Origin of the sequence: Eubacterium ramulus, assembly GCF_045002895.1 — a bacterium.
In the GTDB taxonomy this organism is placed as follows: domain Bacteria; phylum Bacillota; class Clostridia; order Lachnospirales; family Lachnospiraceae; genus Eubacterium_I; species Eubacterium_I ramulus.
The window spans coordinates 1,168,717-1,399,402 of sequence record NZ_CP173382.1 but is presented as its reverse complement, the minus strand read 5'-3'; the positions used below and the strand labels follow the sequence as shown (position 1 = coordinate 1,399,402).

Sequence of the window (230,686 nt, the reverse complement as noted above, 5' to 3'; positions counted from 1 at the left end):
GTTGAGAGAAAATATCGCTATCAGCGACTGGAAACATTTGGATGATACCGATAAAATACAGGAACTTTTAAAACAGATGGATTTACCGGAGTTTTCAAGCAAGGAAGCGCTCGACATGTTATTGGGCAGTGAGTTTGATGGTAGAGATCTTTCTATCGGTCAATGGCAGAAACTTGCGATTGCACGCGGTATGTTCAAAAACAGCAGTATGATTGTTCTGGATGAGCCAACTGCTGCCTTAGATCCAATTATGGAAACAACGATATTGAAGATGTTTTTGAAGATTACAAAGGAAAAAACAGCTATTATTGTTTCACATAGAATTGGAATTTGTCGGGAAGTTGACAAGATCATTGTGATGAAAAGTGGAAAAGTTGTGGAGATTGGCAATCACAATGAATTACTGGCAAAGAAAGGTGAATACTATCAACTTTATAAGATGCAGCAAAAATGGTATGTGGAATAGTATATTATGGTAAATAAAGTGAAAAATGATTCACTAAAAGTTTAAATAGCGGAAATATATAAATACATAACTGAGTAATAAATGGAGATAAACATGTCAGAAAAACGAACAGATGAATTATATCGTGTCTTACAGAGAAAAGGCTATCCAGATGATTTTTGTAGAGAAATTGCATACAAACAGATGAATACAGATTACACAGCGATGCGAATGCTTGGATATTTGTATCGTATTTCAGATCCGCGACCGGAGGATGTGGTAGATGAAATGTTAGCTATATTGAGTGATCGAAATGCAATCATTCAGAAAAAAGAGATGGAGCATGCTCAGACCATAATGAATCGTGTATACAGAGATGGGCTGGATAACTTAGACTAGATAGTAAAGTTGCGGGATACTACAATACAAAATAATATTGAAAATGTATTGTAGTATTTACTAAAAACTTGGTATAGTATACTATTTTAGAAGCTTGTCAAAAAGTCAAAAAATAACAGAAAGAGAGCAAAGAATTATGGTACAACAAATTATGCATGATCCGTTGTATTTAGCACAGAAATCAGCACCGGCAACCAAGGCAGATTTGCAGGTTGGAAAAGACCTGCAGGATACATTGAAGGCACATCGGGAAGGCTGCGTTGGAATGGCAGCAAATATGATTGGAGTAAAGAAGAATATCATTATTGTAAATATGGGAATTTTCGATGTAGTTATGTTTAATCCGATTATTGTTTCAAAAAGTGGAGCATATGAAACGGAGGAAGGTTGTTTATCGTTAAGCGGTATTCGTAAAACAACAAGATATGAAAATATTGAAGTAGAATATCAGAATTTTTCATGGAAAAAACAGCGTCAGAAATTGTCTGGATGGACGGCACAGATCGTGCAGCATGAAGTGGATCACTGCAATGGAATTTTGATATAAATGCTTCGTGGACGGTGTGAATTTTTTTCTGTAAATTCAGATCTTCTATGATAATTGATGCGGCTTAACAGCAGATTTCTGGGTTAAGCGGTAGTGTAAATTATTCTGTGTAAACCTCTCAGATTGATGATAAAATCATAGGTTTATAGAATACAAAAATATAATGTAATGGGCTGAATGGCATACTTTGCTGTTCAGCCTGTTACTTATTTAGTAGCATGGATTCTATTGCATGTCAAGGGCGCCCGAGAAAATCGGGCGTTTATTTACCCTTGATATGCGATTGAATCTGTGCTTAATCGATATCCTCTGGCTGGATCCGATCCCCAAAATAGATGCATAACTGATCCAGTGTCAGACCCCAGTCCCAAGCCTTTCCGGTCCATTTTTTTGTAGCATCCATCATTGCCAGATAGAGCATCTTGAAAAGTGCATCATCGGTCGGAAAAATAGTCTTGGATTTCCTAACCTTGCGTAGCTGGCGGTTAAAATTTTCGATGGAATTTGTAGTGTATATTAATTTACGTATCTCAGATGGATATTTAAAATATGTGGATAATTGTGTCCAGTTATTTCTCCAGGATCCAATGGAAGCAGGGTATTTTTTGCCCCATTTTTCTTCCAGATCTTCCAAGGCTGTGAGTGCAAGATCTTCTGTATCAGCTTTGTAAACCAGCTTTAAATCCGCCATAAATGGTTTTAAATCTTTGTAAGAGATAAATTTTGTAGAATAACGAATCTGATGCACAATACACCTTTGGATCTCCGCCTGTGGGAATACTGCATGAATCGCATCCCCGAATCCGGTCAATCCATCCACAGATACGATCATGATATCCTCTACACCTCGGTTTTTTATCTCGTTGAGGACGGACAACCAGTATTTTGCACTTTCATATCCTGAGCATCCTTTGGTTGATAGTGTTCCAACAAGCTGTTGATGAACGCTTTGCGTTCTGGATCCATTTTTCTTCTTCGTGCCATAAAAAAATCCTCCTGAATTGATATTTATTTTAATATCAATCCAAGAGGGTATATAGCTCTTTTAGAGTATACACAGAATTAATTACAGTCTCATTCAGACCTGGAGAATAGAAATTATACTTCTTCCGGAATGAACTCAATGTAGTTTTCAGCAAGTTTTGAAATTCTTGCCAGAGAATATACATGGATTCCCTGCTCTTTTAATTTATCACGGCCCGGCTGGAATGATTTCTCAATCAGGATACCAAGTCCGGCTACGGTTGCATGTGCTTTTCTTAAAAGGCGGATCGCACCGGTGGCTGCTTCGCCATTTGCCAGAAAATCATCAATGATCAAAACATGATCTGTCTCATCGATCTGTTCTGCGGAAAGTGTCAGCTCGTAGCTTGTTCCTTTTGTGAATGAAGTAACCATTGTCTGGTAAAGGTTTTTGTTTAAGACTTTGGATGGCTGTTTTTTGAGAATAACCATCGGAATCCCCATCTCAATCGCAGTGGTAAGGGCAGGAGCAATACCTGAGCTTTCAATGGTGACGATTTTTGTAATCCCATGATCTGCAAAATGTGCTGCAAAATCTTTTCCAATCTCTTTCATCAGAAACGGGTCAACCTTGTGATTGATGAAACTGTCCACCTTTAAAATATCTTCATTAACGGCTATGCCGTCTGTCTTAATCTTTTCTTCGAGTAACTGCATGATATTCCTCCAATATGTTTTTTCCGGAAAAACCCGGGCGAAATAATTTAAAGCCATTATAGCACATTTTTTTCATATAAAAAAGTCTAACACTTACTTTTTTATATCTTTTTAAAAAGCCTTTTTGAAAAGATATTTCGCAAATATAACAGGAAGAAATTTTTCTGTTTTCCCTTTACATAGAAATGTTCCTGTGAAATAATAGTTGGCATGAATATTACAATTTATGCCGTAGGAAAAATAAAAGAAAAATTTTACCGGCAGGCCATGGAAGAGTATGAAAAGCGCCTGGGGCGGTACTGTAAGTTGAAAATTGTGGAAGTAGCGGATGAAAAAACGCCGGATCATGCCAGTGAAACTGAAAACAGACAGATTAAAGAAAAGGAAGGAGAACGTCTGCTTAAACAGATGAAAGACGGAAGTTTTATCATAGCATTGGCTATTCAGGGGAAAAAACTGGATTCGGTTGCATTTTCGCAAAAAATCGGGACACTGGGTCTGCATGGAGTCAGTGATATTGGTTTTGTGATCGGAGGTTCTCTGGGACTTTCGGATGCCGTGCTGTCCCGCGCGGACATGTTACTCAGTTTTTCGGATATGACATTTCCACATCAGCTGATGAGGGTGATTTTGCTGGAGCAGGTGTACCGTGCGTACCGGATCAGCAGCGGTGAGCCGTATCACAAATAAGAAAAAAAGCGCAGGAGAAAACAGAAGAAAGAGTGATACAGCTACATTTTTTTCATATACTGTTAGCATGAGAAAAGAAAAAAGAGAACAACTGACCAGACAGCTGACAAAGAGCCTGGAACTGCCCGGAGATCTGATGCTTGGGGCATCCATAGTTACCGTGACCGGACGAAGGGATCTGGCCATTGAAAATTATAAAGGGATTTTGGAATACCGGCAGGATAAAATCCGGTTGCTGCTGAAGAACGGGCAGTTAGAGATCACCGGCAGAAATCTGAAGATTGATTATTATACCAATGATGATATGAAGATCACCGGACAGGTCGATAAACTGGAATATGGCATGTAAGGAGATGTCTGCATGGTATTAAAGGTGATGAAATTCTTTCGCGGGTATCTGTTTGTCCGACTGACCGGGTATTCTCCGGAACGTTTTTTTAATCTATGTGGAAATGCGGATATTGTTTTATGGAAGATCGAGCCGGCAGAAGATGGTTATACTTTTTTTGTCAGTCTGCCGGCTTTTCGGAAGTTGAAACCGATGTTGCGAAAAAGCGGAACCAGAGTTACGATTTTGAAACGTGTCGGTGTTCCGTTTTTACTGTATCGATACCGCCATCATCGTTTTTTCTTTGTTGGGTTAGGCAGTCTGTTTGCAATTCTGTTTTTGATGACACAGTTTATCTGGGCGGTAGAAATATACGGAAACAGCAGTTATTCCGGACAGGTATTACGAGATTTTCTGGCAGAATCCGGTATCGGTTACGGAAGCTGGAAACGCAGTATTGACTGTGAGAAGACAGAGACACTGTTACGCCGGGAATTTGACGATATCACTTGGGTGTCTGCCCGGATATCCGGTACACGGCTGTATGTGGATATCCAGGAGCGATTGATGGAACAAAACCGTCCGGAGTCTGCCGATGAGGCAGGGAATATGGCGACAGATCTGGTGACGGATGTGGGAGGCGCCGTGGAGTCTATTGTAGTGCGTAAGGGAACGCCGCTGGTTATGCAGGGAGATCTTGTGGAACCCGGGACGATTGTGGTTTCCGGGAGCCTTCCTTTGGAAAATGACAGCGGAGAAATCAGTGGTTATGAATATTGTTCTTCAGATGCAGATGTCTGGATCCGTACAACGCTTGATTATAAAGATGTCTTTTCTAAGAGGAAGAACGTATTGCAGAAGTCTGGAAAAAAACGGTATGGTATTTCGCTGGTGCTTGGAAGGCACCAGATGCATCTGTTTGATACAGTCAAAAAGAACACCTTGTGCACTGGGGAATATTATGATCCACGGATTGGACGTGATTTTTATTTGCCGTTTCAATTGATCGTAAGGACCCAGGAAGACTGCAAATGGCAGGAAATTCCTTACACCAGAGAGGAAATTCGACGGATTGCACAACAGCGCCTGGAAGGTTACTGTAAGAATTTAGAAAAAAACGCTATTCAAATACAGGAAAAAAGTGTTATTATAAAAGCGAGTGTCACAGAAATATCTGTGGAAGGAACTTTGGAAGCGCTGGTGAAAGCAAGCCGGCGGACAGAGACAGAAAAGATAAAGAAACAGGAAGGAACTGGCACATATGGAATTGACACAACAAATGTTGGACATTCCGATTGAACATATGTCAAATGTATTCGGAAAGTTTGATGCCTGGTTGAAGCAGATTGAAAAATATCTGCAGGTTACAATGGTAGTTCGTGACGGAAGTCTGAAAATTATGGGAAATGACAACAATGTGCAGAAGGCACAGTCGGTGATGAGTGATCTGCTTGCTATGTCCCGGAAGGGCAATGATATCACAGAGCAGACCGTTACTTATGCATTGGAAATGTGCGGATGTACGAAAAATCATCCACTGTTAGAGGCAGACAGTGAGATTATCTGTCATACAGTTCAGGGAAAACCGGTAAAACCAAAAACGCTGGGTCAGAAAGACTATGTAGATCAGATTCGCGATAAAATGATCGTATTTGGAATCGGACCGGCGGGTACCGGAAAAACATATCTGGCGATGGCAATGGCAATTACTGCATTCAAAAATGAGGAAGTCAGCAGGATTATCTTGACGAGACCTGCCATTGAGGCAGGTGAGAAACTCGGATTTCTTCCGGGTGATCTCCAGAGTAAGATCGATCCATATCTGCGTCCTCTGTACGATGCTCTGTACCAGATTATGGGAGCAGAGAGTTTTTTGAAAAATCAGGAAAAAGGACTTATTGAAGTGGCACCGCTTGCTTACATGCGTGGACGCACACTGGATAATGCCTTTATCATTCTGGATGAGGCGCAGAATACAACGCCGGCACAGATGAAGATGTTCCTGACACGTATCGGTTTCGGGTCTAAAGTGGTAGTTACCGGTGATGCATCACAGAAAGATCTGGCGCCGGGTACAAAATCCGGTCTTGATGTTGCTATGCGTGTCTTGCAGAAAGTAGATGATATTGCATTTTGCAAACTGACCAGTCAGGACGTTGTCCGTCATCCACTGGTACAGAAGATTGTCAAAGCATATGATGAATATGAAAATGCACAGTTAAAAAAGGAGCGTGTTGCACGTTCCGGTAAGAAAGAAAGCAGAGGAAAACGCAATGACCATTAATATCATCTGTGAAACAGCGCCGGGTTTTTCCTTTCATTATAAAAAACTGGCGCAGACTGTGATTGAGCAGTCACTGGATAGTGAAGGCTTTCCTTATGAGGCAGAAGTTAACCTCACGCTGGTGGACGAGAAGCGAATCCATGAGATCAATCTGGAGACGAGACAGATTGATGCACCTACGGATGTATTATCTTTTCCAATGATCGCTTACGAGTTCCCGGCAGATTTTGACGGTGTGGAGGATCAGCTGGATGACTGTGTGAATCCGGATACACAGGAAGTATTACTTGGGGATATTGTAATATGCGTATCACGGGTGTATGCACAAGCCAAAGAGTATGGACACAGTGTAAAGCGGGAATACGCATTCCTGATCACACATAGTATGCTGCATCTGATGGGGTATGACCATATGGTGCCGGAGGATGCGGCTCTGATGGAAGCTCATCAGCGGGAAATTCTGAATACTTTACAGATTACAAGATAACAAGAAAGAGAGAAGAATTATGAAAAAAGCAATTGCAATGATTTTACTTGGGGTTATGTCACTGTCACTGCTGACTGGATGCGGAAAAAAAGAAGAGACATCGGCTGTGTCAGATACGGCACAGGAAACATCCATATCTGCACCGGAGGAAGTGCCGGTAAGTGAGCCGGAGATACCGGCAGTTCCGGAAGGAATGGCACGGAGTTATCTGACCGGTGAATGGATTGATGAGACCATTGCGAACCAGCGTCCGCTTGCCGTTATGCTGGGAAATACAAAGATTGCAACACCCCAGTATGGAATTACGGATGCTGATGTGATCTATGAGGCAGCAGTAGAAGGACAGGAGACACGTCTGATGGCTATTTTCCAGGATTATGCGAACCTGGAAAAAGTGATGTCCATTCGTAGCTGTCGTCATTATTATGTACACTGGGCACTGGAATTTGATGCCATTTATGCACATTATGGTCAGGCAAAATATGCTGTTGAGATTCTTTCCCAGGATTATGTGAATAATCTGAGCGGTCTGGATGGCGGAGTGGAAAAAGTGATGTACAAGCGCGATTCTAATCGAAAAGCACCGCACAATGCTTATACGACCGGTGAAGGAATTGTGGCAGGTATTGCTTACAAGGGATATGAAACGCAGCATGCTGCAGATTATTCCGGACATTATAAATTTGTAGAAGACGACAATCAGCAGTTATTCCTGCAGGGGGGATCACCGGCGGCAGTAGTAGAACCTGGTTATCTGGTAAACAAACCGTGGTTTGTGTTTGACAGTGAGACAGGTTTATACAAACGTTTTCAGAATGGTGCAGCCCAGACAGACGGCAATAACGGCAAACAGGTGGAAGTCAAAAATATTATTATCCAGATCTGTGAGTGGAACCGGATGAGCAGTGAGGATGAATATCTGAACATGGAAACGATGAAGGGCGGTTCCGGTTATTATATTACCAACGGGACAGCCATTCCGGTAACATGGAAGAAAGATTCTCTGCAGTCTCCGACCAGATATTACAAAGAGGACGGATCTGAGATTCAGTTAAATCAGGGAAAAACATGGGTATGTGTGACCGAAGATACCTATGCAGATAAGATCGCTTTTTATTCAAGCGAGGAAGAGTATGCAAACAGATAAGCTGCTCAAACGATACTGCTTTTTCCTGAAAGCAGGAAAAGAGGTTATTTTATGAGTAAGAAGAAAAATGATACAAGTTTTTTGGTGCAGGGATCCATTCTTGCAATTGCATCGCTTGTCAGCAGGGTCATCGGTCTTGTTTACCGAATTCCATTGACAGCGATCATCGGAGATCATGGAAATGATTATTACAGCTGTGCGTATGAAATATACAGCCTGTTGTTACTGATTTCCTCTTACAGTCTGCCAATGGCTGTATCCAAGATGGTTTCAGCACGAATTTCAAATGGCGAGAAGCAGAATGCGTACCGTGTATTCAAAGGTGCTATGATATTTGCACTGTTTACCGGTACAGCGGCCTGTATGATCGTATTTTTTGGTGCGGAGGAGTTGACCCGCCTTTTCAAAACGCCGCTTGGTGTTTACGCGTTGCAGGTACTGGCTCCGACGTTGATCATCGTAGCAGTGCTTGGTGTATTTCGTGGATTTTTCCAGGGCATGGGGACTATGATCCCAAGTGCGGTGTCACAGATCATTGAGCAGATTGTCAATGCGGTAGTCAGTGTAGGGGCAGCGTATGTGTTGTTCGCCTACGGAAGACGGATCGCGACAGTGCTTGGAAGCAAAGAACATTATGACGCAGCTTATGGTGCAGCAGGTGGAACCCTTGGAACGAGTGCAGGTGCACTGTGTGGACTGGCCTTCATCATCTTTGTGTTTTCGATGTTCTTTCCAAAATTCCGTAAGGCAATGAGACGGGAAAATAAGATCGGCAAAAAACAACCGGAATCATACCGTGTGATTTTTGGCATTCTGATCGGCACCATTGTTCCGGTATTGATGAGTACTACGATTTACAATATGGTTTCAATCGTGGATCAGTGGTTGTTTAAAAACATTGCAACTATACAGGGATACTCAGCTGCGGATGTTTCCGAGTGGTGGGGCATTTTTTCCGGTAAATACAGAGTTCTGACTAATGTGCCGATTTCCATTTCCACGGCATTGGCAGCGTCCTGTGTTCCGGCACTGGCAGCAGCTTTTGCACAGAAAGATGAGAAACAGGTTCGCTCTAAAATCGGCATGTCCATGCGTTTTATCATGGTGGTTGCCATGCCGTGTACTGCAGGTATCATGGTACTGGCAGATCCGATCATCCAGCTTTTGTTTCCGGGTTCAAGCCCGTTGGCAGGACATCTGCTGCAGGCAGGTGGAATCAGTGTTATTTTTTATTCCATTTCTACCTTGTCCAATGCGGTATTACAGGGAATTGACCGGATGCGGATTCCGGTCCGAAATGCTTCCGTGGCACTGGTGCTTCATGCGGGTGTCATTGCAGTCGGCATGTTCGGCCTGAAACTGAATATTTATGGCATTTGTGTCGGAACCATTGCATTTTCACTGATCATGTGTATTTTAAACGGTATGTCTGTACGGAAATACTCGGGCTTTAAACCAGATGTTACCAAGACATTTATAAAACCGGCCATTGCATCTGTGATTATGGGGGGTGTAGTTTATGCTGCATATTTTGTCTGCCATAAAGTATCCCACAGCAATGCCGTCAGTACCGTGATTGCTGTTCTGGTTGGTATGATTGTCTATGCAGCTGCCTTGCTGCTGATCAAAGGATTGACGGAAGAAGAACTGCACAGTTTCCCGAAAGGCGAATTATTGATCCGCATTGCAAAGAAATTCCGTTTGTTATGATTCTGGACAAATTAGAAACTGGAAGGAAGAAGTAACAGAAATGAAGTTCTGATAAAAAGAAAAACTGAATAAATGAAAAAGAAATGTGAATACTACGAAAAAAGGAGTTTTTTATGATGAAACAGACACGTATCATTCGCATTTCTTTTTTGATTTGTACGATTTGCATGGTGGCTGCATTCTGGAGCGGCTTTTATTTTGGTGAAAGTCAGTTGAAAGCAGATACTGCACCTGTGCAGACCGCATCCTGCCCGGACACGGACAGTAAGAAGAGTTCCACAGAAGAAAAAAAGAACATTTCCGGTACCGATTCTGTAGAAAGTATGAATCATTTGTCAGAAGAAAAATATTATGTCAAAGTCTCGGGAGAATATCTGTCCGTTTATTTTAGTGATACAGACCGGTTGTATTTTGAAACCAGTCTGAAAGTATCCAATCTTCCGGAATATCTCAGAAGGGATGCACTGGAAGGAATTCCCTTTACATCTCTGGAAAATCTATACAGCTTTCTGGAAAATTATTCGAGTTAGCGAAAACTGACGGCTTTTCAAAATCTGCGGCTTGTGCTATACTGAACCACGAAATGATTTCGCAACGGATCAAACAGGCGCAGAATTTCTGCTTGCAGATTGGTTGCAGATTCTGGAGGGCAGGATGAAAACAGAGAAAAAACAAAAGGGGATCGGACTTGGGACAGGCATGATTATCGGCATTGCCATTATCTATATTTTATTTGGATTGGCGATAGAGTTTGTTCCACAGTTTAAGGAAATTTATATTATCTATATTGCAGGAGCCATTTTTGTCGTGTTCGGGATTATTATGATTGTAAAATATTTCCTGACAGGAAGTTATCGTGATATTGGTAAATATGGATTTTCAGCCGGTGTGCTCTGCGTACTGATTGGTGCAATGCTGTTGGTGCGAACCAGTGAGATTGTAGCATACTTCTCCCTTTTTCTCGGCATTTGCATTTTGCTTACAGCTGTGATCAAGCTGCAGAACGCAGTGGATCTCAAAAGTATCCACAATGCAGGATGGTTTATCTTTTTGCTGATTGCACTGGCATTTCTGGCTGTAGCAATCCTGGTAATTTTAAACCCGGGGGGAAGAGTGTCCCAGTACAAAAATGCGATCTATTATCTGCTGATTGCAGATGGTGTTATTGATCTGATCAGTCCGATTTATCTGGTGTTTGCAATCCGTGCGAGCAGACGGATTCGTCCTGCGGAGCAGAGTCAGAAGTTTGCTGCACCGGATGAGAAAAAAGAAAATAAGGACGATTCTGAATCCGAAAAGCCGGTGTATACAGTGAAACCAACGGCATCGACAGATGAGAATGCCGGGGATAAACTGCCGGAAGGCGATATGGATGAGATGACGAAAGAAATTTTGAATTTTTTTGAAGAGGATAAGTAAAAGGAGTTTTTGTGAAACAGAAAACATACGATGTAATTGTAGTTGGCGGAGGCGCAGCCGGTCTGATGGCTGCGATTCATGCTGCATCCGGAGGCGCACATACGGCAATCCTGGATCATCATGAAGTATCCGGAAAAAAGATCCTGGCAACAGGAAATGGAAAATGCAATTTTACGAATCTGATGCAGGGGGAGAGCTATTATCGATGCGATACCCCTGCCTTTGTATTGCATATATTAGAACAGTTTTCTGCAGAGGATACGATTGCATTTTTCCGCGAACTGGGTGTGATGACCAGAGACAGGCAGGGATATTGTTATCCGAGAAGCGGCCAGGCAAGTGCCATTCGAAATGCATTGTTGCGGAAAGCAGAAAAGCTTGGAATTGAGATACATAATGGGATTGGAATCCGCAAAATCATCCGGGAAAACAATAGGTTTTCCTTTGATACAAAAAGTGGGAGCTTTTTTTCGACCTGCTGTATTCTGGCTACCGGAGGTATGGCATCACCGAAATCGGGAAGTGACGGAAGTGGTTATATCTATGCGAAATCCTTCGGTCATACTGTAAAAAAACCGTTGCCGGCACTGACTGCACTGATGGCAGAAGCGAATTGGTTAAAGGAAACCACCGGAGTGCGGGCGGATGCCACCGTGAAACTGTATGTGGATGGAAGTTGTGTGGCAGAAGATACCGGTGAAGTACAGATGGCTGATTATGGGATTTCCGGGATTCCGGCTTTTCAGGTGAGCAGATATGCTGCTGTTGCATTAGACCGGAAGCAGTGTGTGACGGCAACACTCGACTTCGTACCGGAATATACAGAAGAACAATTGCGCGATTTCCTGAAGCAGCAGTTGGATGTCGCTTCAGCGGAAGAAAGCTGGAAAATGCTGCTTTCCGGGATTGTAAATGAAAAAATAGCCAGTATGCTTTGTGCGCAGAAGCATCTTGGGGAGCGTAAAATTGCTTCGATACCGAAAGCAAAAAACAGACAATTACTGAGGGAGTTTGCAAATCTGCTGAAGCAGGTCAAATTTCCGATCACCGGTGTACGGGGCTTTCAGTTTGCACAGGTCACCTGTGGCGGGATTCCTGTGACGGAATTGACAAAGCAGATGGAATCAGAGCGTGTCGAGGGGTTATATTTTGCAGGCGAGATCGTAGATGTGGACGGTATGTGCGGAGGATATAACCTTCAGTGGGCATGGTCCGGCGGTGCTGTGGCCGGAACGGCAGCAGCTGAAAAATCTGTCAGAAGAAAAAGAACAGATGCTAAATAAAAAAATGCTATGTGATTGTTTTCGATAAAAGTGTAAAGCAACGAAAAAAGCGATTGAGAAATAATAAATAGAACGTGGAGAATTGTATGAAAAAAGTAATTCGTGTGTCACAGATATCTGTTCCGTTGGCGCATACAAAGGAAGAAATTTTTCAGAAGGCATGTGCTTTGGCACAGATTCCGATGAAAAAAGTGCAGTCCATGCAAATTATGAAGCAGTCCGTGGATGCCAGAAAAAAAGATGCCCTCAGTTATACGTATACGGTACAGTTAGTAGTGGATGAACATCAGAAAATCCGGAAAAATCATGCCCATGTACAGGAACTGAAACCGGTGGTTTATCAGATTCCAGAAAGGAAAGAACTACTTTCTGAAAAGCGTGAGCAAATGGCTGTGATCGGCGCAGGACCGGCAGGTCTGTTTGCAGCTTATCTGCTGGCTCAACGTGGTTACTGTCCGCATATCTATGAGCGAGGCAGAGCAGTGGAAGAACGACAGCAGGATGTGGAAGATTTCTGGAACGGGGGTGCACTGGATCCGGAGTCAAATGTGCAGTTTGGAGAAGGTGGTGCCGGTACCTTTTCAGATGGAAAGCTGAATACACTGGTGAAAGATAAATTTGGACGCAGCCGTTATGTACTGGAGACATTTGTAAAGTTTGGTGCACCGGAAGATATTTTATATGTTGCAAAACCTCATGTAGGAACAGATGTGCTGCGGGATGTGATCAGCCGGATGCGGCAGGAAATCATCCGGTTGGGGGGAACATTTCATTTTTCAACAAAAGTGACAGATTTACATATAGAGGACGGACGGATTTCAAAGATTGAGCTGAATCACAAAGAATGGAAAGACGTATCCGGTGTGATCCTTGCAATTGGTCACAGCGCCAGGGATACGTTTGAAATGCTGTATGAACGAAAGGTACCGATGATGGCAAAATCTTTTGCCGTAGGCATGCGTGTAGAGCATCCACAGGATATGATCAACGAAAGTCAGTATGGCAGGAATGCAGATATGACGTTGCTTCCGACAGCAGCTTATAAAGTAACGCATCAGTCTTCCAATGGAAGAGGTGTATATTCTTTTTGTATGTGCCCGGGTGGTTATGTGGTGAATGCATCTTCCGAAGAAGGCCGGCTGGCAGTCAACGGCATGAGCTACCGCAGCCGTGACAGCAAAAATGCCAACAGTGCCATTATTATTTCTGTGACACCGGAAGATTTCCCAAAACCGGATCATCCGCTTTCCGGCGTAGTGTTTCAGCGGAAATTGGAAGAAACTGCATGGAAGCTTGCAGAAGGCAAAGTTCCACAACAGCTGTATGCAGATTTTAAGGAGAACAAAAAAAGCACCGGTTATGGTTCTTTTGAAAGTTGTATCAAAGGTCAGCATGCTTTTGCAAATCTGCGGACGCTGTTTCCGGAAGCAGTGAATGAGGCATTTTGTGAGGGGATGGAATCTTTCGGGCGGAAAATCCGCGGATTTAACCGTGACGACAGCATTCTGAGCGGTGTGGAAAGCCGGACCTCTTCCCCTGTGCGGATTCACAGAGATGCGTGTTTCCAAAGTGAAATCCGGGGGTTGTACCCTTGCGGCGAGGGTGCCGGTTATGCGGGGGGTATTATGTCAGCCGCCATGGACGGTTTGAAAGTGGCAGAGGCAGTGATACAGCAGGAGATGAAATAAATGGAGATAAATATAGACGAACTGACACCCATGATGCAGAAATACATGGAGACAAAGCAGGAATACAAAGATTGTATACTGTTTTACCGTCTGGGTGATTTTTATGAAATGTTTTTTGAAGATGCACTGACAGCATCCCGGGAGCTGGAAATCACGCTGACCGGAAAAAGCTGTGGTCTGAAAGAACGGGCGCCGATGTGCGGAGTTCCTTTCCATGCTGTGGAGGGATATCTGAACAAACTGGTATCCAAGGGCTATAAGGTAGCCATCTGTGAACAGGTGGAAGACCCAAAACAGGCAAAAGGTCTGGTGAAGCGGGAAGTGACCAGAATTGTAACTCCGGGCACCAATCTGGATACCTATGCCTTGGATGAAACAAAAAATAATTACATCATGTGTGTGGTGTATGTTGACAATAAATATGGAGTGTCTGTGGCAGATGTCACCACAGGTGCGTACTATGTGACGGAACTGGATTCTGAACGGAAACTTCTGGATGAGATCAGCAAATACATGCCGTCCGAGATTATATCAAATGAAGCTTTTTTTGTGAGTGGGATTGATCTGGAAGATCTGCGGCACAGGCTTGGTATTACCATTTATGCGCTGGACGCCTGGTATTTTGGTGATGAACTTGCGGTAACTACATTGCAGGAGCATTTTCATGTGGCATCGCTGGATGGATTGGGACTGGCAGATTATAACTGTGGTGTGATCGCTGCGGGTGCGTTGTTAAAGTATTTGTATGAGACACAGAAGACAACACTGGATCATATGACTGCCATTGAACCGTATTCCACTGGTAAATTCATGGTACTGGACAGTTCGACCAGGAGGAATCTGGAGCTTGTAGAAACACTAAGGGAAAAACAAAAACGTGGTTCCCTTCTATGGGTGCTGGACAAGACAAAAACGGCTATGGGTGCCCGTCTGCTGCGTGCTTATCTGGAACAGCCACTGATTGACAAAAAACAGATCGAGGCACGGCTGGATGCAGTGGAAGAACTGAAGGGCAATATGATTGGAAGGGAAGAGCTGCGCGAATACCTGAATCCGATTTATGATCTGGAGCGCCTGATCAGCCGGGTAGTATATCAGACTGCGAATCCAAGGGATCTGATTGCCTTTCGGTCTTCGTTGGAGATGCTTCCTGCCATTAAGACATTGTTACAGGATTTTGAAAGCCCGTTACTGATGGAACTGGATGAACAACTGGATGATCTGAAAGATATTTATGAACTGATCTGTGCTTCCATTGAAGAGGAACCGCCGATTTCCATCCGGGAGGGCGGTATGATCAAGAGCGGATATAATGAACAGGTGGATCATTTACGGAATGCCAAAACAGAGGGAAAAAACTGGCTGGCAAAAATCGAAGAGGAAGAACGGGAAAAGACAGGTATCAAAAATCTGCGGATCAAATTTAACAAAGTATTTGGTTATTATCTGGAAGTGACGAATTCATACAAAGATCTTGTGCCGGAATATTATACAAGAAAGCAGACTCTGACCAATGCGGAGCGTTATATTACACCGGAATTGAAAGAATTGGAGGAAACGATTCTCGGTGCAGAAGATAAGCTGACGGCTTTGGAATATGATATTTTCTGTCAGATCCGAAATACCATTGCCGATCAGGTGGTGCGGATCCAGCATACGGCAAAAGCGATAGCGGGTCTTGATGTATTTGCCTCTCTGGCTGTGGTGGCAGAGCAGAGCAATTATGCAAGACCAAAAATCAATGAAAAAGGTGTTCTGGATATTAAGGGCGGCCGTCATCCGGTGGTGGAAAAAATGATCGATAACGATATGTTTATCGCTAATGACACCTATCTGGATAATAAAAATAACCGGATTGCTATTATCACCGGACCAAATATGGCCGGAAAATCAACCTATATGCGTCAGAATGCCCTGATTGTACTGATGGCACAGATTGGAAGTTTTGTCCCGGTACAGAGTGCGAATATTGGTATCGTAGACCGTATTTTTACCCGTGTAGGGGCATCCGATGATCTTGCGTCCGGACAGAGTACGTTTATGGTGGAAATGAATGAAGTGGCAAATATCCTGCGAAATGCCACAGGCAGCAGTTTGTTGATCCTGGATGAGATTGGCAGGGGAACAAGTACGATTGACGGATTGTCTATTGCATGGGCGGTAGTGGAATACATCAGTAATCCGAAAATTCTTGGAGCCAAGACGTTGTTTGCCACACATTATCATGAGCTGACAGAGTTGGAAGGAAAACTTTCCAATGTCAATAATTACTGTATTGCTGTGAAGGAAAAAGGTGATGATATTGTATTCCTTCGTAAAATCGTATCCGGTGGAGCAGATCGCAGTTATGGTATTCAGGTGGCAAAGCTGGCAGGTGTTCCGGATCCGGTCATTGAGCGGGCAAAAGTTATCTGTGAGGAACTGGAGCGTGCGAATATGAGTAATCTGGCAGCGAATCTTCCGGAGATACCCACACAGCATAAAGCAAAGCAGAAACATCCGGATGATGTGGATCTGGCACAGATGTCATTGTTTGACACAGTGAAAGATGATGATATCATTGATGAGATTCGTGCTATTGATCTGACAAATATGACACCTTTTGAAGCAATGAACAAATTATATGAGATTCAGAATAAAATCAAAAACCGTTGGTAGGAGGCACATATGCCACAGATAGAAGTATTAGATGAACAGACCATTGATAAGATTGCTGCCGGAGAAGTCGTGGAGCGGCCATCTTCTGTTGTTAAGGAGCTGGTGGAGAATGCTATTGATGCGAAGGCGACAGCAATTACGGTGGAAATCAAAGAGGGTGGAACATCCCTGATCCGGATTACTGATAATGGCTGCGGTATCGAAGCTGCACAGATCCCGATTGCTTTTTACCGTCATTCTACCAGTAAGATCCGTAAAGTAGAAGATCTGGTGCGGATTTCTTCCCTGGGATTTCGCGGTGAGGCTTTGTCCAGTATCGCGGCGGTGGCACAGGTGGAACTGATTACAAAGACGCCGGAGCAGTTTACCGGCAGCAGATATCTGATCGAGGGGGGAAAAGAAGTTTCTCTGGCAGAGATTGGTGCACCGAATGGGACTACATTTCTGGTGAAAAATCTGTTTTACAACACTCCGGTGCGGCGTAAATTCCTAAAGTCAGCCCAGACTGAGGCAGGATATGTCAATGATCTGATGGAACGCATCGCATTGTCTCATCCGGAAATCTCCTTTAAATTTATTAACAACGGTCAGATCCGTTTGCATACTTCCGGAAATGGAAAACTGAAGGATATCATTTACCACATTTATGGAAGAGATATTGCGGCAAATCTGCTGGAAATTCACGCGGAATATGAGGGATTTTCTGTGGATGGTTTTATCGGAAAGCCGATCATTGCAAGAGGCAACCGGAATTTTGAAAGTTATTTTATCAACGGACGATATATCAAAAGCACTTTGATTGCAAAAGCACTGGAAGATGGATACCGGGGATTTATGATGCAACACAAATATCCGTTTACAGTGCTGACGATTTCTCTGGACGGTACCCTGGTGGATGTCAACGTACATCCAAACAAGATGGAACTGCGTTTTTCCAATGGAGAAATTTTGTATCAGCAGCTGGCAGCATTGCTGTCGACACGGTTGCGGGAAAGCGAACTCATTCCGAAAGTTACAGTTCATGAAGAAAAGAAACAGGAAAAGCGCCCCCAGATCCAACCCCAGGAAGCACCGGAGCCTTTTGAACAAAAACGTCTGGAACGGCTGCGGGCAGCCGTGGCAAAGGATAGTCCGTACGAGCGGAAATACCCGGAGCGGAACAGACCGGAGACCGGAACTTCAGGCCAGGAGACAGCAGGGCAAGCCTCCGTTCTGCGTGAACAGATTACCTATGGAACAGAATACCCAGGGTCATTTCCTGTAGAACAGAAATTGCTTTGCGAAGAGAAAACGGATTCCTCAGAGACACAGAAACAAGAAAAAAATGGTGAAGTATTTTTTCCGGAGAGTGTGAATACAGATTCGCAGGAGGTTCTGGCAGAGCATGCATTACAGCAGACTTTGTTTGATGCAGCGGAGCAAAAGGCAGAGGAACAGGCGGATACGGGAGGATCGGATTTCAGCGATGCCGATCTGAAAAGCAAGCAGGAGTGGAAACTTTTATCAAAACAGGCAAGACCGCATCATCGTATCATCGGACAATTGTTTGAAACTTACTGGCTCGTAGAATATCAGGAACAGTTTTATATGATCGATCAGCATGCAGCCCACGAAAAAGTGCTGTTTGAGCGAACGATGAAAGCTTACAGGGAGAAAGAGTTTACTTCCCAGATGATCAGCCCGCCTATCATTTTATCTCTTACTATGCAGGAGGAAGTATTGTTGAAAAAGTTCCTGCCGGAGTTTGAAAAACTGGGTTATGAGATTGAATATTTCGGTGGAAAAGAATATGCTGTGAATGCGGTTCCGGGAAATCTGTACGGATTGAACGGTCAGAGTCTGTTATTGGAACTTATGGATGGCCTGGGTAATATGTCTGAGAAAGATACGCCGGATCTTGTAGTGGAAAAAATCGCAAGTATGTCCTGCAAAGCGGCAGTGAAAGGGAATCAGAAGCTTTCCAGACCAGAGATTGAGCATCTGATCGATGAACTTCTGACACTGGAAAATCCGTATTTCTGTCCTCATGGCAGACCGGTCATCGTATCGATGACCAAATATGAGATAGAGAAAAAATTTAAGAGAATTGTATAAGTATATGATGAATGAAAAGAAAAAACGACCATTATTAATTTTGACCGGTCCGACGGCGGTAGGAAAGACGGAGCTGTCTATTGCACTGGCAAAAAAAATCAACGGGGCAGTAATTTCGGCAGATTCCATGCAGGTGTACAGAGGCATGGATATTGGTTCTGCCAAAGTAACACCGGAGGAAATGCAGGGGGTACCGCATTATCTGATTGATGTGCTGGCTCCGGAGGATGAGTTCCATGTGGTACGGTTTCAGGAAATGGCAAAAGAAGCCCTGCAGGAGATTTATGAAAAAAAACAGATCCCGATCATTGCCGGCGGAACCGGTTTTTATATCCAGGCATTGCTGTATGATATTGATTTTACAGAGCAGGACGAAGATACAGCACTGCGGAATCATTATGCACAGCTGGCAGAGGAACATGGAAATGCATATCTTCATGAAATGCTCCGTCAGGTGGATCCGGTTTCAGCAGAGATGATCCATGCCAATAATGTGAAACGGACAATCCGTGCACTGGAGTATTTTGAAAAGACTGGCGAACCAATTTCCAGACACAACGAAGAAGAACGGGCAAAAGAATCTCCATATGATTTTCGGTATTTCGTTCTGACAGACGAACGTGCACATCTATATGAGCGAATTGACCACCGGGTGGATCTGATGTTGGAAGCCGGACTGGTGGAAGAAGTGAAACGTCTGCGTGCACAGGGCTGCCACAAAGGGATGGTTTCCATGCAGGGGCTTGGCTATAAAGAAATACTTTCCTGGTTGGAAGGCGAGATTTCCTATGAAGAAGCCGTATATCTGCTGAAACGGGATACCCGGCATTTTGCAAAACGTCAGCTGACATGGTTTCGCAGGGAGCGGGATGTTATCTGGCTGAACAAACCGGATTATGATTATGATGATTCCAGAATTCTGGATGACATTTTGAAAAATATTACAGCTGGAGGATGGTTATGACAGAAGAAGTGATGAAACAGAAATACCTGGAACTTGGTATTACAGAAGAAGTATATAATTATGGAACAGAGATTGAGAAAACATTAAAAGAGCGATTTGCGAAAATAGATGAAATAGCAGAGTACAATCAGTTAAAGGTAATCAACGCCATGCAGAAATGCAGGGTAAGTGCGGAGTGTTTCCAGTCAACCAGCGGTTATGGCTATAATGATATTGGTCGTGATACCCTGGAAGAAGTGTATGCAGAGTGTTTTCACGGTGAGGCTGCACTGGTTCGGCCGCAGATAACCTGTGGAACACATGCACTGGCACTGGCGTTGATGTCGAATCTGCGTCCGGGAGATGAGTTACTTTCTCCGGTAGGAAAACCATATGATACGCTGGAGGAAGTCATCGGTATCCGTCCATCTAAGGGATCGCTGGCAGAGTATGGCATTACCTATCGCCAGGTGGATCTGTTAAATAACCGTGATTTTGACTTTGAGGGAATCCGTGCTGCCATCAATGAAAAGACAAAACTAGTAACGATCCAGCGTTCCAAAGGATATGAGACACGCCCGACTCTGTCTGTGGATCGTATCCGGGAACTGATTGCTTTTGTAAAATCCGTCAAACCGGATGTGATCTGCATGGTGGACAATTGTTATGGTGAATTTGTAGAGGAGCGGGAACCGCTGGAAGTCGGTGCAGACATGATCGTAGGTTCCCTGATCAAAAACCTGGGCGGCGGACTGGCACCGATCGGCGGTTATATCGTTGGAAAGAAAGAGTGTGTGGACAATGCTGCCTACCGCCTTACTTCTCCTGGACTTGGAAAAGAAGTTGGAGCGTCCCTGGGAGTCATTCAGAGCTTTTATCAGGGCTTGTTTCAGGCTCCGACAGTAGTATCCGGTGCGTTAAAAGGTGCAATTTTTGCTGCCAATATTTTTGAAAAAATTGGTTTTCCGGTTATACCAGACAGTACAGAATCCCGCCATGATATCATTCAGGCAGTGACATTTGGCTCCCCGGAGGGAGTTATCGCGTTTTGCCAGGGTATCCAGGCGGCAGCACCGGTAGATTCCTATGTGACACCGGAGCCATGGGATATGCCGGGATATGACAGCCAGGTAATTATGGCGGCAGGTGCTTTTGTACAGGGATCATCCATTGAACTGAGTGCGGATGGACCGATCAAACCACCATATGCTGTATATTTCCAGGGCGGTCTTACCTGGTATCATGCAAAACTCGGCATTATGATGGCATTACAGAAACTGGTGGATGCCGGAATTGTTTCTACAGACTTTCAGGTGCAAAATGTTACCGACTTGTAAAAGTTCTTCATAAAATTTTAAGAGAATTACAAAAAAACTTCTTATTTTTTCGGTATACAGCAAAAAAAAAGTATGCTATGATATCTACGGCTGCATAGAGAGAGTAGAACAGGAACGTTTATGCAGAAAAATTTGACAATAAAGGAACTGCCGGATACAGAGAGACCGTATGAAAAATGTCTGCTGTATGGTGCCGGTTCCTTATCAGACGCAGAATTGATCAGTGTGATCATTCGCACGGGAAGCAGGGGAGAACGATGTGTCGATTTGGCTCATCGTATTTTGAATGCAGGTCCGGACGGACTGCTGAACCTGATTCGATTGGATACAGAACAGTTAACCGGTATCCGTGGAATCGGACCGGTGAAAGCGGTTCAGTTGAAGTGTATCGGAGAACTGGCAAGGCGGATTGCAGTCACACAACGCAAAAAGCAGATATCCCTGCAGTCTCCGGAAAGTATCGCATCCTATTTTATGGAAAAAATGCGGCACGAACGAAAAGAACAGCTGATGCTGGCAATGTTTGACAGTAAGGGAATGCTGCTTGGAGAGCGATTACTTTCTGTCGGAACCAGCAACGCAGCATTGATTTCTGCAAAGGATATTTATCGCGCGGCACTACAGGAACAGGCGGTATACATCGTAATCCTGCATAATCATCCCAGTGGGAATCCGGAGCCGAGCAGGGAAGATATCCTGATTACCAGAAAGATACGAGAGTGTGGAGAATTACTGGATATTTTACTTATGGATCATATCATTATTGGCGATAATGAGTATTTCAGCTTCTGTGAGCAGGATATTTTATATGAGAAAGGGAGAGAATAATGGCAAATATATATGGAATTGATCTTGGTACCTGCAATATCAAAATTTTCAGCAAACACAGCAACAAGATCATCAAAGAAAAAAATACCATTGCGGTTATTAACAAGAATCAGTTATATGCATATGGCGATGAAGCATATGCTATGTATGAAAAAGCACCGGAGAATATCAATGTATCATTCCCGGTTACCGGCGGAGTGATCGCAGATTATAATAACATGCAGACTATGGTGCAGGAGCTTCTGGAGAAAAATGTCAAGGGACATGTCAAAGGATCCGAATTTATTATTGCGGTTCCGACAGATATTACAGAAGTTGAGAAAAAAGCATTTTATGACCTGTTTTTTAAAAGCAAAATGAAACCGAAGTCTGTATTATTGTGTGATAAACCGATTGCGGATGCAGTTGGACTTGGTTTGGATGTAAATGAACCTACCGGTATCATGATCGTAGATATCGGGGCAGATACCACAGAGATTTCGGTACTTTCCCTTGGCGGTCTGGTACTGAGTGATCTTCTTCACTTCGGAGGAAACCGTCTGGATGAATCTATTATCACATATATCAAGAAAAACTTTAATCTGGTGATCGGTCAGAAAACTGCCATGCAGTTAAAAGAGCATATCGGCAGTGCGCTTCCGGGAGAAGAGGGAAGTTACACTATTGTCGGACTTGATGTGGTAAGCGGACTCCCGATCGAAATGGAGATTACCGCAGAAACAGTATATGAGGCGATGAAAGACAACCTGAACTCCATCTGCAATGCCATCAAAATGATTCTCGAGAAGACTCCGCCGGAACTTGCAAAGGATATTATCCATTCCGGTATCTATCTGACCGGTGGTGGCTCCAATATCAAAGACATGGACAGATTATTTACAGATATCACCAATATCAAAGTAAATACCTGTGAAGAACCGGATGAGACGGTGGTACGTGGTTTAAGCCTTGTAGTGACCAATGATAAATTCAAACGGCTGTCTTACAGCATGCGTACAAAAATTTTTAAATAGCAGAGGCATGGTATGAGGAAAAAGAAACAAAGCAAATTTCCAGCAAAATATGTACTGCTGATCATGACGATTCTCTGTGCTGTCATCATCGGCTGCAGTCTGAAAACTTCTGGTTCCGGACCGGTTTCTGCTGCTGCCGGGGCAGTGCTTGCACCGATGCAAAAGGGAGTCAACCAGCTTGGGAGCGGACTGACAAACCTGCGGGAGCATCTGCGGACAAAGAAAAGTCTGGAAAAAGAAAATGAAGAACTTCGGACACAGCTGGCAGATGCACAGCAAAATCTGAATCAGGTACAGTTGAATCAGGAAGAACTGGACGATCTGAAATCTCTGTATGATATGGATCAGAATTATGCCGATTATGATAAAATTGCCGCAAATGTCATTGGAAAGGATGCAGGAAACTGGTTTTCTGTATTTCTCATCGACCGGGGAAGCAATGATGGTATTACGGTAGGAATGAATGTGCTGGCAGATGGTGGCCTTGCAGGTATTGTTATTCAGGTAGGTCCGAATTATGCAAAAGTACGTTCCATTATTGATGATAACAGCAATGTCAGTGCCAGAAACTTATCCACATCGGATCTGTGTGTGGTAAGCGGAAGTCTGAAAACAATGAATGAATCCAGTCTGATTGATTTTGATGATCTTCGTGATAAAGAAGATCAGGCAAAGGTTGGGGATCAGATTGTAACATCTAATATCAGCGATATGTTTCTGGAAGGAATCCCCATTGGATATATTACAGATATAAAAACGGATTCCAACAATCTGACAAAATCAGGACATATTGCGACAATTGTGGATTTTGAACACCTGGATGATGTGTTTGTTATTTTGCAGACAAAAGACATCTCAACTGATACAACAAATGAACAGGGAGGGGAGTAGACTATGAGGAGGAAAATTGTTCTGGCAATTACGATCATTGTCTGCTTCCTTTTGCAATGTACGGTATTTAAAGCATTGGCCATCGCTTCAATTTCGCCCAATCTTCTGATCGTTGTAGTGGCCTCATTTGGTTTTATGCGCGGAAAGAAAGAAGGGCTGTTTGTGGGATTTTTCTCCGGTCTTCTTCTGGATGTGATGTTTGGAAGTGTCATAGGCTTTTATGCACTGATCTATATGTATATTGGATACATGAACGGTTTTTTTAAACGGATTTTTTTCCCTGATGAGGTAAAATTGCCGCTGGCGCTGATTGCTGTCAGTGATTTTTTCTGTAATTTACTGATTTATTTCTCCCTGTTCTGGTTCCGGGGCAGATTTTCCTTTGGTTATTATCTGTTTCATACGATATTGCCGGAACTGGTATATACAATGATCGTGTCCGTTTTATTATATTTCATTTTACTGAAAGTCAATGAAAAACTAGAGGCGATTGAACGAAGGAGTGCAGCAAAATTTGGTTGATAAATTAAAAGAATGGATTGTAAAAATTGTTACATCGCGGTTATTTGTGGTTTGGGTTGTCATACTTTGCCTTTTCACATTTGTTCTGCAGCATCTGTTTACTCTGCAGATCATCAAGGGATCTGACTATCTGGATAACTATATGATGAAAATTGAAAAAACCATTGATATCGAAGGTACGCGTGGAAATATTTACGACAGGAATGGCGTACTTCTTGCACATAATGAGCTTTCCTATACAGTGACACTGGAAGACAACGGAACCTATGCCAATAATAAGGAGCGTGCAAAACTTCTGAATGCAGAAATCAGCACCCTTATAGATATGATCGAAAAAAATGGGGACAGTATCGTGAATGATCTGGATTTGTATATGGATCCGGACGGAGAACTGTCATTTTTATCTGAGGGAACAGAACTGGCCGGATTTCGCAGGGATATTTACGGCAGAAAGAAAGTGGCTGATCTGAAATATAATGCAAAACTGGGGTATGACGAATCTGCAGCGACACCGGAACAGATGTATGAGTATCTGCTTAATAAATTTGCGATAGATACTGAGACATATGATCGATATCGTGCTTATCAGATTGTGGTGATCCGTTATGCTCTTTATCTAAGTTCTTATCAGAAATATATTGCCATCGGTATCGCAGAGGATGTGTCAGATCAGACAGTTGCCATGATCCGGGAACATGCATCAGAGCTTCAGGGTGTGGAAGTCAGAGAGGATACAAAGCGTGTGTATGATTATCCGGAATATTTTTCCCATATTCTTGGTTATACCGGAAAAATCTCTGATTCGGAATATGATTCCCTGCATGAACAGGATAAGTCCTACAACCGTAGTGATGTGGTTGGTAAAGCAGGGATTGAACAGGTGATGGAACTTCAGCTTCAGGGAAAAAAAGGATCTGAGACAGTATATGTAAATAATGTCGGTAAGGTACTGGATGAGAAAGATTATCAGGAGCCTTCTGCCGGAAATGATGTGTATCTGTCTCTGGATGCGACGCTTCAAATGGCGATATACGATCTGCTGGAACAGGAACTGGCAGGGATTCTGAATTCTAAGATCATAAATGCAAAGACAAGTGAGAGTTCAGAACTGTATATTCCAATTTATAAAGTTTACAATGCATTGATTGAAAACAGTGTCATAAGTACATCCGCTATGGCAAATGCGCCAGATGGTACAGAACAGGCAACTGTATATCGGACATTTTCAGACAGAAAAGAAGCCGTGCTGTCAGAAATCAGTGGTATTTTGCAGTCAGATACCGCATATAATGATCTTTCGGAAGAAATGCAGGAAATGGTTACTTATGTGGTGAAAATGCTGCAGGACAAGTCGGTGTTTGTCACATCGTCCATTGACACGTCAGATACGATATATCAAAACTGGAAAGATGGCAAGATTTCTGTGCAGGAATATTTGCGGCATGCCATTGATGCTTCCTGGATCAATATTACAGCATTTGATCTGAACGAGAAGTATGCAGATACAAGTGAAGTTTATGCGCAGCTGATGTCCTATCTGACAGAACAGCTGAAAAACAACACTGCTTTCGACAAGATCGTTTATAAATATCTCATTTATAATGATAAGATAACCGGAAGCCAGTTGTGTCTGATCTTATATGAACAGGGAGTTCTGGCAGCGGATGATAGTGCTGCAGCAAGTCTGAAAAATGGCTCAACCAGTGCATTTACTTTCTTGAAAAATAAGATTCAGAATATGGAGATCACGCCTGCACAGCTTGCACTGGATCCATGTACCGGGTCCTGCATCATTATGAATCCAAACACCGGAGAACTGCTGGCAAGTGTCAGCTATCCGGGGTATGACAGCAACCGGCTGGCAAACAATATGGATTCTGCTTATTATAATTCCTTGCTGCAGGATGGTTCTCTGCCATTGTATAATAATGCAACACAGCAGACGACAGCACCGGGTTCTACTTTTAAAATGGTAACAGCATCGGCTGGTCTGTCAGAAGGCGCCATTGATCCGGGAACGGTGATCACAGACACGGGTATTTTTGAACGTCTGGGATTAAAATTGAAATGCTGGGTATATCCGAGAAACCATGGCAGCATTACTGTGTCACAGGCAATCCGCGATTCATGTAACTATTTCTTCGCTGAGACAGCATATCGTCTAAGTTTGTCCGGTGATACGTATCAGGAAGAAAAAGGTCTGAATGCAATTGCAAAATATGCCACAGAGTTTGGACTTGCAGATAAAACAAATATTGAGATTCCGGAAGGAACACCGAAAATTGCGGATGAATTTCCAATTGATGCATCCATCGGTCAGAGTAATCACAGTTATACCACTGCACAGCTGGCGCGTTATGTATCTGCCATTGCAAACAACGGAACCGTCTATGATCTGACGTTGCTGAATAAAGTGACAGATTCTAATGGCAATATCGTACAGTCCTATGAACCGCAGGTTCACAATCAGATTACAGATCTGTCACCATCTACCTGGCAGAATCTTCACAGTGGTATGGAAATGGCAATTGGAGAACATGATCAATTTAACGATCTGCAGGTATCTCTGGCTGGTAAGACAGGTACGGCGCAGGAAAATGAAAAACGTCCGAACCATGCGTTGTTTGTTGGCTATGCACCGACAGATTCTCCGCAGATTGCGATTGCAACACGAATTGCATACGGATATGGATCAAGCAATGCCTGCGTATTTGTAGACCAGGTGTTGAAATACTACTTTAAGCAGAATACAGAAGAAGAACTGCTGAACGGTCAGGCAACAAATGTCGGCAGTTCATCCAATAGCTTTGGTGATTAGCAAAGCAGAATACATTACAAAAGATAGCAGATGAAAAAATGACAGGAGGTATCTTTTGTATGTGTGAGATTATTGTGGTGACATCCGGAAAAGGCGGTGTCGGCAAGACAACGACTACAGCCAATCTTGGCGTAGGTCTGAGTCTGCTTGGAAAGAAAGTGTTAATGATTGATACAGACATCGGACTTCGAAATCTGGATGTAGTGATGGGACTGGAACACAGGATTTTTTATAATCTGGTGGATGTTGTGGAAGGAAACTGCCGGATCCGGCAGGCAATCATCCGTGACCGGCAGTTTACGGGTCTGTATCTGATCCCTGCCTCCCAGACCCGGGACAAGAGTGCTGTGAAACCAGCACAGATGTTGAAATTATTACAGGAATTGCGGGAGGATTATGATTATATTCTGTTGGACTGTCCGGCAGGGATTGAACAGGGATTCCAGACGGCGGTTGCCGGAGCTGATCGGGCATTGGTAGTAACGACACCTGAAATTTCGGCCATCCGGGATGCAGACCGGGTCATCGGGCTTCTGGTTTCTGCAGAGATTCCGGATATCAACCTGATTGTAAATCGAATTCGGCCGGATATGATCCGTCAGGGACAGATGCTGAATCTGAAAGATATATCAGACATTTTATGTGTGGATATCATCGGTGCTGTATGTGATGATGAACAGGTAGTGATTTCCACAAATAACGGAAATCCACTGGCCGGCACAGCGACTGTGGCAGGACAGGCATACGCGAGAATCTGCCGCAGGCTGCTGGGAGAAGAAATTATGTTGCCCAGATTTGAACATCGGCACAGACATCAGCGAAAACAGCGAAATGGCTGGAAGAAAAAATACATAACAGGATAAAAAATCGGAGGATTTTTATGTTTAAGCAATACAAATTAAAAAACTACAGATTTCGGCTGATTGCATATGTAGTGATACTGTGCATTATCGGCGTTATGGTAGTCGGAAGTGCAAAACCTTCCGTTCAAAATAAACAGATTGTCGGTCTGATCGGCGGACTTATCGCGATGGTGATCATATCGCTGATTGATTATAATACAATATTAAAATTTCGCAGACCGATTTATTTGCTGGCTGTTGTATTGCTTGCCGTGATATTTATTCCGGGAGTTGGAGACAATACCGGAGGCGCAACCCGTTGGATTCAGGTGACAAGCAGTTTTAAGTTTCAGCCTTCCGAATTTTGTAAGATTCTGCTGATTGTTTTTTTTGCAGGTTTTTTTATGAAATATCAGGATCAGCTGAATACATGGAAGACCCTCGCCTTCAGCCTGATTCTTGCAGGCATTCCGCTGTTACTGATTGTAAAGGAACCGGATCTGTCTACGACGATCGCAACGACAATGATTTTTATTACCCTCTTGTTTGTTGCAGGATTAAGTTATAAAATAGTAGCAGGCGTATTGGCACTGGGAGTTCCGACAAGTATCATCGGAATCATTCTGATCCTGAAACATGCATTACCGTTAAATGAATATCAGTACAAACGAATTTATTCCTGGCTGCAGCCATCCAAATATGCGGATGACGCATATCAGCAACAGAATTCGATCATGGCTATCGGATCCGGACAGTTGTGGGGAAAAGGGCTGAATAACAGTTCAATCGCTTCCATGAAAAACGGAAACTTCATTTCAGAGCCTCAGACAGATTTTATTTTTGCTGTTGTTGGGGAAGAACTGGGATTTATCGGATGCGTGATTGTAATTGTATTATTGCTTTTGATTGTTTTTGAGTGTATACTAATTGCAAAAAATGCTAAGGATCTGGGGGGCAGGCTGATTTGCTGCGGTATGGCGGCATTGATCGGATTTCAGAGTTTTATCAATATCTGTGTAACGACCGGTCTGATGCCAAACACAGGATTGCCTTTGCCATTTGTCAGCTACGGTCTGACATCGCTTATGAGTTTGTTTATTGGTCTGGGACTGGTACTTAATGTGGGTCTGCAGGCTAGAAAATATCACGGATTGGGGGACATAGAATAATGAACATCGGACTTATCGCACATGACTCAAAGAAAAAATTAATGCAGAACTTTTGTATTGCGTACAGAGGGATTCTCGGACGGAATTCGCTGTATGCCACCGGTACTACGGGACGGCTGGTAGAGGAAGCTACCAATCTGTCCGTGCATAAATATCTGACCGGACAGCTGGGAGGATCCCAGCAGCTTGGGGCTGACATTGAGAACAACTATATTGACCTGGTTATTTTTCTGCGTGATCCGCAGAATTTAAAATCACATGAACCGGATGTGGACAGTATTGTTCGTTTATGTGATCCACATAATATTCCGCTGGCGACCAATCTGGCTACGGCAGAATTATTAATTCATTCATTAGATAGAGGAGATCTTGACTGGCGTGAAATGTACAAATAAATATAAAATCCTGTTGCCGGTGCTCATACTGGCGTTATTATTGCTGACAGGCTGTACGCAGCGGTCAGATGTTGCGGAGGCATATCAGCTGTATGAGACCTCCGACAATTATGCACTGACGGAAAGCAGCGCGTCGGCAGCACCGGAACTTCTGGCTGAGAATCTGTGCGTCGGCGGTACGGAGAATTCTGCCACAGATGGCATTGATGCAGCATTCGCACAGAGTGCGGGTGTATTTTCTGTGGAAGATGAGGTAGTGACTTATGCACAGAATATTTATCAACGAATGTATCCGGCAAGCACTACAAAGATTCTGACCGCATACATTGCCTTGAAATACGGAAATCTGGATGATGTGATCACGGTTTCGAATGAGGCGATCACTTCACTGATGAGCGGTTCTTCCATCTGTGGTCTGAAACCCGGCGATAGCCTGACACTGGATCAGGCATTGTATGGACTGATGCTCTGCAGTGGAAATGATGCGGCAAATGCTATCGCAGAGCATATATCAGGCAGTGTAGAAAAATTTGCTGAACTTATGAATCAGGAAGCAGCTGCGCTGGGTGCATCCCAGTCTCATTTTGTAAATGCGCATGGACTTCCGGATGAAAACCACTATACGACGGCATATGATCTGTATCTGATCTTTAATGCAGCTGTTCAGAATGATCATTTTGTCAAATTGATTTCCACGAAAAAATATGATGCATCTTATATGGATGCATCCGGTGCACCGGTCAATGTGACCTGGTTTAATACCAATGGCTATCTGAAAGGTACTTTCAGCATGCCGGAAAATGTTACTGTGATCGGAGGCAAGACCGGAACTACGGAAGCAGCTGGAAGCTGTCTGGTTTTATACAGCAAAAACAGCAGCGGAAAGCCATATATTTCAGTGGTTCTCAAGGGCAATTCGAAAAGAGAACTTTATACGCTTATGACAGAACTGCTCACAAATTTTTCAAAGGAATGAGATGGAATTTTTAGAAATAACGGTTGTATTTTAATGGGGGATATACTATAATGAATTCATAAACAGCCGGTTCTTTTTCAGAATTATGAATCTGTACATAGAAAGAATCAGGCAGAGGTAGGAGGATAAAATTATGGTTGAAATTATTGCCGGTAAAAAGGGAAAAGGAAAAACAAAATATTTATTGGATAAGGTTAATACATCTGTAGAGAGCGCTTCCGGTAATATTGTATATCTGGATAAAAGTCAGAAACATATGCATGAGTTATCAAATAAGGTACGTTTGATTAATGTAGGAGACTATCCAATCAGCAACTGTGATGAATTCCTTGGATTTATTTGTGGTATTGTTTCACAGGATTATGATCTGCAGGAAATGTATCTTGACAGTTTCCTTACAATTGCAAACCTTGCAGATGATCAGTTGGTGCATGCAATTGAGAAACTCGATATCATCAGTGAGAAATTCAATGTTAAATTTGTTTTAAGTGTTTCTAAAGATGAGGCAGATTTGCCTGAATGCGCAAAAGCCAGACTGATTGTTTCTTTATAGAAATAGCATCGAATATCAGGTGTCTTAATGGGGGAAAACATTAAGACACCTTTTTCATTTGAGTGGAAATTACGATAAACTTCATGCATCTTTCATGGAGCGGATACGGCCAAAGACACTGATCAGGTAGATACCGCTGATTCCTACCAGTGCATAGATTACACGGGAGAACCAACTCATAGTTCCAAATAGAAATGCAACGAGATCGAAGCGGAAAAATCCGATGAGTCCCCAGTTGATGGCTCCAATAATAACGAGTGCAAGAAGAATGTTATCCAGAATTTTTGTATTCATATGCTTCCTCCTATTCAATAAATAGTATTACCATTTCAGGAAGTTATTATTCACATTTGGAAATTTTCCCTATGGCGGGAAAATGAACGCAGAATAAGCATTCCCCCCGCTTCAAGTGCGTAGAGCACTAAGCGGTGGGTAAGGGGGGATGCTTATGTCAGTGGAAGTTAAAAGCTCCCACTGACAGGTCGCAAAGCGACTGCGTTCATGAGCAAGTAGCGAAAGCGGATTGCGAATGTCCGCTTTACATATGTTCCAGCCTTTTTCCGAGGCAGGTAGAAAATAAAAGATGAAACATAGAAAGGAAGACCGAAATGAAGAGTAAGAGGCGTAAACGAAAAATTGTACCATACCGCAGACGCTTTCATCTGAATATCGGCATTATCATATTTGCGTTTGTATTTATATATTTTGTTATTTATCTGATTTCATATCTGACCCAGAACAATATCGCTGTATATGAAGTACAGTATGGTCAGATTGCAAAAAATAAATCCTACACCGGGCTTGTTTTGCGCCCGGAACAGGTGTTTTATGCAAGTGATGCAGGTTCTGTCAATTATTATAAAAAAGAAGGAGATAAGGCAGGCTATAACGATCTGATCTGTTCCGTGGACAAGGCAGGTAATATTTCAGAAGAAATATCACAGGCAGGAATGGATACAGCGAATCTGTCAGACGAAGAACTGTTGAATATTCAGAATACCATTACGACCTATGTGTCCGGTTATTCCGGTTCACAGTTTTATAATGTATATTCATTCAAAGAGGGCGTGAATGCACAGATTCAGGAAAATCTTTATGTAAATGCACTGGATAGTCTGACAGACAAAACGACAGAGGCAGTGTCGCAAAATACATTTTCTTTTGTGCGGACGACGGTGGATGGTATTCTGGCTTTGTATACAGATGGATATGAGGATGTATCGGCAGATAATTTTAAGGCAGAGATGTATAATCCGGCATCTTATGTAAAAACGAATCTCAAGGGAAATGCACAGGTTACTTCGGGTCAGGCATTGTACAAAATTGCAACCAGTGAGGACTGGACACTGATGGTGCCAATTACGGAAAAAGAGGCAAAAGAGTATCAGAAAAAAATCAGTGAAGGTAGTGATTCCTTTGTGCTGCATGTAAAATTCCGCAAAGACAATACGGAGACAAATGCGACTACTTATGTCAGAAATATAGACGGAACGTATTTCCTGCAGTTGAATCTGAACAATTCGATGATTCGGTTCTTATCAGATCGTTATATCGAAGTTGAATTGGGAGCAGATGAAAGCAAGGGTCTGAAATTGCCGAATACTGCGATTGCTGAAAAAGAATTCCTTGTTATCCCGAAAGAGTATGTCGGAAAAGGCGATAATTCTTCCAGCAGTGGTGTAATAAAAATCACTAAAGATAAACATGGAAAAGAAAAGGCAGAATTTATTGCAACCGATCTGTATTATGATGATGAAGCAAATAACACTTATTATATATCGGAAGACTCCCTGTCAGTCGGAGATACCATACAGCTGCCAAATAGTACACAGCAGTATACAATTAAGGATAAAGACACAAGAAAAGGGGTCTATAATGTTGACAAAGGTTATGCGGTGTTCCGACTGATCGATGTGCTGGCAGAAAATGAAGAATATACCATTGTTAAAACCGGAACAAAATATGGTATTTCATTGTATGATCATATTGCGATGGATGGTTCCGGCGTAAATGAAGGCGAATTTTTAAATTAGAATCAGGAGGATAAAAAAGTGGTCACTGAGAGTTTAAAAGAAGTTGAAAAAAAAGTTGAAGAGGCATGTAAGCGTGCAGGCAGGGAGCGGTCTGAAGTTACATTGATCGCAGTCAGCAAGACAAAACCGGTGGAGATGCTGCAGGAAGTATATGATACCGGTGTACGTGATTTTGGTGAGAATAAAGTACAGGAAATGATGGACAAATATGAAGTGATGCCAAAGGACATTCACTGGCATATGTTGGGGCACCTGCAACGAAATAAAGTAAAATATCTGATGGGAAAAGTTGCACTTATTCATTCTGTGGATTCCCTGCGCCTGGCACAGGAAATCAGTGCACAGTCCGTAAAACATGAGGTTACGACAGACATTCTCATTGAGGTAAACATTGCTGGAGAGGCTTCTAAATTCGGAACTACGCGAGAAGAAGCCATTGCACTGGTAGAGGCTGCTGCAAAGCTTCCGAATATTCATATCTGCGGTTTGATGACTATTGCCCCATATGTGGAAAATCCGGAAGATAACCGTAAATATTTTCAGCAAATCCGTCAATTATCTGTTGACATCAAACGGAAAAACATTGATAATGTAGATATGCATGTTCTGTCTATGGGAATGAGCGGTGACTACGAAGTTGCAATTGAAGAGGGTGCTACCATGGTCAGAATCGGAACAGGTATTTTTGGTGCCCGAAATTATAATATTTAAACTATATGAATTGAGAATGGAGATTTTATCACAATGGCTATGATGGATAAATTTTTGAATATGATGCGTCTGAATTCTGAGGAAGAGGACGATTTCTACGATGATGATTATTATGATGAAGAGGATGATTATTACGAAGAGCCAAAACGGAAATCCTTTCGTCGGGAAAAAGAAAAAGAGGAAGATACAACAGCCAGATTTGCAACAACGAAGGAGTCAAAATCTGCTGAAAAGTCTAATTCAAAAGTAACACCGATGCGTCAGGTGAAAAAAAATCAGGGAGGAAATGCTGCTATGGAAGTATGTGTGATCAAACCTACATCTGTGGAAGATGCCCGTGAAATTACAGAGACACTGTTAAATAATCGCACTGTCGTGCTGAATCTTGAAGGACTGGATCTTGAAATCGGTCAGAGAATCATTGATTTCACTTCCGGTTCCTGTTTTGCAATAGATGGAAATCTTCAGAAAATTTCAAATTTTATTTTTATTGTAACACCTGCTGCTGTAGATATTTCCGGCGATTTCCAGAGTATTATGGATGCATTTGATGTGTCCTCTTTACAGAATGATATCTAAAAAAGCAGACAGTTTAGAGAATCTCAGGAGACCAGTTTCTGAAAAGAGACTGGTTTTTCTTTGAATAACAGGAAGGGGAATGTTATGTCCAACAAAAAATCTGACATGGGAAAGCCAAAAAGTGTCCTTATGGGAGTGATAGGTTTTATCATTCTTGTACTTGCTGATCAGTGGACAAAAAAAATGGCGGTGCTGCATCTGAAGGATCAGGATCCGATCGTACTGATAAAAAATGTATTTGAACTTTATTATCTGGAAAACCGTGGTGCAGCCTTTGGCATTTTTCAGGGAAAGCGTGTGATATTTCTTATTATTACAATCATCATATTGCTGTTTCTGGCCTATTGTTTCTGGCGCATTCCATATACACGGAAGTATGCCACACTGCGTGGCGTTCTTGTATTGATTGCGGCCGGAGCCGTAGGAAATTTTATTGACCGTATGTATAATGGATATGTGGTAGATTTCTTTTATTTTAAAGTAATTAATTTTCCGATCTTTAATGTGGCAGACATCTATGTCACCTGTTCTGCAATATTTCTGGCTGTTCTGCTGATCTTCTGTTATAAGGAAGAAGATCTCAATCAGTTGCTGAAGAGTTTGAAAGGTTTGAAAGGGAAGTAATTTATGGAAAATAATGTACATACGCAGGAATTTGTAGTGGAAGCAGAGCAGGCGGGAGAACGTCTGGACCGCTATCTGACTCTGATCTATGCGAATCAGTCCAGAAGCTTCTTTCAAAAGCTGATTAAAGGTGGGAATGTCAGTGTCAACGGAAAAGCAGTTACAAAAGCCGGATATGTCTTAGATGTATCTGATGTAGTTACTGCTTCCATTCCGGAAGCGCAGTCTGTTGCAATCGAAGCGGAAGATATCCCGCTGAATATTCTGTATGAAGATGCAGATGTGCTGATTGTTGACAAGCCAAAAGGAATGGTGGTGCATCCATCAGCAGGACATTACAGTGGAACGCTGGTAAATGCCATTATGTACCACTGTGCAGACAGTCTGTCCGGAATCAATGGGGAAATCCGGCCGGGAATTGTGCACCGCATCGACATGGATACTACAGGTGCGTTGATCGTATGCAAAAATGATACCGCTCACACGGATATCGCTGAGCAGATTAAAGAGCACACAGTGACCCGCCGATATCGCGGCATTGTCTGTGGTGTTGTAAAAGAAGATGAAGGTATCATTGAGGGTGCCATAGGTCGGCATCCGACACAGCGTAAGAAGATGGCAATCAATGAGAAAAATGGAAAACCGGCCATTACACATTATAAGGTACTTCAAAGATTTGCAAAATACACTTATATGGAGTTTCAGCTGGAGACCGGACGGACTCATCAGATCCGTGTGCATATGGCAAGTATCGGGCATCCGCTTCTGGGTGATGAATTGTATGGAAATCCGAAAAACCTGGCAATGAAAGGGTTGCAGGGACAGACTTTGCATGCCATGGTCATTGGATTTGTACATCCGTCTACGCATGAATATATGGAATTTGAAGCTCCACTGCCGGAATATTTTCAAAATTTATTGCTGAAGCTTTCCAAACAGTCCTAGCTTCGCTTGTGATATGGTCATCCGTAGTGTGACAGAAATGTTGAGGAAATTTCGGACTTTCCTCGTTTTTATCACAACAGGGATCAGATTGTGCGTGTAAATTCCGGGTGATAAAGTAAAGTTTTCAGACAAAAATCGGATTATCGTTGAGATTTATATAAAAATGTAGTATACTATATGTACTAAGTGAAGGAAAGGGGGATTTCCTATGAGAAATCTTGTAGTTGCAATCGGACGCGAATTTGGAAGCGGGGGAAAAGAAATCGGTCAGAAACTGGCTGATCGATTAAATATAAAATGTTATGATAGTGAGTTACTTTCAATTGCAGCAAAAAATAGTGGATTCTGTGAAGAAATCTTACAGAAAAATGATGAGAAACCGACAAACAGCTTTTTATATTCTCTGGTAATGGATACATATTCCATGAGTGGTTATACATCTGCTCCATTTGTAGATATGCCATTGAATCACAAAGTATTCCTGGCTCAGTTTGAAGCAATTAAGAAGCTTGCATCGGAAGAGCCCTGTGTTATTGTTGGAAGATGTGCAGATTATGCATTAGCAGGAGATCCGGATTGTGTCAGCGTATTTATCCATGCAGATATGGATTTCCGTCTGAAGAGGATCAAAGCAGATTCTGATAAAGAGTTTAAGGATGACAACAAGGTCATTGATTTTATCAACAAGACTGATAAGAAGCGTGCAAATTATTATAATTATTACTCCAGCAAGAAGTGGGGAGATGCACGCAGCTATGATTTTTGTTTAGACAGTTCTGTTCTCGGCATTGATAAGACGGTAGATATGATCATCGAGTATCTGAAAATCCGTTATCCGGAAGACAAAAACATTAAGTAAGTATCGTATAAAAAAATGCCTTCAGACATCATTTCTTGGATGTCTGAAGGCATTTTTTATTTGTGCTGATTTCTCCATTCTCTGGGAGAAACACCGTAGATATTTTTGAAGGCACGGGAAAAATGCAGCTGATTTTCATATCCAATGGCAGAACCGATATCCGCAATCGATAGTGAGGTTAGTTTCAAAAGTTCAGCTGCTTTTACCATACGGTAATTCATAAGAAATTCCTGTGGAGACTGTCCGGTATTTTTTTTGAAAATTTTTCCCAGATAGCTGCGGTTAATTCCGCAGACGGATGCAACATCTTCAATCGTAATGTTGTTTTGAAAATTCTGCTCAATATAATTGATCGCTTCTTTGATATAATAATCACTCATTTTATTATTGGATAGCAACTGTGTGGAATGTGCTGACTGAATCAAATAGTCCAGAAACAAGTACAGATGCCCAATGAGATGAAACGGCGATTCTTTTGGATGATGACTGATATACATCAGTTCATCTGCCAGCTTATCCCGCAGTTCTTTATTATGGGGATGATAGACGGGTTTGTTTTTGGAAAAATCTGTCATGCTCAATGCTTCTGTGATCCGTAAACCGTCAAATTCAACCCACAGGTATTCCCATGGTACATTCGAATCTGCAATGTAGGTTGTAACCTGGCCCGGAAAAATCATAAATCCCTGGCCACTGCGAATCTGATAGTTCTGTGTAATGCCTTTTGTATCATCCGCCAGCAGAGTTCCTGTTCCTGAGAGGATATAATGAAACAGATAGTGATTGCGTACCGCTGGTCCAAAAGAATGTCCCGGATTACATTTTTCATAACCATACTGATACAGGCACAGGTCAATAAAGTTTTCATTTGGAAAAATATGAAATAAAAGATCAGCCATGAAAGGCTCCTTTCTATGAGTGTTATCGTACATATATTCAAGAATGCCCTCAGCATTCTTGTTGCTCATTACCTATCGAGGTGTGAGTCATTTCACATCTGATATACCATTATGCGACATACATATTGATTATAGCACAATAAAACGCATAATGATATAAAAAATGAAAAATACAGCTATTTTAGGTCGCATTTTGATATGTTACAATCATTTTAACAGAAATAAATACGAAAGGAAGCAGAAATATGGTGAAAAAGAAACTGGTTTATGGACTGGCGGCGCTTCTTCTGACAGGATGCAGTCTGACTGGATTGATGGGATGCGGAAACAAAGCGACAGCGGAAGGCAGGACAGAGATTGAAATTGTCTCTTATAAAAAAGAAGCAGTAGATACGTTTAATAAAATTGCAGCGAGATTTAATGAAACACATGACGATATTCATCTTACCATTGATTCTCCAAACGAAGCAATGACGATTTTGAAAACCCGTTTTATACGGGAAGATTATCCGGATATAATCGTTATTGGTGGTGATATGGATTACTCCAATTTCCTGGATGCAGGTCTTTTTGCAGATATTTCAGATCTGGATGTTCTCAGTGAAACAAAATCAGCTTATCTGGACATGGATAAACAGTTGGAATTTATCCCACAAGATGGAACGTATGGATTGCCATATGCAGCAAACGCAGCAGGTATCCTTTATAACAAAGACATGTTTGAGCAGCATGGATGGGAAACGCCTGAAACCTGGAATGAATTTACAGCACTGTGTGAACAGATTCAGAGCGAGGGTGTACAGCCGTTATATTTTGGATTTAAAGACACATGGACCTGTCTTGCACCATGGAATGCTCTGGCTGTTAGTCTGGCGGACCCGCAGCTTTGCAGTCAGGTAAATAATGGAACAACAACTTTTACAAAGGCCTATGATGAAACAGCTGAAAAGATGAAAGCGTTACTTGCTTATGGGGAGCCAAACCCGATGGCTTATAGCTATAACGATGCATGTACTGCTTTTGCACGTGGTCAGTCTGCCATGTATACCATTGGAAGTTATGCGATTTCGCAGATTAAATCTGTCAATCCTGATATGAACATTGGTACATTTACATTCCCGGCAAATGAGAAAGAAGCGGATAATGTATTAAATTCCGGCATTGATGTACAATTTTGCGTTATGAAATCCTGTGAAAATAAGGAAGCTGCTTATGAGGTACTGCGCTTTCTGTATAGGGATGATACCATTCGCACCTATTTGAGCGAGCAAGGCGGCATTGCATGTAAACAGGGTGATTTTCCACTTTCTTCTGAATTGGAAGGGGTGAGTCCTTATGTTGCATCCAACCGCATGGCTGACTTTCAGGATCACCACTATCCAAGCGAGATGAGTGTGGATGCCATGATTCAGACATATCTGTTAGATGACAGTGCAGACGCAAAGGAAACTTTTCTGAACAAATTTGACAAAGACTGGAAACGATATAATCGGGATCTGATCTGGAAAATACAGCAATATAATGAAAAAGATGGAACATCGGAGGATACGAAATGAAATCAAAAATGACAAATCGGAATAAAACATTCTGGATCATCGCAATTCTGGTGATTGCATTGTTTTTTACATTCAATACCCTTCCGATGATCAAAGGTGTGATTTACAGTTTTACCAATTATAAAGGCTATGGTTCTTATGACGTGGTTGGATGGCGCAACTATGTGGATCTGTTTACCGATGCGAGAGTCGGAAAAAGTTACCTGTTTACTTTTAAATATGCTGTCGCCGGAACAATTCTCGTTAATGTATTAAGTTTGCTTCTGGCACTTGGATTAAACAGCAATATCAAAGGTAAGAGCGCGCTGCGAGGTATTTATTTTGTACCAAATATTCTGGGTGGACTGGTGATTGGCTATATTTTTAGCTTTATATTTACGTATATTCTTCCTGTTATCGGAAACGTCTGCCATATTTCTATTCTGGAAAACAGTATTCTTGCCAGTGAAAAATATGCCTGGATTACAGTACTGATCGTTGGTGTATGGCAGGCAGTGGCTATGAATACAATCATTTATATTTCTGGATTACAGACTGTTCCGGAGGATGTATACGAGGCCAGTATGCTGGATGGTGCAAACAAATGGACGGAATTCTGGAAAATAACATTTCCACTGATCATGCCGTTTGTATCCATCAATCTGGTGCTCAGCACAAAGAACTTCCTGATGGTATTTGATCAGATTGTATCCTTGACCCAGGGTGGTCCTGCACAGAGTACGGAATCAATTTCTTATCTGATCTACAAAAACGGTATGTCCGGCGGGCAGTTCGGATTTCAGAGCGCAAATGCAGTATTGTTTTTCATTGTGATCGTGGCAATCTCTGTTTTTCAGCTGCGTTTTACCAATAAAAAGGAGGAACAGTTGTAATGGAAAAAGGGCGTAAAACAAATAAAATTTTAACAATACTTCTGATCATCGGAACTGTAACAGTATTTTTTCCGTTATATATGGCAGTGATTATTGCCTTCAAAAACCCAAATGAGATGACAAATGATGTGGCAGGTGCACTTTCTCTGCCGAAAAGCTGGAGTTTTTCCAACTTTGCAGAAGCAATGCAAGTGACAGATTTCTGGCATTCTCTTGGCAACAGTTTACTTATCACACTTGTGACAATTGTGCTCGCAATTCTGATCCATTCCATTGCCGGATATGTAATTGGACGTGGTATGCGTAAAATCAAAGGATTTAAATTTATTTATTTTTATATTGTCAGTGGTATGTTTGTACCATTTTCCATCCTGATGATGCCATTGGTAAAACAAACAGCTCAGATGGGGATTGGAAACCGTTTTGGTGTCATTGTCCTGTATCTGGTATTTTATATGCCAATGAATGTGCTTTTATACAGTGGATATCTGAAAAACATCCCGGAGGCAATGGAAGAAGCGGCAAATATTGATGGAGCCAGTACATGGACAACATATTGGCGGGTTATTTTCCCGATGATGAAACCAATGCATGCCACAGTTGCAATTCTGACAGCTCTCGGTACCTGGAATGATGTAATGACACCACTGGTTATTATGTCCGGAACCGGTCAGAATACGCTTCCGCTGGCACAGTTAAATTTCCAAAGTCAGTTTGGAACGAATTACAATTTGGCATTTGCTTCTTATATTCTTGCATTGATTCCGATTTTGATTTTCTATGTCATTTGTCAGAAGCAAATATTAAATGGTGTGGCAAATGGTGCCGTAAAATAGTATAATAAAAACAACTAGTATTCAGATGCAATGAATCGTATTTTCTTAGTAAATGAGTAACAGATGGAAAAATATGAAAAATGAGGAGGAACTGTGAATGGCAATTACTTTTGATGCAAATCGAAAAATATTTACAATTCATACAAAACAAACAACTTATCAGATGCAGGCAGATGCGAATGGTTACCTGCTTCACTTATACTATGGAGCACGGACAAAAGGAAGTATGAATTATCTGTTATGTTATGCGGATCACGGTTTTTCCGGGAATCCATATGTGGCAGGAATGGATCGTACCTATTCCCTGGATGCATTACCGCAGGAATATCCATCACTTGGAACAGGTGATTATCGTGGTGTCTCATTGAATATCGCAGCAGCTGATGGAACAGAGTGCTGTGATCCGACGTTTGATCATTATAAAATCACAAAAGGAAAATATCATCTGCAGGGACTTCCGGCTGTCTGGGCAGCAGATGATGAGGCAGAAACGCTTGAGATTGTGTTAAAAGATGCATTGATGCAGGTTGAGGTGCATCTGCTTTACGGTGTACTGGAAGATGCAGATATTATTACCAGAAGTGTAATGATCAAAAATACAGGTACAGAAACAATCACGGTGAAAAAAGCACTGTCAGCATGCCTTGATTTTGTACAAGGAGACTACGATGCTATTAGTTTTTACGGTAGACATGCTATGGAACGTAATCCGGAACGTGTTCGGGTGGGACACGGAACATATCGGATCGGCAGCCGCAGAGGCACCTCCAGCCATCAGTACAATCCAGGTGTGATTTTGGCAGATCATACCGCAACAGAAGATGCAGGCAATTGTTATGGAATGCTTTTCATGTACAGCGGGAATTTCGTGTGCGAGGCAGAGCGTGATCAGTTTAATCAGACTCGCTTTCAGATGGGATTAGGTGACGAGCTATTTGCTTATCCGGTGGAACCAGGCGCAGTTTTTACGGCACCGGAAGTGATCATGACATATTCTGATCAGGGATTTTCAAAGCTGTCCCGCCAGTATCATAACTGCATTTTAAATCATGTTTGCAAGGGAAAACAGGTACATAGCAACCGGCCGATCCTGATCAACAGCTGGGAAGCAGCATACTTTGATTTTAATGGTGACACGATCGTGGATCTGGCCAAACAGGCAGCACAGCTTGGCATTGATATGGTTGTTATGGACGATGGGTGGTTCGGAAAACGAAATGATGATAATTCCTCTTTGGGTGACTGGTTTGTCAATGACGATAAATTAGGGGGAACATTGGGAGATCTGATTGAACGTGTGAATGCCCAGGGAGTAAAATTTGGTATCTGGATCGAGCCTGAGATGGTCAACGAAGACAGTGATCTGTATCGGGAGCATCCGGACTGGGCACTGACAATTCCGGGGCGTGCTCCAATTCGTTCCAGAAATCAGTTACTCCTTGATTTTTCCAGAAAAGAAGTTCGGGAAGAAATTTTAAAACGTATCTGTGTGATTCTGGATCAGGGAAATATCGAATATATTAAGTGGGATATGAATCGCAGTATGTCCGATGTATATGCAGGAAATGTACCTTATGATTATGTTCTGGGCTTGTATGATTTTCTGGAAACACTTACCAACCGTTATCCGGATATCCTGATTGAGGGCTGCAGTGGCGGCGGCGGACGTTTTGATGCAGGTATGATGTATTACACACCACAGATCTGGTGCAGTGATAATACGGATGCCATCAATCGAACCCGGATTCAGTACGGAACGTCCTTCTTCTATCCGACAGCAGTGGTCGGATCGCATGTGTCTGCGGTACCAAATCATCAGACCGGAAGAATCACAAGTCTGAATACCAGAGGAATAGTGGCTATGGCTGGTACCTTTGGATTTGAAATGAATCCTGCATTACTGAGCAGTGAAGAAAAAGAGGAAATACGTACAATGCTTGCAACCTATCGCAGACATCAGGAATTGATTCGTGAAGGAGATTATTACCGTCTCTCCGATCCGTTTCAAGAAGAAGTGGCTGCATGGATGAGTGTTGCAAAGGATCAGTCACAGGCATTAGTAAGTGTGGTACGTTTGTCGGCAGAGGGTAATCCCTTCGGAACCTATGTGAAGTTAAAAGGTCTGGATGCAGAGAGCTTCTATCTGGAAGAAACAACAGGCCATGTATATAGTGGTATGACATTGATGCAGGCAGGTCTCTTGCTTCCGATGGCAGCAGCAGAATATGAAGCATATCAGTTTTCTTTCAAAAAAATGAAGGAGGCAGCTGATTTATACGATGTTCTCAGGAATAAAATCAGTGCAGAACGAAATGTAATCAGTATTTTTGGTGGTTCCGGTTCCGGAAAAACGACCATGGCAGACATTTTACAGCAACATTTTCTGGAAGACGGTATCGGCTGTTTCGTCCTGCATGGAGATGATTATCCACACAGAATTCCGAAAATGAATGATGAAAAAAGGGAACAAATTTATCAGGAAAACGGAGAAAAAGGGCTGGATGCATACCTTGGAACTCCGCAGGAGATTGAGTACGACAGAATCAATCAGGTACTTGCGAAGTTTCATGCCGGTGCTTCTGTAATCGAACTGAAAAAAATGGGTCGGGAAGCGGATGAAATCTGGTATGAGCAGACCGATCTGACCGGTGTACAGGTATTGCTTCTGGAGTGGACACATGGTGGAAGTGAGTACCTGGAAGGAGTTGATATTTCTGTTTATCTGGACAGCTCGCCGGAAGAGACACAAGCACGCAGGATTCGTCGTGGACGGGATGAAAATGCAGCCAGTGCGTTTATTCAGCTTGTTGTTTCCATAGAAGGAAAAAAATTGCAGGAGCAGGCGAAAAAGGCAGATGTTATCGTTGGAAAGGATGGTCATATATATGAATCTTAAACCGATGCTGAATGCTTATCCGGACAGTTTAGGCGGAACACTGGGAGATATTGTAACATTATTGAAACAGGATGATATGAAAGGTGTTTTTGGATCTTTTTATATTTTACCGAGTTTGTATCATTCAGATCTGGATCGTGGATTTTCCGTCATTGATTATGATATCAATGAAGAATTGGCAGAGCGGGATGATCTTGAGGCATTAAAGGAAGTTGGTATAGATCTGAAACTGGATTTTATCCTGAATCATGCTTCTGCACAGTCTCCACAGTTCAAAGATCTGGTTGAAAAAGGAGATGCGTCGGAATATAAGAACTTTTTTATTGACTGGAATGCATTCTGGGAAGGATATGGCTCTATGACGGAGGAAGGGTATATTCAACCGGATGAAACGTATATCAAAGATATGTTTTTTCGAAAACCGGGGCTTCCGATTCTGATGGTACAGTTTCCGGATGGAACCAAACGACCATATTGGAATACATTTTACCAGGAAGAGCATTATCCACAGTATCTGGGACAGATGGATCTGGATATCCGGTCAGCGAAGGTATGGGATTTTTATCGGGAAACACTTGCAAAAATCGCTTCCTATGGCGCAAGTATTGTGCGGCTGGATGCTTTTGCCTATGCCCCAAAGGCTCCTGGTCGGAAAAATTTTCTGAATGAACCGGAAACATGGGATTTGCTGGAACAGATCAGAATGTATGCAGAACCTTATGAGCTGACGCTGTTGCCGGAAATCCATGCCGCATATGAGGAGCATATTTATCAGACGGTAGCTGAAAAAGGTTATATGACCTATGATTTCTTTCTGCCCGGGCTTGTGATCGATGCCATTGAAAATAAACGTAGCAAGTATCTGGCAGCATGGGCGAAAGAATTGGTAGAGAAAAAAATCAATACCGTAAATATGCTTGGCTGTCATGATGGAATACCGATGCTGGATCTTAAGGGAATTCTTCCGGAAGAAGATATTCAGAAACTAATTGCACTGATTGTAGACCGTGGTGGCATGGTGAAAAATCTGCATGGGCAGAAAAATGTGTATTATCAGGTAAATGCCACATATTTCAGTGCACTTGGTGAATCTGAACAGAAACTTTTACTGGCAAGAGCAATTCAGATATTTATGCCGGGAAAACCACAGATCTGGTATCTGGATCTGTTTGCCGGGAAAAATGATCATGAAGCTGTGAAAGAGGCCGGAGAAGGCGGACATAAGGAAATCAACCGTACGAATTTGACAGACATTCAGATTCGGCAGGCACTTCAGACCGATGTCGTGCAAAAACAGTTAGAACTGTTACGTTTTCGCAGCACCAGCAGGGCGTTTACGGAAGATGCGGATATTCAAATCCAGTCCGATGGTCGGAAATTGATGATCCGTTGGAGTAATTCAGTTGCAGCTGCTCAGCTGGATGTAGATTTTGAGACAGGAAGTTTTGTTATATCCTGATCTCAGATATTTTGAGAGGTATAAAAATGAGTAAATTACTGGAAAAATCAATGGATGAGCTATGCGCAAATACGGTAGATACGGTAGACCGTATTATGGGAAGATATAATGTAGGGCTGGAAGAAGCCTGCTCTGTTGCCGGAATCAGTGCGATCGATTACAGTGAGTGGAAAGAAAATGCACCGCAGATGACTTTCCAGGAGCAGGAGATAGATGAGCATGAACTGGAAATGAAAGAAAAAATAATGGAAAAAATTGTAATGCATAAGATTCCGGATTTGCTAAAGCTTGGAATTACATTGGAAAACGCATGTGAGTTTGCAAAAATCAGCGTGGAAGAATACGAAGAATATAAAAACAAGCATGTGAACGAAGAATAAGTAATCCCCTGCTTCAAGTGTGTAGAGCACTAAGCGGTGGGTAAGGGGGATGCTTATGTCCGCTTTACTTAAGTGCAAATGGAAAACCACCTCATTGACAGAATTGTCGGTGAGGTGGTTTTTTAATACTTCCCTTTAATCTCTGATTGTTAAATTTGCGTACCGGCGTTTTGCATTTCGCATGCATTGCCATCAAAAAAAGTTTCTGAAAGAGTATTCGAATGTTTACTCACTAAACAGTATATAACAGTTGACAACAGGTACATACTGTTATATACTGTTTGTTGCAAGGGAGGTTCCATCAATATGCATATAATCTTAAATCATAGTTCTATGGTGCCAATTTACGAGCAGCTTATGGAACAGATAAAAACGGGAATTATTGAGTCGGCGCTGGCGGAGGGAGAGGCGCTTCCTTCTGTGAGAAAACTGGCAGGAGAGCTTCGTATCAGTGCTCTGACGGTAAAAAAAGCTTATGACAAGCTGGAGGAAGCCGGATTTGTGACAACCGTTCATGGAAAAGGAACGTTTGTTGCAGCTTCAGATAAACAGCTGGCATTGGAAGCACGCAGGAGAGCAGTAGAAGAAGAATTTGAAAAAGCAATCGATCAGGCAAAAAACGTTGGATTGAGCAACGATGAAATTTTGGAAATCGTAACTTTACTGCTGGACGAGGCATAGGGAGCAGGAGGATTTGTAATGATTAAAATGAAAAATGTCTGCAAGACATATGAAGGATTTCAGTTTGATCTGTCCATGGAGATCCCAAATGGACGGATCACAGGTCTGGTTGGAAAGAATGGAGCCGGAAAAAGTACAGCGATTAAATTGATACTTGGACTGACGGAGGCAGAAAGCGGAGAAATAACTATATTTGGAAAATGCGTGCATCAGTTAAGCATGTCAGAGAAAGCACAGATCGGAGCATCACTGGCAGAATCCGGTTTTAGCAGTTATTTAAATATTACGGATGTAAAAAAAATATTGGAAAAAATGTATCCGGATTTTAATAAAGGATATTTTGAAAAAATGTGCCGTGAATTGAATCTTCCGGAAAAAAAGCGAATCCGTGAATATTCTACTGGTATGAAAGCAAAATTGCGGGTGCTGACCGCACTCAGCCACCATGCTAAGCTCCTGGTCATGGATGTAAACTGGTGTAACAAGATAGCCTGTATATAGAGTGTATACAGTTGATGTGGAATAGAATATAGGTACTGTATGCACAGATAATGAAAAAATATGTGTATGTAGTAGGGGAATATTGAATGGTTAATATAGATAGTAAACTATAAATGAGCAAGTTCGTGATTTTGCATAAAAGAAAGACACCTCGATTCCATGTGTTGTATAATGAAAGTGCCAAAACAAACATTTGCAACATTTACGAAAGAAGGTGTCTCTCGCAAATACTATACATCATTCCTCATTCATATACAACCAGTTTAAAAAATTAAACTTATGCAAATTTTATTCGAACCGAGTAATAAACCATCTTATGAGTATCCTAATCAGTATTTTCATTTCAGGATATCATGGAAAAACCACGGACTTTGCTAAAAACAGTTCCTGCCACAGAACTACGATTGCCCATTTCCTCAATTCCGGAAAATGGGATGATTCCTTACTTTCAGATACGTTAAAATGCTCTGTCATTGAGATTATTTATTCAGAAGCAGCACGCACCGGAAAACCTGTTCTCTGTATTGTGGACGATACGATTGCTTCAAAGACAAAGCCTTCGTCACAGGCTTTACATCCGATTGAAGATGCGTATTTTCACCAATCCCATTTAAAGGGAAAACCGGATTACGGGCATCAGGCAGTTGCTGTTATGCTTTCCTGCAATGGCATTGTTCTGAACTATGCTTTTGTAATGTACAATAAGTCAATTTCCAAGATTGACATTGTACAAAGCATTGCAAAGGAGCTGCCTGTTCCACCGGTAATGTCCTATTTTCTTTGCGACTGCTGGTATGTTTCTGAAAAGATAATCAATACCTTTGCACAGAGAGGGTTCCATACCATCGGTGCTTTGAAAACAAACCGTTTGCTGTATCCATCGGGAATGAAAAAGAAACTTCGTGAACTGGCCGCCGAATTGTCTGTTACACATCGTGAATTTGACCTTGTGACAGTCAAAAAACGAAACTATTATGTGTACCGGTACGAGGGAAACCTCAACGGCATAGAAAATGCGGTAGTTCTTTTGAGTTATCCGGAAAAAGCATTTGGTAATCCCAAAGCATTGCGTGCTTTCATCAGTACAAACGCAGCCCTGTCTACACAGGAGATTCTTTCCTGGTATGTGTGTCGATGGCCGATTGAAGTATTTTTCCGCCAGTGTAAGGATAAACTGGCACTGGACAGCTATCAGATACGCTCTGCACAGGGAATCAAAAGGTACTGGCTACTTATGTCACTGGCACATTTCATGTGTGCAGTGGGTACTGGTAGGTTCTGTTCGTTTGAAACTGGATATCACGAAATCTGTGATACCATTCAGCTGGAAAAGTATCGTTATCTTTTTCAATGCGCAAAGGAAAGCAATGATTTTGATTCATTTATGAAATTCGCAGTGTAGTTTTGTGCAATTTTTCAAATTTGCTCATTTATAGTAGTAAAAATAATATAGATGGAAAGAAAAAGAACTGGTTTATATCCGATAAGAATATAGACTAGTTCTTTTTTAGAGGTAATTATATACACAGGGAATAGGTGAAATGTCGAATCATAGCAGACCGTCAAAGAATGCATTGATATCTGTATGGAAAATCTTTGCCAGGGCAACCAATTCAGAAACTTTGATATTCATGCGGTTTGTTTCCAGTTTGGCATATGTGCTTTTGGAGATGACGATGCCCATGAGATTCAGTTTTGCAATGACCTGCTCTTGCGTCAAGTTGTTCTTATATCTGAGAGATTGAATATTTTTACCGATATCCATATCTGGTCTGATTTTCTGCATAATACGTTCTCCTTAAAAAATAAAAGTTTCGTTATTTGGAAACATATATATTGATTCTAATGGGTTAAAATTTTATAATGTTTCGTAATAAAGAATTATTTCTGAAAGGGGACAATCTATGAGCGAAAGTGAGAAAGAAAAAAAGATTTTCTTGAGTTACTGTGGCAGCAGGGATCAGGAATTATTGACGGGCAGAAAAAAGATGACATTGGGGGATATGGAGAGGTTTTCATTTCTAACAGAATTCTTTGGCTTGGAAAGTTATGGATTAAATTTATGGAAAGAGTTTGGCGATGATGTGGAAGAACCATTGGATGCACTGATCAAGTCCTTTACAGCCGTATTGATGTGGTATCAGCACGCATATCAGGTAACAAATTATGTATTACACAAAAGAATATTTAAAAAGAGCGCATCGTGAAATTGATACAATTTTCCGGGTACTGTTTCCGGAGCATGGAATGGCAGTAAGGGAAGAACAGATTATGTTATGCCACGAAATGCTGGATAACCTGCTGGGAAGAAACATAGCACTGTGTGACGCGGGTGTCGGTATCGGCAAGACGTATGCTTATCTGGTGGCCTGTGTTCTGATGAGAAAATATTCCCTCCTTGCAGAAGGATGTTCCCCTTATGAGCAGCGTCCGGTCGTGATATCCACTTCCAGCATTGCACTCCAGAAAGCAATTCTTACAGAATATATCCCTTTTCTCTCCCGGATTCTTCAGGAGAACGGGACGATTCAGGCCCCCATTAAAGCTGTGATACGAAAAGGGAAAGAGCATTTTGTCTGCGATGAGAGGTTGGAGCAACGAATCGTTGCAATCGAAGAGAAAAACAAAAATGCGTTGCAGAAAGAAGCTCTGCTGTCGTTGAAAGAACATTATGATATGGACGAAGTGTCCAACTTAAGTGGGTTTGACAGAAGGATGGTGAGTGTACCGAAGTTCTGTTCGGGAGACTGCCCGAAAAGAGGTTCGTGCAGGTATCAGCAGTATCTGGAGCGTTCCAGAGATAATGAAATGTTCATTCAGATCTGTAATCACAATTATCTGCTGGCTGATGGTTATCACAGACTGCAGGATTACCGCCCGTTATTGAAAGATTACAGGGCATTGATTGTAGATGAAGCACACAAACTGCCGGATGCGGCAAAGCAGATGTTCGGGAAGAGCCTGTGTTATGACGATATCCGGGAAATATGCTTTTATCTAGGGAAAGAGTACCAAGGACCGGAGATAAGGAAATTGTCCGGCACGATCCGGATGGTGCTGGACATTATAGGAGAAAACCACAGAACCAGATATGGGATAAAAGAAGAATTTCACATGACAGAAGAGTGTGCAATGTATTTATATGAGGGGATACAGACCATGAATAAGATCATAGAAAAATTAGAAAAGAAGATTCCAAAGTGGATCAGAAACAAGCTGGAAGAAACCAGAAGTGTGCTGGAATGCTTTTTCCATCAGGATAAAAAGTATGTGCTGCATCTGAAGCAGGACCATGACCACCGGATTATATTGTGTGCATCCAGCAGACGGATTCCGCAGTACCTGGACCAGATGTTATGGAGCAGAGGTATGGGAGCGATTCTTACAAGCGGAACTTTAAAAACCGGACAGGGATTTTCCCACATTCGGAAAATGACAGGATTACAGAGGGTGCGGAGAGTCCGGGAATATGTGGCAGACTCCCCGTTTGAATATCAGAAGAACTGTCTGTTATATCTGCCCAAGAATTTGAAAAAATGCAGAAGAGGAAGTCAGGAAGAGGCAGAGATGATAGCAGGCCATATCCATTCACTGATCTGTTCGACTTACGGGCATACGCTGGTGCTGTTCACATCTTATCATTTGATGGGAAACGTTTACCAGATGTTAAGGGATGAAATTCCGTTCCCGATGCTAGAGGTGTGGAGACATTCACCGGAAGAGATCACAAGATTTAAACAGATGGACAATGCTGTCCTTTTTGCAGCCGGCTCCTGTTGGGAAGGAGTAGACTTCCCTGGAGATATGGTATCTTCGCTGATTATAGTAAAACTGCCCTTTGCTGTTCCTGATCCCATCAGCGAAGCACAGAAGAAGGAATATGCCGGCCTGAAAGATTATATTCAGGCAGTGATTGTTCCAGACATGCAGAAAAAACTAAGACAGGGATTCGGACGGGCGCTCCGCACCGAGACAGATACTTGTGTCGTGTCCATTTTAGACGAGCGTGCAGGAGAAGGCGGCAGGTATCATGAGGAAGTGATGTGTGCGCTTCCAAGCTGCAAGATGGCAAAAGACATCAAGGATATCCAGCACTTTATCCGAAACCGGAAAGGCGTGGAATACTACCTGTAACCGTTCGTGGTTCTGCTACAGGGAAAGCAGATTTTGCACGAAAAGTTTGGTGGTATTTCAAGGGCGTTTTCGGTGGGATTGTTGGTATTGATGAATAGCTATTTCGGCATGAAGTGGGTATACTGTGTATAGCGTTAGAGGAAAGGTAGTGAGCAGCATGAAACGATACAAAGTGGAAACACAGAGGGAAGGCTCGGTAAAATATTTCTTTATCCGGGATATGGAATCGTTGGAAATCGTGTTGCTCCCAAGCAAATATCTAATGCATCAGGTCAGGGCAAATCGTTCTCCGAACACAATACGGAGAAATGCATTCGCCCTTGCCTATTATTGGGAATATCTGCTGGAAAACGAAAAGAAAGCAGAAGATATCTATGAGATGGATTACGAAACACAATATGATTATTTCGCAGAATATCTAAAATGGCTGAAAGCCGGAAAACATACTGACAATTTAGAAAATGGACCACAGAATAAAACCTGTAACGCTTACTTAAAAGAAGTGTTCAGGTTTTATTGTTTTTTAGAAGCGGTCAGAAATAACGATTCTTACTTATCCGTTCTTTCTTATAACCAGCCGATTACAAAAGCAAATGCCATTGGAGTCAGAAGAACACTGCGTTCCCGCTCTTTTAAAGGGTATCTGAAAGAAGAGGAACGGGATGTGAGGGCAGCCGAAAAGAATGAAATCATTACGATTCTGGAAGCCTGCACGAACTGTCGGGATCAGGTATTGATTTTGCTGACATCAGAACTTGGATTTCGTATCGGTGAAATCTTAGGAATTGATTATACGAAAGATATCGACTACGAAACCCATGAAATCAGGGTGAATTTCCGAGAGGACAACGAGAATGATGCAAGGGCAAAAAATGCAGAAGAAAGAAGAGGACGTCTCAGCGATGACACCTTTGAATTCCTGCTTTATTACATCGGAGAATACTGGGACATCCTGCAAAAACAAGAATATCTGTTTATCAACATCAAAGGGGATACGACAGGAAAACCAATGAAGGTAGACAGTGTTTACGATATGTTTGAGAGGATGGAGAAAAAGACCGGAATCAAGATCACCCCACACATGCTTCGGAGATATTATGCAAATACGAGGTGGGAAGCAGACTGGCCGCTGGAAATGATCAGTCAGGCATTAGGGCATAAACATCTGGATACAACCATACGATATCTGAATGTTTTAGATGACAAGCTAAGGACAGCAAGTCAGGAATTTTACCGTCGATATTCCAATCTTTATAATGTTAATCAATTTTTGGAAAGCAGGAGGTGAAAATAAATGCCGGCAAGATTGTATGCCTTTGTGCCGGAAGAGCAGAACCTATCCAATACAGAGCGGGAACAACTGATTGAAGGACTGGAACGGGAATTAGATGAATATTATGAACAAAAATGTGGAAAAGGTAGTCTGGAAACATATTTGATTCAGAATGAGATCTGGCACTTGTCAGAGATCAATTATCAGGTGAGAGCCGGATATCAAAAATATCTGAGAGAATATTATGTGGATTCGACGGTGCGTAATTATCTGCTCGGAATAGATCGTGTAAAGTTGCGGCTGATCATAGAAAATGCGCAGACCTTAAAAGGAAAGTGGAATGCCCGGAATCATCCGGAGCTGCTCCATGACATTCTGTTCCTGCGGTATCATCCCAATCCGGCGATTGCAAAACGATATGAATATACGACAGATATTAGTAAGCTGGTCTGGGATTTCAGGGTAAAAGGTTCAGATATATGCAAACAGCAGATTTTAACGGTTCTGGAAGATATCGTGCAACAGAAAATAACAATGAAAGAATGCACCAGACATCTAAACGGATTGAAAAGTGTATATGAATTTTGCATGCAGGAACAGATTGAAGATCTCAGATATCTTACACAGAAGCAGTTCGACAAAATTGAAAACTATGGGGACACGGACTATAAAAAGAAATGCGCAAAACAGGAGCTTAGAGCGTGTCAGGAATATATTTTCTGCCATGCAAAAAATATTGCATGGGATTCCACGGTCTGGTTTATGGAAAGACTGTATCTGGAAGAATACCGGGTGAATCCGTCTAATCCTGTAAAAATGATTTCTTTTATGAGCATAGAAAGGACAGATAACAGAGAACTTGTTCAAGAATATATAAAATACTGTTTGGGAGTCACACACTTAGCATTAAGTGTAATACATACTGAATTTTATCGAATTCAAAAATTTGTTGTCTGGCTGGAAGAAACAACGGAAATCAACTTGAAACAAGTGTCAGAAAATGAAATAAAGAAATATTTTCAAATAATTGACTGCAAGGAAGCAAGCTATTTCAATGATATTATCATAGTAATCTATCAGTTTTATGAATATCTACAGACGAAAAATATCATAAAAGAAGTTCCTTTTAATTACCAGTATTATCTGAAAAAGGAAATCCTGCATCATAATGACCGGAGTGTAGAACAGGAAACCTATGAAAGTATTTTAAAACATTTAAAAGATTTTCCGGAAAAGCCGAGATTGATTTTACTGCACTCTATGCTGTTAGGACTGAGAATCAGTGAAGTATGCTGCCTGAAAGGGAATGCTTATTACTGGCAGGGGAGAGACGCCTGGATACAGGTATATCAAATAAAAATGCGGACATATAAGCGAATCCCCATCCCGGAAATTCTATATAAAATCATGAAAGTATATATAAAAAAATACGGGATTGGTACTGAGGATTATATTTTCCAGAATCAAAAGGGAAAAGCATATCATTACTCCAGTTTTCGATGGAGTATGAAGAAAATATTTAATGAAAATCATGAGCTGTTTCAGGAATATAATTTCAAATCCCATGATTTCAGGCATACGATAGCAACCATGTTTTATGAAGATGGAGTGCCACTTCAAAGTGTCAGAGATTATCTGGGACATGATTATGAAGAAATGACACAGCAATATGTGGACTATATGCCGAAGAGAATTTCCAAAGCAAATCAGGAACTTTTCGCAAAAGAAGGAAGCAGTCTTGCTTCCGGAATAAAGAGGTGCAAGCGTGGAAAATAGATTTTATATCAAGGAACTGGATTCTTATCAGAAAGCAAGTGATCTCAGCAAAGAACGTATGGGAACAAACCCCAATTATGATCTGGAACTTCTGCCGACAAAGCAGATGCAGGAAGAAATGTGGGAGTTCCTGCAATACAGAGGTAAAAACCTCGTAGCAGAAAAATTTTATACAGAACGAAGATTTTACCATCATTTATGCAGGATGTTGAAAGAAAAAAACAACCGGCCGGAGAGTTTTCTGGACTGGGATAAAGAAAAATGGATGCAGCAGATGAAAATCTGGCTCCTGCAGCAAGGATTGTCCCTGACAGCACCATTTAAAAATAAGTGTGGTGGAAGAGGAACGCAACGTGCCAAAACACTGGGGTATATAGAATGCCTGATTGATTATTTAACCGACTTAAGAGATGCGGATGTAAACGAAATAACAAAAGATGTCTGGAAAATTGAAAAACTTGACATACAGGTGAAGCAGGATTTGATACGTCCGAGGAAAACGATATCTTTTACAGGAATCAGTCAGCCAGAGTTGAAGGAAGAAATTAAAAAAGCAGTATATTTTCAACTGAGAATAGAAAGCCTGGAGACTGTAAAAAAGGAACTGACAGCCATCCGGAGATTTTCCAGATATCTGAATGAGCATAAGAAAAATGTAAAATCCTGCGCGGATTTTGACAGAACGATTATCGAAGAATATCTGGTATATATGAAAACAGAGAATACAGGAACAAAAAGGTATCGATCAGAGATAACAAGGCTTCGATCAATCCTCAATATGGTAGCAGATATCTACCAATATCCACAGGCAAAAGATCTGATATTGAACAGGGATATTCCGCCAAATATCAAAGCAGAATTTAAGGTCTACTCAGATGCAGAATTAAAGAGGTTTAATGAGTTCCTGGTAAAAGTAGATATACAGACCGCCAGAGTCATGACGATCCATCAGATGCTGGGAACAAGAATCTCAGATACACTGACATTGCGGACTGACTGCCTGATGGAACAAAACGGTGAGATATTGATCAGAATCTACCAGATGAAAACACATTACTATGAAAAACCGATCAGTCAGGAACTGGCAGCTTTGATCAGAGAAACCATCCGTTATACGGAAGAAAGGTATGGAAAATGCAAATATATTTTTACAAATGAAAATGACCATACAAAACCGATGACCTACTCACTGATCCAAGGGAGAATTACAACAGCAATTTATCGGGAAAATCTCAGGGACGATAATGGAAATTATTTTACATTCGGAACGCACATGTACCGGCATGTCTACGGAGTAAAGCTTGTAGAAATGCATCTGGATGACTGGACGATAGCAAGGCTGCTCGGACACAAAAGCCTAAAGAACGTAAAATATTACAGAAAAATGAGTAACCAGATACTGGCAAATGATACCAGAAAAGCAAGAAACAGGTTATCACAGATGGTCCTGGAATGTCTGGACGGATGGGAGGAAGAGTATGAACAAATACGACACGATGATAGCTTGTAACCGGAAAACAAGTGAGGAAAAAGTAAATCGCGCAGTGACAGAAATCCGACAAATGCTCACGGACAGAGAAAAGGTAACTGTACCAAAGTTAGTAAAGCGGACAGGGTTATCCAGAGGATTCTTTTACAAGAACGAAACCGTCAGGAAAGAAATGGATCGAGCATTGGAGCAGCAGGTTGGATTGATTGATCCTAAAAGATACATAGGAGACATTGTGCTGAAAAACCGGATTGAATTACTGGAACAGCAAATCCGGGAAATGAAACGAGAAAAAGAGAAACTGGAAAAAGAGAATATCAGATTACAAAAAGCGTTGAATAAAAAAGATTTGAATCTATTAAAAAATCTGTAACTAAAATCAGAAAATAATTTACAACAGCCGGAGAGGAAAAGCTTCCGGCTGTTGTGGTTGGAAATATAAAAGAGCATTATAGAAATGAATAAAAAAATGTGATAATGTGATAACAAAGATACAATAAAGTTAGTTGTGTATTTATGAATGATATATGAAAATTATGATTAGGAGAAGGGAGTAGAAAGAAAATGGATAATCCATTTGAATTTCATGAAGAGGATACGATTATTGCGTGTGTAGGTGACAATGGAGGAACCACAGATGATGATATAAGAAATGGATTTAAACGTACAGTTGAGATCCTTATAAAGTCATTAAAAGTGAGTCAGGAAGTTGAAGATCTGTTAGTGTATCCGATTGTTTATAATGCAAGACATAGTATTGAATTATCTCTAAAAATTGTTATTAAGATGTTATGGGAACTGGAGAGAAAAAAGAAGATAAGTCACTCAGTTGAATTTATAGCAGAAAGAAAAAAGAAACTTCACACACATAATATTGAAGAACTATATAAAATGGCATGCGAGAATAAAAATATAGATAGAAGGGTTCCTGCATATTTTGAAAACATAGAAGATATGATTCAGTTTTATTATTTTGATGAAGAGGGAGATGCTTTTAAATATGAATTAAATAAAGATGATCAACCGCATATGATAAAAAATCAAATTTCTCATATAAGTATCGAATTATTAGAAACTGAATTTAAAGCAGTAATGGAAAAATTTGATGACTTGATTTATTTTTTAGGAAGCTGTGTTGATGAGTATTCGTTAGGGACATTTACAAAAAGTTTATCAAGAACTGATATAGGGGAAATATCAAAAAAACTTCCGGTTTACGAAGAGTGGGGCACAGAAAAATTTAAAGAGGTCAAAAATCAAATTAAGCAGGAATATCAACTTGGAAGTAAAGAATTAACAGATGCCTTAAATTTAATCAAGAAACATAGATTGTTTTCAAGTAATATTGGTTGCGAAAGAATGTTTGGAACAATTACAGAAGATGAGTTGAAAGAGTATGCTTCATTAGTTAAATATTATTGTAAAAAAAATAAATCAAAAGAAAATGTTGTTACAGAGGGGTATAAATTAGAAGAAGTACAACAGAATGTAGAGATTTTGCGAAAGTATTTATCGAGTATTTCAATGGAAACATTAAGAACTTTGTTATGTTTTTATGAAATGGGAAATAGCAACTTAGCAGTTGAAAAGCTGGAAGATACTTATAAGTATATAGTCGATAGTGCGTTTGATGAAATGTATATTATACGAAAATTGAAACAGAAAAATACATGTTTAAGAATTATCGTTGGAATGAAAAAGTGTGGTCAAGTGACATATGAAAAACAGTTACAGGCTGCATTGGAAGAAGAGAAAGTAGAACTCTAATACTAGAAAATATACACAATATACAGATGTGCCTACCGTTAAAGCCAGTGCTTTCAAGGGATAGGAGAGGGCTACCCAATTTTATTGACGAACCGACGGCAGGATTAGACGTGGAAGCCAGAAATCATATTCTGGATATGCTGCGGGCCTATATGGAAGAGGATGAAGAACGTTCCATTCTGATCACATCCCATATTGCGTCTGATCTGGAACAGCTGTGTGATGATATTTATCTGATCCACAATGGAACACTTATTTTGTATGAGGATACAGATGTGATTCTGGAACAGTATGGTGTATTAAAAGTGAGTGAAGATCAATTTGCCGGCTTGGATCAGGACTATCTGTTAAAAACACAGAAAACGTCTTACGGTTATGCCTGCTTCACAAACCACAAAGATTATTATCAGCAAAATTATCCGGGGATCATTGTAGAAAATGGCAATATCGATGAATTGATTTTAATGATGACAGGAGGTTATCAGGGATGAGAGGATTATTAGAAAAAGATATACGATTGTTGATGCACAGCAAGCAGACATTTGTATGTTTTATTGCATTGGCAGTTGTACTTGGTGTTGCTCAGAAAAGCACACTTATGCTTGGCTATCTGACGTTTTTTATATCAGCCATCCTGGTTTCGACACTTTCTTATGATGAGATGGATCATGGATTTGCTTTTTTGTTTACATTACCTATTAACCGAAAAATATATGTCAGGGAAAAATATGTATTTTGTATGGGTGGAGCAGTTATCGTCTGGTCTCTTACGATGATGTTATATGTGATTATATTAAATGTAAGACATACACCGGCAGTGATTTCAGAAGAAGTGTTGAAAGGCCTTTCCTTTTTGCCGATTGTTATTTTATTTCTATCGCTGCTGATTCCTATGCAGTTAAAGTTCGGAGTAGAAAAAAGCCGCCTTGTAATGATCGGTGTTTCTGCTTTTGTTGGAGTGATGATTTATTATTTGGCAGAAAAAAGTGGAATGCTGGATGGAAACAGCGCAGTCGTGTTGTCTGCTTTCGACTTGACCGGAGATCTGGCGGTAGATGTGATCGGATTGCTTATAGCCGCTGTTCTGGCTGTGGTGTCATACCTGTGCAGCTGCCGTATTATGAAAAAGAAAGAACTGTAATATTAACTGGCATTATTTGAATGCAGAATAAGCAAGGAGCGAAAGCGGATTGCGATTGTCCGTTTTACAGCGATTTCATGTTAAGGTAAGAAATATTTTGACTGAAATTGCTTGACTTTTAGTCAGATTTTTTTGTATTGTATAGAGTGTATTAATTCGAATACAAAAATAATGCAGAAGATTGATAAATTATTGACAAATTGTGTCTTTAATGATAGTATAGGTTCGAATTAAGTACACTATTAGATTACAGTAATGAAAGAACGAGGTAGGTAAAATGGCAGAAATCAATTTAAGCAAGTACGGCATTACCGGCACAACAGAAATTGTTCACAATCCTTCTTATGATTTGTTATTTGAGGAAGAGACAAAACCGGAACTGGAAGGTTATGAAAAAGGCCAGGTCAGTGAACTCGGAGCCGTTAATGTTATGACAGGTATTTATACAGGCCGTTCTCCGAAAGACAAATATATTGTAGAAGATGAGAATTCCAAGGATACTGTATGGTGGACTTCTGATGAATATAAAAATGATAATCATCCGGCTACACAGGAAGCTTGGGATGCTGTAAAAGAACTCGCGATCAATGAGCTTTCCAATAAAAAACTGTATGTTGTAGATGCATTCTGCGGAGCAAATAAAGACACACGTATGGCAATCCGCTTCATCGTTGAGGTTGCTTGGCAGGCACATTTTGTAACAAACATGTTCATCCAGCCGACAGCAGAAGAACTTGAAAACTTTGAGCCGGATTTTGTTGTTTATAATGCATCCAAAGCAAAAGTTGAGAATTACAAAGAACTTGGACTGAACTCTGAGACAGCAGTTATGTTCAACATCACAAGTCGTGAGCAGGTTATTGTAAATACATGGTATGGCGGAGAAATGAAAAAAGGTATGTTCTCCATGATGAACTATTATCTTCCGTTAAAGGGCATTGCTTCCATGCACTGTTCTGCAAACACAGATATGAACGGTGAGAATACAGCAATTTTCTTCGGACTTTCCGGAACAGGTAAAACTACACTTTCCACAGATCCGAAACGTCTTCTGATCGGTGATGATGAGCACGGCTGGGATGATAACGGTGTATTCAACTTTGAAGGTGGATGCTATGCAAAAGTTATCAACCTGGATAAAGAGTCTGAGCCGGATATCTATAATGCGATCAGACGTGATGCTCTGCTTGAGAATGTTACTCTGGATGCAGAAGGCAAAATTGATTTTGCTGATAAGAGTGTAACAGAGAACACTCGTGTATCTTATCCGATCAATCATATTGAAAATATTGTGCGCCCGGTTTCTTCCGCACCGGCAGCTAAGAATGTAATCTTCCTGTCCGCAGATGCATTTGGAGTACTTCCGCCAGTATCTGTTCTGACACCGGAGCAGACACAGTATTACTTCCTGTCTGGATTTACAGCAAAATTAGCTGGTACAGAGCGTGGAATCACTGAGCCGACACCTACCTTCTCTGCATGTTTCGGACAGGCATTTCTTGAACTTCATCCGACAAAATATGCGGAAGAACTCGTTAAGAGAATGGAGAAGAGTGGTGCAAAAGCATACCTCGTAAATACAGGATGGAACGGAACAGGAAAACGTATTTCCATCAAAGATACCCGTGGAATTATTGACGCTATCTTAAATGGTGACATCAAAAACGCTCCGACAAAGACAATCCCATACTTCAACTTTGAAGTACCGACAGAGCTTCTGGGCGTAGATCCTGCAATCCTTGATCCGCGTGATACTTACGCAGATGCTTCTGAGTGGGAAGCAAAAGCAAAAGATCTGGCAGAGAGATTTGTTAAGAATTTTGCAAAATACGAAGGAAACGAAGCTGGTAAAGCACTTGTTTCAGCAGGTCCTCAGGCATAAGATCCTTATAAAGACAAAAATTTGAATATTTGATTTTTCAAGATGTGGAAAATTCGCATGATAGTGGATTTTCCACATCTTTTTCTGTGATCGTTTGTAAATACATTTTTCTATAAGAAATTCCTTGCAAATTTTTAAAATTTCTGGAAACAGACTTTTCAGCATGGAAGAAAAGGTCGAAATATGTTAGAATCAGACAGTATTGTCATTGCCCGGAAGCAGAGGTTTATTTTCTGGTTGGCGGAACACAGACCAATCAGATTGTGATTAGCACGATGCTGCAACCATTCGAAGGGGTAATTGCGGCAGATTCCGGACATGTCAATGTACATGAAGCAGGTGCAGTCGAGTACACCGGACATAAGGTATTGTCCCTTGCAGGAAAAGATGGCAAGATTGCAGCTGCCGATTTGGAAAATTATGTGGCGCGGTTTTATGCGGACGACAGTTACGAACATATGGTATTTCCGGGAATGGTTTATATTTCTTTCCCGACAGAGTATGGAACGTTGTATTCCAAAAAGGAACTTCAGGAAATCTATGAGGTATGCAAGAAAAGAGATCTTCCGTTATTTGTTGACGGAGCGCGGCTTGGCTATGGACTTGCCAGCAGTGAAAATGATGTGACATTGGAAGAACTGGCGCAGTTGTGTGATGTTTTTTACATTGGCGGTACAAAAGTTGGTGCTTTGTGTGGAGAGGCAGTTGTATTTACCAATCGACGTGCACCGAAGTATTTCGTGACACAGTTCAAACAGCATGGCGCGTTACTGGCAAAGGGACGTCTGCTTGGGATTCAGTTTGATACGCTTTTTACGAACGATCGGTATTTTAAAATCAGTGAACATGCGATTTATATGGCAGAAAAATTGAAGCAGTTATTTGCAGAAAAAGGGTATCGTTTTTACTTGGATTCTCCGACAAATCAGCAGTTTATTATTCTGGAAAATGAGAAGTTGCAGGAATTGAGCGGAAAAGTAGATTTCAGCATCTGGGAAAAGCAGGATGCTGAACATACCGTTGTTCGTTTTGCAACGAGCTGGTCTACTCAGGAAGCAGATATTGAATATCTTTCAACTTTATTATAGAAGCAGATTTTAAAAGAAATATATCTGTAGTGATGGTGGAGAGAAGAAAGTATCTTTCACTGATAGTAAGCAAGTCATAGTCGAAAAAATCGACTGTGAGTTGAAATAAGGAGGTATTGGATAACATGAATGAGATAATAAAAAGTTTATATGAGAGAAAATCTATGCGTGTCTATGAGGACAGACCGATTCCGGAAGAAATGAAACAGGTAATTCTGGAAGCGGCAGCGCAGGCTCCGACAGCAGGTTGTCAGCAGCTGTATACCATACTGGATATTACAGATCAGAAGTTAAAGGAAGCACTGGTGGATACCTGTGATCATCAACCTTTTATTGCAAAAGCGCCGTTGGTTCTGATATTTTGTGCGGATTGTAAAAAGTGGTATGACGCATTTACAGAAGCAGGAAGTGAACCACGCAAACCGGATGTTGGTGATCTGATGCTGGCAGTGTCAGATGCTGTGATTGCAGCACAAAATGCTGTTGTCGCGGCAGAAAGTTTTGGTATTGGTTCCTGCTATATTGGAGATATTATTGAAAATTGTGAGGAACAGCGAAGATTATTACAGCTGCCGGAATATGTATTTCCGGCAGCAATGCTTGTGTTTGGATGGCCGACGGAGCAGCAGAAGCAACGACCGAAACCACAGCGTGTAGATCAGAAGTATATTGTACATGAGAATACGTATCGGAGTATGGATGGAGCTGAACTGAGAGAGATGTTTGCGGGACGCTGTGATAACAGGTCTTTTGAGGATTGGATGACAGCATTTTGCAAGCGGAAATATAATTCTGATTTTTCAAAAGAAATGTCACGTTCCGTACAAAAATATCTGGAGCAGTATGCAAAGAAAGAAGATGCGGATAAGTAAACGTTTATCCCAAAAAACGACGGCAAGTTTGATTATACTGGAAAAAACCAAGAGCTTGGGCTGTCGCACTAAGTAATTAGTGCGCAGCCTCTTTTTGGTGCAAAAAATAACCTCTTTAGTAACTAAGGCAAGTACAATTGCTACAATCGGTGGAATAATAGATAGAAACCCCGCATCTACCATAATAAAATACCTCCTACGTATTATATGTACTCTCGGAGTCTTTCTAAACGAGTCATTCTGGCTATATTTCTGATATACTGCTTCCATTTTCTCGTCGTACACACCGTGTACGCACTGCGAAAATGTCATTGTATATCAAAAATCTATCTCAGAATTCTTCATTTAAAAGATTCCGAGAGTACATTTATATTTGCCTGACATTACGATTGCTAATATCTTTGTATCATAAAAAAAACTTCTTATAAAGCGTAAAAAAAACTGGGAAATGTTACCAAAAAGTCACCGGTTCATACTGGCAAATATAGATAACTAACCAGGCAAAGTCTTTGTAGGAAAGAAGAGTGTCCATTACAGTCGCACGAAAAACAGCGAAACATACAAAAGAAACAAAAGAAAGAACTGTATTTTGTGCAAAAATACCAATTGACAGAGAAGTTACCAGATGGTAACATGCAAGCATCAACAAACGAAATAAAAAAGTGTTTATGAAAAACATAAACAAATACGCAAAACATAATCATAAACATTATCAAGCGTGTATCATATATGAAAAGGAAGGACGCCTGAAGATGGAATTCAAAGAGCTTACATTAGAGGAGTTAACCAGAGGCTATGTCTGGTCGGAAGAAGAACAGTTGTATCAGTGCATTTTCTGTGGGGATAAAATGGAAGAGGGATTGATTTATTCTTCCAGAGGGAAATCTGTGAATGCACTTCGTGCAATGCAGGAGCATATTTTTGATGAGCACGGCAGTGTATTTGAGTGTCTTCTGAATCTGGACAAGCAAATGAACGGGCTTTCTGATGCGCAGAAGGATGTACTGGAAGGTTTATATTATGAAAAGGACAATAAAGCAATCGGTAAAGAAATGGGGATCAGCGATGCCACTGTCCGGACATATAAATTTAATCTGCAGAAAATGAAGCGAAGGGCGCGGATTTTTCTGGCAATGATGGAACAGATAGAAAATGAAGATTTCATTGCTTTGCGCAAACGTCTCGAACCGGAACAGAATGTGGAGAATATCCGTAAACCACACTTTGATACGCAGTTTGGAGCAAATCTGCTCCATCCGTTTTTTACGCAATATAACCTTAAATAACTATGGAACGGCTTTTTATAGTAAAGGAAGGTAAAATCATGAATGGGGACATACATATACCGCAGGTTCAACTCAGACAGAAAAGAAATTTGATACTATTTATTATCAGTTATGTTATTAACAATCTGGCCAGCGGCATTTTATATGATACTTATGTAAATTATCTACAAGAGGTGTCATTGCCGACGGCGACATCTTTTTGGGCATTTTACGGATATGCAACATTTTTGAGCGCATTGATTTTGTTGCTTGTCCCGAAAAGTGGATATAAGAAATTGTTGCTGTTCTGTGCAGCATCGACATCCGCAGCATTTTTCTGCGTTGTGTTTGTCAAGTCAGCAACCATTTTTTACTTATCAACGCTTCTTGCACTGACCGGAGTACAGCTGCATTTCATTATGCTGGCTCCTTATGTGGCAGCATATGCCGGCAGCGCAGGTGGGAAGAGTATTGACTGGTATACACGTACGTATTATATGGGATATGTTGGATATTTCCTGACCACATTCCTTGGAGGTGCAGCAACCGTTAAATTATTTTCTTCACATGCAGGTATATCCTTCGAAAGAGCAAGAAAATTGACCGAGTATATTACAGAAACGACCGGAAGTACCCGTGATGCGTACCTGGCAGGGAACAGAGATGTATTGATCATTACCGGTGTCGTGACATTGTTATCGATCGTACCGATTCTCTTTATCCGTGAAGAAAAATCAGATTATATTTCTGTAGAGGAACAACAGACAAAGAAACAGAGCCTTCCGGAAAGAGCCCGTGATATCTTAAGTGTGCTGTTCCGGAAAGATGCCATGATGTATTTGATCTACTGGGCACTGATTTCCTTTGCGATGGGATTATTTACTTCTTACTATACCGTATTCCTGAACCGTAACCTGCACATAGATAAAGCAACATCTTCGCTGTTGGTATCTATTTCCTATGCGGCAATTGTGTTGTTTATGCTGTTTACACCATTTGTTGTAAAAAAAATGGGAACGGTGGGAACCATCTGTTTTACGGTACTTTTATCGATACCGTTTATGCTGATCATTGCAAACGGCAATCGTTTCGGAAAAGCCATGATCCCAATGGTAGGAATTGGTCTGTTTATGAGAGCCGGTCTTGCCAATCTCGGAAGTCCTGCAGACAGCGCACTTTCGATGATGCTTGCACCGAAAAATCTGCGCCCGGCTTTCACTTCGGTTGTGAACTTTATTGCCGGGATTGTCAGTATCATCAGCGGTCATTTTACAGGAAGCATCCTTTTTACGACACAGGAAGGATATCGGACAGCCTATTATATTGCCGCCGGTTTATATTTTGTTGCAGCGCTTGTAATCATTACTTTGTTTAAGAAATATAACAGAAAAGAGGCAGAAGAATGACCTATCAGTCACAGCTTACAGAGCTGAAGGGAATGATTGAAAAAATAGAATATTACAAATATACCACAGATGCGCTTATTTACTGGGATAAAATCACTTATATGCCAAGAAATGCGATTGAATATCGAAGCAAGGTCATGTCTTTTCTGGCAGGAGAGCAGTATCGGCTGCTTTCCGATAGCAGGTTTCAGAAGCTGATTCGATTTTTTAATGGAAATGCGAAAAATGATTTTGTCACCAATGCCATGATCAGAAGATTGATCCGTAATTCTGAAAGTATCCGAGCTGTACCGGAAGCAGAGTATCAGAAGTATGTGCAGCTGATTGCTGTTTCGGAACAGGTATGGGCAGAGGCAAAAGAAAAGAATGATTTTAGTTATTTTCGACCGTATCTGGCCCGGATTTTCAAAACATTCCGTAATTTTGCGGAATACTGGGGATATGAAAAAGATCCGTATGATGCTCTTTTGGGTTATTACGCAGAAGATCTTACGACAGAAACGATCGATACGATGACTGCTCAATTAAAGCCGGTTTTGATCGGACTTCTAAATCAGGTTGAGGAAAAAAATAAAAACGGGTCAGCACCGAAAAAGATTGACATCGGACCGGTCAGCCGTGAACAACAGCAGGCCGTATGGACGATGATCTTAAAAAAAATTGGTTTCAACTTTGACAGCGGAAGGGTGGATATCGGTTCACATCCGACCATCCTGGCAAATTCTCCTGATGATATAAGAGTAGTCAATACATTTTCCGAAAATGGTTTCTGGGGAGGAATTTTTAATATATTACACTGTGGTGGACGAGGGGTCTATAAGCAGTCAATCAGCAGGGAACTTATGGGAACCCTGCTTGCCGAATCACCGACATTTGCGGTAGAGGAAGCAATCGGAAGATTTTACGAAAATATCATCGGACGGAGCAAGGGATTCTGGCAATATATTTATGAGCCACTTACAGACATCCTTCCGCAGTTGAAAACATATACACCGCAGGATTTATTTGAAGCGGTCAATCATGCACAACCGTCTCTGATCCGGCTGGAAGCAGATGAGCTGACCTATCTGCTCCATATCATTATCCGATATGAGCTGGAAAAGGATCTGATCAGCGGTGCACTGGATGTCGATGATCTGCCAGATGCATGGAGCAGTAAATATGAAGAGTATCTTAGTATCCGACCGGAGCATGATGGGGAAGGCGTGTTGCAGGATATTCACTGGGCTGCAGGATATGTTGGATTTTTTCCGTCTTATTTTATGGCAAATGTTACGGCTGCACAGATGGCAGCAGTCATGGCACAGGAAATCGGAGATCTCGATCAGTTGATGCAGCAGCAGTCATTTGGTAAGATCAATGATTGGCTTACGCAGAATATGTATTGCTACGGCGCAGTTTATTCTGGTCGGGAGCTGATGGAAAAAGTCTGCAGAGGAACTTTTTCATCCACTTATTATATTGATTACTTACGGAATAAATATTCCGAAGTATATAAATTGTTCTAAAAATAAACAAAAAGGAGAAGAATTATGAACAAGTTACTTGCAAAAATCGGCTTGGGCGAAAAAATGTCCAAAAACTTTCTGGCAATCCTGATTGTTGCTTTTGGTGGTGCAATTATCTATGGATTACCGTATTTCCGTTTTGACTACTATGATGTCTATCTGGAAACGTACCATCTGACCAATACACAGATGGGTGTGTTCGGTAGTGTACTTGGGGTTTTCGGAATGATTTCTTACTTATTTGGTGGTGTCGTAGCTGACCGTATTTCCACACGAATTATCCTGACGGTATCTTTGATCGGAACAGGTCTCGGTGGATTCTTACATCTGCTTCCACTTGGTTTTAAAGCACTTGTATGTCTGTATGCATTCTGGGGAATCAGTTCTTTGTTTGCATTCTGGCCGGCTTGTGTAAAAGCAGTTCGTATCCTCTCAGATTCCGGAGATCAGGGAAAAGCGTTTGGTTTCTTTGAAGGTGGAAGAGGTATCGCTGCTGCTCTGATGGCAATCGCTGCTGTTGCTGCATTCAGAATTGGTGCAGGAAAGATGGAAAATCAGGCACAGGGTATGAGATATGTTATCATTTTCTATTCTGTACTGACAATTGTAATGGGTATTCTTGCATTCTTTACTGTAAAAGATCAGAAAATGGAAGCCAGCGAGAGAATTTCTTTTAAAGGTATCGGAGAGGTTCTGAAACTTCCGGCAGTTTGGATCATCGCATTTGTTACATTCTGCAACTATGTATTTACACTGTCTCTTTACTACTTCACACCATATGCAACAAGTATCCTTGGCGCAACTGTAACATTCGCAGCTACACTTGCAGCAATGAAGAGATGGTTCTCTCTGTTTGGTAATGTTGGTGGTGGTTTCATCACAGATAAAGTTGGTACAGGAAGAATGTTACTGATCTCCTTTATCGTTATGGTTGCAGGTACTCTGGGAATCGTACTCCTTCCGACAAATGCAGGAAGTATCATTGCATTTACAATTCTGTTTATTGTAATTTACATTTTCTATAACGTAAACTATGCAATGACATGGGCAATGATGGATGAAGGTGCTATTCCGGAGAAATACTCTGGTACAGCTGCAGGTATTATTTCAACCATCGGATTCCTTCCGGAAATCTTCTGCTCTCTGTTAGCAGGTTCACTGATCGATGGTCATCCGGGTGTAACAGGATACAGACAGTATTTTGGATTCCTGATCGCAATGCTCGTTTTAGGTGTTGTTTTTGTATGCATCTGGATGAAATTTTTGAAAAAAAGAAAAGCAAAGGAAACTGATAAATAATATGAATCAAAAACCTTATATCATAGAAAAAGTATATGTTGAAACACCGGTAGATACCGATGGCGACGGAAAAAAAGATCTGATTGCCGTATATCTCAGACTTCCGAAGGAAGTAGAGGAAGGCAAAAAAGTTCCGGCAATTTATGTTGCAAATCCATATATGCTGACATGTAACGAAGACTGGTATGTGCCGTACAATGTAGATTGTGAAGTGAAAGCTTTTCCGGCACAGGATATCAAAGAAGAAGATATCTGCTTCGATTATGAGGCTTATGAGAAAAAAATTACATCCACTGTATTTGAGGAGCGCCCGACGATGGGATGCGTAGAGCATGCTCCGATTGATGCAGAACCGGAATTTGAATGTGTATGCGAAGCATATGAATACTTCAATGAAAGAGGCTATGCGACGGTTCTTTGTGGTGGTCTCGGAACCCGTGACTCGGAAGGATTTACACTGACCGGATCCAGAGAAGAAGTACTTGCATTCAAAGCAGTTATTGACTGGCTGAATGGCAGATGCCGCGCATTTACCAACAAGACAGACAATATTGAAATTTTGGCATCCTGGTGTACAGGAAACGTGGCAATGACTGCAAAATCTTATCTTGGTACTATGTGTATCGGTGTGGCTACTACAGGCGTAGAAGGACTCAAAACAATTATTCCGGAAGCCGCCATTTCCAACTGGTATGCATATTATCGTACCGGAGGACTGAATCTTCCGGCTATTGGCTGGCAGGGAGACGACGTGAATATTCTTGCAAAATACTGTTTCAGCCGTGCAAAAGATCCGGAAGACTATGAAAATATCAAAGAAGCATATGCAAAAGCTCAGGATGAAATGATCCAGGCACAGGATCGTGCAACCGGAAATTATAATCGTTTCTGGGATGAGCGTAATTATCTGAATCTGGTAGATAAAATCAAAGCATCTGTTTTTATTGTTCATGGAATTAATGACTGGAATGTAAAGACAAATCAGTGTATTCCGTTCTTTGAGGCACTGGAAAAGCAGGGAATTCCTGCAAAGATGATGCTGCATCAGGGTGAGCATGTTTATATCCATACACTGAAAGATTCCAACATGCTTGATATTATGTACCGCTGGCTGGAGCATTATCTGAAAGGGGTAGATAATGGTATTGAGAAAGAGCCTGCAGTTCTGGTAGAGAGCGGTAGTGACCAGTCCGTATGGATGGCATCTGACACATGGCCACCGAAAGGATGGGAGGCAGAGACATTCCCAATCAGTGAAACCGGTGAAGGCATGATCGTGGATGATCTTTCCAGCACTGTATATGACAGATCAGCAGATAATCTTGGGGCATGGCTTGATGAACTTGTATTAAATGACGATGCTGAGTACAAAAACCGTATGAAATATATCTGGGATCCGTTTGCGGAAAAAGGAACATCTGCTCATACAAAAGAGTCAGGGGAGAATATCAGAATCTCCGGTACAGTAAAAGTATCCTTCGATGCTGCAATTGATCGGGAAACAGCTATCCTGAGTGCTATGCTGGTTGATCTGGGGGACGCAAAGCGTATTACCGCAGAAGAAATCAAACATCCAGACGGAACATATAGCTTTGGTCTTGAAGCAGAACCTTCAAAATATAAAGTCATCTCTCGTGGATGGATAAATGCACAGAACAGATCCTGCATCTGGAAAAAGGAAGAAATCAAACCGGGTGTATTTTATCATTATGAGATTGATATGGTTCCGACTGATCACGTTCTGGATGAAGGACATGAACTCGCATTGATCCTCTATGGTATTGATGCACAGGCGACACAGAGACCGGATACGGTAACAACCATTACCGTTGATCAGGCAAGCATTCATGCAATGGTGCCAATTGTTAGATAAAAAATCAAGTCGAACGCACGCGAGACTTGGTGTGTGATTCTGGTCAGCGAAAGCTGACATATTCTTCTGAGATAAAATTACTGTTTTTTAAGAACGACTGACCGCTTTCGCGGCAGTCGTTCTTTTTTCTGTCCTTTTATGATTAGATTATATGATACATAATAAGAAAAGTAAAACGATTGTATCTTTGCGATATGTTAAGTAAAACTTAATAATAGAAATTTTGAAAAATAAATGATTTTCACTATAATATCAAGGATCGTATTTATCCTGCAATTTTATTCAGCAATCCAGTGGACTGAAGGAACAGAATAAACATAATAACCGGCATAATATAACGAATCATCACATTATAAAGTTTTTTTCGGCGGAATGTTTTACCATTTAACTCCATCTCCGCAGCAATCCAGGATGGCTTTACGATCCATCCGATCAAAAAGGATGAGAGCAGTGCGATAAACGGCATCAGAAAACTGTTACTGATATAATCCATGATGTCCAATAACTGTCCGGTGCTTCCGCTTGGCAGCCGCACTTCAACATAAAACGTGCTGTAACCCATTGCAATGATTGCGGTTGCAACCAGATAAATGACCGTCAAAATGCTCGTAACTTTTTTACGTTCGGCATGGAATAATTCCATGCAGTTTGCAGTAATAGATTCCAATACGGAAATACAGGATGTCAATGCTGCAAATGCTGTCAGTATGAAGAACATCAATCCGATGAGTCTTCCTGCCAGTCCCATGGAATAAAATACGTTCGGCAGGGAGATAAACATCAGACCGGGTCCTGCAGACATTCCGTCCAATCCGGAAAATACATAAACTGCCGGAATGATCATAACACCTGCAAGCAGAGCAACACCGGTATCCATCAGCTCAATCTGGGAGATAGATTTGTTTAAGTTTACATCTTTTTTTACATAAGAACCATATGTGATCATAATTCCCATAGATACGCTTAAGGAGAAGAATAACTGGCTCATTGCATCCAGGGAAATCTGTAAAAATCGTGTTACCGTAAGTCCTTTTACATCAGGTGTCAGATATACTTTTAGACCCTGCAGACCGGTTCTGACCGTTCCATCTTCCAGCGGATGTTTTAATGTCAGAGAGAAGATCGCGATTCCGACTACCATCAGTAAAAGTATGGGCATAATAAATTTGGATACACGCTCAATGCCTTTTTCCACTCCGTTATATACGATCAACGCTGTTAAAAACATAAAGATCAGACCAAACCATACGGAAGAAGGAGAGGAGATAAAGTTTGTAAAGCAGTTACTTTCTACCGCTTCTTTTCCGGAACCGGTCAGATAGATGGTAATATATTTCAGGATCCATCCACCAATGACAGCATAATAAGTCATGATCAGTACGGGTACAAAAAAGGTCAGAATACCTAAAAATTTCCATTTCTTTTTCATTTCCTGATATGCGTAAATTGCACTTTTTCCGGTTTTTCGACCGATGGCAATATCGGTAGTAAGCAGTGTGAAGCCGACCGTAAAAACCAGTATCAGGTATATGATCAGAAACAGGCCACCGCCGTCTTTTGCTGCAAGGTATGGGAATCTCCATAAATTGCCGACACCAACGGCACTTCCGGCAGCTGCGAATACAAATCCGAGCTGGCCACTAAATCCATTTTTTTGTTTCATAAGCTCATTCACCTCATAAATTTTAAAATCACAGAAATGCACAGAAGATTCAAGTCGAACGCACGTGAGACTTGGTGCGTGATTCTGGTCAGCGAAAGCTGACATATTCTTTTCAGATTTCTTATCAAAAATTCCAGAGCATTCCTGAAATGTGGCAACGAAAAAATCGCCACTTAAGCATAATAGCACTAAATCTCTGCAAAGTACAGTAATTTTACAAGAAAATGAAAAACATTTTCAAATCATATTGACATTTGAAAAAATGGTGATAAAATGAAAACAATTTTCAAATTAGAGAGGGATAACAATGGGAAAAGCACAATATAAAACAAAACAGATGAGTGAAATTTTGAATTTCCTTCAACAAATGGAAGGAACGCATGTTACAGTAGCTGATATCTGTGATTATTTTAAGAAAAAAGGAATTGCAGTCGGTATGACAACGGTCTATCGTCAGTTAGACAAAATGGTCAGTGAAGGACTGGTTGCTAAATATGTGATTGATGGAAGCAGCAGTGCGTGTTTTGAATATACTGGTGATAGCAGACATGAATGTAAAGAGCAGACGTATCATTGTAAATGCGAAAAATGCGGGAAACTCATTCATTTGCAGTGCAGCGAAGTGGAAAACCTGACGCAACACATCAAGGAGCATCATGGATTCAAATTAAATCCGTTACGTACCGTTTTCTATGGAATATGCAGTGACTGCCAAAAATCAGAAATATAATGAGGTAGTGGAAAACATTCTTCAAATTTTTAACTTTGGATTCCATGCAGTCTACGACATCTGATGATGTTAAAAACGGAACTACATATCTGTCTGTAATGCAGAGTAATCTGGATGTCTTAAAACAGGCTTTGCAGTAGGAGGATGGTATGGCACAACTTATTGTAAATATTTAACAAAAGTTAGCAAGAATTCTCCTTCCTCTACAGGACGCCACTGAAAAAGTCCTTATTTTGTGCAAAACAGCACAAGATAAAGTATATTTGTATGTTTTGTGCTACTATATATTGTATGCAAAAACAGTTTTTCAGTGGCGTCCTACAGGTGGGAGATGAATTGTAGAAAAAGAAAACAGAACACTTGTTCTGCAACGCAAGGTGTGGTATACTATAATCAGTCGAAAGGCTTGAATGAAAAAGTAAATTCTACCTGGCAAGAGTTAATTCTACGTCTGTAGAATTAACTCTTGCATAGATTTTATTCTTCATTTTTTGTACAATGTCAAGGCAGTTGATTGCCTGCCTGTGCAGAAAGTGAGGTTATTATGAATGAGAACCGACCAAAAGGCAATCAGAAGCATATAGATCTATCAGGAAGAATTCGTATAGAACAAGGTCTAAATAATGGCGAATCATTTAGAACTATTGCTAGAGATTTAAACAAGGATCCTAGCACTATATCTAAAGAGGTAAGACGTCATTCTGTTATTAAAGAACGTAAGCCTGATGCCTTTGCACCTATACCCTGCGCTAATAATTACGATACCTCTAAACCGAAAGCCAATGTATGCAAGATACTTCATGGATGCGGAGATAATGAGTGCACTCATAAATGTGTTAACTGCAGAAAGGCAAGATGCAGTGAAATTTGTAACCACTATAAGCCGAGACAGTGTGAAAAACTTGCTAAGCCTCCATATGCATGTAACGGCTGTCCAAAGAAAACGAACTGCATGATGGATAGAAAAATATATTCATCCAAGTACGCTCAGGATACCTATGAGACACTGAGAACGACAAGCAGAGAAGGTATTAATCAAACGCCTGAAAGCATTCAGAAATTAAATGACCTGCTGTCTCCGCTCATTAAAAAGGGACAATCAATAGCTCATATCTATGCTTCTCATGCAGAGGAAATTGCTTGTTCAAGAAGAACTATTTACTCCTATATTGATAGTGGTGTTTTCGAAGTCAGAAATATGGATTTACGTCGTAAGGTCGTATACAAACCAAGGAAGAAAAAAACTGCCACCAGTACAAAAGATCGTGCATTTAGAAAAGATAGAGGCTACAAAGAGTTTCAAGAATATATAAATAAAAATAAACCTACATACATCGTAGAAATGGATACAGTGGAGGGTGTTAAAGGCACAAAACCATGTTTTTTGACGATGCTTTTTAGAAACTGTAAGTTAATGCTTATGTTCCTTTTGAAAGAGCAAACTCAGGATGAGGTCAATAAAGTTTTTGACTATTTAACTGAAGTCCTTGGCATTGAATTATTTCAAAAACTATTTGAGGTAATAATCACAGATAATGGACATGAATTCCAGGATAGATGGAATTTAGAGTGTGATGATAACGGTGAAATGAGAACGCGAATTTATTATTGTGATCCTAATCGTTCTGACCAAAAGGGTGCGCTTGAAAAAAATCACGAATACATAAGATATGTTCTTCCTAAAGGAACAAGTTTTGAGAACATAACAGAAGAAACAACACTGTTATTGCTTAATCATATCAATAGTGAAAAACGAGACAGCCTCAATGGACATAGTCCATATGAGGTGTCTCGAATCTTGCTGGATAATAGACTTCATGAAGCTCTTGGATTAATTGAAATCCCGGCAGATGAAGTAACACTAATCCCAGCATTAGTAAAATAAAAATAGTGTAAGCACAGGCAAGTTTCACTGCATAGAATTTAGTCTTTCCAACAGACATGTGGAATTTAGTCTCGCACACTATTTCCAGATGTCTCTTTCTCATGCAGAAAAACGTACAATCTGTACCGTATGAAGACATTATATACTAAAAAATGCGGGATGTATACTTCCTAAAGTAGAAGTTAATCCCGCATAAATTCAAGAAAGCTAAAAAGTAGAATTTACTTTTTCATTCAAGCAATCAGTCGAAAGAATAGGAAGGACTGATTATATGGACAAAATGGATCATAATGCACATTCAGTATATTTGATGTATTATCATCTGATCATGGTTGTAAAATACCGAAGAAACGTAATAGATGATCCGATTTCGGAACGTGCAAAAGAGATCTGGGAACGTATTGCACCTGATTATGGAATCACACTGGAAGAATGGAATCATGATGTTGATCATGTGCATGTTATGTTTCGGGCACAGCCAAAATCAGAACTCAGCAAATTTATCAATGCGTATAAAAGTGCAAGCAGCCGGTTGTTAAAAAAGGAATATCCACAGATCAGGGAAAGACTTTGGAAGGAAGCATTCTGGAGCCAGAGTTTCTGCCTGTTGACAGCGGGTGGGGCACCGATTGATGTTATCCGTAATTATATCGAGACGCAGGGAGAGAAAAAAAGATGAATATAGCTTACCGTTTTCGGATATATCCAAACAGAGAACAGGAAGTCCTGCTCGCAAAAACATTTGGCTGCTGTCGTTTTTTATATAATCAGATGTTGAATGATAAGATACGGGAATATGAAGCATCGAAAAAAATGCTGCGAAATACACCGGCGATGTATAAAAAAGCATATCCATTTTTGAAAGAAGTGGATTCCCTGGCACTTGCAAATGTGCAGCTGCATCTGGAAAAGGCATATAAGAATTTTTTCAGGGATCCAAAGATTGGCTTTCCAAAATTCAAATCAAAACACAGGATCCGAAAAAGTTATACGACAAATGTGGTCAATGGAAATATTCAGGTAGAAGATTATCGGATAAAACTTCCGAAGCTGAAGTGGATCCGTATGAAAAAACATCGTGATATTCCAGAAAAATATTGCCTGAAATCCGTAACAATAAGTATGGAACCATCCGGAAAGTATTATGCAAGTCTATTATATGAAAAATCTGACTGTGAAAACCAAGCAGAAGAATTTGATTATGAAGACGCAAAGATACTTGGGATTGATTATGCAATGCATGGGATGGCTGTGTTTTCTGAAGATATACAGAAGGAAAATGAAGGATACTTCAGAAAAAGTGAGGAGCGGCTGGCAAGGGAACAGAGAAAGTTATCCCATTGCGTGAAAGGAAGCAATAATTATAACCGACAGAAAAAACGTGTTGCATTATGTCATGAAAAAATCCGAAACCAGAGGAAAGATTTTCTGCATAAACTGAGTCATGAAATAGCAGAGGCATATGATGTTGTTGCAGTAGAAGATATTGATATGAAAGCAATGAGCCAGTGTATGCATTTTGGAAAAAGTGTCATGGATAACGGTTACGGAAAGTTTCGGGAATTGCTGGAATATAAGCTGACATGGAGAGGAAAGAAATTGGTACGTGTAGACCGTTTTTTTCCTTCCAGTAAAAAATGCTGTAAATGTGGCAATATAAAGAAAGAACTGAAACTTTCGGACAGAGTATATCTTTGCACATGTGGAAATCGGATAGACCGGGATCTGAATGCGGCAATCAATATACGTGAAGAAGCACGTCGTATGTTGTTAGCAGGATAAATGGGAAGTGTCTGTATCCAGACAATGAAAATATCCCATAACTGGGTAAAAATGAATCGCGGGGCACGCGAGGATAGCTTGTAGATACTTGGCTCAGTAGAGCCATTGAGCAAGAAGCCCCCACTTCAAAATCTGTGATTTAAGTGGTGGGAGCATGTCACGTGTCTGCAATAAAATGGTGATTGCCTTTGCAATCGTTACCTTGTTTTGCATGAATGGATGCAATAAAAAAACAGTATCGGCACTTTTATCTACGCTCTGTGTGCTGGCAATGGTTATGACAGTTTTCTCCCTGGTTGTACATCATACAGAAGAACTGGATTTTTCTACTATGGAATATCTGGATCTCAGAAGTATCGATAATCCGGAAGAAATATTTTATGCAGAAATATTACTGTCCGGGCTGGGTGCCATTATGGATGTTGCGGTAGATATATCAACTGCATTAAGTGAAATTATAAAGCTGAAACCAGAAATATCATTTCGGCAGCTGTTTCGATCAGGCAGAGAAATCGGACATGATATTATGGGGACGATGATTAATATATTGCTGTTTGTGTTTATCAGTGGATTGATACCAATGTGCCTGATTCGTATGAATAATGATGTATCGTTTCTGACAATTATTCGTTTGCATATTCCGTGTGAACTTTGCCGCTTTTTTGTGGAAAGTATCGGTATTGTACTTGCAATACCAGTTTCCGTGCTAATTACCTCCGGAATATTAAAAAGTAATTTGAAAAAGAGGACAACGTTATGTTAGTGATATTTGGTTTAATATTGGTTGCTTTGATTGCCATTGTCGGGGGCGACAGAGGAGTGATGTCTCTAATTGCATTGGCAGGGAACCTGCTTATTCTGTGCATTGCGATCTGGCTTATTGCCAGCGGAGTACCGGTTTTTCCAGTGACGATTTGTCTCAGTGTGGTTATTTGTTGCATTACGTTGTTTTACCAAAACGGAATAAACCGAAAAACGCTATCTGCGTTTACGGCAGTGCTTATTACAATATTCATTTTGTTTTTTGCAATTGGCATTGACTGTTTCTACTTCACTCTATGAAGTGAAGATACATAAACCAGATATGAGTAACACAGAACTGTTTCAGAGTGGAATGCAGATTGGAAAAAGCATATTGGGAACAACGGTTAATACGTTACTGTTTGCTTATCTTGGTGAATCCATGATTTTGTTTGCATACTTGCGAATGCAAAAACAATCCTTGGGGATTCTGTTAAATTCCAGGCTTTTGTTTCAAAATTGTATTTTTATGATTTTTGGAGCACTGTCCTGTGTACTTGTCATACCGATATCTACTTTATTAATGAAAAAATTATGTGGAGGAAACCATGACAGATAAATTACAACTTTAGAAAGAAGAATATACAGGTGAAAAAGCAGATTCGCAAAAATGTGGGTCTGTTTTTGTATATATAAAAATAATTACCGTACAAATATGGTGAAATTTTTGAAAAAGTACGAATTTTATATACAGTAAAACAGAAAATTTTATGCTATACTGTCTTTATACTATATTTTGCAAAGGACAGAAATTATGATTATTCATACAGGGATGCGTACTGACATTCCAGCATTTTATGCAGACTGGTTTGCGAACAGAATACGGGAAGGATTTGTCTGTGTGCGAAATCCCTATAATCCAATTCAAGTGACGGAATACAGTTTAGATCCTTCCGTTGTAGATCTGATCGGATTTTGTACAAAGAATCCGGAACCAATGCTAAAATATATGGATTTATTGCAGCCATATGGCATGTATTGGTATGTAACAATTACACCTTATGGAAAAGAAATTGAACCGATGGTTCCGGATAAAGAGCATGTGCTTTTGTCATTTCAGAAATTATCTGAGATTGTAGGAATTGATTCAATTGGCTGGAGATATGATCCCATTGTTGGGGATGACACTTATACGGCAGATTATCATATCCGGCAATTCACGCATATTGCATCTGTACTGGAAGGATATACCAAAAACTGTGTGATCAGCTTTATTGATCTGTATCAGAAAGTGCGAAAGAATTTCCCGGAAGTGCGGGCAGTGGAAAAAGAAGAACGTCTGTATCTTGGTAAGGCAATGATTGAGATTGCAGCAGAACATGGTATGACGGTCCGCCCATGTGGAGAAGGTGACGAACTGGCAGTATATGGAGCAGACTGCAGCGGATGCATGACAGAACAGATTTATGAACAGGCATTGCATACAAGCATGGATTTTCCAAAGAGAAATCAGCTTCGGAAAGAATGTGCCTGTTTGTTGGGAGCAGATATCGGAGCCTATAATACTTGTCTGCATCTGTGTCGGTATTGTTATGCAAATTATGATGCGGATACGGTAAATACAAATTATGCCAGACATGATCCGACCTCACCGTTTTTGATTGGAAATCGGATGCCGGATGATAGGGTGCATAAGGCGGAGCAGAAAAGCTGGATCAATGGTCAGATGACATTGGCTGATTTTATGTAAAGCGAGGTGCAATATGAATGTATCAACAATGGCTGCCATCAATAGTATAAATACAATGAATCTAATGATGGCACTTCAATTGGAAGTAAATACAATATTTGTAGTAAATGACGGAAAGGAATATGAAGAAATGAGTACATTATTAGAGCAGTTCAGCATGGGAAAGACATTTGAACGGTAAAAAGAATGATTTTAAGGGAGATATGATAGCGTATCTCCCTGTATTTGTATGATGAATCTGCAGATAGCTGGCGATTGAGTCCGGCATATGATCTCACATACAGCAACACATATTATGGGGAACATACGACTACGGTAGATGGAAATGGTCGTAATCCTGGAAAGAAAGAGCTTCTTGCAGTTGGAACTATGGCTGGAATGAAAAAAGAACTCTGTATGGATATCATAACTGAGATAAAAAGTTCTATAAATGGAATGCTTGAAATGTATTTAAAATAAAGATTTGAAAAAAATGTAGATTAAAATATGAATTTTATGGAGTAACGAGAATGACAGCAGAAGAATTTAGAAATACAATAAAAAACGAATCTTATATTGGTGGTGGAAGTCCTTTGCATCTGGAGTTCCATGCATTTTCCCAACGTGCAATGAAACTAACATGTGAAATGAATTACAATTATCATACACCAGAAGAATTGCGAAGCTTGATGAGTAAACTGACGCAGTCAGAAATTGATGAAACATTTGGAATTTTTCCACCATTTTATACGGACTGTGGAATTAATATCCACATCGGAAAAAATGTGTTTATTAACAGTGGGTGTAAGTTTCAGGATCAGGGAGGTATTTTTATCGATGATGGTGCCCTGATTGGTCATAATGTAGTGATTGCGACATTAAATCATGATATGAATCCGACGAAGCGCGCATCAATGATTGCACAACCAATTCACATAGGTAAAAATGTCTGGATTGGATCAAATGCGACTATTTTAGCAGGAGTGTCTATTGGAAATGGCGCTGTAATAGGTGCCGGATCTGTGGTAACAAAAGATGTGCCGGAGAATACCGTCTATGCCGGAGTTCCTGCAAAAAAGATAAAAGATATATCAGATGAGAGATAACGCCTTTATAGGTGGTAAACAACAAGTGTAGATCAGTAATGGGACTCAATCTCCCATCTGATATAGCCTCTGGCAGAATTGCAGAGATGCACAGAAGAATATGTCATGCGCTGCATGACGTGCATCTCGCAGTACGAATGCCGAGGGCATTCTTGAATAGATGAGTGATGAAAAATGAATGTCGTTAAGAAAAAAGCATATTATCATTTACCGGGGTTGTTTGAATTTTATGATCTGTATCGAATATTCCTTCCTCTTTATCAGGAGCACAGAGAGTATTTTTATGACTGGTGCGAGATCAGTTCCATTTACGGTGCACCGGAAGGCTGTCTCTGGGGCGGTGGAAGAATCGGATGTGGAGATGAAAATCCGCAAGAAGTTTTAAAATTGATAAATGAATATGGCATATCTGCCCGATTGACTTTCAGTAATTCCATGCTTAGAAAAGCACATTTATCAGATAGAAAGTGCAACGAATTATGTGCCTTATTTGAGCAAGGAAGTGAAGATGGTAATTCAGATAATAATAGTGTAAAAAATGGTGTTATCGTCCATTCAGAATTACTGGTGGATTATTTAAAACAAAACTATCCGAATCTTTATTTAGTATCTTCCACAACGAAAGTATTGACCGATTTTCACGAATTTGCGGAAGAAGTAAAACGAAAAGAGTTTCAGTATATCGTACCTGATTTTCGATTAAATAAATCCTTTGATCAGTTAAATACATTGACGCTATCAGGAAAAGACAAAGTAGAATTTTTGTGCAATGAGTGTTGTTGGATTGGCTGCAAAGATAGAAGGAAATGTTATGAGACGGTCAGTCTACAAAATCTGGATGAAAACTGTCCAGATCATCGTTGTACAGCACCAAATGCTGCATATGGATATCGTTTTTCAGAGGCGATGAAAAATCCAGCATTTATCAGTATTGGCGATATTCAGAATGTGTATGTGCCAATGGGATTTACAAATTTTAAAATTGAAGGCCGTGGATTAGGTAGTGCCATTGTATTAGAATTTTTATTGTATTATATGACCAAACCAGAGTATCAACTGCAGGTCAGAGAAGCAATTTATCTGGATAGTATGTTGGATTTATTTTAATAAACAAAAAGTATCGACAGAACATATCCAATCTGGCAAAATCTTGGACATAAGGATGTTTATTATATTGTTTCAGCAGGACTTGGAACAGATATCATTGAACGTTCCCTTGGAGATTTGGATGGATTTGTGGAGCATTTGGATCATTCTGTGGTGAAGGGAAGAATTTATGCGCCAAATATCATGGAGGCCGGATTGGTAAAAGAATGTCCACAGGTTTTACAACAGGCATATGATATGGGAAAATATGTATGATTGAGTGGATTACTATATGATAGAATCAAAACTGACCGTGAATTTGAGAAAGAAAAGTTATCAGTAGAACATTGGATCTGGATAATATGCTTACGTTAGATGCCTTCCTGGAATGGTATATGAAGGCGAAATGCTATAAATGATTGACAAATACATATAACATCGTTAATATAAAAAAATACATGAAATAAATGAATAATAAGTTTGTCTCAACATAAAAGAAGACTATAAATTTTACTGTTTCTGAACATAACAGTTTGGTTTATAGTCTTTTTTGGTGTATGATAGAAAATAGGAAGTAGAGGAGAGGTTGGAAAATGTCTATTATTTTTGGAATACTGGCAGGTATTGGTGTCCCGATTCAAACAAGCATCAATGCAAGATTACGGAAAAAAGTAGGTTCCCCTTATCGGGCATCGCTTGTATCTTTTGCAGTTTCATTGATATTTTTAGTATTGTTATTATTGATTTTAGGACAGGGTGTACATATTCCATTTGATAAAATGTTGCATGAGCCAGTCTGGATTTGGTTTGGTGGAATCTGTAGTTTTATATATGTTACTGGAAATATTTTACTGTTTGCAAAATTGGGCGGAACGCTTGCGGTTATACTGCCGGTTCTGGGGCAGATTCTGGTGGGGCTGGTAATTGATCATTTTGGATTCTTTTATTCATTGAAAACACCGATTTCCGTATTTCGGATCTTTGGAGCGGTTTTGGTTGTAGCTGGCGTAGTAATTGTATCTCTGGCAAAAAGAGAAGCCGGCAAAAATAATCCGAAAGAAAATGCACATGCGGATATCTGGCTATGGAGAATATTTGGTGTATTGTCCGGTGCATTAAGTGGTGTGCAGACTGCCATTAACGGACATCTGGGAAAAGTTGTCGATTCTCCGATCAAAGCGTCTGCTATTTCATTTACAGTTGGATTAAGCTGTTTATGCGTTATTTGCATCGGTTTACGATTGATGCAGGGGAAATGTGCGGTGGTGCAGACACGGGAACATATGAATGAGAAAAATCCATGGTGGATGTGGATCGGAGGCGTATTCGGTGGCATTTATGTACTTGCAAACGTAGAGTTGGCAGAAATTTTTGGAACGGGACTGGCAGTCATCATTATTCTGATCGGTCTGACAACCGGCGGCATACTAGTAGATCATTTCGGGTTATTTGAATCTCCGAAAAAAACGATGAATGTACAGAAAATCGTTGGTGTTTGCGTGATGGTGTTTGGTGCTACTTTAATAAAATTATTGTAACAGTGAAATGAAATCATAAAATGATACAATGCAGTAAATCTTTGTACAATAAATAAAGGGTAATTTATGAAATCAATATCTATTTATGCATTAACCAGAAAACAGAATATTGAACATTTACAAAAACTGGAGCAGCAGTTATCCGGCAGAGAACACATGCTGAAAATGAAAGAGTGGGAACTGGAAAGTATGCGCGCACTGGTGGAGCGGCTGGAACTTCATATGCAGGATGTATCAGCACTTCGACTGTTTTATTCTTTTCAGATTCCACGTCTAGGCAAAGAATTTGATTTGTTGCAGATCAGAGAAAATCAGATCATCAACATTGAGCTGAAAAGTGGAGCAGTTTCTGAGGAAGCGATACAAAAACAATTAATTCAAAATCGATATTATCTGTCCGCACTTGGTAAACCGATTCAGTCTTATACTTATATCAGCAGTCAGAATCGCCTGATGCGGTTGACAAATCACGATCATGTAATAGAGGCAAGTTGGAATCAGTTGTGTGCGGCTTTGCAAAAAGAGGGCAAGGACTATTCTGGTGATATTGAAAATCTGTTTCGGGCAGAATGGTATCTGTTTTCGCCGTTGACAGAACCGAATCGATTTTTAAACAAAGAATATTTTCTGACGGCACAGCAGCGGGATATCAAACGTCAGATTTTAAAGAAAATCTGCGAGGAACAGACCGGATATTTTTCTTTCAGTGGTCTGCCTGGGACCGGAAAGACATTGCTTCTTTATGATATTGCCATGAAACTATCCAACCGACAGCAGGTCTGTATCATTCATTGTGGGGAAGCAGGAAAGAAATGGGAAATTTTACATAAACGTTTACAGCGAATTGATTTTTTGTCAGATAATCAGTTGGAAACACAATTTTCGTTAGAGGATTATCATGCAATATTGGTGGATGAGGCACATCTGCTTTCGGTTGAAAAATTAAATGTATTACTGAATATGAGTGAAGATCGTCCGATCATTTTTTCCAGTGATTCAGAAGAAATGATCTCACCGAAAGAAATAGATCAGAGTACCATGAAACGAATGGAAGAACTGCCGAACCTACAGACCTTCCGCTTGACAAATCGGATTCGAACTAATGCGGAACTTTCTTCTTTTATTCAAAATATGATGCACTTGCCTGTAAGGAAAAATCAAAATGAATTTCCGCATGTGTCTGTGGTGTATGCAAATGATGCAAAAGAAGCAGATATATTGGTGCGGGATTACATACGGCAGGGATATCATTTTCCGCAGATGGAAAGGGCAGAGCTTGGGGTTACAGCGATTTGTGATACGGTGAAAATGGTTGTAGTGTTAGATGAACGTTATTACTATGACGATGAACTGTATTTCAGATCCATACATCCGATGCGAAATGGACAATCTGAAGTACGGAGCTTATTTCACCTGTTGAATCAGGCAAAGGAAAATCTGACTTTTGTAGTTAAGGGGAACGAAACGGTGTATGGTATTTTACTTGATATGAAATAAAATTTGAACGCAAAATAAGCATTCCCCCGCGTCAAGTGAACGAATGGAGAGAACTAAATGAAAAGGGATGGCATGATTTATGAATTTTAAAAAGATAGATATTGAAAATTGGGTGCGTAAAGAACATTATCGGTATTATACAGAAAAATTGAAAATAGAAGTAAATATGACAGCACCAATTGATGTTAAAAATTTATTGGATTTCTGCTATATTCACAACTACAAATTTTATCCGACTGTAATATATATTGTTACCAAAGTTCTTAATAAAATAGAAAATTTCAAGATGTTTCGGGACAACAAAGGAAATTTATGCGTATGGGATAAAATAAATCCAAATTATACAATTTTTCATCAGGATGACAAAACTTTTTCCGATTGCTGGTCGGAATATGAGGAAGATTTTGAAAAATGCTTTCAGAATATAACAACAGATATGCATACTTATAAGGACAAAAAAGGAATTAAAGTAAAAGAACAACAACCGGCAAATTTTTATTGTATCTCCTGTACACCTTGGACGGCTTTTACTGGTTATGGAAGCAGAGTGGCAAATGGGGAACCGGCTTTTTTCCCAATTATTACGATGGGAAAATATGAAAAGAATGGTAATAGAATAGATATGCCCGTAAATATTACGATTGCTCATGCTGTAGCGGATGGCTATCATATCGGGTTATTTTTTGAATATCTGCAAAACGAAATAAATGCACTCAAAAATTGAGATTGTTGATATTCTAATAGCAGACAAACTTGGCAGATCCACCATTTACAAAGAATTGGAGAGAAGAACACATGAAACTTGGACTTGTACAAATTATAGGTTAGATTATATGAAAAAGAAGAAATTTATTTTTATTATACTTGTGATAGTAGTCGTCATAGTTATTGGCATTTTCCTTCGATATCAGCATACTTCTCCGAAAAGATTAGCTGATTTATCCGAACAAAAATATGAACAAGTGCACAGCTCCATAGATTATGATCAGGATGGCATTGACGATCAGACAGACATCCTTCAGGGAGCTTTGAATTATATTAACACAAAACCGAAGTATAAGAGTAAATATTATAACAGTGGTTATTCGAATGATAATTATGGTGTGTGTACGGATGTGGTAGCATTTGCAATGCAGGCTGCCGGTTATGATCTGATGCAGCTTGTAAATGAAGACATTCAGAATCATCCGGAAGATTATGATATCCAAGAGCCAGATTCAAACATTGACTTTCGCAGAGTGAAAAATCTACAGGTGTTTTTTGCCAATAATGGAGAAAGCCTGACCACCGATGTTTCCAAAACAGAGCAGTGGCAGGGCGGAGATATCATCATTTTTCAAAAGCATATCGGGATTGTTTCAGACCGGAGAAATAAAAATGGTGTTTCATATGTGATTCATCACAATGATCCGTGGCAGAAATCCTATGAATAGGATATTTTGGAAAAACGGGATGATATTGTGGGACATTATCGTTGGAAGTAGAATGTCATATAAGGCTAACGTCAGCTACCCGGAATTAAGTCCTATAAGCAGGAAGTAAAAGGAGCCGAAAATGGCTCCTTTTTAAAATGTAATACGCATCTGATACCATTCTGCGCCGCCATGATCGGATTCAGAAAGTCCTTCATTTACAAAACCGAATTTTGCATAGTAGTGCAGCAATTTTTCTTTGCAGGTCAGAACAAGTCCTTTTCGGCCCTGTGCTTTTGCGTCTGCAATGCAGGATTTGATCAGTTCACCGGCATAGCCATGTTTGCGATAATCAGGAATCGTATTTACACCAAAAATCATCTGCCATGCGCCGTTAGGGTTGTGCAGGGAAGCGTCATGGAACATTTCGTCGGTCAGAGTTTCTTCATCTGTTACAAATCCATCCACAAAGGCAATGAGTTTATCTTCATCAAACATCAACCAGAAATGGTCGTTATAATATGTCAGTCGTTTGGAAAATTCTTCTCTGGAAGCCGCTTCTGCCGCTGGAAAACATTCTGCTTCCACAGCAGTGATCGCATTTAAGTCATTCATAGTAGCAGTTCGTATGGTCATTTTTTCACCTCAAAAATATTTTAGTATCATGTTTCTCTATTATAACATTGCATGTTGGCAATGTGTAGTAGAGGAATGGAAAAAAATGTATTTGCAAATCATATGTGTTATAATATCCCTATAGTTTTTGGATTCAGAAGGAGAAAATTATGGAACTCACAATGCTTGGAACCGGAAGTGCGCTTGTGACGGAGTGCTACAACACCTGCTTTGTATTACAGGAAGATCAGCAATATTTTATGGTAGACGGTGGTGGAGGAAGTACGATACTGCATCAGTTAAAACACGCCGGAATCAACTGGAAGGACATCAAAACCATTTTTGTGACGCACAAGCATATTGATCATATTACCGGTATCATTTGGATGTTGCGTATGATCTGTCAGCACATGAGACAGGGCGAATATGAAGGTGAGGCCACGGTCTATGCGCATGAAGAATTAATTGAACTGCTGAAAAATCTGGCAGTGAAACTTCTGCAAAAGAAAGATGTTGCGTTTATTGGAAAACGACTGCATCTCATTCCCGTTGCAGATGATGAGTCTGTCAGCATTTTATCTAAAAAAGTTACGTTTTTCGATATCCAGTCAACGAAAGCGAAACAATTCGGTTTCTGCATGGAACTTGGTAATGGAGAAAAACTTACCTGTTGCGGTGATGAGCCATATAATCCATGTGAAAAACAGTTTGCAGAGAACAGCACATGGTTATTGCATGAAGCATTTTGTCTGGAGAGCGAAGCAGATATTTTTCATCCGTATGAAAAGCATCATTCCACAGTGGCAGATGCAAGCAAACTGGCAGAAGAATTGCATGTAAAAAATCTGTTGTTATATCATACGGAAGACATAAATCTGCTACGAAGAAAAGAACTTTATCAAAATGAAGGACGAAAGTATTTCAATGGAATTATTTTTGTGCCGGAAGATTTAGAGACGCTGGTTCTCTAAAGAAAATAGAAGGAAACGTTATCTAGTCACTATTTTTATAAAAACAAAAAGAACATAAACATAATAATATAGATAGACTTAATAAATAGGATACGTGGAGGATATTATTTATGAAATGGATGATCGCATCAGATATTCATGGATCAGCATATTATTGCAGAGAACTGCTGGAAGCATACAGCAGGGAAAAGGCAGACAGATTATTATTACTGGGAGACATTTTATATCACGGCCCCAGAAATGATCTGCCAAAAGACTACAATCCAAAGGAAGTGATCGCACTTTTAAATCAACACAAACAGGATATTCTCTGTGTGCGGGGAAATTGTGATACGGAAGTAGACCAGATGGTGCTGGAGTTCCCGGTTCTGGCAGATTATTGTGTAATCGCAGATGAGAAAAATGTAATTTATGCCACACATGGTCATCATTTTAATGAGGGCAATCTGCCACCTCTTCAGAAAGGAGATATTTTGCTGAATGGACATACCCATGTACCAAAATGTGTGGAACATCCGGATTATATTTACATGAATCCCGGATCTGTTTCTATTCCAAAAGAGGAAAGTTGGCATGGATATATGATATATGAAAATGGCAAATTTATATGGAAAAATTTACAGGGAACAGAACAGATGCGGTATTGCTTTAACTGATTTTTTTATGTAGCTATTTGGTAGCATCTGTTGGAGGAGACATTTATGAGAAATATCGTATTTCACAAAGAAACAAAAACATTTCATTTATATAATGACAAAATAAGTTACATTATGTGCGTATTAAAAAACGGACATATGGGACACCTTTATTTTGGAAAAAGAATTCATGATAAGGCAGATTTTTCTTATCTGGTCGAAGAATGTCAGCGTCCCATGAGTTCGTATATATATGAGGGTGACCGGAATTTTTCTCTGGAGCATATCAGGCAGGAATATCCGGTATACGGGACAACGGATTACAGACATTCTGCAATTGAAATATTGCAAAAAAATGGAAGTCGAATCTCAGAATTTGTGTATGAAGGATATGAGATTACAGCGGGAAAGGTAAAATTACAGGGGCTTCCGGCTACTTATACAGAATCAGACGAAGAAGCAATGACACTTCGGGTTTATTTGAAAGATGCATTGACCGGTGTGCTGCTGGAACTTTTGTATACTGTTTTTTCTGAGTATAATGCAATTGCACGGAGCGTTTGTGTGAAAAATACGGGAACAGAAACGGTGCATCTGTTAAATGTAATGAGTCTGAGTCTGGATCTCCCAGATCAGGATTATGTGTGGATGCAGCTATCAGGAGCATGGGCGAGAGAACGCTATATAAAAGAAAGAACATTGGAACAGGGAATCACAGCAATTGACAGCAGGCGCGGAAATTCTTCTCATGAACACAATCCATTTATGGTTTTACGGAGAAAACATACGAATGAATATCGGGGAGAAGCAATCGGATTCAGTCTGATCTACAGTGGCAATTTCCGTATTCAGGCGGAAGTCGACACGCACAATGTAACAAGAATAACAGCAGGAATAAATCCGAAAGGATTTGACTGGAAACTGGAAGCTGGAGAAATGTTCCAAACTCCGGAAGCAGTCATGGTCTATTCAGAGAGTGGATTAAATGGAATGAGTCAGACATTTCATAAGCTTTACGGAAGACGTCTGGCCAGAGGCTACTGGAGGGATCGATGCAGACCGATTCTGATCAATAACTGGGAAGCTACTTATTTTGATTTTACAGAAGAACGTCTGGTTGAAATTGCAAGTAAAGCAAAGAAATGTGACGTAGAATTATTCGTTTTGGATGATGGCTGGTTTGGTGCCAGAAGAAATGACCGCGCTGGACTGGGAGACTGGATTGCAAATATGGAGTTACTGCCAAATGGAATCAGTGGACTTGCAAATCGAATCGAAGAACTTGGAATGAAATTTGGTCTCTGGATTGAACCGGAAATGGTGAATAAAGATTCTGATCTGTATAGAAAACATCCAGACTGGATCTTACAGACACCGGGACGACGAGTATCTCATGGAAGATATCAATATGTACTGGATTTTTCAAGAAAAGAAATTGTGGATTATATTTATGGGATGATTGCAAAATTGCTTTCTGAGTCAAACATATCCTATATAAAATGGGATATGAACCGGAGCATTACGGAATGTTACAGTATCGCATATCCGGCGGATCAGCAGGGAGAAATTTTTCATCGCTATATTTTGGGCGTTTATGATCTGTATGAACGTCTGACTTCAGCGTTCCCGGAGGTGCTTTTTGAGTCCTGCGCAAGCGGAGGAGGGCGTTTTGATCCAGGAATGCTTTATTATGCACCGCAGGGATGGGTTAGTGACGATTCAGATGCTGTAGAACGGTTGAAAATACAATATGGGACATCCATGTGTTATCCGCTCAGCAGTATGGGAAGCCATGTATCTGTAATACCAAATCATCAGGTTTTTCGTAATACACCGTTACATACAAGGGCAAATGTTGCGTATTTTGGAACGTTTGGTTATGAACTGGATTTGAATAAGTTGTCTGATGCAGAGATAGAAGAAGTGAAAGCACAGATCCGATTTATGAAGGAATATCGTGAATTACTTCAGTTCGGTACATTTTACAGATTGAAAAGTCCGTTTAACGGAAATGAAACGGTCTGGATGGTTGTCAGTGAAGATAAAAGCAAAGCACTTGTGGGCTATTACAGAGTTCTGAATGGTGTAAATCTGCCATATAGCTGCGTAAAACTACAGGGATTGGATCCGGATAAACTGTATGAGAATGAACTGGCAAATACAGAACATTATGGTGATGAACTGATGAACCTTGGATTGATCACTACGGATGTGAGTGCAGGAGAAGTTCCGCAAGGTGCAGAGCCATGTACGGATTTTGAATCCAGAATTTATTTATTAAAGGAAAAACAGAGTACGAACTAAAATATTTTTTGTATTTCATCTGAAACTGAACCTGGAATTTGAACATGGCATGAAATATCTGAGATAAAAGCCCCGGCAGCAGAGTGATAAGAACATTCTGTTACCGGGGGAAATTTTTGAACTGTCGTTCAAGAAGTTATCGTTTGTGCAAAGCACAAACTTATTTTTGGTTTTCTTTTGCCAGTTCCTGCATTCTCATTGCACGAACTTTTAACGGCAGACCGAATAATGTAATGAATCCATCTGCATCGTGATGATCGTAAAGGTCACCAGTTGTAAAACTTGCCAGAGACTCACTGTATAAGGAGTATGGGGAAGTAGTACCGGCTTTGATGATGTTTCCTTTATAAAGTTTGAATTTAACTTCACCGGTCACATATTTCTGAGTGGACTCTACAAATGCCTGAACAGCTTCACGAAGCGGTGTGAACCATTTTCCTTCGTATACGATCTGGGCCATGCGGTTACCCATATCTTTCTTTGTATCCATAGTAGCACGGTCAAGCGTCAGCTCCTCTAACTGTTTCTGAGCCTCAAGTAAGATTGTTCCGCCAGGAGTCTCATATACACCACGGGACTTCATACCAACAACACGGTTTTCAACGATATCGATGATACCGATACCATGTTTTCCGCCAAGACGGTTCAGCTCGCGGATGATATCAGCAACTTTCATCTCTTTGCCGTTTACAGTTTTCGGGACACCGGATTCAAATGTCATTGTAACGTATTCCGGTTCATCCGGTGCTTTTTCCGGAGAAACACCTAATACAAGAAGGTGGTCATAGTTCGGTTCATTGGCAGGATTCTCCAGTTCCAGCCCTTCATGGCTGATGTGCCATAAGTTGCAGTCACGGCTGTAGCTCTGATCCATAGCGAACGGAAGATCGATGCCATGTGCTTTGCAGTATTCAACTTCGCCTTCACGGGAATCAATGGTCCACTTCGGATCACGCCATGGAGCAATGATCTTGATATCCGGAGCCAGTGCTTTGATAGAAAGCTCAAAACGGATCTGATCATTTCCTTTTCCGGTTGCACCGTGGCAGATAGCAACAGCGCCTTCTTTTCTGGCAATCTCAACTAATTTTTTTGCAATACCCGGACGAGCCATAGCAGTACCAAGTAAGTATTTGTTCTCATATACAGCACCTGCCTGAACGCAAGGAAGGATGTAATCCTCTGCGAATTCGTCACAGATATCTTCGATATATAATTTAGCAGCACCTGAGTACTGAGCACGCTCCTCAAGTCCTTCTAACTCTTTACCTTGTCCGCAGTCGATGCAGCAGCATACTACATCATAATCATATGTTTCTTTTAACCAAGGGATGATGGCTGTTGTATCAAGTCCGCCGGAATATGCTAAAATAACTTTTTCTTTCATTGTAATAGATCCTTTCTTTCTTATCGTTAAGCAGGTCTGTCGCAGACCGTTTCTTCTGATTTTTTCTGAAAACAAACATATCTTTTGCTTTCGACCTGATTCATCATACTACAATCGGATTCAGAATGCAAGTGTAAATTTATACATATTTTGTTTATAAAAATACATCTTTTTATTCAGTGCGCACAGAATGGCAAAAAAAGGAAAAAGTCCTTTTCTTTTGAAAAAACTTGTGTTATTATTTGATGCAGGACAAAAATACATAGAAAAGGCAAGAATGAATGGAAAAATGAATAAGTGTATAAATATACACCCTTATGTATAAAAAACACAGAGTTGAAAATCAATACTTTACGAATTGCATGAGAAGTATTATTATAGGAAACAGTTCATTCGACAAAATTAAGGAGGCTGCAAATGATTAAAGCAGGTATTATCGGAGCAACAGGTTATGCAGGAGCAGAACTTGTACGTATTCTGATGGGACATAAAGAAGTTGAGATTGTCTGGTATGGATCCAGAAGTTATATTGACCAGAAATATGCATCTGTATATCACAATATGTTTGAGATTGTAGATGCAGCATGTCTGGATGATAATATGGAAGCACTTTGTGAACAGGTAGATGTGATTTTTACTGCAACACCGCAAGGTTTTTTGGGATCTGTTCTGACAGAGGAGATTTTATCCAAAACAAAGATTGTAGATTTGAGTGCGGACTTCCGTATCAAAGATATCGCTACATATGAGAAATGGTATAAGATTGAGCATAAGAGTCCACAGTTTATTGAAGAAGCAGTATATGGTCTGTGTGAAATTAACCGTGATAAAGTAAAAAATGCCCGTCTGGTGGCGAATCCAGGATGTTATACAACCTGTTCTATTTTAACTGCTTATCCGCTTGTAAAAGAAGGTCTGATTGATCCGGATACACTGATCATTGATGCAAAATCCGGTACTTCCGGAGCTGGTCGCGGTGCAAAAGTTGCAAATTTATTCTGTGAAGTAAATGAAAATATGAAAGCATATGGTGTGGCAACGCATCGTCATACTCCGGAAATTGAGGAGCAGCTTGGTTATGCAGCTGGTAAAGAGATTGTTATCAACTTTACACCTCATCTTGTTCCGATGAACCGTGGTATTCTGGCAACAGAGTATGCCACTTTAAACAGGAAAGCTGACGGATCCCTTCCTACTTATGAAGAAGTGAAAGCTGCTTATGATAAATATTATGCGAATGAGAAATTTGTTCGTGTGCTGGAAAAAGATATTGTGCCTGAAACAAAATGGGTAGAGGGCAGCAACTATGTGGATGTTAATTTCAAGATTGACGAGCGTACCGGAAGAGTTGTTATGATGGGGGCCCTTGATAATCTTGTGAAAGGTGCTGCGGGACAGGCAGTTCAGAATATGAACCTGCTGTTTGGTCTGGATGAAAGCGAAGGATTGAATCTTGTTCCGATGTTCCCGTAATTATAAATATGTATGGAAGGAAACAAGATTTTATGGAAATAAAGATTCGCCCGATGACGATGAAAGATTATGATGAAGTATATGCACTGTGGATGACCATAAAAGGATTTGGAATCCGAAGCATTGATGATTCCAGAGAAGGGACAGCGCGTTTTCTGAAACGGAATCCGACTACCAGTATTGTGGCAGAAGCGGACGGCAAACTGGTAGGGGCGATTTTATGCGGACATGACGGCAGAACCGGCTGTTTTTACCATGTGTGTGTGAATGAGGCTTATCGTAACCACGGCATTGGAAAGCAGATGGCAACAGCGGCAATGCGTGCCTTACAGCGTGAGCAGATCAACAAAGTAAATCTGATCGCTTTTAAGAAAAATGAACTCGGCAATCACTTCTGGCAGGACGAAGGCTGGAAAATGCGAGACGATGTGAATTATTATGATTTTATATTGAATGACGAGAATATTACAAAATTCAATGAATAAGACAAATTAAATTTTAGAACAAATAATAAAAAACAGCAGATACAACGATACCGATGTGAAAATGTATCTGACAGGAGGATTGGATCATGAAACAGATTACAGGTGGCGCGACAGCGGCAAAAGGATTCCAGGCAGCTTGTACCGCGGCAGGAATCAAATATGAAAATCGTACTGATATGGCAATGATTTACAGCCAGGTACCGTGTCGTGTGGCAGGAACGTTTACGACAAATCTTGTAAAGGCAGCACCGGTACTCTGGGATCGGGATATCGTGAAAAACAGTGACTATGCGCAGGCTGTTGTTGTCAATGCAGGTATTGCAAATGCCTGCACCGGACAGGAAGGATTGGATTATTGTCAGAAGACCGCCGATCAGGCAGCTAAAGTATTGGGAATCCCGGCGAGTGCAGTTTGTGTGGCATCTACCGGTGTCATTGGCAAACAGCTTCCGATCGATCGTATTATGGCAGGTGTTGATGCATTGGCACCAAAGCTTGCGGACGGTGTGGAAGCAGGAAATGCGGCTGCTAAGGCGATCATGACTACAGATACACATGAAAAAGAAGTTGCTGTTACATTTGAAATTGGCGGTAAAACCGTTACAATCGGTGGCATGTGCAAAGGTTCCGGAATGATTCATCCAAATATGTGCACGATGCTTGCCTTTGTTACAACAGACCTTGCGATTTCCAAAGAGTTATTACAGGAAGCACTTTCTGCAAATGTAAAAGATACCTTTAATATGATTTCCGTAGACGGAGACACATCCACAAATGATACACTGCTTCTGATGGCAAATGGTCTCGCAGAAAATCCGGAGATTACAGAAAAAGGTGCTGATTATGATGCATTCTGTGAAGCTTTGAATTTTGTAAACACAACACTGGCAAAAATGATGGCAGGGGACGGTGAAGGTGCAACTGCGTTATTTGAAGTGACAGTTGTGAATGCAGAGACAAAAGAACAGGCGCAGGTACTTGCAAAATCTGTAATCTGCTCCAGCCTGACAAAAGCAGCGATTTTCGGACATGATGCAAACTGGGGAAGAATCCTTTGTGCCATGGGATATTCCGGAGCAACATTCGATCCGGATAAAGTAGATCTGTATTTTGAGAGCAAAGGCGGAAAAATAAAACTCATTGAGAATGGCGTCGCACTTGATTACAGTGAAGAAGAAGCCACAAAGATTTTATCCGAGCCGGAAGTAACCGCAATCGCAGATTTGAAACTGGGTGATGCACAGGGGACGGCATGGGGCTGTGATCTGAGCTATGATTATGTAAAAATCAATGCGGATTACCGTTCTTAATGCAAGCATATTTTAACGATAGGTATTAATTTGTTTGCAAGAGATAAGAGAAAAAAGTGATTTGTTACAGGAGGACAGATAAATGAAGGAAGATAAATATGAAGCATTGCGGGCAAAGGCTGAGGTGCTGATAGAGGCATTACCCTATATCCAGCGTTTTAACCGCCGGATCATTGTTGTAAAGTATGGTGGAAGTGCCATGCTCGATGAAGAATTAAAGCAACGTGTTATCCAGGATGTCACACTGCTGAAACTGGTTGGTTTCAAACCAATTATCGTACATGGTGGTGGAAAAGAGATCAGCAAATGGGTGGCAAAAGCCGGAATGGAACCGGAGTTTGTAAACGGTCTGAGAAAAACAGATGCTGAGACAATGGAAATCGCAGAGATGGTACTTGGAAAAGTCGGAAAATCTCTGGTATCCATGGTAGAGAAACTTGGTGTTCAGGCAGTCAGCATCAGCGGTAAAGACGGTGGTTTGCTGAAGGTTGAGAAAAAATATTCCCAGGGACAGGATATCGGTTTTGTAGGCGATGTAAAATCCGTGGATCCGAAGATTTTATTTGATCTTCTGGAAAAAGATTTTTTGCCAATTGTCTGCCCGATTGGTTTGGATGATGATTATCAGACATACAATATCAATGCCGATGATGCAGCTTGCGCCATTGCAACAGCAGTTCATGCAGAAAAACTTGCATTTTTAACTGATATCGAAGGTGTTTACCGTGACCCGAAAGATCCGTCCACACTGATTTCTGAACTGACTGTTTCGGAAGCAAAAAACCTGCTCGACAGCGGTTATGTAGTTGGCGGTATGCTTCCAAAATTAAATAATTGCATTCATGCAGTGGAAAATGGTGTTTCCCGGGTACATATCTTAGATGGACGTATGGCTCATTGCCTGTTACTGGAAATTTTCACAAACAAAGGAATCGGTACGGCAATTCTTGGAGATGAGGAGGCAAAATTTGACCATGAATAAACAGAATTATATTGATCATGCGGAACAGGCACTGCTTCATACATATAATCGTTTCCCTGTTGTATTAGATCATGGGGAAGGTGTATATCTGTATGATACAGATGGAAAAAAATATCTTGATTTTGCAGCAGGTATCGCTGTCTGTGCTTTTGGATATGGAAAAAAAGAATACAACGATGCACTGAAAAATCAGGTGGATAAATTATTGCATACTTCTAATTTATATTATAACGTACCGACAATGGAAGCAGCTGAAAAAGCACTTGCTGCAGCAGATATGGATCGTATCTTCTTTACAAACAGTGGTACGGAAGCAATCGAAGGTGCATTAAAAGCAGCAAAAAAATATGCCTACAGCAGAGATGGACATGCAGGTCACGAAGTGATCGCAATGCAGCATTCTTTCCATGGCAGAAGTCTTGGTGCATTATCCGTAACCGGAACAAAACATTATCAGGAACCTTTTGAACCACTGATTCCGGGAATTCGTTTTGCTGAGTACAACAATCTGGAAAGCGTGAAAGCACAGATCACAGATAAAACCTGTGCCATTATTATGGAAACGGTACAGGGCGAAGGTGGCATTTATCCAGCTGACCCAGAGTTCTTAAAAGGCGTACGTGCTCTTTGCGACGAGAAAGACATTTTACTGATCCTGGATGAAATTCAATGTGGTATGGGACGTACCGGTGCAATGTTTGCATGGCAGAATTATGGTGTGAAACCGGATATTATGACTGTTGCAAAAGCACTTGGCTGTGGTGTGCCGGTGGGTGCATTTCTTATGACTCAGAAGGTGGCAGATAAATCTCTGGCACCCGGTGATCACGGAACAACTTATGGTGGAAATCCGTTTGTAGGAGCTGCAGTCAGCACAGTATTTGATATTTTCGAGAAGGATCAGATTATAAATCATGTACATGAAATCACACCGTATCTGGTGCAGAAACTGGATGAACTGGCTGCGAAATATGACTTTATCACAGATCGTCGCGGTATGGGACTTATGCAGGGACTGGAAATGGAAATACCGGTAGGACAAGTTGCTGCAAAAGCACTGGAGAAAGGTCTGATCATCATTACGGCAGGTTCCAACGTAGTTCGTTTTGTCCCACCATTGGTAATTGAAAAAGAACATGTGGATGAGATGGTTACAAAATTAGACGAGGTACTTGCAACTTTCTAATCCTTCTATCAGTCGGTTAAAAATCGAAAGATTGTCCGTCTTGAAGAAGATTTCAGCAGACAGTTGTGTTTTCCATTTGAAAGCATAGCTGTCTGTTTTTGACAGAAAATACAGACCGAAATAATCCTGTTTTTGGATAACAATTCCGGTATAAAAAAAATCTTTTGTGGCATTCTGATATATACATGCATAATTTGCAGTATGAAGAAAAAATAGGGTTGTTATTTTTCCTATCCTGCTGTTTACAAAAAAATTATGCAAATATTCAATGCAAAAAGGAAATGAAATTATGATCGGAATTTTAATTGCAATTTTATCAGGAATACTGATGAGCGTTCAGGGAGTCTTCAACACAGATGTGACAAAGCAGAGTAGTCTCTGGATAGCAAATAGCTGGGTACAGTTTACGGCACTGGCTGTCTGTCTGGTTGCCTGGGGCATCACGGATCGCAGTTCATTTGCTGCGCTCTGGAAAGTTCAACCCAAATATGTATTAATCGGAGGTATCATAGGTGCTTTTATTACCCTGACGGTAGTTAAAAGCATGCATACGCTCGGGCCTGCACAGGCGGTTCTTTTTATTGTTATCGCACAGATGATCAGTGCCTATGTCATTGAGCTGTTCGGTTTGTTTGGGACAGAAAAAGCAGACTGGTCTGTGCAGAAACTGATTGGAATGGCAGTGGCTGTCGCTGGGGTAATCCTTTTTCAATGGGAGCGAACGTGAATTTTTCTAAAATCTACTATGAAAAAGTTGAAAAACTGCTGGTTCTGTACAATCAGTGTGCAAAATAAAAACAGGACTTGTAATATTTGCGATATTTGATAAAATTGTTACAGGTATTTGAGAAATCCTTTGCTTTTCAGAGTAAAGGAGATTTTATATGAGACAATTGCTGGTTGTATGCTCTGTGATATTGCTGTTGGGAACATTTTCCGGCTGCCGGACAGATCCGCAGGATATTCTGTTGGGAACGGAAGAATCAGTAACCGAAGAAGTATCCGGCGAGATTCCTGTTTTAAAATCTGAGTCGGAGAATGTAAAACAGGAAGAATCAGAAGAAAATGCATCTTCGGAAATAAAGGATTCTGAATATCCGGAAGCAGACGACACCGGAAAGACGGTGTTTGTCTATGTCTGCGGAGCTGTCTGCCAGCCCGGAGTTTATGAACTTTCAGCACAGAGCCGTGCATACGAAGCAGTTGCCATGGCGGGTGGCCTGCTGGAAAATGCCCGGTCTGATGCTGTCAATCTGGCTGAAGTGCTGACGGATGGTCAGAAACTGCATATCCCCTATATAGGAGAGGATGCTGTGGCAGAAGCATCCGGACAGACGACAGCGACAGATAGTAAGGAAGCGGCAGACGCAACCGTTAATATCAATACGGCGACCGTTGACATGCTGATGACTCTGAAAGGGATTGGACAGACCCGGGCAGAAGATATCATTGCGTACAGAGAAAAACATGGTTCCTTTCAAAATAAAGAAGATATCATGAATGTAGATGGTATCAAACAGGGAACCTATGACAAAATAAAAGATAACATAAGTGTTCAATGAGGTGACGAAATGGCGAAAAAAGTGCTGGTGGTAGATGATGAAAAATTAATCGTAAAAGGAATCCGGTTCAGTCTGGAACAGGACGGTATGGAAGTGGATTGTGCGTATGACGGAGAAGAAGCTCTGGAAATGGCACATAATAAACAATATGATATTATTTTACTGGATATTATGCTTCCAAAACTAGATGGATTTCAGGTATGCCAGCAGATTCGTGAATTTTCCAATGTTCCCATCGTCATGCTGACGGCAAAAGGCGATGATATGGACAAAATCCTTGGTCTGGAGTATGGTGCCGACGATTACATAACAAAACCATTCAACATTCTGGAGGTAAAAGCCCGGATCAAAGCGATCATGCGCCGGACTTCCCGCAAGGAAATGGAGAAAAATCCAAATGTGATCGTGGATGGTGATGTACGTCTGGACTGTGAGAGCAGACGATTGTTTATCCAGGGACGTGAGATCAAGCTGACCGCAAAGGAATTTGACCTGATGGAATTGATGGTAAAGACACCGGAAAAAGTTTACAGCAGGGAACGTCTGCTTAACCTTGTCTGGGGATATGAGTACCCGGGAGATTTCCGCACGGTGGATGTACATGTGCGTCGTCTGCGTGAAAAAGTAGAAGCAAACCCAAGTGAGCCGAAGTATGTTCACACAAAATGGGGGGTAGGTTACTATTATCATTCTGACAAGCAGAGGTAATGGAATTGAAAGCAATGATCGCATATTTGAAAAGTCTGAAATTTCGCATTTTTCTATTAATTATTTTGTTCGGAATCGCTCCGACATTTTTACTGCGTACAGGTATTCTGTCGGTCTATGAAAAACGGGCCGTCAATACCCGTACCGTAGATATTACCAGTCAGGCAAAGCTGCTTGCCAGCCAGATTGTGGCAAATAACTATCTGCAGGATACTTCTTCCAAAAATATCACAACACAATTAGATCAGCTGTCAACTATTTATGATGGTCGTGTGATGCTTATTGACAGTTCTTTTACTATAGTAAAAGACACTTATGCATTGGACGAGCAGAAAACAATTCTTGCAGAAGAAGTCATGCAGGCATACAATGGCGAGACTGTGCAGAAATATGATGCAGATAACCATTACATTGAGATGACGTTTCCCATGCATGATGAATCCGGGAAAAATGTGATCGGTGTAATGTTGGTCAGTGTCTCCACCGACAGTATTGCTGCCACCCTTGCCATTTTGAAACAATATGCCCTGATGATCCAGTTTCTGGTCGCAGTCATTGTTGTCATCGCCGGATTTGCAGTTTCTACTGCTCTTGTGCGTCCGTTCCGTCGTCTTACAAAGTCCATAAAAGATGTACAGGACGGTTATGAAGCCGATTTTATCAGTGTTAATTCATATTCTGAAACGGAGACGATGTCTGCAGCCTGTGACGAGATGCTGCGACGTCTGCAGACATTGGATGAGAGTCGCCAGGAGTTTGTATCTAACGTGTCCCACGAATTGAAGACACCATTGACTTCCATGAAAGTCCTTGCAGACTCCCTGATGGGACAGGAGGATATTCCGGTAGAACTTTATCGGGAATTTATGACAGATATTGGTGCAGAGATTGACCGTGAGAATAAAATCATCAATGATCTGCTTTCGTTGGTAAAAATGGATAAATCTGCCGGAAATATCAATATTACAAGCGTTCAGATCAATGAACTGCTGGAGCGGATCATGAAACGTCTGCGTCCGATCGCACAGAAACAGAACGTGGAACTTGTTATGGAAAGTTTCCGCCCGGTAGTGGCGGAAGTAGATGAGGTCAAACTCACCCTTGCCCTGACCAATCTGATTGAAAATGCAATCAAATATAACAATCCGGATGGATGGGTGCATGTTTCACTGAATGCAGATCATCAGAACTTTTTTGTAACGGTGGAGGATAATGGCATCGGAATTCCAAAAGAAGCACAGAACAGGATTTTTGAACGATTTTACCGTGTGGACAAATCACATTCCAGGGAAATCGGCGGAACCGGTCTTGGTCTTGCTATTGCAAGGAATGCCATCATCATGCACCGCGGTGCCATCAAAGTACACAGTATGGAAGGTGAGGGAACCACGTTTACCGTACGGATTCCTCTGACTTACATCAGTTGATACCACAGACACATATTTTACGGAACAAAGAACCGGCAAAAAGTGTTCTTTGTTCTGCCCGTCATGAAAGGCATTAAAAATGAAACGATTAAACATAACAGCTATTTTGTTTTTGGTATTTCTGTTTCTGTTTTCCGGCATTGCCGCAGGTTGTGGAAAATACAAATCGGAAAATACCGGATATGCGCTGTTTTATCTGAACAAACAGCGAGAGAAAATTGTGAGCAAACCTTATGATCCTGAATCTACGGATACGGATGCACTGATCAAGGAATATATCGCCCGTATGTCTGAGGACAGTGATGATGTAGAATATCAGAAGATTTTTCCGGATAATGTAAAAATTGTACGATATGAATATACCGATCACCAGCTGTATTTGTATTTTAATAAGGCATATGGTGATATTCCGGCACCGGAAGAAGTGCTCTGTCGTGGGGCAGTGGTGCATAATATGATGCAGATTCATGATATCGATGGTGTGTCGATCTATGTGGATAATCTTCCGCTGACTGATGCAAATGGAGTAGAAGTCGGCATTTTGACGAATGATTCCTTTGTGGAAAATCCGGGAGAACAGATTAACAATATCCAGGAAGCAAATCTGACATTGTATTTTGCGTCTGCTACCGGAGACGGACTGGTAAGGGAAACTCAGCATGTATATTATTCCGGCAATACGTCCATTGAAAAATTGATCATGGAACGGCTGCTGGATGGTCCGAAATCATCCAATGCCCGTTCTGCTATCCCGGATACAACACAGCTGGTCAGTGTCTCTGTTATGAATGGAGCCTGCCTGATCAATCTGGATGATGGATTTCTGACCCAGAATTTTGAAATCAAAGAAGATGTGATCATCTATTCCATCGTAGATTCTCTGACGGAACTTGATACCATTAATACAGTACAGATCGCCGTAAATGGCAAGACAGATATTACCTACCGGGATAAAATGTCCCTCGGTGAATATTATAAGAAAAATCTGGATCTTGTCACTGAGGATGGAGACGACGTAGAGGTTGTGCAGAAACAGGAGAAGGAGGGATTGCTTGATACTGGAGAATAAGCATCATATCTGCCTGTTAGCAGCCTCATTGACCGCCGGAATTCTGTTGGCCGGAGAACATCCTTCGGTACAGCATGTTTTTCCGGCGGTTCTGTTATTATTTGCCTGTGCAGCAGGGGTGTACAAAAAGCATCCCTCACGTGAACAAATTGTCATGCTGTTTTTAGTGACAGGTTTTTGTCTGCTGGGAGCTGGTATCACCCGGCAGCATCTGACATCCTATACCGGACGTCAGAAAATCATTTCGTCCACTGCACAGGTTACACTTTGCGGAACTGTAACCGGCAAAGAAATCAAATCTGATTCTTATCTATATCATCTGAAACAAACCTATCTGAATACAGATCAGACACCCGTGTTTCTCGGGCATATTATTTTTTCGAATGAAACGGATGTAATTCCAATTGGTGCCAAAATCAAGATTACCGGCAAGGTACAATGCTTTTCTCCTGCACGTAATGATGGCAATTTTGATTTTGCTGACTATTACCAACAGCAAAATATCCTCTGCCGTCTCAGAGTAGAAAACGGAGAGGATGCGATACAAATAAAAAAAATCCCTGCTCTGTTATGCAGGGAACAGTTATATCGTCTGCAAAAACATATCGTTCAAATTTACACGGAACAGATGAATCAACGGGATGCGGGTATTTTATGTACTCTGGCAGCCGGGACAAAGTCTTTGCTGGATCCGGAAATCAAACAGCAATATCAGGAGGCCGGGATATCCCATCTGTTGTCTGTCTCCGGTGTTAAGACTTTAAAGTTGGATATCCCCCTAGTGCCTGAAACCCGCATAAAATGGGCACCTATGCCACTACATATCGCTAAAATTTACATTTTAAAACTGTGCTTAGACGAGGAAATTATTCCTCGTTGTCGTTTCCCTTGTTCAAGGGGGTATCTCACAAAATGTATAAATCAGCAAAAGAAGCAATAATTCAGCGTAAGTTTAATCTTATGGCAGAAGTCTAAAAAATGGCAAAAGGAGAAGATGAATATGGCATATAAAAAATATAGAGAAATGAAGGTTTATGAAGCAAGAGGGTACCAGTATAAGCAGACACCGAGTATTGTTTTGAAAGGAAAATGGCTTTCAGAGTTGGGATTTAACATTGGAGAACAGATTGAGGTGAAATGTGAGGATGGACGGTTAATTATAACGAAGGCGAATGAGATATGGAGTGCTGAAGCTTAATAGAGGCTTTTACTTTTTAAACACTGTTCATTATTATATCAAAAAATAAAAATGAAAAAGCTATAAGACATTAAAGCTAGATTGAGTTGATACCAACCCAATGAATAGTATTTTCCGTTCAAACCAACTAGGGCTTCTTTTGGTTGATTTCCGGCGGTAATACGAATATAATATTTATTAGGTGAAAGTATGCGATTTCATAGGAGAAAATGAATGGAATATTTAACAGTGAAAGAAATTGCTGAAAAATGGGGAATCTCAGAAAGGCGCCTTCAAACGATGTGTAAAGAAGGAATGGTTGAGGGGAGTAAAAGATTTGGGAGATCATGGGCAATTCCAGAGGATGCGGTAAAGCCTGTTGATCGTAGAATAAAATCTGGGAAATATATGAAAGGTAAAAAAAACTAGAAAAAATGACGGAGGTAAATATAAATGGCGAAAAATACAGCCGACATAGGATTTGAAAAACAGATATGGGATGCAGCCTGTGTGCTTCGTGGTAACATGGATGCGTCAGAATATAAGAATGTTGTACTGGGGTTGATTTTTCTAAAGTACATTTCAGATCGATTCGATGACAAGTATCAGGAGCTGAAAGATGAGGGCGACGGATTTGAGGAGGATATTGATGAATATACTTCCGAAGGCATTTTCTTTGTACCTGTAGGTGCACGTTGGAATGAGATTGCAGCGAAGGCACATACACCAGAAATCGGTACAGTTATTGATGATGCCATGCGTGCTATCGAAAAGGAAAATAAGCGTTTGAAAGATATTCTTCCTAAGAATTTCGCACGTCCAGAACTGGATAAACGAAGATTGGGGGATGTGGTGGATTTATTCACTAATATCCAGATGATTGAACACGGCAGCGAAAAAGATATTTTGGGACGTACATATGAGTATTGTCTTTCCATGTTTGCAGAACAGGAAGGAAAGCGTGGTGGTGAATTCTTTACTCCGTCATGTGTAGTTCGTACTCTGGTAGAGGTGCTGAAACCATATAAAGGTCGAGTATATGATCCTTGTTGCGGATCAGGTGGTATGTTCGTTCAGTCCGCAAAGTTTGTAGAAAACCATAGTGGTAATATCAGCAATATCTCTATTTATGGACAGGACTCCAATCCGACTACATGGAAGATGGCGCAGATGAACCTTGCGATTCGTGGAATTGAGCCGGATCTTAGCACTTACGCAGCAGATACCTTTTTAGATGACCGTCATCCTACATTGCGTGCAGACTATATTATGGCAAATCCCCCATTTAACCTTTCTGACTGGGGTGCTGATAAATTAAAAGAGGATGTGCGCTGGCAGTACGGTATGCCACCTGCAGGAAATGCCAACTTTGCATGGTTGCAACATATGATTTATCATCTTGCACCGGCCGGAAGAATTGGTATGGTTCTTGCTAATGGTTCATTATCTTCTCAGTCAGGTGGTGAGGGTGAAATCCGTAAGAATATTATCAATGCAGATTTGGTTGAATGTATTGTTGCAATGCCTACACAGCTTTTCTATACGACGCAGATTCCGGTTTCACTCTGGTTTATCAATAAACAGAAAAAACAGACCGGAAAGACACTGTTTATTGATGCTCGTAAGATGGGAACTATGGTCAGTCGCAAACTTCGTGAGCTTACAGATGATGATATTAAGAAGATTTCAGATACTTATGAATCATTTGCAGACGGAATGCTGGAAGATGTGAAGGGCTTCTGTGCTGTTGCTGATATAGCAGAAATCGAAAAGCAGGATTATATTCTTACTCCGGGGCGATACGTTGGCATTGAGGAACAGGAAGATGATGGGGAACCATTTGAAGAAAAGATGGATCGTCTGACATCGGAGCTTTCGGAAATGTTTGCTAAGAGCCATGAACTCGAAGATGAAATTCGTAGGAAACTGGGGGCGATTGGGTATGAAATTTAATATATGGGAAGATTGTCCAAAAGTTCCAATTACAGAATTACTTTCTTTTATTGTTGATAATAGAGGGAAAACCGTTCCTACAGCGAATGATGGATGGAAGCTTATAGCAACAAACTGCGTTACAAACAACACACTGTTTCCAGTATATGAGAAGGTGAGATATCTTACACAAGAAACTTATGAAACGTGGTTTCGAGCACATCCTATGCCGGGAGATATTTTATTTGTTAACAAAGGTACTCCAGGACGGGTTTGTATGGTTCCGGATCCAGTAGATTTTTGTATAGCTCAGGATATGATTGCCCTGCGAGCTGATGATAAGAAAATTTATAACAAATACCTTTTTGCTGTTTTAAGAAGCCGAGAAATTCAACAACAGATATATAATACAAATGTTGGGGATGTTATACCGCACTTTAAGAAGCAATTTATGGATCAGTTATTAATTCCTGTTCCAGACAGAAAGATTCAAGAGAAAATAGGAAACCTATATTATCAATTGAGCTACAAAGTGGAATTAAACAAAAAGATAAATGAGAATTTAGCTGATCAGGCACAGGCTATTTATCAACAATTTTTTCTTATCGAGGCTGATCCTAACTGGCCATTTGGTCATCTCTCAGATTTGATTAATGTCAAATATGGCAAAGATCATAAAAAATTAGCTGATGGCGTTTATCCCGTTTACGGATCAGGCGGAATTATGAGGTATGTAGAACGCCCACTGTATGAAAAGGAGTCTGTTCTTATTCCTCGAAAAGGTACTCTTAACAATGTGATGTATGTCAATCAGCCATTTTGGTCCGTTGATACCATGTTTTATACAGAGATGAAACAAACTAATGTGGCAAAGTTTGTATATCACTTTGTAAAATCCAAAGATCTAGCCTCTATGAATGCAGGATCAGCAGTGCCAAGCATGACAACAGCAATCCTGAATGCCTTGGAACTCAGGATTCCCTCCGCAGAAGCATTGCTTCAATTTGAAAATTCCGTTGCTCCAATGTACGAGATGATGAAGAAAAATGAAGACCAATCTCGTAAATTGACGGAATTACGTGATGCCTTATTGCCAAAGCTGATGTCCGGCGAAATTGATGTTTCCGACCTCGACCTTTAAGCCGCTAAATTCTCATTTAACCGAATAACTCCTACCAACGGCAGGGGTAAAAACCAACGGAACTGCCGTTGATTCGTTCTCTGGAAATAAATATAAGGAGAACGAATTATGAAACAAAAAATTATGGAAGGGATTGTGCAACAGATGTTGCCATATCTCAATAATGTACAGTTACAAAAATTACAGGAGGTCTTAGAATATTCGTTTTATAATTATGAGATTTCCAGCAAAGTAGAAGAAACGGAAGACGATAGCCAAAAACTGATTGACGCTTTTGTGTATGCAAAACGAATTGAGGGATGTTCAGAGAAAACACTGAAATATTATCGAACCACAATAGAAGCGATGACGGAAGTTATAAATAAAGGGGTCCGTCATATGCAGACAGATGATCTCAGGGCATATCTGACGGAATATCAAGAAAAGCATGGCTCAAGTCGTGTGACGATTGACAATATTCGGAGAATCTTATCAAGCTTCTTCTCATGGTTAGAAGATGAGGATCATATTTTGAAAAGCCCAGTGCGTAGAATTCACAAGGTGAAGACAGCTACTAATATCAAAGAAACGTACACAGATGAAGAGTTGGAAAAGATGCGTGATAATTGCGTGGAGCTTCGAGATCTGGCGATTGTTGATATGTTGGCTTCTACAGGTATGCGTATTGGAGAGATGGTGCTGTTGAATAAAGTGGACATCAATTTCAATGAGCGTGAATGTGTTGTATTTGGTAAGGGTGATAAGGAACGCGTAGTTTATTTTGATGCGAGAACTAAGATTCATCTGCAAAATTACATTAATAGCAGAAGCGATAATGATCCAGCTTTGTTCGTAACGCTGAGAGCACCACATACAAGAATCAAGATTGGCGGTATAGAATCCCGTTTACGAGAAATAGGGAGATCCTTGGAAATAGAAAAAGTCCATCCGCACAAGTTCAGGAGAACACTTGCAACGATGGCAATAGATAAGGGTATGCCAATTGAGCAGTTACAGCAGCTATTAGGACATAAACGAATAGACACAACCTTGCAGTATGCAATGGTTAAGCAGAGCAATGTAAAACAGGCTCATAGGAAATATATAAGTTAGGAGAATGATTTATGAATATATGCAAGTTGGGTGACATTGCAAAGTTCACAACGGGAAGGCTTAACTCAAATGCAGCACAGGATAATGGCAAGTATCCATTTTTTACCTGTGCACCAGAAGCGTTAAAGATAGATGATTATGCTTTTGATACAGAAGCAATCATACTGGCAGGAAATAACGCGGATGGAAATTTTCATATTCAACATTTTAAAGGAAAGTTTAATGCATATCAAAGAACATATGTGATTGAAAGCTCGGATGAGAATAAAGTTTATACAAAATATTTATATTATGCATTGAAAACATGCTTGTTGCATTTTAAACAAATATCACAAGGGTCTGCTACAAAATTCTTGACGGCTAAAATTTTGAATTCATTTGAATTACCAATACCAGAAATAGAGATTCAGAAAAAAATAGCAGGAACACTTGGAAATTTAGATAAAAAAATTAAAACAAATGAAGCGATAAATGAGAATTTAGTGGCTTAGATGTCTAGGGAGGAGATATCAATTTCACCGGACATCAGTTTGGGTAATAGTGAGTCGCGCAAAGCGGAAAGCCTGCGATTTTCTGCTTCAAGGATCTCTTGTTCCTTGAATATAGGTTCGCAAAAATTGTTAAAAAGTTGAATGATATTAACATCAGGCATAACCGTAGGCACAGATTTCATTCCTGCTCCGGATATTTCTTTGAAAGTTGATCCGGAAGCCATACCTTCGATTGTCGGAAGAAGATTCTTTAGTAAAAAATACACGTAGGAAGTACCGATATTCTCATTTGGAATAACGGATTTAAATCCTTGATTGGTAGTGAGTTCGTTTTGAGCTATGGCAATGTAACCTATTGGAGCTCTTGAACTAAAAAGTACAGTTCCAGCAGGCATTTTTTTTGTACTACTCTTGGAAAATCCCAACTCAGAGATATCATTCTCGCCATGAGAGATAAATTTTGACTTATCGACTGATAAATCTTTGGGCGTTATCCATGCAATACCCTGATCTGCATAGTATTCCGACTTCGATTTTGAAGGGGTTCCGCCTGCAACGATAGAACCGATATCTGAAAGCGTGCATTCCGGCCAATTTGGATCAGCATTAACGACAAAAAGCTCTTCAAAATAGGCTTGTGCTTGCCGCTCTAAATTCTCATTTAATATTTGAGGGGAGAATTTTATATGCTAAAAGACTGGAATTTTTGGTGTTCTGTGATTACGGCTTTAACGGCTATACTGGCATTAGTTTTATCTGTTCGCCAAATAAGTCTTAGTAATAAACACCAGTTATTTGACCGTAGAATGGAAGCGTACATGCTAACAAATGGACTTATCGCTCTTTGCAAGGATAATTATATGTGGCTTTCTCCGAAAAGAGAACAAATGCCGCAGTTTGCCAATGATTATGTTTTTATATGGCTTACCAATAATACTTATATGGAAAAACAGGCAGATGCTATTGAATATCCGTTAGAGCAGCCTTTTCACAAAGAATTTTTGCAAAAAAGAGAAGAAATAAGAATCACGGCGGCAGAAATTGATTTGATTTTTAAGGGAGAAGCAGCATTAGCATATAGCAATTTTTTAAGAAACTATGAGGCTGCTTTGGCTGTAATGTATGAATATCAGATTATTATTGATAAAATGCAGAAAGAAAATGAAAAACATCCAATGACGGTAGAGGAAGCGGAAAAAATGTTTTCAGAAGAAAAATATAGAGAGAATCTTTATAATGCATTGGATAATCTTAAAAAAGCATATGATGCAGTAGCAGAGGAAAAAGTAGAAAAGCAGATAAAGAAGCAGCTTAAATTGGTATAAAAAGGAGGTCCATCATGCCGAGTTTGTTTACAGAAGATACTTATGAACAGGCCATTATTGAACTGTTTGAGAATATGGGGTACGAGCATTTGTATGCACCAGATTATGATAGAGATTATACTAGCCCGCTTCTGGATTCTGTTCTTCGGGATAGCTTGGTGCGTATCAACCGTGGCTTGCCATTAGATGCGATTGAGGAAGCAATAGCGAAGTTGAAAAATTTTGATACAGGAAGTTTATTACAGAAAAACATTACTTTTATGGATTATCTGCAGAATGGTATTACTGTGAAATTCTTTGTAAAAGGTGAGGAGCAGTCTTCAATTGTTCGGTTGGTGGATTATGAGAAAGAAAAGAACAATACTTTTTATGTGGTAAATCAATTTACATTTCTGGAGAATGGTAACAATCGTAGACCGGATATAATTTTGTTTATTAATGGCCTTCCATTGGTTCTTATGGAATTAAAGAGTCCAGCAAAGGACGAAGTAGGTGCAGAAAATGCATATAATCAGATTCGCAATTATATGCAGGATATTCCGTCTATGTTTTATTATAATGCAATATGCGTTATCAGTGATCTTTCTACAAATAAAGCAGGAACAATTACTTCTGGCTTGGATCGATTTATGGAATGGAAAACAAAGGATGGAAACTATGAAGAAACAGCATATGCTCAGTTCGATGTATTTTATGAAGGAATGTTTCAGAAAGATCGTCTGTTAGATATTTTGAAGAATTTTATCCTTTTTTCAGGTAGTGGTCAGGGAAGATTTAAGGTTCTGGCGGGATATCACCAGTATTTTGCAGTTCGTAAGGCTATTGAAAAAGCGAAAGTAGCAACAAAAACAGATGGAAAAGGTGGCGTGTTCTGGCATACACAAGGATCTGGGAAATCATTGTCGATGGTATTTTATGCGCATTTATTGCAGGATGCTCTGGATAGTCCGACGGTTGTAGTTATGACAGACCGGATTGATCTGGACGATCAGTTATATTTACAGTTTTCCCAATGTGCAGATTTTTTAAGGCAGACTCCAGTTCAAGCAGAAAGTAAGGAACATTTAAAAGCATTACTGGATGGTAGAAGTGCGAATGGAATTATCTTTACCACTATGTTTAAATTTGAGCGTGGGGAGAAGCCTTTGTCAGAACGCAGGAATATTGTGGTTATGGCAGATGAGGCACATCGAGGACAATATGGATTTGATGAAAAAATTGTCATATCGAAAAATGAAGATGGAGAAAAAGAGGCACATACAGTAATTGGAAATGCCAGAATTATCCATGATGCATTACCGAATGCCACTTTCATTGGATTTACAGGTACACCTATTTCTGCAAAAGATCGGAATACTCGTGAAGTGTTTGGTGAGTATATTGATGTATATGATATGACACAGGCAGTGGAAGATGGAGCAACCCGTCCAGTTTATTATGAAAGTCGTGTTGTGCATTTGAAATTGGATCAGAATACGTTAGCTCTTATAGATTCTACATATGATATATTGGAACAGCAGTCAGATAGTGCCACAATAGAAAAGAGTAAAAAAATGCTCGGACAGATGGAAAGTGTTCTGGGAGCAGATTCCACAATTATATCTTTATGTGATGATATCGTGGAACATTATGAAAAATATAGGGCAAATCTGCTGACAGGAAAAGCAATGATCGTAGCGTATTCCAGACCGATTGCTATGAAAATATATCACCAGATTTTAAAAATCCGACCGACATGGAAAGAGAAGATTGGTGTGGTCATGACGAGCGGTAATAATGATCCGGAAGAATGGAAAGAAATCATCGGAACTAAGTCGCATAAAGAAGAGCTTGCAAGAAAATTCAAAGATAATAATGATCCAATGAAGATAGCCATTGTTGTAGATATGTGGCTCACAGGATTTGATGTTCCTTCTTTGGCTACCATGTATGTGTACAAGCCAATGCATGGGTATAATTTGATGCAGGCAATCGCTCGTGTTAATCGTGTATTTAAAGATAAAGAGGGCGGATTGATCGTAGACTATGTTGGAATTGCATCGGCATTAAAGGCTGCAATGAAAGAATATACGAAGCGTGATCAGTCTAAATATGGCGATATGAATATTGCAAAGGTGGCGTATCCAAAATTCCAAGAGAAACTGCAGGTATGTAAGGATTTATTACATGGTTTTGATTTCAGCGGATTTTTTGGTGGATCTCCACTTACAATGGCAAAACTTATTACTGGTGGTGCAAACTATGTGTTAGATGCAAAAGTACCGGACCGAAAGGATCTCTTTTTAAAAGAGGCTATGCTTCTAAAACAGTCACATTCGCTTTGTTCTAGTATGACTACGGAACGTGAACGTCATGAAGCTGCTTATATGGAAGCGGTTCGTTCTACAGTTATTAAGGTTACTTATGGCGGAACAGGGGGTAAAAATCTATCCCTGAAGGAAATTAATGCTCAGATAAATGAATTGCTTAAGGCGGCAGTCCAGAGCGAGGGAGTCATTAACCTGTTTGATAGTAGCAAGACAGGTGGAGAGAACTTCAGTTTGTTTGACCCTGCAGTATTGGATGAAATTTCTCGAATGAAAGAGAAAAATATAGCTGTAGAAATTCTGAAAAAGCTAATGGCCGAACAGGTATCTCTGTATAAGAGAACAAATGTGGTTCAGTCACAGAAGTTTTCAGAAAAAATCGCCCAGTTAATGAATGCCTATTATAATGGGCTGATTACAAATGAAGAGGTTATAAAAGAGCTTCTGAAAACAGCAGAGGAAATTACAAATTTGTATAAAAATGGTCAGAAGCTCGGTTTGACACAAGAAGAGTTGGCTTTTTATGATGCTCTTACTAAACCGGAGCATATTACTGATTTTTACAAAAATGATCAGCTTATAGCACTGACAAAAGAATTGACAGAAATGCTTCGAAGGAATAGAACCATAGATTGGCAAAAAAAAGAAACAGCTAGAGCGACAATGCGTAAGATGGTAAAGCGTCTATTGAAAAAGTATGATTATCCACCGGAAGATTATGATTTTGCAATTACTACGGTAATTAGCCAGTGTGAGTTATGGACTGATAATAGTAGTGGAATGTAAAAAATTTGTTTTCGTGAATCGTACTGAGGGATAGGGTGCAGTACATCTAAAAATTTCAGGTGTAAAAATATGTGATTATTATTTGTCGGATACACGCATGGATATTCAGAAATTAAATCTGTGATGTAAGGTAGTGGTGCTAGTGTATCTAATGATGAAAAATAATAATCAGCAGGCAGAAAAGAGGTGCGACGAACATGGACTGGAATCTGTTTTGGACGGCATTTGGTGCAATTGGCGGTACTCTTGGTGCTGTTGCTACAACAGCAGCAGTTGTGGTTGCATTATGGCAAACAAAATATAGTCAAAAGAAAATTATAAAACTTGCCTTTTCAGATAATTTTCAATTATATAATCCAAATACGGGAGAATCAGTCAAATTTATTGGGATAAGTGTTACTAATACAGGTAACAGAAAGGTTATCATCCGTACATGGGGAGTGCATCTTAAAGAGGGAAGTGCTATTGTGATGCCACCTGTGGATGCGAATGGAATAGAAAAAATGGTATATACAAAGCTGCCACAAACATTGGATTTGGAAGAATCCATAGATCTGCAGTGGCAGAAAGATAAATTTCAATTATTTTTGGAAGCTAATGAGGATAATATAGAGAAGAGTAAGCCGTTAGTCTTTTATGTAAATGATAGTACAGGAAAACAATATACAGTAAAAACAAAAGAGAATGCTTCGTGTTATTTCGCTTGAATGAAAAAGTAAATTCTACTTTTTAGCTTTCTTGAATTTATGCGGGATTAACTTCTACTTTAGGAAGTATACATCCCGCATTTTTTAGTATATAATGTCTTCATACGGTACAGATTGTACGTTTTTCTGCATGAGAAAGAGACATCTGGAAATAGTGTGCGAGACTAAATTCCACATGTCTGTTGGAAAGACTAAATTCTATGCAGTGAAACTTGCCTGTGCTTACACTATTTTTATTTTACTAATGCTGGGATTAGTGTTACTTCATCTGCCGGGATTTCAATTAATCCAAGAGCTTCATGAAGTCTATTATCCAGCAAGATTCGAGACACCTCATATGGACTATGTCCATTGAGGCTGTCTCGTTTTTCACTATTGATATGATTAAGCAATAACAGTGTTGTTTCTTCTGTTATGTTCTCAAAACTTGTTCCTTTAGGAAGAACATATCTTATGTATTCGTGATTTTTTTCAAGCGCACCCTTTTGGTCAGAACGATTAGGATCACAATAATAAATTCGCGTTCTCATTTCACCGTTATCATCACACTCTAAATTCCATCTATCCTGGAATTCATGTCCATTATCTGTGATTATTACCTCAAATAGTTTTTGAAATAATTCAATGCCAAGGACTTCAGTTAAATAGTCAAAAACTTTATTGACCTCATCCTGAGTTTGCTCTTTCAAAAGGAACATAAGCATTAACTTACAGTTTCTAAAAAGCATCGTCAAAAAACATGGTTTTGTGCCTTTAACACCCTCCACTGTATCCATTTCTACGATGTATGTAGGTTTATTTTTATTTATATATTCTTGAAACTCTTTGTAGCCTCTATCTTTTCTAAATGCACGATCTTTTGTACTGGTGGCAGTTTTTTTCTTCCTTGGTTTGTATACGACCTTACGACGTAAATCCATATTTCTGACTTCGAAAACACCACTATCAATATAGGAGTAAATAGTTCTTCTTGAACAAGCAATTTCCTCTGCATGAGAAGCATAGATATGAGCTATTGATTGTCCCTTTTTAATGAGCGGAGACAGCAGGTCATTTAATTTCTGAATGCTTTCAGGCGTTTGATTAATACCTTCTCTGCTTGTCGTTCTCAGTGTCTCATAGGTATCCTGAGCGTACTTGGATGAATATATTTTTCTATCCATCATGCAGTTCGTTTTCTTTGGACAGCCGTTACATGCATATGGAGGCTTAGCAAGTTTTTCACACTGTCTCGGCTTATAGTGGTTACAAATTTCACTGCATCTTGCCTTTCTGCAGTTAACACATTTATGAGTGCACTCATTATCTCCGCATCCATGAAGTATCTTGCATACATTGGCTTTCGGTTTAGAGGTATCGTAATTATTAGCGCAGGGTATAGGTGCAAAGGCATCAGGCTTACGTTCTTTAATAACAGAATGACGTCTTACCTCTTTAGATATAGTGCTAGGATCCTTGTTTAAATCTCTAGCAATAGTTCTAAATGATTCGCCATTATTTAGACCTTGTTCTATACGAATTCTTCCTGATAGATCTATATGCTTCTGATTGCCTTTTGGTCGGTTCTCATTCATAATAACCTCACTTTCTGCACAGGCAGGCAATCAACTGCCTTGACATTGTACAAAAAATGAAGAATAAAATCTATGCAAGAGTTAATTCTACAGACGTAGAATTAACTCTTGCCAGGTAGAATTTACTTTTTCATTCAAGCTTCGTGTTATTTCAAAGAATAGGGCTATTGACAAAACGAACAAATGTTCTTATAATTAAAGCATCGCTACGTTAGGATACATATCGCAGAGTAACACTATCAGGTTGGTTCACTTTCCCTTGACTGACCACAGTAGTAGGAGGCGATGGTTACATGACATTTGAAATCGGTTCGACAGCTTATATTGTCGAGAGCAACCGGATTATTCGTGAAGTGACTATAGTTAAGCGGAACGGAAACTTTTATATAATCCGGTTTGGTACAAGAGGCGGCATCCAAGTGAGAAGCAACAGGCTTTTTGCAAGCTATGATGATGCGGATTCTTCCATACATAGAAAGACAGAAAAAAGGACGGGATATCGTTCTCCATATGATTACATACATTAAAGTAAATGGAAGGGGATAATTTTGCAAAAAAATATGATTGACAATCCCCTTCAAATTTTATATACTTTAGTTAGCAAGTTAGCGAACAAGCAAGCGTGCTAATATATGAACACCGATATAAAAAATGAAATGAAGAAATGAAAAAAACGAAAAGAAAAGCGAAAACAGAGAAAAGGTGAAAATTATGATGTATGCGAATTTTGGAGAATTTATAAGTAAGAAGAGAGTTGAAAAGAAAATCACATTGAGGAAAATGGCTGATATGTTAGGGGTATCTGCACCGTTTTTGACTGATGTGGAAAAAGACAGACGCAACCCCTTCGATATGGAAAAACTTACCCAACTCGCACAGATACTGAATTTATCAAAAGAAGAAAATGCACAGATGCTTGACCTTGCTGGAAAGAAGAGAAATGCCGTAGCACCGGACCTTCCAGAATATATTATGGAACGGGACTATGTCAGTGCAGCTTTGAGGACGGCAAGGGACTTGGATGCAGGAGAAGAAGAATGGAACCAGTTTGTCGAGGAACTAAGAAAGCGAAAGGGGTAAGAACCTGTATATGTATAGACCTGAAATTAAAAGAAAGAGATCTGGGGCACCAGTGTTAAGCAGAAAAGAGATTGATGTTATTGGACAGAATATTGTCGGGGATTTTATGCCGGAAGCATTAAAATCTCCACAGGAAATAGATATCGATTTGTTGGCACAAGATTATCTGGGAATGGATCAGGACTTTCAGTACCTGTCGCATTGCGGTGTTTATCTTGGTATGACGGTGTTCAATGACACGGACAAAGTACCCGTGTATGATCCGCAGAATAATTGTGCGGACTATATCAGTGCAAAAGCACATACCGTGATAATTGATAAGACGCTCTTGGAAGAAAATCAGGAACACAGATATCGTTTTACGATGGGACACGAGGCAGGACATGAGTTTTTGCATAAAGAATATTTTGCCTATGATCCTGACCAGATAACGCTGTTTGACCTGATGGGAGAAACTCCGGCACCAATGGTTCAGTGTCGTGTAGATACAAAAAAGATGGATTGCCGGACAGCAAAGAGCTGGACAGACAGGGACTGGATGGAATGGCAGGCGAATGCATTATCATCTGCAGTTCTGATGCCTGTTTCAATGGTACGGATGGTAGCTGAAAATTTTAAACGACCAGGACTGCAGCAGATTTTTTATCATTATGCCCTGGCAGAAGAAGTTGCTTCGATATTTAATGTATCATTTGAAGCAGCAGGATACCGATTGAAACAGCTTGGATATATTCCACAAGAGGCGCATCTGAGCACAGATATTCTTAACATGATTTCTTTTGATTTGGCTTGTAATTACTAGCAGAAGGTTGAAGTATGCGGATTACAGAATGATCCGCATATTTTTTTGACCTAAGTGTTAGCAAGTTAGCGAACAAATGAACAAAAGAAAATATGAATATTATGTTGATTCATGGAACATATTGTAATGTTGACCCACATAGTAATAATATGGGTTTCAGAATAAAATATGAAGTAATATTAGGAAATATGCACACTTTTTGGTTCTAAAATTCGACATTGATTAATATCCTGAAAAAGGGAAATGTAAATTTGTGGAAAGAAGGTGAGAACACATGGCAGATGGAGTAATACATAGATGCACCAAGGAATGCCCATATAATAAGAAATGTTTTGTATGCAAAACAGAATCTGAAGTATCAGGGAGTGTTGTGGTGCTTCATAAATGCAGGATTACGAAAGAGGATATTCCGATTCAGATTGGAAAAGAAGAAAATGCCTGTGTTTTATGATGGGCAGAACAGTAAACTTAATAATCGGACTAGCTTGTAAAGACAGCCACTAGGATGCGCTGATATTACAGTAGCCTACGAAACAGGGATGTTAGTAGAATGCTGTAAAAAATCAGAAATTCTAGTGGCTTTCTTAAATTCACCCATTTATAGCCAACAGCCTGTTTATCGGACAGTCTGTTGGCCTTTTTGTTTCTAAAAAGGAAAGCTGACGGATTGGGTTAATCACGCAGATAAATTTCTACATTGCAATGAACAAAAGATTAAAGATTTTCAGGAACAAAAGGGAGAACAAGTATATAGATGCCTGGCTATGATGCAGATTTGGGCAGTATCGATGTTCTTCTGAACGATGAGATTCAGTTCAGTATTGGATGTAAAAATACCTAACCTTATATATTCTCTGCACCTCTGGTTTTATTTTACGGAAAATCGTCAGGTACGAGGAGAATAAATTATTAGGCATAAAAAATGAAGTTTTGATACATCTGAAAAATTTTTGAAAATTATTTTTTAATCGTGCAAAAAGTCTGCACTTTTAAAAATTATTCTTTAGTCACAAAGCAAGGGAACAGGAAGGAGGTGAGCGAGAGATGGCAAAAAAGAGTATGACACCAAGTGAGCGCCGTGAGGCGATTCTCAGGGTCTTATGCCAGAGAAGACAGGACAAGATTGATAATCTTGCCGAAGAATTCGGTGTATCGGTCCGGACAATTAAAAATGACATCGAAGAATTAACTCTCGCTCACCCAATTGAGACGGTTCGTGGAAGATATGGCGGAGGTGTAAAAGTTGCTGATGGATATTATGTCGGACGCAATTACCTGAAACCGAAACAGCAGGAACTGTTAAAAAAATTGCAGTCAACACTTCAGGGTGACGATCTTGAGGTGATGAACAGTATCCTTCGTGATTTTGCTTTGTAAGAACTATATTTACGAGAACCCCACGGCCATGAGAGCCGAATGAGAAAGGATGAATTATTATGATGAAAATTTTTATCTGCAGCCCGTATCAGGGCAACATCGAGGAAAACAAAAAGAAGGCAGCATATTATGCAAAGATCGTTGCCAGAGCCGGGAATGTCCCAGTTGCACCACATATCTATTTTCCAACCTTCCTTGATGAGAAGAATCCCAATGAGAGAATGACGGGAATTGAAATGGGACTGGAACTCATGGATACATGTGATATGGTCTATGTTTTCGGTTTTGAGATTACGGAAGGCATGAGATTCGAACTGGAACATGCCAAGGAGATGAAGAAGCCTGTAAGACTTTATGACAGAAATTTTGAACAGATTTGTGTCAAAACGATTCCGATTGATGACCGTGCCAGTGATGAGTACCGTTCCCTGGTTAAGGGGCTGAAGCTCATGAGATAGGAGATCCGATATGTCAGGAAGAGTAAATGTCCGTTACGGACTGAATCAGGGTGACCGAATTATGGTCACCCGTGGAAAAAAGAAGAAAAAAGCAGCCGTTGTAAAGGAGTACCCGTTCCATATTCTGATGGATTGGGGAAAGTACAAGTCCAGTGTAAACAAAGTTGATGTGTATACAGGCGATGTGAAGCTGGCACGCATTTGAAAGGAGAGAACGCAATGAGCGAAGCATTGTTATTGGTAGCCGAGGGCTACGAGCAGATTGCTGCAGGAATCAGAAAGATGGTCGCAGCACAGAAAGATACATCTAAGAAGGAAGAAAAGCCTGTGAAGAAGGAAGAAAAGAAGGAAAATCCTGTGGCAGATACACCGAAAGATGAAGCTGCCCCGAAGGAGACAGCCGTTGACAGAAAGACGGTCCGTGCTTTCCTTGCGGACAAGTCCCGATCAGGAAAGACCTCCGAGGTAAAGAACTTGATCGAGCAGTTCGGTTTCCAGAAGCTGTCGGATGTTCCTGATGAAAAACTGCCGGAACTGTATGAGAAAGCACAGGTGCTTTAATGGGCGGCCACGCAAGATACTCGCCATCGTCCGGCAAAAGACGCCTGGAATGCCCTCCATCGTTACTGTTGGAGGAGCAGTTCCCGGATGAAGAGTCACCCTTTGCAGCAGAGGGTACTGCCGGACATGCGATGGCAGAGTATCTCATCAATAAGTATCTGAAGAAAAGAACCAAGAGACCCGTATCTGATTATTATTCGGATGAGCTGCTCGAAGCAGTGGATGACTACGTGGAATATAACATCGGCCAGATCGAACAGGCAAGAAAGGACTGTGATGACCCGTTCATCGGAGTGGAGCTGAAGGTCAGTCTTGCACACAGAATCATGGACTGTTTCGGTACTGCAGATATGGTGGTAGTCGATTCCCATAAGATCCACATTATCGATCTGAAGCTCGGCAAGGGCGTGGTGGTCGATGCGGAACAGAATGTCCAGCTTATGATCTATGGACTTGGAGTTCTGGACATGCTTGGTTTCTTATATGAGATCGACACGGTGGAGCTTACCATTGTCCAGCCAAGGATCGAACATTTTTCCACTTGGGAGATATCAGCCGGAGATCTGCTTGTATGGGGAAAGGACGTTCTTGAACCGGGAGCAGCAAAGGCTCTTGCCGGAGAGGGAGAGTTTAAAGCCGGAGACCACTGCCGATTCTGCAAGGCAAGATTTACATGCCGTGCAAGGGCAGAGGAATACCTGAAACTTGCACAGATGGAATTTGCCGAGCCGGCCCTTATGTCGGATGAGGAAATTGCAGAGGTTCTTTCCAAGGCAGATGCCCTGAAGAAATGGGCCGAAGAAGTTTACACCTATGCACAGAATGAAGCAGTGGTCAACCATAAGGAATGGCCTGGATACAAACTCGTTCTGGGAAGAAGCAACCGTAAATATACGGATGAAGATGAAGTGGCAGAGGCAGCACAGAAAGCCGGATACACAGACATCTATAAAAAGAGCCTGATCGGCATTACTGAAATGGAAAGGCTGATGGGAAAAAAGAAATTTAAAGAGATCCTTGGCTCCTTGGTATACAAGCCTGACGGCAAAGTCACACTGGTGCCGGATTCAGATAAAAGAGAAGCAGTTAAAACAGCAACCGCAGAAGCGGATTTTAAGGAGGACTAAATTATGACAACAGCTAATTTAACAAAAGTAATCGTACCTTGCAGACTCAGCTATGCACACCTGTGGGAGCCGGATTCCATCAATGGAAGCGAACCGAAGTATTCCGTATCCTGCATCATCGACAAGAATGATAAGGAAACCATCTCCAAGATCAAGAAGGCAATCGAAATCGCTAAGGATGAGGGAAAAGGCAAGTGGGGAGGTAAGATTCCGGCGAACCTGAAAACACCGTTAAGAGATGGTGACATCGACAGACCTGAAGACGAGGCGTATGCAGACAGCATGTTCCTGAACGCCAACAGCAAACAGGCCCCTCAGATCGTGGACAGACAGGTACAGCCGATCCTTGACCAGAGCGAGGTATATTCCGGCTGTTACGGAAGGGTATCCATTACTTTCTATGCTTACAACAGCAACGGAAATAAGGGTATCGCAGCAGGACTTGGAAATGTGCAGAAGTTAAGGGATGGAGAGCCTCTCGGTTCCAGAGCAAATGCCAAGGATGAGTTCGAGGCAGTGGATGCAGAGGACGATTTCCTCTCATAGGAGCATAACGGCAGTATTAAACCGGGCGGTGGTTTCCACCGTCCGTGTACATAAAGGAGATGTTATTTCATGGAAGAACTGATGAAGGAGCTTAACAGCATAAAGAAGTATATCCCGTATAACACATACCGCACCATCAAAGGGCAGATGAAGTCTGGCAATATGGCAGCAGCAAGAACGGGGATCAGCAGAATAAAGAAAAGAGTGGAGGGACAGGCTTATGGACACACTTGCAATTGATATTGAAACTTACTCAGATGTATCACTCCCGGACTGCGGGGTACATAGATATGCAGCATCGGAGCAGTTCGAGATCCTTTTGTTTGCATACAGTCTGAATGATGAACCGACAAGGATCATTGACCTTGCATCCGGGCAGACGATGCCGGATGAGATCATGGAATGCCTTATGGATGATTCCGTGGTAAAAACAGCATTCAATGCTGCCTTTGAGCGTAACTGTATCAACCGATTCTTCGGACTTTCCTTAAAGCCGGAAGGATGGAGATGCACGGCAGTTCAGGCATCCATGCTGTCGCTCCCGCTGTCACTGGAAGGCGTGGGGGGAGCACTGAACCTTGATAAGAAAAAGATGTCGGAAGGCAAAGACCTCATCCGCTATTTCTGTATGCCGTGCAAGCCCACCAAGGCAAACGGGGGCAGGACAAGAAACCTTCCGTCCGATGCTCCTGAGAAGTGGGAGCTGTTTAAGACATACTGCATCCGTGACGTGGATGTGGAAAAGCAGATCAGAAGCAAGCTGGCGAAATTCCCCATACCAGACAGGGAACAGGAGCTTTACTGCATGGACCAGAGGATCAATGACCGTGGGATCATGGTTGACCGTGAACTGATCAGCCATGCAGTGGCGTGTGATCTTTTATATAAGGAAGCAGCATCCAAGAGGGCATACGAGATATCGGGACTGGAAAACCCGAACAGTGTATCACAGCTTAAGGACTGGCTGAATGAAAAAGGTATCGAGGTGGATTCCCTTGCCAAGGCAGCCGTGGAAGAACTGGTGGAGAAAACGGAAGGGGAAGTATCCGAGATGATGAAGCTGAGGCTTTCCATGTCAAAAACCTCGGTAAAGAAATATGAGGCAATGGAACGCTCCGTCTGCCCGGATGGAAGGGTGCATGGATTATTACAGTTTTACGGGGCCAACCGTACAGGAAGATGGGCAGGCAGACTTGTACAGATCCACAACCTTCCGCAGAACCACATGGAAGATCTGGAACTGGCACGATCCATCGTAAAGGAAGGCAGATATGACCTTGTGGAGCTTTTATATGATTCCACCCCGGAGGTGCTGTCGGAACTGATCCGTACTGCATTTGTGGCAAAGCCGGGATGCAGATTCATTGTCAGTGACTTTTCCGCAATCGAGGCGAGGGTCATGGGATACCTTGCCGGAGAGGGATGGGTCATGGAGGAGTTCCGTGGTGCAGGAAAGATCTATGAGCAGACGGCATCCAAGATGTTCCATATCCCGATCAAAGAAATCACAAAAGGAAGCCCGTACCGTGCAAGGGGAAAAGTGGCATCACTCGCCTGTCAGTATGGCGGTGCGGAAGGTGCGCTTGTCAGCATGGGAGCATTAAATTTTGTGGAAGAAGAGGAACTGAAAGGACTGGTGCAGTCATGGCGGACAGCAAATCCGCACATCGTGAATTACTGGTATGAAATTGACGGTGCGGTAAAGGCAGCCGTGAAGGAGCGGAAGATGACCACGGTCGGAAGGGTGACGGTATATTACCAGTCCGGGATGTTAAAGATTGCACTGCCGTCAGGAAGGGTGCTGTCTTATGTAAGACCGAGGATGACCGTGAACCGATTCGGTTCGGAGAGCGTCAGCTATGAAGGTGTCGGTACGAATCGCAAGTGGACGAGGATCGAATCTTACGGGGCAAAATTCTGTGAGAATATCGTTCAGGCAACCGCAAGGGATGTACTGGCAGAAGCAATGCTCCGTCTGGAAAAGAAGGGATTTGATATCGTGTGCCACATCCATGATGAAGTGGTGCTTGAAGTGCCGGAGGGAATATCTTCGGTGGAAGAAGTAAATGAGATCATGGCGGTATGCCCTGACTGGTGTGAGGGGCTTCCGCTTAAAGCTGCCGGATTTGAAAGTCCGTTTTACAAGAAAGATTAGGAGGCAGAAACATGTTTGTATCAATCGGAAACTCAAGAATGGATAAAAAGTTTAACTGCACGGATATGACATATGAAGATTTTGTCAGCCGTCTGTCCAAGACAAAATATACTGCGGAAACAATGGAGCAGTACAGGAAGATGCCGAAAGGGCAGCAGGACAATATCAAGGATGTCGGAGGTTTCGTGCTTGGAAAGCTGAAGGGGGGACGCAGGAAGAAGGACTGCGTGATTTCCAGATCCGCTATCACACTTGATATGGATTACGGAACACCGGGTATCATTGATGAACTGGAAATGTTCTTTGACATGAAGATGGTGGTGTATTCCACGCATAAGCATACGCCGGAGAAGCCGAGACTGCGTATCATCATATTTCTGACAAGGGACGTGACACCCGATGAGTACGGGGCAGTCAGCCGTATGCTTGCATCGGATATCGGAATCGAGCTTTTTGATGATTCCACCTATGAACCATCAAGACTGATGTACTGGCCGAGCACTTCCAGTGACGGTGAGTATGTGTTTCAGGAGATCGAAGGGAACGAAGTCGATCCCGATGAAGTGCTGTCCCGTTATAAGGACTGGCATGATGTATCAGCATGGCCGGTCAGCAACCGTCAGGCATCCGTTGTGCAGAGGGATATAAAAAAACAGGCTGACCCGCTTTCCAAGGACGGGCTGATCGGGGCCTTCAACCGCACATACACGGTGACACAGGCAATCGACAAATTCATCCCAGATGTGTACAGGCATTCAAGGGCAATCCCCGGAAGATATGATTATATCCCAGCGGACTCGGCTGCCGGAGTTGTGGTCTACGATGACCTGTTCGTATACAGCCACCATGCAACAGACCCATGCTGCGGAAAGCTGATGAATGCGTTTGATGTGGTAAGGCTTCATAAATTCGGTGACAAGGATGCAAGGGTAGCCGAAGGGACAGAGCCGGGAAAACTCCCTTCTTTTAAAGCCATGCAGGATTTTGTTTCTGCAGATGAAGAAGTGAAGAACACACTTGCCAAGGAAAGACAGGAGCTGGCGGTACAGGAATTTTCCCCGGAGCCGGATGAGGACTGGCAGAACAAGTTGGTACTTGACCGTAGGGGAAATATCAAGGATACCCTGCAGAACATCGCACTGATCATCCGCAACGATGAGAACTTCAAGCACATCGTGTACAACGAGTTCAAGGATACCATTGATGTCATCGGTTCGCTTCCGTGGAAACAGGTAAAACCCGGATGGAACGATTCTGACCTTGCAAATGCAAAGGTGTATTTCGAGAGGGTGTACGGGATCTGGTCACCGACCAAGTTTAAGGATGCACTGCTTGCCGTGGTGTCATCCGACAGGCTCTACCATCCGATCAAGGATTATTTTGCAACGCTTCACTGGGATGGACAGGAGCGTATCGATACACTGCTCATCGACTATTTCGGTGCGAAAGATTCACCGTACACAAGGGCAGTCATCCGCAAGACACTGGTGGCTGCGGTAGCACGTATCTATAAGCCGGGAGTAAAGTTCGACTCCATCCTCGTGCTGAACGGACCGCAGGGAATGGGAAAATCCACCTTCTTTGCCATCCTTGGAAAGCAGTGGTTCTCGGATTCCTTATCCATTTCGGATATGAGGGATAAGACTGCTGCCGAGAAGCTGCTCGGAAACTGGATACTTGAGATCAGTGAGATGAATGGTATCCGCAAGACGGAAGTCGAAGTAGTAAAATCCTTTGTCACCCGTCAGGATGATAAGTTCCGTCAGGCATACGGGGTCAATGTAGAGTCACATCCAAGAAAATGCATCATTGTGGGAAGCACAAACTCCGAGGGCGGATTCCTTCGTGACGTTACGGGCAACCGAAGATTCTGGCCCGTGCATGTGCCGGGGACAGGAAAACACCATCCGTGGGAGCTTGACTGTGTCGACCAGATCTGGGCAGAGGCAATCCATCTGTATAACGAGGGCGAGGAGCTGTTCTTAAAAGGTGCGGAGGCAGAGGAAGCATACAAGATGCAGCAGGAGGCAATGGAGTCGGATGACCGTGAGGGCATCGTGCAGGACTATCTTGACAGACTGCTGCCGGATAACTGGTCATCAATGGATGTCTACCAGAGAAGGGCATTCCTTGGCGGAGGAGAGTTCGAGACGGTCGGTGTCAAAGGAACGGTCATGCGTGAGCGTGTGTGCATCATGGAAATCTGGGTGGAGTGCTTCGGCAAGGAGCGTCAGAACTTAAAGAAGGCGGATTCCTATGAGATCGAAGGCATCTTAAACAAGATCGGGGGATGGAAGAAGTATGATTCCAATACCACGGGCAAGACCAAAGTCCCCCTTTACGGAGTGCAGAAGACTTTTGTGCGGATGGATGAGAAACCAGAGGAAACCCGTTAGGCGGTTTCCGGGGTTTCCCAGATGCAGATGGACAACGGTAGTCGGAAACCGTGCTGACACCTTGGAAAATAAGGGGTTGCGGTTCTTAGTTTCCCAGTTTCCCATTAAATCCAGTTGAGAATTAAAAATAAAGATAAAAAGAGCAATTCATGTATATATGCGCGTATAGGAGTTGAAGGCATATGGCAACCGCAATCGGCAAAGGAGGTATCTGGTTTTGCTAGAAAGTACAGTAGAGAGACATTTGAGGGAAGAAGCTAAAAAGCGGAAAGGCATGGCACTGAAGTTCGTATCACCCGGTATGAATGGAGTGCCTGACCGCATCGTCCTGATGCCGGACGGGAAAATGGCATTTGTGGAACTGAAAGCACCGGGGAAGAAGCCGAGACCGCTTCAGCTGAAGAGAAAGCGGATGCTTGAGAGGTTAGGTTTTCCCGTTTATGTAGTTGATAATATTGAACAGATCGGAGGTATCCTTGATGAAATACAAAGCACATGATTATCAGCAGTATGCAACAGATTTTATAATCAGACATCCCGTGAGCTGCCTGATCCTGGATATGGGACTTGGCAAAACGGTCATCACGCTTACGGCATTGTGGCTTCTGCTGTTTGACTATTTTGAAGTGAGACGGATCTTGGTGATAGCACCGAAGCGTGTGGCAGAGACCACATGGCCGGCAGAGATAAAAAAGTGGGAGCATCTTTACGGCATGACATTTGCCGTGGCAATGGGAACTGCAGAGCAGAGAAAGGAAGCACTTCTGTCAGGAGCCGATGTGACAATCATCGGAAGGGACAATGTTTCATGGATGACAAAAAACATATTTTTTGATTTTGACATGGTTATCATTGATGAGCTGTCGAGCTTCAAGTCCCCGAAGGCACAGAGGTTCAAAGACCTGAAAAAAGTAAGGCCGATGGCAAAACGTGTGGTCGGGCTTACGGGAACACCGGGAAACCTCATGGACTTATGGGCAGAGATCGGAATCCTTGATATGGGGCAGAGGCTTGGAAGATATATCGGCGGCTATCGTGACAGGTTCTTTCTGCCGGATAAGCGGAATCGTGAGATCATCTTTTCGTATAAGCCGAGGGAAGGGGCAGAAGAAAAAATATATGAACTGATCTCCGATATCAGCATTTCCATGAAAGCCGTGGATTATCTTGATATGCCGGAATGCATAAACAATCGTGTGACCGTATCCATGTCGGAATCCGAACAGGCACTTTATGACAGGATGGCAGATGAAATGATCCTTGAATACGGGAAAGGACAGGACATTGATGCGGTAAATGCAGCTGCCTTAAGCAACAAGCTCCAGCAGATGGCAAACGGTGCGGTCTATGATGAATCCGGCAATGTCCGTAACATCCATGACAGAAAACTGGATGCACTGGAAGACCTGATCGAATCGGCAAACGGAAAACCGCTTCTGGTTGCATACTGGTTCAAGCATGACAGGGAGCGGATATTAAAACGGTTTCCGGCAAGGGATATCAATACAAAGAAAGATATCGAAGATTGGAATAAAGGAAAAATCCCTGTGGCTCTGATCCATCCGGCATCGGCAGGACACGGACTGAATCTTCAGGAAGGCGGTTCAACTATTGTATGGTTTTCACTTACTTGGTCCCTTGAACTGTATCAGCAGTTGAATGCCAGACTTTACAGACAGGGGCAGAAACACACGGTTATCATAGAGCATCTGGTGACAGAAGGAACGGTCGATGAAGATATCCTCCGGGCAATTGAAAAAAAGGATACTACACAGAATGCGATGATAGAAGCAGTAAAGGCAAGGATTGGAGGTATGACGGATGACGGCAGACGCAATGATGAAGGAATATAAGAACATGAAAAAGGAACTGACCGTGACTGAGTTCCAGCTCCGTCAGTTTCAGGGAGTGAGCGAACAGGACATGATCGATTCCATGCTCTATTCCCATCAGGAAGGGGAAAGGGTGCAGACGAGCACTCTTTCTGATAAAACGGCAAACATAGCGATCAAGTATAAGGCAGCAATGGAACGGGAGAATGACGAGTGGTACGGTTTTCTTTTCCAAAGATATATGTTCCTGAAGGAAGAACTGGATTTTTTCGAGCATGCAGTGAACGGACTGGATGAAAGACATAGAAGCATTATCACGGATCTTCTGGATGAGGATATGACATGGGACATCATGATGGAAAGATACCATGTGAGCCATACGATGATCGGGAAATACAGAAAAGCAGCATTGAAGGAACTGGATAAACAGTATGAAATGAGGGACAGACAGGTGGAAGCCTTTGTCCTCGGATAGGAGGTTTTTTATGTGTAAGCGTGGCGATATTTATTATGTGGATTTTGGAGAGAAGGCCGGAAGCGAACAGGGCGGTGTGCGTCCGGCACTGATGGTAAGCAATAATAAGGCAAATAAGCATTCGCCTGTGGTTACGGTCATTCCGCTGTCGGCAAGGGTGTGGAAAAAGAAGTATCTTCCGACCCATGTGCAGATTCCGCTGAAGAAAAGCAGCGGTCTGAATAAACCGAGCATGGCACTGGCGGAACAGGTGGAAACCCTTGATAAAACAAGGCTTGGAGAAAGAATTGGGGAAGTGCTGGATGACATGGTCATGGAGCAGATTACCGTGGCACTCCAGATACAGATAGGCGCATATGCAGAGTACAATTAAGGCAGTCAGACGGCTGTCTTTTTTGTTTGCGTTATGGTAAAATATAAATATATAAAAGCACATTGAAACTAATCAGATTTGAATTCGAAAAGGAGGATGGTTATGACTTTTTATGATTCACATGGCAAAGCAATAGCGTATTTACATGATGACGGAATTCATATTTATCTTTTTAATGGAAGACCAGTAGCATATTTATATGGTGATGCCGTTTACGGATTTAATGGTCATCAATTTGGCTGGTTTGAAGATGGTTGGATTAGGGATTTAAATGGCTGCTGCGTTTTCTTTACGGAAAATGCAACTGGCTCTGGACCAGTAAAACCAGTTAAATGTGTAAAGCCAGTCAAAGGAGCTAAATATGCGAAGCCAGCTAAATGTGCCAAGTATGCCAAACAGGCCAAGGCTGCGAAATCATTATCTTGGTCCAGATTATCTGGAAATCAGTTTTTTGAACAATAGATAAGAACGGCAATTGTGTTGACATAGAAGAATAGCAGGGGGTATTGGTGATGGAAGAAGTACAACAGAAGAATCCAGAAGAGATAGAGAATGATAAGAAGGGATTGGTTAAGTGGGTTAAAGAACATAAAGACCAGCTTGCTTTAGCGGGGGTGAGTGTTGCAGCAGTTATTGCAGTGATACTTGGACTGAAGAATAAGGATAGTATTACAAATGTATGGCTGACTTTAAAAGATGAAATCAAAAAAGGCAAACCGCTATCAGCTAAATGGTATGAAAAAGCTGACTTAGAAGAGCTTAAGGATGTAAGAGATTCTGTTCAGAAGGCATATCTGAATCCAAAACTTAGTATGGAAACCAGAGGTCATTTGTGGGATCTACTTCCAGTAATTGATAATGCAATTGGTAAGCGGGAGTGGGCAGGAAAAGAGTATGGATTTCCTGTAAAGAGCGAGAATGGCTGGCATCTGTCGAGTGATTAAAGGAATAGGTGCACTAGAGGTTTACTAAAGGTGCACTAATGGTTTACTGACTTTTTAATTTGTATCTGCTATGATTAAGATGGCAAAAAAGAAAGGGAGCGGAAACGCTCCTTTTTATGTTGCCGTAAGGCGGTGCCTTTTCAATCCTTTCACACCGCCCGTGTACATAGAAGGGAGGAATGGCAGATGCCGATGAAACCAAAGAAGCCGTGCAGACACCCCGGATGCCCAAAGCTGACAGACGGACTGTACTGTGAGGAGCATGAAGCACTGCACCGTGGTGACAGGGCGAGCAGCAGCAAGCGTGGTTACAACAGGCAGTGGCAGAAGGCAAGGGCAAGATACCTGAAGGCACATCCTTTGTGTGTTCAGTGCTTAAAGGAAGGCCATGCAGTGACAGCAACTGTGGTCGATCATATCAGACCGCACCGTGGCGATCCCGTCCTGTTCTGGGACGAGAAGAACTGGCAGAGCCTTTGCAAGCCTTGTCATGATAAAAAGACATGGAACGAAGATAACAATCCTGAGTATCGGTTCTGACGGCAGACCGTGGGGGTATCTAAATCTCTACAGTCTGAACCGCTGAAGACCGATGGCCCCCTTTGCGTGAATTTTCGCAGAATTAAACAGGGGGGATATAAAAAGGGTATGATAATTTTCGCAGAATGTACTTAAAACACGGCAAAAAGGGGTATTTCCTTTTGCCAGAAAATCAGGGAAAACGCATTATTTAAGGCTGGAAAACAGTGTAAAAACATTGTTTTTCCGGTCTTTTTTTGTGTGCCGGAAGGAGAGTGGAAAGGATGACTGACACACAGGCAAAGCAAATTAACGAGATGCGGATGAAGGGGATGGGCTATAAAGCCATCGGAATGGCAATCGGACTATCCCGTGACATCGTAAGGAATTACTGCAAGAGGCACAACCTTGCCGGATATGCCACGGTGGTTTCAAAAAATATGAAACTCATGGTGGACGGTAAAGAGGTGTGCCACTTCTGCGGTAATCCGATCACGCAGCCGAAGACTGGCAGACCGAGAAGGTTCTGTTGCGAAAAATGCAGAAGGGAATGGTGGAAGGCACACCCAGAAGCAGTGAGGAAAAGTGAGAAGGCTTCTTACACGCTTGTATGTGAGCAGTGTGGGAAGCCTTTCATTTCCTATGGAAACAAGAACAGAAAATACTGTGGCCGTGAATGTTATTTCCGGCACAGGTTTTTAGCAGAGGAGGATATGGAAGATGCAGTTTCAGAGTTATAAAATAGCAGACCTTATCCCGGCTTCCTATAATCCAAGGAAGAAATTAAAACCAGGTGATAAGGAGTATGAAAAAATCAAGAATTCCATTAGGGAGTTCGGTTATGTCGAGCCGATCATCATCAACTCAGACATGACCATTATCGGAGGACACCAGAGGGCCACGGTCCTTGCAGACCTCGGATACACGGAAGTGGAATGTATCGTGGTCGATATCGACAAGAACAAGGAGAAGGCACTTAATGTAGCGCTTAATAAAATTACAGGTGAATGGAATAAGGAACTTCTGGCCGACCTCATCAAAGACCTTGAGGATTCAGAATTTGATGTCAGCATCACGGGTTTTGAACCGCCAGAGATCGAACAGCTTTTTAATTCTGTGCATGATAAGAAGATCATGGAAGATGACTTCGATGTGGAAGCGGAGCTTGCAAAGCCAATCGTGGCAAAGACAGGTGATGTATGGCTGCTAGGAAAGCACCGTGTTATCTGCGGTGATTCCATTCTGCCGGAAACCTACGATAAGCTGATGGATGGACAAAAAGCAAATCTTGTCCTGACTGACCCGCCATACAATGTAAATGTTGAGGAGACAGCCGGCAAGATCAAAAATGACAACATGCCGGATGAGGATTTCTATAAGTTCCTGTTTGCTGCATTTGTAAATATGGAGCAGTCGATGGAACAGGATGCATCCATTTATGTATTCCATGCAGATACGGAAGGGCTGAATTTCAGAAAGGCATTCAAGGATGCAGGTTTTTATCTTTCCGGGTGCTGCATCTGGAAGAAGAACGCACTGGTTCTTGGAAGAAGCCCGTACCAGTGGCAGCATGAGCCGTGTCTGTTCGGATGGAAGAAAGGCGGGAAGCACCAGTGGTATTCCGACAGGAAGCAGACCACCATCTGGGAATATGACCGTCCGAAGGCGAGCAAGGATCATCCGACCATGAAGCCAGTGGCGCTTATGGCATATCCGATCCAGAACTCATGCATGAGCAACTGCATCGTGCTTGATCCGTTCCTTGGTTCTGGCTCTACGCTGATCGCCTGTGAGCAGACACACCGTATCTGTTACGGCATCGAACTGGATGAGAAGTTTGTGGATGTGATCGTAAACCGCTACATTGAACAGTGCGGTTCGGATGCGGATGTATTTGTCATCCGTGACGATATGAAAATTTCATATCAGCAATTATGCAAGGTAGGACAGTATAATGAGATAGATAGCCTTTCTTGATGTATGTTCCGGCATTGGCGGCTTCAAGCTCGGTTATGAAACTGCTGGACATAAATGCATCGGATCTCAGCAGCACTTATGGAAAATGCAGTTATTACAACAGTTATTTAAGCGGTTGCGATGTTGCTTCCGGAGTCCAGAAACGGACAGTACATTTTCTTTTGGAAAGTACCATTATCTGCTTGACTATACGGGCATTCAGAGTGATATATGGTATTACCAAAAGGAAAGGAGACCAGCAGAATGGAAATTATTACAAATGCTGAAAACAGGAAAGAATTAGTAAAAGCCTTATCCGGACATTTCGGACAGAGATCAGAATATCTTGGACCGCCATCCTTTGCATACCGCATCGGAAACATCATGGTGGACAGGGACGCAAAGATCATATTTGAAGATGATAGCATGGAAGACGAGGTGAGAAGGGTGCTTTTCCAGAATGACGTGGCAGAAGAGATACAGGAAACACAGATGGAAGAACCGGAAGCAGAGATCAAAATACCGATCGGCAGCATGACACCACAGGGCATCATCAACCTGATAAACATGATGCATTCCAAACAGTACCTTATCAACAGGGCAGTCGGAAGGGAGTGCATTTCCATAGCAGACAGCCTTATAAATGCCCTTGCCGAAAGTACCTTCGAAGATACGGAGACGGCAGCAGGGTTCATTACGGAACAGGGCGGATGCAGCGGTGTTACCTTTGCAGACGGGAACATTGAGTTCACGGGATTTCCGCATACCGATGACATGATGGAATACTGCAGACTTGCATCGGCAATGGTAAAGAAAGCATCGGAACAGAAACGTGTGAATCCGAAACAGACCATTGAAGAGAATGAAAAATATTACATGAGGGCATGGCTGGTATCCATAGGATTTGGCGGGAGCGAAGGAAAGGAAACAAGATCCTTCTTCCTTAAGGGGCTGAAAGGCCATACGGCATTCCGTACCCCGGAAGATGCGGAAAAGTGGAAAGCCAACCGCAGGGCAGAAAGGGGGTCAACGGTATGTTCGGAGTAAGCAGACAGACACTTGAGAGACTGAGGAAGGAATATCCTGTAGGAACCAGGGTGGAGCTTATCCGCCTTGATGCCCCCTACCGGAAGATCCCGTCAGGAACCACCGGAACCGTGGAATATGTGGATGATGCAGGACAGCTCCATACGGTATGGGACGGACACGGGTCACTGGCGATGATCTATGGAGTGGATGAATGGAGAAAGGTTAAAGACTGATGGATAAGATTGTGAAGGTCTGCTATGGTAAAGAAGAGACATGGGAATCGAAGAAAGCTGCGGAGCAGTTCTTCCTTCGAGCCATGATGGGATCTGATGGCAGCGAAAGGGAACGCTATACAAATATCTACATAAAACTGCAGATGGGGATGACCTTCTGCACAGATGAAGAATTTTAAAAGGGGATAATGAAGTGAAAGAAGTCAGAGGAAAGCTGATGGCATTGATGAAAAAGCATCAGATGGATATAACGGAGTTTTCGGAAAAATGTGGAATTAAGGAAGAACGGGTGGAACGGCTGCTTGGCGGCAGGGGAAAACCCAGCCATTTGGAGCGGATGTGTATCGCAGAAGCTTTTGGGATGACAGAGGAAGAGCTACAGGATATAGAACCGCTTTCGCAGACAGAGGTCCGGGAGGTGCAGACAGACGGCATTGAAAAAGTGATCGCAGAACGGCTGCAGGAGATCGTAAAGATTCATGGGATAGGAATTCCTGAACTTGCAGAACGGTGTGGTTTAAAAAGACAGAGAGCAAAGAAACTTATGAATGGTGAAGTTAAGATGAGCATTGCAGAGGCAGTCAGTATTGCCAATGAATTTCAGGTCTCTTTGGAATATCTGTTAGGAAGATATCCATATCCGCTGCCAGCACCACAGACAGAGGAAGAATGGATGGTATACGAAAAACTCGGGCAGATGGATGAAAATGAAGCTCAGAAATATCTAGAAATGATGATGCCGATGAAATAGGACTTGCCATAATTTACACAGGTTTCGGAACAGATCTTTGTGCAGTTTATGGGTGCGATATAACTGGATATATATGTGTTTTAGAGCGAATATGTACCTACCGAAAGGGAAGAAAACAAACGGAGGTACAAGCCATGAACGAAAGGATTGCAAAACAGATCGAGGAAATGAAGAAACAGACCATCGGGGTCGAGGTTGAGATGAACAACATCCGAAGGGATAAGGCTGCAGAACTTGCAGCAGCATTTTTCGGAACAGGAAGATTTGAAAACACGGCTTCCAGAAACGGATATTACACATGGTCAGCATGGGATGCAAACGGAAGGGAATGGAAATTCCAGAAGGATTGCAGCATTTCAGGACCGGATGATAAAAAATGCGAACTGGTCACACCGATCCTTCACTACGAAGACATCGAACTTCTCCAGGAACTAATAAGAAAGCTCAGACACGCAGGAGCCAAGAGCGATGCCACAAGGGGATGCGGAGTCCACATCCACATCGGAGCAAACGGACACACACCGCAGACTTTACGAAACCTTGCAAACATCATGGCGGGACATGAGAATCTTTTAGCGGATGCCTTAAACCTCGACAGCTGGAGGATGAACCGCTACTGCAAAACGGTAGACCCAAGATTCCTTAAGGAACTCAATAAAAAGAAACCGAAAACGATGGCAGCCCTTGCAGACATCTGGTATACGGCAAACGGGGCAAGCTACGGAAGAGACCATCATTACAACGACAGCCGATACCATATGTTAAACTACCATGCTACTTTTACAAAAGGGACGGTCGAGTTCAGGCTTTTCCAATTTGATGCCCCGGCTGACGGAAAGCTGAACGGACTGCATGCGGGACAGCTGAAAAGCTACATCCAGCTCTGCCTTGCCTTAAGCCAGATGGCAAAGGAAGTAAGGACGGCAAGCCCGAAACCGCAGCAGACAGAAAATCCGAAATATGCAATGAGGACATGGCTTTTACGCCTCGGATTCATCGGGGATGAATTCAAGACCGCAAGGGACATCCTTACAAAGAGACTTGCAGGAGACACCGCTTTTAGAAGCGGAAGGGCAGCTTGAAGGGCACAGCCTCCTGCCACCTTGGAGCATTGACCGCCATGTGCGGTCTTAAGGTGGTAGAAGGGTGTTCCCTTCAGAAAGGATGGAGCATTATGGAGAAAAGATATTACATTGCTTATGGCAGCAACCTGAATTTACGGCAGATGAAAATGCGTTGTCCGACCGCAAAGGTCATGGGGACGGCAGTCATCAAGGATTACGAACTGCTTTTCAAGGGAAGTCTTACAGGGGCATACCTTACGATTGAGCCGAAGAAAGGCAGTGAGGTTCCCGTTGCGGTCTGGACTGTTACCGAAACAGATGAAAAGGCACTTGACCGTTATGAAGGATGCCCTGTTTTTTATTACAAAAAGGATATGGAACTGGATATCAGGGGAATACGGACGGGGAAAATGAGGAAAAGAAAATGCTTTGTGTATATCATGCACGAAGAGCGGAAAATCGGGATTCCTTCCCTTTCCTATGTAAGAACATGCCTTGAAGGTTATATCAGTTTCGGATTTGATGAGCATTATCTTTCCGAGGCACAGATCAGGGCGGTGAAGGAGGCAGGATATGAAGACTGAAACATTAAGAATAAGGATCTGCCCGAAATGCGGGGCAGGATACACACGGACACCTGCCCTTTCAAGGGAAGATAACCAGACGCTTATCTGTCCAGACTGTGGAACCCGTGAGGCACTTGCAAGCATGGGCGTGAGCAGGGAAGAACAGGAAGAAATTATAGAGACCATACACAGGTCAAACAGATAGCGGTTATGTAAAAAGGCTTCTTCGGGAGTCTTTTTTTGTTGCCATTTTTTTACAGGGAGGTGAGGACAGTGGCACAGAGAGGAAGAAAACCAAAGCCTACGGCAGTAAAGGTGCTTGAGGGCAATCCGGGCAAGAGAAGCCTTAATACGGGCGAACCAAAGCCGGAGAAAAAAGCCCCGCGCTGTCCGGCATGGCTTGAGGATGAGGCAAAGAAAGAATGGAGAAGGATGGCGAAACAGCTGGAGCATCTCGGCATCCTGACAGAAATAGATATGGCAGCATTCGCAGGATACTGTCAGGCATATGCGAGATGGAAAGAAGCAGAGGAGTTTATTACACAGCACGGGACCATCGTAAAGACCCCGAGCGGATACTGGCAGCAGGTACCGCAGGTATCCATCGCACAGACATATCTGAAGATCATGAATAAGTTCTGTGAGCAGTTCGGACTGACCCCGTCTGCAAGAAGCCGTATCTCCACGGACAGCGGGGAAGATAAGCAGAATGATGAAATGGAGCTTCTGCTTGTGAAAGGCGGTGCAGGATAATGTTTGATGAAGCAAAAGCAGATCATGCAGTCAATTTTATAAACTGCCTGAAACACACCAAAGGAAGGTGGAGGGGAGTTCCGTTTGAACTTCTCCCCTGGCAGGATGAGATCATCCGTACCCTTTATGGGACGGTAAAGGAAAACGGATACAGGCAATACAATACCTGCTACTGTGAGATACCGAAGAAAAACGGAAAATCGGAGCTGGCGGCTGCCATTGCACTGTATATGACATGCGGTGACGGTGAGTGGGGAGCAGAGGTCTACGGCTGTGCTTCCGACAGACAGCAGGCTTCCATCGTATTCGATGTTGCGGTGGATATGGTAGACCAGTGTCCGGCACTGAAGAAAAGGATCAAGCCCGTCATGTCCGTAAAAAGGCTTGTATATAAACCGACCAACAGCTTCTATCAGGTGCTGTCGGCAGAGGCGTACACCAAGCACGGTCTGAATGTTCATGCGGTCATCTTTGATGAGCTGCATGCACAGCCGAACCGGGAACTGTTCGATGTCATGACCAAAGGTTCTGGTGATGCCAGAACACAGCCATTGTTCTTCCTGATCACAACAGCCGGGACAGACAGGAATTCCGTGTGTTTTGAACAGCATCAGAAGGCTCTGGATATTATTGAAGGAAGAAAGATCGACCCGACTTTTTATCCGGTAATTTATGGGGCTTCTGATGAGGATGACTGGTCGAGTGAGGATGTGTGGTATAAGGCAAATCCGTCACTTGGATACACGATTGACATTGAGAAAGTGCAGAATGCCTATATCAGTGCAAAAGAGAATGCAGCAGAGGAGAATGTGTTCCGGCAGCTCCGCCTGAATCAGTGGGTGAAACAGAGCACCCGGTGGATGCAGATGGATAAGTGGGATGCCTGTTCCTTTGCAGTGAATGAAGAAGAGCTTCTCGGAAGGGAATGCTATGGCGGACTCGACCTTTCAAGTTCCACGGATATCACGGCATTCGTGCTTGTGTTCCCGCCAAGGAATGATACCGAAAAGTATGTGATCCTTCCGTATTTCTGGATACCGGAGGATAACATGAGGCTGCGTGTACGAAGGGACCATGTTCCGTATGATGTCTGGGCAGCCGAAGGGTGTTTAAAGACTACGGAAGGAAATGTCATCCATTATGGATTCATAGAGCAGTTTATTGATGAACTTGGTACGAAGTTTCATATTAAGGAAATTGCCTTTGACCGATGGGGAGCAGTACAGATGGTGCAGAACCTTGAGGGCATGGGCTTTACCGTTGTCCCGTTCGGACAGGGATATAAGGATATGAGTCCACCGACCAAGGAACTGATGAAGCTGACACTGGAAGGACGGATCGCACATGGCGGTCATAAGGTGCTGCGGTGGATGATGGATAATGTGTTTGTCCGTCAGGATCCTGCAGGGAACATCAAAATGGATAAAGAAAAATCCACAGAGAAGATCGATGGGGCTGTTGCAACCGTTATGGCACTTGACCGTGCAATCAGAAACGAAGGTAGTGACGGAAGTGTATATGATGACAGAGGAATTATAGTATTTTAACAGCGGAGGTATCGTATGGGAATTAAGAGTTTATTTGGATTTGGACAGGCGAGGGATAAGCCTGTGGACAAGGCAGCAGATGCAGGATATTCATTTCTGTTCGGAAGAACAACAAGCGGAAAGCCTGTGAATGAAAGGACTGCAATGCAGACTACGGCAGTATATGCCTGTGTCAGAATCCTTGCGGAAGCAGTGGCATCTTTACCGCTTCATGTATATGAGTATCAGGATGACGGCGGCAAGAAGCTGGTGCATGATCATCCTTTATATTATCTGCTCCATGACGAGCCGAACCCGGAGATGACTTCATTTGTGTTCAGGGAAACACTGATGAGTCATCTTTTAATATGGGGAAATGCGTATGCCCAGATCATAAGGGACGGGACTGGAAGGGTGCTTGGGCTTTATCCGCTCCTTCCGGATAAGATGGATGTGCGGAGGGATGACCGTGGAAACATCTATTATGTGTATTCCAGAAACAGTGATGAAAACCCCATGTTCAAGGAATATGGAGATATCAGGCTGAAAGCTGAGGAGGTGCTTCATATCCCCGGACTGGGATTTGACGGGTTGATCGGATATTCCCCGATTGCAATGGCAAAGAACGCTGTCGGAATGACACTTGCCTGTGAAGAATACGGGGCGAGTTTCTTTGCAAACGGGGCAAATCCGGGAGGTGTTCTGGAGCATCCGGGAGTCCTGAAAGACCCGTCAAAGGTGAGGGAATCCTGGAACTCCGTATACCGTGGTGTGAATAACGCACACAAGATCGCAGTGCTTGAAGAAGGAATGAAGTACCAGCAGATAGGCATCCCACCGGAAGAAGCACAGTTCCTTGAGACAAGGAAATTCCAGATCAATGAGATCGCAAGGTTATACAGAATACCACCGCATATGATAGGTGACCTTGATAAATCGAGTTTTTCCAATATTGAGCAGCAGTCTTTGGAGTTCGTAAAATACACACTTGACCCGTGGGTGATCCGGTGGGAGCAGTCCTTACAGAGATCACTCCTTCTGCCGGGAGAGAAAGGAAAGTATTTTATCAAGCTGAATGTGGATGGCCTCCTCCGTGGGGATTACCAGTCAAGGATGAACGGCTATGCGGTCGGAAGGCAGAACGGGTGGTTTTCTGCCAATGACATCCGTGAGATGGAGAACATGAATCCGATCCCGGATGAAGAAGGAGGAAGCCTGTATCTTATTAACGGTGCTATGACAAAACTTGCAGATGCGGGTGCATTTGCTGGGAAGGATACCGGACAGACACAGGAAGAGAAAAAACTCCCTGCACAGGAAAACAGCAGAAAGAGAGGTAAAAGATGAAGCGGAAGTTTTGGAACTGGATAAGGAATGAAGATGAGAGCGTGCCTGACATGGAAAGGACGCTCTTTTTAAATGGCATGATCTCGGATGAAACATGGTACGGGGACGAAGTCACCCCGCAGCTTTTCAAAGATGAACTGAATGCCGGAAATGGAAATATCACGGTGTGGATCAATTCACCGGGCGGTGATGTGTTTGCAGCAGCCCAGATCTATAACATGCTCCGTGATTATAAGGGAAGCGTGACGGTCAAGATTGACGGCATTGCAGCTTCGGCAGCATCCGTGATTGCTATGGCAGGAGATAAGGTCTGTGTATCCCCGGTGGCTATGATGATGATTCATAATCCTGCAACGATGGCAATGGGTGAGGCGAAGGATATGCAGAAAGCAATCGCCATGCTGAATGAGGTCAAGGAATCCATCCTGAATGCCTATGAATTCAAGACGGGGCTTACCCGTGCAAGGCTCTCGCACATGATGGATGACGAGACCTGGTTCAATGCAAAGAAGGCGGTGGAGCTTGGCTTTGCGGATAAGATCCTTTTTGATTCCGATGAGGATGAGAAAAAGAAAAAGCCGGATGATCCGGAAGAAAAGCCGGAGGAAGGCAGTGATGGAGAGAAAGGGGACGGAGAGGATGATAAGGACAAAAACGGGAAAAAGAAGCTCCCGTTCCAGCAGGATTCCATGATGTTTTCTACCAAGGCGATGAATGAATCGTTCCTTTCCAAGGTGTCTGATATGGATGCCATGATACCAGTCAACCAGTTGGAGAAGAGACTGAGTCTCTTAGCACATTAAGGAGGATATTGAACTATGAGTAAGATTTTAGAATTAAGAGAAAAGAGAGCGAAGGCGTGGGAAGCTGCAAAAGCATTCCTTGATGCAAAGAGAACACAGGAAGGTTTTGTTTCTGCTGAAGATGCAGCCACCTATGACAAGATGGAAGCGGATGTCGTAAATCTTGGAAAAGAGATCGAGAGACTGGAAAGACAGGCTGCCATTGATGCAGAGCTTGCAAAGGCAACAAGCACCCCGATCACCAATCAGCCGCATGCCAGAACTGGCGGGGAGACAAAAACAGGAAGGGCAACCGATGAGTACAGAAAAGCGTTCTGGAACGGTATGAGAAACAAGATGTCATACGAAGTACAGAACGCTCTTTCTATTGGTACAGATTCCGAGGGTGGATATCTTGTGCCGGATGAGTATGAAAGAACACTGGTGGAAGCCCTGAATGATGAAGTATTCTTCCGTAATCTGGCTACTGTTATCAAGACATCGAGCGGTGACCGTAAGATTCCAATCGTCACATCAAAGGGTGAGGCAGCATGGATCGATGAAGGAGGTCAGTTTACAGAATCCAATGACAGTTTTGGGCAGACAACCATTGGGGCTCATAAGCTGGCAACCATGATCAAGGTTTCAGATGAGCTTTTAAATGACAGCGTGTTTAATATCGAACAGTATATTTCCAGGGAGTTTGGAAGAAGGATCGGTGCAAAGGAAGAAGAAGCCTTTTTCATCGGTGACGGAGCAGGAAAACCTACAGGTATTTTCAACGCAACAGGCGGTGCTGAAACAGGAGTGACAGCTGCAAATACCACCATTACGTTTGATGATGTCATGGATCTTTACTATTCCCTTCGAGCTCCATACCGTAACAAGGCAGTATGGCTTCTGAATGATTCGACTGTTAAGGCAATCAGAAAACTGAAGGATGGAAACGGAAATTATATCTGGCAGCCATCTGTAAGGGAAGGAGAGCCGGACAGGATCTTGAACCGCCCTTACCGTACATCCATTTATGTGCCGGAGCTTGCAGCAGGAAAACGTGTGATGGCATTCGGTGATTACAGTTATTACTGGATCGCAGAACGCCAGGGCAGAAGTTTCAAGAGACTGAATGAGCTTTATGCTACAACGGGACAGGTTGGATTTCTCGCTTCCGAGCGTGTTGACGGCAAGCTGATCCTGTCTGAGGCAGTGAAAACACTCGATGTGAAAGCTGCCGGAAAGTAGGTGGGCTGAATGTTTGTAACGCTTGAGGAAGCCAAAGGGTATTTGAGGGTGGATTCATCAGACGAGGATAGTTTTATCCTCGATCTGATGGAAACTGCAAATGCTTTGATTAAAAATGTAACAAGACGGACTCCAGCGGTACTTAAAAAGCATGAAGCAGTTGTGCGGACAGCGGAATTGTATGTGATCGCTTACCTTTATGAGCACAGGGAGGAAGCCGACCATAAGGCCATGACGGAGACCGTGAAATATCTGCTCTTTGGCATACGGAAGGAGAAGTTTTAATGATCGAGTTGATGCGTGACCGGATCACGCTCCAGAAAAGTTCCGTGAAAACAGATAAGATCGGAAACCATACGGCAGTCTGGGAAGATGTGTATTCCTGTGCTGCTTATGCCAATAACCTGTCTGGAAAAGAATACTGGGCAGCAAAGCAGTTGAATGCCCAGTCTGAACTGGATTTTATTATCCGGTACTGCAGCGAGGTGGCAGCCCTGGACAGTGAGCATTACCGCATCAGGTTCCGTGGGGATCTTTATAATATTACGTTTATTGATAACGTGCAGTATAAAAATAAATCTGTCAGGATCCGTGCGGAACGGATCAAACGGTGAGGTGAATTGGAAATGGCAAAGAAGATCAAAGCGGATGCCCTTGCATCGGAAGTCATGAAGGAGCTGGACGATTATTCCAGTCTGACTACGGAAGTGATGAAAAAGGCGGTCAGGAATGCCGGAAAAACAGTCCGGGAGGAGATTGCGGACACAGCACCGAAAAAGACCGGAACTTATGGAAAAAGCTGGGCGGTCAAAAAGACCGGGGAAGACAGTAAGTCCCTGCAGGTGACGGTACATTCCAAAAACCGATACCAGATCGCTCATCTCCTGGAGCATGGACATGCAAAAAGGGGAGGCGGCCGGGTAGCAGCAAGACCGCATATTGCACCTGCAGAGGAGTCAGGAATCCGCCAGCTTGAGGAAGAAATCGAGAGGGGGATCCGGAATGGATGATCTGGTTAAGATGATGGAAGAAACAGGACTGCCATTTGCCTACGACCACTTTGAAGAGGGGGAAGCAGCAGAACCGCCGTTTGTGTGCTATCTTCTTCCGCAGAGTAATCATTTTTCTGCGGACGGAAAGGTGTATCTGAAGATTACGGAAGTCCATATCGAACTGTATACCGACTGTAAGGACTTGTCGGCAGAACAGAAAGTAGAAGCCGTGCTGGATAAGCAGGGTATTTTTTATGAGAAATCCGAGGTATGGATTGAAAGCGAGAAATTGTATGAAGTCCTGTATTCATTTGAGATGGAGGTTTAGACATGGGAAATAAAGTAAAATATAATCTGAAAAATGTCCATGCAGCAAAGCTGAAGGAAACAGTGAGCAGCAGCGGTGAGACAACATTTTCTTATGAAAATCCAAAGGCAATCCCCGGAGCAGTCAGTATTAGCCTGGATGCAGAAGGGGAATCCACACCGTTTTATGCAGATGGTATCGTATATTTCCGTTCCGTAACGAATAACGGATACAGCGGTGATCTGGAAATTGCACTGATTCCGGAGTGGTTCCGGACGGAGATCTTACAGGAGAAGCTGGATGGAAAAGGCGTGCTTGTGGAAAGTACAAACATCGGGGAAAGTGTAAAATTTGCCCTGTTATTTGAATTTGACGGGGATGTGAATAGTATCCGCCATGTGATGTATAACTGTACGGCATCCCGCCCATCCATCGAATCCGAAACAAAAGAAGATACGATCGAGCCGGGAACGGAGAAGCTGTCGCTGACGGCTGATCCGAGGAGCGACGGACTGGTAAAGAGCCGTACCGGAGATACCACGGATGCAGCGACATATGCGAACTGGTATAAGTCCGTATACATTCCGTCAGAAACAGAAGAAAGCAGTGCGAAAGGATAAGGTGAAAGGGTATGTTAAAAAGAGAAATTGAAATTTGTGGGAAAACGATCCCATTCCGGTCATCTGCGACCGTTCCGAGATTATACCGTGCAAAGTTCAAGAGGGATATTTTTAAGGATCTGTCGAAACTGGAAAAATCCTATAAGGGTAAGACCGAGGATGGGGATGAGTTCCAGATCGATGACCTGGAGATCTTTGAGAATGTTGCATATATCATGGCCTACCATGCGGATAACAGCATCCCGGCATCCATTGATGACTGGCTGGACCAGTTTGATATGTTTTCATCTATGAGGTGCTGCCTCAGATCCTGGAACTGTGGGGTGATAACCTTGCAACAGAGGTGGCAGCAAAAAAAGGTCTGGCAGAAGTGAACGGGAAATGACAACACCGCTGTTCCTTCTGCGCAGCGTAGAGATTGGAATATCCATATCGGATCTGGATCTTCTGACGGTGGGGCTGGTGATCGACATGTGGACGGAAAAAGCAAATGATGGCGTGAAATATAATAAGATCGCCACGCAGGATGATTTTGATAAATTCTGATAGCAGCATCAGAAAAATCATGTTATTATGATATTGTATAATTTCTGTTTGAAAGAATACAGAAATTATTCTCCACTCCTGAGAAAATAATTATGCAGGAATAATCCTTGGAAAATATTCTAGGGATTCAGCTTAGAAGGTGACAAAAAGTGTCCGCTATCTTCTGCAGGTTATTTAATGGGATCAGGAAGAAAGGAGGATAACTATGGCTAAGAGAAAAGGAGTATCCGGTAAAACTCATACGAAACAGCAGCTTAATGATTATGCCAATCAAAATAATCCGAATAATAAGGCATACCGGGCGAGAAGAACGAACGAAGGAAAAACCCGAAAAATAGGGAATCACTTTGACCAGGATATGATTTATTATGAGCCGGATTTTGGCTTTGGCTGGTGTGATGACTAGGAATCTGAGAAAGGCAGGTATTTGTATGGGAAACTTTTTTTATAACCTGTTTAATGGAAAGACGGGCTATACAATATCGGATAGCATGGCAGTGGATGAAGATGGTGATCTTTTAATGAGGTTATCTGATCATACGGTTATGGACATGGACACAGGGGAAATTGGTTTTTTATCATCGGCAGGAAATCTGTTTGACGAGGAAGATGAATGGTAATGTAAACCTGATATGACGAATGGAAAAGCATCGCATTTTGCGGTGCTTTTCCTATACTTAGAAAATTATGATTTTATGAAAATAAGGCATCGATCATTTAATTGTGATCGGTGTTTTTTTTCTGCCATGACGGGGGAGGTGTGTGCAGGTGGCAAGCAGGATTAAAGGAATCACGGTCGAGATCGGAGGGGATACCACTGGTCTTGACAAAGCCCTAAAAAATGTAAATGCAACGATCAGGACGACCCAGTCCTCATTGAAGGATGTCAATAAGCTGCTGAAACTGGATCCGGCAAATACAGAGCTGCTTGCACAGAAGCAGAAACTTTTAAAGGATGCCATCGGTTCTACCAAAGAAAAACTGGATGCTTTAAAAACAGCACAGGAACAGGCAAAGCAGCAGATGGAGAACGGGGATCTGGGACAGGACAAATATGATGCCCTTCAGAGGGAGATCATCGAAACGGAACAGGAACTCCAAAAGCTGGCACAGGAAGCGGTAAATTCCAATGCTGCCCTTGCAAAAATCGAAGAGGTTGGTGGGAAGCTGGAGTCAGTCGGAAATAAGATATCCGGTGTCGGAACAAAAATGCTTCCCGTAACGGCGGCAGTTGCAGGTCTTGGTACGGCAGCAGTGAAGACTACGGCAGATTTTGATTCTTCCATGAGCCAGGTACAGGCCACGATGGGAATTACGGCTGATTCCATGTCAAAGGTGGATGGACAGTCCGTAAATACGATGGATACCCTGCGTACCCTGGCGAAGCAGATGGGAGAGAAAACAGCCTTTTCTGCAAGTGAGTGTGCACAGGCACTTAATTACCTTGCTTTGGCGGGTTATGATACACAGCAGATGTGTGATACGCTTCCAACGGTACTGAATCTGGCAGCCGCAGGAGATATCGATCTTGCATCTGCATCGGATATGGTAACGGATGCCATGTCAGCCCTTGGCATGCAGACGGATGAAGCCAATACAATGGTCGATCAGATGGCAAAAACAGCATCGACCACGAACACATCCGTGGCGCAGCTAGGGGAAGGAATCCTTATCATTGGTGCAACTGCTAAATCCGTAAAAGGCGGTACGGCAGAATTAAATACAGCCCTTGGTATTCTGGCCAATAATGGTATCAAGGGAGCAGAGGGCGGTACACATCTTAGAAACGTGATCCTTGCATTACAGAGTCCGACCGATAAGGCAGCTGCCTGTATGGAGAGTCTCGGTCTTCAGGTTTATGATTCGCAGGGAAACATGAGGAGTCTGAACGATATCCTTTCTGACCTTAATAAGTCTATGGATGGCATGACCTCTGCCGAGAAGAATAATATCATCAGTACGATCTTTAATAAAACGGATCTCTCATCCGTAAATTCTCTACTTGCAAATACCGGGGATACCTGGGACAGCCTTCAAAAGTCCATTATGGAATCCGGTGGTGCTGCACAGCAGATGGCAGATACACAGCTTGATAACCTGTCCGGTCAGATCACCATCTTAAAATCAGCGGTGGAAGGTCTGGCCATTTCTTTTGGAGAGGCGCTTATGCCTGTGATCCGGAGTCTTGTCTCAAAGATACAGGGATTTGTAGATAAGCTGAACAGCATGGATGAATCCCAGAGAAACCTGATCATCCGTGTTGCAGCGGTGGTTGCAGCCATCGGACCGTTCCTGATCATTCTTGGAAAAACGATCTCAACCGTAGGGACAGCGATGAAAGGCTTTTCTTCCCTTGCCAAAGGGATCGCAAGTCTTGGAGTAAAGATCGCAGGAAGCAGCGGTTCGGTAACCGGGCTTGCAAGCGCACTTGGGGCGGTAGCAGGACCTGTGCTGGCGGTTATTGCCGTGGTGGCCGTTTTAGTGGCTGCATTTAAACATCTGTGGGATACTAACGAGGAATTCAGAAATGCCATGACAGCGATCTGGGAAGGTATTGTCAAGAAGATACAGGCATTTGTTGAAGGGATCAAGGAAAGGCTGGCAGCCCTTAATATTGATTTTACTGCAGTGGTAAATACACTGAAAAAAATCTGGAATGGTTTCTGTGAACTTCTGGCACCTGTGTTTGAAGCAGCATTCAGTATCATTTCAACAATTCTTGGTACAGTGCTTGATGTACTGACGGGACTGCTGGATGTGTTTATCGGACTTTTCACAGGAAACTGGGAGCAGATGTGGTCGGGGATCAAGGAGATATTTTCCGGCATCTGGAATGGGATCACTGGAATCTTTACGGTAGCATTGAATCTTATCCGTGGGATTGCGGATACAGTCCTTGGATGGTTTGGGACAAGCTGGAATGCAGTATGGACTTCTGTATCTACATTCTTTACAAATATCTGGAATGGGATCACGTCATTCTTTACTGGAGTATGGGAGACCATCAAGAATGTGGTACAGGTAGGAATCTTGTTTATTGGTTCGCTTTTGGAAGCAGCATTTAATGTCATTACACTGCCGTTCCGCTTTGTATGGGAGAACTGTAAGGAGACCATTATTTCCGTATGGAATACGATAAAAAGCACGGTTTCGACTGTAATCGATGTCGTGGCATCGGTGATCTCTACAGTCATGAATACCATAAAGACTGTGATCAGCACAGTCTGGGATGCAGTCAGTACAAAGATATCTACCGTGCTGAATGCCATTAGGTCAGTGGTAACCACGGTATTTAATGCAGTAAAAACGGTAGCGGTTACGGTGTGGAATGGAATCAAAACCGCAATCAGCACGGTCGTTGACGGCATTAAAAGCAAGGTGTCTTCCGTATTTGAGGCTTTGAAGAATACACTTTCTTCTGTTTTTAATGGAATCAAATCGACAGCGGTATCTGTTTGGAACGGGATCAAGAGTGCAATCGTTACACCGATTGAGGCAGCAAGGGATACTATTAAAGGAATCGTGGACAAGATCACGGGGTTCTTTAATAACATGCATTTGTCGCTTCCGCATATCAAGTTACCGCATTTCAGTATCAGTGGGAAATTGTCACTTGCTCCGCCAAGTGTACCGCATCTGAATATCGATTGGTACAAAGAAGGCGGTATCATGACAGGACCGACCATCTTTGGCATGAACGGGTCGAGTCTTATGGCAGGAGGGGAAGCCGGAAAAGAAGCGGTTCTTCCACTGAAAGGCTTTTATGAACAGTTGGAAAATATCCTGACAAACAGGCTGAATACTTCGGCAATGGAGCAGTATCTGGCTGTGATAGCAGAAAACAGCGGAAAGGGCATCTATCTGGATGACGGAACGCTGATAGGAAAACTGGCACCCGGGATCAATCAGAAACTGGGCATGCAGAAATTTAAAGCAGAAAGGGGCATGGTCTGATGAACGAATATACAACCGCAGGATTTGGGGCAACGATCAATGGAAAGCACACATGGAAAGATTATGGTCTTGTGATTGGCAATACGGATATCGTAAGTGAGCCATCCCCGAAAACTAATTATATCGAAGTGCCTGGAAGCAGTATCAGAATTGACCTTACGGAAACACTGACAGGACAGGTGGAATATGAGTCCAGACAGCTTAAGTTCTCTTTAGGAAAAATGGAAAGGGAAGATTTGTGGCCGGTGTTTTACCGGACATTTCTGAAGGTATATCAGGGCAAAGAAGTACGGGTTGTTCTGGATCAGGAGCCGGATGTGTATTATCACGGACGTGCAGAAGTTTCGGGGTTTTCCAGAAATGGAAGGCTCGGTACATTTACCCTGACGGTAGATGCGGATGCGTATAAATATGAACTTAATGTGTCAAGTGAGGATTGGCTGTGGGACATATTGAATTTTGAAACAGGGATCATCCGTGATTACCGTGGAATCAGTGTTTCTGGAAGCAGCAGTAAACTTTTGGAAGGAAGCGGTATTCCGGTTGTTCCTGCATTTCTTGTCAGCAACCTTGATGAAAGTGTATCGAACTATATTACTTTTAATGGGACGAGGTACACTCTGCAGGAAGGCCGGAATCGCTTTGCAGATCTGATCATTCCGGCAGGAGGTGGAAGACTCTATTTTTACGGAAAGTATACAGTAACTATTGAGTTCCGGGGAGGGAGTCTGTAAATGTATAAAGTATTTTGTGACGATCAGCTTTTGTATCTTCCGGGAGATCAGGAGCTGGTCATTTTTAATACCAAGCTGGAATTGGCAGATAACAAATCCGGCTCATTTGAGTTTGATATCCCGGCAGTAAACCCGATGTATGACAGGATGAAAAAGCTGACTTCCGTTATCTGGGTAGAAAAAGATGGGGACAGTATTTTCTACGGACGCATCCTTAGTATGGAGAAGAACTTTTATAATACCCGGACAGTGGTGTGCGAAGGGGAACTGGCCTATCTTCTGGATTCGATACAGGAGCCGAAGGCATACCACGGCTATACCGTGAGGAGCTTCTTGAATACCCTGTTGGCTGTGCATAACAGGCAGACAACAATGGAAAAACGGCTTGCTGTCACATTTAACTCCAAATGTGCGGGGGAAAGCGGATCTTATGATAACATTTCCCTTTACTATCAGTCGGGAAGTACCACATATGCTGTTTTTACGAAAAAAAGGGCGGATGATGTGGCTGGAAAAACATTTATTGTACCTGCCGGAGACTTTTATGTGTACTGGCATACGGACGCATCGGTTAATAAATATTATGGATTTTCCATAGATAGCGTAGAGTTCACAGCGGGGATTCCGGACACAGTAGTTGTATCAGCACTCCCATCTTATACGGCAGTGGAAACAAAGAAAGTTTCTGATATGCAGAGTGCACATAATCCGTATGATAACAGTTCCAATCTTTTGTGGCATTACACCCATACGTTCGACAGGAAAGACCTGTATCCCAAAATGTTTGTTACAGGGATGGTTACGGTGGAAGACAGCAATGACAGCATCTACCGCTATACAAATTGGGAAAACACGCTGGATGATATTCAGGATAAGCTGGTAGACAGACTTGGAGGGCATTTACGGATCCGGCATTCCGGCACGACCCGTTACCTGGATTATATCGTAGATTATGATAATACCAATACACAGGTCATTGAGTTTGGCAGTAACCTTCTTGATTATACAGAAAATGCGGATGCATCTGAAATTGCAACCAGAGTGATCCCGCTTGGTAAACGATTGGAGGAAAGTTCGATCGAAGGGCTGGAAGAATATACCACGATCAGAAGTGTGAATAAGGATGTTCCGTATATTGAATCCACGGATGCCATAAAAGAATATGGCGTGGTGACAAGGACTGTAAGTTTTGAGGATGTCGGAGAGCCGGCCAATCTGAAGAAGAAAGCAGAGAAATATCTGTCAGATATTCAGTTTGAGAACCTGTCTTTGACCTGCAATGCCGTGGACCTGAACATGGTGGATGTGGATATCGAACGGATCAAACTGGGGGATTCCATCCGGGTCGTGTCAAAACCACACGGAATGGACCGGTATTTTCCGGTTACTGCACTTACCATTGACCTGCAGAATCCACAGAATAATACGGTAACGCTTGGAACAAGTGTAAAGGCAGGAATTTCAGAACGTACAACAAATCAGAACGACTCGCTTGTACAGAAGATCCAGTCACTGCCGCCACAGTCTGACACCCTGCGGATGGCGATAGAAAATGCAACAGCCCTGATCACGGCAGCAACCACGGGGCATGTGGTGACAAGACCGGAAGAGATCCTGATCATGGATACTGCAGATAAGGATACCGCAAAAAAGGTGTGGCGATGGAATTTAAATGGTCTGGGATATTCCAGTACGGGATATAACGGGACGTTTGGAACAGCCATTACGATGGATGGAAAGATCGTAGGTAAATATATTGCTGCCAGAAGCATTTATGCAGATTCCTTTATTGCAGGAGAACTACAGACTGCGTGGAATGGAATCACGGATTATATCCAGCTAAAGAACGGGGAACTGCAGGTATTTAATACTTCTGATCAGCTGGTGTCAAAGTTCAATTATAATGGGGAGCATTTTTACAGGGATGGCACTTATGTAGGTAAGATTGGAACTAACAAGTGGTCAAGCAATGCAGCACACAAAGGGCTGGTGTTTGATCTGGAATATACCGGAAAGTATATGGCATGGTGTTATCAGAAAACAAGCGGAGCTTCATCCTATACCACGATGCTGTGTTTTTCACAGGGAAACAGTATCTACACGGAACAGGGGCTGCATCTGGGCTGTGATTTTTATGGGGAGTGGAATACGCTCTACAACATTAAACTTTCGGGTGTTTCTTCTGGCGGATACAGTGCATTTACTGGAACGATCCCAATCATCATGAATATTACGGATAAAGGAAATGGGGCAATCAGCTGGACTTACAGTAAGCTTCAGGTAAAAAACGGCATCATAGTCGGATACTGGAATTAAGGAGGTATAAAGTGGAAAAAGAAATCGAACTGGAACTTCCCCGTGGGGAAAAGCCAAAGGAAGGAAAAACAGAAATGGCAGAAAAAACAGTGGAACTGATGTCTGGCTCACCGCTTGAAATGAAGCTGGAAGAAGTTTTAGGTAAGGTTACTGCTATGGAATCAGCTATGACAAAAATGACAGCATTGTTTGAGGGAGGTGCATTTAGTGGAAAAGCAGGAAAAGAATAAAACAGAACAGAATCCCATGCCTCTTGGCATGATTCTGGATCATGCAAGGGAGGACATGACAAAATCAGTAGTTGCACTGCAACAGAAATACGGGCTTCCGGCAAGTCTTCTTGATGTGATCCTGACAGGCGTGCTGTCAGAAGTTCGGGAAATGAAGTGTATGGAGTACAGGCAGCTGAAGGAGGGAGAAAAAGATGGCAAATGTCACAACGTATCTGAATAAGATCCTGTCTGCGGTATATGGAAAAGATGTCAGGCAGAGTATTTATGATTCCATCAATGCAATCAATACACAGGTGGAAGGGTATGTATCTGCTGAGAAAAGCCGTGTGACAGCGGAAGCTAATAGAAATAGTGCTGAAAAAATCAGGGTATCAAACGAGAACGATAGGGAAGCCGCTGAAGAGGAACGTTTAACAAATGAAGCAGAAAGGCTGGAGATATATGATGATCTGTGCTCTCAGGTAGCTGATATGCTGGATGAATTGAAGAATGTGGCAGAGGGGAAAATTACATTTTCTGCGATTTATCCTGTGGGCAGCATTTATATGTCCGTGAATAACACCAGTCCGGCATCCTTGTTTGGCGGCACATGGCAGTCATGGGGAAGCGGACGTGTTCCGATTGGCGTAAACACATCAGATTCAGAATTCTCTACATTGGAAAAAACAGGTGGAAGTAAGTATCTGCAGAGTCATACCCATACTTTTACCGGAACAGCGGTCACGGTGACAGGTGGGTCACATTCCCATACGCTTCCATATCCTGTTCCTTCAGAACCGGGTTATGATTACGAAGGAGAATCTTATAATGCTCCTTTTGGTACTTATAGTCCGCAGAGTGAACTGATAGAGGAGACAGATTCAGAAACCCACAGCCATACTTTTACGGCAAAAGGTACACTTAGTTCAACCGGAATAGGAAACGGTCAGAACCTCCCGCCTTATATCACCTGCTATATGTGGAAGCGTATTGCATAATTTTAGTAACTGGTATCTCTTCGGAGGTGCTTTTTTTATACCCAAAAATCAAAGGAGGAACTCATTATGAAGGAATTTTGGAACACGGTACAGTTTGTTTTTACAGCAGTAGGAGGATGGCTTGGATATTTCCTTGGCGGATGTGATGGCCTGATCTATGCACTGCTTGCATTCGTTGTGATCGATTATCTCACGGGAGTGATGTGTGCGGTCAGCGATAGGAAGTTATCCAGTGCAGTAGGTTTCCGTGGAATCTGCAGAAAGGTCCTGATCTTTCTGCTTGTCGGAATTGCCAACATCTTGGATGTGCAGGTGATTGGTACGGGCAGTGTGTTACGGACAGCGGTGATCTTTTTCTATCTTTCCAATGAAGGCGTGAGCCTGTTGGAAAATGCATCGCATCTGGGACTTCCTGTGCCGGAAAAGATCAAGGAGGTTTTGGAACAGCTCCATGACCGTTCAGAGAAAGGAGAATAACCGCTATGAACAAGAAAGAATTTATCACAGCGGTTGCAGGATATGTGGACAAGTATGCTTCAGCGTATGGTATTCTTGTCCATTCTTCTGTTATTGCACAGGCAATTTTGGAATCCGGCTGGGGGAAAAGCACCCTGGCTGCGAAATATCATAACTATTTTGGATTGAAATGCGGAACAAAGTGGAAGGGCGGTTCAGTTAATCTTTCAACTAAAGAAGAATACACACCCGGAACACTGACGTCAATCCGTGACAATTTCCGTACCTATTCTTCGATGGAAGAAGGAGTAAAGGGATATTTCGAATTTATCCAGCTTTCCAGATACCAGAACCTGAAAGGCATTACAGATCCAAGGAAGTACCTGGAAATTATCAGGGAAGACGGTTTTGCGACCAGTTCTGATTACGTGAAAAACTGTATGGCTCTGGTAGAGCAGTATGAGCTGAAAAAATATGACAATGCAAAGGAGCGAGAGACTATGGCAAAAACAGCAGCAACATTGATTGCACAGGCAAAGGCATGGGTCGGATGCCGTGAGGCAGACGGATCCCATAAAAAGATCATTGATACTTATAATGCACACAGACCATTGGCAAGAAATTATTCGGTAAAATATACCGATGCGTGGTGTGCCACGTTTGTATCAGCATGTGCCATTAAGACAGGCATGACGGATATTATCCCGACAGAGTGCGGATGCGGTCAGATGATCGCCCTGTTCCAGAAGCTGGGGGAATGGGACGAAAATGATGCAAGAGTTCCAAGACCGGGGGATATTGTTTTTTATGACTGGGATGATTCCGGTAAAGGTGATAACACCGGATGGCCGGATCATGTAGGAATTGTAGAAAAGGTATCCGGCAGTACGATTACGGTGATTGAAGGAAATAAAGGAAATGCAGTAGGGCGGAGAACCCTGCAGGTAAATGGAAAATATATCCGTGGATATGGAGTACCGAAATACAACAGTGGATCTTCACAGAATACTTCTTCTGGGAATGCCGGTGTGAGCAGCAGTTCTGGTGGTATCAATAAAACACCGAAATGGGTAGGGAAGGTTACGGCTTCATCCTTAAATGTCCGCAAATGGGCAGGAAAGGAATATGGCAGGATCAAATCTTATCCATATCTGTACAGAGGGAATCTGGTAGATGTCTGTGATACAGTAAAGGCGGCAGACGGAAAAGCGTGGTATTATATCCGTATTGCAGGAAAATACTATGGATTTGTTTCTTCGGATTATATCGTGAAGGCATAGGAATATGGCTGATGGTCAGTAATGGCTGTCAGCCGTATTTTTTTCAGTTTATGCCAAGGAAAGAGAGGTGAAAGGTATTCAAGAAAACACTTGCTATTATTGGCTTTCAGAGTGATATATAGACTACCAAAACGGAAGGAGGTATGGCTTGTGGAAATTCAGATCAGGGAAGGCAGCAGGGAGCAGAAAAGAAAATTAAAAGTCTGTGCATACTGTCGTGTATCGACAGATGCGGATGAACAGGAAAATTCGCTGGAAAATCAGGTCAGGCATTATGAGATGGTCATAAAAGCCAATCCGGATTATGAATATGCCGGAGTTTACAGTGACTTTGCCATATCGGGATTTAAAGAAAAGAGACCCGGTCTGCAGAAGATGCTTGCCGATGCAGAAAAAGGTAAGATAGACCTTATATTAACAAAATCAGTATCACGTTTTGCAAGAAACACCTCAATCGTTCTGGAAGCTACACGAAAGCTGAAAGAACTGAATGTAGGTGTTTTTTTTGAACTTCAGAATATCAATACGCTGTCAGGGGAAGGGGAGCTGATGCTTACGATCCTTGCAGCATTCGCACAGGCAGAAAGTGAAAGCGGAAGTGCTGGTGCAAAGATGGTTTACCAGCGAAAGTACGAGGCAGGAATTCCCGTACAGTACCTTGAGCGGTCTTTCGGTTATACAAAAGACGAGAGAGGAGTATTTGTTGCTGATGAAGCAGAGGCTGTATGGGTAAGAAAAATCTATAAGATGGCAGCAGAGGGATATACTCCTGCATCGATCAAACGATACCTGAATGAAAATGGGATAAAGACGGTAGGCGGTGTGCAGTGGGTAGACAGTACCGTGTTCCGTCTTCTTGAAAACGAGATTTACAAAGGCGATTACATCATGCACAAGCATTTCGTGAATGAAGAGAGAAAACTGGTCAGGAACAGGGGAGAAGTGGATGCATGGTACATCGAGGATGACCATGAAGCTATTGTTTCCCCGGAACTCTGGCAGAAGGCACAGGATGCGTTGGAAGCAAAACGGGATTATCTTGCAGAAGGCTCGGTAATTAAAAAATTTACGGAAGAAAATTATCCATACATGAACAAAATTTATTGTGCCAAATGCGGATATCCGCTTTATAAACGGATCTACAGTAAGGGCAACAGGCTCAACTGGGGATGCAGCGGGATGAAACGGTATGGGAAGTCCTTCTGCGATGGGATCAACATCCCTGATGGTGTGCTTCGGAGTGCATGGCATTTTGAAGAAAACACCTACATTGACGAAAAGGCGTCAGATAAAGGCGTGAAGGAATTTTCCTACTTAAAGGAACGTTCATGGAAAAGAAGGCATAAAAAGAAACAGCCGCCGTCATTTCCAGAAAATACCGAAGCAGAGTATCCGTACAGGGATAAGATTTTTTGTGCATTGTGTGGAAGCAGACTTGTAAGGTATGTAGAGACTAAAAACCATAAAGTTACATGGATATGCAACGGAAGAAAGCGGAAAGGGAAAGACTTCTGCGATGGGACAAGGATTCCAGACCACATCCTGAAGGGATGGGGAGAAATCAAAAAAGATATTTATATTCAGAGAAAGGATGATAAGAATGGCAAGAAGCATTACAGTTATACCAGCAAGAAACCGTCAGGCATCGGGGCATAGGGCAGCACCGCAAAAGAAGATAAGGGTTGCAGCCTACTGCCGTGTATCAACGGATCAGGAAGACCAGCTCCACAGTTTTGAAGCTCAGGTCGATTATTATACGAAGTATATCAATGATCATGAAAATTATGAAATGGCCGGCATCTATGCGGATGAGGGTATTTCGGGAACCAATACGAAGAAGAGGGAGCAGTTCAAACGTATGATTGTGGATTGTGGGAAGGGAAAGATCGATCTTGTCATAACAAAATCCATCAGCCGTTTTGCCAGAAATACGCAGGACTGTCTGATGTATTCCAGAAAGCTGAAGAACCTCGGAATCGGCATTATTTTCGAGAAGGAAAATATCAATACACTGGATTCCACGGGTGAGCTTTTATTTACGATCTTAAGCTCCCTTGCACAGGATGAATCGAGAAACATTTCAGAGAACTGCAAATGGGGAATCCGTACAAAGTTCAAGAACGGTGAGATGCATCTCAATACATTCAAATTTTTGGGGTATGACAAGGATGAGAATGGAAAGCTCATAATCAACAGAGAACAGGCAAAGACGGTAAGACGCATTTACAGGGATTTTCTCTGGGGGCTGAATCCTGCACAGATTGCGAAAGAACTGGAAGAGGAGCAGGTGCCGGGATGTCTCGGACAGACTAAGTGGTATGCGAGCACGGTGATCGGAATCCTGAAACAGGAAAAGCATATGGGTGATGCGTTACTGCAGAAAACCTATACGGCTGACTTTCTTACTAAGCGTCAGGTAAAGAATAACGGGGAAGTGGCACAGGTCTATGTAAGGGACAGCCATAAGGGAATCGTTGATAAGGAAACATGGAATGCGGTTCAGGAAGAATTTGAACGCAGGGAGAAATTCATGCAGAAGCATGGGACAGACCGCTACAGTTACGGTTCAGAATGTTATCCCTTCTGCGAAAAGATCTTCTGTGGGGAATGTGGAAGCCTTTTTACAAGACATTCCTGGAAATCAAGAGGAATCATACAATGGCAGTGCAAGAATCACCGTAAGGATGGAAAAGTTGCATGCACCAATGCCTATGTAGATGATGCGGATTTGGAAAAGGGATTTATAAAGGCATTCAATCGATTGGTCGGTGAACGGGAAAAGCATATAGAAAGATGGAATTCCATGAAATTAGATGGGACTCCGCTTGAGAAGATAAGGGCGGGGCAGATGATGGAAGCAACCGAAAGCGGACAGCTTCAGCAGTATGTTCCTGAAGCCGCACAGCTTGTTTTGGAAGAAATAACAATATTCGGTGCAAAGAAATATGAGTTTGCATTCTTGGAAGGCAGCAGGGTAAAGGTTTCCGTATGATCATTCGGAAACCTCCTCATCATCACCCAAGCCAAATAAGTCAAGCTGCCCGTTCTGAGGCATATCATCAGTTTCTTCTTCCAGTTCTGGTTCATCAGCTTTCTTCTGTGGGAGTTTATGCGTGTAGAGCTTATCCCACGGAAGCGGATTCCGGCATTTTTTGTTATATCCGATAAGGATTGCCTCTGCAAATCCAAGAGAGCCGGAACGCCTGTCCTTGGCAGTGCGTGCCAATTCCTTGATGGATATTCTTCCCAGTTTTTCTTTGAAAATATCATCTTTGACCGCATCGCCATAGGCATTCAGAAAACGTGCCAGTCCATTCATCATGTTTGCACTAAAGGACTGGGCAGCACCTTCCCATGTTGCGACAATCAGGCGGATCACATGATCGAGCATGTGATAGCCGTATTTGTCGTGGATGGTCTCAAGGGTAGCAACGGCACAGATACCGCCAGGAACAGAAGAAGAGGTGATGGAAAGGTCATAAGATTCCACTAGATCACGGATGATAAGCTGTTTATCATTCCCAGCCTCAATGTTTGCCATGAATATTTCATAGGGAAGCAGGGGCTTTACATACTTCATCTGATTAGCAAAAATATCGGCTTCGTGTTCGTAAACGAGGTCATCATAGACCATGCACCATACAGGAGTCTCTCTTGAACCGGAGACGAGTGCCACGATTTCAATGGTGTGCTGTCCGTTAAAGACATAGTTGATGCCGTTGCGGCGGCTGACTTTTACGGGATTTATCTGGTACAGATCGAAGTTCGCAGCGGCACGCTGGACATGATTCTGTGAAAGATTTCTCTGATATTCCTGGTTGGATACAAGATTCCTGATGGGAATCTGCTCAAAGTGTACTTTGGGAACATACTGCATGAGATCAGTTTGTTCCGATATTGCTTGGTCATCTGTCATTTAAATCCTCCTCCAACTGCGTCAGCAGTCTGTTTATTTTTCGTATAAGGTTTATGATCTGTGTCCTAACTTCTTGCCGGGCAGAAGCGGATGTGGAAGAAAAATCCGTAAGTTCCATTGTCCTTGATATGGTTTTGGACCATGAAGGAATGGTGAATTTAAGGCTTGCCAGTTCTGCATCTGGGTCAATGACGGGCATCTGTTTGATGCCAGCCTCGGCACTTTCCCTTTCACGTCTGCGCCTTCGGGAATCCGGTTTTCCTGTAGGAAGCCGCTGCCATCGCAGTTCATGTCGTAACTGCGAGTAGCCGATGCGGTCGATCGAACCGCTGTCGAGCAGTCTTTTAAGTCCATTGATATCTTCGATGGGAAGTCTTGACAGCTCTATGACATTTTCATGGGATACACGGAGACTGCCGTTTAATATTCTGGATGTTATTTCCGGTCCTTTGATGCGGAGCTCATCGAGTGCTCTTGCGTATACATCGTATTTTGTAACAGTGGAAAAGCCGAAGTTATATTCTTTCCCGATAATGGTTGCAATCTCCGTTTTCTGTACATACTTCTGGGATATCTGTCCGTCTGCGTTGAGCTGTTTCTCAGGATGATTTTTCAGAAAATCAGCACTGGCAATATTCATGTCTGCCCGGAAGCGTCTGCCGATAAGATATTTTTTGTATTCGCTTGTAAGGTCATTCCGTTTAAGCTGCTCCGTACATATGTAAGCTTCTGCTTCGTCACGGCTCTGGAAGAAGAGACGGCGTATATTGAAGCGTATATCCCATTTACGGCAGATGGAATATCGGAGATGTCCGTCTATGAGGATGCTTCCCCAGACACATATGGCTTCGTGGCAGCCGTGGTCAAAGATATCTTCTTCGAGTTCTTCTACATATTTTTCATCCCTTGGCTGGATAAGCTGCAGAAATTCAGCATCGGTTTCAAATTGTGGTGTCTGACTGTCGCTCATACTGTTTTTCCCATTCTGACAGGCTCATCCACGAGGATACATTCCTGCATGGAAAAGCTCGCCAGCCCTTCGTTTTTATTTATTGCACCATAGATACGGTAGGATCTGTTATTGGAAAGTTCCGTATTGGTCTGCCTTAATGTCTGGAGCAGTTCACGGCTGTATAATTCGTAACTGTTTCGGATATCGGAATAACATGACCTGACATGGTGGGCAAGGTAATCCTGACGGACGCTTTTTTTGACGGCAATCATATGGGAGTCGGGATTTACCAGAAGCTGGATATATTCCGGATCACCGAGCATATGAAGGGTAAGCTTATGTATTCGGATGCGGTTTTTCTTTAAATCAATGCATAGGATTGGCTGCGAAGAGGGATGATTGCTCATAGTGTGTTTCCTCCTTTTGTGGTTTGGTTGGATTTTCAGGTTCTTCTGACGGTCTGTTTTCGGAAATTCCAAAGACTGCATAGCCGTCAAACATATTGATCTGTAAGTTGCTCTGGTGTTCCTCAACCGGCACACCGAACTGGTTCTGCCATTCCGCTGGATATGTAGGCGTCCGGGATGTCTTTATCTTTCCATCGTCTTTTGCTGTACGCACATATATTTCGGGCGTGGTAAGGTCAAAGACGAATAAGAGTTCATTATCAGACCGTATCAGTTTGCCGAGTAGTTTATAACGGTAACTGGAATTCCATCCCATCAGGGTTATGACCTTGGCAAAAAAGATCCGGCATGTGATCTGCCTTGGGGAACGCTTCTTTGTAGTAGAACACCATCGGAATGAGTCTTTTTCATCTTCCTGGCATGGGCGGACAGCAAGTTTCTTTTCATCCGGGTTCACAAGAATCTGTACAAAATCTGTCTTAGGCAGCTTTTTGATACATGCAGTATTTACGGACACTTTGTTGGCATTAAAAGTAAAGGACGGTTCATAGGTGTGGGCGAAGAATTCTCCACGCACTACCTGATAACCTTCATAGCTGAAGGCATCGTCCTCGATGATTTGTAAGTCCCTTGAAGAGGACTGGATTAAGGTTTCATTGTTTGGTTGTTCATTCATTACGGTTCTCCTTCATGTCAGACATGAGTTGTTCTATGCTTTTTTCTACTTCATCAGGACTGGTCACCTGTATGTCTGAATCTTTGTATGCAACTGCTTCGTTGGAAATGGTGTTCTGCTCATTGAATCTGGCAAATTCTTGTGCCTGTGCATGGCAGTAGTAGTTGCTGCCGAAAGTGTCAGCCCAGTCAGGTGGATAGGCACGGACATTTTTTTTGAGAGTATCGGTAAATGGTTTTACGTCCGTTGGCACATCTGGTATCTGCTGTTCATCGATCACATCATTTGGAATAAAAATTTCAGTCTCTTCCAGATTAAAGATAAGGACAGCATCGGATCCGTTTCCACGCTTTATTCCTGTTATGCGGTATCTGCAGTCTGCGTTCCAACCGAGAAGTGCATAGATAGTAGGCATAAAAGCCGTACCGCTGATTGCCCTTGGGATAGAAACATTCTCTCGCTTTTTTGACCACTGCATGGCATTTCGGTGCGTCTGTAGGACTGCCCTTACGGCAAAGAGATGTTTATTTGGGTGGATCAGAAGTTCTATCAGTGTACTGTCCAGTTTTCTGACAGCAGTGGTTGAAAACTTGATATCATTTAGGCTGAATGTCACGGTAATACGGTCAGTGCTGTCAAAAAACTGTGAGCGTGCAATTTCATAACCGCGCAGGTCGAAGTCTCCAGACTGTACTTTCACGGGTGATGAGGGAGGAAGAAACTGCTCCGTACCACTATATACACTTAGGGAAGCATTGATATAATCATCCTCTTTAAAGCCTGCCCATCGTGGGTTGATAGATACAAAGCCTTTCAAAACTCCATCTGGCAGGACCTTTAATTCCGGCAGTATTCCTTTGTTTCCATACTTAGCATTGCTGATGAGCCGCTGTACAGCAATGAAATCGTCACGGGATACAATTGCTTCATGGTGATTGCGCTTTCTATATTGTGGACGGTTCTGCATGTTCTTTTTTGATTTGTGATTCAGGTAATTCGGAGTATAAGTCTTTCGGGCAAGAACATCACCGCAGTGTCGTTCGTTCTGCAATATCTGAAGGATTGAACCAGGAGACCATACAGTATTTCCTTTTTTAGTTTCACAACCCAGTTCCGTCAGGGTATCAGCGATTTCCTGACAGGTGCAGCCGTTTAAGTACATCATAAATATCAGACGCACGATTTTTGCTTCCCCTTCATTTATTACAAGATTCCCGTCTTCATCGTGGTCGTAGCCGAGAAGAGTGGGAGTGAGGAATATTCCCCTTCGGAATCGCATCTCAATGGAAGCATTCATGATTTCACTCTTGGTATGGCTTTCCTCCTGTGCAAGGGTGGCCATGAAGGAGAGGACCATTTCGCTTTTCGGATCAAAGGTATTCAATCGCTCTGTCTCGAAAAAGACACCGACCGGATGTGGGAGAGCCAGCAGTTCACGGACATATCCAATGCAGTCTACAACATTCCTGGCGAAACGGGACACGCTCTTAGTAACGATAAGATCGATTTCTCCTTTTTTGCAGTCTTCAATCATCTGCTTGAACTGATCACGGTGCTGCAGGGAAGTACCGGATATGCCTTCATCCGCATAGATCTGTACAAGTTTCCAGTTTGGACTTTTGCTGATGACATCGTGGTAATGGTTTTTCTGTAACTCATAAGAAGATGTCTGTCTTGGATCGTCAGTGGATACCCTTGCATAGACGGCTACCCGCTGTTCGTTTTCAACAGCGAATATATCTTCCTGTGGAAGTGCCGGAATTACATCAAGCTCATCAATGCTGACCCCTTTATATCGTTCCCTGATCTTATTTTTCTTGTCCGCAATGGAGCCGGATTTCTGTTCATTTTCTCTCATGTCTTACCACCTTTTTCTTATGATGTGGTTTATTATAAAATTTTCATAAGAAAATAAAATAGACCATACGGACAGGCATATCCGTATAGTCTATTTCAAAGCGAAATTTTATGTGTGAAAATAGTGTGCCGCAGCATCTAGGCTTCGTCATCCGAGATATGCCATCCGTTTTTACGCATGCTGTCGATACTTGCTTTTACCATTTCATAAATGAAGCGCTTTTCATTTTCGGTGCATTCAGCCATCAACAGATCAAGGTCAGTCTGATAGGCGGTCGGATTATGAAGCTGGACTCCGGCGAGCAGCTCATCGACTGTTATTCCAAGGGCGTTTACAATTCTAATGATAGACTCAAGACTTGCTTTGCGTTTGGCATTCTCAATATGGCTTATGTAGGAGATGGAGAGTTCCGTTTCCTCTGCAAGCTGTGCCTGTGAAAAATTGTTCTGTTCCCTGACTTCCTTAATGCGGTATCCTATCTGTTTATGATTTACAGATGCAAGTGATTCATTCATAATGTTACCTCCTGTTTCTTTTTCTTACGCAAATAGATTATCCGTCAGCGAGTGATAAAAGGTTATGTAATTTAATAAAGTAGAGTGGAGTATTGCCGGATAACAAGGTGTCAATATATGTAGACATTTGTCGAACGATTTTGATTGATGGGCAGTATAAAAGATGCTATGCTGATGATGGAACTGATAATATGGAAGTGAAAGAAACAAGGAAAAACAAGGAATTATAAGAAATACATATTGAACTGCGGTGTGCTGCTGTTCATATTTTTTTACCCTTATAGTAAAGTACAATGGAGTAAATTACTAAAGAAATATGGTTCTAATATTTATTCTGGTTTGCGGTTAAAATAAATGTATCGCAGAGCAGAAGAGAGGTGTAATTTACTTGCGTACAGAGGACTATATCCCGAAAAGGGTAAAAGAATTATGCAGCAAGCATAAGGTTTCCAAGTACCGACTCGCACAGCTCACTGATATGTCACAGACCGCTTTAGGGAATATAATCAAGAAAGAGAGCATTCCAACGATACCGACTTTGGAAAGAATCTGTGATGCATTCGGAATTTCACTAGCACAGTTTTTTGCCGGGGACGGCATGAGACCAGATCTGACAGATGAGCAGGAAGAGATATTGGAAACATGGGATAACCTAAATACTGATGAGCGGAGAATTTTAATGAACTTCGTGAGATCTTTGAAGAAATAGGGGAAGCAGTTCAATTGTATCTGATTGATTGTTTCCCCTTTTTCTATGCGCTTTCCACGGCAGAAGAAAGCAGTGAGGATACAGAATGAATGTAAAAGATGAGGAGTTCAAAACAAAAATCTACGATCTGATGAATGGAAGCTACAATCTTGAGGAATATCCGGTTGCAGAAAGTAGCCTGGTAAAAGACGAATTTGCAGAAGGGGAATACTGTGAAAAATTATATTCGCAGATGTTGGAAGCCTATGAGAGGGTATGCAGAAGACTTGGAAAGCCAGGCACAGAAGATGAAGATGTGGAGATTATCATATCGAACCTCATGAGCATAGGCAGACATCAAAGTATGAAGATGTTTGACTATGGAGTGCTTTTTACAGAAAGAGAAAATAAACAGTAATGTGACTGTAGAATGGTGTGACTGTAATTGGATGGCTGCACCATTTTTTGATATAATAAAAGTGATTTGAATTAGTTGAAACTATATGAGCATAGAAGTATAAAAGAAAAACAGCTTAAGCTCAAATACATTTAAAAATTATGGGAGAACATTATGATAACTTTTGATTTCTTTAACGATAGTTCAACAGAACTTGTAGAAAAATTCTGTGAATACTTTAAGTTAGACAAGGAAACGGTTGAGGACTATTTTATCAGGGTAAATCCTGATACATTAACACCAGAAACATTGGTGAGAAAGTTTGATTTAAAATTAAATGAATATGATAGCAGTCAATTACAAATAGTGTGCCGTCATATGACAACATCTACAGAAGATGAAATCCATTCCTTTATAGACAAAGGGATTCTTGATCTAAGAACCATGCTTCAAGAGAATACCCCTTTATCTCAATTTTTGTTAGATCACAAAATTAAAGTGGATGTTGATGAGCATAAAATAGAAATTAAAGGGAAAAAATATCCGATATTGAGTGATCATGAAGTCTGTCCAGAATGCTACAATGGCAGAGAACGTATTTGTACAGGATATTCAAGGTGTGAAAGCTTTAAAAAAATCACGTATCTTGCGATCAAACTATATTATTATGATGCAACTGTGGAGTGTTTTATTCATGCAACACTAGATGAGATGAAAAGGTATTCGACCATTGATAGGTGTCCAGAAATATTGAATACGTTGGATGATGTACGTTCAGCAGTAAATGGGCAGTATTCTCCTACATACAATTTATGCTATGAGTGGATGGCAAAAAAGAAGAATTGTTATGTTATAGAGTATGCTAGTCGTTGGTCGGAAATGGAAACTTTTGCTCCAATAAATTATAGAGATGCTTATCGAGATTATGAAAGCCTTCTATATTCTTGCGGCTTTGATTTCACTGATTATATGGAAGAAACCATACCGAAAAAAGTATATGATAATATCACTTTTTTGAGAAGATTTATATCCATCTATTTTTATAATGCAGAAGAATATGGGTCATTGCTTGCTGGAAATTCAGTGCCACCTGAATCACTAAAAGTGTTTGAAGTGAAAGAAAATGATTTGGTAGAGGTCGCTTTGTCTAAGTAGCTTTAAATGTGAAGTATAACAATGTGTATAAAAACAATTCTGCGAAATTATACAAATCTGAAAACTATGTGATTTTCAAGCTATCCCTGGGAGCATATCCCATAGGGGATAGTCCCCCTAAGCCGTGAGGGCTAGGTATCCCTTTTAATAAGAAGTTACGCCATCTATAAATGACAGGGGAAAACCCCAGACGGGTCTGCATATCTCGATTCTCGGCTTCAGCGTCTATCGATTTTTACGATTCTTACGCAGATCTTATCCCTGTTCAGCTGCAGTCAGTACATTTTGCATTCTTTGCTTTTCTTATATGAGCGGTTTGGGGATTCCTGCGCAAAGAGCGATTGTCATGTATCTGTGCATGATGGGGGCACAGATTTTCGGACGGACTTATGATGGAGCCCATGGACTTGCACTGGCAGCAATTCTTCTGCTGATCACCAACCTATTGACACTGTACCAGACAGGTTTTCTTTTTTCTTTTACGGCAATGCTGGCCATTGTTCAGTACAGCAGATTGTTTCCGGAACAAGAAGATGAAAAACGTACAGACCATGAGGGAAATCGGAAATCTATCAATGCGTGGATAAAAAATAGCCTAAGAAACCGGCTGACAGATTTGAAAAAAAATTTACGCTTTAGTCTGTGGCTGCAGCTATGGCTTCTGCCAATGACTGCCTGGTTCTATTACGAAGTACCTCTTTATGCCATGTTTCTGAATCTGCTGATTCTCCCTTTCAGCAGCTGGCTGTTGGGAGGAGGCCTTATAGCTGCATTGATCTATGTATGGATGCCGGGAATCGCCGGCTGGATACTGGTGACATGTCATGCAATTTTAAATCTGTATGATGCCGGGATGCGTATACTTCGCCTGTTTCCGGGGAATCTGCTGCTCACCGGTCAGCCGGAACCATTCTGGATCATCACCTACTATATCGTTCTGGCGTTTTTTTGTCTGTGGAAACTGTATCGGAAACTGTTTGCCCATAATAAAAATGTGCGTTGGCTGTCCCTGAAAGGACTTCCTTATGGCATTCTTGGCATCTTTCTGGCAGCAACCCTTCTGGTGCATCCGGCAGAAACGCCGGGTATCTTTCTACTTGATGTCGGACAGGGAGATGGTATCTTTCTGACAGATGGACATGGTGGTCATATATGGATCGATGGTGGAAGCAGTTCAGAAGCCGCAGTGGGAACTTACCGTATGCTGCCATTCCTGAAATATCACCGTGTAAATGCTGTGGATGTATGGATTGTTACCCATCCGGATGCGGATCACATTTCCGGACTTGAGGAACTGCTGGAGCAGGGTTATCCGGTACATCGGTTGTTACTTGCAAAAGCGTTGTCAGAAGATTCTTCCTGCCAGAAACTGGCGGAACTGGCAAAGAAACAAGGAACCAGTGTTTCTTATGTAGACACAGGAGATACATTGCATCTGAAAGAAATGACATTGCAGTGCCTGTATCCGGATGCCGATGAGACAGCTGCTGATTGCAACGGTCTCTCACAGGTATGGGAATTGAGAAGTCATGCATTTTCGATGCTGTTTACCGGAGACCTTGGGGAAGAACAGGAAAAACTATTATTAAAGCGACAACGTCTGCATCCGGTCACAGCATTGAAAGTGGCGCACCATGGTTCCCGTTTCTCCAGCTGTGAGGAGTTTCTGAATTACATCCATCCAAAAGCAGCTTTTATTTCCAGCAGTGCTCATAACCGTTATCATCATCCTTCCCAAGAGGCATTGGAACGCCTGGAAAAGGAAGGCTGTGATATTTATTGTACAAAAGACTGCGGACAGATTTCGATTCTGTACCGGAAAGGTCAGTGGCAGATCAGACAATAGAAAAACAGCTGTCTTGACAGGTGTAAACTATGATAGTATAATGGCGGAAGCATTAAAAAGAGGAAAAATACTATGAAAGAATATTATGACGTCATTATTGTGGGTACCGGCGCAGCCGGTTTATACTGTGCTTTAAATCTTCCGGAACGGAAACGAATATTATTAATTACAAAACAGGAGGCAGATCAATCGGATTCCTTCCTGGCGCAGGGTGGTATCTGCATGCTTCGAGGAGAAGATGATTATCAGAACTATTTTGAGGACACCATGCGTGCCGGACATTATGAAAACAATGCCCGTGCCGTAGATCTGATGATCCGCAGTTCCAACAGTATCATTCGTGATCTGGTGGAGAGAAAGGTGGATTTTACCAGAGATGAGACTGGTAATCTGATGTTTACCAGAGAGGCTGCCCACTCACAGCCGCGTATTCTGTTCCATGAAGATATTACCGGAAAACAGATCACTCAGACTTTGCTTAATGAAGTAAAAACAAAAGAAAATATTGAAATCTGTGAATATATGACCATGGTGGATCTGATTGAAAAAGACAATGTCTGCGGTGGTATCATCATCATGGATACGGAAAACAATGTATATCCTGTGTATGCAGAACATGTGGTTCTGGCCTGTGGCGGACTCGGCGGATTATATCAGAATTCCACAAATTTTCCGCACATTTCCGGTGATGCACTTGGAATTGCTCTGAAACATCAGATTCAGTTGGAACATATGGATTACATACAGATTCATCCGACTACACTGTATTCCCAAAAACCGGGACGGAGATTTCTTATATCTGAATCAGTCCGTGGAGAAGGTGCGCTGTTGTTGGATAAAAACGGACAGCGTTTCACAGATGAACTGCAGCCGAGAGACAAAGTCAGTCAGGCAATTTTTGCTCAGATGGAAAAAGAAGGTTCTGACTGTGTCTGGGAGGATATGCGTCCTCTTGGCAAAGATGTGATTTTAAGTCACTTCCCGAATATTTATCAGCAATGTCTGGAGGAAGGATATGATCCTTGTAAGGAGCCGGTTCCGGTCGTTCCAGCACAGCATTATTTTATGGGCGGTATCAAAGTGGATCTTGGAAGCCGTACTTCCATGAAGAGACTGTATGCCTGTGGTGAAACAAGCTGTAACGGTGTCCATGGGAAAAACCGTCTGGCAAGTAATTCACTGTTGGAATCACTGGTATTTGCCAGAAGAGCAGCAGATGATATTCTGTTTGGCACAAAAACAGAATTCCGGTGTACACAGGTGGATATACGACAGTATGAGGATCGGGAGCAGATTCTGTCAGAATATCATGCCGCAGTACGAAATGAAATAGAGAGGGTAAAGAACAGCCATGAATGATATAACGATGAAACTGCAGGCGGACAATCTGATCCGCCTTGCATTACAGGAAGATATTACCAGTGAAGATGTATCCACCAATGCCGTTATGCCGACGGTGCAGATGGGCGAAGTGGAGCTGATCGCAAAAGAGGACGGCGTGATCGCAGGACTTGATGTGTATGCAAGAGTTTTTGAACTGCTGGATGAGAAAACGGTGGTTACCTTTTATTGCAAAGATGGAGATGTTGTAACATGTGGGCAGCGGATGGCCACTGTACATGGAGATATCCGTGTACTGCTTTCCGGTGAACGTGTAGCATTGAATTATCTACAGCGCATGAGTGGTATTGCAACTTATACGAGACAGGTGGCAGATCTGCTGAAAGGCAGCCATGTGACGCTGTTGGATACACGAAAGACAACACCAAACTGCCGTATTTTTGAAAAATATGCTGTCCGTATCGGTGGTGGATGTAATCACCGTTATAATCTGTCTGACGGTGTGTTGTTAAAGGATAATCACATCGGAGCAGCAGGCAGCATCACAAAAGCAGTTCAAATGGCAAAAGCATATGCACCTTTTGTCCGCAAGATTGAGATTGAAGTAGAGACACTGGAACAGGTGAAAGAAGCAGTGGATGCCGGTGCGGACATCATTATGCTGGATAATATGACTCCGGATATGATGAAAGAAGCGGTACAGCTCATTGACGGTCGTGCCCAGACAGAGTGTTCCGGCAATATCACCAAGGAGAATATTGCAAAAATCTGTGAGATCGGTGTTGATTTTGTATCCAGTGGTGCACTGACTCATTCTGCACCAATTCTGGATATTTCCATGAAAAATCTTCATCCGGTGGAAGCGTAAACAAATGATACCTTTCCGTCTGACATTTACATACAATATTAGATTACAGTGTAAAATGTGCAGCGTACCGTGAGTTTGAGAAGATTTGCAAAAAAAGAAAGTGAGAAAATAAAATGACAATAGCAGAAATTCAGCAGGAGATCATGCGAATGAAAAAGGAACAGGATGTCTGTATTCTGGCACATGCATACCAGAGTCAGGATATTCTGGAAGTTGCTGATTATATGGGAGATTCTTATGGTCTCAGTGTGCAGGCTTCCAAAAGCAGGTGCAAAAATGTGATTATGTGCGGTGTCCGTTTTATGGCGGAAACATGCAAAGTATTAAGCCCGCAGAAACGTGTATGGCTGGCAAATCCGATTGCCGGATGTCCGATGGCAGAACAGCTGGATCTGGAGTTCCTGCGCGCATTAAAACAGAAATACCCGGATCATGCAGTGGTTGCCTATATCAATACAACATCTGAATTAAAGACTGAGTGTGATGTATGTGTCACTTCATCCTCAGCTGTGGAAATCTGTAAAAAGCTTGATGCAGATAAAATCCTTTTTGTCCCGGATCCAAACCTGGGTCATTATGTGGCAGAACAGATTCCGGAGAAAGAATTTGCCTTTTATACCGGAGGATGTCCACGCCATATGATCGTAACACCGGAACATGTCAGAAAAGCAAAAGAGCTTCATCCGAACGCATTGCTTCTGGTGCATCCGGAGTGTCGTCAAGAAGTGGTCGCCCAGGCAGATTATGTTGGTTCTACTACTGGTATCATGAACTATGCGAAGAATTCCGAGTGCAAAGAATTTATTATCGGAACAGAGAACAGTATCGTAGAGCATTTACAGTTTGACTGCCCGGATAAGCAGTTTTATCCACTGACGGTGCAGCTTACCTGCATGAATATGAAGGTCACTACACTGATGGACATTTATAATTGCCTGAAAGGCTGTGGTGGTGAAGAGATTGCATTGCCGGCGGATATCATGGAAGGTGCCGGAAGATGTATTCACCGTATGGTGGAACTTGGTGGCTGATGTACAACGGCACATTTGCAAAAAGCCTGATGGGGCATTTTACAAATGATGTGTATAAATTGTAACACATGCATACATATGGCGGGAGAGTTTTTCTTTCCCGCCTTGTGTTTTTTGGGGATTCATATTATACTTTGAAATATGAAAACATTACAGGAAGATTTAAAAACAGGAAATTTTAAACATTGTTATTTATTATACGGCGAAGAGCCATATCTGGTACAGCAGTATAAAACACGCTTGAAAAATGCGTTATCCGTGGAAGGTGATACCATGAATACTTCGGTATTTTCCGGAAAAGATATTCGCCCGGAGGCGCTGATCGATCTGGCCGAAACATTGCCATTTTTTGCAGAACGCCGTGTTATTCTGGTGGAAAACAGCGGATTTTTCAAAAAAAGCACGGAAGAACTGGCTGCATACATGGGAGAACTTCCGGAAACGTCCTATTTTATTTTCGCAGAAGAAGATGTGGACAAGCGCGGAAAAATGTACAAGCAGGTCAAAAAGTATGGCAGCGTGGTAGAATTCAAACGCCAGACAGACGCCGTTCTGATGCAGTGGATTCTCGGAACACTGAAAAAAGAAAATAAAAGGATCACCCGTTCGGTTATGGAACTGTTTTTGAGTAAGACAGGTAACGATATGGAACTGATCACCCAGGAACTGGAAAAACTGCTTTGCTATACCATGGAAAAAGAAGTGATCGAGGCAGAAGACGTGGAGGCTATCTGTGCCAATCAGATCAGTGGCAAGATTTTTGATATGGTGGATGCCATCGGACGCAAAGAGAAAAAAAAAGCACTGGATCTGTATTATGACCTTCTGATGCTGAAAGAACCTGCCATGCGCATCCTTTTTCTGATCACCCGCCATTTCCAGATCCTGATGCAGCTGCGTGAGATGGCCGGCGGCGGATTTGATTATAAGAGCATGGCTTCCAAGGTCGGTGTACCGGAATTTGCCGTGCGCAAATATACCGGGCAGGCCCGGGCTTTTGATAGCCTGAGACTGGAAGAAATTATGCGGGAGTGTGTACAAACGGAGGAGAATATCAAAACCGGTCAAATGGGAGACCAGCTTGCGGTAGAATTACTGATTATTTCCACGATGCAATGATTCAGTTCACACGCGCCATTCGCAAAACGCCCATTCTGGGCTTCTCCGCTGTTATACAGCTATTTTTGCTCATAAAACGGCGCTCCCTTTGTCACTATGTATTTAGGTAACTCCTCATGCAAGCATGATCTTTACCTAAGATACATGTGACAAGTGAACTGGAGCACAAAAAAGTGTTGCAATTACAATTTTGTTATGCTAGAATCAGACGCAGAAAGACAAAGACGTCTGGATGAAATTCATCCGGGCGTCTTTTTGTGTTACAGAAAAATACCCGGTAACACAAAGAGCTGAAATAGGGAAAATGAATTGAGTCGCATTTCCCGGTTGTTAAGGAGGATTTTGAAAATGAACACAGGAGATACCGCTTTTATGATGATCTGCTCGGCACTGGTATTTTTTATGACACCGGGTCTGGCGTTCTTTTATGGAGGACTGGTCCGCAGAAAAAATGTAGTAAACACAATGATGGCATGTGTATCCATCATGGGTCTGGCCGTTGTAATGTGGGTGGCTTTTGGCTATTCCCTTGCTTTCGGCGGCAATTACGGAGGCATTATCGGAGACTTCCGCTGGGCATTCTTACATGGCATTAACATGTCAGAGGCCGGACCTTATGCAGACAGTATTCCGCACTTGGTATACATCGCTTTCCAGATGATGTTCGCCATTATCACACCGGCTCTGATCACAGGATCTCTTGTTGGTCGAATGAAATTTAAAGCATTATTTTTCTTTATTGCTTTATGGTCTGTGGTTGTATATTATCCATTGGCTCATATGGTATGGGGCAAAGGCGGACTGCTGGCAACCATCGGTTCCGTTGATTTTGCAGGTGGAAACGTTGTTCATATCAGTTCCGGTATCACAGCTTTGACATTGGCTATTTTACTTGGACGCAGAAAAGGATATAATAAAGTTGCCTATCGTGTACATAACATTCCCTTCGTTGTTCTTGGTGCTTCCATGTTGTGGTTCGGATGGTTTGGATTCAATGCCGGAAGTGCCTTAAAAGCCGACGGCCTTGCCGCACACGCGTTTATGACAAGTGCGATTTCCGCTGGAGTGGCATTGCTATCCTGGATGCTTCTGGATGTGATCATGGATAAGAAACCGACACTGGTTGGTGCATCCACTGGTCTGGTTGTCGGTTTGGTAGCCATTACACCAGGGGCAGGTTTCGTACCGATCTGGTCAGCCTTTATCATTGGAGCGTTGGTCAGCCCGATCTGCTTCTTTGGTGTCAAACTGATCAAACAGAAACTGAAAATCGATGATGCGCTGGATGCCTTCGGCTGCCATGGTATCGGTGGTATCTGGGGCGGTATCGCAACCGGATTATTTGGGAAATCCTCTATCAACAGTGCTGCACGCTGGGATGGTCTGGTATTTGGTGATATACATCTGTTTCTGGCACAGCTGGCAGGTATCGGTATTACCATTGCGATCGCAGTAGTCGGAACACTGGTTTGTATCGGAATCGTGCGTATCTTTACTAAAATCCGTGTGGATGACCGTGCTGAAACCGTTGGTCTGGATCTATCCGAGCATGGTGAGAAAGCTTATCCGTCCTTCAACGGTTGGGATTAATATCTATTGATGTGAAAAATGAAATATTCGGTGTCCTGAAAAAGTTTATACATACTAAAACAGGACGAAATATAAGGAGATATTTATGTTAATCAAAGTAGAAGCAATCATAAATGAAGAAAAATTTGAAGACGTCAAAGAGGCCTTAAATGGCATTCATGTCAATGGTATTACAGTTTCACAGGTCATGGGCTGTGGTACCCAGCGTGGATTAAAGCGTTATGTCCGTGGTTCCGAGGTAGAGATTAACCTGCTGCCGAAGATCAAACTGGAGATTGTGGTTTCTTCCGAAAAATGGGAAGAGAAGGTAATTGATATCATCCAGAAAACTGCTTATACCGGAAATGTCGGTGATGGAAAAATTTTCAGCTACGAATTGCGTACAGCAACAAAGATCCGTACCAACGAAAAGAACGAACATGCGATCTGGGGTGATGAGCAGCGTCAGGAATATGCCCGCAATCCGGAGGCAAAAGAAACACTGTAGCCTGTCAAAAAAATAATGTTAGTGTTAAATAATTAATTAATGGAAAACCTATTGCATTTCCGAAAAATTGTCTGTATAATAAGCGCAGTTGCATGATTGTTCTTAAAAAAATACAATCTGTTTCTGTACATATATTTCACGAAAACAGATTGTATTAAAAAAAAGAACTGGCACAGACAAATTTACTGGAAAGGAAAAAGTATGACGGAATATTGTCATATGGAGTAATGTTATGGGATTTAAAAAAGTGGTTGTTGTCGGCGGCGGAGTACTTGGAAGTCAGATCGCTTATCAGGTCGCATACAAAGGTTTTGATGTTACAGTGTGGCTGCGCAGCGAAGGGTCTATTGGCCGTGCAAAACCAAAATTTGAGCGTTGGCATGAAACATATAAAAAAGATCTGGAAGCAACAAAAGTACTGATCGGTACTGATACAAAACTGTATCCGCGTGGTCTGGTGGATGATTTTGCATCTCTGACACCGGAGAAGATCGATGCATTAAAAGAGCAGGCTGATAAGGCATATGAGGGGCTGATTTATGAACTGGATATGGCAAAAGCCATGGCAGATGCAGATCTGGTCATCGAGTCACTGTCCGAGGATCCGAAAGCCAAAATTGAGTTTTATCAGGCAATGGCTCCATTACTTCCGGAGAAAACAGTGGTGGTAACCAATTCTTCCACAATGCTCCCGAGTACGTTTGCATCTTATACAGGCAGACCGGAAAAATATCTGGCGCTTCATTTTGCAAACGAAATCTGGAAAAACAATACAGCTGAAATCATGGGACATCCGGGAACGGCTCAGAAATACTATGACGAAGTAGTTGCATTTGCAAAAGAAATCGGAATGATTCCGTTACAGCTGAAAAAAGAGCAGCCGGGATATATCTTGAATTCTCTGCTGGTTCCGTTCCTGAATGCCGGACAGGCCTTATATGCAAACGACGTAGCCGATCCGCAAACTATCGATCTGACCTGGATGCTTGGAACTGGAGCACCACTTGGACCGTTCCGTATTCTGGATATTGTCGGACTGGATACCGCTTACAATATCGTAATGATGAATCCAGAGGCAAAGAATCCAGAGACATTACCGGGCAAGATTGCCACTCGTCTGAAAGAATTTATCGATGCAGGTAAGAAAGGTGTTGCATCTGGAGAAGGATTCTATAAGTATAACTAAATACATGTTCAAAAAGAATCTGTCCAGTTCGGGCAGATTCTTTTTTGTTGTTAAGGAGGATTTTGAAAATTTTGGATGTCATAGCATCGGTGTTTTCCCAGAAAGATAAGGATAATGTACAAAACGATTCGTTTGTATTATTTTTTTATAAATCTTATTTTTATATAATACATTTAATATAGAAAAATGTATCAAACTTGAGAGGAGACAAGCAATGAGACTTTCAGAAGTGAAATGTAATTCCTTAAAAAATCCAATGGGAATTGACGACCGAAAGCCATATTTTTCCTGGCAGATCGACACAGAACAGAATCAGATTTATCAGACGGCATACCGTGTCTGTGTCACAGATGAGAAAGGTCAGAATGTATGGGACAGCCAGTGGGTAACAGATCAGACAAGCACCTACATTACATATGGCGGAAAAGAGTTAGAAAGTAAAACCGTTTATACATATGAGGTAGCGGTAAAGAACAATTGTGGAAATATTCTTTATAGCCGTGGAAATACGTTTGAAACTGGAATTTTAGACCAGAAAGAATGGACAGCACAGTGGATTGGACGGAAACCATTGACAGAAAACTCTGTCAAAACGGATCCTGTAAATCAGGGGCAGATTCTGCTGGATATGATGCATGGAAAAGATGTTGACTTTAAACCAGATCGTAAACTGGAAGCTTGTAACACATTTGTAAAAAACTTCGTACTATCTGAGAAAACTCCGATTCGGAAAGGCAGAGCTTATGTGACAGCTCTTGGTATCTATGAATTAAAAATTAACGGTATGCTTCCGACTGCGCAGCGTTTTGCACCGGAGTTTACTGCTTATGACACTTATCTGGAATACCAGACGTATGATATTACAGAGTATCTGCATGGTGGAACAAACGAGGTAAGTATCACGCTGGCAGACGGATGGTACAAAGGTAAGTTTGGTATGCTGGGTTTTGGAGAAAATTATGGAAGTGAACTGGCTGCATTATTGCAATTGGAAGTAGTCTATGAAAACGGTGAGACTCAGACCATTGCCAGCGATGAAACATTCCAGTATTACACCAGTCCTTATGTATATGCGGACATTATGGTCGGTGCCAACTATGACGCAAGATTAGAAGCTGCAGAAAAAGAGCTGCATCCGTGCCATGTGTCAAAACTGGGATATGACAAACTGCATGGTGTGTGTGCAGAACCGATTATTATTACTCAACATCTGAAACCGTTGGTTCTGATCTCCCCGCAGGGCGACACCATTTTGGATTTTGGTCAGAATCTAGTTGGTGTAGTAGAAATGAAAGTTTCAGGACAAGCCGGTGATACGATAAAATTAGAGCACAGTGAAGAACTGGATAAAGACGGGAATTTTGCTAATTATATCGATGGATTTAATCGCGATCAGACAGATTTTTACACATTAAAAGGCGACTTTGAAGAAGTTTTTTTGCCAAACTTTACATTCCATGGTTTCCGCTATGTACGTGTCAGCGGTTATCCAGGCGAGGTAAAAGCAGAAAACTTTACTGCATGTGTATTAGGGAGTGACTGTGTTGTTTCCGGTACATTTAAAACTTCTGATGTCAGATTAAATCAGTTACAAAGCAATATTCTCTGGAGCCAGAAAGGAAACCTGCTTTCCATTCCGACAGACTGTCCACAGCGTGAACGTGCCGGATGGACGGGTGATGTCTGGGTATATGGCGAAACCTGCTGCTTTAATCAGGATTGCTTGAACTTTATGAAACGTTGGCTGTGTAACATGAGAGAAGAGCAGTTTGAGGACGGTCTGATTCCAATCATCGTTCCATATTCTCCGGGATATAAAGATATTCAGCTGCAGAGTTTCGGAACCCACACATCCGCAGGATGGGGGGATGTCATGATTGCAATGCCGTGGTATCTGTATCAGATTTACGGAGACAAGAGTGTTCTGGAAGAAAATTACGAAGCAATGAAAAAATGGATGCAGTACGTCGAAAAAGAGGCATCTGAGGGTGTAAACCTAAAAGAATCTGAGAAGAATGATCCAAAAGCTATTGCTCGCCAGAAATATCTCTGGAATACAAATTTCCATTTTGGAGACTGGTTGTATCCAAGCTGCCGTAAAGAAAACGGTGAATCAGATATGATCGGTTCGGCTACAACTACAAAAGAGCATGTGGCAACTGCTATTTATGCGAATTCTACTGATATTATGTCTCATGTAGCAGGACTTCTTGGAGATACTGATATGGAACATTATTATGCATTGTTAAATCAGCATATCCGAGAAGCTTTTGAAGCAGAGTATGTGGATTCGAATGGAAAGATTGATAATGATGTACAGGGCTTATATGTAATGGCACTGGCTATGCATATGGTCAGTGAGAAAAAACGGCCATTACTGGCAAAACAGCTTGATCACCTGATCCAGGATAATCATGGATGTCTGGATACCGGATTTATGTCTATCAAATTTTTGATGGATGTACTGACAGATAACGGATTGCATGATACTGCAAAAACAATTCTGTTCCAGAATCAGTATCCCTCATGGTTGTATGAAATTGAACATAATGCCACAACCATCTGGGAACGCTGGAATGCGGTTTTGGAAGATGGAACAAGAACTATCACTTCTTATAACCATTATGCATTTGGCTGCATTGGAGACTGGATGTATCGCAATCTGCTTGGTATTCAGAAACTGGCACCAGGTTATAAAGAAATACTGATCAAACCAGACTTTGGCTTTGGATTATCCTATGTAGAAGGAAATTATGATTCTGTCTATGGAACAATCGCAGTTAAATGGCGGATAGAGAATGATCAGAAAAAAATTTGGGTCAAAATTCCAGCAAATGCAACTGCATATATAGAACTTCCAGGACAGCAACGTCAGAAAATGGGCAATGGTGTATTTGAATATACGGTTTGTAGGATATAAGAACATGAGTGAAACCAGATAAGGACAAAACTCAAAAACACATTGTTTGGTGACAACGGAACGGATTTTGAAGTGAAAATCTTTATTTGGAGGAATACACAATGGAAAAATTCATCACAGACGAAAGGACAGGCTTGCAGTATGAGCTTGTCGGGGACTACTATCTGATTGCCGGAGAGGACGAGCCGGAAGGCAGGCCTATCGGCATCTGTGGACAACGACACCTGCGGTATATCCGCAAGCACAAAGTTGGTTTGTATGCCGAGCTGCTGACTACCGGCAAGCTGAACGATTACCTTGCCGACATAAACGAGCAAGCAGAGGAAATGTTATCTCGGCTGGTAAAACAACTTGCCGAAAAGGAGGGCGTAACGGAAGTGCTTAAAGCGGAAAACCAAATGCTGTGGGTGCAGAGGATAAACAATATCCGCAGCGCTGCTATGGAGGTTGGTTCAAACGATTTGATTTACGCATAACAAACAATCAGAAAGGCTGCTGTCAAGCGACGGCGGCTTTTCTTTTTCGGGAAGTATTCAAGAAGTCATAAAGTTCCGTGAGCAATGGAAGAAGGCGGAGTTTACGGAAATGTCGCAATTCAACGCAGAAAAACCTCAAATACCACTTGCTTTTTCATTCTCAAGATGATATTATTGGTACGGATACCAACACTTTTATAGAGAGGTGATATATTTGCGGAGAGACAGCAGTGAAACAAAGAGGAAAATTCTGACCGCATGCGTTCGTCTTTTTTTGGAGCAGGGATATAAAAATACCTCTGTCAGTCAGATTGTCGACGAAGCGGGTGTTGCGAGAGGAAGCTATTTGAATCTGTTTCCCACTAAGGATAAAATTTTGCTGGACTTGACCGAAACGATGTTCGGCGGTCAGTTTGGCATGGCAAGAAGCATTGCGGACAGCAAGCTGCCGTCGGTGTATGCCTATGCGGTGGATACGGCGATCCAGCTCACTCTCACCGAGCTGAACGAGAATCTGCGGGAGATTTATATCGAAGCCTATACCGCTCCAGACACGGCGGAATATATCTATGTGCACACCACGGCGGAGTTAAAAGAGATTTTCGGCGGGAATTTCCCCGATTACAGCGACAGCGATTTTTATGAAATGGACATCGGCACGGCGGGGCTGATGCGCAGCTATATGGCACGCAAATGTGACATTCATTTTCCGCTGGAGCGAAAAATCAACCGCTTTCTCACGGCGGCACTGCGGGTCTATAAGGTACCGGAGGATGAGCAGACACAGGTGCTTGCCTTTATTCAGACACTGGATATCAAGGCGATTGCCACAGAGGTTATGTATAAGTTGTTTGCCATGCTGGAAATGAAATACGATTTTAAGCTGTCAAGAGACGGCGAAACGGAGGTAACCACGTGAGAACGACAGGAAAACGGCTGCTTAGTATCTTGCTTTGCCTTTGCATGGCGGCGTGTATGCTCCCCACCGTGGCATTTGCGGCAGATACAGGAAAGGCTATCCAGCTTGTGAATAGCGGCAGTGCAGCTAACATCAGCGGCTCGCAGGAAGATAGCATTTATTTCGGTACCTACCGGCAGAGCAGCGACGGAAGCGGCAGCTATAACACCGAGCCCGTCAAGTGGCGGGTGCTGTCCAATGCAGACGGGAAAATGTTCCTGCTTGCAGACCAAAATCTGGATGTAAAGCCATACAACAGCAGTTATATAAGCATTACATGGGAAAAGAGTACAATCCGTTCATGGCTCAACGGTTATGGGGCAAATGAAAACAGTGATGGAACGGATTACAGCAGTGATAATTTTATAGGCACCGCCTTTTCAGGCGAGGAGCAAAGTGCGATTTGCGACACCTATGTCTATAATGCCACACAGTCAGACGAAAGCAGCAATCCTAATCCATCTTACAACACAGCGGGCGGAAACAATACAACAGATAAAATATTTCTTTTATCCATAGAGGAGGCGATTAACAGCAGTTATTTCCCGAATGGAAATGAAAGCCGCAAATCGACCAACACCGCTTATGTCGCAAGTTACAGCGGCATGGTAAGTGTCGGCAACGCCGACTACTGGTGGCTACGCTCTCCCGGCAGCGATGATCTTCTTGCAGTGTTTGTGCCTGCTAGCGGTGGCGTTGACAGCTCTGGCTTCCCTGTAGCTCATCCGGGCCACGCAGTTCGGCCCGCTTTTAATTTAAATCTGGACGCTGTCCTCTTTACATCAGCCGCCGTAGGCGGCAAATCTTCCGGCGCCGTAGGCGCCGATGCGCTGAAATTTGTTTCGAACTATTCCGGCAGCGAGTGGAAACTGACGCTCCAAGACAGCAGCCGCAGATTTTCTGCCGATGTGAACGGACAAACAAGTGCTTCCGTACCGGCAGGTGGCAGCGTGCAGATCACCTATTCCGGCGCACAGACAGGCGAAAACGAATATGTCTCCGTCCTGCTTTGCGACGGCAATGACAATGTACTTTACTATGGAAATATTGCTCAGAATAGCACAAGCGGTACAGCAACACTCAACATTCCATCGGGGCTTGCGGAGGAAAATTATACCCTCAAGGTGTTCAGCGAACAGTGCAACGGCGATAAACAGACCGACTATGCGAGTGAGTTTCAAAACATTGACCTGAATGTTTTACCGCAGGAAGAAACACCAAACGCCGTATTTACCGCCACAAACCGGCGAAACGATGGAGATTACCGGAGTAACGGCAGAACAAGATGTAAAAGTATATAAACCGGGCAACGGTACAACAACCTCCGACTCAAAAGTGCAGACCATTGACATAACGCAGGCGGCGCAGCCAACAGGCATAGATAAAGCAGATTGCACGACAAGCAAACAGAACAATGGGCAGATTACAGGCGTTGATACTACGATGGAATACAAACTGTCCACGGGTTCCGGTTGGACGACAATTAACGCCAATCCCTTAATGGGACTTACAGACGGCACCTATGAAGTGCGTGTGAAGGCAAGCGGAACGGTTCTTGCTTCCATCGCTGTAACTGTCACAATCGGCGCACACACTTGCGTAGTACAGGGTGACTGGCAGTATAATGGAACCGATCATTGGAAGCTCTGTGTTTGCGGCGCTAAGGTTGAGGAAGCTGCCCACTCCGGCGGCGAAGCGACCTGTACGGCTCTGGCGGTTTGCGAAACCTGCTTGCAGACTTACGGCTTATTAAATTCGAACAACCACACAGACACCACCGAGTGCGGCTATGAGTGTGTGCATCAGTACAACTGGCAAAGCGAAAACGGAATGTATTGGCAGCATTGCACGATCTGCGGATTTGACACCAATAAAAAGGCAATTCCGACCATTCTCATAAATGGCGCTGACAAGATTTGCAGAACGCAGGATTAAAAATTCAGCTTTACTTTGCCGGAGGGCGCTACCGATGCAGTCTATGGGTATGAGTTTATCGGACTTGGCGATGGTCCTCTTACGCCGACTGTTGAGGATAATCTGTATAGCGGAATTTTAAAGGCAACCATATATCCGGCGGAAGAAACCAGCTTTAAGCTGATCGTGAGTGCAAAGACCGCCGACGGCTTTGACTTCTCTGCCGAAAAGACGGTTACCATTCAAAACGACCACTCCGGCGGTAAGGCCACCTGCAAGGACAAGGCAAAGTGTGAGTTCTGCGGCGAAAGCTATGGAGAGCTGAATGCAAACAACCACTCTGATTTGAAATACTTCCCGGCAGTGGCGGCGACCAAGACTGCCGAGGGCAACATTGAGTATTGGTACTGCGGCGGCTGCGGTAATTATTTCGCCGACAAGGCTGCCGCCAAGGAAATCACCAAGGCAGACACCGTAACGGCGAAGCTGCCCGGCGGCACCGTCAAGCCCGGCGCCGACAAGTCTCCGCAGACAGGAGATAACTCCAATCATTTGTTGTGGATTGATCTGTTGTTTATCAGCGGCGGTGCGGTAACCGCAACAACCGTTTACGGCAGAAAGAAAAAGCGTAGCGTAAAGTAAAATCAAATATTTAACCCAAGGGCGGCTGTCGGAAACGGCAGCCGCTTTTCCTGGCTTTTCCTGCAACAGTATGTCAAATTCGCTTGACGAACAAGTGTTCTACATGATATAATCTATGTGCTCTCATTAGAGAGCCATTAGAGAGCCACAATTGAATATCTGAGTGAAACACAAGGCGGCCGCCGAAAGAAATTGCGGTTGCGCCGTTCCTGTTGCAGCGTCTGCCTGCGGGACGGAAAAAGCAGACATTGAAGGTTTCTGAATTTCAGAGCCGGTACATAGTTTCATCAAAGATATGGCGAGAGATTTTCTCCCGCTGATTTGATGTGCTGTGTACCGGCTCTTTTTGTCGTTTGCGGAAAGTTTACAAAATTTACTTCGTTCAAATCGAAAATAAATTCCCAATTGATTAGCGTGAGGGCAAAGAGGCGACCTGCCGATTGACGGTTATCCCGTGCTGACAGAAGCCCATCCTTTTCTTCGGAAGGTAATCGCCTATATGGAAAACCGAACCGACTGGCTCGGCACAGTGACTGATCTGCTTGCGGCAGTTGGGGACAATTATACGCCACCCAACACCGCCGCCAAGTTGCTGCGGAAATATGATTACAATCAAAATATGTCAGATTGATTTATGCTGTACCTTCTTTTAATTTGCATCAAAAACAAAAATCAAGAGCAGGTAAATTTACGAATAACAGTGTATCACCGATGCAGATTTATGCGATTGGAAGATGCATTTCTACAACAGCGCCGTGGTCATTGTAAATAGAAATGACATTTTGATCTTTTCCATAAATATAGGACAGACGCTGGCGGATATTGGCCAGACCGATATGCTTGCCACGCTCATTTAGCTTTTCAGTAAATTCGCCTGGATTATTCAAAAACAGTAACAGTTCCGAGGGAAATCCGCATCCATTATCTGAGATCCGCAGCTGCAGATAATTGTCTGTTTTTCGCATCAGAACAGTGATCGTACCCATCATAACTCCGGTTTCTTCATCTACCAATCCATGGAATAGACAGTTTTCCACGATCGGCTGGATCAGATTTTTCGGAATGTTTTCTTTGTACAGAGTTTTCGGTATATCCCAGAGAAGTTCAACCTCATTTTCGTATCGCATGTTTTCAATGATCCAGTATTGTTTTACCACATCCATTTCCTGTTCTACAGTGTCCGTGACATCGATGGTTTTTACCCGGAGACAGTTCTGCATGATCTTGATCAGAGCAGAATTAGCGGTAATGATTTCCTGTGTTTTTCCCTGCCGGGCAAATGAATTGATGATACTCATGGTATTGTAAATAAAATGTGTATCGATCTGGGCAATCAACAGATTGTAGATCATTTTCTGTTCTTTTTCCTGATACCTAAGGATTGTTTCAATGTGTCGGTTCAGGCTGTCGATCATTTTGTTATAGACATTGCTGAGGTCACCAATCTCATCGTCTGTCTGAATGGAAGAGTAGCAATTTAAGTTTCCTTTTACCACCTCCTGCATAGTCAGATTTAGATCATTGACCGGCTGAATTATGCAGTACAACACTGGGATCAGTGCAATAATCAGAAAGACAGTCATCAGGACACAGAGGACAAGGGAAATTATAAACTGTTCCAGAAATGTGCCAAACAACGTACTTCGGTTCATATAAGAAACGATATTCCATTTCGGTGTTGCAATATTTCCGGAAAAATAATATCCATCTTTGTATTCCAGATAATTGACATCTTTGTAAGTGTAATTTTCCTTTGCAATTTCTTCCTGACTGCCAACATCTCCAGTCTGGAAGAATACATCTTGCTGATAATTGGACAGTACACAGCCGTCAAAAGACGTTGCGGTTAGATTACAGATAGAAGACACCATACTTGTTGCATTAAAGAAAATTGTCATGGTAAAATTTCGGCTGCCAATATTGAAATTATAGTAATATGTCAGCAGGTAGTAGGTTGTTGCATTTGTTATTACTGAATATATGGGTGAATAGCCTACCGTATGTTTTTGATCGTGTACTTCCTGATAATTGTCTGAGGACAATTGTTCTATATCTTCCGGCCAGAGGCTGTCGAGAGAGTGAAATTGCATATCATCTGGTCCATCAATGTAAACGGCACGAATATTATGCATACTGGATATCAGTCCGGAAAGCATCAGATTGATATCATTGCTGTAATAATCTCCAGGTTCCCGGTAGTACATGGACAGTTTGTTCATCAGATCTGCAGAGTTTACGATATATTGGGATGTATCTGTCAGGTTTTCAATATTGGCATTGATCTGATTTGCAATTTCCAGATTTGTGCTAATGGAATTATTGACTGCTGTATGTTTTAGGTTATTCCAGTAAAACTGATAGTAAAGTAAAACCGTCAGTCCAAGGCAGATTATACCAACAAGTAAAATCCGTTTGATCATTTTGTGAACGATACGAGATTCACGGTACAATTTCAAAAAATGTTTCATTGGTCAAGTCCTTTCCGATACTGGTTCGGATACTGTCCGGTCTGGTGAAAGAAGATTGTTGAAAAATATTGACTGGTTTTGTATCCTACAAGTTCTGAAACTTCGTATACTTTGTATCTGCCGCTGGAGAGCAGTTCTTTGGCTTTCTGGATTCTTGTGTCAGTAATAACATCGTTTACGGTACGACCAGTCTCTTTTTTAAACAGTACGCTCAAACGTCCGGAACTTAACCCCACATGATTTGCAATTGTCTGCAGTTTGAGGTCAGGTTCCATATAGTGATGGTAAATATATTCGTGGGCGTTAATAATAATTGGCGGATATTGCTTCTTAAATACCAGGTTATCAATTTCTTCCAGATCTTTCAGACATTTATATAGCCATTCTTTTAAATCGGCATAAGCGGACAACTCTGGCTTTTTAAATTTGTCCGGAACACCCAGATGCGTAAATTGTTGGTATACGGTATCACAGCTGAGTTCGTAAATTTGTTCAAACAGTGCCGGTGTATGAAAGGCAGCAATGGTTTCAAATACTTCATTCAGATCATCTATGCAATGGATCATCGGTGTGGAGATGTAATCCACCAACTTTTTCTCAAAAGCAGTGATTGCGGTATCTGTTTCGTGATTCATTTTGTTATAAATAGTCTGGAGTTTTTCGTGTAGATATTCCTGAGAAATCTCCGTTTTTAAAATGTAATCTTCTGCGCCGAGTCGGATTGCATCTTTGGCATAATCAAATTCATCAAATGCACTTAAAATCAGAAAATGAATGGAGGGATTCTTTAATTTAATAGATTTCATCATGGTCAGTCCGTTTACCAGTGGCATACGGATATCGCTGAGAATCAATTCCGGCTGATACAGTTCGTATTGCCGTAAACCGATTTTTCCATTGGGTGCAGTGGCCACAATATCGAATCCTTCTGCCTTCCAGTCTATGATAGCCAGTAAATCATCAAGAATGATCCGTTCATCCTCTACAATCATTGTTTTGATCAGTTTCTTCATAATCTTACACATCTCCCTTGTGATTATCTTCTGTAACGGTAATATCTCTGTCCATAAAGTTACCATATTTTGTATAAAAAAAGAATATCCATAACAGGATTCGTATCAATTCTGTACAAAATATAAGTTTTGTTATGTTTTAACCGATGCTCATATTTTTTATAATAATCCCAGAAGTTGAGAAAAGGAAGGAGACAAGAGGTTCCATGAGAGAAGAGTTACTGAAGGTAAATCAGATCAATAAATCTTTCGGACCGACAAAAGCTCTTGTAAATGTAGATTTTACAGCGTATCGTGGGGAAGTTCACGGACTGATCGGTGAGAATGGTTCCGGTAAATCTACAGTGACAACGATCATTGCCGGAATTCAGAAAGCAGACAGCGGTGAAATGATTTACAAAGGGGAGCATTATGATCCGAAAAATGCCCTGGAAGCCAATGCAAAGGGAATCTGTTATCTGATGCAGGAACAGGGAACATTTGAAGGTATTTCAGTTGCAGCTAATATTTTTGTTGGAAAAGAAGAAGAATTTGTAAAAAACGGTCTGATGAATGTGGGAGAGTTATACCGCCGGGCACGTATCGCACTGGATCGGATCGGAGCTTCGCATATTAATGAAAAAGAAAATACAAGTCGTCTGACATTCGAGGATCGTAAACTGGTAGAAATCGCCAGAGCGATGGAAAATGATCCGGAAATCCTTGTTGTGGATGAGACAAGTACCGCATTGAGTAAGAGCGGACGTGATCTGATGTATCAGGTTATGGAAAAAATGAAAGAAAATGGAAAATGTGTCATCTTCATTTCTCATGACATCGGAGAGGTAAAAGCAGTATGCGATTATCTGACCGTGTTGCGGGATGGACATTTGATCGCAACTCTGGAAAAACAGGAATTCAGTGATGATGCGATCCGTAAACTGATGGTCGGACGTGAAGTATCCGAAAACTTTTACCGGGAAGATATGCATGCAACCTGTGAAAAGGAAATTGCAATCCGCATGGAACATGTTACACACGGTCTTTTAAAAGATATCAACATGGAGATACACAAAGGAGAAATCGTTGGACTTGGCGGACTGACAGACAGCGGTATGCACGATATCGGGAAAATCTTTTTTGGACTGACACAACCGGATATCGGTAAAGTTGAACTGGGAGATGGAACAAGAATTGACAGTTCTCTGACTGCGGTTAAGAAAAATATGGCCTATGTAGCAAAAGACAGAGATAAAGAAGCTCTGATCACAGCAGCCAGTATCAAAGATAATATCTGTGCACCAGTGTTGCCAAGACTCGGGAAAAAAATATTTGTTTCTTCTAAAACAGAAAAACAGTATGCACAGAAATGGGCGGATGAGTTAAAGACAAAAATGCAGGACATCAACCAGTATGTAATGTATCTGTCCGGAGGTAACAAACAGAAAGTATCCGTTGCAAAATGGGTCGGATTCGGAGCAGATATTTATATTTTTGACTGTCCGACACGAGGTATTGATATCGGTGTTAAAGCAGATATCTACAAACTACTGATGAAACTGAAAAGCGAAGGGAAAGCAATTCTCATGATTTCAGAAGAAATGATGGAAATCATCGGAATGGCAGACAGAACCCTGATTGTTAAAAATGGCTGCATCACCGGTGAGTTTAAACGTGACGAAGGACTGACGGAAGATAAACTCATTGAATATATCATTTAGGAGGCAGGAAATGAAAGGAAAAGAATTTATACATAATTACCTGCCATTTATTGGTCTGGTAGTCGTAATTGTATTTTTTGAAATTGTGACAGGTGGAAAATTACTTTCCCCAAGATATATTAGTTCACTGACAAATGAAGTATTTACCATTATGATCGGTACTTGCGGACTTGCATTTTTATTATCGCAGGGATGTCTGGATTTTTCTCTGACAGCCGTTGTGGCAATGATTGCAGCGATTGCAGCCCGTTCAGCAGGAATTAATGAATGGCTGATGTTCCCGGTTGCAATTCTGGTAGGACTTGGACTTGGATTATTGAATGGTTTCATCCATGCCGTATTAAAGGTAACATCTTTTATCGCAACCCTGGCCGTGTCTTTTATCTGTACAGGCCTTGTAACCATTGTATTGAACAATGCAAGTGTCAGCATTCCACATCATATGACAAAACTTGACAGTGTAACACTGCGATTGATCACACTGGCTGCGATCATGATTATCGGATATCTGTTTTTTGAAAAGTCAAAGGTCGGAAAGGAATGTAAGATTGTCGGTGCAAATCCTGAGTTCGCAAGACAAAATGGCATTTCTGTCACATGGGTTAAAATTCGTGGATTTATGATTATGGGTGTAATGTGTGCCATTGTTGCAATTTTTGCATTATTGAGAGCAGGTACTGCATCTTCCTCTACAGGTGCCGGATTTACCGTAAATGCATTGAATGCATTGCTCATCGGTGGTATGCCGATTACAGGTGGCGCAACGTCCAGATTCAGAAGTGCTATCATTGGTAGTATTATCATGGCTGTGCTCTCCTTTGGTATGAACCTCTGGGGACTTGGTACACTGGCACAGCAGGTAGTTCAGGGATTTGTCTTCCTGTTTGCAATCAGTATGACATTTGATAGACAGAACGCAACTGTTATCAAATAATCAGATTTTTTACACGAGAGTGTATAAAATAGATATAATGAAAAAGAAAAAAGAAGAAGGAGAAAAATTATGAAAAAGAAAGTTATTTCATTATTGCTGGTAGCAGCAATGGCGGTATCTATGGCAGCTTGTGGAAACACATCTACAGACAAAGGTTCCGATAATGGGGGAACAGCAGCATCTGCAGGCGCAGAGGCAAGTACAGACGGTGATTTCCTGATCGGATATCCGACAGCCGCATCTTACAACGCTGTTATGAACGCAATGCACTTAAACAGACAGACCATCGCACAGGCAGCTGGCGGTGATCTTGTAACAGAGATTTTTGAGTTTGATGATGCTACAACCATCGATGCAGTAGAAAAACTGATTACAGACGGATGCAAAGGTATTTTCGTAACACCGACAAGTAATGATGTATTGTATAATGTAACCGATATGTGTGATGAGGCTGGTGTATACTTTATCATCTCCATGAGATCCATTACAGATGAAGAAGTAAAATCATATGTAGAGAATTCCAAATATTACCTTGGATGTGTATATGAGGATGAGTATCAGGCTGGTTATATGCTTGGTAAAGCACTGGCTGATTCCGGAGCTAAAGATTACTGCCTGATCACAACAGCATCTGACAACACTACAGGTCAGACAAGAGAGCAGGGTCTTGCAGACGCAGCAGAAGAGTTTGGTTTAACATGCCTGGATACATACAGAAACCCGGCAGATGCTTCAGAAGCAGTATCCGCAGTAGAGAGTTGGATCGCAAAATATGGTTCTGATATGCAGGGTATCGTTCGTCTTGGTACACAGGCTACCGGCGATCAGTCCGCTATTGCAGCAAAACTGGAAGAGTATAGCGACAAAGATATTAAATTTGTAACAATTGATACAGATGAGAACTGCATCTCTTATATAAAAGACGGTACTATTACAGCTACACTTGGCGATCTTCTGATCCAGGATTCTATTGCAGCAGCAACTGTTCTGACTGACGCTGTAACTGGAAAACCAATCAGTGATGATCCGGTAGAACTCGCATTAAAATACAGTGTAATTACAGATGCAGATGAGCTTCAGGCTTATTTTGATTACATGGCAGTAGAAGAGCCAATCTACAACAAAGATGAAGTAAAAGCAAACCTGCTTGGTCTTGATGTAGCAGGATTAGAGGATCTGTGCAATAATATGACAGCGCTCAGCGTAAAAGAACTGCACGAGTCCAGATAGTTTTAGTCATTTGATATGGAGGTGGATAATTCATGAGTGTTAAGATAAAAAGAGCCTGTTGCGTATTCGTATTCCCGGTTTTGATATTTCTATTTTTCACACTGATTTCAGACAGTTTTGGCGTACAGAGTTTAAAAGTGGTTTTTTCACAGGCAATGATTCCTACAGTAATGGGATTTGGTATGGCGTTCTGTATGGCAGCCGGACTGTTTGATTTAAGTACCGGCGTTCGGGTCATCCTTTCCGCCAGTGTGGGTGGCTATCTGGCTACGACATTAGGACTGGGGCTTCCGGGACTGATTATCGGAAGCATCGTATCTGGTGTGCTGATGGGCATTGCAATGGGATATGCGTTTAACCTGTTCCGTATCCCATCCTTGGTACTTTCTCTTGGTGTGGTAATGCTGTTTGAGATTCTCTGCTATGCATTCCTCGGCTCTTCCAGTATGGTATCTGTGGACAAGAGCATTGCATTTTTAGGAAAAACACCATGGAATTTCGTGATCTGTGCAATTGCAGGCGTGATTTTCTACCTTTTATATTATCGTACAAAATTTAGCTACAATGTGCGTGTTGTCGGCGGCAATGAGCGACTGGCCCGCAATATGGGAATCAATGCGGCAAAAATTAATTTCCTCAGTTTTGTGATCGGCGGTGCATTTCTTGGGGTTGTAGGCATCCTCCAAATCTGCTATACAAATTCCATTTCCGGACAGCTCAGCATGGGAAGTCTGAACATGGTATTTAAACCGATGATGGGAGTTATGATTGGTATGGAGCTTCTGTCACTGATGGATAACCTAGCATTGAATATTCTGATCGGTGAATTATGTATCAGCCTGATCTTTAATGGTCTTCTGGCAGTGGGACTTCCATCCTCCATGCAGGATACTGTACTTGGTATCTTCATGATTGCAGTGCTTGGTATTTCTGCAAACCGTGGAAAGATGCAGCATTATTTCCAGAAAAAGAAATTGCTCCGCAGTCTATCCGCACATTAAGTAGTATTTCCCCTCCAAAAGAAATGAACGTTAAAAAGAATCTGTCCGTTTGGGCAGATTCTTTTTAACTATTATGAATTAAAATTATTCCGAAACCAGCTCCAACCCAGTAATATCCGGCTGGATGGTGAGCGAGTAGTTTGTATAATATACCACAAATCCCGGTTTGGCTTTGTTGGGTTTCTTTACGTTCTTTTTCTGCAGATAGTCGATCTCTACTTTTTCATTGCCACGGCCCTTGGAATAAAAAGCTGCCAGACGGCCGGCTTCTTCAAAGGTACGATCCGGCATTTCTCCGGTTTTTGTCTTCACAAGTACATGGGAACCCGGCATCCCTTTTGCATGGAACCACCAGTCGTTGCCCTCTGCAAATTTGAAGGTCAGTTCATCGTTCTGGAAGTTATTTTTTCCAACATAAATGTCAAATCCGTCGGTAGAACGGTAGTGATATGGTCTGCTCTTGCCCTGGGTTTTCTTTTTGGAATATTTGTGTTTGATATAACCACTCTCCATCATTTCTTCCTTGATCTGCTGCAGATCAGCTTCTGTCTCTGCAATATCGAGAGCCGTAGCAATGGAATCCAGGTGATCGATTTCAAGCTGTGTGTCCTCGATCAGATCAGTGAGTGCTTCATAGGTACGCTTCAATTTTGCATACCGGTCAAAATATTTTTTCGCATTATCCAACGGTGAGATTGTTGCATCCAGAGGGATATGGATTGTTTCATTTGTATAATAATTCAATGCGTCAAATCCCTTGCATCCTTCCTCTAACTGATAACCGTAGGTATGGATCAGTTCGCCGTACACTTTATATTTTTCGCGTTTATCAGTGTCTTTTAACTGCTTTTTCTGCAGATCATATTTTTTGCGGTTTCGTTCTAATAGTGTATTGATCACATGACGCAGATCTGCAGATTTCTGACGCATACGGGTGTAAAGACTGCGCTGCGCATAATAGTTTTCCAGTACTTCTGAGATAGAATCATAAGGTAGGATTGTATCCGAAGCGTAGGAAGTCAGCGGGATTGCCGCATACTCAATTGGTTCATCCTGATGCATAATGATGTTCGGGTAAAAATGACCTTCCCGGATATCTGACATGGCAGCCAGAAAAACTTCTGTCAGTTTCTGTTGTTCGGATTCTGTCAGTGAAGCGCATGGAGCATCACCGTCCACATTTGCCCGATAGCAGAATTCATTGGCTGCCAGCGGACTGATACCGGTATAAGAAGTATAGATTGCTTTGGAAGCACTGCATGGTTTCTGCAAGGCATGTTCCATAAAATGCGCCCCATTTTCTTTCAGAGGATTCATTTTATCCTGCTGAGCAGGTATAAAATAGGTACGTCCCGGAAGTACCTCTCGAACAGAACTTACCTGTGCGGAAATATGTTTGATACTGTCAAGTATCATGTCATTTTCATCACAGAAAATGATATTGCTGTGTTTTCCCATCAGCTCAATGATCAGTTTCTTGTGTCTGAGATCCCCAAGATCATCCAAATGTTCAATTTCGAATACAAGAATACGCTCCATATCAGGCTGCGTGATTGAAGTAATCCGTCCATTAGCCACATGTTTTCGAAGCATCATACAGAAATTTGGTGCTGTCATCGGGCTTGGTTTATTTGTTCCGGTAATATATACCAGCGGCAAAGATGCACTGGCAGACAAAAGCAGACGTTTCTGACCGTTTGGACCTTTCAGAGTAAGAAGCAGCTCATCCTTCTCAGGCTGTGCAATCTTGCTCAAACGTGCATTTGTGAAATTTTCCTGTAATTCTTTTGCCAGACTGGCAACTACGATTCCATCAAGAGCCATAAAACTCCTCCTAACTATCTTAACGCTCTGAATCACATTTTCTGATAATTTATAAGCTTTTATCATTTTACTGCAATGGTTTAAAAGTTCCCATAAAGAGTATGTGATTCACTAATGAAAGAATGTTAGCATGATTTTCGTAAAAAAGCAAATTTAAACTGGAAAAAACAGTAACGGTGTGTTATTATATTGGATGTTTGACCATAAGAAATTTGTGCGTGGGATTTTAGATATAATTGCACGGATAAGTTGAGAAACATAACGGATAACAGAAGGGAGTTTTCGTATGCAGACAGAACAACAGAATCCACTTGCTACACAAAAGGTAAGTTCTTTGATTCTCAAATTTACCATTCCGGCGATCATCAGTATGATGGTAAGTTCTTTATACAATATCGTAGATCAGATTTTTATCGGACAGGGTGTTGGTATGCTGGGAAATGCTGCGACAAATATTGCATTTCCGGTAAATATCATCTGTACTGCTGTTGCACTTTTACTGGGAATCGGCAGTGCATCAAATTTTAATCTGAAGTCGGGAGCCGGACAGACGGAAGTTGCAAAAAACTATGCCGGAAATGGCCTGACCATGCTGGTGGTATGTGGTGTGATCATCACAGCAGTAACACTTGGTTTCCTGACACCATTAATGCATATTTTCGGTGCGACCGAGGAAGTGCTTCCTTATGCCATTGATTATACCGGGATTACAGCCATCGGTGTACCGTTTCTAACACTGACTACCGGCGGCTGTCATCTGGTGCGTGCGGACCGGAGTCCTTCTTTTTCCATGGCTTGTATGCTGACCGGTGCGATCATCAATACGATTCTGGATCCATTGTTTATTTTTGCTTTTCACTGGGGAATTAAAGGTGCTGCCTGGGCAACGGTTCTGGGACAGGTGGTTTCCGGAGTGATGATTCTTATCTATTTCTGGAAATTTTCTAAAATGCAGCTGACCCGTCATCATCTGATACCGCACATGAAATATCTCGGTGAGATCACAGCCCTTGGCATGGCTTCCGGTATCAATCAGGTTGCCATGGCAATCATTCAGATTACCATGAATAATATCCTGCGAAAATACGGAGCTGTTTCTGATTATGGAGCAGACATTCCGATTGCCTGTGCAGGAATTATTTCCAAGGTAAATATGATCTTTATGTCTATCGGAATCGGTATTTCCCAGGGATGTCAGCCGATTTTCGGCTTCAATTACGGAGCGGAAAAATTTGACCGGGTGCGGGAAACATACAAAAAAGCTGCCTGGGCAGCTATTATTTCCGGTATTGTATTTTTTGCCTGCTTCCAGATATTTCCACGCCGGATCATTGCTCTGTTTGGTGGTGGAAATGAAGCATATTACCGGTTTGCGGAACGGTATTTCCGTATATTTATGTTTATGACATTTATCAATGGCATTCAGCCAATGTCCTCCGGATTCTTTACATCTATCGGAAAGGCAAAACTTGGTATGATCGTGTCCCTGACCCGGCAGATTTTGTTTTTACTGCCACTGATCCTGATTCTTCCTGTGTTTATGGGAATTGATGGTGTTATGTATGCCGGACCGATCGCAGACCTGGCTGCTGCTGTCATTACCATCTGGTTTGTATTTCGACAGTTTCAGGATATGAAACAAAAGGAATCCGGATCAGGTTCACACCTTTCACGTGCATTGTAAATTTCCACATTTCAAACGGAATGTCTCCTGATAGAAACGGAAATGTTTGACTTCCGTGAAAAAACATTTTATAATAAATTGATTATGCAGAACAGAAAATGTCTGTATAAATAGAATACGAGATAAAGCAGGTGCAGACACATGATAAAAAGTATGACAGGATTTGGACGGTGTGAACTTTCCAATGAAAAGCGAAAGATTACCGTGGAATTGAAATCCGTAAACCACAGATACCTTGACATCAATATCCGCATGCCCAAAAAGCTGAATTTTTTTGAGGCAGCTATCCGTTCTTTGCTAAAAGAATATATGCAGCGTGGAAAAGTGGATGTTTTTATCAGTTACGAAGATTTTTCCGAACAGACGATGGCGGTAAAATATAATTCCGCGATTGCAAAGGAATATTTGTCATATCTGCAGCAGATGGCAGAAGAATTCCAGTTGGAGAACGATATTAAAGTCAGCACATTGTCACGTTATCCGGAGATTCTGACGATGGAAGAGCAGGCACCGGATGAAGATGAACTCTGGTCTATGCTTGCCCAGGCAATCCGCGAAGCATGCACCCAGTTTACCGTTGCCCGTACCTCGGAAGGTGAACATTTAAAGGCAGATCTGGTTGAAAAGTTACATCACATGGCATCCAATGTAGAGAAGGTGGAGCAGCGTGCACCGCAGATTTTGACAGAATATCGCGCAAAATTGCAGGAAAAAGTGCAGGAACTGCTGGGTGATACCCAGATTGATGAAGCGCGTCTGTCCACGGAGATTATTTTGTTTGCAGACAAAATCTGTACCGACGAAGAAACAGTCCGGTTAAAGAGCCATATCACATCCATGCTTCAGGCACTGGAAGGAGACGATGGAATCGGACGAAAACTTGACTTTATCGCTCAGGAAATGAACCGTGAAGCAAATACAATCCTGTCCAAATCCAATGACCTTGAGACATCCGGTATTGCCATTGAATTAAAGACAGAGATTGAAAAAGTACGGGAACAGATTCAGAATATTGAGTAGCGGTTGTATACAGCTATACAAGTGGAAAGAAGGAGCTATTATGGCAGGATTGATCAATATCGGTTTTGGAAACGTAGTAAATACAAATAAGATTGTAACGATCATTAATCCGGACTCAGCTCCGGCAAAGCGAATTGTACAGCGGGCAAAGGATTCCGAACGGATTGTGGATGCCACACAGGGACGAAGGACAAAAAGTATTATCCTGACGGACAGTGAACATGTTATCTTATCTGCACTTCAGCCGGAAACACTGGCGGGCAGATTTCAAAATAAGGAAATGTAGTAAAGAGGAGATTGAATCATGGCAGATTCAGGATTATTAATTGTAATATCCGGATTTTCGGGTTCCGGAAAAGGGACGATCATGAAAGAACTGATCCGTCGTTACCCGGAAAAATATGCATTGTCAATATCAGCTACCACGCGTCAGCCGCGGGAAGGTGAGCAGGATGGCCGGGAATATTTCTTCAAGACAAAAGAAGAATTTCTTTCTATGATTGAGCACAATGAACTTCTGGAGCATGCACAGTATGTTGGAAACTATTATGGAACACCAAAGGCATATGTACAGCAACAGCTTCAGGCACACAAGCATGTAATTCTGGAAATCGAGATTCAGGGTGCGTTAAAGATCAAAGAACAGTTTCCACAGACCCTGTTGTTATTTGTGACGCCGCCATCTGCTGAAATTTTAAAAGAACGTCTTACCGGACGCGGAACAGAGACAGAAGAAGTTATCCACTCCCGTCTGTCACGGGCTGTGGAAGAAGCTGACGGCTGTGAAGTATATGATTACCTGGTTGTAAACGATGAACTGGACGAAGCCGTAGAAAACGTTCATGAGATTATCTGTAGCGAGCAACAGCGGATGCGGCACAATCTTGACAGCATCGAAACAATAAAAAATGATTTAAAACAGTTTGTGAAAGGAGATTTATCATGATACATCCATCTTATAATGAATTAATGAAAGTCGTAAATAACAATGCAGCGTATGGTGAGGAGCCGGTAGTAAACAGCCGTTATTCCATCGTTATCGCATCTGCAAAACGTGCACGCCAGATCATCGGTGGTGCAGAGCCGTTGGTTCCAAATGCTGCCGGAAAAAAACCTTTATCTATCGCTGTAGAGGAGTTATATACAGGAAATGTAAAGATCCTCGGTGAAGATGATGACGTGGAAGAGGAAGGCGATCGCTAATTCTGCCTTTTTACATGCTGCCTTTTTTACAAGGCAGCATTGTTGTTTCTGCAGATCCCATGGTCGAAAATACCAGGGATATTTTTAAAATAACGATAAATGGAGGAACCAAATGAAAGTATTATTTATTTCACTTGGCTGTGATAAAAACCTTGTCGATTCCGAATTTATGCTTGGAAAATTAACCCATCACAAATTCACGGTAACGGACGATGAGCAGGAGGCAGACATCATCGTGATCAATACCTGCTGTTTTATCCATGATGCAAAAGAAGAAAGTATCCAGTCCATTCTGGATATGGCACAGTACCGCACCGGTGGAAACTGTAAAGCATTGATTGTTTGCGGTTGCCTGGCAGAACGTTACCGGGATGAGGTTCTGAAAGAGATTCCGGAAGTAGATGCTGTGCTGGGAACCAATTCTACCGAACAGATCTGCGATGCCATCGAGAAAGTACTGCTTGGTGATAAATATGAGGCATATGAGCCACTGACCGGCATTGAGACACATGAAGCAAAACGCAGCGTGTCCACCGGTGGACATTATGCACATTTAAAAATCGCAGAAGGTTGCAGCAAACACTGTACTTACTGCATTATTCCGTCCATCCGTGGAGATTTCCGTTCTGTACCGATGGAAGAGATCCTGAGTCAGGCACAGGATCTGGCAGAAGCCGGAGTCAAAGAACTGATTCTGGTCGCACAGGAGACGACACTGTACGGTATTGATCTGTATGGTAAAAAATCTCTGCACATTCTGCTGAATGAACTGAATAAAATTCCCGGAATTTACTGGATCCGTCTGATGTATTGTTATCCGGAAGAAATTTATGATGAATTGATCGAAGCGATTCGAGACAACGAAAAAGTATGTCACTATATTGACATGCCGATCCAGCATATCAATTCCGATATTTTACGCCGCATGGGCCGTAAGACAAACCGCGAGATGCTGGAAGGGAAAATCGCCGCCCTGCGTGCCGCTATTCCGGATATCGCGATCCGGACGACGTTGATTTGTGGTTTCCCGGGTGAAATGCCAGAGCAGCACGAAGAGCTTATGGAGTTTTTGAACGAAACGGAATTTGACCGTCTGGGTGCATTTACTTATTCTCCGGAGGAAAATACACCCGCAGCAACTTTCGACCATCAGGTAGAAGAGTCTGTCAAAGAAGACTGGCAGGCAGATGTTATGGAGCTGCAGGAGGAAATTATTCTGGATAAAAATGAGAGCATGATCGGGAAAGAAATTCTTGTTATGATCGAAGGAAAAGTGGCAGATGAAAATGCTTATGTAGGACGAAGCTACCGTGATGCTCCGGATATCGACGGTCTTGTTTTTGTAAACACAGATACGGAACTGGTAAGCGGTGATTTTGTCAAAGTCCGTATTACCGGTGCCTATGAATATGATCTCATCGGAGAACTGATGTAAAACATCTGATACGAGATAGGAGGAACTTATGAATTTACCTAATAAACTTACGATTTTTCGTGTGATTTTAATTCCATTTTTTGTATTTTTTCTGTTAACGGATGTACTTGGTGCAAACGGTGATTACTTAGCGCTTGTGATTTTTATCGTAGCCAGCCTGACTGATATGCTGGATGGAAAAATTGCCAGAAAGTATAATCTGGTCACAAACTTTGGAAAATTTATGGATCCGCTGGCAGATAAGCTGTTGGTATGTTCCGCTATGATCTGTCTGGTAGACTTAAAATTGCTGCCGGCATGGATTGTGATCATTATCATTGCCCGTGAATTTATCATCAGTGGATTCCGTCTCATTGCAGCAGAGCATCAGATTGTTATCGCTGCAAGTATGTGGGGCAAATTTAAGACTACATTCCAGATGGCAATGATTATTTTACTGATTCTGAACATGAACGCTGATGTGTATGTGGCAGGCGTTGGAATCATTCATGTACTGGCTCTGATTGCAACTTATGTGGCATTGGTACTGACCATTGTATCACTCCTTGATTACCTGTATAAAAACAAAGCAGTTTTAAAAGAGCAGGATTGATCAGATGCAGGACACAGCTTTTCATTTATTATCATTAGGAGGCCCACTATGAGGATTATAGCAGGAACGGCCCGCAGTATGCCTTTAAAGACGATTGAAGGCAAAGATACGCGGCCAACAACCGATCGAATTAAAGAGACTTTATTTAATATTTTACAGATGGATGTGCCGGGGGCTGTATTTCTGGATCTGTTTGCCGGAAGCGGCGGCATCGGTCTGGAAGCAGTCAGCCGTGGTGCAAAAAAAGCAGTATTTGTTGAAAACAGCAAGAAAGCAGCGGCATGTATCCAGGAAAACATCCGTTTTACCAAATTTACATCCAGCTGTGATTTGAAGTGTATGGATGCATTATCCGCACTGCGTATGCTGGAGCGCCGATATGTATTTGATATCATTTTTATGGATCCGCCTTACGGGCTTGGACTGGAATATGAGGTGTTGGAACATCTGAAAACTTCCTCCATTCTGACAGAGGATACTCTCATTATTGTGGAAGAATCTCTGGATACCGATCCATATGAAATGGAAAAATATGGCTTTCAGGTTACACGTGTGAAAGAGTATAAATCCAATCAGCACGTGTTCTTGAAAAGAATTTAGTAAAGGGGTATGCGATCACAGGAATCGCTGACACACAAAATGAAAAAAGCAATCTATCCCGGCAGTTTTGATCCGATGACGCTGGGGCATCTTGATATTATTGAGCGCTCATCTAGAATTGTGGATGAACTGAATGTTGCAGTTTTAAAGAATAATGCGAAAAATCCGTTGTTTTCTGCGGACGAACGTGTTAGTATGATAAAAGAATTTACGTCACATCTTCCGAATGTTACCGTGACTGCATATGATGGACTTCTGGCAGATTATGCAGATCAGATCGGAGCAAATATTATTGTGCGTGGGTTACGTGCGGTGACAGATTTTGAGTATGAGTTACAGATTGCACAGACCAATCATGCCGTCAATCCCAAGATTGATACTATTTTTCTTACCACAAGTCTTCAGTACGCATATTTAAGCTCTACGATTACAAAGGAAGTAGCATCCTACGGCGGCGATATATCAAAATTTGTGCCGAAGGAGCTGGTAGACAGAGTGTACAGCAAATTTAACATAAAGCGATAAAGGAGAGATTTAAATGACAAGCCGTATTGAACAGATCATTTCTGAAATTGAGGAATATATTGACGGTTGTAAATTTCAGCCACTGTCAAATTCCAAAATCATTGTAAATAAAGAAGAACTTGAGGAACTGTTGACAGAGCTGCGCATGAAAACGCCGGATGAGATCAAACGCTATCAGAAGATCATCAGCAACAAGGATGCTATTCTGGCAGATGCACAGGCAAAAGCAGAAGAGATCCTTGCTCAGGCACAGATTCAAACCAATGAACTTGTCAGTGAACATCAGATTATGCAGCAGGCATACGCACAGGCAAACGAAGTAGTATCCATTGCAACTAACCAGGCGCAGGAGATTCTTGATAAGGCAACAGAGGATGCTGACAGCATCCGTACTGCAGCCATCGAATATACAGATAACCTGTTAGGTAATCTGGAAAACATTGTGGTTCATGCCATCGATACAAACAAGGCAAAATACGAGGGATTATTGTCTTCTCTCCAAAATTGCTATGATATCGTAAAAGCAAACCGGAACGAACTGACTCCGGAAGAGGAAGCACCAGCTGAAGCGGCTGAGGAAGTTTCCACAGATGCTGCACAAGAAGAATTCGATGTTATTGGTGGTTCAGATAACAAACCAGAGCAGCTGTAAAAAGTGTTGCCAGCATGGCATTTAATAATTTAAAGATTACATAGGTGCGTATGCTGCTCTGTAGTTTTGCCAGCATGGATGCTGTCTGGCAGATGCCGCTGATACCGCCAAAAGAAACCATTGCCATGGCAGACAGATACTTGATTTCTGCCGGCCATTCTGTGCCGGAGACAGTATAGATTCCATTCGTAATTTCCAGCAGCCCGATAACGCAGCCTGACAGTGCGGTTCCGGGAAGCGGAAGATGACCTGCGAAATCCGCTGCAATGGAAAACAACATAATATATCCGGCGAGTTTTATCATTGTCGTAAAACCGTTCATAATGCCGTCATCAATGATTTTTAAAGTTATTTCAGATCTGGATGCCGGCATTTTTTCTGAGTTTTTTTCCGGCGGATTTTCTGGTGCCCTCCAAAGCATAAACCAACCAAGAAGCAATGGCGTGCCATAACATATAGCAAGGAACATCCAGTCCGGCATTACACCTTCCGGTAATGCTACCAACACATAATTTACGACAAACGCAGGGCCGAAATTATTACTGATACAGCTGACCCTTATAGCTTCGTTTTTGCTGATTTTTCCAAGATCGTACAGATCCGCACATAATTTGCTGCCAAGAGGAAAACCAAACAGATATCCGGCGATCAACGGATAAAACAACGGAGGACGAAGTGGATAGATGCCTTTTAGAAACGGGCTGATCCGTTCCAATATCGCATCGTACATACCGGTACGAAGGATGATTCCTGACAAGATACCAAAGGGCAGCAACGTCGGCAATACCGAATGATACCACAGATATAAGCCGTTTGCGGCAGATTTTGCCAGCAGGTCCGGACAGATGATACCATAGCCGATACAGATTGTAATACATAGAATAAATAGTTTCTTTTTCATAGTACAGTTTATTTTTCATATCTTAAAGTAATTCCTGACTGGAGAAAAAGAATGAAAAGGAGACAAAATTCTTTTATTACTGCAAAAAGAAAGGTATTCCGAATCCGATTGATCGCACTTCTGCTGCTGGTAGTCTGGAACAGCCTGCTTGCAAACCGACTGCGAACGGTCCGGCAGATAACGACAAAAAAAGTACTGGATAAACAGATTCTATCGGAACTGCAGTATTTTCCACTGGCATTTCAAAATGAGCATAGAGAAACTACATGGAAAGCGAAAGTGGTCATCTGCAATTATGAAGATTCCTGGCAATCTGCCCGCACTTTCGGCGGAGCCCGCAAACATGAGGGCACGGATTTGATGACCATCCGAAATGAGCGTGGCATTTATCCGATAGTCAGTATGACCGATGGCACATTGGAGCAGATGGGATGGTTGAAGCTTGGAGGCTGGCGTATCGGCATTCGCAGTGCGTCCGGCACATATTATTACTACGCACATCTGGAATCCTATGCGCCGGATCTGGAAGATGGTATGGCGGTGCATGCCGGGCAGCTTCTTGGATTTGCAGGAGATTCCGGATATGGAACAGAAGGCACAACCGGGCAGTTTGCCGTGCATCTGCACGTAGGCATTTATATCCACCACAATACGGATAAAGAGGAAGCCATCAATCCTTATCCATATTTGAAGCAGTTGGAGCAGCATCGCATTTATGCTGATTATCCGTAAACAACTTGCAGATTTGAAGGCATACCTCTATAATGATATAGATAAAAAATTGTGACAGAAAGAAAAACACATATGATTCGCATTGATAAATTTCTCTCTCAGATGCAGGTAGCAACCCGTTCTGAGAGTAAAAAACTGATTAAAATGAAACGTATTACAAAAAACGGTGCACTTGTAACGGACGGTGGAGAAAAATGTGATCCGAAGAAGGATTGTATCTGTCTGGATGGACACCCCATCGCTTATCAGGAATACCATTATCTGATGCTGCACAAACCGGCTGGATGCGTTACTGCCACCGAAGATCGTCGGGATAAAACCGTAATGGATTATCTGCCGGACAATCTGCGCCGTGGGCTGTCCCCGGTGGGACGGCTGGATAAAGACACCGAAGGTTTGCTGTTGATCACAGATGACGGTGCATTGAATCACAGTCTTCTGGCACCGGGACGTCATGTTCCGAAAACCTACTATGCCAGAATCCATGGAATTGTGACAGAGTCTGATATCACAGCCTTTAAGAATGGGCTGGACATTGGTGAAAAGAAAATGACCGCACCGGTTGCTCTCAAAATTCTGCATATTGCAGAAAACGAACAGACATCCGAGATTCTCGTGACGATCACAGAAGGAAAATTTCATCAGGTAAAACGGATGTTTCAGTCCGTAGGTAAAAAGGTATCCTATCTAAAGCGGCTGTCCATGGGAAGTCTGCATCTGGATGAGAAACTGACACCCGGTGCCTGGCGGGAACTGACATTGGAAGAAATTACAAAATTGAAGGAAGAAACAATATGATGATAGAACAGAAAGAAGCTGTTATCTTTGATCTGGATGGAACCATGACAGACTCCATGTGGATCTGGGAAGAGATTGATCAGGATTTTTTCCGGCAACAGGGTCTTCCCATGCCGGAACATCTCCATGAAGAAATCGAGGGAATGAGTTTCACAGAAACGGCACAATATTTTATTCGAAAGTATCAGCTTTCCAAGAATGTGGAAGAAGTAAAAGAACTGTGGAATCGTATTGCTTTGGACAAATATATACACGAAACCACACTGAAACCGGGGCTGGATGAATTTTTACAATTACTGAAAAAACAGCATATAAAGATTGGCATTGCAACCAGTAATTCCAGACTTCTGCTGGATGCTTTTCTGGATGCGCGCAATCTCACAGGCTGCATTGATGCCATTACTACCAGTTGTGATGTCAATAAAGGGAAACCGGAACCGGATGTATATCTGAAAACAGCAGAAAAACTCGCGGTTTCCCCACAACATTGTCTGGTGTTTGAAGATATTCCGATGGGGATTTTGGCAGGAAAAAGAGCCGGTATGACGGTCTGTGCCGTGGAGGATGACTATTCTGCATTGCTGCGGGCAGAAAAATACAGTCTGGCCGATTATTATATCACAGATTACAGGCAGGTTCTGGATCATACTTACGAAGATTTAAGAGGATTTAAATAGATGAAACAATTTTTACCAATCAGTCGTGCCGATATGCAGGCACAGGGAATAGAGCAGCTGGATTTTGTATATGTCATTGGTGATGCCTATGTGGATCATCCGTCTTTCGGGCATGCGATCATCAGCAGGATCCTGCAGGCAAATGGATTTTCTGTTGGAATTATTTCACAGCCGGACTGGAAAAATCCGGACAGTATCAGTATCCTGGGTGAGCCAAAAATCGGTTTTATCGTAACCGGTGGAAATATGGATTCCATGGTCAATCATTATTCCGTATCTAAAAAACGCCGTCAGAAAGATGCGTTTACGCCGGGCGGAATCATGGGCCGGCGGCCGGATTACGCAACCGTGGTATACTGCAATCTCATCCGCCGCACCTACAAACACACACCGCTGATCATTGGAGGACTGGAAGCCAGCCTGCGTCGTCTTGGACATTATGATTACTGGTCAAATAAAGTGAAACGTTCCATTCTGTTGGATTCCGGTGCGGATCTACTGTTATATGGAATGGGAGAACGCAGTATCGTGGCTGTGGCAGAGGGGCTGCGCAGTGGCATTGATATCAAAGATCTTACTTATATCGACGGCACGGTATACAAGACAAAGGATCCGGACAGTGTATACGATGGTATTACACTGCCATCTTACGAAGAAATCTGTGCCAGCAAGGAATCCTATGCCCACAGTTTTTATACACAATATTGCAATACGGATCCATTTACAGCAAAACGGCTCATTGAGCCTTATCCAAATAAATGCTATGTCGTGCAAAATCCGCCATCCAAACCACTGACTACCAGTGAGATGGATGCCGTATATGCACTTCCTTATATGAGAACCTATCATCCGTCCTATGAAGAAGCAGGTGGTGTTCCGGCAATCGAAGAGGTGAAATTCAGTCTGGTCAGCAATCGTGGCTGCTATGGTGGCTGCAGTTTTTGTGCCCTGACGTTTCATCAGGGAAGAATTATCCAGACCCGAAGCCATGAATCCATCCTGAACGAAGCAAAGCAGATGGTCTGGGAGCCAGATTTTAAGGGCTATATTCATGATGTGGGTGGTCCTACCGCAAATTTCCGTGGTCCATCGTGCGATAAACAGCTGACCCGCGGTGTCTGCAAGAACCGGCAGTGCCTGTTCCCGAGTCCATGTCCGAATTTAAAGGTAGATCATTCTGATTATCTGAGCCTGTTACGGGAACTGCGCGTGCTTCCGAATGTGAAAAAAGTGTTTATCCGTTCCGGTATCCGTTTTGATTATCTGATCTGCGACAAGGATAAAACTTTTTTCCGGGAATTATGTGAACATCATGTCAGCGGACAGTTAAAAGTTGCTCCGGAACACATTTCTGATTCAGTATTATCGCTGATGGGAAAACCACCGGTAGCAGTATATAACAAGTTCCGGGAAGAATATAAAAAAATCAATGAGCGGATCGGAAAGAAACAGTATCTTGTTCCATATCTGATGTCTTCTCATCCCGGATCCACTCTGAAAGAAGCTGTGGAACTGGCAGAATATCTCCGGGATCTTGGCTATATGCCGGAACAGGTACAGGATTTCTATCCAACACCATCTACGATTTCCACCTGTATGTATTACACCGGACTGGATCCGCGCACTATGAAGAAAGTGTACGTCACCAACAATCCGCATGAGAAAGCCATGCAACGTGCCCTCATACAGTACCGCAATCCGAAAAACTATGATCTGGTATATGAAGCACTGCATCTGGCTCACCGCACGGATCTCATTGGGTTTGAACCAAAATGCCTGATCCGGCCAAAACATAGTGGACAACAGAATCGTAATTATCAGAACCATGGACGCAATAATGGAACCGGAGCTTCACATCCGAAAAAGCGGAAAGCAATCCGTAACGTGCACAAGAAAAAACAGAAATAATTGGATTTTTCTGGCAGACAAAATGATACATTTGGTAATCCAAACAAAAAAACGCATCTTAGAAGAATTTAAGAAAGTGAAATGCTCATGAAAGAATTTTCCATATCATCCAAAGAAGCCGGACAACGCATGGACAAGTATCTGTTCAAAATATTAAATCAGGCTTCCAAAGGATTTGTTTATAAAATGCTGCGTAAAAAAAATATTGTGTTAAATGATAAAAAAGCAACCGGACAGGAAGTATTGCAGACTTCTGATCAGATTAAAATCTATCTGTCCGATGAAACCTTTAACAAGTTTGCCTCTGCTCTTGCAGAAGCACCAATGGGAAAGCAGACTGCAGATCTTCATTCCGAATCTGCAGCTGCCGGTCCGGCTGCAAAAATGTCCACTGTGCACCATCCAAAACCGGAAATCGTATATGAGGATGAGGATATTCTGATCCTGAATAAACCGGTGGGTATCTTATCACAGAAAGCAGAAAAAAACGACTATTCCGCCAATGAAATGGTCATTGATTATCTGTTAGAAAGCGGGCAGCTGACCCGTGCGGAATTACGAACGTTCCATCCTTCCATCTGTAACCGGCTCGATCGCAACACTTCCGGACTTCTGATTGCAGGAAAGACGATCCGTGGTCTGCAGGAAATGGCAGAGGCTTTAAAGTCACGCAGCATGCAGAAATATTACCGTTGCCTGGTGGCCGGACAGCTTACACAGGATGCACATTTGAAAGGATATCTGGCAAAGAATCACCAAAACAATAAAGTAACGGTTCACAAAGAGGCTTTTGCGGATGCTTCTTATATTGAGACAGCATATCATCCGGTGAAAGTGTATGAAAACATGACACTGTTGGAAGTACATCTTATTACCGGGCGTTCCCATCAGATCCGTGCCCATCTGGCCAGCATCGGACATCCAATCCTGGGAGATGGTAAATATGGAGATAAAAAAATAAATCAGGCGGTAAAGGACAGCTGCAGGATCCGTTCTCAGCTGCTGCATGCCTATCGGATGGAATTTCCGGACGGCCGGATTGTCACTGCACCGGAACCCGCGTCCTTTGCACGGGTACAGACAAAACTTGCAAAAGAGAAGAGGTAGAGAAACCATGCATTTATATATTATGAGACACGGAGAGACATTCTGGAACAAAAAAGGGTTGATTCAAGGCTCTTCTGATATCGCTTTAACCCCATATGGGGAAGAACTTGCCCGCGATACCAGGGACGGATTCGACCGGGAAGAGATAAGATTTCAGCGCATTTATTCCAGCCCCTATCAGCGTGCCGTAAAAACAGCGGAGATTATTGCAGAACATCAGAATATTTCCGTAAAGGTGGATCTCCGGGTACGTGAAATGTGCTTTGGAAAATACGAAGGAGATAAGATCAGTGAAATCCGAAACAGCAAAGATCAGAATCTGATCTACTGTTTTTCCAAACCGTCCATGTATGTAGCGGATGAGACCGGCGATAATTTTTCTGATGTTTATGCACGTATTGAAGATTTTTTAAAAAATGAAATTCTTCCATTGGAACAGGATCCATCTGTGGAAAATGTTCTGGTGGTGTGCCACGGAGCCGTGATCCGTGCCTTTCTGACTTATATCAGACAGATGTCCATGGATGAATTCTGGAGCATTCATCAGCCGAATTGCAGCGTCAACTGTATTTTGGTACAGAATGGAACCTTTCACGTGGAAAAAGAAAATATTCTTTACTATGATGATCCGGAACTGACGCATCGGGGGATTTTATAATGCCAACCTGGAATTCAAGAGGGCTGCGTGGTTCTACACTGGAAGAATTTATCAACCGTACCAATGAACGGTACCGTGAAAATCATCTGGCCCTGATCCAGAAAGTCCCAACGCCTATTACCCCTATCAAAATGGACAAAGAGAGCCGTCATATCACGCTGGCTTATTTTGAACAGAAAAGTACCGTGGATTATATCGGTGTCGTGCAGGGAATTCCTGTATGTTTTGATGCCAAGGAATGTCAGGTCAATACGTTTCCGCTGCAGAACATTCATCCTCATCAGGTGGAATTTATGCGGGATTTTGAGCAGCAGGGCGGTATTGCATTTTTTCTGATCTTTTATCCCCATCTTGACCGGTTTTATTATCTGCCATTTCGGCAACTGGCACAGTTCTGGGAGCGGATGCAACAGGGCGGCAGAAAGAGTTTTCGTATGGATGAACTGGATGAGACGTTCTTTTTTACCGGTCACTCCGGACTTCTGGTGCCATATCTGGATGCGCTTCAGCTGGATTTGAATTTAAGGGATTGACATTTTAGCTTTATTTTCTTATAATGTTTAAAGATTTTTACATATTAGCATGGTAGCACACTAAAGTGTTCAGGGATGATCAATCCGATTTTCATATTTTTTATGTAAAAAAATAAAAATGGAACAAAGAGGGGACATAGCAGTGAAAAATCAATTATTACATACGCCCGAAGGTGTCAGAGATATTTATAATGAAGAATGTGAACGCAAAATCATTCTGGAAGGCCGTCTGCTTTCTGTATTAAAATCTTACGGCTACCATCCGATCCAGACACCGACTTTTGAGTTTTTTGATATATTTGGTAAAGAGATTGGTACCACGCCTTCGCGGGATCTGTACAAATTTTTCGACCGAGAAGGCAACACACTTGTTCTCCGCCCGGATATCACACCATCCATCGCGCGATGTGCATCCAAGTATTATATAGAACAGGCGATTCCCATCCGTCTGTGTTATACCGGCAATACGTTCCGCAACAACTCCAGTTATCAGGGACGTTTAAAAGAAAACACACAGTCCGGTGCCGAATTGATCGGGGATGGCAGTGTAGAGGCAGATGCAGAGATGCTGGCACTTTCCGCACAACTTTTAAAAGCAGCCGGTCTGAAAGAATTTCAGCTCAGTGTTGGACATGCAGATTTCCTGCGGGGTTTATTTGAAGCAGCCGGTCTGGATGAAGATGTCATGGAAGAAATCCGGAATCTGCTTCAGAACCGCAATCTGTACGGTGTGCAGGAAGTGGTGGCACAGTATGTGACAGATGAAAATTTAACACAGTTATTCGGTCTGCTGACAGATGTCATGCTGGATAAGGAAAAAATCTCCGCTGCAAAAGTATGGGCACAGGAATTTCCACGGGTGTTAAACGCACTGACCCGTCTGGAGCAGTTGGATGAACTGTTGGAATTATATAAAATCCACAAATATGTATCTTACGAACTGGCTATGATCTCTGGTTTTGATTATTATACAGGTATTATTTTTGCCGGTTATACTTTTGGCAGCGGAGAAGCCGTTGTAAACGGCGGACGTTATGACAATTTGTTGAAATCCTTCGGCAAATCCGCACCGTCCATCGGGTTTGCGGTTGTCATCAATCAGCTGATGGCCGCACTGCAGCGCCAAAATGTACGGATTCCATTTGAAAATACGACAAAATGGTTTATTTACAGCCAGCAGTACCGGCAGGATGCTATTAAAGATGCGCAGGTACTCAGAAGCCGTGGTGAGCAGGTGGAACTGATGCCGCTGACTGAGCAGAATACAAAAGCTGTTTATGAAAAATATGCAGAAGAGAACCATATCCAGGACATTATTTTTTATATGTAGGAGGACCGGAGAATGAGATATTTAACATTTGCACTTGGAAAGGGTCGTCTTGCAAATAAGACACTTGAAATGTTTGAAAAAATCGGAATCACCTGTGAGGAGATGAAAGATAAAGATACGCGAAAACTGATTTTTGTCAATGAAGACTTAAAACTGCGTTTCTTTCTCGCCAAAGGACCGGATGTACCGACTTACGTGGAATACGGTGCTGCTGATATCGGTATCGTCGGAAGAGATACCATCTTACAGGAAGCCCGCAATATTTATGAGGTGTTAGATCTTGGATTTGGAAAATGCAGGATGTGTGTCTGCGGTCCGGAATCTGCCAGAGATTTGTTGCAACATCATGAGCAGATCCGTGTGGCTACCAAGTATCCGAAGATTGCCAAGGATTATTTTTATAACAAAAAGCATCAGACCGTGGAAATCATCAAGCTGAACGGTTCGATTGAACTGGCACCGATCGTCGGTCTGGCAGATGTCATTGTCGATATTGTGGAAACAGGTTCTACCCTGCGTGAAAACGGGCTGGCTGTGTTAGAAGAAGTGTGTCCGTTATCTGCACGTATGGTGGTAAACCCGGTAAGTATGAAGATGGAGCAGGAACGCATCAGCAAGCTGATCACAGATCTGCGCCAGGTAATGAGCGAAGGAGAAAAGTAAGATATGCGTACATTAAAACTGACAAAGGAAACCATTCAGAATATACTGACCGATCTGTTAAAGAGAAGTCCTAACAATTATACCCAGTATGAGAGCAGCGTAAACGAAATCATCGCCAATGTCCGCAGTAACGGTGATCAGGCAGTATTTGACTATACACAGAAATTTGACGGTGCAACAGTAACAGCAGACAATATCGAAGTGACAGAGGATGAGATTGCAGAAGCTTATGAGCTGGTAGATCAAAAGCTTTTAGAAGTAATCCGCAAAGCAAAAGAAAACATCCGTGTTTATCATGAAAAGCAGAAACAATACAGTTGGTTTGACAGTTCTATCCCTGGCACCATGCTCGGTCAGAAAGTAACTCCGATTGCCAAAGCCGGTGTATACGTTCCCGGTGGAAAAGCCGTCTATCCATCTTCTGTACTGATGAATATCATGCCGGCCAAAGTAGCAGGTGTAGAGGAGATCATCATGACAACCCCATGTAACAAAGCGGGCAAAGTCAATCCATCCACGCTCGTAGCTGCAAAAGAAGCCGGTGCAGACCGTGTGTTTAAAGTCGGCGGTGCACAGGCTATTGCCGCACTTGCCTTCGGCACCGAAAGTATTCCAAAAGTTGACAAGATTGTGGGACCTGGAAATATCTATGTAGCCCTTGCAAAAAAAGCCGTATTCGGTCATGTCAGCATTGACTCCATTGCAGGTCCGAGTGAGATTCTTGTTCTGGCTGACGAAACTGCCAATCCACGTTTTGTTGCGGCTGATTTACTGTCCCAGGCAGAACATGATGAGCTTGCATCTGCCATTCTGATCACTACCAGTGAAAAGCTGGCAGAAGAAGTATCCAAAGAAGTAGATGGTTTCTGTGAAGTGCTCTCCAGAAAAGCGATCATTGAGAAATCTCTGGAAAACTACGGTTACATCCTGATTGCCCCGGATCTGGATACTGCCATTGAGACAGCGAACGAGATTGCTTCTGAACATATGGAAATTGTGACCGCAAATCCATTTGAGGTTATGACAAAGATTAAAAATGCAGGTGCTATTTTCCTTGGTGAATACAGCAGTGAACCACTGGGGGACTATTTTGCAGGACCAAACCATGTTCTTCCTACTAACGGAACTGCAAAGTTCTTTTCTCCATTAAGCGTGGATGATTTTATCAAAAAATCCAGTATCATCTCTTACTCCAGAGATGCTTTACATGCGGTATACAAAGATATTGCACAATTTGCAGACTGCGAACAGCTGACTGCACATGCAAACTCCATTCGCGTCAGATTTGAAGACGAAGATAAATAAAGACCGGAGGATGAAACAATGGCAGAACAACGCTATGCACAGGTACACAGAAAGACAAATGAGACAGATATCAGTCTGACTCTTACATTAGACGGAAACGGAAAGCAGGATATTGCTACCGGAATAGGCTTTTTTGATCACATGCTTTCCGGATTCACCAGACATGGTTTCTTTGATCTGGATTTGAAGGTGGCTGGTGATCTGGAAGTCGACTGTCATCATACAATCGAAGATACCGGGATCGTCCTTGGAAATGCCATCCGGGAAGCTCTGGGAGACAAAAAAGGAATCAAACGATTTGGCAGCATGATACTTCCCATGGACGAGACACTGGTTCTGTGTGCCATTGATCTGTCCGGCCGGCCATATTTTGCTTTTGATGCAGAATTCACCACAGATCGTGTCGGTGACATGGATACTGAAATGGTACGGGAATTTTTCTATGCTGTTTCCTACTCCGCAGGGATGAATCTGCATATGAAAGTACTTTCCGGGACAAACAATCATCATATCATTGAAGCATTGTTCAAGGCATTCGGCAAAGCACTGGATGATGCTTCCTCTTATGATCCGCGCATAACGGATATTTTATCCACGAAAGGCAGTTTATAAACAATGAAAAAGAATTTAATTGCAACAATTTATTTAAAAAACGGAAAACTGGTCAGCGGTTTCAATGATTACACGGAACAGGATGATCTGATGGAACGGATCCGTCTCTATAATGACAACGGTATCGACAAAATTTATCTTTTTGACCTTTCCGACAACGATGCAGAACATGAACTGAATCTTCATACCATGAAGGAAATCAACCGCGTTTCTGAGATTCCGGTATATGCAGGCGGCAACATTAACCGTCTGGAGGATATCAAAAAAATATTATATGCCGGATGCAAGAAAGCTATTTTAAATCCGGTAAAAGATGTGACGGCACAGCTATCCAAAGAGGGAGCTATGCGATTCGGTAAAGAAACTCTGGCATTGTCTATCCACAATGTAGATCTGTTTTTCAAACAGAAAGAGGCTGTTGAAAATAACACCAGTGAACTGATCGTTCTGGATCCGGCGTTGATGGGAACGCTTGGAAATGTTACCGATATGTCCTATTCCATGATCCTGACGGAAACAGATAATGAAAGCATCTGCAAAGCATTACAGTCAGATGATACCATTAACGGCATTTCATCCAAAACGATCAGTGCACCAGATACGGATATCATGGCTTTAAAAGCATATTTAAAAGAACAGGATATTGAAACAGGACATCTGGAGACCTCCTGTGAATGGTCGGAGTTCAAATTAAATTCCGATGGCATGATTCCGGTTATTGTACAAGATTACAAAACCAATGACGTGCTGATGCTTGCCTATATGAACGAGGAAGCATTTTATACCACATTGTCACTGGGCAAGATGACGTATTACAGCAGAAGCCGTAACGAACTCTGGACAAAGGGTATGACCTCCGGACATTACCAATATGTAAAGGCTCTTTCCATTGACTGCGACAAAGATACGATTCTGGCAAAAGTTTCCCAGATCGGTGCTGCCTGCCACACCGGCAAGCGCAGCTGTTTCTACACAGATCTGGTCAAAGAAGAGTACAAGGAGAAAAATCCGCTAGAAGTATTTGAGAATGAATACAATATCATCCTGGACCGTAAACTTCATCCGAAAGAAGGATCTTATACAAACTATCTCTTTGACAAAGGAATTGACAAAATTCTGAAAAAAGTCGGAGAAGAGGCTACCGAAATTGTGATCGCAGCAAAAAATCCGGATCCGGAAGAAATCAAATATGAGATTGCAGATTTCCTGTATCATATGATGGTCATGATGGTAGACAAAGGAATCACCTGGGATGAAGTACTGGAAGAATTATCTCAAAGATAAAAACCAGAATTTGTACCTGCCCGCATACAGAAATTCAGAAAGATGCTTCTCCCTGTGCGGTGGACACAGATGTTCTGAATCAGAAGACATCTGCATATGTAAATAAAAGAAAGGAAAGTTTATCATTACATCGGAGAAAGACTGTAATGATAAACTTTCTTTTTTATCAAACACTTTTTTCGAAAGGAGTGTGTGTATGCATCCGGAGCAATATGAAGATCGAAAACGATACATCAATGCCATAAAAAACAGTTTTGCTACTTCCGGGCAGCCGCTAAGTGCAAATGAGCAAGGCGGTGATAACAACCGTCCTGAAAAAGTTCCCCACAGTTTTTTAGGTGTCCGTTTTTTTCTTGCACTCTGCCTGTTTCTTGCCTTTTTTGCCATAAAACAGACCGACACTTCCTGGAAAGGATGGGATGCAAAGAAAATCACCCGACAGCTTCAGTCTACCATGGATGTATCCGGCATTTCTGACTGGTTCAAAATACTTCCATAATTTTGAAATTTTATACTTTCTTTATTGCTTCTGTTTTTAGATAAACCTATAATAAAAGCATAATAAGTTACTGCGAGGAAAAAAGGATGTCTTATATCGAATTTCAGAATATTACAAAAGAATATAACACCGGCGGAAACGCTATTTTTGCATTAAAGGACGCTTCCTTTTCTGTGGAAAAAGGAGAACTGGCGATCATACTCGGTGCTTCCGGTGCAGGAAAAACAACCGCACTGAACATTCTGGGCGGCATGGATACCGCAACCTCCGGTCATCTGATGGTAGATGGATCCGACATCACCACCTATGGAAAGAAACAGTTGACCCAGTACCGTCGGACCGATATTGGCTTTGTATTCCAGTTTTACAATCTGGTTCCGAACCTGACCGCACTGGAAAATGTGGAATTGGCTTCTCAGATCTGCAATGATTCCCTGAACGCAGAACAAACACTTGTGAAAGTAGGTTTGGAGCAACGCATTAAAAACTTTCCGGCACAGTTATCCGGAGGCGAACAACAACGTGTATCCATTGCCCGTGCACTGGCAAAAAATCCGAAACTGCTGCTTTGCGACGAGCCTACCGGTGCACTGGACTACAATACCGGAAAACAGATCCTTCAACTTTTACAGGATACCTGCCGCAGGGAGAAGATCACGGTACTGATCATCACCCACAACTCTGCTCTGGCACCGATGGCAGACCGGCTGATCCAGTTTAAAAATGGCACCGTAATCAGTGAAACCAGCAATCCGACTCCGGTTCCGATTGTAGAAATAGAGTGGTAAACAGATGAAAGCTTACTGGAAAGACATAACACGAACAATAAAAAAAGAAAAAAAACGGTTTTTCTCCATTCTTCTGATCACATTTCTTGGAGTTACCATGTTTGCCGGATTATCCGCCGGATGCCGGGATCTGCGCGCATCTGCAGATGATTATTATGACAGACAGAATCTGTATGACATCCGGATCCAGTCCACCCTCGGACTGACCAATGAGGATGTGAAGGCAGTCTCTCAGGTAAAAGGTGTAGAAAAAGCCTGTGGTACTTACAGTGAAACCGCCTTGGTACAGGCGGGCGATCTGCAGCAGAAAGCAGAGGTAACACTGCTTGATATGAAAGGATTTAACCAACCCCTTTTACTGGAAGGTACACTTCCGCAGAGTGCATCAGAAATCGCCGTTTCACAAAATTATTGTACCGATGCCGGAAAAAAGATCGGTGACCAGGTAACACTAACGGCGCAGCGCACTTCCGGAGATGAGGATACCTCCGCACTAAAACAGCATAGCTATACGATTACAGCAATCATGCAGGATGCTGCAGACCTGATCGCAGATGACGGTGCTGCGTCCTTCCGCTCCTCCCAGTCAGCAAAATATTTCTTCTACGTCACTTCTGATGCACTGGACAATGAAGTATATTCTGCCATTGAACTGAGTGTTCGCGGTGCAAAGAACCTTTCCTGTTTTTCGGAAGAATATCAGGATAAGGTAGATGCTGTCAAAAAACAGATTGAAAAAGAAATCAAGGAAAAACGTGAGCAGGCCCGTTACGATGAAGTTGTTTCCGATGCTGCTGCAACACTGGCAGATGCGCGTCTGGAAGCAGATACTCAGTTCGCAGATGCAGATGCGAAAATCACAGATGCGAGAGCGGAACTGGATGATGGGAAAATCCGGCTGGCAGATGGCTGGCAGCAACTTCAGGACGGAATCCGCCAGTTAAATGAGCAAAAAAAGAGTGCGGCCGAGCAGTTCCGGCAGGGATATGTAAAGATTTCTGACGGTTATACTCAGCTTGCTTCCGGAGAACAACAGTTAACTTCTGGAAAGGCAGAATTAAAGGAACATCAAGTTCAATTAAATCAGGGCGCAGCAACATTACAGCAGCAAAAAACAGCTGTTATGCAGGAATTATCCAATGCGGAAATACAGCTGACTCAGGGACAGCAACAGGCATCCGACGGAAAAGAGCAGATTCTGGCTCAGGTCTCTCAGATACAAACGCAAATGGGAGATGCATGGCCACAGGATTCCTGGAAATCCTATGAAACAGCAGTAGAAAACGGTAGCACATACAACAGTGAAAAAACCACTTTTCAGACTGATCTGAAAACCAGGATAGAAGTTCTGAATGCTGCACTGGACACACAGATTCTTCAGCTGGATCCGAATGCCGCCGACTATGATATGCAAAAACAGGCACTGGAAGACCGAAAGACACAGTTACTGCAGATTCCGGATGGCATGTCCACACTTGAAACACAATATGAATCCCTACAGACAACTCTGTTTCAGTTAGAAACGCAAAAGGCAGCTATCCAGACGAAAAAACAGGAGGCGATCCAACAGTTTACCGATGCCGAAACAGAGCTGAATATACAGCAGCAACAATTATCCGGAGCTGCCGCTCAGTTGGAACAACAGGAACAAAAACTGACCAGCGCCAGACAGGAACTTGGGGCAGGTCTGGCAGAGTTGAAACTTCAGGAACAAAATGCCAATACCCAGTTTATCAAAGCAGATCAGGAAATTCAGAAAAACACAGACAAACTGAATCAGTCTGAGCAGGAACTGGCAGATGGTTCCGCAAAGCTGGAAGAGCAGATGCGGAAATTAGAACAAGAACGAAGCAAGGCATATGCAGAACTGGCAGATGCACAGGCAGATATTGATGCCATTCGTATGACGAAATGGTATGTGCAGGATCGCAGCTCCATCAGCAGTTTTTCCACCATTCAGAGTGATGCAGATTCCATTGAGACGATTGGAACGGTATTTCCGATTCTCTTTCTTTCGGTTGCGATTTTGATCAGCCTGACGACCATTACCCGTCTGGTAGAGGAAGAACGAGGACAGATCGGTATATACAAAGCACTTGGTTTCTCAGATGCACATGTATATGGAAAATACCTCACCTACACGTTATCCGCATGTATCTGTGGCGGACTGCTGGGAGATATCGGTGGTTTTATCCTGATGCCGAAATTCCTGTTTATGGTTTTCGATGTCATGTATAAGATTCCATCTTACCGCTTTCTGTTCCATGCAGGTTATGGAGTCTGTGGTATCCTGCTGTTTGTAGCCGGAGCCCTGATTGCAGCAATCTGCGCATGTCACAGTGAACTGCGGCAGTGTCCGGCAGCACTGATGCGCCCGAAAGCACCGAAAGCCGGATCCAGGGTATTTCTGGAAAAAATCCCGTTTTTGTGGAAACGCCTTTCTTTCCTGAATAAAGTTACATTCCGCAATCTGTTCCGTTATAAAAAGCGTCTGATCATGACCATCAGCGGCATCCTTGGATGCACCGCACTTCTGGTGGTAGGTATGGCCATCAAGAACTCCGTAACGGATCTGATGCCAAAACAGTATAACCATATCTATCGCTATGACATGATGGCAGTTGTTATGGCCGAAGATTATGATAATTTTACAAAACAAATCGATACAGATTCGAATATTTCGGATTACCTCGGACTTCAGATGGATACGGTACAGGCGAAAAATGAAAGCCAGACAGTGGAAGAAACAGTTCCGCTCTATGTAATTCCGAAGGATGCTTCCATTGCAGATTATATCAATCTGGAAGGCCTGGATGGCAAAGAAAAAGATCTGTCTGATGGTCAGATTTTTGTTACCCAGAACCTGTCAGAAGTAATGGGATTTACTGCGGGAGATTCTCTGCAGATCCAGAACAGTGACCTGAAAGAATGTACTTTTTCTGTGAATGGCATTTTACATAATTACCTCGGAAATGCGATTTATATGCGGCAGAGTACTTATGAGGCACTGATGGGCGATTATACACCGAATGCGATACTGGCACATTTATCTGCTTCCTGTGATGATCCGGTATCCTATGCGGATACTCTGTCCCGGGAAAGTGATGTCGTATCCTGCAGCAGCGTACAGACCATGCGTGATGAATTCACAAAATCCTTCAGTCTGATCAATTGTGTCGTTGTTTTGGTAACAGCCCTGGCGGCAGGCCTTGCCTTTGTTGTATTATTCACGCTGGCTACCACCAATATTTCCGAGCGAGAGAGGGAACTGGCTACCATCAAAGTACTTGGCTTTTTCGACAACGAGGTGCATCTGTATGTCAATAAGGAAACACTGATCCTCACAGTGATCGGTATTATACTCGGACTTCCGGTGGGGCGTTTTTTCAGTGGTCTGCTGACTATGGTTTTAAAAATGCCTTCTATATACTTTGCGGTTTCCGTACATCCGACCACCTATCTGTTTGCCGGAGGTATGACGTTCCTGTTTGCACTGGCAGTGGATTTCATCACAAACCGGATGTTAGACCGTATCAATATGGTAAATGCACTGAAGAGTGTAGAATAAACTTTAACACAGAATAGAAAAGAACCCCTAAAAGCGTCATGTTCTCATTGACGCTTTTTACTGTCTTATGCTAGAATGGAAAATTGTGCAGGAAATCAAAAAAAAGCACCTGCATAATTTGAACGCAGAATAAGCATTCCCCCGCTTCAAGTGCGTAGAGCACTAAGCGGTGGTTAAGGGGGATGCTTATGTCCGCTTTACAATCAAAAAGTATACAAAATAGAACAGGAAAAAAAGAATGAATAATAAACTTGCGTTAAAAGACGAAATTTTATTGACCATAGATAAACCTGCCCGTTATATCGGAAATGAGGTAAATATGGTCCGTAAAAATCCGGAAGCGGTGAAGATACGTGTTGCCTTCGCATTCCCGGATGTATATGAAATCGGTATGTCACATCTTGGCATCCAGATCCTGTATCATCAATTCAATCTACGGAATGATGTGTACTGTGAACGTGTCTATTCCCCCTGGCCAGATCTGCACAAGATTATGAAAGAACAGCAGATTCCGCTGTTTGCACTGGAAACCCAGGATCCAATTAAGGACTTTGACTTCTTATGTATGACACTGCAGTATGAGCTTTGTTATCCAAACATTCTCCAGATTCTGGATCTGGGTGGAATTCCTCTGAAATCTGCAGACAGAACAGATCATATGCCAATCGTCATCGGCGGTGGCCCCTGCGCATACAATCCGGAACCGATTGCTGATTTTTTCGATATCTTCTATATCGGAGAAGGCGAAACCGTATACGATGATCTCTTTGATCTCTATGAACAGATGAAAGAGGATGGCAGTTACAGCCGCCAGAACTTTTTACACGAAGCAGCTAAGATTCCGGGACTGTATGTACCGTCTCTCTATGAGGTATCTTATAAAGAAGACGGAACCATCGCTGGTTTTCAGCCGGTTTATGAGGATATTCCTACTGTGATCCACCGTCAGGTAGTGGAAAATATGTCCGAATCTGTGTATCCGGACAAACCGCTGGTACCATTTATTAAAGTCACACAGGATCGCGTTGTTCTGGAAATTCAGCGAGGCTGTATCCGTGGCTGTCGTTTCTGCCAGGCCGGTATGGTGTACCGTCCACTGCGGGAACGCAGTCTTGAAATGTTAAAAGAAAAAGCTTATCAGATGCTGACCAGTACCGGACATGAGGAAATTTCCTTGAGTTCTTTAAGTTCCAGCGATTATACCTATCTGGAAGAACTGCTGACTTTCCTGATCGATGAATTTAAAGATAAAGGCGTAAATATTTCCCTGCCATCCCTGCGTATCGATGCGTTTTCACTGGATGTTATGAGTAAAGTACAGGATATCCGAAAAAGCAGTTTGACTTTTGCTCCGGAAGCCGGTTCCCAGCGTCTGCGTGATGTCATTAACAAAGGTCTGACCAAGGAAAATATTCTGCATGGTGCCGGACTTGCCTTCGAAGGTGGATGGAATAAAGTGAAATTATATTTCATGCTGGGACAACCTACAGAAACCATAGAAGATATGAAAGCCATCGGTGAACTTGCAGAAGAAATTGCCGAGCGTTATTATGAAATCCCGAAGGATCAGCGAAATGGAAAATGTCAGATCACAGTAAGTACCTCTTTCTTTGTGCCAAAACCGTTTACACCTTTCCAGTGGAGCCCGATGTGCACAAAAGATGAGTTCCTTGGACGGGCAAAGATTGTAAATGAGACCATCAAATCTCAGTTAAATAAGAAGAGTATTCGATATAACTGGCATGAAGCAGATGTCACAATGATCGAAGGAATCCTTGCCAGAGGTGACAGACGTCTTTGCAATGCACTGATCCGTGTCTATGAAAAAGGAGGCATTTTCGCAGCCTGGTCTGAATTTTTCGACGATCAGATCTGGCAGGATGCGTTTGCGGAAGAACAGATTGATACAGACTTTTATACTACCCGTGCCCGTCAGGAAGATGAAATCTTCCCATGGGATTTTATCGATGCAGGTGTAACGAAACAGTTCCTGTTGCGTGAATGGCATGCAGCCAATGAGGAAACGGTTACTCCGAATTGCCGCCAGAAATGTGCCGGTTGCGGAGCCATGAAATATAAAGGAGGCGTATGCTATGAGAATCAGAATTAAATTCCGTAAGTACGGTGTTATGCGTTTTATCGGACATTTGGACATCATGCGTTATTTTCAGAAAGCCATGCGCCGTGCCAATATTGACATTGCTTATTCCGAAGGATTCTCACCGCACCAGATCATGTCCTTTGCGGCACCTTTAGGCGTAGGCATCACCAGTGACGGAGAATACCTGGATATCGAAGCAAAATCTACGAAATCCACGCAAGAATCCATCGCTGCATTGAATGCGGTTATGGTTGATGGTATCGAAATTACGCAATATGTTGCCCTGCGGCAGGATGAAAAAAAAGCAATGACGGCAGTGGGAGCGGCAGATTATATTGTATATTTTAAAAATGAGATTGATTTTACCCAGGAGGAACTGGAAGAAAAAATCCGTATCTATTATGAAGAACGGAGCAATATCGAAGTGACAAAGCAGACGAAGAAGAGTGAGCGTGTCATCGACCTCAAGCCGCTGATCTATCTGTTCCGTCCATATGCGGAAAAAGAACTTGGCTGGCAGGGATTTTTCCTTCAACTTTCTGCCGGAAGCACTGACAATATCAAACCAGAACTGGTATTACAGGATTTTTATCAGTATTTTGGGGAAAAATATCATCCATTTAATATGCAGATCCATAGAGTAGAAACTTACGAACACACCGAGAACGGATTAAGACCGCTGTATCAGGCAGGTGATGTCATTGAAGCATAAAGTCATTATCACAGATACCTCTGTCAACAGTCATCAGGTGCGCATGTGTGCCACCGTTTCCGAACGCCGGATGCTGGAAGTACGCTGCCGAAAACTCGGGCAGGAATCCATCCTGGGAAATATCTATGTAGGACGGGTACAGAAAGTCGTGCCGAATATTCAGGCTGCTTTTATTGAAATCAAGCCTGGCCTTTCCTGCTACTATTCCATGGAAGAAAAGGCTGCACCTGTGTTTGCAAAAAAAATCCCATCTTCCAGACTGGTACAGGGAGATGAACTTCTGGTACAGGTAACACGGGAGAGTGTCAAGACGAAAGCACCGACTGTTTCTGGTAATCTGAATCTGACCGGCCGATATCTGGTAGTGACCAGCGGCGACTGCCGGCTCAGCTTTTCTTCCAAACTGACAAAAGCTGAAAAAGAGCAGTTCCGTACACTGCTGGAACCGGAATGGGATGGTTCCTATGGTATTATTGTCCGTACAAACGCAAAAGAAGCTGAGGCGCCGGTACTTCTGGCAGAACTGCAACAATTAAAAACGCAGTTGCAGTCAATCTGTGATACTGCAGCCATGCGGACCTGTTTTTCCTGTGTCAGCCGCACACCGGAAAGTTATATGGGCTATCTGAAAAACAGTCGACAGGAAGGACTGATAGAGATTGTCACCGATCTGCCGCAGGTGTATGAACAAATAGAGCAGCAACAGTTTTCCGACCCGGTTTTTGCACAAATACCGGTTCGGTTGTATGAGGACCCCTTACTTCCACTGGCTGCACTTTATAATCTAAATAAACAAACCGAAGAAGCGCTGCAGCCAAAAGTCTGGATGAAATCCGGTGGCTATCTGGTAATTGAGCCGACGGAGGCACTGACTGTAGTGGATGTCAACACAGGAAAGAGCGTAAATAAAAAGAATCGGCAGGAACATTTTCTGAAAATTAATCTGGAAGCAGCAGAAGAGACAGCTGCACAGCTTCGGCTCCGCAACATATCCGGAATTGTCATTATTGATTTTATCAATCTGGAACAGGAAGAAGACCGGAATACCGTCATGGAGCATCTGCGCCGCTGTGTAAAAGTAGATTCTGTTCCGGTTCAGGTGATCGATATGACAAAACTGAACCTTGTGGAGCTCACAAGAAAAAAAGTTGAAAAAAGTTTGGCAGAACAGTTGACAGAATAAAAACAGTCTGCTATTATACTAAAGATGCCGCACAACGAGGTATAAGACTGCAGGATCTGCAGCACCGAAATTGGCGAGTAATGATAAATAGGAGGTGCCATATGTACGCAATTATAGCAACAGGTGGTAAACAGTACAAAGTTTCTGAAGGCGATATCATTACCATTGAAAAGCTTGGAGTAGAGGCTGGTGAGACAGTAACTTTCGATCAGGTATTAGCAGTAAATGACGGAAGTCTGAAAATCGGTAATCCGACTGTTGAGAATGCTACCGTAGAAGCATCCGTTGTAGCTAACGGACGTGGAAAAAAAGTAATCGTTTACAAATATAAAAGAAAAACCGGTTACCATAAGAAAAACGGACACAGACAGTCCTTTACAAAAGTTAAAATCGAAAAGATTAATGGTTAATTGAAAAGGTAACATGTAATGGTAAAAATAACAGTTTACCAGAACCATGATCAGCAGTTTGTTGGTTTTGATTGTTTGGGACATGCAGAATATTCCGATGAAAATGATATCGTATGTGCTGCGGTATCCGCAATGACGATCAACTGCATAAATTCCATTGAAACATTCACAGAAACATTGTTTTATTGTGATACCAATGAGACAGACGGAATGATATCTTTTCGAATTACGGAAAAGAATGGAACAGATGCACAGCTTTTGCTGAAATCGCTGATTTTAGGTTTCGAGAACATGGAGAGTAACTACGAAGAATATATTGATTTGATCTTCGAGGAGGTGTAGGAAACATGATGAACATGAATCTTCAGTTCTTTGCTCATAAAAAAGGTGTAGGTTCTACAAAGAACGGCCGTGATTCCGAGTCCAAGAGATTAGGAGCAAAAAGAGCAGACGGACAGTTTGTAAAAGCTGGAAATATTTTATACAGACAGCGTGGTACTAAGATTCACCCGGGTGTGAACGTAGGTATCGGCGGAGATGATACATTATTTGCAAAAGTAGATGGTGTATTAAGATTCGAGAGAAAAGGAAGAGACAAAAAACAGGCTTCCGTTTATCCAGTAGCAACGAACGAATAATGAATCCATCAATAGACTCGACTTTCATAGCCGGGTCTATTTTCTACTATAAAAAAAGGAATAGAAACTTATGTTTGCAGACAGTGCAAGAATTATTATAAAATCAGGAAAAGGCGGAGACGGACATGTCAGCTTCCGCCGGGAAAAATATGTGCCCAACGGCGGTCCTGACGGCGGAGACGGAGGAAAAGGCGGAGATGTCATCTTCCAGGTCGATGAGGGACTGAATACACTGACCGATTTCAGACACCGCCGCAAATATGCTGCGGAAAACGGGGAAGAAGGTAAAAAGCGAAACTGTCATGGTAAAAACGGTGAAGATATCATCGTAAAAGTCCCGGCAGGAACCATCATCCGTGATGCACAGACAGATAAAGTCATTGCGGATATGTCCGGTGGAAATACCCGTCAGGTTATTTTGCGTGGAGGTCGTGGTGGAAAAGGAAACCAGAATTATGCGACAGCTACCATGCAGGCTCCGAAATATGCACAGCCGGGACAACCGGGGATTGAACTGGAAGTTCGCCTGGAGCTCAAAGTCATTGCCGATGTAGGTCTGGTAGGTTTCCCCAATGTTGGAAAATCCACTTTACTGTCCAGAGTGACAAATGCCCAGCCAAAGATTGCTAACTATCATTTCACAACTTTAAACCCGAATCTGGGCGTTGTTGACCTGTCAGAAGGTCAGGGCTTTGTCATCGCAGATATTCCGGGACTGATTGAAGGGGCATCTGAAGGAATCGGTCTTGGACATGAATTTTTAAAACACATTGAGCGCACCCGTGTCATGATCCATATGGTGGATGCGGCTTCCACAGAAGGTCGTGACCCAATCGCAGATATTTATGCCATCAATAAGGAACTGGAAGCTTACAATCCGGATCTGGCGAAAAAGCCACAGGTGATTGCAGCTAACAAAATTGATGCGATCTATGCCGGGGATGAGGATCCGGTGGAAAAGCTGCGACAGGAATTTGAGCCACAGGGCATTCGCGTGTTTGCCATTTCAGCAGTCAGCGGAAAAGGACTGAAGGAATTATTATATGCAGTAAATGAGATGCTTCAGGGCATGGAGCGTGAACCGGTTGTATTTGAACAGGAATATGATCCGTCTACTGCAATGTATCTGGATGAACCGTATACTGTTGCCTATGACGAAGAAAAAGATGAATTTGTGGTAGAAGGTCCTCGTATTGAAAAAATGCTTGGATATACCAATATTGAATCCGAAAAAGGTTTCCTGTTCTTCCAGCGTTTCTTAAAAGATCAGGGAATTTTAGAGGAACTGGAAAACTTAGGTATTCAGGAAGGTGATACCGTACGCATGTATGGACTTTCTTTTGATTACTACAAATAAAAATATATCATTTCACCCTGCAGATTTCTTCTCAGACGATGCATCTGCACAGTGAGCCTATGGAGAATAATTATGACAAGTAAACAGAGAGCTTATTTAAAAGGTCTTGCCATGAATCTGGAACCGATTTTTCAGGTCGGAAAATCCAGTGTGACACCGGAAATAGTAAATGCGATTACTGAATGTTTTAATACACATGAATTGATTAAATTGAGTGTGTTAAAAAACTGTTTTGATGATCCACGCGAGATTGCAGCTGTAATCGCAGAACGTACCCATTCCCAGGTAGTGCAGGTAATCGGCAAGAAAATTGTATTATATAAACCGGATAAGGAAAATCCAAAGATTGTTTTGCCTTAATCCGTCAGAAATGGAGTATGGTATATGACTCTGAACAAAAAGAAAATCGGTATATTTGGCGGTACCTTCAATCCCGTTCATTATGGGCATCTTTTGATTGCAGAAAATGCCTGTGACCAGTTTGAACTGGATCATGTCATTTTTCTCCCTACCGGGCATACTCCCCACAAGGCTTTTATGGGAGAAAAAATGAGCATTCACCGCTGTCATATGGTAGAAGCAGCTATTGCTGATAATCCGAAATTTTCAATTTCTTATCGTGAAATTGAAAGCACCGGCGTCAACTACACATACGTGACGTTGGCTCGGTTTCATAACGATTATCCGGACTGCGAACTTTATTTCATCCTTGGTGCGGATTCCCTGTTCGATTTTGACAGTTGGAGACATCCGGAGGAAATCTGCAAATATGCCAATATACTGGCTGCAGTCCGCGGAAATCTCAATGCAGATGAAGTTGACCGGCAGATTGTATATCTGAAAGAAAAATATCATTCCGGTTTTTATCGCCTGAACACGCCGAATTTCAGTGTGTCCAGCAGAGAGCTGCGCGAACGTATTATGCGGGGAACTACTATCCGTTACATGCTTCCGCCTCAGGCTGAACAGTATATCAGAGACCACGCTCTTTACCGGGAGGATTTCGCATGACAGTAAAAGAAATACAAAATAATTTAAAAACAATATTAAAACCTGCAAGATACGAGCACACACTTGGGGTAGCCAAAACCGCACGTCATCTTGCTGAACGGTATGGTTATGACAAAGATGACGCTGAACTGGCAGGTCTTTTGCATGACTGTGCAAAGTATATGGATGATGACACAAAAATCACACTCTGCAGGGAATACAAGACCTCTATCAGCGATGCAGAATACAAGAATCCGTCTCTGTTGCATGCAAAATGTGGTGCAATTCTGGCAGAACAGGAATATCATATTACCGATTTTGATATCCTGCATGCCATCCGTGTCCATACCACAGGAGTTCCGGACATGAGTCTTCTGGATAAGATTATTTTTATCTCAGATTACATTGAACCGAACCGGGACAAGGCTCCTCATTTAAAAGAACTGCGTAAGATGGCTGACCAGGATCTCGATATGACTGTCTATTATATTTTAAAAGATACCGTAGCATATCTGAAAAAGCACGAGGAACAGACAATGGATCCGACAACACTGGCCGCTTATAATTACTATAAAAACTGGTTTGAAAGCCAGAAGAACAACCAGAAAGGAATAGGGTGAGTAGTATGAATGACGTATCCCGTGAAATGGCGAAAATCGCCTGTCACGCATTATCTGACAAAAAAGCAGAAGATGTGCAGGTAATTGATATCAGTGAAATTTCTGTCATTGCAGATTATTTTGTAATTGCAAGTGCTGCAAATACAAACCAGCTGCAGGCAATGATGGACGCAGCAGAAGAGGAACTTTACAAAGCAGGATATCACTGCGCACAGAAAGAAGGAAATAATAACTCCAGCTGGATTTTAATGGATTATAAGGATATTATTATTCATTTATTTTCTAAAGAAGATCGTTTGTTTTATGATCTTGAGAGAATCTGGCAGGATGGTAAAGTTATTTCACCGGAAGAACTGTAATTTTTCGTTTATCTGAGTAAAGAAAAATCCGGAGCGGAAATCCAGACAGACACGGATGATTTTCAATCGTCCTGTCTTGGATTTTGCTCCGGATTTTCCCTGTCTACATGCAGAATTGCATTTATTTAAAGAATCGGAATGTTCCAATCACTTTTCCCATGATCATCACATCGGAGACGATAATCGGTTCCATAAAATCATTTTCCGGCTGCAGACGATAATAACCATTTTCTTTATAAAAGGTTTTAACCGTAGCAGAATCATCTACAAGTGCGACTACCATATCCCCGTCGTTTGCTGTTGTCTGCTGTTCTACCAGAATATAATCCCCGTCCAAAATACCGGCATTGACCATACTTTCTCCCTGAACCTGTAAAATAAATGTTTGTTCATTTGGCATAAATTCAGCCGGAATCGGAAAATAATTTTCAATGTTTTCTACCGCAAGGATCGGTTCTCCGGCTGCAACTCTGCCGACAATCGGTACATTAACCATTTCTCGTCTGGTCAGATTAAAGTTCTCATCCACAATTTCAATAGCACGTGGTTTGGTAGGATCACGGCGAATATAACCGTTTTTCTCCAGTGTCTCTAAATGTGCATGAACAGAAGAGGTAGATTTTAGTTTGACAGCTTCGCAGATTTCACGCACTGCAGGTGGATATCCTTTATTTAAAATCTCTGCTTTGATATATTCTAAAATTTCTCTTTGTTTATCGCTGATCTTTCCATATGACATAATATATTTAACTCTCCTTAATATTCATTACCTGTTTCATGATTAAATTATAGCATAACAAACTAATGATTTCAAACATATTCGAAAACTTGTTCCGAAAATCTGTTCGTGTTTTTGCTTGACATCCGAACACACGTTTTGTATAATACAATTATCGAACAGGTGTTCCGAACATGGTTTCGGACATTTAGCTAGTACTGTGTAAAGCAGAGAATGTATGGGAGGACACACACATGAGTACATATTCCGTAATTTACAATACAAATCCGTATCAGAAAGCGCAGGCCAGAACACAGAACCAGAAAAAAGCACGTATCCGTGCAGCTAAAAAGAAACAGGCACTGAAACGGCAGATTTTTGGAATCGCTTTTATGTTTCTTACTATTCTGGCCACGGTATTGGTGAGCACAAGCTGTCTGAAAGGAAAACAGGTAAAAGCTTCTTCCGTACATGAAGAGAATGTTTACTATAAAACAATTCAGGTAGAAGAGGGTGATACTTTATGGACACTTGCAGATCAATATATGGGAAACTGCTCTTTTGATCGTCAGGAGTATATTGATGAGGTGAAAGAGATGAATCATCTGACCAGCGATACGATTGAAAGTGGCGCTTATCTGATGATTCCTTATGTAGGAACGATTTCTGAGTTATAATACGATGTCATGCAAGCAATCGAACAGAATGTTCGATTGCTTGTGTAGAGTGCAGTGATTCTGAGAAGAATATGTCAGCTTTCGCTGACCAGAATCACGCACCAAGTCTCACATGCGTTTGACTTAAAATTACATTTCGGGCATAATAACAGAAGATCAGTCCTCCTTTTATCAGGCTGTGGCTATATATCATAACTTATCAGAAAAATGGAGAATTATCGTCATGCGAAAGAAAAAACCTTATCAAATTTTAACATTTCATACAACCTCAGCAGCTATGGCTATGGAACTGTATTGTAAAGAGCATGGCATCTCCGGTCGTCTGATCCCCGTTCCAAGGGAACTATCCGCCGGCTGCGGACTGGCCTGGCGTATAGAGCCTGAAGAATATGCTCGTTACAAAGATGATCTTCTTGACACCAGTGTTGAAATCGAACAAAATGTGGAACTGATGATTTAGTCTGATTAAAGAATAATTCGTACGGCATCTTTTGCCCCCAACATCATAGAAATACGGTCGTAGAAATAATTTTTTCCTTGACACATTCCCTCCTTATCATATATAGTAGAGTCAATAAGAGGGAGTAACCTACGTGATTCCACGTTTACGGTGTCGTCAGTACGATGTGAAACATCCGGTGTCGTAAGCAAACGGTGAGACTTTTATTGTACATTGATTGTGCAATAAGGGTCTCTTTTTTCATTCAAAGATTCCTGAGTTTGCATAATCAACAAGCAAATTGCAGATAACATGATGCAGACAGATACAAGGAGGATTAACATGAAAGAAATGTATCAACTGACCGCAACGCAGGTTATGAAACACTTTGACAGCCCCATAGACGGACTGACATCCACACAGGCAGAGGAACGCCGCCGCACATCAGGCTGGAACGAACTGACCGCTGCGAAATCGAAACCTTTATGGAAACTTTTTCTGGAACAATTTCAGGATTTTCTTGTAATCATTCTCATTATTGCGGCAATCATATCCGGACTGCTTGGTGACGCAGAAAGTGCTGTCGTTATTCTGGTCGTTATCACTCTAAATGCCATTCTTGGAACAGTACAAACCCGACAGGCAGAACGTTCTTTAAACAGTTTAAAAAACTTATCCGCACCAAAAGCATCCGTATTTCGTGACGGAAGTGTTGTGCAGCTTCCTGCCAGAGACCTGATTCCAGGCGATATCGTCCTTTTGGAAGCCGGTGATATCGTTCCTGCTGATGGCCGGATTATGGAGTGTGCCGGTTTAAAAATTGATGAAAGTGCCCTGACTGGTGAGAGTCTCAGTGTTGATAAAATCACCGATGCTATTCCAGACCAGGTAGCGCTTGGTGATCGCAGAAACATGGTATTTTCCGGTAGTTTCATTACCAATGGGCGCGGAAAAATTATTATTACTGACATCGGCATGCATACAGAAGTCGGCAAGATCGCGAATCTTTTACACAATACCTCTGCGAAACGAACTCCGTTGCAAATATCACTTGATTCTTTCGGCAAAAAACTTTCCATGGCTATTTTAGTCTTTTGTGGAATCTTGTTTGGAATCAGTGTTTTTCGCGGTGAATCGATTGGAAATGCCTTTTTATTTGCTGTCGCTTTGGCGGTTGCCGCTATTCCGGAAGCATTAAGTTCCATTGTTACGATCGTTTTATCATTTGGTACACAAAAAATGGCAAAAGAACATGCCATTATTCGAAAACTTCAGGCAGTAGAAGGACTCGGAAGCATCTCCGTCATCTGTTCAGATAAAACCGGAACTCTGACTCAAAATAAAATGACAGTGGAAGACTATTATGTAAATGGACAGTCTGTTCCTGCAGATGAGACAACACCTTCTGATACTTCTAATAAATTACTGTATTTTGCCAGTGTGTTATGTAATGATGCAAGAATTGAACAGGAAAATAAAGAAATCGGCGATCCGACGGAAGTCGCCTTATTGCAGATGGAGCCACAGATGCACATTGCTATTTCTGAAATACAGGCAAAATATCCAAGAATCGACGAACTTCCTTTTGACAGTGATCGTAAAATGATGTCAACACTGCATACATGTTCTAAAGATGATCATAGTTCTGATTTTTCCGAAAAGCAGATTTTAATTGTGAAAGGTGCGGTTGATGTACTATTACAGCGAACAGATGCAATCTGGACAACAAATGGCACAATTCCTATGAACAGTGACGAGAAAAAACGGATTCAGATACAAAATCAGCAATATTCTGAACAAGGACTGCGCGTACTTGCGTTTGCCTACAGAGAACTTTCTGTTATTGACAAACTAACCTTTGACCATGAATCTCATCTGACATTTCTTGGTCTGATCTCTATGATGGATCCGCCACGTCCGGAATCAGAAGAAGCAGTAGCAACCTGCATCCGTGCAGGCATCCGACCGGTCATGATTACCGGAGACCACATTGTGACAGCATCTGCCATTGCCAGACGAATTGGAATTCTGACACCGGATACAAAAGCATGTGAAGGTGCGGTACTTGATGCGATGTCCGATCAGGAATTGCAGGAACTGGTTCCTGAAATATCTGTTTATGCCAGGGTTTCACCGGAACACAAAATCCGCATCGTCCGCGCATGGCAGGCACGCGGAAATATAGTAGCTATGACAGGAGACGGTGTAAATGATGCCCCGGCATTGAAACAGGCTGATATTGGCGTTGCTATGGGAAATACCGGAACAGAAGTTGCTAAAGATGCTTCTGACATGGTTTTAACAGATGATAATTTTTCTACTATTGTATCAGCAGTGAAAAACGGAAGAAATCTGTATCGCAACATTTTGCATGCCATTGAATTTCTGTTATCAGGAAATCTAGGGGCCATTTTAACTGTTTTAACGGCATCCCTTGCAGGACTTCCTGTTCCTTTTGCACCGGTACATTTGCTATTTATTAATTTATTGACAGACAGTCTGCCTGCGATTGCCCTTGGACTTGAACCGCACACAGCTGATGTGATGAAAGAACACCCGCGAGCTGCCACCAGTTCTATTTTAACGGCCTCTTTTATGAAAAAAATTGGGTTGGAGGGATTGGTAATCGGAACGGCAACCGTTTGTTCTTTTCTCACGGGATTACAGCAGGGAAATGCTCTTCTTGCAAGCACCTGCGCTTTTGGAACCCTTTGTCTGGCGCGATTATTTCATGGATTTAATTGCAAATCAGAAAGACCGGTTCTGTTCACTAAAAAAATGAAAAATAACAAATGGTTAATCGGTGCATTTGCACTGGGAGCTGTATTAATCACCGGGGTTCTCACACTTCCGGGATTACAAAATCTGTTTAAAGTGCAGACTCTGACGTTGGCACAACTTGGAATTGTATATCTCTACGCATTTTTGAGTTTGCCGATCATCCAGTTATGTAAATGGATAAAAAATAGAAAAAATTAAAATAGAAAGAATTGAGGACTAAAATGAAATTTCAGGATTATATACAAAAGCATAAATATTTACTGCTTATCATTGCAGTTTTGCTTATCATGATCCTTGGGAAAACTAACACCGAATGGAATTTGTTGCGTACTGTCTGGGAAATTTTGCTGCCATTCCTCGTTGGCTGCATTATGGCATTTATACTGAATATTCCTATGCGTTTTATTGAAAAAAGGCTATTTCGTAATAAATCGGACAGCTATCGAGTATCGACTCGCATTGCCAGCTTTTTATTAACATTGCTCATCGTTATTACGATCATCTGGCTGATTCTGTTTTTTATGATTCCGCAATTGACGAACAGTTTTTCCATGTTGAATGAAAATATCACAGATTTTGTACCACAATTTCAATCCAGTATGGAGCATCTGAATAAAAAGGTTCCTTTGGTTAAACACCTGATGGGAATGCAAACATTTGATACACAGCAGATTCTGCAGACAGTCTCTGATTTTTTGAAAGACAGTGCGAAAACAATTACCGGTTCCACCATTTCTGCCATCGGTTCTGTATTTCAGGGAATTGTGACTGGATTTCTGGCCTTTGCCTTTGCCTGCTATCTGTTATTCCAAAAAGAGAAACTGCAAATGCAGGTCAAAAAAGTAATTTTCGCATTTTGCTCAGAAGAAAGAGCAGAGAAGCTCTTTGGTATTTGTGCCATGATTTCCAGAAGTTTTACACGCTTTTTTACCGGACAATGTCTGGAAGCATTGATTCTGGGCGGTCTCTTTTTGCTGACATTAACAATTTTCCGCCTGCCTTATGCATTGCTGATCAGTGTCGTGATTGCCTGTACGGCATTGATACCGATCTTTGGTGCTTTTGTAGGATGCATTTTTGGCGTTTTTCTTATTTTTATTGTAAACCCGCAGCAGGCCGTCGTATTTCTGATTATATTTTTTGTATTACAGCAAATTGAAGGAAATCTCATCTATCCACATGTGGTAGGAAACTCTGTCGGATTGCCATCCATCTGGGTACTGTTGGCTGTGATCGCCGGAGGCAAACTCATGGGAATCGTTGGAATGTTTCTGTTTATTCCACTTGCATCGGTATGTTATACGTTGTTCCGCCAACTGGTATATGACAGATTAAAAGAAAAAATAGGAAAACAGAGTGAAGATGAAAACAGACCTGGGCAATAAAATGCCCCGGTCTGTTAAGTACAATCATCCTATGAATAAAACCCATATTAATTTTTTCTCGTCAATGATGAAATTCTTCCTAGCTTGCCAGCACTTATTATTTTATGAGTTCATCAGAATCCAGCACAATGGTAAACGGTCCATCATTTATCAGTTCTACTTTCATATCTGCACCAAAGCTTCCTGTCTCTACAACCGGAAGTTCTTTTTTGCATGCCGCAATGATATATTCATATAAGCTGTTTGCAAGCTCCGGATTTCCTGCTTTAATAAAGGATGGACGATTTCCTTTTTTGCAGTCTGCATATAAGGTAAACTGAGAAATCAGCAGCAGTTCCCCATCTACATCTTTAAGTGCCAGATTGGTTTTTCCATTTTCATCCTCAAAAATACGCATACCAATCAGTTTTTTAATCATCTTATCTGCAATCTCGGTGTTATCTTCCTCGGAAACACCAATCAGAACTAAAAATCCTTTCCCGATTTTTCCAATTACTTCGTTGTCTACTGTCACGGAAGCGTGCTGTACACGCTGAATTACAAATTTCATACGGTCAAAATCCTTTCTTCATAAACTCGAAACAGCGAAATGTACCTGTACTGCCGTATCATTGTCCATTTCGTTCAAACACATATTTCTCGGAATTAAATTCAAAACAGATGTTCGAAACTGTTTACCAAAGTAGCAAAATATGTTAAATATAAAATTATAGGAAGTTCTGAAAATGCCTAAACTGCTGGAATATAGCGTAAATACTGGATTAAAAGCGTTTTTGTGTATTTCACATATGGTCACGTATAGTCACGTCTGGTAACGAAAATTGGTGTAGTAACAAAAATTGGTGTAGTGTTTGGTGTAGAAAAAGTCTCATATTACAGTACAGTTCTTTATGAAAAAATATGTGTTTTCATTCGCATCTCTGCTATGTATAACATGACAATTCGGACATTTCAAAACCATAAATAGTTGATCAATATACGTATTTAATATTTAACATCACCTTCTTTCTTGACCTCGATTTACATTGTATTCTTAATATTTCTACCGTTACATTTCATACATTACAGATAAAATATCTATCTGCTCATAAAGCATTCACATCTCAGATCCTTTTCCATATATCAATAAATCTATTGTGTCTTTTGACATATATCAAAAAAATAGCGCTTCGTATCATCTGATTTCTGTTTTAATCCCAGTAATTTCTTTCTATATATGCAGACAATATATAATAAAATTGTTCGTTTTTGATTTTCATTTTCCTATATCCCAAGTATATAATAATTTATTATCTTTGACTACCTTAACCTAATGTTAAAAGCTAGTGGATTGCAGATGTCTATTTTTATTTTATAGCATTGAAGTGAAAAATGTATATTAAAAAAAGAAGCCAACTCCCTTCTGGAGTGAACTTCTTTTTTATGTTTCTTATGGGAAAAATACAATTATTTTACTAAGAAAAATTTCCGGTAGCCGAACATGTTAAGGTAACTGTTCTTGTAATAGATTGAACAGCGTGTCCGTTAGTATAACGGACACCAGTAGCACTTGCTTTAGCAGTGTTACCAGATTTACTAGCTTTTTTATTGCCAACGGACCAAGAATTACTATATAAAGAGGTGCTGCAAGAAGCAGAGAGACAAGTAGATGTTCCGTTGCCATATGAAAAAGTACCTGTTACAGTTACAGCCCAAATTTTTTCGTTAGCTGCGTTATAATAAGTACTTGTTTTGCTTTTGGTTTGTGTTGTAGAAAACAATGAATAATCTGAAGGTTCAGATACGATTTCAGTAACAATATAGCTTCCGTCTGATAAGTATTCTATTTGTTGAGTAGGTGTAGCTGCATAAGCAGAAAAAGAAATTGAAAAAATTAGGATAAAAAATGAAAATAAAGCAATAATTTTTTTTCGCATAATGAATGTTCCTCCTTGGTTTAGTGAATTTCATCAATCCAGTATCCATTGATATCATCTACAGTTTCTTGATATGCATTATAGTTGTTATGTATGTTTATGCAAGCGCCTATTAAAGTAGCAGCAGTGATTAATAATATCAATACTGTGGCTATTTTAAAACGTTTTGTTCTTTTTATTTGACGTACTAATTCATCTGTATGAACGGTTGATAAGTAGGCAGAGAATATTTCCTCGGGCTTTCCGAATTCTTCATGCAGGTATTCTAATGTAATTGATTGATCTTCTGGACAAGCATCAAAAATTGGGTAGTTGTTTAGAAACTTTTTTTCATTTTTAGT

235 protein-coding genes and 4 pseudogenes (2 of these 239 running past the window's edge) are annotated in these 230,686 nt (G+C 42.1%); 214 read left to right on the top strand and 25 right to left on the bottom strand.

Going from position 1 to position 230,686, the window contains the following annotated elements:
• The 3 genes from ACIRUQ_RS06610 to ACIRUQ_RS06600 form a co-directional block, all read left to right on the top strand.
• Window positions 1–466: the 3' portion of an ABC transporter ATP-binding protein gene (locus ACIRUQ_RS06610; RefSeq protein ID WP_082432653.1), read on the top strand. The gene continues 1,277 nt to the left of window position 1, outside the view; only the last 466 of its 1,743 coding nucleotides appear in the window; its start codon lies beyond the left edge, outside the window; the stop codon is at window positions 464–466.
• 93 nt (window positions 467–559) lie between these two features.
• Entirely contained in the window at window positions 560–844 is a 285-nt protein-coding gene (locus tag ACIRUQ_RS06605) for a hypothetical protein (protein WP_022036690.1), read from the top strand.
• A 136-nt stretch (window positions 845–980) separates the two neighbouring features.
• A complete protein-coding gene (locus ACIRUQ_RS06600) occupies window positions 981–1,391 on the top strand; it encodes a peptide deformylase (protein WP_022036689.1) in 411 nt (136 codons plus the stop codon).
• A 295-nt stretch (window positions 1,392–1,686) separates the two neighbouring features.
• On the opposite strand, the pseudogene ACIRUQ_RS06595 reads toward ACIRUQ_RS06600, so the two are convergent.
• From ACIRUQ_RS06595 to ACIRUQ_RS06585, 3 genes and pseudogenes are all read right to left on the bottom strand, one after another.
• Window positions 1,687–2,286 (bottom strand): annotated as a pseudogene (locus ACIRUQ_RS06595) (IS256 family transposase); the annotation flags it as partial.
• On the bottom strand, window positions 2,247–2,375 hold the full coding sequence (locus tag ACIRUQ_RS06590; protein WP_278286227.1) for a hypothetical protein: 129 nt from the start codon (window positions 2,373–2,375) through the stop codon (window positions 2,247–2,249). The pseudogene ACIRUQ_RS06595 and the gene ACIRUQ_RS06590, both read right to left, overlap by 40 nt.
• A gap of 114 nt (window positions 2,376–2,489) precedes the next feature.
• Window positions 2,490–3,071, bottom strand: a complete 582-nt coding sequence (locus ACIRUQ_RS06585) for a xanthine phosphoribosyltransferase (RefSeq protein ID WP_022036041.1) — start codon at window positions 3,069–3,071, stop codon at window positions 2,490–2,492.
• Window positions 3,072–3,281: 210 nt separating this feature from the next.
• Here ACIRUQ_RS06585 and rlmH point away from each other — a divergent pair, with 210 nt between their 5' ends.
• From rlmH to ACIRUQ_RS06460, 25 genes are all read left to right on the top strand, one after another.
• Window positions 3,282–3,761, top strand: coding sequence for a 23S rRNA (pseudouridine(1915)-N(3))-methyltransferase RlmH (gene rlmH, locus ACIRUQ_RS06580; protein ID WP_021738142.1), 480 nt, complete (start codon window positions 3,282–3,284; stop codon window positions 3,759–3,761).
• Between the two features lie 67 nt (window positions 3,762–3,828).
• Window positions 3,829–4,110 carry a sporulation protein YqfC gene (gene yqfC, locus ACIRUQ_RS06575; RefSeq protein ID WP_044962699.1) on the top strand — a complete coding sequence of 94 codons (282 nt, stop codon included), beginning with the start codon at window positions 3,829–3,831 and terminating at the stop codon, window positions 4,108–4,110.
• Window positions 4,111–4,122: 12 nt separating this feature from the next.
• Window positions 4,123–5,388, top strand: coding sequence for a sporulation protein YqfD (locus tag ACIRUQ_RS06570; protein WP_055290954.1), 1,266 nt, complete (start codon window positions 4,123–4,125; stop codon window positions 5,386–5,388).
• Entirely contained in the window at window positions 5,351–6,373 is a 1,023-nt protein-coding gene (locus ACIRUQ_RS06565) for a PhoH family protein (RefSeq protein ID WP_055290957.1), read from the top strand. Before ACIRUQ_RS06570 ends, ACIRUQ_RS06565 begins: the two co-directional genes overlap by 38 nt.
• Window positions 6,363–6,860 carry an rRNA maturation RNase YbeY gene (ybeY, locus tag ACIRUQ_RS06560; protein WP_021738146.1) on the top strand — a complete coding sequence of 166 codons (498 nt, stop codon included), beginning with the start codon at window positions 6,363–6,365 and terminating at the stop codon, window positions 6,858–6,860. The genes ACIRUQ_RS06565 and ybeY overlap by 11 nt, the downstream gene beginning before the upstream one ends.
• Before the next feature lie 19 nt (window positions 6,861–6,879).
• Window positions 6,880–8,007, top strand: a complete 1,128-nt coding sequence (locus tag ACIRUQ_RS06555; protein ID WP_055290959.1) for a DUF3048 domain-containing protein — start codon at window positions 6,880–6,882, stop codon at window positions 8,005–8,007.
• Between the two features lie 51 nt (window positions 8,008–8,058).
• Complete coding sequence (locus ACIRUQ_RS06550; protein ID WP_055290962.1) at window positions 8,059–9,717, top strand: polysaccharide biosynthesis protein; 1,659 nt, start codon at window positions 8,059–8,061, stop codon at window positions 9,715–9,717.
• A 113-nt stretch (window positions 9,718–9,830) separates the two neighbouring features.
• Window positions 9,831–10,247 carry a hypothetical protein gene (locus ACIRUQ_RS06545; RefSeq protein WP_022036047.1) on the top strand — a complete coding sequence of 139 codons (417 nt, stop codon included), beginning with the start codon at window positions 9,831–9,833 and terminating at the stop codon, window positions 10,245–10,247.
• Between the two features lie 124 nt (window positions 10,248–10,371).
• Entirely contained in the window at window positions 10,372–11,136 is a 765-nt protein-coding gene (locus ACIRUQ_RS06540) for a DUF308 domain-containing protein (RefSeq protein ID WP_055290965.1), read from the top strand.
• Window positions 11,137–11,147: 11 nt separating this feature from the next.
• Window positions 11,148–12,419 (top strand): aminoacetone oxidase family FAD-binding enzyme, encoded by a 1,272-nt coding sequence (locus tag ACIRUQ_RS06535; RefSeq protein WP_055290967.1) that lies wholly within the window; start codon window positions 11,148–11,150, stop codon window positions 12,417–12,419.
• Window positions 12,420–12,505: 86 nt separating this feature from the next.
• Window positions 12,506–14,107 (top strand): NAD(P)/FAD-dependent oxidoreductase, encoded by a 1,602-nt coding sequence (locus tag ACIRUQ_RS06530; RefSeq protein ID WP_055290969.1) that lies wholly within the window; start codon window positions 12,506–12,508, stop codon window positions 14,105–14,107.
• Window positions 14,108–16,765: a DNA mismatch repair protein MutS gene (gene mutS, locus ACIRUQ_RS06525; protein ID WP_021740154.1), complete on the top strand. Its 2,658-nt coding sequence runs from the start codon at window positions 14,108–14,110 to the stop codon at window positions 16,763–16,765.
• Window positions 16,766–16,774: 9 nt separating this feature from the next.
• Complete coding sequence (gene mutL / locus ACIRUQ_RS06520; RefSeq protein ID WP_055290971.1) at window positions 16,775–18,859, top strand: DNA mismatch repair endonuclease MutL; 2,085 nt, start codon at window positions 16,775–16,777, stop codon at window positions 18,857–18,859.
• A gap of 4 nt (window positions 18,860–18,863) precedes the next feature.
• Entirely contained in the window at window positions 18,864–19,823 is a 960-nt protein-coding gene (gene miaA / locus ACIRUQ_RS06515; RefSeq protein WP_021740156.1) for a tRNA (adenosine(37)-N6)-dimethylallyltransferase MiaA, read from the top strand.
• 11 nt (window positions 19,824–19,834) lie between these two features.
• The gene (locus ACIRUQ_RS06510) at window positions 19,835–21,139 is read left to right on the top strand and encodes an aminotransferase class I/II-fold pyridoxal phosphate-dependent enzyme (RefSeq protein ID WP_404856551.1); all 1,305 of its coding nucleotides are present in this window, start codon (window positions 19,835–19,837) and stop codon (window positions 21,137–21,139) included.
• A gap of 120 nt (window positions 21,140–21,259) precedes the next feature.
• The gene (gene radC / locus ACIRUQ_RS06505; RefSeq protein ID WP_021740158.1) at window positions 21,260–21,967 is read left to right on the top strand and encodes a RadC family protein; all 708 of its coding nucleotides are present in this window, start codon (window positions 21,260–21,262) and stop codon (window positions 21,965–21,967) included.
• Window positions 21,967–22,980, top strand: coding sequence for a rod shape-determining protein (locus ACIRUQ_RS06500; RefSeq protein ID WP_055290977.1), 1,014 nt, complete (start codon window positions 21,967–21,969; stop codon window positions 22,978–22,980). The genes radC and ACIRUQ_RS06500 overlap by 1 nt, the downstream gene beginning before the upstream one ends.
• A gap of 12 nt (window positions 22,981–22,992) precedes the next feature.
• Entirely contained in the window at window positions 22,993–23,871 is an 879-nt protein-coding gene (gene mreC, locus ACIRUQ_RS06495; protein ID WP_404856541.1) for a rod shape-determining protein MreC, read from the top strand.
• Window positions 23,872–23,874: 3 nt separating this feature from the next.
• Window positions 23,875–24,393: a rod shape-determining protein MreD gene (mreD, locus tag ACIRUQ_RS06490; protein WP_055290981.1), complete on the top strand. Its 519-nt coding sequence runs from the start codon at window positions 23,875–23,877 to the stop codon at window positions 24,391–24,393.
• Window positions 24,386–27,211 carry a penicillin-binding transpeptidase domain-containing protein gene (locus tag ACIRUQ_RS06485; protein ID WP_055290983.1) on the top strand — a complete coding sequence of 942 codons (2,826 nt, stop codon included), beginning with the start codon at window positions 24,386–24,388 and terminating at the stop codon, window positions 27,209–27,211. Before mreD ends, ACIRUQ_RS06485 begins: the two co-directional genes overlap by 8 nt.
• 59 nt (window positions 27,212–27,270) lie before the next feature.
• The gene (gene minD, locus ACIRUQ_RS06480; protein WP_022036056.1) at window positions 27,271–28,074 is read left to right on the top strand and encodes a septum site-determining protein MinD; all 804 of its coding nucleotides are present in this window, start codon (window positions 27,271–27,273) and stop codon (window positions 28,072–28,074) included.
• Window positions 28,075–28,091: 17 nt separating this feature from the next.
• Window positions 28,092–29,222 carry an FtsW/RodA/SpoVE family cell cycle protein gene (locus ACIRUQ_RS06475; RefSeq protein WP_021740164.1) on the top strand — a complete coding sequence of 377 codons (1,131 nt, stop codon included), beginning with the start codon at window positions 28,092–28,094 and terminating at the stop codon, window positions 29,220–29,222.
• Window positions 29,222–29,617: a methylglyoxal synthase gene (locus ACIRUQ_RS06470; protein WP_055290985.1), complete on the top strand. Its 396-nt coding sequence runs from the start codon at window positions 29,222–29,224 to the stop codon at window positions 29,615–29,617. Before ACIRUQ_RS06475 ends, ACIRUQ_RS06470 begins: the two co-directional genes overlap by 1 nt.
• The gene (locus ACIRUQ_RS06465) at window positions 29,601–30,593 is read left to right on the top strand and encodes a D-alanyl-D-alanine carboxypeptidase family protein (protein ID WP_055290986.1); all 993 of its coding nucleotides are present in this window, start codon (window positions 29,601–29,603) and stop codon (window positions 30,591–30,593) included. The genes ACIRUQ_RS06470 and ACIRUQ_RS06465 overlap by 17 nt, the downstream gene beginning before the upstream one ends.
• A 133-nt stretch (window positions 30,594–30,726) precedes the next feature.
• Window positions 30,727–31,146, top strand: a complete 420-nt coding sequence (locus tag ACIRUQ_RS06460; RefSeq protein WP_021740167.1) for a hypothetical protein — start codon at window positions 30,727–30,729, stop codon at window positions 31,144–31,146.
• Window positions 31,147–31,227: 81 nt separating this feature from the next.
• Here ACIRUQ_RS06460 and ACIRUQ_RS06455 read toward each other — a convergent pair whose 3' ends face one another.
• The gene (locus tag ACIRUQ_RS06455) at window positions 31,228–31,440 is read right to left on the bottom strand and encodes a DUF378 domain-containing protein (protein WP_021740168.1); all 213 of its coding nucleotides are present in this window, start codon (window positions 31,438–31,440) and stop codon (window positions 31,228–31,230) included.
• Window positions 31,441–31,754: 314 nt separating this feature from the next.
• Here ACIRUQ_RS06455 and ACIRUQ_RS06450 point away from each other — a divergent pair, with 314 nt between their 5' ends.
• The 6 genes from ACIRUQ_RS06450 (at window position 31,755) to ACIRUQ_RS06425 (ending at window position 36,897) form a co-directional block, all read left to right on the top strand.
• A complete protein-coding gene (locus ACIRUQ_RS06450; protein ID WP_055290988.1) occupies window positions 31,755–33,179 on the top strand; it encodes an HlyD family efflux transporter periplasmic adaptor subunit in 1,425 nt (474 codons plus the stop codon).
• Between the two features lie 18 nt (window positions 33,180–33,197).
• Window positions 33,198–33,890 (top strand): YggS family pyridoxal phosphate-dependent enzyme, encoded by a 693-nt coding sequence (locus tag ACIRUQ_RS06445; RefSeq protein WP_021740171.1) that lies wholly within the window; start codon window positions 33,198–33,200, stop codon window positions 33,888–33,890.
• A 33-nt stretch (window positions 33,891–33,923) separates the two neighbouring features.
• The gene (locus ACIRUQ_RS06440; RefSeq protein WP_055290990.1) at window positions 33,924–34,469 is read left to right on the top strand and encodes a cell division protein SepF; all 546 of its coding nucleotides are present in this window, start codon (window positions 33,924–33,926) and stop codon (window positions 34,467–34,469) included.
• 84 nt (window positions 34,470–34,553) lie between these two features.
• Window positions 34,554–35,093 carry a signal peptidase II gene (gene lspA / locus ACIRUQ_RS06435; protein WP_302028562.1) on the top strand — a complete coding sequence of 180 codons (540 nt, stop codon included), beginning with the start codon at window positions 34,554–34,556 and terminating at the stop codon, window positions 35,091–35,093.
• Between the two features lie 3 nt (window positions 35,094–35,096).
• Entirely contained in the window at window positions 35,097–36,038 is a 942-nt protein-coding gene (locus ACIRUQ_RS06430; protein WP_055290993.1) for an RluA family pseudouridine synthase, read from the top strand.
• Window positions 36,039–36,246: 208 nt separating this feature from the next.
• Window positions 36,247–36,897 carry an AAA family ATPase gene (locus tag ACIRUQ_RS06425; protein WP_021740175.1) on the top strand — a complete coding sequence of 217 codons (651 nt, stop codon included), beginning with the start codon at window positions 36,247–36,249 and terminating at the stop codon, window positions 36,895–36,897.
• 56 nt (window positions 36,898–36,953) lie between these two features.
• Here the strand turns inward: ACIRUQ_RS06425 and ACIRUQ_RS06420 are convergent, their stop codons facing one another.
• Window positions 36,954–37,796 carry an AraC family transcriptional regulator gene (locus ACIRUQ_RS06420; RefSeq protein WP_055290995.1) on the bottom strand — a complete coding sequence of 281 codons (843 nt, stop codon included), beginning with the start codon at window positions 37,794–37,796 and terminating at the stop codon, window positions 36,954–36,956.
• Window positions 37,797–38,041: 245 nt separating this feature from the next.
• Here ACIRUQ_RS06420 and ACIRUQ_RS06415 point away from each other — a divergent pair, with 245 nt between their 5' ends.
• The 9 genes from ACIRUQ_RS06415 (at window position 38,042) to ACIRUQ_RS06375 (ending at window position 48,379) form a co-directional block, all read left to right on the top strand.
• Window positions 38,042–39,352, top strand: coding sequence for an ABC transporter substrate-binding protein (locus tag ACIRUQ_RS06415; protein ID WP_055290997.1), 1,311 nt, complete (start codon window positions 38,042–38,044; stop codon window positions 39,350–39,352).
• Between the two features lie 8 nt (window positions 39,353–39,360).
• Complete coding sequence (locus tag ACIRUQ_RS06410; RefSeq protein ID WP_341438410.1) at window positions 39,361–40,224, top strand: sugar ABC transporter permease; 864 nt, start codon at window positions 39,361–39,363, stop codon at window positions 40,222–40,224.
• The gene (locus ACIRUQ_RS06405; protein ID WP_021740179.1) at window positions 40,224–41,060 is read left to right on the top strand and encodes a carbohydrate ABC transporter permease; all 837 of its coding nucleotides are present in this window, start codon (window positions 40,224–40,226) and stop codon (window positions 41,058–41,060) included. Before ACIRUQ_RS06410 ends, ACIRUQ_RS06405 begins: the two co-directional genes overlap by 1 nt.
• Before the next feature lie 97 nt (window positions 41,061–41,157).
• Entirely contained in the window at window positions 41,158–43,956 is a 2,799-nt protein-coding gene (locus tag ACIRUQ_RS06400; RefSeq protein WP_055291003.1) for an alpha-galactosidase, read from the top strand.
• Window positions 43,946–45,415 (top strand): sucrose phosphorylase, encoded by a 1,470-nt coding sequence (gene gtfA, locus ACIRUQ_RS06395; RefSeq protein WP_055291011.1) that lies wholly within the window; start codon window positions 43,946–43,948, stop codon window positions 45,413–45,415. Before ACIRUQ_RS06400 ends, gtfA begins: the two co-directional genes overlap by 11 nt.
• Window positions 45,416–45,441: 26 nt before the next feature.
• Window positions 45,442–45,795 (top strand): hypothetical protein, encoded by a 354-nt coding sequence (locus ACIRUQ_RS06390; protein WP_055291005.1) that lies wholly within the window; start codon window positions 45,442–45,444, stop codon window positions 45,793–45,795.
• 306 nt (window positions 45,796–46,101) lie between these two features.
• Window positions 46,102–46,476, top strand: coding sequence for a GntR family transcriptional regulator (locus tag ACIRUQ_RS06385; RefSeq protein WP_044964412.1), 375 nt, complete (start codon window positions 46,102–46,104; stop codon window positions 46,474–46,476).
• A gap of 18 nt (window positions 46,477–46,494) precedes the next feature.
• Complete coding sequence (locus ACIRUQ_RS06380) at window positions 46,495–46,977, top strand: ATP-binding cassette domain-containing protein (RefSeq protein ID WP_055291007.1); 483 nt, start codon at window positions 46,495–46,497, stop codon at window positions 46,975–46,977.
• A gap of 316 nt (window positions 46,978–47,293) precedes the next feature.
• Complete coding sequence (locus ACIRUQ_RS06375) at window positions 47,294–48,379, top strand: transposase (RefSeq protein ID WP_055290736.1); 1,086 nt, start codon at window positions 47,294–47,296, stop codon at window positions 48,377–48,379.
• A gap of 147 nt (window positions 48,380–48,526) precedes the next feature.
• Here ACIRUQ_RS06375 and ACIRUQ_RS06370 read toward each other — a convergent pair whose 3' ends face one another.
• On the bottom strand, window positions 48,527–48,763 hold the full coding sequence (locus tag ACIRUQ_RS06370; protein WP_055291269.1) for a helix-turn-helix domain-containing protein: 237 nt from the start codon (window positions 48,761–48,763) through the stop codon (window positions 48,527–48,529).
• Between the two features lie 118 nt (window positions 48,764–48,881).
• Between ACIRUQ_RS06370 and ACIRUQ_RS06365 the strand changes: the two genes are divergently transcribed.
• The 17 genes from ACIRUQ_RS06365 (at window position 48,882) to ACIRUQ_RS06285 (ending at window position 69,750) form a co-directional block, all read left to right on the top strand.
• Window positions 48,882–49,184, top strand: coding sequence for a hypothetical protein (locus ACIRUQ_RS06365; protein WP_207642794.1), 303 nt, complete (start codon window positions 48,882–48,884; stop codon window positions 49,182–49,184).
• Window positions 49,144–51,111: an ATP-dependent DNA helicase gene (locus ACIRUQ_RS06360; protein WP_055291271.1), complete on the top strand. Its 1,968-nt coding sequence runs from the start codon at window positions 49,144–49,146 to the stop codon at window positions 51,109–51,111. Before ACIRUQ_RS06365 ends, ACIRUQ_RS06360 begins: the two co-directional genes overlap by 41 nt.
• A gap of 157 nt (window positions 51,112–51,268) precedes the next feature.
• A complete protein-coding gene (locus tag ACIRUQ_RS06355) occupies window positions 51,269–52,399 on the top strand; it encodes a tyrosine-type recombinase/integrase (protein ID WP_055291273.1) in 1,131 nt (376 codons plus the stop codon).
• 6 nt (window positions 52,400–52,405) lie between these two features.
• Window positions 52,406–54,160, top strand: a complete 1,755-nt coding sequence (locus ACIRUQ_RS06350; protein ID WP_055291275.1) for a tyrosine-type recombinase/integrase — start codon at window positions 52,406–52,408, stop codon at window positions 54,158–54,160.
• Window positions 54,150–55,670: a site-specific integrase gene (locus tag ACIRUQ_RS06345; protein WP_055291277.1), complete on the top strand. Its 1,521-nt coding sequence runs from the start codon at window positions 54,150–54,152 to the stop codon at window positions 55,668–55,670. Before ACIRUQ_RS06350 ends, ACIRUQ_RS06345 begins: the two co-directional genes overlap by 11 nt.
• Window positions 55,639–56,022, top strand: a complete 384-nt coding sequence (locus ACIRUQ_RS06340) for a DUF6262 family protein (protein WP_055291279.1) — start codon at window positions 55,639–55,641, stop codon at window positions 56,020–56,022. Before ACIRUQ_RS06345 ends, ACIRUQ_RS06340 begins: the two co-directional genes overlap by 32 nt.
• Before the next feature lie 191 nt (window positions 56,023–56,213).
• Window positions 56,214–57,416 (top strand): hypothetical protein, encoded by a 1,203-nt coding sequence (locus ACIRUQ_RS06335; RefSeq protein ID WP_055291281.1) that lies wholly within the window; start codon window positions 56,214–56,216, stop codon window positions 57,414–57,416.
• A 110-nt stretch (window positions 57,417–57,526) separates the two neighbouring features.
• Complete coding sequence (locus tag ACIRUQ_RS06330; protein WP_242853642.1) at window positions 57,527–57,907, top strand: hypothetical protein; 381 nt, start codon at window positions 57,527–57,529, stop codon at window positions 57,905–57,907.
• Window positions 57,904–58,557: an ABC-2 transporter permease gene (locus ACIRUQ_RS06325; RefSeq protein ID WP_022035727.1), complete on the top strand. Its 654-nt coding sequence runs from the start codon at window positions 57,904–57,906 to the stop codon at window positions 58,555–58,557. Before ACIRUQ_RS06330 ends, ACIRUQ_RS06325 begins: the two co-directional genes overlap by 4 nt.
• Window positions 58,558–58,834: 277 nt before the next feature.
• The gene (pckA, locus tag ACIRUQ_RS06320; RefSeq protein ID WP_055291283.1) at window positions 58,835–60,439 is read left to right on the top strand and encodes a phosphoenolpyruvate carboxykinase (ATP); all 1,605 of its coding nucleotides are present in this window, start codon (window positions 58,835–58,837) and stop codon (window positions 60,437–60,439) included.
• 275 nt (window positions 60,440–60,714) lie between these two features.
• Window positions 60,715–61,527, top strand: a complete 813-nt coding sequence (locus tag ACIRUQ_RS06315) for a low specificity L-threonine aldolase (RefSeq protein WP_404856540.1) — start codon at window positions 60,715–60,717, stop codon at window positions 61,525–61,527.
• A gap of 125 nt (window positions 61,528–61,652) precedes the next feature.
• Window positions 61,653–62,399, top strand: coding sequence for a nitroreductase family protein (locus ACIRUQ_RS06310; RefSeq protein WP_022035730.1), 747 nt, complete (start codon window positions 61,653–61,655; stop codon window positions 62,397–62,399).
• A gap of 752 nt (window positions 62,400–63,151) precedes the next feature.
• A complete protein-coding gene (locus ACIRUQ_RS06305) occupies window positions 63,152–63,685 on the top strand; it encodes a LuxR C-terminal-related transcriptional regulator (RefSeq protein WP_022035252.1) in 534 nt (177 codons plus the stop codon).
• Window positions 63,686–63,774: 89 nt separating this feature from the next.
• Window positions 63,775–65,070 carry an MFS transporter gene (locus tag ACIRUQ_RS06300; RefSeq protein ID WP_207642795.1) on the top strand — a complete coding sequence of 432 codons (1,296 nt, stop codon included), beginning with the start codon at window positions 63,775–63,777 and terminating at the stop codon, window positions 65,068–65,070.
• Window positions 65,067–66,578: a carboxypeptidase M32 gene (locus tag ACIRUQ_RS06295; RefSeq protein ID WP_055291286.1), complete on the top strand. Its 1,512-nt coding sequence runs from the start codon at window positions 65,067–65,069 to the stop codon at window positions 66,576–66,578. Before ACIRUQ_RS06300 ends, ACIRUQ_RS06295 begins: the two co-directional genes overlap by 4 nt.
• Before the next feature lie 24 nt (window positions 66,579–66,602).
• Window positions 66,603–67,877 (top strand): nitrate/nitrite transporter, encoded by a 1,275-nt coding sequence (locus ACIRUQ_RS06290; RefSeq protein ID WP_021740701.1) that lies wholly within the window; start codon window positions 66,603–66,605, stop codon window positions 67,875–67,877.
• A 1-nt stretch (window position 67,878) separates the two neighbouring features.
• Complete coding sequence (locus ACIRUQ_RS06285) at window positions 67,879–69,750, top strand: Xaa-Pro dipeptidyl-peptidase (RefSeq protein ID WP_055291289.1); 1,872 nt, start codon at window positions 67,879–67,881, stop codon at window positions 69,748–69,750.
• 265 nt (window positions 69,751–70,015) lie between these two features.
• Here ACIRUQ_RS06285 and ACIRUQ_RS06280 read toward each other — a convergent pair whose 3' ends face one another.
• On the bottom strand, window positions 70,016–71,413 hold the full coding sequence (locus tag ACIRUQ_RS06280) for a sodium-dependent transporter (protein ID WP_055291292.1): 1,398 nt from the start codon (window positions 71,411–71,413) through the stop codon (window positions 70,016–70,018).
• Window positions 71,414–71,720: 307 nt separating this feature from the next.
• Here ACIRUQ_RS06280 and ACIRUQ_RS06275 point away from each other — a divergent pair, with 307 nt between their 5' ends.
• From ACIRUQ_RS06275 to ACIRUQ_RS06200, 16 genes and pseudogenes are all read left to right on the top strand, one after another.
• Window positions 71,721–72,143: a Fur family transcriptional regulator gene (locus ACIRUQ_RS06275; RefSeq protein ID WP_021740704.1), complete on the top strand. Its 423-nt coding sequence runs from the start codon at window positions 71,721–71,723 to the stop codon at window positions 72,141–72,143.
• Window positions 72,144–72,687: 544 nt separating this feature from the next.
• Complete coding sequence (locus ACIRUQ_RS06270; RefSeq protein ID WP_070103954.1) at window positions 72,688–74,028, top strand: IS30 family transposase; 1,341 nt, start codon at window positions 72,688–72,690, stop codon at window positions 74,026–74,028.
• A 271-nt stretch (window positions 74,029–74,299) separates the two neighbouring features.
• Window positions 74,300–74,707, top strand: a complete 408-nt coding sequence (gene tnpA / locus ACIRUQ_RS06265; RefSeq protein WP_055196676.1) for an IS200/IS605 family transposase — start codon at window positions 74,300–74,302, stop codon at window positions 74,705–74,707.
• Window positions 74,704–75,810 (top strand): RNA-guided endonuclease TnpB family protein, encoded by a 1,107-nt coding sequence (locus ACIRUQ_RS06260; protein ID WP_055291234.1) that lies wholly within the window; start codon window positions 74,704–74,706, stop codon window positions 75,808–75,810. The genes tnpA and ACIRUQ_RS06260 overlap by 4 nt, the downstream gene beginning before the upstream one ends.
• Before the next feature lie 154 nt (window positions 75,811–75,964).
• Window positions 75,965–76,573, top strand: coding sequence for a YibE/F family protein (locus ACIRUQ_RS06255; RefSeq protein WP_082432907.1), 609 nt, complete (start codon window positions 75,965–75,967; stop codon window positions 76,571–76,573).
• Window positions 76,567–77,170: pseudogene (locus ACIRUQ_RS06250) on the top strand (YibE/F family protein). Before ACIRUQ_RS06255 ends, ACIRUQ_RS06250 begins: the two are co-directional and overlap by 7 nt.
• A gap of 195 nt (window positions 77,171–77,365) precedes the next feature.
• Window positions 77,366–78,301, top strand: a complete 936-nt coding sequence (locus ACIRUQ_RS06245) for a DUF1848 domain-containing protein (RefSeq protein ID WP_021738677.1) — start codon at window positions 77,366–77,368, stop codon at window positions 78,299–78,301.
• A 13-nt stretch (window positions 78,302–78,314) separates the two neighbouring features.
• A complete protein-coding gene (locus ACIRUQ_RS06240) occupies window positions 78,315–78,482 on the top strand; it encodes a hypothetical protein (RefSeq protein WP_021738678.1) in 168 nt (55 codons plus the stop codon).
• A gap of 44 nt (window positions 78,483–78,526) precedes the next feature.
• The gene (locus ACIRUQ_RS06235; protein WP_021738679.1) at window positions 78,527–78,760 is read left to right on the top strand and encodes a HipA domain-containing protein; all 234 of its coding nucleotides are present in this window, start codon (window positions 78,527–78,529) and stop codon (window positions 78,758–78,760) included.
• A 50-nt stretch (window positions 78,761–78,810) separates the two neighbouring features.
• A complete protein-coding gene (locus ACIRUQ_RS06230) occupies window positions 78,811–79,386 on the top strand; it encodes a sugar O-acetyltransferase (RefSeq protein ID WP_021738680.1) in 576 nt (191 codons plus the stop codon).
• Window positions 79,387–79,560: 174 nt separating this feature from the next.
• Window positions 79,561–80,493 carry a hypothetical protein gene (locus ACIRUQ_RS06225; RefSeq protein WP_021738681.1) on the top strand — a complete coding sequence of 311 codons (933 nt, stop codon included), beginning with the start codon at window positions 79,561–79,563 and terminating at the stop codon, window positions 80,491–80,493.
• A gap of 117 nt (window positions 80,494–80,610) precedes the next feature.
• Window positions 80,611–80,748, top strand: coding sequence for a hypothetical protein (locus ACIRUQ_RS06220; RefSeq protein WP_242831189.1), 138 nt, complete (start codon window positions 80,611–80,613; stop codon window positions 80,746–80,748).
• A gap of 317 nt (window positions 80,749–81,065) precedes the next feature.
• Entirely contained in the window at window positions 81,066–82,010 is a 945-nt protein-coding gene (locus tag ACIRUQ_RS06215; RefSeq protein WP_021738683.1) for a DMT family transporter, read from the top strand.
• Between the two features lie 66 nt (window positions 82,011–82,076).
• The gene (locus ACIRUQ_RS06210) at window positions 82,077–83,507 is read left to right on the top strand and encodes a DNA/RNA helicase domain-containing protein (protein ID WP_021738684.1); all 1,431 of its coding nucleotides are present in this window, start codon (window positions 82,077–82,079) and stop codon (window positions 83,505–83,507) included.
• A 79-nt stretch (window positions 83,508–83,586) separates the two neighbouring features.
• Window positions 83,587–84,231, top strand: coding sequence for a chloramphenicol acetyltransferase (locus ACIRUQ_RS06205; RefSeq protein WP_021738685.1), 645 nt, complete (start codon window positions 83,587–83,589; stop codon window positions 84,229–84,231).
• A 142-nt stretch (window positions 84,232–84,373) separates the two neighbouring features.
• Window positions 84,374–84,940 carry a DUF1287 domain-containing protein gene (locus ACIRUQ_RS06200; protein WP_404856539.1) on the top strand — a complete coding sequence of 189 codons (567 nt, stop codon included), beginning with the start codon at window positions 84,374–84,376 and terminating at the stop codon, window positions 84,938–84,940.
• A 132-nt stretch (window positions 84,941–85,072) separates the two neighbouring features.
• Here ACIRUQ_RS06200 and ACIRUQ_RS06195 read toward each other — a convergent pair whose 3' ends face one another.
• Window positions 85,073–85,555, bottom strand: coding sequence for a GNAT family N-acetyltransferase (locus ACIRUQ_RS06195; RefSeq protein ID WP_022035651.1), 483 nt, complete (start codon window positions 85,553–85,555; stop codon window positions 85,073–85,075).
• A 149-nt stretch (window positions 85,556–85,704) separates the two neighbouring features.
• Here ACIRUQ_RS06195 and ACIRUQ_RS06190 point away from each other — a divergent pair, with 149 nt between their 5' ends.
• From ACIRUQ_RS06190 to ACIRUQ_RS06180, 3 genes are all read left to right on the top strand, one after another.
• Complete coding sequence (locus tag ACIRUQ_RS06190; protein WP_021738688.1) at window positions 85,705–86,505, top strand: MBL fold metallo-hydrolase; 801 nt, start codon at window positions 85,705–85,707, stop codon at window positions 86,503–86,505.
• A gap of 110 nt (window positions 86,506–86,615) precedes the next feature.
• Complete coding sequence (gene yfcE, locus ACIRUQ_RS06185; protein ID WP_022035650.1) at window positions 86,616–87,161, top strand: phosphodiesterase; 546 nt, start codon at window positions 86,616–86,618, stop codon at window positions 87,159–87,161.
• 45 nt (window positions 87,162–87,206) lie between these two features.
• Window positions 87,207–89,444, top strand: a complete 2,238-nt coding sequence (locus tag ACIRUQ_RS06180; protein WP_055291130.1) for an alpha-galactosidase — start codon at window positions 87,207–87,209, stop codon at window positions 89,442–89,444.
• A 160-nt stretch (window positions 89,445–89,604) separates the two neighbouring features.
• Here ACIRUQ_RS06180 and ACIRUQ_RS06175 read toward each other — a convergent pair whose 3' ends face one another.
• On the bottom strand, window positions 89,605–90,831 hold the full coding sequence (locus tag ACIRUQ_RS06175; RefSeq protein ID WP_021738691.1) for an argininosuccinate synthase: 1,227 nt from the start codon (window positions 90,829–90,831) through the stop codon (window positions 89,605–89,607).
• A 417-nt stretch (window positions 90,832–91,248) separates the two neighbouring features.
• Here ACIRUQ_RS06175 and argC point away from each other — a divergent pair, with 417 nt between their 5' ends.
• From argC to ACIRUQ_RS06090, 17 genes are all read left to right on the top strand, one after another.
• On the top strand, window positions 91,249–92,304 hold the full coding sequence (gene argC / locus ACIRUQ_RS06170; RefSeq protein ID WP_055291128.1) for an N-acetyl-gamma-glutamyl-phosphate reductase: 1,056 nt from the start codon (window positions 91,249–91,251) through the stop codon (window positions 92,302–92,304).
• Window positions 92,305–92,336: 32 nt separating this feature from the next.
• On the top strand, window positions 92,337–92,789 hold the full coding sequence (locus ACIRUQ_RS06165; RefSeq protein ID WP_022035647.1) for a GNAT family N-acetyltransferase: 453 nt from the start codon (window positions 92,337–92,339) through the stop codon (window positions 92,787–92,789).
• Window positions 92,790–92,875: 86 nt separating this feature from the next.
• Window positions 92,876–94,099 (top strand): bifunctional glutamate N-acetyltransferase/amino-acid acetyltransferase ArgJ, encoded by a 1,224-nt coding sequence (argJ, locus tag ACIRUQ_RS06160; protein WP_055291124.1) that lies wholly within the window; start codon window positions 92,876–92,878, stop codon window positions 94,097–94,099.
• Window positions 94,100–94,181: 82 nt separating this feature from the next.
• Window positions 94,182–95,081 carry an acetylglutamate kinase gene (gene argB / locus ACIRUQ_RS06155; RefSeq protein ID WP_021738696.1) on the top strand — a complete coding sequence of 300 codons (900 nt, stop codon included), beginning with the start codon at window positions 94,182–94,184 and terminating at the stop codon, window positions 95,079–95,081.
• Complete coding sequence (locus ACIRUQ_RS06150; RefSeq protein ID WP_055291122.1) at window positions 95,074–96,267, top strand: aspartate aminotransferase family protein; 1,194 nt, start codon at window positions 95,074–95,076, stop codon at window positions 96,265–96,267. The genes argB and ACIRUQ_RS06150 overlap by 8 nt, the downstream gene beginning before the upstream one ends.
• A 289-nt stretch (window positions 96,268–96,556) precedes the next feature.
• Window positions 96,557–96,994 carry a DMT family transporter gene (locus tag ACIRUQ_RS06145; RefSeq protein WP_055291120.1) on the top strand — a complete coding sequence of 146 codons (438 nt, stop codon included), beginning with the start codon at window positions 96,557–96,559 and terminating at the stop codon, window positions 96,992–96,994.
• 157 nt (window positions 96,995–97,151) lie between these two features.
• Window positions 97,152–97,829 (top strand): helix-hairpin-helix domain-containing protein, encoded by a 678-nt coding sequence (locus ACIRUQ_RS06140; RefSeq protein ID WP_055291118.1) that lies wholly within the window; start codon window positions 97,152–97,154, stop codon window positions 97,827–97,829.
• 9 nt (window positions 97,830–97,838) lie between these two features.
• On the top strand, window positions 97,839–98,537 hold the full coding sequence (locus ACIRUQ_RS06135) for a response regulator transcription factor (RefSeq protein ID WP_021738701.1): 699 nt from the start codon (window positions 97,839–97,841) through the stop codon (window positions 98,535–98,537).
• Window positions 98,537–99,964 carry a HAMP domain-containing sensor histidine kinase gene (locus ACIRUQ_RS06130; RefSeq protein WP_055291116.1) on the top strand — a complete coding sequence of 476 codons (1,428 nt, stop codon included), beginning with the start codon at window positions 98,537–98,539 and terminating at the stop codon, window positions 99,962–99,964. The genes ACIRUQ_RS06135 and ACIRUQ_RS06130 overlap by 1 nt, the downstream gene beginning before the upstream one ends.
• Before the next feature lie 79 nt (window positions 99,965–100,043).
• A complete protein-coding gene (locus tag ACIRUQ_RS06125) occupies window positions 100,044–101,033 on the top strand; it encodes a GerMN domain-containing protein (protein WP_070103994.1) in 990 nt (329 codons plus the stop codon).
• Entirely contained in the window at window positions 101,017–101,973 is a 957-nt protein-coding gene (locus tag ACIRUQ_RS06120; RefSeq protein ID WP_055291114.1) for a ComEC/Rec2 family competence protein, read from the top strand. The genes ACIRUQ_RS06125 and ACIRUQ_RS06120 overlap by 17 nt, the downstream gene beginning before the upstream one ends.
• Before the next feature lie 60 nt (window positions 101,974–102,033).
• Window positions 102,034–102,231 (top strand): SymE family type I addiction module toxin, encoded by a 198-nt coding sequence (locus tag ACIRUQ_RS06115; RefSeq protein WP_055291112.1) that lies wholly within the window; start codon window positions 102,034–102,036, stop codon window positions 102,229–102,231.
• Between the two features lie 213 nt (window positions 102,232–102,444).
• A complete protein-coding gene (locus ACIRUQ_RS06110; RefSeq protein ID WP_055291110.1) occupies window positions 102,445–102,639 on the top strand; it encodes a helix-turn-helix domain-containing protein in 195 nt (64 codons plus the stop codon).
• Between the two features lie 24 nt (window positions 102,640–102,663).
• Window positions 102,664–104,163: a class I SAM-dependent DNA methyltransferase gene (locus ACIRUQ_RS06105; protein WP_055291108.1), complete on the top strand. Its 1,500-nt coding sequence runs from the start codon at window positions 102,664–102,666 to the stop codon at window positions 104,161–104,163.
• Complete coding sequence (locus ACIRUQ_RS06100) at window positions 104,120–105,283, top strand: restriction endonuclease subunit S (RefSeq protein WP_404856538.1); 1,164 nt, start codon at window positions 104,120–104,122, stop codon at window positions 105,281–105,283. The genes ACIRUQ_RS06105 and ACIRUQ_RS06100 overlap by 44 nt, the downstream gene beginning before the upstream one ends.
• A gap of 108 nt (window positions 105,284–105,391) precedes the next feature.
• A complete protein-coding gene (xerA, locus tag ACIRUQ_RS06095) occupies window positions 105,392–106,375 on the top strand; it encodes a site-specific tyrosine recombinase/integron integrase (protein WP_055291104.1) in 984 nt (327 codons plus the stop codon).
• Between the two features lie 11 nt (window positions 106,376–106,386).
• The gene (locus tag ACIRUQ_RS06090) at window positions 106,387–106,866 is read left to right on the top strand and encodes a restriction endonuclease subunit S (RefSeq protein WP_055291102.1); all 480 of its coding nucleotides are present in this window, start codon (window positions 106,387–106,389) and stop codon (window positions 106,864–106,866) included.
• On the opposite strand, the gene ACIRUQ_RS06085 is transcribed toward ACIRUQ_RS06090, so the two are convergent.
• Window positions 106,863–107,426: a restriction endonuclease subunit S gene (locus ACIRUQ_RS06085; RefSeq protein ID WP_242853635.1), complete on the bottom strand. Its 564-nt coding sequence runs from the start codon at window positions 107,424–107,426 to the stop codon at window positions 106,863–106,865. The genes ACIRUQ_RS06090 and ACIRUQ_RS06085 overlap by 4 nt on opposite strands.
• Before the next feature lie 126 nt (window positions 107,427–107,552).
• Here ACIRUQ_RS06085 and ACIRUQ_RS06080 point away from each other — a divergent pair, with 126 nt between their 5' ends.
• The 3 genes from ACIRUQ_RS06080 (at window position 107,553) to ACIRUQ_RS06070 (ending at window position 111,990) form a co-directional block, all read left to right on the top strand.
• Window positions 107,553–108,191: a hypothetical protein gene (locus ACIRUQ_RS06080; RefSeq protein ID WP_070103993.1), complete on the top strand. Its 639-nt coding sequence runs from the start codon at window positions 107,553–107,555 to the stop codon at window positions 108,189–108,191.
• Window positions 108,192–108,205: 14 nt separating this feature from the next.
• The gene (locus ACIRUQ_RS06075) at window positions 108,206–111,283 is read left to right on the top strand and encodes a type I restriction endonuclease subunit R (RefSeq protein WP_055291094.1); all 3,078 of its coding nucleotides are present in this window, start codon (window positions 108,206–108,208) and stop codon (window positions 111,281–111,283) included.
• A 197-nt stretch (window positions 111,284–111,480) separates the two neighbouring features.
• Window positions 111,481–111,990 (top strand): hypothetical protein, encoded by a 510-nt coding sequence (locus tag ACIRUQ_RS06070; RefSeq protein WP_055291091.1) that lies wholly within the window; start codon window positions 111,481–111,483, stop codon window positions 111,988–111,990.
• 233 nt (window positions 111,991–112,223) lie between these two features.
• Here the strand turns inward: ACIRUQ_RS06070 and ACIRUQ_RS06065 are convergent, their stop codons facing one another.
• The gene (locus ACIRUQ_RS06065) at window positions 112,224–113,564 is read right to left on the bottom strand and encodes an IS30 family transposase (RefSeq protein WP_070103954.1); all 1,341 of its coding nucleotides are present in this window, start codon (window positions 113,562–113,564) and stop codon (window positions 112,224–112,226) included.
• Window positions 113,565–113,857: 293 nt separating this feature from the next.
• On the opposite strand from ACIRUQ_RS06065, the gene ACIRUQ_RS06060 reads away from it, so the two are divergent.
• The 53 genes and pseudogenes from ACIRUQ_RS06060 to ACIRUQ_RS05800 all read left to right on the top strand — a co-directional run bounded on the left by ACIRUQ_RS06060 (window position 113,858) and on the right by ACIRUQ_RS05800 (window position 154,865).
• Complete coding sequence (locus tag ACIRUQ_RS06060; RefSeq protein WP_055289963.1) at window positions 113,858–114,091, top strand: hypothetical protein; 234 nt, start codon at window positions 113,858–113,860, stop codon at window positions 114,089–114,091.
• A gap of 184 nt (window positions 114,092–114,275) precedes the next feature.
• Window positions 114,276–114,644: a helix-turn-helix domain-containing protein gene (locus ACIRUQ_RS06055; RefSeq protein ID WP_044997959.1), complete on the top strand. Its 369-nt coding sequence runs from the start codon at window positions 114,276–114,278 to the stop codon at window positions 114,642–114,644.
• A 52-nt stretch (window positions 114,645–114,696) separates the two neighbouring features.
• Complete coding sequence (locus ACIRUQ_RS06050) at window positions 114,697–115,446, top strand: ImmA/IrrE family metallo-endopeptidase (RefSeq protein WP_242853588.1); 750 nt, start codon at window positions 114,697–114,699, stop codon at window positions 115,444–115,446.
• Window positions 115,447–115,720: 274 nt separating this feature from the next.
• On the top strand, window positions 115,721–115,897 hold the full coding sequence (locus ACIRUQ_RS06045; RefSeq protein WP_156330961.1) for a hypothetical protein: 177 nt from the start codon (window positions 115,721–115,723) through the stop codon (window positions 115,895–115,897).
• Window positions 115,898–116,505: 608 nt separating this feature from the next.
• Window positions 116,506–116,823 (top strand): HTH domain-containing protein, encoded by a 318-nt coding sequence (locus ACIRUQ_RS06040; RefSeq protein ID WP_055290141.1) that lies wholly within the window; start codon window positions 116,506–116,508, stop codon window positions 116,821–116,823.
• 59 nt (window positions 116,824–116,882) lie between these two features.
• Window positions 116,883–117,281, top strand: coding sequence for a DUF4406 domain-containing protein (locus tag ACIRUQ_RS06035; protein WP_055289968.1), 399 nt, complete (start codon window positions 116,883–116,885; stop codon window positions 117,279–117,281).
• Between the two features lie 10 nt (window positions 117,282–117,291).
• Entirely contained in the window at window positions 117,292–117,486 is a 195-nt protein-coding gene (locus tag ACIRUQ_RS06030; RefSeq protein ID WP_055289970.1) for a hypothetical protein, read from the top strand.
• Between the two features lie 14 nt (window positions 117,487–117,500).
• The gene (locus tag ACIRUQ_RS06025; protein WP_242853589.1) at window positions 117,501–117,842 is read left to right on the top strand and encodes a hypothetical protein; all 342 of its coding nucleotides are present in this window, start codon (window positions 117,501–117,503) and stop codon (window positions 117,840–117,842) included.
• Between the two features lie 68 nt (window positions 117,843–117,910).
• Window positions 117,911–118,969, top strand: coding sequence for a DUF2800 domain-containing protein (locus tag ACIRUQ_RS06020; protein WP_404856537.1), 1,059 nt, complete (start codon window positions 117,911–117,913; stop codon window positions 118,967–118,969).
• Window positions 118,970–118,972: 3 nt separating this feature from the next.
• A complete protein-coding gene (locus ACIRUQ_RS06015) occupies window positions 118,973–119,515 on the top strand; it encodes a DUF2815 family protein (RefSeq protein ID WP_055289978.1) in 543 nt (180 codons plus the stop codon).
• 69 nt (window positions 119,516–119,584) lie between these two features.
• Window positions 119,585–119,755 carry a hypothetical protein gene (locus tag ACIRUQ_RS06010; RefSeq protein WP_172677245.1) on the top strand — a complete coding sequence of 57 codons (171 nt, stop codon included), beginning with the start codon at window positions 119,585–119,587 and terminating at the stop codon, window positions 119,753–119,755.
• A complete protein-coding gene (locus tag ACIRUQ_RS06005; RefSeq protein WP_055289981.1) occupies window positions 119,736–121,670 on the top strand; it encodes a DNA polymerase in 1,935 nt (644 codons plus the stop codon). The genes ACIRUQ_RS06010 and ACIRUQ_RS06005 overlap by 20 nt, the downstream gene beginning before the upstream one ends.
• Before the next feature lie 11 nt (window positions 121,671–121,681).
• On the top strand, window positions 121,682–124,066 hold the full coding sequence (locus ACIRUQ_RS06000) for a virulence-associated E family protein (RefSeq protein WP_207642773.1): 2,385 nt from the start codon (window positions 121,682–121,684) through the stop codon (window positions 124,064–124,066).
• Between the two features lie 217 nt (window positions 124,067–124,283).
• A complete protein-coding gene (locus ACIRUQ_RS05995) occupies window positions 124,284–124,565 on the top strand; it encodes a VRR-NUC domain-containing protein (RefSeq protein ID WP_008117720.1) in 282 nt (93 codons plus the stop codon).
• Entirely contained in the window at window positions 124,546–125,919 is a 1,374-nt protein-coding gene (locus ACIRUQ_RS05990) for a DEAD/DEAH box helicase (RefSeq protein ID WP_055289983.1), read from the top strand. The genes ACIRUQ_RS05995 and ACIRUQ_RS05990 overlap by 20 nt, the downstream gene beginning before the upstream one ends.
• On the top strand, window positions 125,888–126,373 hold the full coding sequence (locus ACIRUQ_RS05985; RefSeq protein WP_242853590.1) for a hypothetical protein: 486 nt from the start codon (window positions 125,888–125,890) through the stop codon (window positions 126,371–126,373). Before ACIRUQ_RS05990 ends, ACIRUQ_RS05985 begins: the two co-directional genes overlap by 32 nt.
• A 10-nt stretch (window positions 126,374–126,383) precedes the next feature.
• Window positions 126,384–126,746, top strand: a complete 363-nt coding sequence (locus tag ACIRUQ_RS05980) for a type II toxin-antitoxin system PemK/MazF family toxin (protein ID WP_055289985.1) — start codon at window positions 126,384–126,386, stop codon at window positions 126,744–126,746.
• 102 nt (window positions 126,747–126,848) lie between these two features.
• Window positions 126,849–127,208 (top strand): 4-fold beta flower protein, encoded by a 360-nt coding sequence (locus ACIRUQ_RS05975; RefSeq protein WP_055289986.1) that lies wholly within the window; start codon window positions 126,849–126,851, stop codon window positions 127,206–127,208.
• 50 nt (window positions 127,209–127,258) lie between these two features.
• The gene (locus tag ACIRUQ_RS05970; RefSeq protein WP_055289988.1) at window positions 127,259–127,690 is read left to right on the top strand and encodes a hypothetical protein; all 432 of its coding nucleotides are present in this window, start codon (window positions 127,259–127,261) and stop codon (window positions 127,688–127,690) included.
• A gap of 186 nt (window positions 127,691–127,876) precedes the next feature.
• Window positions 127,877–128,230: an HNH endonuclease gene (locus tag ACIRUQ_RS05965; protein ID WP_004843274.1), complete on the top strand. Its 354-nt coding sequence runs from the start codon at window positions 127,877–127,879 to the stop codon at window positions 128,228–128,230.
• A 263-nt stretch (window positions 128,231–128,493) separates the two neighbouring features.
• A complete protein-coding gene (locus ACIRUQ_RS05960; RefSeq protein ID WP_055289989.1) occupies window positions 128,494–128,949 on the top strand; it encodes a hypothetical protein in 456 nt (151 codons plus the stop codon).
• Complete coding sequence (locus ACIRUQ_RS05955; RefSeq protein WP_055289991.1) at window positions 128,930–130,186, top strand: site-specific DNA-methyltransferase; 1,257 nt, start codon at window positions 128,930–128,932, stop codon at window positions 130,184–130,186. Before ACIRUQ_RS05960 ends, ACIRUQ_RS05955 begins: the two co-directional genes overlap by 20 nt.
• 243 nt (window positions 130,187–130,429) lie before the next feature.
• A complete protein-coding gene (locus ACIRUQ_RS05950; RefSeq protein ID WP_242853591.1) occupies window positions 130,430–131,212 on the top strand; it encodes a hypothetical protein in 783 nt (260 codons plus the stop codon).
• Entirely contained in the window at window positions 131,200–131,427 is a 228-nt protein-coding gene (locus ACIRUQ_RS05945; RefSeq protein WP_055289999.1) for a DUF4314 domain-containing protein, read from the top strand. The genes ACIRUQ_RS05950 and ACIRUQ_RS05945 overlap by 13 nt, the downstream gene beginning before the upstream one ends.
• Window positions 131,427–131,606 (top strand): hypothetical protein, encoded by a 180-nt coding sequence (locus ACIRUQ_RS05940; protein ID WP_055290001.1) that lies wholly within the window; start codon window positions 131,427–131,429, stop codon window positions 131,604–131,606. The genes ACIRUQ_RS05945 and ACIRUQ_RS05940 overlap by 1 nt, the downstream gene beginning before the upstream one ends.
• Before the next feature lie 14 nt (window positions 131,607–131,620).
• The gene (locus tag ACIRUQ_RS05935) at window positions 131,621–132,178 is read left to right on the top strand and encodes a helix-turn-helix transcriptional regulator (protein WP_055290002.1); all 558 of its coding nucleotides are present in this window, start codon (window positions 131,621–131,623) and stop codon (window positions 132,176–132,178) included.
• 134 nt (window positions 132,179–132,312) lie between these two features.
• The gene (locus ACIRUQ_RS05930; RefSeq protein WP_055290004.1) at window positions 132,313–133,260 is read left to right on the top strand and encodes an amidoligase family protein; all 948 of its coding nucleotides are present in this window, start codon (window positions 132,313–132,315) and stop codon (window positions 133,258–133,260) included.
• Window positions 133,261–133,349: 89 nt separating this feature from the next.
• Complete coding sequence (locus ACIRUQ_RS05925; protein WP_404856550.1) at window positions 133,350–133,826, top strand: gamma-glutamylcyclotransferase family protein; 477 nt, start codon at window positions 133,350–133,352, stop codon at window positions 133,824–133,826.
• Window positions 133,816–134,013: a hypothetical protein gene (locus ACIRUQ_RS05920; RefSeq protein WP_055180071.1), complete on the top strand. Its 198-nt coding sequence runs from the start codon at window positions 133,816–133,818 to the stop codon at window positions 134,011–134,013. Before ACIRUQ_RS05925 ends, ACIRUQ_RS05920 begins: the two co-directional genes overlap by 11 nt.
• Before the next feature lie 68 nt (window positions 134,014–134,081).
• Window positions 134,082–134,561 (top strand): phage terminase small subunit P27 family, encoded by a 480-nt coding sequence (locus tag ACIRUQ_RS05915; protein WP_055180073.1) that lies wholly within the window; start codon window positions 134,082–134,084, stop codon window positions 134,559–134,561.
• Window positions 134,561–136,108, top strand: coding sequence for a terminase large subunit (locus ACIRUQ_RS05910; protein WP_055290006.1), 1,548 nt, complete (start codon window positions 134,561–134,563; stop codon window positions 136,106–136,108). The genes ACIRUQ_RS05915 and ACIRUQ_RS05910 overlap by 1 nt, the downstream gene beginning before the upstream one ends.
• Before the next feature lie 15 nt (window positions 136,109–136,123).
• Window positions 136,124–137,434: a phage portal protein gene (locus ACIRUQ_RS05905; protein WP_055290008.1), complete on the top strand. Its 1,311-nt coding sequence runs from the start codon at window positions 136,124–136,126 to the stop codon at window positions 137,432–137,434.
• A complete protein-coding gene (locus ACIRUQ_RS05900; protein ID WP_055290010.1) occupies window positions 137,431–138,237 on the top strand; it encodes a head maturation protease, ClpP-related in 807 nt (268 codons plus the stop codon). Before ACIRUQ_RS05905 ends, ACIRUQ_RS05900 begins: the two co-directional genes overlap by 4 nt.
• Window positions 138,238–138,252: 15 nt before the next feature.
• On the top strand, window positions 138,253–139,458 hold the full coding sequence (locus tag ACIRUQ_RS05895) for a phage major capsid protein (protein ID WP_055290012.1): 1,206 nt from the start codon (window positions 138,253–138,255) through the stop codon (window positions 139,456–139,458).
• Window positions 139,459–139,467: 9 nt separating this feature from the next.
• On the top strand, window positions 139,468–139,743 hold the full coding sequence (locus tag ACIRUQ_RS05890) for a head-tail connector protein (RefSeq protein WP_055290014.1): 276 nt from the start codon (window positions 139,468–139,470) through the stop codon (window positions 139,741–139,743).
• Window positions 139,743–140,072 carry a phage head closure protein gene (locus tag ACIRUQ_RS05885; RefSeq protein ID WP_055290016.1) on the top strand — a complete coding sequence of 110 codons (330 nt, stop codon included), beginning with the start codon at window positions 139,743–139,745 and terminating at the stop codon, window positions 140,070–140,072. The genes ACIRUQ_RS05890 and ACIRUQ_RS05885 overlap by 1 nt, the downstream gene beginning before the upstream one ends.
• 12 nt (window positions 140,073–140,084) lie before the next feature.
• A complete protein-coding gene (locus ACIRUQ_RS05880) occupies window positions 140,085–140,468 on the top strand; it encodes an HK97 gp10 family phage protein (protein WP_055290018.1) in 384 nt (127 codons plus the stop codon).
• Window positions 140,461–140,778, top strand: coding sequence for a hypothetical protein (locus ACIRUQ_RS05875; RefSeq protein WP_004845660.1), 318 nt, complete (start codon window positions 140,461–140,463; stop codon window positions 140,776–140,778). The genes ACIRUQ_RS05880 and ACIRUQ_RS05875 overlap by 8 nt, the downstream gene beginning before the upstream one ends.
• 2 nt (window positions 140,779–140,780) lie before the next feature.
• Complete coding sequence (locus tag ACIRUQ_RS05870) at window positions 140,781–141,377, top strand: major tail protein (protein ID WP_004845661.1); 597 nt, start codon at window positions 140,781–140,783, stop codon at window positions 141,375–141,377.
• A gap of 11 nt (window positions 141,378–141,388) precedes the next feature.
• Window positions 141,389–141,762: pseudogene (locus ACIRUQ_RS05865) on the top strand (hypothetical protein).
• Window positions 141,759–141,923, top strand: a complete 165-nt coding sequence (locus tag ACIRUQ_RS05860) for a hypothetical protein (RefSeq protein ID WP_172677246.1) — start codon at window positions 141,759–141,761, stop codon at window positions 141,921–141,923. Before ACIRUQ_RS05865 ends, ACIRUQ_RS05860 begins: the two are co-directional and overlap by 4 nt.
• A gap of 205 nt (window positions 141,924–142,128) precedes the next feature.
• The gene (locus ACIRUQ_RS05855; RefSeq protein ID WP_055290019.1) at window positions 142,129–142,329 is read left to right on the top strand and encodes a hypothetical protein; all 201 of its coding nucleotides are present in this window, start codon (window positions 142,129–142,131) and stop codon (window positions 142,327–142,329) included.
• Between the two features lie 25 nt (window positions 142,330–142,354).
• Window positions 142,355–142,543 (top strand): hypothetical protein, encoded by a 189-nt coding sequence (locus ACIRUQ_RS05850; RefSeq protein ID WP_055180085.1) that lies wholly within the window; start codon window positions 142,355–142,357, stop codon window positions 142,541–142,543.
• Window positions 142,544–142,691: 148 nt separating this feature from the next.
• Window positions 142,692–145,877, top strand: coding sequence for a phage tail tape measure protein (locus ACIRUQ_RS05845; protein ID WP_055290020.1), 3,186 nt, complete (start codon window positions 142,692–142,694; stop codon window positions 145,875–145,877).
• On the top strand, window positions 145,877–146,611 hold the full coding sequence (locus ACIRUQ_RS05840) for a hypothetical protein (protein WP_055290022.1): 735 nt from the start codon (window positions 145,877–145,879) through the stop codon (window positions 146,609–146,611). Before ACIRUQ_RS05845 ends, ACIRUQ_RS05840 begins: the two co-directional genes overlap by 1 nt.
• The gene (locus ACIRUQ_RS05835) at window positions 146,612–148,927 is read left to right on the top strand and encodes a phage tail spike protein (RefSeq protein ID WP_055290024.1); all 2,316 of its coding nucleotides are present in this window, start codon (window positions 146,612–146,614) and stop codon (window positions 148,925–148,927) included. It abuts the gene before it with no gap.
• An 11-nt stretch (window positions 148,928–148,938) separates the two neighbouring features.
• On the top strand, window positions 148,939–149,157 hold the full coding sequence (locus tag ACIRUQ_RS05830) for a hypothetical protein (protein ID WP_044997927.1): 219 nt from the start codon (window positions 148,939–148,941) through the stop codon (window positions 149,155–149,157).
• Window positions 149,135–149,380: a hypothetical protein gene (locus ACIRUQ_RS05825; protein ID WP_044997928.1), complete on the top strand. Its 246-nt coding sequence runs from the start codon at window positions 149,135–149,137 to the stop codon at window positions 149,378–149,380. Before ACIRUQ_RS05830 ends, ACIRUQ_RS05825 begins: the two co-directional genes overlap by 23 nt.
• Window positions 149,352–150,137 carry a phage baseplate protein gene (locus ACIRUQ_RS05820; protein ID WP_055290026.1) on the top strand — a complete coding sequence of 262 codons (786 nt, stop codon included), beginning with the start codon at window positions 149,352–149,354 and terminating at the stop codon, window positions 150,135–150,137. The genes ACIRUQ_RS05825 and ACIRUQ_RS05820 overlap by 29 nt, the downstream gene beginning before the upstream one ends.
• Window positions 150,138–150,203: 66 nt before the next feature.
• Entirely contained in the window at window positions 150,204–150,614 is a 411-nt protein-coding gene (locus tag ACIRUQ_RS05815) for a holin family protein (protein ID WP_055290028.1), read from the top strand.
• Window positions 150,615–150,619: 5 nt separating this feature from the next.
• A complete protein-coding gene (locus tag ACIRUQ_RS05810; RefSeq protein ID WP_055290031.1) occupies window positions 150,620–151,873 on the top strand; it encodes a glucosaminidase domain-containing protein in 1,254 nt (417 codons plus the stop codon).
• 150 nt (window positions 151,874–152,023) lie between these two features.
• The gene (locus ACIRUQ_RS05805; RefSeq protein ID WP_242853592.1) at window positions 152,024–153,529 is read left to right on the top strand and encodes a recombinase family protein; all 1,506 of its coding nucleotides are present in this window, start codon (window positions 152,024–152,026) and stop codon (window positions 153,527–153,529) included.
• Entirely contained in the window at window positions 153,474–154,865 is a 1,392-nt protein-coding gene (locus ACIRUQ_RS05800) for a recombinase family protein (protein WP_055290034.1), read from the top strand. The genes ACIRUQ_RS05805 and ACIRUQ_RS05800 overlap by 56 nt, the downstream gene beginning before the upstream one ends.
• On the opposite strand, the gene ACIRUQ_RS05795 is transcribed toward ACIRUQ_RS05800, so the two are convergent.
• The 6 genes from ACIRUQ_RS05795 to ACIRUQ_RS05770 all read right to left on the bottom strand — a co-directional run bounded on the left by ACIRUQ_RS05795 (window position 154,866) and on the right by ACIRUQ_RS05770 (window position 160,197).
• Complete coding sequence (locus tag ACIRUQ_RS05795) at window positions 154,866–155,789, bottom strand: DUF6551 family protein (RefSeq protein WP_055290036.1); 924 nt, start codon at window positions 155,787–155,789, stop codon at window positions 154,866–154,868.
• Complete coding sequence (locus tag ACIRUQ_RS05790) at window positions 155,779–156,759, bottom strand: hypothetical protein (protein WP_055290038.1); 981 nt, start codon at window positions 156,757–156,759, stop codon at window positions 155,779–155,781. The genes ACIRUQ_RS05795 and ACIRUQ_RS05790 overlap by 11 nt, the downstream gene beginning before the upstream one ends.
• Complete coding sequence (locus ACIRUQ_RS05785; protein WP_242853593.1) at window positions 156,756–157,148, bottom strand: hypothetical protein; 393 nt, start codon at window positions 157,146–157,148, stop codon at window positions 156,756–156,758. Before ACIRUQ_RS05785 ends, ACIRUQ_RS05790 begins: the two co-directional genes overlap by 4 nt.
• Window positions 157,108–157,824 (bottom strand): hypothetical protein, encoded by a 717-nt coding sequence (locus ACIRUQ_RS05780; protein ID WP_055290042.1) that lies wholly within the window; start codon window positions 157,822–157,824, stop codon window positions 157,108–157,110. Before ACIRUQ_RS05780 ends, ACIRUQ_RS05785 begins: the two co-directional genes overlap by 41 nt.
• Entirely contained in the window at window positions 157,817–159,682 is a 1,866-nt protein-coding gene (locus tag ACIRUQ_RS05775) for a recombinase family protein (protein ID WP_055290044.1), read from the bottom strand. Before ACIRUQ_RS05775 ends, ACIRUQ_RS05780 begins: the two co-directional genes overlap by 8 nt.
• A 137-nt stretch (window positions 159,683–159,819) precedes the next feature.
• On the bottom strand, window positions 159,820–160,197 hold the full coding sequence (locus ACIRUQ_RS05770) for a helix-turn-helix domain-containing protein (RefSeq protein ID WP_055290046.1): 378 nt from the start codon (window positions 160,195–160,197) through the stop codon (window positions 159,820–159,822).
• A gap of 478 nt (window positions 160,198–160,675) precedes the next feature.
• Between ACIRUQ_RS05770 and ACIRUQ_RS05765 the strand changes: the two are divergent.
• From ACIRUQ_RS05765 to ACIRUQ_RS05680, 18 genes and pseudogenes are all read left to right on the top strand, one after another.
• Window positions 160,676–160,723, top strand: a pseudogene (locus tag ACIRUQ_RS05765) (hypothetical protein); the annotation flags it as partial.
• Window positions 160,724–160,735: 12 nt separating this feature from the next.
• Entirely contained in the window at window positions 160,736–160,906 is a 171-nt protein-coding gene (locus ACIRUQ_RS05760; RefSeq protein ID WP_404856558.1) for a hypothetical protein, read from the top strand.
• Between the two features lie 85 nt (window positions 160,907–160,991).
• Window positions 160,992–161,303, top strand: a complete 312-nt coding sequence (locus tag ACIRUQ_RS05755; protein ID WP_055290050.1) for a hypothetical protein — start codon at window positions 160,992–160,994, stop codon at window positions 161,301–161,303.
• 153 nt (window positions 161,304–161,456) lie between these two features.
• Window positions 161,457–162,437, top strand: coding sequence for a hypothetical protein (locus ACIRUQ_RS05750; protein WP_055290052.1), 981 nt, complete (start codon window positions 161,457–161,459; stop codon window positions 162,435–162,437).
• A gap of 166 nt (window positions 162,438–162,603) precedes the next feature.
• The gene (locus ACIRUQ_RS05745) at window positions 162,604–164,283 is read left to right on the top strand and encodes a DNA internalization-related competence protein ComEC/Rec2 (RefSeq protein WP_082432753.1); all 1,680 of its coding nucleotides are present in this window, start codon (window positions 162,604–162,606) and stop codon (window positions 164,281–164,283) included.
• A gap of 72 nt (window positions 164,284–164,355) precedes the next feature.
• A complete protein-coding gene (locus tag ACIRUQ_RS05740; protein ID WP_055290056.1) occupies window positions 164,356–165,642 on the top strand; it encodes an L-aspartate oxidase in 1,287 nt (428 codons plus the stop codon).
• Window positions 165,635–166,492 carry a carboxylating nicotinate-nucleotide diphosphorylase gene (gene nadC / locus ACIRUQ_RS05735; RefSeq protein WP_022035639.1) on the top strand — a complete coding sequence of 286 codons (858 nt, stop codon included), beginning with the start codon at window positions 165,635–165,637 and terminating at the stop codon, window positions 166,490–166,492. The genes ACIRUQ_RS05740 and nadC overlap by 8 nt, the downstream gene beginning before the upstream one ends.
• Before the next feature lie 113 nt (window positions 166,493–166,605).
• Window positions 166,606–167,523, top strand: a complete 918-nt coding sequence (nadA, locus tag ACIRUQ_RS05730; RefSeq protein WP_055290059.1) for a quinolinate synthase NadA — start codon at window positions 166,606–166,608, stop codon at window positions 167,521–167,523.
• Window positions 167,524–167,664: 141 nt separating this feature from the next.
• On the top strand, window positions 167,665–168,642 hold the full coding sequence (holA, locus tag ACIRUQ_RS05725; protein WP_055290061.1) for a DNA polymerase III subunit delta: 978 nt from the start codon (window positions 167,665–167,667) through the stop codon (window positions 168,640–168,642).
• Between the two features lie 348 nt (window positions 168,643–168,990).
• Entirely contained in the window at window positions 168,991–170,232 is a 1,242-nt protein-coding gene (locus tag ACIRUQ_RS05720) for an ammonium transporter (RefSeq protein ID WP_055290063.1), read from the top strand.
• A gap of 85 nt (window positions 170,233–170,317) precedes the next feature.
• Window positions 170,318–170,719 (top strand): P-II family nitrogen regulator, encoded by a 402-nt coding sequence (locus tag ACIRUQ_RS05715; RefSeq protein ID WP_055290065.1) that lies wholly within the window; start codon window positions 170,318–170,320, stop codon window positions 170,717–170,719.
• A 232-nt stretch (window positions 170,720–170,951) separates the two neighbouring features.
• Window positions 170,952–171,905, top strand: a complete 954-nt coding sequence (locus tag ACIRUQ_RS05710) for a 3-hydroxyacyl-CoA dehydrogenase (RefSeq protein ID WP_022035633.1) — start codon at window positions 170,952–170,954, stop codon at window positions 171,903–171,905.
• A gap of 214 nt (window positions 171,906–172,119) precedes the next feature.
• The gene (locus ACIRUQ_RS05705) at window positions 172,120–174,825 is read left to right on the top strand and encodes an alpha-L-rhamnosidase (protein ID WP_055290067.1); all 2,706 of its coding nucleotides are present in this window, start codon (window positions 172,120–172,122) and stop codon (window positions 174,823–174,825) included.
• Window positions 174,826–174,926: 101 nt separating this feature from the next.
• The gene (locus ACIRUQ_RS05700) at window positions 174,927–175,301 is read left to right on the top strand and encodes a TnpV protein (RefSeq protein WP_022035631.1); all 375 of its coding nucleotides are present in this window, start codon (window positions 174,927–174,929) and stop codon (window positions 175,299–175,301) included.
• A gap of 274 nt (window positions 175,302–175,575) precedes the next feature.
• Window positions 175,576–176,220 carry a helix-turn-helix domain-containing protein gene (locus ACIRUQ_RS05695; RefSeq protein WP_242853594.1) on the top strand — a complete coding sequence of 215 codons (645 nt, stop codon included), beginning with the start codon at window positions 175,576–175,578 and terminating at the stop codon, window positions 176,218–176,220.
• The gene (locus ACIRUQ_RS05690) at window positions 176,217–177,560 is read left to right on the top strand and encodes a DUF6273 domain-containing protein (RefSeq protein WP_156330962.1); all 1,344 of its coding nucleotides are present in this window, start codon (window positions 176,217–176,219) and stop codon (window positions 177,558–177,560) included. The genes ACIRUQ_RS05695 and ACIRUQ_RS05690 overlap by 4 nt, the downstream gene beginning before the upstream one ends.
• Window positions 177,514–178,194, top strand: coding sequence for a hypothetical protein (locus ACIRUQ_RS05685; protein WP_055290071.1), 681 nt, complete (start codon window positions 177,514–177,516; stop codon window positions 178,192–178,194). The genes ACIRUQ_RS05690 and ACIRUQ_RS05685 overlap by 47 nt, the downstream gene beginning before the upstream one ends.
• A 15-nt stretch (window positions 178,195–178,209) precedes the next feature.
• Window positions 178,210–178,815 (top strand): hypothetical protein, encoded by a 606-nt coding sequence (locus ACIRUQ_RS05680; RefSeq protein WP_055290073.1) that lies wholly within the window; start codon window positions 178,210–178,212, stop codon window positions 178,813–178,815.
• Window positions 178,816–179,534: 719 nt separating this feature from the next.
• Here the strand turns inward: ACIRUQ_RS05680 and ACIRUQ_RS05675 are convergent.
• Entirely contained in the window at window positions 179,535–181,283 is a 1,749-nt protein-coding gene (locus ACIRUQ_RS05675) for a sensor histidine kinase (RefSeq protein ID WP_022036081.1), read from the bottom strand.
• Complete coding sequence (locus ACIRUQ_RS05670) at window positions 181,280–182,296, bottom strand: response regulator (protein ID WP_022036082.1); 1,017 nt, start codon at window positions 182,294–182,296, stop codon at window positions 181,280–181,282. Before ACIRUQ_RS05670 ends, ACIRUQ_RS05675 begins: the two co-directional genes overlap by 4 nt.
• 206 nt (window positions 182,297–182,502) lie before the next feature.
• Between ACIRUQ_RS05670 and ACIRUQ_RS05665 the strand changes: the two genes are divergently transcribed.
• The 4 genes from ACIRUQ_RS05665 to ACIRUQ_RS05650 all read left to right on the top strand — a co-directional run bounded on the left by ACIRUQ_RS05665 (window position 182,503) and on the right by ACIRUQ_RS05650 (window position 187,161).
• On the top strand, window positions 182,503–183,996 hold the full coding sequence (locus ACIRUQ_RS05665; protein ID WP_022036083.1) for a sugar ABC transporter ATP-binding protein: 1,494 nt from the start codon (window positions 182,503–182,505) through the stop codon (window positions 183,994–183,996).
• 10 nt (window positions 183,997–184,006) lie between these two features.
• A complete protein-coding gene (locus tag ACIRUQ_RS05660; RefSeq protein WP_022036084.1) occupies window positions 184,007–184,930 on the top strand; it encodes an ABC transporter permease in 924 nt (307 codons plus the stop codon).
• A 69-nt stretch (window positions 184,931–184,999) separates the two neighbouring features.
• Entirely contained in the window at window positions 185,000–186,160 is a 1,161-nt protein-coding gene (locus tag ACIRUQ_RS05655) for a substrate-binding domain-containing protein (protein ID WP_055290075.1), read from the top strand.
• 32 nt (window positions 186,161–186,192) lie between these two features.
• Window positions 186,193–187,161 carry an ABC transporter permease gene (locus tag ACIRUQ_RS05650; protein WP_022036086.1) on the top strand — a complete coding sequence of 323 codons (969 nt, stop codon included), beginning with the start codon at window positions 186,193–186,195 and terminating at the stop codon, window positions 187,159–187,161.
• 84 nt (window positions 187,162–187,245) lie between these two features.
• On the opposite strand, the gene ACIRUQ_RS05645 is transcribed toward ACIRUQ_RS05650, so the two are convergent.
• A complete protein-coding gene (locus ACIRUQ_RS05645; protein ID WP_055290077.1) occupies window positions 187,246–188,985 on the bottom strand; it encodes an NFACT family protein in 1,740 nt (579 codons plus the stop codon).
• Window positions 188,986–189,271: 286 nt separating this feature from the next.
• Between ACIRUQ_RS05645 and ACIRUQ_RS05640 the strand changes: the two genes are divergently transcribed.
• From ACIRUQ_RS05640 to ACIRUQ_RS05595, 10 genes are all read left to right on the top strand, one after another.
• Window positions 189,272–190,669, top strand: a complete 1,398-nt coding sequence (locus ACIRUQ_RS05640; protein ID WP_055290079.1) for an MATE family efflux transporter — start codon at window positions 189,272–189,274, stop codon at window positions 190,667–190,669.
• 141 nt (window positions 190,670–190,810) lie between these two features.
• A complete protein-coding gene (locus tag ACIRUQ_RS05635; protein ID WP_055290081.1) occupies window positions 190,811–191,689 on the top strand; it encodes a YicC/YloC family endoribonuclease in 879 nt (292 codons plus the stop codon).
• A gap of 40 nt (window positions 191,690–191,729) precedes the next feature.
• On the top strand, window positions 191,730–191,975 hold the full coding sequence (locus tag ACIRUQ_RS05630) for a DUF370 domain-containing protein (RefSeq protein WP_022036089.1): 246 nt from the start codon (window positions 191,730–191,732) through the stop codon (window positions 191,973–191,975).
• Window positions 191,976–191,990: 15 nt separating this feature from the next.
• A complete protein-coding gene (gene gmk / locus ACIRUQ_RS05625) occupies window positions 191,991–192,635 on the top strand; it encodes a guanylate kinase (RefSeq protein WP_373927709.1) in 645 nt (214 codons plus the stop codon).
• Window positions 192,632–192,892: a DNA-directed RNA polymerase subunit omega gene (rpoZ, locus tag ACIRUQ_RS05620; RefSeq protein ID WP_055290083.1), complete on the top strand. Its 261-nt coding sequence runs from the start codon at window positions 192,632–192,634 to the stop codon at window positions 192,890–192,892. The genes gmk and rpoZ overlap by 4 nt, the downstream gene beginning before the upstream one ends.
• Window positions 192,893–193,004: 112 nt before the next feature.
• A complete protein-coding gene (gene rimO, locus ACIRUQ_RS05615; protein ID WP_055290085.1) occupies window positions 193,005–194,327 on the top strand; it encodes a 30S ribosomal protein S12 methylthiotransferase RimO in 1,323 nt (440 codons plus the stop codon).
• Window positions 194,328–194,355: 28 nt separating this feature from the next.
• Window positions 194,356–194,919, top strand: a complete 564-nt coding sequence (gene pgsA / locus ACIRUQ_RS05610; RefSeq protein ID WP_021738717.1) for a CDP-diacylglycerol--glycerol-3-phosphate 3-phosphatidyltransferase — start codon at window positions 194,356–194,358, stop codon at window positions 194,917–194,919.
• A gap of 48 nt (window positions 194,920–194,967) precedes the next feature.
• Entirely contained in the window at window positions 194,968–195,519 is a 552-nt protein-coding gene (rsmD, locus tag ACIRUQ_RS05605; RefSeq protein ID WP_021738718.1) for a 16S rRNA (guanine(966)-N(2))-methyltransferase RsmD, read from the top strand.
• Between the two features lie 39 nt (window positions 195,520–195,558).
• Window positions 195,559–196,044, top strand: coding sequence for a pantetheine-phosphate adenylyltransferase (gene coaD, locus ACIRUQ_RS05600; protein WP_021738719.1), 486 nt, complete (start codon window positions 195,559–195,561; stop codon window positions 196,042–196,044).
• Window positions 196,045–196,057: 13 nt separating this feature from the next.
• Window positions 196,058–196,696, top strand: coding sequence for a hypothetical protein (locus tag ACIRUQ_RS05595; RefSeq protein WP_021738720.1), 639 nt, complete (start codon window positions 196,058–196,060; stop codon window positions 196,694–196,696).
• Here ACIRUQ_RS05595 and ACIRUQ_RS05590 read toward each other — a convergent pair.
• Entirely contained in the window at window positions 196,659–197,597 is a 939-nt protein-coding gene (locus ACIRUQ_RS05590) for a hypothetical protein (RefSeq protein ID WP_055290087.1), read from the bottom strand. The two genes, ACIRUQ_RS05595 and ACIRUQ_RS05590, sit on opposite strands and share 38 nt — an antisense overlap.
• A 51-nt stretch (window positions 197,598–197,648) precedes the next feature.
• On the opposite strand from ACIRUQ_RS05590, the gene ACIRUQ_RS05585 reads away from it, so the two are divergent.
• The 26 genes from ACIRUQ_RS05585 to rsfS all read left to right on the top strand — a co-directional run bounded on the left by ACIRUQ_RS05585 (window position 197,649) and on the right by rsfS (window position 222,429).
• Complete coding sequence (locus ACIRUQ_RS05585) at window positions 197,649–198,329, top strand: M23 family metallopeptidase (RefSeq protein WP_055290089.1); 681 nt, start codon at window positions 197,649–197,651, stop codon at window positions 198,327–198,329.
• A gap of 72 nt (window positions 198,330–198,401) precedes the next feature.
• Window positions 198,402–199,127, top strand: coding sequence for a pseudouridine synthase (locus ACIRUQ_RS05580; protein WP_055290091.1), 726 nt, complete (start codon window positions 198,402–198,404; stop codon window positions 199,125–199,127).
• Window positions 199,124–199,804, top strand: a complete 681-nt coding sequence (locus ACIRUQ_RS05575; protein ID WP_341437685.1) for an HAD family phosphatase — start codon at window positions 199,124–199,126, stop codon at window positions 199,802–199,804. Before ACIRUQ_RS05580 ends, ACIRUQ_RS05575 begins: the two co-directional genes overlap by 4 nt.
• Window positions 199,805–201,712, top strand: a complete 1,908-nt coding sequence (locus ACIRUQ_RS05570; protein ID WP_055290093.1) for a YgiQ family radical SAM protein — start codon at window positions 199,805–199,807, stop codon at window positions 201,710–201,712.
• Between the two features lie 87 nt (window positions 201,713–201,799).
• Window positions 201,800–202,819, top strand: coding sequence for an RluA family pseudouridine synthase (locus tag ACIRUQ_RS05565; protein WP_055290095.1), 1,020 nt, complete (start codon window positions 201,800–201,802; stop codon window positions 202,817–202,819).
• Window positions 202,820–202,826: 7 nt separating this feature from the next.
• The gene (locus ACIRUQ_RS05560; protein WP_055290097.1) at window positions 202,827–203,477 is read left to right on the top strand and encodes a histidine phosphatase family protein; all 651 of its coding nucleotides are present in this window, start codon (window positions 202,827–202,829) and stop codon (window positions 203,475–203,477) included.
• Window positions 203,477–204,010: a Holliday junction resolvase RecU gene (locus ACIRUQ_RS05555; RefSeq protein ID WP_021738728.1), complete on the top strand. Its 534-nt coding sequence runs from the start codon at window positions 203,477–203,479 to the stop codon at window positions 204,008–204,010. The genes ACIRUQ_RS05560 and ACIRUQ_RS05555 overlap by 1 nt, the downstream gene beginning before the upstream one ends.
• 142 nt (window positions 204,011–204,152) lie before the next feature.
• Window positions 204,153–205,340, top strand: a complete 1,188-nt coding sequence (gene hisZ, locus ACIRUQ_RS05550) for an ATP phosphoribosyltransferase regulatory subunit (RefSeq protein WP_055290099.1) — start codon at window positions 204,153–204,155, stop codon at window positions 205,338–205,340.
• A gap of 12 nt (window positions 205,341–205,352) precedes the next feature.
• Complete coding sequence (hisG, locus tag ACIRUQ_RS05545) at window positions 205,353–206,003, top strand: ATP phosphoribosyltransferase (RefSeq protein ID WP_021738730.1); 651 nt, start codon at window positions 205,353–205,355, stop codon at window positions 206,001–206,003.
• A gap of 3 nt (window positions 206,004–206,006) precedes the next feature.
• On the top strand, window positions 206,007–207,308 hold the full coding sequence (gene hisD, locus ACIRUQ_RS05540) for a histidinol dehydrogenase (protein ID WP_021738731.1): 1,302 nt from the start codon (window positions 206,007–206,009) through the stop codon (window positions 207,306–207,308).
• Between the two features lie 18 nt (window positions 207,309–207,326).
• Window positions 207,327–207,920 carry an imidazoleglycerol-phosphate dehydratase HisB gene (gene hisB, locus ACIRUQ_RS05535; RefSeq protein ID WP_021738732.1) on the top strand — a complete coding sequence of 198 codons (594 nt, stop codon included), beginning with the start codon at window positions 207,327–207,329 and terminating at the stop codon, window positions 207,918–207,920.
• Between the two features lie 3 nt (window positions 207,921–207,923).
• Window positions 207,924–209,204 carry a bifunctional phosphoribosyl-AMP cyclohydrolase/phosphoribosyl-ATP diphosphatase HisIE gene (gene hisIE / locus ACIRUQ_RS05530; protein ID WP_021738733.1) on the top strand — a complete coding sequence of 427 codons (1,281 nt, stop codon included), beginning with the start codon at window positions 207,924–207,926 and terminating at the stop codon, window positions 209,202–209,204.
• A gap of 196 nt (window positions 209,205–209,400) precedes the next feature.
• Window positions 209,401–209,703 (top strand): hypothetical protein, encoded by a 303-nt coding sequence (locus tag ACIRUQ_RS05525; RefSeq protein ID WP_055290101.1) that lies wholly within the window; start codon window positions 209,401–209,403, stop codon window positions 209,701–209,703.
• Between the two features lie 86 nt (window positions 209,704–209,789).
• Complete coding sequence (locus ACIRUQ_RS05520) at window positions 209,790–210,491, top strand: ABC transporter ATP-binding protein (RefSeq protein ID WP_055290102.1); 702 nt, start codon at window positions 209,790–209,792, stop codon at window positions 210,489–210,491.
• Window positions 210,492–210,495: 4 nt separating this feature from the next.
• The gene (locus ACIRUQ_RS05515; protein ID WP_055290103.1) at window positions 210,496–214,059 is read left to right on the top strand and encodes an FtsX-like permease family protein; all 3,564 of its coding nucleotides are present in this window, start codon (window positions 210,496–210,498) and stop codon (window positions 214,057–214,059) included.
• 238 nt (window positions 214,060–214,297) lie between these two features.
• The gene (locus tag ACIRUQ_RS05510) at window positions 214,298–216,169 is read left to right on the top strand and encodes a TIGR03960 family B12-binding radical SAM protein (protein WP_055290104.1); all 1,872 of its coding nucleotides are present in this window, start codon (window positions 214,298–214,300) and stop codon (window positions 216,167–216,169) included.
• Window positions 216,153–216,872: a TIGR03936 family radical SAM-associated protein gene (locus tag ACIRUQ_RS05505; protein WP_055290105.1), complete on the top strand. Its 720-nt coding sequence runs from the start codon at window positions 216,153–216,155 to the stop codon at window positions 216,870–216,872. Before ACIRUQ_RS05510 ends, ACIRUQ_RS05505 begins: the two co-directional genes overlap by 17 nt.
• The gene (locus tag ACIRUQ_RS05500; RefSeq protein ID WP_082432763.1) at window positions 216,862–218,055 is read left to right on the top strand and encodes a ribonuclease E/G; all 1,194 of its coding nucleotides are present in this window, start codon (window positions 216,862–216,864) and stop codon (window positions 218,053–218,055) included. The genes ACIRUQ_RS05505 and ACIRUQ_RS05500 overlap by 11 nt, the downstream gene beginning before the upstream one ends.
• 101 nt (window positions 218,056–218,156) lie before the next feature.
• Window positions 218,157–218,465, top strand: coding sequence for a 50S ribosomal protein L21 (gene rplU / locus ACIRUQ_RS05495; RefSeq protein ID WP_021738741.1), 309 nt, complete (start codon window positions 218,157–218,159; stop codon window positions 218,463–218,465).
• A gap of 18 nt (window positions 218,466–218,483) precedes the next feature.
• The gene (locus tag ACIRUQ_RS05490) at window positions 218,484–218,807 is read left to right on the top strand and encodes a ribosomal-processing cysteine protease Prp (protein ID WP_022036105.1); all 324 of its coding nucleotides are present in this window, start codon (window positions 218,484–218,486) and stop codon (window positions 218,805–218,807) included.
• A gap of 5 nt (window positions 218,808–218,812) precedes the next feature.
• Window positions 218,813–219,103, top strand: coding sequence for a 50S ribosomal protein L27 (gene rpmA, locus ACIRUQ_RS05485; RefSeq protein WP_021738743.1), 291 nt, complete (start codon window positions 218,813–218,815; stop codon window positions 219,101–219,103).
• A gap of 70 nt (window positions 219,104–219,173) precedes the next feature.
• On the top strand, window positions 219,174–220,460 hold the full coding sequence (obgE, locus tag ACIRUQ_RS05480; protein WP_055290107.1) for a GTPase ObgE: 1,287 nt from the start codon (window positions 219,174–219,176) through the stop codon (window positions 220,458–220,460).
• A gap of 72 nt (window positions 220,461–220,532) precedes the next feature.
• The gene (gene yhbY / locus ACIRUQ_RS05475) at window positions 220,533–220,820 is read left to right on the top strand and encodes a ribosome assembly RNA-binding protein YhbY (protein WP_021738745.1); all 288 of its coding nucleotides are present in this window, start codon (window positions 220,533–220,535) and stop codon (window positions 220,818–220,820) included.
• Window positions 220,821–220,844: 24 nt separating this feature from the next.
• Complete coding sequence (nadD, locus tag ACIRUQ_RS05470; RefSeq protein WP_021738746.1) at window positions 220,845–221,471, top strand: nicotinate-nucleotide adenylyltransferase; 627 nt, start codon at window positions 220,845–220,847, stop codon at window positions 221,469–221,471.
• Window positions 221,468–222,070 carry a bis(5'-nucleosyl)-tetraphosphatase (symmetrical) YqeK gene (gene yqeK / locus ACIRUQ_RS05465; RefSeq protein WP_055290108.1) on the top strand — a complete coding sequence of 201 codons (603 nt, stop codon included), beginning with the start codon at window positions 221,468–221,470 and terminating at the stop codon, window positions 222,068–222,070. Before nadD ends, yqeK begins: the two co-directional genes overlap by 4 nt.
• A 5-nt stretch (window positions 222,071–222,075) precedes the next feature.
• Window positions 222,076–222,429 (top strand): ribosome silencing factor, encoded by a 354-nt coding sequence (rsfS, locus tag ACIRUQ_RS05460; protein WP_021738748.1) that lies wholly within the window; start codon window positions 222,076–222,078, stop codon window positions 222,427–222,429.
• A 121-nt stretch (window positions 222,430–222,550) separates the two neighbouring features.
• Here rsfS and lexA read toward each other — a convergent pair whose 3' ends face one another.
• Window positions 222,551–223,168 (bottom strand): transcriptional repressor LexA, encoded by a 618-nt coding sequence (gene lexA / locus ACIRUQ_RS05455; protein ID WP_021738750.1) that lies wholly within the window; start codon window positions 223,166–223,168, stop codon window positions 222,551–222,553.
• A 233-nt stretch (window positions 223,169–223,401) separates the two neighbouring features.
• Between lexA and ACIRUQ_RS05450 the strand changes: the two genes are divergently transcribed.
• From ACIRUQ_RS05450 to ACIRUQ_RS05435, 4 genes are all read left to right on the top strand, one after another.
• Window positions 223,402–223,824 (top strand): LysM peptidoglycan-binding domain-containing protein, encoded by a 423-nt coding sequence (locus ACIRUQ_RS05450; protein WP_055290109.1) that lies wholly within the window; start codon window positions 223,402–223,404, stop codon window positions 223,822–223,824.
• Between the two features lie 223 nt (window positions 223,825–224,047).
• A complete protein-coding gene (locus tag ACIRUQ_RS05445; protein ID WP_021738753.1) occupies window positions 224,048–224,284 on the top strand; it encodes a DUF3343 domain-containing protein in 237 nt (78 codons plus the stop codon).
• Window positions 224,285–224,605: 321 nt separating this feature from the next.
• On the top strand, window positions 224,606–227,242 hold the full coding sequence (locus tag ACIRUQ_RS05440) for a cation-translocating P-type ATPase (RefSeq protein ID WP_055290110.1): 2,637 nt from the start codon (window positions 224,606–224,608) through the stop codon (window positions 227,240–227,242).
• Window positions 227,243–227,265: 23 nt separating this feature from the next.
• Entirely contained in the window at window positions 227,266–228,429 is a 1,164-nt protein-coding gene (locus ACIRUQ_RS05435; protein ID WP_055290111.1) for an AI-2E family transporter, read from the top strand.
• A gap of 97 nt (window positions 228,430–228,526) precedes the next feature.
• Here the strand turns inward: ACIRUQ_RS05435 and dtd are convergent, their stop codons facing one another.
• The 3 genes from dtd to ACIRUQ_RS05420 all read right to left on the bottom strand — a co-directional run.
• On the bottom strand, window positions 228,527–228,979 hold the full coding sequence (dtd, locus tag ACIRUQ_RS05430) for a D-aminoacyl-tRNA deacylase (protein ID WP_055290112.1): 453 nt from the start codon (window positions 228,977–228,979) through the stop codon (window positions 228,527–228,529).
• 904 nt (window positions 228,980–229,883) lie between these two features.
• The gene (locus ACIRUQ_RS05425; RefSeq protein ID WP_055290113.1) at window positions 229,884–230,345 is read right to left on the bottom strand and encodes a hypothetical protein; all 462 of its coding nucleotides are present in this window, start codon (window positions 230,343–230,345) and stop codon (window positions 229,884–229,886) included.
• Window positions 230,346–230,365: 20 nt separating this feature from the next.
• Window positions 230,366–230,686, bottom strand: the 3' portion of a protein-coding gene (locus tag ACIRUQ_RS05420; RefSeq protein ID WP_055290114.1) for a DUF6120 family protein. The gene runs 75 nt beyond the window's last position; only the last 321 of its 396 coding nucleotides appear in the window; the start codon falls outside the window, past its right edge; its stop codon occupies window positions 230,366–230,368.

Coding starts and splice junctions, on each gene's coding strand:
- ACIRUQ_RS06365 (WP_207642794.1), top strand. CDS start 48,882: ATGAGCGAAAGTGAGAAAGAAAAAAAGATTTTCTTGAGTTACTGTGGC.
- ACIRUQ_RS05425 (WP_055290113.1), bottom strand. CDS start 230,345: ATGCGAAAAAAAATTATTGCTTTATTTTCATTTTTTATCCTAATTTTT.
- ACIRUQ_RS06090 (WP_055291102.1), top strand. CDS start 106,387: ATGAATATATGCAAGTTGGGTGACATTGCAAAGTTCACAACGGGAAGG.
- lexA (WP_021738750.1), bottom strand. CDS start 223,168: ATGTCATATGGAAAGATCAGCGATAAACAAAGAGAAATTTTAGAATAT.
- ACIRUQ_RS06385 (WP_044964412.1), top strand. CDS start 46,102: ATGCATATAATCTTAAATCATAGTTCTATGGTGCCAATTTACGAGCAG.
- ACIRUQ_RS05755 (WP_055290050.1), top strand. CDS start 160,992: ATGAATGTAAAAGATGAGGAGTTCAAAACAAAAATCTACGATCTGATG.
- ACIRUQ_RS05870 (WP_004845661.1), top strand. CDS start 140,781: ATGGGAAATAAAGTAAAATATAATCTGAAAAATGTCCATGCAGCAAAG.
- ACIRUQ_RS06410 (WP_341438410.1), top strand. CDS start 39,361: ATGACAAATCGGAATAAAACATTCTGGATCATCGCAATTCTGGTGATT.
- ACIRUQ_RS05860 (WP_172677246.1), top strand. CDS start 141,759: ATGACAACACCGCTGTTCCTTCTGCGCAGCGTAGAGATTGGAATATCC.
- ACIRUQ_RS05850 (WP_055180085.1), top strand. CDS start 142,355: ATGGGAAACTTTTTTTATAACCTGTTTAATGGAAAGACGGGCTATACA.
- ACIRUQ_RS05970 (WP_055289988.1), top strand. CDS start 127,259: ATGGAAGAAGTACAACAGAAGAATCCAGAAGAGATAGAGAATGATAAG.
- ACIRUQ_RS06555 (WP_055290959.1), top strand. CDS start 6,880: ATGAAAAAAGCAATTGCAATGATTTTACTTGGGGTTATGTCACTGTCA.
- ACIRUQ_RS06315 (WP_404856540.1), top strand. CDS start 60,715: ATGCTGCAACCATTCGAAGGGGTAATTGCGGCAGATTCCGGACATGTC.
- ACIRUQ_RS06210 (WP_021738684.1), top strand. CDS start 82,077: ATGAAATCAATATCTATTTATGCATTAACCAGAAAACAGAATATTGAA.
- ACIRUQ_RS05790 (WP_055290038.1), bottom strand. CDS start 156,759: ATGAGCGACAGTCAGACACCACAATTTGAAACCGATGCTGAATTTCTG.
- ACIRUQ_RS06455 (WP_021740168.1), bottom strand. CDS start 31,440: ATGAATACAAAAATTCTGGATAACATTCTTCTTGCACTCGTTATTATT.
- hisD (WP_021738731.1), top strand. CDS start 206,007: ATGCGTACATTAAAACTGACAAAGGAAACCATTCAGAATATACTGACC.
- ACIRUQ_RS06470 (WP_055290985.1), top strand. CDS start 29,222: ATGAACATCGGACTTATCGCACATGACTCAAAGAAAAAATTAATGCAG.
- ACIRUQ_RS05975 (WP_055289986.1), top strand. CDS start 126,849: ATGACTTTTTATGATTCACATGGCAAAGCAATAGCGTATTTACATGAT.
- ACIRUQ_RS05815 (WP_055290028.1), top strand. CDS start 150,204: ATGAAGGAATTTTGGAACACGGTACAGTTTGTTTTTACAGCAGTAGGA.
- ACIRUQ_RS06280 (WP_055291292.1), bottom strand. CDS start 71,413: ATGAAACAAAAAAATGGATTTAGTGGCCAGCTCGGATTTGTATTCGCA.
- ACIRUQ_RS06005 (WP_055289981.1), top strand. CDS start 119,736: ATGGACACACTTGCAATTGATATTGAAACTTACTCAGATGTATCACTC.
- holA (WP_055290061.1), top strand. CDS start 167,665: ATGAAAACATTACAGGAAGATTTAAAAACAGGAAATTTTAAACATTGT.
- ACIRUQ_RS06375 (WP_055290736.1), top strand. CDS start 47,294: ATGAGTATCCTAATCAGTATTTTCATTTCAGGATATCATGGAAAAACC.
- ACIRUQ_RS06065 (WP_070103954.1), bottom strand. CDS start 113,564: ATGAATGAGAACCGACCAAAAGGCAATCAGAAGCATATAGATCTATCA.
- rpoZ (WP_055290083.1), top strand. CDS start 192,632: ATGATACATCCATCTTATAATGAATTAATGAAAGTCGTAAATAACAAT.
- rsmD (WP_021738718.1), top strand. CDS start 194,968: ATGAGGATTATAGCAGGAACGGCCCGCAGTATGCCTTTAAAGACGATT.
- ACIRUQ_RS06310 (WP_022035730.1), top strand. CDS start 61,653: ATGAATGAGATAATAAAAAGTTTATATGAGAGAAAATCTATGCGTGTC.
- ACIRUQ_RS05855 (WP_055290019.1), top strand. CDS start 142,129: ATGGCTAAGAGAAAAGGAGTATCCGGTAAAACTCATACGAAACAGCAG.
- ACIRUQ_RS06105 (WP_055291108.1), top strand. CDS start 102,664: ATGGCGAAAAATACAGCCGACATAGGATTTGAAAAACAGATATGGGAT.
- ACIRUQ_RS05715 (WP_055290065.1), top strand. CDS start 170,318: ATGTTAATCAAAGTAGAAGCAATCATAAATGAAGAAAAATTTGAAGAC.
- ACIRUQ_RS06450 (WP_055290988.1), top strand. CDS start 31,755: ATGAAGAGTAAGAGGCGTAAACGAAAAATTGTACCATACCGCAGACGC.
- hisB (WP_021738732.1), top strand. CDS start 207,327: ATGGCAGAACAACGCTATGCACAGGTACACAGAAAGACAAATGAGACA.
- ACIRUQ_RS06340 (WP_055291279.1), top strand. CDS start 55,639: ATGAACAAATACGACACGATGATAGCTTGTAACCGGAAAACAAGTGAG.
- ACIRUQ_RS06600 (WP_022036689.1), top strand. CDS start 981: ATGGTACAACAAATTATGCATGATCCGTTGTATTTAGCACAGAAATCA.
- ACIRUQ_RS06440 (WP_055290990.1), top strand. CDS start 33,924: ATGGCTATGATGGATAAATTTTTGAATATGATGCGTCTGAATTCTGAG.
- ACIRUQ_RS05670 (WP_022036082.1), bottom strand. CDS start 182,296: ATGAAGAAACTGATCAAAACAATGATTGTAGAGGATGAACGGATCATT.
- pckA (WP_055291283.1), top strand. CDS start 58,835: ATGGCAGAAATCAATTTAAGCAAGTACGGCATTACCGGCACAACAGAA.
- ACIRUQ_RS06240 (WP_021738678.1), top strand. CDS start 78,315: ATGAATGTATCAACAATGGCTGCCATCAATAGTATAAATACAATGAAT.
- ACIRUQ_RS06425 (WP_021740175.1), top strand. CDS start 36,247: ATGAGAAATCTTGTAGTTGCAATCGGACGCGAATTTGGAAGCGGGGGA.
- ACIRUQ_RS05665 (WP_022036083.1), top strand. CDS start 182,503: ATGAGAGAAGAGTTACTGAAGGTAAATCAGATCAATAAATCTTTCGGA.
- hisG (WP_021738730.1), top strand. CDS start 205,353: ATGAGATATTTAACATTTGCACTTGGAAAGGGTCGTCTTGCAAATAAG.
- ACIRUQ_RS05740 (WP_055290056.1), top strand. CDS start 164,356: ATGAAAGAATATTATGACGTCATTATTGTGGGTACCGGCGCAGCCGGT.
- ACIRUQ_RS05795 (WP_055290036.1), bottom strand. CDS start 155,789: ATGACAGATGACCAAGCAATATCGGAACAAACTGATCTCATGCAGTAT.
- dtd (WP_055290112.1), bottom strand. CDS start 228,979: ATGAAATTTGTAATTCAGCGTGTACAGCACGCTTCCGTGACAGTAGAC.
- ACIRUQ_RS06115 (WP_055291112.1), top strand. CDS start 102,034: ATGGCATATAAAAAATATAGAGAAATGAAGGTTTATGAAGCAAGAGGG.
- mutS (WP_021740154.1), top strand. CDS start 14,108: ATGGAGATAAATATAGACGAACTGACACCCATGATGCAGAAATACATG.
- ACIRUQ_RS06150 (WP_055291122.1), top strand. CDS start 95,074: ATGAATAAACAGAATTATATTGATCATGCGGAACAGGCACTGCTTCAT.
- ACIRUQ_RS05560 (WP_055290097.1), top strand. CDS start 202,827: ATGCATTTATATATTATGAGACACGGAGAGACATTCTGGAACAAAAAA.
- ACIRUQ_RS06380 (WP_055291007.1), top strand. CDS start 46,495: ATGATTAAAATGAAAAATGTCTGCAAGACATATGAAGGATTTCAGTTT.
- ACIRUQ_RS05590 (WP_055290087.1), bottom strand. CDS start 197,597: ATGAAAAAGAAACTATTTATTCTATGTATTACAATCTGTATCGGCTAT.
- ACIRUQ_RS06045 (WP_156330961.1), top strand. CDS start 115,721: ATGGCAGATGGAGTAATACATAGATGCACCAAGGAATGCCCATATAAT.
- obgE (WP_055290107.1), top strand. CDS start 219,174: ATGTTTGCAGACAGTGCAAGAATTATTATAAAATCAGGAAAAGGCGGA.
- ACIRUQ_RS05685 (WP_055290071.1), top strand. CDS start 177,514: ATGGAGATTACCGGAGTAACGGCAGAACAAGATGTAAAAGTATATAAA.
- yfcE (WP_022035650.1), top strand. CDS start 86,616: ATGAAATGGATGATCGCATCAGATATTCATGGATCAGCATATTATTGC.
- ACIRUQ_RS05565 (WP_055290095.1), top strand. CDS start 201,800: ATGAAAGAATTTTCCATATCATCCAAAGAAGCCGGACAACGCATGGAC.
- ACIRUQ_RS05595 (WP_021738720.1), top strand. CDS start 196,058: ATGACAAGCCGTATTGAACAGATCATTTCTGAAATTGAGGAATATATT.
- ACIRUQ_RS05710 (WP_022035633.1), top strand. CDS start 170,952: ATGGGATTTAAAAAAGTGGTTGTTGTCGGCGGCGGAGTACTTGGAAGT.
- ACIRUQ_RS05770 (WP_055290046.1), bottom strand. CDS start 160,197: ATGAATGAATCACTTGCATCTGTAAATCATAAACAGATAGGATACCGC.
- yqeK (WP_055290108.1), top strand. CDS start 221,468: ATGACAGTAAAAGAAATACAAAATAATTTAAAAACAATATTAAAACCT.
- ACIRUQ_RS05435 (WP_055290111.1), top strand. CDS start 227,266: ATGAAATTTCAGGATTATATACAAAAGCATAAATATTTACTGCTTATC.
- ACIRUQ_RS06025 (WP_242853589.1), top strand. CDS start 117,501: ATGAGCGAAGCATTGTTATTGGTAGCCGAGGGCTACGAGCAGATTGCT.
- ACIRUQ_RS05630 (WP_022036089.1), top strand. CDS start 191,730: ATGGCAGGATTGATCAATATCGGTTTTGGAAACGTAGTAAATACAAAT.
- rplU (WP_021738741.1), top strand. CDS start 218,157: ATGTACGCAATTATAGCAACAGGTGGTAAACAGTACAAAGTTTCTGAA.
- ACIRUQ_RS06245 (WP_021738677.1), top strand. CDS start 77,366: ATGATTATTCATACAGGGATGCGTACTGACATTCCAGCATTTTATGCA.
- ACIRUQ_RS06585 (WP_022036041.1), bottom strand. CDS start 3,071: ATGCAGTTACTCGAAGAAAAGATTAAGACAGACGGCATAGCCGTTAAT.
- ACIRUQ_RS06390 (WP_055291005.1), top strand. CDS start 45,442: ATGAGTAAATTACTGGAAAAATCAATGGATGAGCTATGCGCAAATACG.
- ACIRUQ_RS05835 (WP_055290024.1), top strand. CDS start 146,612: ATGTATAAAGTATTTTGTGACGATCAGCTTTTGTATCTTCCGGGAGAT.
- yhbY (WP_021738745.1), top strand. CDS start 220,533: ATGACAAGTAAACAGAGAGCTTATTTAAAAGGTCTTGCCATGAATCTG.
- ACIRUQ_RS06140 (WP_055291118.1), top strand. CDS start 97,152: ATGAGACAATTGCTGGTTGTATGCTCTGTGATATTGCTGTTGGGAACA.
- ACIRUQ_RS05880 (WP_055290018.1), top strand. CDS start 140,085: ATGGCAAAGAAGATCAAAGCGGATGCCCTTGCATCGGAAGTCATGAAG.
- gtfA (WP_055291011.1), top strand. CDS start 43,946: ATGAATCTTAAACCGATGCTGAATGCTTATCCGGACAGTTTAGGCGGA.
- ACIRUQ_RS06060 (WP_055289963.1), top strand. CDS start 113,858: ATGACATTTGAAATCGGTTCGACAGCTTATATTGTCGAGAGCAACCGG.
- ACIRUQ_RS06100 (WP_404856538.1), top strand. CDS start 104,120: ATGAAATTCGTAGGAAACTGGGGGCGATTGGGTATGAAATTTAATATA.
- ACIRUQ_RS06275 (WP_021740704.1), top strand. CDS start 71,721: ATGGGAAAAGCACAATATAAAACAAAACAGATGAGTGAAATTTTGAAT.
- rpmA (WP_021738743.1), top strand. CDS start 218,813: ATGATGAACATGAATCTTCAGTTCTTTGCTCATAAAAAAGGTGTAGGT.
- ACIRUQ_RS05885 (WP_055290016.1), top strand. CDS start 139,743: ATGATCGAGTTGATGCGTGACCGGATCACGCTCCAGAAAAGTTCCGTG.
- ACIRUQ_RS05640 (WP_055290079.1), top strand. CDS start 189,272: ATGCAGACAGAACAACAGAATCCACTTGCTACACAAAAGGTAAGTTCT.
- ACIRUQ_RS05840 (WP_055290022.1), top strand. CDS start 145,877: ATGAACGAATATACAACCGCAGGATTTGGGGCAACGATCAATGGAAAG.
- ACIRUQ_RS06080 (WP_070103993.1), top strand. CDS start 107,553: ATGCTAAAAGACTGGAATTTTTGGTGTTCTGTGATTACGGCTTTAACG.
- nadD (WP_021738746.1), top strand. CDS start 220,845: ATGACTCTGAACAAAAAGAAAATCGGTATATTTGGCGGTACCTTCAAT.
- ACIRUQ_RS06305 (WP_022035252.1), top strand. CDS start 63,152: ATGGAATTCAAAGAGCTTACATTAGAGGAGTTAACCAGAGGCTATGTC.
- ACIRUQ_RS05650 (WP_022036086.1), top strand. CDS start 186,193: ATGAGTGTTAAGATAAAAAGAGCCTGTTGCGTATTCGTATTCCCGGTT.
- argB (WP_021738696.1), top strand. CDS start 94,182: ATGAAGGAAGATAAATATGAAGCATTGCGGGCAAAGGCTGAGGTGCTG.
- ACIRUQ_RS06195 (WP_022035651.1), bottom strand. CDS start 85,555: ATGACCATACGAACTGCTACTATGAATGACTTAAATGCGATCACTGCT.
- ACIRUQ_RS06165 (WP_022035647.1), top strand. CDS start 92,337: ATGGAAATAAAGATTCGCCCGATGACGATGAAAGATTATGATGAAGTA.
- ACIRUQ_RS06110 (WP_055291110.1), top strand. CDS start 102,445: ATGGAATATTTAACAGTGAAAGAAATTGCTGAAAAATGGGGAATCTCA.
- ACIRUQ_RS05555 (WP_021738728.1), top strand. CDS start 203,477: ATGCCAACCTGGAATTCAAGAGGGCTGCGTGGTTCTACACTGGAAGAA.
- ACIRUQ_RS05910 (WP_055290006.1), top strand. CDS start 134,561: ATGTTTGATGAAGCAAAAGCAGATCATGCAGTCAATTTTATAAACTGC.
- rimO (WP_055290085.1), top strand. CDS start 193,005: ATGAAAGTATTATTTATTTCACTTGGCTGTGATAAAAACCTTGTCGAT.
- ACIRUQ_RS06035 (WP_055289968.1), top strand. CDS start 116,883: ATGATGAAAATTTTTATCTGCAGCCCGTATCAGGGCAACATCGAGGAA.
- ACIRUQ_RS05570 (WP_055290093.1), top strand. CDS start 199,805: ATGAAACAATTTTTACCAATCAGTCGTGCCGATATGCAGGCACAGGGA.
- ACIRUQ_RS06500 (WP_055290977.1), top strand. CDS start 21,967: ATGGCAAATATATATGGAATTGATCTTGGTACCTGCAATATCAAAATT.
- ACIRUQ_RS06325 (WP_022035727.1), top strand. CDS start 57,904: ATGAGAGGATTATTAGAAAAAGATATACGATTGTTGATGCACAGCAAG.
- ACIRUQ_RS06135 (WP_021738701.1), top strand. CDS start 97,839: ATGGCGAAAAAAGTGCTGGTGGTAGATGATGAAAAATTAATCGTAAAA.
- rsfS (WP_021738748.1), top strand. CDS start 222,076: ATGAATGACGTATCCCGTGAAATGGCGAAAATCGCCTGTCACGCATTA.
- ACIRUQ_RS06530 (WP_055290969.1), top strand. CDS start 12,506: ATGAAAAAAGTAATTCGTGTGTCACAGATATCTGTTCCGTTGGCGCAT.
- ACIRUQ_RS05490 (WP_022036105.1), top strand. CDS start 218,484: ATGGTAAAAATAACAGTTTACCAGAACCATGATCAGCAGTTTGTTGGT.
- ACIRUQ_RS05900 (WP_055290010.1), top strand. CDS start 137,431: ATGAAGCGGAAGTTTTGGAACTGGATAAGGAATGAAGATGAGAGCGTG.
- ACIRUQ_RS06040 (WP_055290141.1), top strand. CDS start 116,506: ATGACACCAAGTGAGCGCCGTGAGGCGATTCTCAGGGTCTTATGCCAG.
- ACIRUQ_RS05660 (WP_022036084.1), top strand. CDS start 184,007: ATGAAAGGAAAAGAATTTATACATAATTACCTGCCATTTATTGGTCTG.
- ACIRUQ_RS06590 (WP_278286227.1), bottom strand. CDS start 2,375: ATGGCACGAAGAAGAAAAATGGATCCAGAACGCAAAGCGTTCATCAAC.
- argJ (WP_055291124.1), top strand. CDS start 92,876: ATGAAACAGATTACAGGTGGCGCGACAGCGGCAAAAGGATTCCAGGCA.
- argC (WP_055291128.1), top strand. CDS start 91,249: ATGATTAAAGCAGGTATTATCGGAGCAACAGGTTATGCAGGAGCAGAA.
- ACIRUQ_RS06370 (WP_055291269.1), bottom strand. CDS start 48,763: ATGCAGAAAATCAGACCAGATATGGATATCGGTAAAAATATTCAATCT.
- ACIRUQ_RS06405 (WP_021740179.1), top strand. CDS start 40,224: ATGGAAAAAGGGCGTAAAACAAATAAAATTTTAACAATACTTCTGATC.
- ACIRUQ_RS06010 (WP_172677245.1), top strand. CDS start 119,585: ATGGAAGAACTGATGAAGGAGCTTAACAGCATAAAGAAGTATATCCCG.
- ACIRUQ_RS06290 (WP_021740701.1), top strand. CDS start 66,603: ATGAACAAGTTACTTGCAAAAATCGGCTTGGGCGAAAAAATGTCCAAA.
- ACIRUQ_RS06255 (WP_082432907.1), top strand. CDS start 75,965: ATGTCACGTGTCTGCAATAAAATGGTGATTGCCTTTGCAATCGTTACC.
- ACIRUQ_RS05940 (WP_055290001.1), top strand. CDS start 131,427: ATGGATAAGATTGTGAAGGTCTGCTATGGTAAAGAAGAGACATGGGAA.
- ACIRUQ_RS06145 (WP_055291120.1), top strand. CDS start 96,557: ATGATCGGAATTTTAATTGCAATTTTATCAGGAATACTGATGAGCGTT.
- ACIRUQ_RS05905 (WP_055290008.1), top strand. CDS start 136,124: ATGGGAATTAAGAGTTTATTTGGATTTGGACAGGCGAGGGATAAGCCT.
- ACIRUQ_RS06130 (WP_055291116.1), top strand. CDS start 98,537: ATGGAATTGAAAGCAATGATCGCATATTTGAAAAGTCTGAAATTTCGC.
- miaA (WP_021740156.1), top strand. CDS start 18,864: ATGATGAATGAAAAGAAAAAACGACCATTATTAATTTTGACCGGTCCG.
- ACIRUQ_RS05525 (WP_055290101.1), top strand. CDS start 209,401: ATGCATCCGGAGCAATATGAAGATCGAAAACGATACATCAATGCCATA.
- ACIRUQ_RS05720 (WP_055290063.1), top strand. CDS start 168,991: ATGAACACAGGAGATACCGCTTTTATGATGATCTGCTCGGCACTGGTA.
- ACIRUQ_RS05780 (WP_055290042.1), bottom strand. CDS start 157,824: ATGAATGAACAACCAAACAATGAAACCTTAATCCAGTCCTCTTCAAGG.
- ACIRUQ_RS06075 (WP_055291094.1), top strand. CDS start 108,206: ATGCCGAGTTTGTTTACAGAAGATACTTATGAACAGGCCATTATTGAA.
- ACIRUQ_RS06475 (WP_021740164.1), top strand. CDS start 28,092: ATGTTTAAGCAATACAAATTAAAAAACTACAGATTTCGGCTGATTGCA.
- ACIRUQ_RS06565 (WP_055290957.1), top strand. CDS start 5,351: ATGGAATTGACACAACAAATGTTGGACATTCCGATTGAACATATGTCA.
- ACIRUQ_RS06540 (WP_055290965.1), top strand. CDS start 10,372: ATGAAAACAGAGAAAAAACAAAAGGGGATCGGACTTGGGACAGGCATG.
- ACIRUQ_RS05930 (WP_055290004.1), top strand. CDS start 132,313: ATGAACGAAAGGATTGCAAAACAGATCGAGGAAATGAAGAAACAGACC.
- ACIRUQ_RS05775 (WP_055290044.1), bottom strand. CDS start 159,682: ATGAGAGAAAATGAACAGAAATCCGGCTCCATTGCGGACAAGAAAAAT.
- ACIRUQ_RS05750 (WP_055290052.1), top strand. CDS start 161,457: ATGATAACTTTTGATTTCTTTAACGATAGTTCAACAGAACTTGTAGAA.
- ACIRUQ_RS05585 (WP_055290089.1), top strand. CDS start 197,649: ATGAAAAGGAGACAAAATTCTTTTATTACTGCAAAAAGAAAGGTATTC.
- ACIRUQ_RS06570 (WP_055290954.1), top strand. CDS start 4,123: ATGGTATTAAAGGTGATGAAATTCTTTCGCGGGTATCTGTTTGTCCGA.
- ACIRUQ_RS05520 (WP_055290102.1), top strand. CDS start 209,790: ATGTCTTATATCGAATTTCAGAATATTACAAAAGAATATAACACCGGC.
- ACIRUQ_RS05785 (WP_242853593.1), bottom strand. CDS start 157,148: ATGAGCAATCATCCCTCTTCGCAGCCAATCCTATGCATTGATTTAAAG.
- ACIRUQ_RS06355 (WP_055291273.1), top strand. CDS start 51,269: ATGAAACGATACAAAGTGGAAACACAGAGGGAAGGCTCGGTAAAATAT.
- ACIRUQ_RS05990 (WP_055289983.1), top strand. CDS start 124,546: ATGAAATACAAAGCACATGATTATCAGCAGTATGCAACAGATTTTATA.
- ACIRUQ_RS06270 (WP_070103954.1), top strand. CDS start 72,688: ATGAATGAGAACCGACCAAAAGGCAATCAGAAGCATATAGATCTATCA.
- ACIRUQ_RS05810 (WP_055290031.1), top strand. CDS start 150,620: ATGAACAAGAAAGAATTTATCACAGCGGTTGCAGGATATGTGGACAAG.
- ACIRUQ_RS05700 (WP_022035631.1), top strand. CDS start 174,927: ATGGAAAAATTCATCACAGACGAAAGGACAGGCTTGCAGTATGAGCTT.
- ybeY (WP_021738146.1), top strand. CDS start 6,363: ATGACCATTAATATCATCTGTGAAACAGCGCCGGGTTTTTCCTTTCAT.
- ACIRUQ_RS05895 (WP_055290012.1), top strand. CDS start 138,253: ATGAGTAAGATTTTAGAATTAAGAGAAAAGAGAGCGAAGGCGTGGGAA.
- ACIRUQ_RS05635 (WP_055290081.1), top strand. CDS start 190,811: ATGATAAAAAGTATGACAGGATTTGGACGGTGTGAACTTTCCAATGAA.
- pgsA (WP_021738717.1), top strand. CDS start 194,356: ATGAATTTACCTAATAAACTTACGATTTTTCGTGTGATTTTAATTCCA.
- ACIRUQ_RS06350 (WP_055291275.1), top strand. CDS start 52,406: ATGCCGGCAAGATTGTATGCCTTTGTGCCGGAAGAGCAGAACCTATCC.
- radC (WP_021740158.1), top strand. CDS start 21,260: ATGCAGAAAAATTTGACAATAAAGGAACTGCCGGATACAGAGAGACCG.
- ACIRUQ_RS06400 (WP_055291003.1), top strand. CDS start 41,158: ATGGCAATTACTTTTGATGCAAATCGAAAAATATTTACAATTCATACA.
- xerA (WP_055291104.1), top strand. CDS start 105,392: ATGAAACAAAAAATTATGGAAGGGATTGTGCAACAGATGTTGCCATAT.
- ACIRUQ_RS06415 (WP_055290997.1), top strand. CDS start 38,042: ATGGTGAAAAAGAAACTGGTTTATGGACTGGCGGCGCTTCTTCTGACA.
- ACIRUQ_RS06430 (WP_055290993.1), top strand. CDS start 35,097: ATGGAAAATAATGTACATACGCAGGAATTTGTAGTGGAAGCAGAGCAG.
- lspA (WP_302028562.1), top strand. CDS start 34,554: ATGTCCAACAAAAAATCTGACATGGGAAAGCCAAAAAGTGTCCTTATG.
- ACIRUQ_RS06030 (WP_055289970.1), top strand. CDS start 117,292: ATGTCAGGAAGAGTAAATGTCCGTTACGGACTGAATCAGGGTGACCGA.
- ACIRUQ_RS06230 (WP_021738680.1), top strand. CDS start 78,811: ATGACAGCAGAAGAATTTAGAAATACAATAAAAAACGAATCTTATATT.
- ACIRUQ_RS06460 (WP_021740167.1), top strand. CDS start 30,727: ATGGTTGAAATTATTGCCGGTAAAAAGGGAAAAGGAAAAACAAAATAT.
- ACIRUQ_RS06205 (WP_021738685.1), top strand. CDS start 83,587: ATGAATTTTAAAAAGATAGATATTGAAAATTGGGTGCGTAAAGAACAT.
- ACIRUQ_RS05800 (WP_055290034.1), top strand. CDS start 153,474: ATGGCAAGAAGCATTACAGTTATACCAGCAAGAAACCGTCAGGCATCG.
- ACIRUQ_RS05985 (WP_242853590.1), top strand. CDS start 125,888: ATGACGGCAGACGCAATGATGAAGGAATATAAGAACATGAAAAAGGAA.
- hisIE (WP_021738733.1), top strand. CDS start 207,924: ATGAAAAAGAATTTAATTGCAACAATTTATTTAAAAAACGGAAAACTG.
- nadA (WP_055290059.1), top strand. CDS start 166,606: ATGACAATAGCAGAAATTCAGCAGGAGATCATGCGAATGAAAAAGGAA.
- mreD (WP_055290981.1), top strand. CDS start 23,875: ATGAGGAGGAAAATTGTTCTGGCAATTACGATCATTGTCTGCTTCCTT.
- mutL (WP_055290971.1), top strand. CDS start 16,775: ATGCCACAGATAGAAGTATTAGATGAACAGACCATTGATAAGATTGCT.
- ACIRUQ_RS06260 (WP_055291234.1), top strand. CDS start 74,704: ATGAATATAGCTTACCGTTTTCGGATATATCCAAACAGAGAACAGGAA.
- minD (WP_022036056.1), top strand. CDS start 27,271: ATGTGTGAGATTATTGTGGTGACATCCGGAAAAGGCGGTGTCGGCAAG.
- ACIRUQ_RS05945 (WP_055289999.1), top strand. CDS start 131,200: ATGTTCGGAGTAAGCAGACAGACACTTGAGAGACTGAGGAAGGAATAT.
- nadC (WP_022035639.1), top strand. CDS start 165,635: ATGAATGATATAACGATGAAACTGCAGGCGGACAATCTGATCCGCCTT.
- ACIRUQ_RS05505 (WP_055290105.1), top strand. CDS start 216,153: ATGAGAATCAGAATTAAATTCCGTAAGTACGGTGTTATGCGTTTTATC.
- ACIRUQ_RS06510 (WP_404856551.1), top strand. CDS start 19,835: ATGAAACAGAAATACCTGGAACTTGGTATTACAGAAGAAGTATATAAT.
- ACIRUQ_RS05820 (WP_055290026.1), top strand. CDS start 149,352: ATGGCAAATGTCACAACGTATCTGAATAAGATCCTGTCTGCGGTATAT.
- ACIRUQ_RS05950 (WP_242853591.1), top strand. CDS start 130,430: ATGGAAATTATTACAAATGCTGAAAACAGGAAAGAATTAGTAAAAGCC.
- ACIRUQ_RS05965 (WP_004843274.1), top strand. CDS start 127,877: ATGCCGATGAAACCAAAGAAGCCGTGCAGACACCCCGGATGCCCAAAG.
- ACIRUQ_RS06225 (WP_021738681.1), top strand. CDS start 79,561: ATGAATGTCGTTAAGAAAAAAGCATATTATCATTTACCGGGGTTGTTT.
- ACIRUQ_RS05655 (WP_055290075.1), top strand. CDS start 185,000: ATGAAAAAGAAAGTTATTTCATTATTGCTGGTAGCAGCAATGGCGGTA.
- ACIRUQ_RS05875 (WP_004845660.1), top strand. CDS start 140,461: ATGGATGATCTGGTTAAGATGATGGAAGAAACAGGACTGCCATTTGCC.
- ACIRUQ_RS06180 (WP_055291130.1), top strand. CDS start 87,207: ATGAGAAATATCGTATTTCACAAAGAAACAAAAACATTTCATTTATAT.
- ACIRUQ_RS05450 (WP_055290109.1), top strand. CDS start 223,402: ATGAGTACATATTCCGTAATTTACAATACAAATCCGTATCAGAAAGCG.
- ACIRUQ_RS05440 (WP_055290110.1), top strand. CDS start 224,606: ATGAAAGAAATGTATCAACTGACCGCAACGCAGGTTATGAAACACTTT.
- ACIRUQ_RS06295 (WP_055291286.1), top strand. CDS start 65,067: ATGACCTATCAGTCACAGCTTACAGAGCTGAAGGGAATGATTGAAAAA.
- ACIRUQ_RS06545 (WP_022036047.1), top strand. CDS start 9,831: ATGATGAAACAGACACGTATCATTCGCATTTCTTTTTTGATTTGTACG.
- ACIRUQ_RS06175 (WP_021738691.1), bottom strand. CDS start 90,831: ATGAAAGAAAAAGTTATTTTAGCATATTCCGGCGGACTTGATACAACA.
- tnpA (WP_055196676.1), top strand. CDS start 74,300: ATGGACAAAATGGATCATAATGCACATTCAGTATATTTGATGTATTAT.
- ACIRUQ_RS05705 (WP_055290067.1), top strand. CDS start 172,120: ATGAGACTTTCAGAAGTGAAATGTAATTCCTTAAAAAATCCAATGGGA.
- ACIRUQ_RS06285 (WP_055291289.1), top strand. CDS start 67,879: ATGAATCAAAAACCTTATATCATAGAAAAAGTATATGTTGAAACACCG.
- ACIRUQ_RS05510 (WP_055290104.1), top strand. CDS start 214,298: ATGAATAATAAACTTGCGTTAAAAGACGAAATTTTATTGACCATAGAT.
- ACIRUQ_RS06360 (WP_055291271.1), top strand. CDS start 49,144: ATGTATTACACAAAAGAATATTTAAAAAGAGCGCATCGTGAAATTGAT.
- ACIRUQ_RS06215 (WP_021738683.1), top strand. CDS start 81,066: ATGTCTATTATTTTTGGAATACTGGCAGGTATTGGTGTCCCGATTCAA.
- ACIRUQ_RS06550 (WP_055290962.1), top strand. CDS start 8,059: ATGAGTAAGAAGAAAAATGATACAAGTTTTTTGGTGCAGGGATCCATT.
- ACIRUQ_RS06070 (WP_055291091.1), top strand. CDS start 111,481: ATGGACTGGAATCTGTTTTGGACGGCATTTGGTGCAATTGGCGGTACT.
- ACIRUQ_RS05890 (WP_055290014.1), top strand. CDS start 139,468: ATGTTTGTAACGCTTGAGGAAGCCAAAGGGTATTTGAGGGTGGATTCA.
- ACIRUQ_RS05515 (WP_055290103.1), top strand. CDS start 210,496: ATGAAAGCTTACTGGAAAGACATAACACGAACAATAAAAAAAGAAAAA.
- ACIRUQ_RS05920 (WP_055180071.1), top strand. CDS start 133,816: ATGAAGACTGAAACATTAAGAATAAGGATCTGCCCGAAATGCGGGGCA.
- ACIRUQ_RS05445 (WP_021738753.1), top strand. CDS start 224,048: ATGCGAAAGAAAAAACCTTATCAAATTTTAACATTTCATACAACCTCA.
- yqfC (WP_044962699.1), top strand. CDS start 3,829: ATGAGAAAAGAAAAAAGAGAACAACTGACCAGACAGCTGACAAAGAGC.
- ACIRUQ_RS06015 (WP_055289978.1), top strand. CDS start 118,973: ATGACAACAGCTAATTTAACAAAAGTAATCGTACCTTGCAGACTCAGC.
- coaD (WP_021738719.1), top strand. CDS start 195,559: ATGAAAAAAGCAATCTATCCCGGCAGTTTTGATCCGATGACGCTGGGG.
- ACIRUQ_RS06335 (WP_055291281.1), top strand. CDS start 56,214: ATGGATAATCCATTTGAATTTCATGAAGAGGATACGATTATTGCGTGT.
- ACIRUQ_RS05960 (WP_055289989.1), top strand. CDS start 128,494: ATGACTGACACACAGGCAAAGCAAATTAACGAGATGCGGATGAAGGGG.
- ACIRUQ_RS06420 (WP_055290995.1), bottom strand. CDS start 37,796: ATGGCTGATCTTTTATTTCATATTTTTCCAAATGAAAACTTTATTGAC.
- rlmH (WP_021738142.1), top strand. CDS start 3,282: ATGAATATTACAATTTATGCCGTAGGAAAAATAAAAGAAAAATTTTAC.
- mreC (WP_404856541.1), top strand. CDS start 22,993: ATGAGGAAAAAGAAACAAAGCAAATTTCCAGCAAAATATGTACTGCTG.
- ACIRUQ_RS06055 (WP_044997959.1), top strand. CDS start 114,276: ATGATGTATGCGAATTTTGGAGAATTTATAAGTAAGAAGAGAGTTGAA.
- ACIRUQ_RS05575 (WP_341437685.1), top strand. CDS start 199,124: ATGATGATAGAACAGAAAGAAGCTGTTATCTTTGATCTGGATGGAACC.
- ACIRUQ_RS06125 (WP_070103994.1), top strand. CDS start 100,044: ATGAAACGATTAAACATAACAGCTATTTTGTTTTTGGTATTTCTGTTT.
- ACIRUQ_RS06605 (WP_022036690.1), top strand. CDS start 560: ATGTCAGAAAAACGAACAGATGAATTATATCGTGTCTTACAGAGAAAA.
- ACIRUQ_RS05675 (WP_022036081.1), bottom strand. CDS start 181,283: ATGAAACATTTTTTGAAATTGTACCGTGAATCTCGTATCGTTCACAAA.
- ACIRUQ_RS05580 (WP_055290091.1), top strand. CDS start 198,402: ATGATTCGCATTGATAAATTTCTCTCTCAGATGCAGGTAGCAACCCGT.
- ACIRUQ_RS05645 (WP_055290077.1), bottom strand. CDS start 188,985: ATGGCTCTTGATGGAATCGTAGTTGCCAGTCTGGCAAAAGAATTACAG.
- ACIRUQ_RS05980 (WP_055289985.1), top strand. CDS start 126,384: ATGTGTAAGCGTGGCGATATTTATTATGTGGATTTTGGAGAGAAGGCC.
- ACIRUQ_RS06190 (WP_021738688.1), top strand. CDS start 85,705: ATGGAACTCACAATGCTTGGAACCGGAAGTGCGCTTGTGACGGAGTGC.
- ACIRUQ_RS05955 (WP_055289991.1), top strand. CDS start 128,930: ATGCAGTTTCAGAGTTATAAAATAGCAGACCTTATCCCGGCTTCCTAT.
- ACIRUQ_RS06000 (WP_207642773.1), top strand. CDS start 121,682: ATGTTTGTATCAATCGGAAACTCAAGAATGGATAAAAAGTTTAACTGC.